The sequence below is a fragment of the Selenomonas ruminantium AC2024 genome (assembly GCF_000687995.1).
Classification (GTDB): domain Bacteria; phylum Bacillota; class Negativicutes; order Selenomonadales; family Selenomonadaceae; genus Selenomonas_A; species Selenomonas_A ruminantium_B.
Map to the genome: position 1 here is coordinate 1,153,427 of NZ_JIAC01000001.1, position 230,686 is coordinate 1,384,112.

Below are 230,686 nucleotides of genomic sequence, written 5' to 3' on the forward strand. Positions count from 1 at the left end.
AGAATGTGGCCACGGCGGATGATATCGTCAGTGATGTATTCGAGAAGATGGTGCAGCATCTGGCAGAATTTGACTGTCAGAAGGCATCTTTTGCCACCTGGCTTACCCGCATTGCTACCCGTACCCTGACGGATTACTACCGCTGGCAGAGCTACCGCCAAAACGTGGAGTGGGATGATGTGTTCTCGCCCGCCATAGATGAAAAGGAACGTCCCGAAGGTCAGCTGTTGATTAAAGAAGGCAAGCGTGAACTGCTGCTCGCACTCGGAAAGCTGGGGGAGCGGGAACAGCGCATTATCGAGCTGAAATACTGGGGCGATATGAACAATAAGGAAATCGCGGAAGTTCTGGGTATCTCTCCGGCCAATGTAGGTGTCATACTCTTCCGGGCTATGGGCAGCCTGCGTAAGCTGATGGGCAAGGAATAATTTCATATTTTTGTGCAGGATGTAATGCTAAAATCCCCTGTTCGTATGTTTAGCTGGAAAGACCCGGCAGGCTTGCAAAAATTTTTTGTAAAAAGTTTGTAATAGAATGCAAGCTCATTCGTATGTAAGAATGTAGGTCAAAAGGCAAACATGGGAAAGGGGATTTTTCTTGTGACGGAAGTGATGAAGAACATCATCGAAGCGCTGAATCAGCTGGGAACGGAAAAAATCCAGGAAGCCGGCAGCGTGGATGCTTTGACCGCAGCGATTAAGGGATACGGCGTAGAGGCCAGTCTGCAACAGGTACAGGCTGCTTTGGAAGCTGTGATGAATGCAGCTGATGGCAGACAGGAATTGGACGAGAAGGCCTTGGTAAAAGTCGCAGGCGGTATTTCACCGGCAATGGTAGTACCTAGGATTCCAGGCGTTTTGGATGGTGTGAAATGGGTAACCGACACCGTCGGCGTTTCCAAGGCAAGCTGACAGTAAAGCGATAACAACGGCACAAAGCGCAAGGGAAAAACATGAGTGACAGGAAAACGTCAGAAAAGGGGACATTCATGTTGATGCTCAGTGCCACAGATAGGCTGCTGACAGGGATTGCGCAGCCAGACCTATGAGGGTAAGGAAAGGAATCATCAGAGAGACCGATAGCAATATAAAGGGAAAAGCCTTAATACCTATGTCGAAGGCCTGCAAGTTGGGGAACTTGCAGGCCTTTCTATTTACAGCAAAGCAAGCATGGAGTTCTTGAAAGAGCAAAAAAAATTAAAAAAAGCCTTTACAAGGTAAGGCTGTTGTAGTATTATATTACTTGTTCGGGACGTAGCGCAGTTTGGTAGCGCGCTTCCTTGGGGTGGAAGAGGTCGTGGGTTCAAATCCCGTCGTTCCGACCATTTAGTAAATTCAAGAGCTGTTCTTCGGAACGGCTCTTTTTTCGTAAAAACGTAGTAAGGAGAATGTCAAAGATGAGTATTTTGAACGTTTCCCATTTATCCCACAGCTATGGCGGCCGGGAGATTTTTGAGGACGTTAGTTTCCGTCTGTTGAAGGGGGAGCATGTGGCGCTCGTCGGGGCCAATGGTGAGGGCAAGTCCACGTTCCTGTCCATCATCACCGGGCAGCTTACGCCCGATGCGGGCACAGTGGAATGGGCACGGCGCGTGAAGGTGGGCTATCTTGACCAGCATGCGGTGTTAAAGCCCGGCATGACCATCCGCGACACTTTGCGCACGGCCTTTGATGATATGGTGAAAGCGGAGCAGGAAATGCTTGCCGCCTATGACAAGATGGGCGATGCCAGCCCAGAGGAAATGGACGCGCTGATGCGGGATGTGGGCGATATTCAGGATATGCTCGAAGCGGGCAGCTACTATACCATTGATGCGCGTATTGAGGAAGTGGCTGGCGGTCTTGGCCTTAGGGATATCGGCCTTGACAAGAAGGTCGATGAACTCTCCGGCGGTCAGCGCACAAAAGTCCTGCTCACAAAACTTCTCTTGCAGAATCCGGAAATCCTTATCTTAGACGAGCCGACCAACTACCTCGATGTTGAGCATATCAACTGGCTCAAAAATTATCTGACGAACTACGAGAATGCCTTTATCCTCGTATCCCATGATGTGCCGTTCCTCAATGTCGTAACCAACGTGATTTATCATGTGGACAATCTCCACCTCGACCGCTACACGGGCAGTTATGAGAAGTTCGAGGAAATGGCGGCCTTAAAGCGCAAGCAGGAAGAAGCAGCTTACGAGCGTCAGCAGGCCGAAATCAAGAAGGAGCAGGACTTTATCCAGCGCAACAAGGCCCGTGTGGCTACCCGCGGCATGGCCAACAGCCGTCAGAAGAAGCTTGACAAGATGGAAGTCTTAACCAAGCGGCAGGAAAAGCCGAAACCGCATTTTAACTTCCAGTCTGACCGCACGCCGTCCCGCTTTGTGATTGAGGCTAAGCGTCTTGTGCTCGGCTACGATACGGCCCTTACGAGCCCCGTGGATATTCAGGTGGAACGCGGCAAGAAAATTGCCATCCGCGGTACGAATGGTCTGGGTAAATCTACGCTCTTAAAGACTTTGCTGGGAATGATTAAGCCCATCAGCGGCAATATCGAGCATGGCGAGTTTGTCAGCGTGGGCTACTTCGAGCAGGAGAGTGCCGCAGGCAATCAGAACACGGCGCTCGAAGAAGTCTGGCAGGAATATCCCGGCATGACCAATTTCGAGGTGCGGGCGGCTTTGGCTTCCTGTGGCCTCACCAATGACCACATCACCACCAAGATGCTGGCACTTTCCGGCGGCGAGGCGGCGAAGGTGCGCCTCTGCAAAATCATGCAGAAGCCGGTAAATCTTCTAGTACTCGACGAGCCGACCAACCATTTGGACGTTGAAGCGAAGAAGGAACTCAAGCGGGCCATCAAGGAATACAAGGGCACGGTGCTTTTGGTATCCCATGAGCCGGAATTCTATGAGGACTTTGTGGATTCCGTCTGGAACATCGAACGCTGGACCACAAAAATCATTTAAGAAAATCGAATTTGACCTGCTCCAGAGCAGGAAATAAACCGCTGATAGAGAATTTACACAGTAGAGATTCCTGTCAGCGGTTTTTTATGCCCAAAACAAGGATGGTGAAAAAGATGCATCAGGGGAGAAGGGAAAGTTTCACTATATTTTTCAGATTATGGCTGCTATTCTTAGTGGCTTTTTTCTTCTGCTTTGCACCGGCAGAAGCCGGTGATGATACGCTGCATCTCTATCCGCAGAGGCAGACGGTACGGGTGGGCTTCTATCAGATGTCCGGCTATCATATGATAGGCCGTGACGGGCACCGTTATGGCTATGGTTATGATTATCTGCACCTGATTTCGCGCTATACCGATTGGAATTATGACTATATAGGCTATAATATGGGCTGGATGGATATGTTCGGCATGCTGGAGCGGGGCGAAATTGACCTGATGACCGGTGTGCAGAAAACTCCGGAGCGTGAGGCCAAGTTTGTTTATACGGAAAAGCCCATGGCCTACAGTTCCATGATGCTGGCTGCGCTGAAAGAGAATGACAAATTCGAGCCCCGCAATCCTGCCACTTATAATGGTATGCGGGTTGGTCTTTTAGAAGGTAATATGCGCAGCTTGGAATTTGCGGATTTTGCGGTCAAAAATAATTTTACCTATACGCCGGTCTTTTATCGTAGCGTGGCTATGGCGGAAGATGGGCTGAAAAGTGGCGAGGTGGATGCCATTGTCACTAGCAGCAAGCGGGTCCTGAATGGCGAGAAGATTTTGGAACTGCGCAATCCCCTGCCGCTTTATGCCATCACCACACCGGATAAAAAGGACATCATCACGTCAATTAATCTTGCTCAGTACAAGCTGTCCAGTCTTGACCCGGGCTGGGAAGTGGCGCTTTCCGGCCGCTATTATGCGGAAGTAAACGGCCGCATGATGGCCCTGTCGCCGGAAAGTCAGGCTTTTTTGCAGGAACTGCGGGCTTCGGATAAAGTCTTTCGCGTGGTGATGATGCCCAATGCCAACCCCTATGCTTACTTTGACAAGGAGGGCAAGGCCCAGGGCATTCTGCCAGATATTTTTAGACTTATCGCGGCCAATGCAGGCATTCGTTATGAAATTGTACCAGTGGCCAATCAGGCTGAATACGAGCAGGTGCTGACGGATGAGAATACGGACATCGTGCTTGGCATGAGCTCCAATTTCTACGAAGCGGAAAAGGTAGGGTGTGAGCTTACGCAGGCCATTTTACGTTCCTCTATTGTACAGCTTTCCCTGAAAAATGAAAGCCCCGAAGGTGCCGTGGCCATGACTGCTAATCTGAAACGCAAGCTGGCCATGGTGGGACGTTTGCCGGATAATGTGGTGAAACAGAATTACGATACCCCGGAGGAGGCTGTGGCAGCCTTGAAGGCCGGCAAATGCTCCAGCATTTACATGCAGGGGCTTATTGGGCAGAAATACGTGGATATGGACCCCCATAATGATTTGCGCATTACCATCGTGCCCAATCAGAGTCTTGATTTGCGGCTGGGCATCCGCAGTACGCTGGACCATCGGCTCTTTGAAGTGCTGAGCGCAGCGATTATGCCGCAGACAGCACCGGAAGTACAGGAAATCATCCAGCGCCATACGCAGGTGAAGAACCGGGAAATGAGCTGGGAGGAAATGCTCTACACCTATCCTTTGCAGTTTATTTTGCTGGCGGTATTGATGATGCTGCTGGCGGGGGTAGCACTTGTTACCGTAGTCCGCAATAATGCGGCCCGTCAGGATGAAAAGCGCCGTCAGGAAGTTGACGCCGTGATGAGTTATGTCTGCCGTCTCAATGAAATCGTGGTGAAGGTGGATTTGCGCAAGCAAACTGCGACGGAATACCATATTGATGAAAACAATCATGTCTTTGTGGAAACTTTGCCGCATAGCATTGAACGCTATACAAACTATCTTCATGCGGAAGAAAAAGAAAAATTCCAGCCCGGCGGGCAGTATTGGGATGAAATGCATGAGGCGTTTGCGCAAAAGCGCAGTTATTACTGCGAAGTGCGCAAGCAGTCCGAAGGAAATACCTATCGCTTTTTCGCATGTCAGTTCCAGCCATTCTTTCAGGATGGAGAACTGGCCGGGTTCTATTTCTACCGGCAGGATATTGATGATGTGCGCCGCAAGGATATCCGTCAGAGGGAAGCCTTGACGGACGCACTGGAAACGGCGCAGCACGCCAGCAAGGCCAAGGGAAATTTCCTGTCGAGCATGAGCCATGAGATTCGCACGCCGCTCAATGCCATTATCGGCTATCTGACCATTGGTGCGCAGCCCGGCAATCAGGAAGACGATTTGCGTCAGGCCATTGATAAGAGCCAGATTGCGGCACATCATCTGTTGGGGCTCATTAACAACATTTTGGATTTGTCCTCGATTGAACAGGGCAAATTGCAGTTGGCGTTGGAAGATTTTTCCTTGAACGACCTGATAGCGGAGATTCAGACCATCTTCAACGGCCAGATTCAGCAGAAAAATATTGACCTGCGAATCGACATGGATGGGGTACAGCATACTGCCCTGAAGGGAGATGCCATGCGCATCAAGCAGGTGCTCATGAACATCTTCTCCAATGCGGTGAAATTCACGCCGGAAAAGGGAAAAATTTCTGTAGTGGTCCGGCAGGTCGCCCATCCCAACAATATTTACATCACCACCTTTGAGATTACCGATTCCGGCATCGGCATGGGCAAGGAGTATCTGGAAAAAATCTTCAAGCCCTTTGAACAGGAAAGTGCGCAGGTGGCACAGAAATATGGCGGCAGCGGGCTGGGCATGGCCATCAGTCAAAATCTCGTGCATATGATGCAGGGTTCAATTGAAGTGCGCAGCAGCTTAGGGCAAGGTACCAGCTTTTATGTTTCCCTTCCGTTGCAGGGGGCCGATAATGTTGGCGGGGAAGCGGATGAGTCTAAAGAAACAGCGGAGATTTCCTTTGCTGGTATACGGCTCTTGCTGGTGGAAGACAATGAAATGAACCGCGAGATTGCCGAGACGCTTTTGGAACAACAGGGGTTCGTTATCGATACTGCCGTAGATGGACAGGAGGCTGTCGATATATTCACTGCGTCGGAACCTGGCACCTACAAGGCCATTCTCATGGATGTGCAAATGCCAAGATTGGATGGTTATGGTGCAACGCAAGCCATTCGCCGCAGCAGCCACCCCGAGGCAGCCACCATTCCCATCATCGCCGCTACGGCGGATGTGTTCACGGATGATGTGGCACGCGCCATGGCCTGTGGGATGAATGATTACATGAGCAAGCCCATTGACTTTGAAAAGCTCATGGAAAAGCTGCGGAAATATGTGGGAAAGAGATAAATAAAAAAGTTGACCGGTCAATTTTGACCGGTCAACTTATAAAGTCATTTGTTTATTTGTTGCTTATTTGCCGAAATATCTGTCCAAGAGACCCTTGAAGCCGCGGCCGTGGCGGGCTTCATCCTTGCACATTTCGTGTACGGTATCATGAACGGCATCCAGATTGAGCTGTTTAGCCAGGGTTGCCAGTTCTTTCTTGCCAGCGCAGGCGCCATGTTCAGCATCTACACGCATGGTCAGGTTCTTCTTGGTGTCGTTCGTGAGGACTTCGCCCAAGAGTTCTGCGAACTTAGCAGCATGTTCTGCTTCTTCCCAAGCGTAACGCTTGAAGGCTTCGGCAATTTCCGGATAACCTTCACGGTCTGCCTGACGGCTCATGGCCAGGTACATGCCGACTTCGGAGCATTCGCCCGTGAAGTTCTGGCGCAGACCTTCGATAATGCGGGGGTCAACATCCTTGGCCGTACCCACATGATGTTCATCGGCGTAATTCATCTCGCCGCTCTGCTCAACGAATTTGGAGGCCGGTGCCTTACAGATGGGGCATACGTCCGGAGCTGCTTCGCCTTCATGTACATAACCGCAAACCGTGCAAACAAATTTCTTCATAATCTTACTACCTCCTAAAATATATTACACATTCATAAAATTCAACGTTATGGTGTGCTCATCACCATGGCTTAATTATAAGGGGCACAGAATAAAAGATAAATAGCTAAAAATAACGATTATAGGAAAATAAATTACAAATACGTCCGTTTTCTCTACGAAACTCAAAATATCATAATTTATCAATATAATTATTAATGGATAATAATTATTATTTAGTGTGGGCAAAATAAGGTGGCAAAATGGAATCAATGGTGTTACAATAAAAAAGATAATGTTTAATTGTTTATAGGAGAAAGGAAAATATGTTTACCTGTATGACAAGTTCTCCCGAGGAAACTGGTCACCTAGCCGAGCTGGTGGGGCAAAAGATTCGGGAAGGAACCGTGCTTTGCCTGGAGGGCGACCTGGGGGCTGGCAAGACTTTGTTCGTGCAAAGTCTTGCGCATACGCTGGGCGTCGAGGGAGATGTGACCAGTCCGACATTCAATCTGATGAATGTTTATGAAGGGATTTGCCGCATTTACCATTTTGACCTCTACCGGCTGGAAACAGAAGAAGAACTGGAAGATATCGGCTTTTATGAGTACACGGAGGAGCCGGAGGGAATCGTGGTCATTGAGTGGCCCAACAAGTTCCCGGAGTCACTGCCTGAGGATTATATTGAAGTGCGTATTCGCAAATTGGGCGAGAACAGCAATGAACGGCAGATTGATTTTTCCAGTATAGGTGCCAAGAATCAGGAGTTTATAAAGGAGTTGGAGGAATTTGTCAATACTGGCCATTGATACGGCAACCCAGGTTTCCAGCGTGGCGGTGTTAAAGGAAGGCCGGCTTTTGGCCGAGCTCACCATGCAGGGAAAGCTGACTCATTCGGAAACCCTGCTGCCGCATATTGAGCAGGTGTTGAAGATGGCGGCTGTGGCGAAGGAGGAACTGACGGGCATTGCCGTCAGCAACGGCCCAGGTTCCTTTACGGGATTGCGTATTGGACTGGCGGCAGCCAAGGCCATGAGTTATGTGCTGGGGATTCCCCTGGTGGGTGTTTCCACTTTGCAGGCGCTGGCTTATCAGCTGCCGGCACCGGGCGTGCGCGTAATGTGCCTGCTCGATGCGCAAAAAGGCAATGCCTATGTGGAAAGTTACCGCTGGGAAAATAATTCCCTGCAGATAGTGGATTCCGTGCAGGTGGCAAAGATTACGGATATTGTGGCAGCCTGTGCCAATATGAGCGAGCAGGTTATCCTGCTGGGCGATGCGGTGCAGAAGAAAGTGGCAGGCAAGCTCGAACTGCCCGCTAATGTCAGCGTTGCGCCGCCGCATATCGTTATGCCGCGGGCGGCCTGTGTAGCCATGCTAGGTCAGGAGAAACTGATGGCTGGCGAGACGGATAACGTGATGGATTTGGAACCGGTGTACATTCGCCGCAGTGAAGCGGAAGTGCTCTGGGAGAAACGTCATCCCGAAGAAGCCAAAGCCACGAAGCCGACTGAGGAAATGTAATTGCAAGAAAGAGGAGATGTAATGGACGCTGTTCCTTTAGATAGTATAGATGTAAACAATCTGGAATTTCGGGAGATGGCTCCCGAGGATGCGGACGCGGTAGAAATCGTGGAAAAGGCCTGCTTTGCCATTCCTTGGTCGCGGGAGTCCTTCTGGAAGGAAGCGCAGAACGAAAACACCTTGTATCTGCTGGCTCTCGATGGCGAGCGCGTGATTGGTTATGTGGGCTGCTGGATTTCCTATGAGGAAGCGCAGATTACCAATGTGGCTATTTTGCCTGAGTATCGGGGCAAACGCATTGGCACGCGGATGTTTGGCGAGATTATCGACCGGGTGAAGGAAAAGGGCGTAACGGCCATGACCCTGGAGGTACGGCCCACCAATGTTCCGGCGCTGGCGCTTTACAAGGGCTATGGCTTCAAGGAAGCCGGCCGCCGTCCGAAATACTATCAGGATAACGGTGAAGATGCCATTATCATGTGGAATACGAAACTCTGATTGTATAGATAAGGTGACGGAAGTTTTTATGGAAAAGAAAAAGGAAGAACTGCTGACGCTGGCAATAGAGTCCAGTTGTGATGAGACTTCGGCGGCAGTTTTGCGGGGCGGACGGGAGATTCTTGCCAATATCATCTCCACACAGATTCCCATTCATCAGAAATTTGGCGGGGTGGTGCCGGAAATCGCCTCCCGCAAACATATCGTAAATATCATGCCAGTAATTGATGAGTGCCTGCGCACGGCTGGCGTGGAACTTAAAGATATCGACCAGGTGGCGGTAACGTATGGCCCGGGGCTCGTGGGTGCGCTTTTGGTCGGTGTGTCGGCGGCAAAGTCTTTGGCGTTTTCACTGGGCAAGCCATTAATCGGCGTCAATCATCTGGAAGGACATATCTTTGCCAATTTCCTGGCGGCACCGGATTTGGAACCGCCGTTTATGGCGCTCGTGGTGTCTGGCGGTCATACGGCGCTTGTCGATGTGCAGGGCTATAACCGCTTCCGTATGATGGGGCAGACCCGTGATGATGCGGCTGGCGAAGCCTTTGACAAGATTGCCCGCGTGATGGGCCTGCCTTATCCCGGCGGCCCGCGCATTGATGCACTGGCCAAAGAGGGCGACCCCATGGCCATTGATTTTCCGCAGGCGCTTACGGAAAAGGGCAATTACGAGTTCAGTTTCAGCGGCTTGAAGTCGGCGGTGCTCAACTACATCAACAGTGAGAAGATGAAGGGGCACGAGCTCAATAAGGCCGATATTGCAGCGTCCTTCCAGCGTTCGGTTATCGAGGTGTTGGTGGGTAAGGCGTTCCAGGCAGTCAAAGAAGCCGGGCGCGATACCTTGGTGCTGGCTGGCGGTGTAGCAGCCAACAGCGGTTTGGAAGCCCGCCTGCGCGAAGAAGCGGAGAAGCGGGGCGTAAGGTTCCTTTATCCGAGCAAGATTTTGTGTACCGATAATGCGGCTATGATTGGGTGCCGTGGGTACTATCAGGCGCTTGAGGGCGGGTATAGTGATTTGTACCTGAATGCGGTGCCGGGGCTTAGTCTCACAGATAAATAAGTTTATAAGATACGTTCCAATGGCGGAACAGATATGGTTTTCACGCTGCGCTATGCCGCAGGGCTAAAACTATTTTTTGCCTTTTAATTAAGTATCGCGAAGCGTCAAAACTCGCTTCGCTCAGACAGTAGACGCTTCACGATAAAACAGCGGTAGGCAAAAAATAGTTTCTTAACGCCCTGCGCCAAACGCTTCGCTTAGAGAACCATATCTGTTCCGCCAAGTTACGTTTTTAGGCTATTTTTACAGGGAGGATGGCATGAAAAGCCTTCCCCTCTGGGGAAGGTGCCCCCGCAGGGGGCGGATGAGGTGGAAAATGCGCAATACCAATAATAATTTAACAACCAAACAATTAAATATCTTGGACCGCCTAAAGCAAATTCTCCCTTTCGTGGCTGACCTCGCTCATGGCCATGCCGCTATCTACATTCAGGCGGAAACAGCGGGGAAGTTGCGCATAACGGCCACCGCCATGCCGCATACGGTCTATATGCAGGACGCTGCGGAAGCAGCGGCAGGCTTGGTGGATACGTTATCGGAACCGCTGGTTACGGAAGTTTTCCAATCCGCCCAGTTCGTGCATGGCAAGCGGGAGCAGGATTATGGGCATTTTGTGGATATGTATGTGTTCCCTGTTGTTGATGGAACAAATGTGATTGCGGTTATCAGCATTGAGGTGGATAAGGAGCATTTAAATATTGATGATTTCTCCTATCTTATCAAGACCACGCAGGATGTGTTGAATTTTGCGGCCCGCGATGTGGATTTGGCGCCGTTTACGCCACTTTCGGCCAGTGACGGGCTGTTGATTACCGACCAGTTCAGCCGGATTGTGTTTGCCAATGCGGCGGCACAGCGGATTTATCGGGTTTTGGGCGTCGGGAGTCTCAAGGGCTGTCATTTGTTTGACCGGCAGTTGACGCGTCATGTCACGCGGGAATCTTTTGAGCGGGAGCGGCCCTGGCAGAAGGAGCTTTCGGCGGGCGGTTTGCAGCTTATCCGCCGGCAGATTGATTTGCAGGCGGGGGGCACGCTCCTGCGGCGGCTTGTCGTGCTCTCGGATGTGACGGAAATCCGGGCCAAGGAGCAGGAAATCCGCATTAAGTCGGCGGTGATTCAGGAGATTCACCACCGGGTCAAGAATAATCTGCAGACGGTGGCAAGTCTCCTGCGGCTGCAGGCGCGGCGCAGTGGTTCGGATGAGGTCAAGTCGGCGCTTTCCGAAAGCGTCAACCGCGTGCTGTCCATTGCGGCGGTGCACGATTTTCTTTCGCGGCAGGGGCGGGAGAGCATGGAACTGGGGCAGATTATGGCGGAGATTTTTGCCCAGGTCAAGGCAAGTATGGTCGCGGCGGATTTTGATTTGCGGCAGGAGTATATGGGCGAGACGGTAAGTTTGCCGCCGAAATACGCCAGCTCGTTGGCACTGGTGCTCAATGAGCTGATAATAAACGCCGTAGAACACGCCTTTACCGGACGGCAGGCGGGGCTTGTGGGCTTAACGGTGGAACTCGATGAAGAATTGCGGCTGGATTTCTATGATGATGGCTGCGGACTGCCCGCAGATTTTCAGCCGAACAAATCCCGGTCGCTGGGATTATCCATAATCCGCACCTTGATTGAGGGCGATTTGGAGGGCAGTTTCCGGCTGGAAAATGACAGCAGCGGTCGGGGAACACATGCGTATATTGTCCTGCCCAAGCCGCAGGCGCAGGGACAGGTTGTGGCAAGTTTGGAGGAATGAATATGCAGGAAAACAGGAAATCACTACGGATTGTCATTGCCGATAACGAATCCCTTATCCGTCTGGATATTCGGGAAATGCTCGAAGATGCGGGCCACGAAGTCGTGGGCGAAGCGGTAAATGGCCGACGGGCGGTGGAACTTACCCGCCAGCATCGCCCGGATTTGGTGCTGATGGATATTAAGATGCCGGAAATGGATGGCATTACCGCGGCAGGAAAAATCTATGCGGATAAAATTGCGCCGGTTATTCTGCTGACGGCTTTCAGCCAGCCTGATATTGTGGATAAGGCCAAGGACTCCGGCGTGCTGGGGTATCTCGTAAAGCCGGTACAGGAAAGCCAGCTTTTTCCTGCGATTGAAATCGCGCTCTCCCGCTGGCAGGAAATGCAGGGGCTGGAGGATGAACTAGAAAAGCTCAAAGACTCTTTGGAAACGCGCAAAATGGTCGATAGGGCCAAGGGTATTATCATGGCGGCGCATAAACTGGGGGAACAGGAAGCGTATCGCCGGATGCAGCAGTATGCCATGCAGAAGCGGGTGCCGCTGAAGGATGTGGCACAGAGCATTATCCGTGCGGCAGGCGGCAAGGCTTAAACATCATAACAATAAGACGCCCGAGGGGGCTGGCAGTATTTTTCCTCTGCTGAGACAGGATTGTCAAGCGCTACGGAAAAACACCGCCAGCCTCCTCGGGCTTATTGCGTAATTTTGTAAATTGCAGTTTGCCGGGGAGTTCGGTTCGTGATAAAAATATCATGTTCATACGTAGTCAGGGGCAAACGGGGAGTGCTTTTTCTGTCTCCCGCTAAACGACCCCCTCGGAAAATTGAGCTGTCCAGGTACCCGCGCCGGGCAGGCCAACGGCGCTGTTTTCAGCGTATTTGCTTAGCGGCTTCCTATAGGGGCCGGCCTTCACTGCGTTCAGGCAGTCGCTCCTAACAGAAAAAGCACTCCCCGTCCGCCCCAAGCTTCGCCCTGTACAATTGCTACGAACTCGTCTCTCCCGTAACAAGAACATCGATGTACTTGTTGCTTGTCACTACGAAAATGTCGTCTTATACGGACATCGCTTAGGGCGGAGGTGGTGATGCTTTTCGCCGTGGAACGACTGTCCGAACGCAGTGAGGACTGGCCCACAAACGGCACAGACTAAATACTGGGCTGAATATACGCGCCGACGGTCTTGCCCGGCGCAGGTACCTAAAAAGCCCATAAATTTCCTTGTGGGTCATTCAGTGCAACGGCAAAAAGTATTACCACCTCCGCCCCCATTGAGTTGTAACAATAATATTTCAGTACGCACTAACAAACTGCAATTTATACGTGTGGGGAAATCTTTTTAGGTCTGAATGATTCTTTATTTTTGTCCTGCTCGTTATTGGACAAGATTGAATGTCTTTAACTTGTATAAAATCGGAATAACCCGTATAATAAAACCATCGAAACACGAATTACTTAAATCGGTTTTGATACGCTTCTGAGTGATCATAGGAGGCAAAGTGAAAATGAATCTGCGTGAGCGAACCACAGCAATCTTAAAAATTTTGACGGAAGGGGAAAATCCTTTCCAGAGTGCAGGCGAGCTGGCCGAAAGGCTGGGTGTCAGCACGAAAACCGTATCAAGAGAACTGCCAGCCGTGGCAGAGGCGCTAAAGCCTTATGGACTTGACCTTTCCCGCAAAAAAGGGGCGGGCTTTTCCATAGACGGCGGTGCCGAAGCGATGGCTTCGCTCAAGGAATTTCTGGGGCAGGTGAATGATAAGACTTTTACTCCGGAGGAGCGGCGGTCGATTATCGTCAGCCAGCTGCTTCCCAATCAAGAGCCGGTAAAACTCTTTACTCTTGCATCGCTCTTAGGCGTAACCGATGGCACCATCAGCAAGGATTTGGACAGGCTGGAAAGCTGGTTTAAGGGACATGGGCTGAAACTTGTCCGAAAACCCGGTCTGGGTGTCTATATCGAAGGTAAGGAAGCAAGTATCCGGCAGGCAATCGTAGCGTATATTTATGAAAATGTAGGTGAGCAGGAGCTGTTGTCGCTTGTGCAGGCCAATCTGGCCGAGGATGGACAGGCAGTGAGCATGGCTTCCTCCCACCTGCTGGATTTAGTCGATAAAGAAATCATTCAGCGTTTGGAACGCTTAATCCGGCAAACGGAAAAATCGTTGGATGGGCGGCTGTCCGACCAGGCCTTTGTGGGGCTGCTGGTGCATTTGGCATTGGCAGTACAGAGGATTCGGCGCCATGAACCCATCAAACTGGCACCTGAGGTGCTGGCGGATTTACAGTCGAAACCTGAGTTTAAGCTGGCGGCAGATTTGGGCGCAAAAATCGCTAACGAATTTGCCATCACGATAAACGAGGCGGAGACAGGCTATATCGCCATGCATATCTTAGGCGCCCGCAGCCGCTACCAGCCACAGGGTATGCCGGCGTCACTGGATAACTTTCATCTGGTGCGCATGGCTAAAGCCGTGATGGGGGCGGCGGAAAAAATCAGTGGTCAGAAATTATATCGCAATTCGGCACTGCTGACGGGGCTGGTCAATCATTTGGGGCCGTCCATCAGCAGGTTAAAAATGGGGATGCCGATACGCAATCCGCTGCTCGGGGAGATGAACAGCAATTATCCGGAGCTTATGCAGCTGGCGGCAGCCAGTGTCAAGGATATCGAAGGGGAACTGGAAATCGTTTTTCCCGAGGAGGAAATCGCCTATATTGCCATGCATCTGGGCGCGGCGCTCAACGACAATCAGACGCTCAAGAAATTGCAGCGCCGTGTGATTGTGGCGTGTCCCACGGGGATGGGCACGAGCCGTCTTTTGGCAAGCCGCCTGCGCCAGCAGTATGACAATATTATCGTTCACGATATGGTTTCCACTATGCAGCTTACCCCCGCTTACTTTCGTGAGCACGAGGCTGATTTTATCATCGCGACGGTGCCGATACCGCATGTACCGCTGCCGGTGGTGGTCGTAAGTGCCCTGCTCACACCTGCCGACCAGGAAAAAATTGACGGCCTGCTCGACAAGCAGCTGCCCGCCGAACGGGCAGAGGTTCCAGCAGCCGCCGCCAAGCCGGATTTTGTAAGCGCCCTTAAAATCATGGGCGCTTACGAACAGGCAATCCTGACACTTATCGAGGGCTTTTTCTTCGCGGAGGATGCAAAGTCCATGACGGTGCAGGAAATTTCCCAGCTGGCTGGCAGGCTCATAAGCGCGGATAAGCAGGTAGCGGAGAACGTGGCCAAGGAACTTTTAGCCAGGGAAGACAAGGGCAGCACAGCAGTCAGCGGCAATCATATGATTCTGCTGCACTGCCGCAGCAGCTATGTACAGGAAATTCATTTTGGCATTGTCCATGTCGGTGACTTTTTCTTCTATCCCGCTGAACCTACAGAGAAAATCCGTACGGCGGCGGTGATGGTGGCACCGAAGGAATGCAGTCAGTATGAACTGGAAACAATAGGTTATATATCCGCCATTCTACTCGAACGGTGGGGCTTTATCGAAGTGTTGCATGAAGGGGATAAGCGGCTTATCCATGATGAGTTAATCCGCATTTTCCGCCAGTTTCATGCCAAGAAATACAAGGAATTGATGGAGGGATAATCCATGAGTACAGCGACGAGTTCTGCACAGAGCTTGGGTTTTCAGGAAGCAATGCAGAAATTTGGCCGGTTTTTGTCCGGTATGGTTTTGCCGAACATTGGGGCATTTATCGCCTGGGGCTTTTTGACGGCGCTCTTTATTCCCACGGGCTGGCTGCCCAATGAATACTTAGCGCAGGTGGGCGGCCCCATGAGCAAATGGCTCATTCCCCTGCTCTTAGGTTATAGCGGCGGTGCGGCTGTTTACAAACATCGCGGCGGCGTGGTCGGTACCATTGCTACGGCGGGTGTTATCGCCGGTGCCGATATTCCCATGTTCCTGGGCGCCATGATTATGGGCCCGCTGGCTGGCTACCTGATGAAGAAATTCGATGCCGCCATCGAGGACAAGATTCCCACGGGCTTTGAAATGCTCGTCAATAACTTCTCGGCAGGTATCTTAGGCGGTGTTTTGGCCGTGCTCGCTTTTGTCGGCGTTGGCCCCGTGGTGCTGGCTGCTAATGGCGTGCTGCGCTCTGGCGTGGAAGGCATTGTGGCAGCAGGTCTTTTACCGCTGGCATCTGTTATCATCGAACCAGCGAAGATACTCTTCCTCAACAACGCCATCAACCATGGCGTGCTCTCGCCGCTGGGCATTCAGCAGGCCGAAGAATTTGGTAAGTCCATGTTCTTCCTGCTCGAAGCAAACCCCGGCCCCGGCCTTGGCGTACTGCTGGCTTACTGGTTCTTTGGCAAAGGCATGGCTAAAGATTCCACTCCCGGTGCGATGATTATTCACCTCTTGGGTGGTATCCATGAAATTTACTTCCCCTATGTCCTCATGAAGCCGGTACTCCTGATTGCCGTTATCGCTGGTGGTATGGCTGGTGTAGCAACGCTGCAGCTCTTAGGCGGCGGCCTTATCGCTCCGTCCTCTCCGGGTTCCATTATCGCGGTGCTCGCCATGACCCCGAAAGGCGCTTTCATCGCCAACATGGCAGACTTCCTCGTAGCCACGGTGGTTTCCTGTGCCGTAGCATCGGTATTCATTAAAGTTTCCGCTAGCGAGGAAAGCGGCGAATCCCTCGAAGAAGCAAAAGCAGCTATGCAGGAACGCAAACAGCGCGGTCAGGTCACTGTAAGTGCTGTACGCATCAGCGGCAGCGAACTGGAACGCATCGTTTATGCTTGTGATGCCGGCATGGGCTCCAGCGCCCTCGGTGCTGCCAGCCTGCGCAAGAAACTGCGCAATGCAGGTTACACGCATATCTCTGTAACCAACGCCGCCATTGGCAATATCCCCAAGGATGCGCAGATTGTTGTCACCCATGAAAAACTGGCACAGCGTGCTATGGAAGATTCCCCGCAGGCTGAACATATCCTCGTGCGCAATTTCACGCAGAATGATGTGTTTGAGCAGATTATCGCCCGCCTTTCCGAAAACAAGATGGATGGCGTAATGGCTGCCGGTCAGTCCGGTTCCCGCGAAAAACACGTTTTGGACCTCACGAATATCCAGCTCGGCCTTAAAAGTGTGAGCAAGGAAGAAGCCATCACCGCCGCCGGTAAAGCTCTGGTTAAAGCAGGTTTTGTGGATGAAGGTTACATCGAAGGCATGCTCAAACGCGAAGCCGATATCAGCACCTATGTGGGCAAAGGCATTGCCATTCCCCATGGCGAAGCCGCTGTCAAAGATACCATCCGTCAGTCTGGCATCGTGGTGCTCCAGTACCCCGAAGGCATCAAGTTCGGCAACGACACCGCCCATATCCTCGTGGGCATTGCCGGCAAAGACAACGACCATCTCTCCATCCTCGCCAACATCGCCGCAACGATGGATGAATGCAGTGACGAGGAATTGGAAAAACTCTACAACACCAAAGACGCCAACGTGCTCTATGAACGTTTCGCATTGGCAAACTAATCAAATCTGAATAGTACATGTCCCTTTTCCGCGCAGGCGTATACCCTGCGGAAAAGGGACTATTTTATTGATAAATTTTGGAGGTAATGAAAATGAAAAAGGCAATCCATTTCGGTGCAGGCAATATCGGCAGAGGCTTTATCGGAGAACTCCTGGTGCGCTCCGGCTACGAAGTGACGTTCGTGGACGTCAATGCAGAACTTGTCGATTTAATCAATGAGCGCCGCGCTTACGATATTAAAATCGTCGGGGATAAGCCCGAAATCATTCATGTGGAACATGTGCGCGCCATCAACAGCGCCGCCCATCCCGAAGAACTCATCAGGGCCATTTGCGAAGCCGATATCATCACGACGGCTATCGGCCCGAATATCCTGAAATTCATTGCGCCAAATCTGGCGGCAGGCCTTGCAGAACGCGTGAAGGTGAATCAGCAGCCCTTGAACGTCATCGCCTGTGAAAACATGGTGGGCGGCTCCACGGTGCTCAAAGGTTTTGTCGAAGAAAACCTGCCGGAAGAAGCCAAAGAAGACGTGGCTAAATATATCGGCTTCCCCGATGCCGCTGTGGACAGAATAGTACCCCTGCAGAAAAATGACGACCCCCTGCTCGTGCAGGTTGAACCCTATGCCGAATGGGATGCCAATGTGACGCAGGCCAAAGGCGAACCGCCGCAGATTGAGGGCCTGACCTGGGTGGAAAACCTCGAAGCCTATATCGAGCGCAAACTCTTTACCGTAAACACCGGTCATGCCTCCATTGCGTACCTTGCTTATCGCAAAGGCATCAAGGATATTTACAGCGCCATGCAGGATAAAAACATCGTGGATATGGCGCGCAAGGTTTGGCAGGAAACCGGTGACTTGCTCGTGCGTAAGTTTGGCTTTGACCCCAAAAAGCACGAAGAATACGTTAAGACCACCGAAAACCGATTCCGCAACCCGCATCTTAGCGATGAAGTGACAAGAGTAGCCCGCGGCCCCAAACGCAAACTTGGCGCAAAGGATAGACTGGTAAGCCCCGCCACCCAGCTTTTGGCACAGGGCCAGAAACCCTCGGCGCTGGCCACCGTAATCGGAGCTGCCTTCCACTTCGACTATGACGGCGATAAAGAAGCGCAGGAAGTGCAGGGCGCTATTCAGGAAAAAGGCCTGCATAAGGCAATCCTGAACTATACCCAAATCCCCGAAGAATCCGAACTCTTCCGCATGGTGGAGAATAAGACGGCGGGATTCTGATAATTTCAGACCCAAATAATCGGCTTGACATGTCAATTTTGACAAGTCAAAAGAAAGCGTGTATCTGACAAGTCAATTTGACAGTCAGATACACGCTTTCTTTGTGATATTTAGAGCTTCAAATATTCGGCCTCAATCTGTACTTCCTCGGGCAGTTCCTTTGTCTGGGTCAAAATCCTGCGGGAGAATAGTTCAAGGGTGCGGGCCCGGTCATCCCTGCCGACAAGCCAGCGTTCAATGAGTGGTTTGTACTGGGGATTAATCAGCAGTTTGTCCCGGTATGCTTGCGAGAAGGTGCAGTATTTGAACAGGATTTCCCGGGAAACTTTGTTGAGGCGGGGCAGGCCTTCGGATTCCGCCTTGAGGAACATTTCGTATTCGGAGGCAAAGACATTGCTGTAGCTGTTGCTGTTGCGCTTGAGGGCGGTTTTGACTTTTTCCTTCATATCGGCGGATAGGCTGGAATTTTTCTTGTAAAACTGCAGGTAGTTGCAGTATTCGGAGGTCAGGGACGGCTCGGAGATATCGCTGTAGTGTACGCCCTGAATGCGCTTGCACATTTCCCAACGGAATTGGGCACACATTTTGATAAAGGTGTCAAAGAGGTCTTCGGAATGAAGGATGGACACCACCATGTGGGCAGGCGTGGTGCGTTTGCGCCCTTCGATTTCCTGCCACATGACGCCGCGGCTGCCGTAGTTGGGCATCAGGACGATGTAGGGCAGAATTTCCTGATTGTAGTCGAAGCGATTGATTTTGAGCTGCGGATAGGTGGCGTAAGCCGGACGGTAGAAGCAGCCAAAGTCAATGCTGCGTACATGGTTGAGTTCATCGGTGGCCCGCTGGGCGGTTACGAGACAGTTTTCGAGCGGACGGCTGACCGACTGGGCGTAGAAGGCCGGGATAAAGGAGAAGATACTGCCGTAGGTCATCTTGTTGGCGCCGGTGACCATATTGTGCAGTTCAAAGGAAGCCATGGCTTTGGTATCGTCCAGCATGGCATCGGCCTGGGCCTGTGTCAGGTTGCCTTGACGTACTTCTTCCTTGAGATGGTCGGGCCAGTCATTGTCAAATTCATCTTTGGAGGGAGGTACTTCACCGTGATAGATTTTTTTGAGCCATTTATAAGCAGGCAGGACGCGTTTGTTGGGGTCATCTTCCCAAAGTACCGCATACTTATAGAGTTCGGCGGTGTTTTCTTCTCCGGCCAGTTCTTCATCGACGAAGCCGAAGAGCAGGAACATCTTGACCTCGGCGGGAATGTCGTCGGTGGTCAGGCTCTTGAAGAACGCCGCTTCATATATGGTATAGAAGTTCGTGGTGATGTCACCGCGCAGACGGCGCATTTCGGCCGATTTTTCTGCTTTGTCCGGGGCCTTCATAAAGGCGCGGATATCCCGGCCAAAGGCATCCCCAATATCCCGGTTGGTTTCGGCAAAGGCCAGAATGGTGGTCAGGGCGTTCTTGATTTGGGGCAGACTGCCGCTGCCGGACTCCAATGCTTCCTGACGCGCGGCATCATCGAATTTGGATTTTTGCGAGTGGTATTCCCGCATGAACTCGTCGGTATCGTTCTTTATCTGTTGAATAAACGTCTGGGATTTATCAATTTCCTGCTGTATAATCCGCGCCATCTGGGCAGAGAGCATAATGACACCTACACAGAAATGGATGTCGGCAGGGTAGCATTCCTTGCGCAGCAGGTCATTTTTATCCAAGGCAGCACGGCAGAGCGACATTTGCCAGCTATCGAGAATATCCGGTTTTTCAGGCGGCACAAGCACGTTGATGCCCTCGAACATTTGGGGAGGGACCATCAGCCGGGCACAGATATTCTTGTAATCGCTGTAGTTGGCTTTGGCGTCCTTACATAGCTTGCAGCCTGCTTCGTAGAGTTCGGAGAGGGTATCGGCCAGCTGATTGAGGAAATTTACACTAGCGGATACCATCACAGGAGCAATCGTAGGCGTAGCGGTGATGGCGGCTGCTAAATCGTCCTCATCCGTGTAATCGTAGACAAAGAGGGTGCTGTCCTCGGCGGCCTGGAAGTTGTAGCGATACGTTCCACCGGCGGGATGGAAGGCGCCTAAAATCGTGCCGTTGCCAACCGGCAGGTTGATATCTGCGCCGTCACTGATGGTAAAACTGCCTTTGAGGATGATGGCTATATCATTTACGGTATCATCTTTGCGGTGGAGAAACTGACCTTTGGCAATATCGAGTTTTCCCATGATGCTTCATGCCTCCTTGAAAATTCGGAAAATAATCTTGCTACCCTATAATTCGCTTTTGGTGAGTTTTTTCCTTCAAGGAAGTGCTGAGGATTGACAGCTTTTCCCAAGTTTGCTAAAATTGACCTCAGCGATGAAAAAGAGGAGTAGCGCGCACTTAGCGAGGCCGGGACGGTGCAAGCCGGTCAGAGCGTGAAGGGCACTTTGGAGCAAAAGACAAGAGAAAACTTTGAGGTGGGCTTCTATTATATAGTAGAAACCAATCAGGGTGGAACCGCGGGAATATAGAAATATAGTCTCGTCCCTGTAACGAGTGCGTTACGGGGGCGGGACTTTTTAGTATATGAACTGTCAGCCGTAACAGGAGAAAAAGGAGTTGTACCTATGAAATTTCAGGAAATCATCCTGGCTCTGCAGAAATTCTGGTCAGAGCAGGGCTGTATCTTAGCACAGCCTTATGATGTCGAAAAAGGTGCGGGCACGATGAACCCCTCGACCTTTTTGCGTGTACTTGGCCCGGAGCCGTGGAATGTGGCTTATGTAGAGCCGTCCCGTCGTCCTGCCGATGGCCGCTATGGCGATAACCCGAACCGTCTGTATCAGCATCATCAGTTCCAGGTTATCATGAAGCCGTCCCCGGACAACATTCAGGAACTTTACCTCGAAAGCTTGGAACGCCTCGGCATTGACCCGAAACAGCACGATATCCGCTTCGTAGAGGATAACTGGGAATCTCCGACGCTCGGCGCTTGGGGCCTGGGCTGGGAAGTATGGCTCGACGGCATGGAAATCACCCAGTTCACCTACTTCCAGCAGGTGGGCAGCCAGGACGTTAAGCCTGTCGCTTCGGAAATCACCTACGGTCTGGAACGCCTTGCCATGTACATTCAGGGTGTCGAAAATGTTTACGACATTCAGTGGACGGATGACTACACCTACGGTGATGTATTCCATCAGAACGAGTACGAGCAGTCCGCTTATGCCTTCGACCTCTCCGACGAAAAACTGCTGTTCGAGATGTTTGACAAGTACGAAGCCGAAGCAGTGCGCGTAATCGCTGAAGGTTATGTACATCCGGCTTATGACTATGTGCTCAAGTGCTCCCATACCTTCAACCTGCTGGATGCGCGCGGTGCTATCTCCGTGTCCCAGCGTACGGCGTTTATCGGCCGCGTGCGTAAATTGGCACGTCTCTGCGCTGAATGTTATCTGAAACAGCGTGAGGAATTAGGATACCCAATGCTGCATAGAGGGGAGAAGAAATAATGAGCAAGGATTTACTGTTAGAAATCGGCACGGAAGAAGTACCGGCACATGTCATGCCGGGCATCCTTGCCCAGTTAAAGGAAAATGCCGCTAAGGCTTTTGCTGACAGCCGCATTGCCTGCGGGGAAATCCGCACCATCGGTACGCCGCGCCGCACGGCTCTCTTGGTCAAAGACCTCGCGGAAAAGCAGGAAGATGTGGAAAGCGAAAACCGTGGCCCGTCCGCAGCTATCGCTTTTGATGCTGACGGCAACCCGACCAAGGCTGCTCAGGGCTTTGCCCGTGGTCAGGGCATTGACCCGAAAGACCTTGTGGAAAAAGACGGCTATGTTTATGCCATGGTACATGAAAAGGGCAAGGAAACGGCGGAGCTTCTGCAGACCATTCTGCCGGAACTCATCTGCGGCCTGAACTTCCCGAACAACATGCGCTGGCGCGACCTGGACTTCAAGTTCATTCGTCCGTTGCGCTGGATTGTTGCCCTCTATGATGCAGAAGTTGTGCCCTTCGAAGTGGCCGAGGTTAAATCCGGCAAGGTTTCCCGTGGCCACCGTTTCCTGTCCCAGGGCGATTTCACCATCAACAGTGCTGCTGAATACGAAAAGGCTTGCGAAGAAAACTTTGTCATCGTTGACCAGGAAAAGCGCAAGGCCATGATTCGTGAGCAGATTGCCGAAGTTGCCGAAAAGAACGGCGGCAAGGCTGAAATCACCGAAGACCTGCTCGAAGAAGTGCTCTACCTCGTCGAATATCCGACGGCACTGTGCGGCAAGTTCGAAGAAAAATATCTGGAACTGCCGCCGGAAACGGTTATCACGCCGATGCGCGACCATCAGCGTTACTTCCCGGTTAAGACTGCAGACGGCAAGCTCCTGCCGCTCTTTATCACGGTGCGCAATGGTGGCAGTGAACACCTCGAAACGGTACAGCACGGCAACGAGCGCGTACTGCGTGCCCGCCTGGCTGATGCGCAGTTCTTCTTTGACGAAGACCGCAAGAAGAGTCTCGAAGAACACCGTGAAAAACTCAAGACCGTTGTCTTCCAGCAGGGCCTTGGCACGATGTACGAAAAATCCGAGCGCCTCGTGGAACTGGCCGGCTTTATCGCCGACGAAATCGGTGCAGACGAAAAGGCACATAAGCATGCCAAGCGTGCAGCCCTTCTGTCCAAGGCTGACCTCGTAACCGGCATGGTAACGGAATTCACGGAACTGCAGGGCATTATGGGCCGTGAATATGCTAAACTTGATGGCGAGTGCGAAAACGTGGCCATTGCCATTGACGAGCACTATATGCCGCGCTTTGCCGGCGACAACCAGCCGCAGACGGATGCTGGCCGCATCGTGAGCATGGCCGATAAGATTGATACCATCGTAGGTACCTTCTCCCGCGGCAAGATTCCGACGGGCTCTCAGGACCCGTTTGCTCTGCGCCGTCAGGCTCTCGGCCTTGTGAATATGCTGATTGAAGCCAAATGGAACGTAAGCCTGTCCAAGGTTGTAGCAAAATCCATGGACCTCTACGGTTTGACGGATGAGGCTGTTCGCACGAAGATGCAGTCGGATGTAGCTGACTTCATGCGCCTGCGCCTCAAGAACGTGCTCGAAGCTGTCCGCTATGATGTGGTGGATGCGGTGCTTGAAAACGTAGACGATATCTACGCTGTCAGCCTGCGCGCTGCTGCTGTGGCTAAGTTTGTGGAAACGGCAGATGCCGCCGCCAACATTCAGGCCTTTGTCCGTGCTTCCAATCTGGCGAAAAAAGCCGAAGCAACGGAAATCAAGGAAAACGTCTTTGTGGCTGATGAAGAAAAAGCCCTCTATGATGTTTACAAATCCACCAACAGTGCTGTTGCCAGCCTCGTAGATGGTGAGGATTATGTCGGTGCCATTGACGCATTGAAGGAACTGGCTAAGCCCATCGATGCCTTCTTCGATGCGGTTATGGTTATGGACAAGGATGAAGCGGTTAAGAATAATCGTCTGGCCCTGCTCCATGCCATCGATGCTCTGGTTAACAAAGTGGCTGATTTTAGCAAAATCGTGCTGTAATTCCATAATATGTCTTCTCACCGCATACACATTAAAGAAATGTGTACGCGGTGATTTTTTATTATCGGTAATCGTTCACTGAGAAAAAACATTTTTACATTTTACCCTTGCAAAAGTGTAAAGTATAGTATATACTAACAGATGTATCATAAGGGTGAACGCACTTATCGTAATACAAGATTTTTAATGAAGGAGGATGATTAGCATGTTTAGGAAAGTCGGCAAAAAGTATATGGAAACTGCCCTCATCAAGCTAATCGCAGTCGGTTTAGTAGTTGGTATTATCATCGCTTTGACGGCGCCGGGGATGGTGCCCCTGGTGTCCATCTTTGGTGATTTGTTTGTCCGGGCCTTGAAAGGTGTGGCACCGGTGCTGGTGTTCGTGCTTGTTATGAATGCCATGGCACAGAAAAATGCGGATGCCAGCGCATCTATGCGGCCCATTGTACGGCTTTATATCTTTGCCACCTTCTTTGCTTCGTTGGTGGCGGTGGCTTATTCCTTTGCTTTCCCCACGACGCTGCACTTGCAGCTGGCGGATGCAAAGCTCACGCCGCCCAGCGGTATTCTGGAAGTTCTGCACAATCTTGTGCTCAATGTGGTGGATAACCCCATTCATGCCATTGCTAGTGCCAATTACATCGGCATCCTGGCTTGGGGTGTGCTGACAGGTGTGGCTCTGCATAGTGCTTCTGACAGCACGAAGCAGACGCTGAACGATTTTGCCAAGGCTGTGACGAAGCTCGTGCAGTGGGTTATCCGTCTGGCTCCTTTCGGTATCATGGGGCTGGTAGCGGATGCTATCGGCACGAATGGCGCAGAGGCCATTATGGGTTACTTCCATCTGCTGGCCGTTCTGCTGGGCGCGTTCTTCTCCGTAGCGCTCATCATGAACCCGCTGATTGTGTATATGCATATTCATCGCAATCCCTATCCGCTGGTACTTACGACTTTGCGGGAAAGCGGCATTTATGCTTTCTTTACGAGAAGCTCGGCAGCCAACATTCCGGTAAATATGGATTTGTGCGAGCGCCTGGGTCTCAATAAGGATACCTATTCGATTTCCATTCCTCTGGGTGCTACTATCAACATGAGCGGTGCGGCTATCACCATTGCGGTGCTGTCCTTGGCTTGTGCTCATACGCTGGGCATTGATGTGGACCTGCCCACGGCCCTGCTGCTCTGCATTATCGCCACCGTTGGTGCCTGCGGTGCTTCCGGCGTGGCGGGCGGTTCTCTGCTGCTTATCCCGGTGGCCTGCTCCTCGTTCGGTATCAGCAATGATATTGCTATGCAGGTCGTTGGTGTTGGCTTTATCATCGGCGTACTGCAGGATTCCTGCGAAACAGCTCTGAACAGCTCCAGTGATGTGCTCTTTACGGCTACGGCGGAATTGACGCAGAAGGCCAAAGAAGGGACGCTGACGGAAGCGGATTTGGTCGCTAAGAACTAAATTCGGTTTTGTTTACATCGATATGCTAAGACGCCCGGCGGCTGATAATACTTTCCCTCTGCTTATGCAGGCTTGCCTAACGCGACGGGAAAGCATTATCAGCCGCCGGGCTTAGTGCGTACATTACATCTGCTTATTAAGGCGCCGTGGGAACAGATAATATTTTTCCTCCGACCTTGTGCCACGAACAGGGCTCAAATCTGAATTAAAAGCTGGCAAAAACTTCCTGCAGGATGTATAATAAAATAAAACTTCCACGATGTATGGACAGAGAAGGCGAAAGTATGGAGCTTGAGCGAAAAATGAAGCGTAAGCTGCTTGCTGGAGTGGGGATTTTTATTTTATTGGCGTTAGCAGGGACTTGGTATGCCGATGAGGCAGAGAAGCCTCCTCTTGTGTTGCAGGCAAAGCAGGAATCTGCGGAGAAACAGGCAGGGATGACAGAGGTTATCGGTCTGCAGCAGGCGATAGCCGGCAACGAATTGCGCAATCCTTTTTCATTTGTCCATGAGCGGGAAGGGGAGCCAGTTCAGGGGATGCTACCGGCCTCTAAAAATGAATTGCCATCTGCCACCCCGCCTGCTGCAGTGGCAGCGGAAAAGCAGAGCAATGTTCCCGCGGCTCCGGCGATTTCCCTTTGCGGCATCGTGGAAGGCAATGGCCAGCGGCTGGCGCTGCTGCGTGTGGGCAGCAATACGGTGACAGCAGCTGTTGGGGAATGGGCAGATGGCTGGCAGGTGACGGGCATAGGCACGGCTACGGTTACGGTGGAGCGTTCCGGGCAAGTGCTTAGCCTGAATATGTCAGAGACGGGGGCGAAGTGATATGGGGGGAAAGAAGTTTTGCCTGTTTGGTTTGCTTTTGTTGTTGTGGCTGAATCCGATAAAGGTGCTGGCTTCTCCAGTGCATTTACAGGTGCAGAATGCGCCCACAGGGACGGTGCTCATGTCTGTGGCCCGGCTGGGTGGCTTCAATATTTTGCTGGCGGATAACATCGGAGGAACGGTGACCGTCAATGTGGAAGAAGAGCCGGCAAATATTTTGGAACTCATAGCGGCTTCCCAGGGACTGCTATTGGAAAAATATGGCAACATCTATGTACTGACCTCGCCGGACAAGAGCAATGCTCTGCGGCGGGTACACAGTTATCAGGCGAAGTATGCCCGGCCTGCTGATTTGGCGAAAGTTGCAAAATTATCTTTGGGAGAAGCAGGAAAAAAGTCCCAAATGACGAAAGATAATAACATAGCGGGTAACTCTGCAAAAGGGCAGTCTTCTGAAAAGGCAAGTGTGGCGGAAAATTCTTCTCGTGTGCTCGTGGATGAATCTGCCGGGAAGGTCGTTTTTTATGGCACCGACGCTGAAGCCCAGCGGTTGCAGGAGGCTCTGCAGCAGGTGGATATTCCCGCTAAACAGGTGAGCATTGAAGCCAAGGTAGTGGCCCTGTCTAAGAATGCGGCGAAGAATTTAGGTGTGGAATGGGAATGGTCAAAATTACCCAAATATCCTGAAGCCCGCAAGACTTACCGCCATGAAGGCCGGGAAAATGAACGGGTGGAGTACGAAATGCGCCGTTATTACAATGGCAAAAACGAGGACATTCCGGGAATCATCCAGTTCGGTCATGGCCCCGAGGGGCAGCCCTTTGAGTTTTATTTCAGTGCCAAGTTGAATGCCATGGTGACAGACGGCAAGGCCAAGATTCTGGCACGGCCTAATATCACCACCATTCAGGGGCATGAAGCGGTCATCAATATCGGTGGGGATGTGCCGGTGCCCACGCAGACGGTGACGGAAACATCCACAACCAATACGGTGACCTATCGGCAGGCTGGCATCATCCTGCGTTGTATTCCGCGGGTCAATGCCGAAGGGCAGATTACAGCGGAAGTGCATACGGAGGTCAGTACGCCGGAATTTGTGACGGATTTGAAGGCGTACCGTTTCCAGCGGCGCAGTGCCGATACCATGGTGCGGCTGCAGGATGGGGAAACTATGGTGATTGGCGGGCTGATTGGCAGTGAGGAATCCCATAGTTTAAGCAAGGTGCCATTTTTAGGCGATTTGCCCATCTTAGGGGCATTTTTCAAAAGTGTACGGCATAGCCATACGGAGTCGGAAGTCATGATTTTCCTGAAAGCGCATGTGCTATGAGGTTATAGATTAGATAAAGGAGAAACGAGTATGGCGATTAAAATTTTGATAGCAGACGACCATGCGCTTCTACGACAGGGAATAAAGCGAGTACTTAATTTTGAGGATGGCTTTGAGGTTATCGGTGAGGCTGAGGACGGGCAGGAAGCTGTGGCGCGGACACTCATGCTGCAGCCGGATGTACTGCTTTTGGATATCAATATGCCCGGGCTTAGCGGCTTGGAGGTAGTAAAACAGCTCAAGCAGGCAGATTGTGAAACGCGGGTTATTGCGCTGACGATTCACGATAGTGACAACTACGTTTTGGAAATGCTCAAAAACGGGGCATTGGGTTATCTCTTAAAAGATGTGGAACCGGCGGTACTCATCAAGGCGATTCATGTGGTCAACGGTGGTGATGCCTTTGTTTATCCGGAACTAGCGGAGCGGCTGTTTGGCAGTGCTACGGTGACGGATGATGTGGAGAGCAGGGCGAAGGAAATGCTCGATGAAAGCCGCGGCGAGCGCCTGACTTCGCGGGAGATGGACGTGCTTGAATGCGTAGCCAAGGGATTTTCCAATCAGGATATCGCCAAGGCGCTGGGGCTTAGCGAAAAGACCGTCAAGAACCATATGACCCGCGTCCTGCGTAAGCTGAAAGTGGAGGACAGGACGCAGGCCTTGGTCTATGTGCTCAAGAATAAAATCATATCTTTGGAATAAGTTCTTTTCTTGTAAAAAACTCCAAAAGCAGAAGTCTAAAATTTATGGATTTCTGCTTTTTTTTCATGTATGGATAAGGTATAATAGATTATAGTAGAAAGATGAATCCGATTCGTAATTGAGAGGTATTCACAAAAAACAAGTGGAAGGTGATTCGGTGCTTTATCCGCTGAATTTGGAACTGGCGGGCAAAAGCTGTGTGGTCGTGGGCGGCGGGCAGGTCGCCTATCGGAAAGTCCGGGGACTTTTAGCCGCGGAAGCGCAGGTGACTGTGATTGCGCCAATGGTGACGGATGATTTGCGGAAGTTGGCAGAGTCGGGACGTCTCGACTGGTTGGAACAGGCGTTTAAGGCCGGGCTGCTGAAAGAGCTGCGCCCGTTGTTGGTGTTTGTCACAGCGGATAATCCGGCGGCTAATGCAGCGGCTATTGCTGAGGCTAAAGAGATTGGCGCCTTGGTTAATGCGGCAACCGACCCGGAGCAGACGGATTTTTCCGTGCCTTCTAAGGTGCAGCGGGGCGATTTTTTGCTGACGGTTTCCACTGGCGGAGGCAGTCCTGCCTTTTCCCGGCTCTTGCGTGAGCGGCTGGAGCATGAATACCCGGATAGTTTCGGGCAGTTTTTGGAACGGCTAATGGTATTACGGGATGAAATCAAGGCCATGCCGGGCGGCAGCCGGGAACATGAACGGCTGTGGCGGCAGAGTCTTAACCAGGGGATTATTGATTTAGTGAGAGTGGGTCATTTAGACCAGGCGGAGGAAGAAGTAAGAAATGGAATTACTAATGCTGGGATTAAATCACAAGACAGCACCTGTTGATGTGCGGGAAAGGTTTTCCATCCCCAAGGCGGCGGTGAAAAACGGTCTTGCAAATCTGGGAACCTATGAGGGCATTTTGGAGGCGGTTGTCCTCTCCACCTGCAACCGCAGTGAAATGTATGCGGTGGTGGATGATGCAGAGCGGGATTTAGCCACCTTGAAACAGTTCCTCTTTGATTTGACGGGGAATGAGGAGGATATTGACGAATACCTTTATCACTACGCGGATGAAGCATGTATTGACCATCTATTCCGCGTGGCATCGAGCCTTGACTCGCTGGTACTTGGCGAAGGACAGATTCTTTCGCAGGTCAAGGAAGCCTATGCTATGGGACGGGAAGCCGGCACTACGAGCACGGTATTAAATACCCTTTTCCATCGGGCGATTGCCACGGGCAAGCGGGTGCGTACGGAAACCCGCATTCAGTTTAATTCCGTGTCGGTAAGTTATGCCGCTGTGGAATTGGCGCGTGAAGCACTGGGCGAACTGCATGAAGCCAGCGCCCTGATTTTCGGTGCCGGAAAGATGGCAGAACTTACGGCACAGCATTTAATCTCCCGCGGCGTAAAGAAAATCTATGTGGCCAACCGCCATATTGAGCGGGCACAGCTTTTGGCCGAGCAGTTTAATGGCGAAGCGGTTCCATTTAAGGAGGCCATGAAGCGGGCAGTGGATGTGGATGTAATCGTGACCTCCACGGGCGCGCCGCATTATGTGATTAAGCCTTGGGAAACCCGCCAGCTTATGAGCAAGCGAAAAGGCAGACCGTTATTCCTGATTGATATTGCCGTTCCGCGCGATGTTGACCCCGAAGTGGGCGATATCAAGGGCGTAACGCTCTACAATATCGACGCATTGGAAGAAGTGGTCGATGAACATATCGAGGAACGCCGTCAGGAAGCCAAACAGGCGGAAAAAATCGTGGCCGAAGAAGTGGCCTCCATTGAAGAAAAGTTCCAGTACCTCTCTTTCCGTCCGTTGATGGCGCTGCTTTCTGACCGCTGTGAGCGCATCCGCCAGCGGGAGGTAAAACGGGCCAGTTCCAAACTGCCGGAGCTTACGGAAGAGGAATGGCGGCAGGTGGAACATATGAGCCGCATGATTGTGCGCAAGATTCTGCGCATGCCCATGATGAAGCTCAATTCTGCCGCCGGCACGAAAAACGAGCAGTTCTATATCGACGCCATGCGGGCGCTATTCAAACTTGATACGATAGGAGAGACAGCAACCAGTGAAGAAAGACACAATCGTTATCGGTACGCGCAGCAGTAAGCTTGCTCTCTGGCAGGCAGAATACGTAAAAGGCCGTCTGGAAGAAGAATATCCCGGCCTTAAAGTCGAACTCAAATTAATGACCACCAAGGGGGATAAGATTCTCGATGCTCCCTTGGCCAAAATCGGTGGCAAGGGCCTTTTTACCAAAGAACTCGAAATGGATATGCTCTCGGGCGGCATTGACCTTGCGGTGCACAGCCTCAAGGATATGCCGACAGAGCTGCCCGAAGGTCTTACACTTGCCGCGATTACCAAACGCTTTGACCCCGGTGATGCCGTGGTCAGCCCCAAATTTAAGACATTTGCAGCGTTGCCTTGTGGCGCAAAAGTAGGTACATCGAGCCTGCGCCGCAAGGCACAGCTTTTGCATGCCCGCCCGGACCTCAACATCTGCGACCTGCGGGGCAATGTGAATACGCGGTTGGCCAAACTCGAAAGCGAGAACTTCGATGCCATCATTCTCGCCGTGGCCGGACTCAAACGCCTGGGCTTTGGCGAGCGTATCACAGAAGTTCTGCCCCGCGATATGGTACTGCCTGCTGTAGGGCAGGGGGCACTGGCCATTGAAACCCGTGAGGACGATGCGGAGATGCGCGAAATGCTCGCATTCCTCAATGACGAAGCCACGGTGCATTGTGCCAAGGCAGAACGTGCATTCTTAGGCAGGGTCGAGGGCGGCTGTCAGGTGCCGGTTGGTGTTTATGCCGTGCCTGCTGACAACGACGAAATACAGGTAGAAGCCGTAATCGCCTCTTTGGACGGCCAGCGCCTCTACCGCGATAAACTCAGCGGCAAGGCTAGTGAGGCGGAAAAACTGGGCGTAACGCTGGCCGAAAAACTCCTCGCCGCTGGCGGGCAGGAAATCCTGCAGGAACTCGGTTTGTTGCAGAATAAATAAGATAGAAAAGGGATGACATATATGGCAGGAATGGTTTATTTAGTAGGTGCAGGCCCCGGAGATTACCGGCTTATCAGCATGAAGGCAGTGGATTGCCTCAAAATGGCCGATGTTGTCGTCTATGACCGTCTGGCCGATGACCGCATCTTGCGCTGGGCGCCGGAAGATGCCGAATACATTTATGTGGGCAAGGCATCGAGCAACCATACCATGAAACAGGAAGACATCAACCAACTGTTGGTGGACAAGGCCAAAGAGGGCAAATGCGTCGTGCGTCTCAAAGGCGGCGACCCCTTTGTATTCGGTCGGGGCGGCGAAGAAGGGCTGCTCCTGCGCGAAAACAACCTGCCCTTTGAAATCGTGCCGGGCATCACTTCGGCGATTTCCGTGCCGGCCTATGCGGGCATTCCCGTAACCCATCGCGCGGTGGCAACTTCCTTTGCTGTGGTGACGGGCCATGAAGACCCGACTAAGGGCAAGAGCAATATGCGCTGGGAGCACCTTGCTACAGGCGTGGATACGCTTGTGTTCTTGATGGGCGTAGCCAATCTGCCGCATATCACGAGCAAATTAATCGAAAACGGCCGTAGTGCCGACACCCCGGCTGCTGTTATCCGCTGGGGCACCAAGCCGGAACAGCGCACGCTGATTACCACCGTGGGCAAGGCGGCAGAAGATGTGGCGAAAAACGGCATCAAGCCGCCCGCTATCTTTATCGTGGGCGAAGTCGTGAAACTGCGGGACAGCCTGCAGTGGTTCGATAACCTTTCCCAGCGTCCGTTGTTTGGCAAGCGGATTCTCGTAACACGGGCACGCAACCAGGCATCCAAGCTGACGGCAAAATTGGAAAACCTCGGCGCGGAAGTTCTCGAAGCTCCGGCAATTTCCATGGTCGACCCCGCCGATAATTATGCGGCTCTCGATAAGGCCATTGACCATGTGGCGGATTATCACTGGTTGATTTTCACGAGCGCTAATGGTGTAGGCCGTTTCTTTGCCCGCCTGTTCAAAGCAGGCAAGGATGCGCGCGCTTTAGGCTATGCCAAGATTGCCGCCATCGGTTCGGCAACGGCAGAGAAACTCAAACAGTACGGCCTTGTGGCCGACGTTATCCCGCAGGAATACCGCGCCGAAGGCGTGGTAGAAGCGCTGAAGGGTAAACTGCCACCGCATGCCAAAATCCTAATTCCGCGTGCCGAAGAAGCGCGGGAAGTCCTGCCGGATACCTTGCGTGAGATGGGCGCAGAAGTCGAAGTCGCTCCTGCTTATCGTACGGTCTGCGGTCAGGTGGACGGCGAGGCTTTGGCCGCAGACATCAAAGCTGGCCGCATTGACCTGGTGACCTTCACCAGTTCGTCCACAGTTAAAAATCTCGTCAACATTATCGGCTCGGCAGAGGTGCTGAAGGGCGTAAAGACCGCCTGCATCGGCCCCGTTACGGCGGACACCGCCAAATCCTTAGGCATTGAGCCGGATATTATTGCCAAAGAGTATACCATTGATGGTCTGGTAGAGGCCATCTGCAAATAACTAGGAGATGTTGTATTATGTATGAACAGAAACTCCGTCCGCGCCGTATGCGCATCAGCCCCGCTATGCGGGCAATGGTTCGTGAAACCAGCCTGTCGGTGAAGGACTTTGTCTATCCGCTGTTTGTCGTGCCGGGCGAAAACGTCCGCGAGGAAATTCCCTCCATGCCGGGCTGCTATCATCTGTCCGTGGATGAAGCGGTCAAGACGGCGAAAAAATGCTGGGAACTGGGCATTCCTTCCGTGGAAGTATTCGGCATTCCCGAATACAAGGATGCTGACGGCTCCAGTGCCTGGGATATGACGAGTCCTGTACAGCGCGCCATCAAGGCGATTAAGGCAGAAGTGCCCGAACTTATGATTGTCGGCGACGTCTGCATGTGCGAGTATACCGACCACGGTCACTGCGGCCATCTCGAAGGCCATTATGTGGACAACGACAAAACCTTGAAGCTCCTGCAGAAAGTTGCTGTTTCACAGGCACAGTGCGGTGTGGACATCATCGCACCGTCCGATATGATGGACGGTCGTGTGGCGGCTATCCGCGAAGCTTTGGACGAAAACGGCTTCCAGAATGTCTCGATTATGAGCTATGCGGTTAAATACGCTTCGGGTTACTATGGCCCCTTCCGTGACGCTGCCGACAGCGCGCCGGCTTTCGGTGACCGCCGTCAGTATCAGATGGACCCGGCCAATGCCCATGAAGCCATCAAGGAAGTTGACCTCGATATTGCCGAAGGCGCTGACATCATCATGGTAAAACCGGCGCTGGCTTATCTCGATATCGTGCGTCAGGTGCGTGACCATATCCATCATCCGGTGGCTGTTTATAACGTCAGCGGCGAATATGCCATGGTCAAGGCTGCCGCCAAGAACGGTTGGATTGATGAAAAGCGCATCGTTATGGAAACCCTGCTTTCCATGAAACGCGCCGGTGCTGATATCATCATCACCTATCATGCTATGGATGTGGCTCGCTGGCTGAAGGAGGATGCAAATGCTTAATCTGGAAAAATCCGCTGCTGCTTTTGCTGAAGCAAAAGAACTCATGCCCGGCGGCGTCAACAGCCCCGTGCGTTCCTATAAGAGCGTGGACTGCAACCCGCCGTTTATCGACCATGCTTTAGGCGATAAGATTTACGATATCGACGGCAATGAATACATCGACTATGTTGGCTCCTGGGGGCCGATGGTCGTGGGCCATGCCCATCCAAAAGTCGTCAAAGCCTTGCAGGAAGCCGCCACCCGCGGCACGAGCTATGGCGCGCCAACCTGCATTGAGTCGGAACTTGCAAAGCTCGTAATGGAAGTTTATCCGTCCATCGAAACCATTCGCATGGTCAACTCCGGCACCGAAGCAACCATGAGCGCTCTGCGTCTGGCACGCGGCTATACGGGCAGGGAAAAGATTGTCAAATTTATCGGCTGCTATCACGGTCATAGCGACAGCCTGCTCGTCAATGCCGGTTCCGGCATGGCGACCTTCGGCGTGCCGAGTTCGCCGGGCGTGACGAAAGGCACGGCACAGGATACGATTTCCGTACCCTACAATGATGAAGAAGCCATTACGAAAGTGATGGAAGAAGTCGGTGACGAAGTGGCCGCCGTTATCGTGGAGCCGGTAGCCGGCAATATGGGCCTTGTTTTGCCGAAACAGGGCTACCTTAAAAAACTCCGTGACATTACGGAAAAACACGGCGCCCTGCTGATTTTTGACGAGGTTATGTGCGGTTTCCGTGCCTCCTTGGGCGGCGCACAGGCAGCTTACGGCATCACGCCGGATTTGACCTGCCTGGGCAAAATCATCGGCGGTGGCCTGCCCGTAGCAGCCTACGGCGGCCGCAAGGACATCATGGCAAAGGTTTCGCCGTCCGGCCCAGTCTATCAGGCCGGTACGCTCTCCGGCAATCCGTTGGCCATGACCGCAGGTCTTGCCACGCTGCAGATTATCACCGCTGAACCGGAATACGGCAAAGCCGATTACAGCCGTGAACTGACCTTAAAGACGAAGAAACTGCTCCTCGGCTGGCAGGAAAAAGCCAAAGCCGCAGGTGTTGCCATTCAGGCCCATCAGGCAGGCTCCATGTTCGGCATCTTCTTCAGCGAAAAGGATGTGCTGAACTACGAAGATTCCTGCAACGCCGACCAGGAAAAATTCAAGGTCTGGTTCAAGACCATGCTCGAACAGGGCATCTACCTTGCTCCGTCCCAGTTTGAAACTCTCTTTATGAGCGGCGCGCATACGGACGAGGATATTGATAGAACCATTGCGGCGGCAGAAAAAGCATTTGCAGCTGTGGCGGCTATGGGAAAATAAAATAACGATAATTATAGGGCGCTGTGATGAAATGCGAAAGCATTTTATCCACAGCGCCTTTTTATTGCGTGATTTTATATCTTATACCATTGTACTCTAAAAAAGGGCGCAATGCCCCTTTCCCCATAGAGCAGCTTATTATCTGTTTATGCGGCTAATTTTACTCGATTGATTTTATTATGGTACTTATAAAGATTATGCCCTATAGAAACCAGAAAAATCTCTAGTCTTACTAGTTCCATTTCTCCATGCCTTTTTGCTCACAGTAAATGTAGTTGTTGTATGAACCATAGCCTGCATTGGCAACGGGGTATTTCGGATAGAATCCATAAATCTTATGAAACTGCTCGATTAAAGGAACGAAACAGTTCATGTCGGAACGGTAGTGATTAACATCTGCCACCGCAATGTATTCGTCTGCCACGCCAAACTGAACATTGTAGGCAGGGAGCAGCTGGTCGTTGCGCATATAATCTTTTTTCATCCGCATAAAGGTGGCGGATGTGTCCGTTTTGGAATAGCTGTTTCTGCCATCCTCGCAGGTGTCCAGTTTCTCAACATATTCGCTCAGCTTGTTTTTATATTCCTGAAGGCGCTCAAAATGACGTTGCTGAGGCGTCTTATGATGGCCTCGCCCGTGAACAAAGTTGTTTTGGAAACGCAAATTTAAAAGAGACTGGAAAGTTCCAGTCTCTTCTTTTTTTACAAATAAATTTAACTCATAAAATGATAGAATTACTTAATTCTGTTCGCCACTGCCATACTGCATACTTCTTTTATAATATTACCCTCTGTATTATTCGGTAATTCTTCCCAGTATTGAGTTGGCAATAACGCTCCACCATTACTCAAATAACCTTCAACATCCAATACTCTTACCCATCTTCCATTCATTGTATTTGCGAATCCATATCCTTGAATTCTTATAAATTTATTGTATCCATTATCATATAAGTGTCCATCTTTTATGTAATATAAAATCAATGGTGTAATTATGATTCTTGTTGATGATGAATTTTGTAACATGTCTGAAAGCGATATTTTGACTATAGCCATATTGTTTTCAAAGTCCATCTTATCTTTTATGTTGTCATCAACTCTTGGCACATACCAAATATACTTATTTTTATTACATACGAATCCATCAAACATTTTTGAAATTGTTATTCTCCCATTAGTCACTTCCTCAATTCTTTTTAGAAAGTCATAGTAGGCATTAATGTGAACCGGGGTAACGGTCACTTTCTGTCCGCCAATTTCAAAAAATCTGTTTACTTCATTCTTCTTTACGATGGATATAATTTTACTACCTTCTATTTCTCCATTTGGTGACACATCATAACACAGCATTGCAAGTTCCGTTTGAAAATTTGAATTCTCTTTAACAACGATGGACGATAAATCTATTATATTATATCGTCCGCTCGAACCGCTAGAGAGTGGCTTTAATATAAAGTTCTTATTCCCATGCCAATAACTACTTCCATCAATATCCACTAAACCTCTTTCTGCAGATACTGATGATATATTTATTAAGAAGCATAATATGAACATCATTACCTTTAGCATAATACCACCTCACTTTTAAGCAGTTACGCATTTTAATTGTCATATCTTGCTACTGTAAATTTAATTTTTCCAGTTCCTGCTATATCTACATTATAATGTGCCAAACACTGAAACTTACATTTTGCAACCTCATCAACTAACATAACTTCACCCACACCATATGTTTTATTTATATTATCCATTCCTAGTTGATTTATCAGACTATTTATTGTTTTAGATGCTTGCAACATATCTGAGCAGCCCACCCCCATTAAAATAAATACAGGTACTTCTACACAATCATAAATGTTGGAACCACTGAATGTTATACTCGCTTTGCTAAACCACTTATCAAATATAATATTATTAACTTTATTCCCAATAAATAAGCAATAATTTAATTCCCCATATTCATCTTTTATTGCGTATAATTGATTTGACACTATCTTCTTACTACTATGCAGTTTATTTGCAGCTTGATTATAATTATTCACAAAACTATCTACATCAATTTTTGCTTCCACGTTACATATTGGAACAAAAAAAAGCAATAACATGACAATTATTGTCATGTTGACTTTTATCATCTTCATCTTTCTTCCTCCTCGTAAACAAATTTGAAGTTACTGTGTCACCATATCGATTGTTACTTGTAATTCGACATATAAAAGAAAAAACCTCTAAGGGTTACACAACAATATCCCATTTTTACAACAATTTTTTCCTATAGCCCCAAACATCCCGTTAAGCACGATTATCCTCATTTCTCTCCTTTTTATGCTCTACGGTAGCCTGGGAACTGAAGCATCTCAGCAACCGCCTTATTAATTTCATCGATAGAGTCCATGGCATCTTGCATATCTCTCTGAATGCCATCCATCTTTTTCTCCTGCTCGGAACGTACCCTGCGCATTTCACGGATATGTTTTTCTCTTTCCAGTTTGCTCTCTATGGAAGATACTGCATCAATAGGATTGAGCCTGAAATACTCTAAGAAAAGCGACACTGCCTCTTATTCGCTGGCAGTCTTTGGAGTCTCCAGTTCTTTAGGTGTGGGCTCCTCCTGCTTCATAACGACAGGCTGCGCTCCTTCTGGTTCGCCCCAACGACTATTCTGACTTCTCTCTATTAGCCCTTCAGTCAGATACTTATTGACCCTGGCGTTTTCTTCTTCGTCAAGCACAAACACCCTGGGACGCTTCTCCGTAGTCCTGCACATCTTTATAATCCTGGCGGCGATCTGTATCTCTTTCTAGTCCTTATCTGTGGCTCTGATGCTATGTGTTTTTTGTAAATCTCTTGCTTTCTTTTTGGGCCGGCCAGCACCTGCTCGTCTGCCTCCGCGCCGCTGTGTGTCAAGGCTCATAGTGTCATACCCCCTTTTTTATTTATGCACTTACAAGCTGTGCATCCACGATGATACCCTTGCTGCTGCGGATGAACTCATAAGTCAATCCCTGCGTAATCTTGATGCCCTTCTTGTCCTTGAACTCATAGACACTCTTGGCAACACCCGTGAGCACCTTGGGCAGCGACGTAAACGAGAAGGACAGCACAGAAATCTCGCCGGCAATGGCATCGTATTTCTTTGCCGCAGATTCCTTGAAATCCACATCAGATAACTTTGCCCTCCATTGGTCAAGCATCCGTTTTGCCTTGTTGCGCCCCTTGTCATCCGTGGACATATCATACACTGCCCTTGGTAATATTCGATACGTTCCTCGCAATGAGCCTTGCGTACCAGAATTTCCTTGGTGGATTGCAGATTGGCAAGCATCCAGCCCCGGTCTTTCCCCAGATAATCCAATGCACCGGCCTTAATAAGCGATTCCGTGATGTCTTTGTTATTGGGGATGTGTTATTTCACAGTCCCTTTTTATGAATGGAAAAATATAAAATTGACAAATATAAATATAAAATGTAAAATGTGAAATATAAAGAGAAAGTGTAAATAATAAGCTAAAATATAAAGAGAAACATAAAGAGTAAAGATGAAATATAAAGAGGAAATGTAAAATGACAAGAGAAGAACTGCAAGAAATGGTGAAGTCTGTTCAAAAATTGCGTTATGAATCGCAATCTTTGGAACTGAAAGCTGCCCATATGGGGTGTCCCAAGCGGTTATATGATACATTGTCGAGTTTTTCCAATCAGGATGGAGGAGGCACCATTCTTTTTGGCATAGATGAAAGCAAGGGATATGAACCGGTAGGTGTATATGATGCGCAGGATATACAAAAGCAAATCAATGCGCAATGTTTGCAGATGGAACCGGTGGTTCGTCCGGTGCTGACCGTAGCGGAGCTGGATGGTAAATCTTTTGTGGCGGCGGAGATACCGGCTTTGGATATTGCGGAGCGTCCCTGCTATTATCGTGGTATGGGGCGGATAAAGGGTTCCTATGTGCGGGTAGGGGATAGTGATGAACCTATGACGGAGTATGAAATATACAGTTATGAAGCCTTCCGCCGGAAGTATCAGGATGAGGTGCGAGCAGCTAATCGTATGTCGTTAAACTCACTGGACAAGAATAAGCTGGCTGATTATATTCATCGTCTGCGTTTGGGCAAGCCGAATCTCTCACAATTAACGGACGAACAAATTCAGGATTTAATGAGCATTACTTTGGGGGATAAGATTACCTTATGTGCGGCCCTGCTGTTTGGCCTTTACCCACAGGCTTATTATCCGCAGCTTTGCGTAATCGCGACTGTGGTTCCCGGTTTGCGTATCAGCGACCTGGGAGCGGAAGGTGAACGCTTTTTGGATAATGAGCGTATTGAGGGAGATATTCCGCAGATTTTGGAACGCTCTTTGCAATTTGTGCGCCGTAATATCAAAAGCAAGACGATTATCAATGAGGAAACTGGTAAGCGCGAGGATAAAACAGAATATCCCATGACGGCAGTTCGCGAAGCTATCCTCAATGCCTTGGTTCATCGGGATTACAGTATTCACACAGAAGGTATGCCAATCCAAATTCAGCTCTTTGCCGACCGGATGGAGATAAGAAGTCCCGGCGGTATATACGGCCGTATAACCGTTGACCAGTTGGGCAAGGTACAGCCGGATACCCGTAATCCGGTGCTGGCTTCGGCGTTGGAAACCTTGCAGATAACAGAAAACCGCTATTCGGGAATTCCTATTATGGAGAAAGAACTGTCAAGATTTGGTTTGCCGCCAGCAAGGCTGGAAGATAAACGCGGTACTTTTGTGGTGACTTTCTATAGGAAAGCACGTGATGAAGTACAAGAGAAAAACGTAGAGGATATGCGCCAGCTGGAATTATTGAACTTCTGCAGCGAACCACGCAGCCGGGCAGAAATTGCAAAATTCTTAGGCGTAAAGACTGTAGGTTACGTTATGCAGCACTATGTAAAGCCGATGCTGGAGGCGGGACTGCTATCCATGACCATACCGGAACAGCCGCAAAGCCATAAGCAAAAATATCAGCGGAATATCTGAAAATAAAAAGTTGAAGGGAAAATAAGATAATCTGGCATAAAACAAGCCCATCGGCAATAAATACTGATGGGCTTGATTTATGAATGTAGGTAAAAGAATATAAACAAAATAGTTTGAATCTTAATAATAGTGTTATATAATATAAAGTGGTTAGGATGTGAGGTTGAGAGGAAAGTCTGAACAGCATAACTAATGAGCGGCATAAAGAAGAAAAAGGAGGGCAGAAACATGAGGTCGTATGTATCAAAGTTATTTGCGTGTTTAGTGTTTACCTTGCTTTGCACGGCAATTTTGCCGTCGGCAGTGCAGGCGAGGCCGGTCATCAAGTTTCAGATTGAGCATGTCTATCTGCATCATGCGGGTGAAGTAGAAGTTGTCGGTTACTTTGAAAACACCGGCGACCGTGGGGCTTATGTTAAGTGGACGGACATTGACCTTACGTTGATTGCGGACAACGGTCAGAGGATGTGGTCAGATAAAGGCATTCGTCATTACGTGAACGATGTCTATGTGCCAGCCAATCAGTATGTGGCTTATACCTGTTACATCCAGAATCCGGATATTCCCGAATATCATGGCAAATATCGTCACCGCTGGCATTCAAATACGCATTGGGAAAAGGCTGCAGGTTGAAGTGACGCAGGAGGGGATTGCAAATGGATATGCAGGAAACTTTGCACAGGATATTGCGCCACATGCTGTTAATCGGGGCAATGACTTGTTTTATCGCCAGTATTGCTGGTGGAGAGTCTGCTATGGCGGCAGCAAATGTAGCAGGCATAGCAGCACAGAAAGCAGCGGCGGTTATTGACAGCATTCAGCCCATAGTGGGAACTTGGCGTGAAACAGGTGCAACTGATGCGCGAAGTCTGGTCATCTACGCAGATGGCAAGTATGAAATGACCTACAAAGACGGCAAGTCCTTTGGCATGGTTAAGGTAACGACAGAAGAACATCCGGATGGTTCAAAATCATATTGGTATTCGTTTTTGGAAGGCGGCGGCGTAGTTCTTGAGGATAAGAACACAGTCTCGCCTTGGTATTCGGCGTACACAAGTGCTAACAAATTATGGGCTGCTTTTGCCAAGGACGAAAAGAAAGCAACGCAGAAAGACCTTTATTCAGGACAGGATGGAGCCATGCATTTTGTGCGCTATGCCGAAAATGGCTACGAAAAAAAACGTGCGGGCATTAAGGCCGAAGATTATCTGGGTGTCTGGGGAAGTGGTCGCTGTTCTGCCGTAGTCAGCCGGGAGGGTAATGGTTTTCTGATAGAAATTCAATGGGCAAGCAATGCCGCTGAAGGCAGCCGCTGGGTCTATCATTGCAGCTATGACAATTTTGCGGCTATCCTTTTCAGCAATGGTGATGGAACGCGTATCGACTATGTTTATTCGGAAGATGGCACAGGCAAAAACAAGATGGTCTATAATGATGGTCATGCGCTCTTTGTCCTGTGTGATGGCATAATGCGTTGGCAGGACAAAAAGGAAAATACGGGTAATGGTGTAGAGTTCACCAAATTTCCCTGATAAGCCATACAATCTGTTGGACGATTACGTTGCTGTATTTGCAAAAAGTACATCGGATGGTGACGGCACTTTACCCCATTAAGGGATAGCAAAAATTCCATATCGGTGTTAAAATGTAATCATCTTTGTTTTTAGGCAGGCAGTAGAAAGGTGATTACATGCACAAGATGTTTTTATCCTGTCTCCTGACAGCTGTCCTTACGGCGGCGGCTGTGGCTGCGGCCTTTGTCGTGGGGACAGGATATTTTGTTGGCAATTATGCGGTACACTTCGGGCTCGAACGGGGCACCGTGGAAAATCCCCAGGAACCGCCCCGCGCTTTTGCTCTTTTGATGCCGCCGGAAGCACGGCATTATGATAAACCGGATTTTACAAATGAAGAGTGGACGCTGACTTCCCGCGATAAGCTGATATTAAAGGCTACGCATTTTTATCCGGATGAGGATAGTGGGGCCGATAAATGGGTTATCGTGGTTCATGGTTATGGTGGTACGCAGGAAAATTCCTATTATATTGCCACGCATTATCTGAAGATGGGTTATCATGTGCTGACGCCGGATTTGCGGGCGGCAGGCAAGAGTGAGGGCCGCTATCTGACCATGGGCTATCGCGAGAGTGTGGATATTGTGGACTGGGCCAGACGGATTGCCCTTTACTATCCGCAGGCCAAGATTATTCTGCATGGCGTGTCCATGGGGGCGGCCACGGTGATGATGGCCTGTGATGAGGAAGATTTGCCGAAGAATGTAGCAGCTTGCGTGGAAGAAAGCGGCTACACCAGCGCTTTTGATTTGCTCGTGCATCAGATACACGAGTCTTTGGGGCTGCCGGCATTCCCGGCCATGAATCTTTTGGACTGGCGGTGTCAGCAGGTGGCAGGGTTCAGCCTCAATCAGGCGGTGCCGGAAGTTGCGGTTATGCACTCGAAAGTGCCTATCCTGTTTATTCATGGCACGAAGGATGCCTTGGTGCCGCCCGCTATGGCCGAGCAGCTTTACCGGGATGCAAAAGCCCCGGACAAGAGTCTGCTCTTAATCCATGATGCGGTTCATGGGGTAGCCTGTCAGAAGGACGAAAAATTGTATTTTAAGACGGTGCAGGAGTTTGCGGCGCCGTATATGCAGTAAGAGGAGTGAAATTGTGCGGGCAGTGGTAACGCGGGTAAAATCCGCCAGTGTAGAAATAGAAGGAAAAGTAAACGGCGCGATTGAGCAGGGATTTTTGGTGCTCTTGGGCGTAGGGCCGGAGGATAATGCCGAATCAGCACAGAAACTGGCCGAGAAGATTTATAATGTCCGGGTGTTCTCCGATGATGCCGGCAAGATGAACTTAAATCTCGAACAGGTGGGCGGCTCCATGCTGGTGATTTCCCAGTTCACGCTCTATGCGGACTTGAAGAAACGCCGTCCCGGTTTCAGCCATGCGGCACCGCCGGCCATGGCCAATGAACTCTATGAAGTCTTTATGCAGGATTTGCGGGATTTAGGCGTGACGGTGGAGCATGGTGAATTCGGTGCAGATATGCAGGTGGAATCGGTGAACGATGGCCCTGTGACCTTATGTTTCGATACGGAGGCTTTGTGATGCAGGCAGAACTGTTGCAAAAATATGCAGAATTAGTGGTAAATGTCGGGGTAAATATTCAGAAGGACCAGATTCTGGTCATCAATTCCCCGATTGAATGTGCGGACTTTGCCCGCAAGATTTCCGAGGCGGCCTTCAAGGCCGGTGCCCATGATGTGGTGATGAGCTGGGGGGATGAACTCTCGGCTCATATCCGCTATGAACATGGCAAGAAGGGACTCTTTACCGAGTTCCCCGAATGGCGGGTGAAATTCTATCAGGGTTATGCCGAGCAGGGCGCGGCGTTTGTGTCCATAGCCGCCCGTGATCCGCAGATTTTCAGCGATATTGAGCCGGAGAAGCTTAAACTGGCCAATCAGGCAGCTGGTGCGGCGCTCTTAGAATACCGTGAACGACTGATGAGTAACAAGAATACCTGGTGCGTGGTGTCCGTGCCGACCAAGGGCTGGGCCACGAAGGTATTCCCGGAAGATACAGCCGAAAAAGCTGTGGAAAAACTTTGGCAGGCCATCTTTAAGACGGTGCGCATCGGTGAAGGTATCGACACGGTGGCCGAATGGCGCAAGCATATCGACTTCCTACAACAGGCGGCCAAGTTCCTCAATGAGCAGAAGTTTGTCAAGCTTCATTATAAGAATGCCAGCGGCACCGATTTGGAAATCGAACTGCCGGAAGGCCATATCTGGGCTGGTGGTGCGGAAAAGTCGGAGCTGGGCATAGAGTTTGCCGCCAATATGCCGACGGAGGAAGTTTATAGCATGCCCAAGCGTGATGGCGTAAACGGCACGGTTGTGGCTTCAAAGCCGCTAAATTACAATGGTAATCTGATTGAAAACTTCAAGCTGATTTTTAAGGACGGCAAAGTGGTTGATTATACGGCAGAAAAAGGTGCGGAAATCCTCAAAGGTCTGTTGGAAACCGATGAAGGAGCAAGTTACTTGGGTGAAGTGGCCCTCGTACCCTTTGATTCGCCGATTTCGCAGAGCGGCATTTTGTTCTACAACACCCTGTTTGATGAAAATGCCTCCTGCCATCTGGCACTGGGCAAGGCCTATCCGACCTGTATGGAAGGCGGCGAGAAGATGGACAGCGTGACCCTTCTGCAGCATGGTGTCAACGATTCGCTGGTGCATGAGGACTTCATGATTGGCACCCGGGATTTGGAAATCATCGGCACAACTGCTGATGGCCGGGAGATTAAGATTTTTGAACAGGGCAATTTCGGGAGGAACTTATGGTAAAGAATATGCGCCGCGTGTTTTCTTTTAGCCTGCTGCTGCTTTGCTTGTGGAGCACAGTCTGCCTGGCGGCGGGGAAAGTCGTGGACGAGGATTTTTCCTGCAAGGGCGTAATGCTCGGTGACAGCGAAAGTGTTCTGCAGGCGAAGTGGGGCGAAGCGCTCTATGATAAAACCGTTATCAAGCAGGGCGTGAAGGTTAAGACTTATGTTTATAAAGACCGCAGCGAGGCCAGCGTTGCGGTGCGCACGGGGAAAGTCGTGGACTTTACCGTGGATATGGAAACTTATGTTGCCCGCCGCAATGTACGGCAGGGCGCCACGAAGTTCTGGCTGGAAAAAATCTATGGCAAGACCCCGCGGAAGTTCGTGGATGGGGATTATTATTTGATTTATAGCCGGGAAAAACATCCCCATCAGCATCTGCTGTTAAAGGTGGATTCTGAGGACGGCCATCTGCTGGATTTGCACATCACCAATCTGCCGTTGGATGAGGCCGAGCAGACGGCTATGGCCGAAGAAGGGGACCCAATGATGATGCCAGGGGATATTGATGATGACAATGTCCATATGGAAATTGACCTTTCCAACTTGCCGCAGGATAAAGAAGTGCGTGTGGGAGGCTTAGGCAGATGATTCAGCTCAGGCTGTTGGAGCATCGTTTATTGCGTTATGTGGGCATTACGGTGGGCTGTCTGATTGCCAGCTGCTCCATCAATCTCTTTCTGGTGCCTTCCCACCTGCTGACGGGCGGTGCTACGGGCATTGCCATGATTGTCTATTACCTCACGCATCTGCCCATTGGTGTGCAGACTTTTGCTTATAATATTCCGCTATTGATGGCGGCCTGGCGGCTGCTCGGCAAGGGCTATACCTGTGATGTGGTCATCGGTACGGCGATTTTTTCCTTCTGTCTGGACTTTACCAAGCCATTAAACGCCTATGCGCCGGTCAGCGATTATATGCTGGCGGCGATTTTTGGCGGTGTGTTCAATGGGATTGGCTATGGTATTGTGTTCCGCATGAACGGCAGTACCGGCGGCTTTGATATCGTGGGCGCCATTGCCAAGAAGTTTTATTCCTTTAATATGGGCGGCGTGATTTTTGGCTTTAACTGTCTGGTGATGCTGGCGGCGGCGTTTATGTTTGGCGTGGCGCCGGCGATGTTCACGCTTATCTGCATGTTCATGAATGCCATGGTGACGGATAAGGTGATTGCGGGCTTTAACAGCCGCAAGGCGCTTTTAATCGTGTCCAATCAGGCAGAATCTATTGCTGAGGGCATTATGGAAGTGGGCCGCGGCGTAACCTTCCTGCATGGGCAGGGCGCGTTTACCCGCCGGGAGCGCAATGTCGTGTTCGTGGTCGTGACGTTAACGCAGGTGGCCAAGATGAAGATGATTATAAACGCCATCGACCCGGACGCCTTTGTGATTATCATGTCGGCAAGCGAAGTCATGGGGCATGGCTTTAGTTCGCCGGGCGTCAAGACTGGTGCAGTGATTCACCGTTATAGCAATAACGGACGGTAATTTATAGTTGCATTAGAGAGGGGAATTTTGTACAATGAAAAAGATATTGATTATGATGCTGGTATTGATGACGGCTCTTTCTGCGGGCTGCATCGCTGGCGGTAAAGATAATGGAGGCAAAAAAGTGGCTAATCGCATTGCAGTTTTTGAAACCAACAAAGGTACCTTTGAAATTGAACTCTTCGAGGATAAGACCCCGATTACGACGAAGAACTTTATCGACCTGACGGAAAAAGGCTTCTACAATGGCGTGATTTTCCATCGCGTGATTGACGGCTTTATGATTCAGGGCGGCGACCCGCAGGGCACGGGCATGGGCGGCCCAGGCTACACCATCGAGGATGAATTCCTGGATGACCTGCGCTTTGATTGTGAAGGTATTCTTGCTATGGCCAACACGGGTATGCCCCACACGGGCGGCAGCCAGTTCTTCATCACGCTCGACAAGACTCCCTGGCTCAACGGCAAGCACACCATCTTCGGCAAAGTGGTAAAGGGCATGGATGTTGTTCGCACCATCGGCCACAGCGAAACGGATTTTGCTGACCGTCCGCTGGAAAAAGTCGTGATGGAAAAAGTTACCATTAAAGATGCCAAATAAGGACGAGAACTACACCTATATTTTAGAGTGCAGTGACGGCAGTTTTTATACAGGCTGGACAAATGACCTCGAAAAGCGGGTCAGGACGCACAATGCCGGCCGGGGCGGGAAATACACCCGCGCCCGCCTGCCTGTGCGTCTTGTCTATTTTGAAGCCTTTGCCGATAAGCGGGAGGCCCAGAGCCGTGAGTGGCATATCAAACAGCTGACTCATGAGCAGAAGCGGAAGTTAGTAGAGAGTAGCGAGAGGAAGTAATACGGTGGATTTAAGCATAGTGGAACTGCTGAAAGTAGTAGTTCTCGGTATTGTAGAAGGTCTGACGGAATGGCTGCCGGTGTCGAGTACCGGTCATATGATTCTGGTGGACGAATTTATCAAGCTGGATGTCAGCAAGGACTTTATGGATATGTTCCTGGTGGTAATTCAGCTCGGCGCCATTCTGGCCGTTGTGGCATTGAATTTTGAAAAGCTCAATCCCTGGTCGGATTGGAAGACGAAGAAGGAAAAGCGGGATACGGTGAGCCTGTGGATGAAGGTTATCGTGGCCTGCATTCCCGCAGCCGTGATTGGCCTAATGTTCAACAAGTATATGGAAGAGCATTTCATGACGGCGCCGGTGGTGGCTACGACGCTTATCTTCTACGGCCTGCTCTTTATCTGGATTGAGAATTACAACAAGCACCGCCGTCCGCGGATTAACGACTTGGCAAACTTGGATTACCGTACGGCGTTCATTATCGGCCTGTTCCAGGTGCTTTCTTTGGTGCCGGGTACCAGCCGTTCCGGTGCGACCATTATCGGCGGTATCCTCTTTGGTGCCAGCCGTATCGTCGCTGCGGAATTTACGTTCTTCCTGGCTATTCCGGTCATGTTCGGCGCGAGCCTCCTCAAGATGGTCAAGTTCGGCCTGCATTACACGGGCGCGGAAATCGTCATCATGGTGGTGGGCATGGTTACGGCCTTTATCGTTTCCATCCTGTCCATCAAGTTCCTCTTGAGCTATATCAAGACCAATGACTTCAAGGCCTTTGGCTGGTATCGTATCGTACTGGGCATTATCGTAATCGCCTATCTGTTCTTAGTAGGCGACCCGACAGCGGATAAATAAGTAGACAGAAGTTTAGCAAGGGCCTTCCCCTAGAGGGGAAGGGGGACCGCAAAGCGGTGGATGAGGTGTTTGGTGATAATAAACAGCTTTTACACCTCATCCGTCAGCCTTACGGCTGCCACCTTCCCCTCTAGGGGAAGGCTATTTTTTTAGGAGGAAGTTATGAAAATAATAGCAGGCCTGGGCAATCCCGGCAGTGAATATGCTGCGACCAAGCATAATGTCGGTTTTATGCTAGTGGATGCGCTGGCAGATAAATTGGGCATTGACAATTGGCAGGATAAATTCGATGCCAAAGTCGCGCAGGGCTTTTTGGGCACGGAAAAAATTCTGCTCGTAAAGCCTCTGACCTATATGAACGAAAGCGGGCGGGCAATCGGGCCGCTGATGAATTTTTACAAGCTGGAGACGGAGGATTTAATCGTTGTCCATGACGATATGGATATTCCGGCGGGCACGGTGCGCATCCGCAAAAAGGGCAGTGCGGGCGGCCATAACGGCATTAAATCCGTACTGGCGCATTTGGGGGATGAACACTTTGCCCGCGTGCGGATTGGCATTGGTCGTCCCCTGCCGGGCTGGACGGTGGTCAATCATGTGCTGGCACCGTTTACGGACGAGGACAAGCCGAAAATCAGGGAAGCCATTGACTACCTGTTGCCGGCTGTCGAGTGCATTGTAAAAGAAGATGTGGATATGGCGATGAATAAGTATAATCCCAAGAAGCAGAAGAAAAAGAAGGCTGTTGAAGCAGCAGAAACGCAGGAAGGAGGCACAGAAAATGCCGCAGAATGAGTTGATTACGGCTGTCTATGCCGATGAGGATGGCAATATCTTAGATGCTCCGGGTATGCAGGGCATGGGCCGTACAGGCAGGGATAATATCCTGCTCAAACCGGAGGATTTGATTCCCCTGCCGGAAAGCGCGGATTTAATGCTCCTGCCCGACCATCTGGCGGTGGGCATGGCCAGTGATGGCGAGGTTATGCCCATCAGTGGGCTGGCTGTGGCCGCGATTCTGCCGGCCGGTTATACGCGCCTCTATATGCCCGCCTATGAGCGCGCCGAAGAAGCAGAGCGCCTGCCGTTATACGGCTATACGGCAGTGGTGGTCTACAAGGACGAGCTTTATTGCGCCGCTGTTTATACGGATGAAAACGAGAAATGGGACCCCGTGCATTACAATACGAAGGACCTCAAAAATCTCGTCAAGCGTACGAAGAAGGATTTGCCGGGCAACCGCATTGTGGAACAGGTCGCAGGCTGCTCACTAAAATGGCACTGCTGCACGGCGCAGAACCTTTTCTACCGCCGCTGGGAATGCGGCATTCCAACTTCGCCGGTCTGCAATGCCAACTGCTTTGGCTGTATCTCCCTGCAGCCCGCAGAGTGCTGTCCGTCACCGCAACAGCGCATTAACTTCCGTCCGACACCGGAGGAAATTGCCGAAGTCGGCGTGTACCATCTGCAGGTGGCTCCCGATGGCATTATCAGTTTCGGTCAGGGCTGTGAAGGCGAGCCGAGTTTGGCGGCGGATAATATCGCCGCGGGCATTAAGCTGATTCGCCAGCAGACCGATAAGGGCCAGATTAACATGAATTCCAACGTGGGCTGGACGGAAGGCGTCAAGAAGATTGTGGACGCAGGCCTCGATTCCCTGCGGGTGTCTATTATTTCTGCAAGGGATGAAGGCTATGATGCCTATTACCGTGCCAGTTACCATCTGGAAAATGTCAAGGAGTCCATCCGCTATGCGTTGGACAAGGGCGTCTATGTGTCCCTGAATCTGCTGTACTTCCCCGGCTTCAATGACCGGGAGGAAGAGCTGGCGGCCTGGCAGGAATTCTTCCGGGAGCTGCCGGTGCAGATGATTCAGGTGCGCAATCTCAATATCGACCCCGACGCATTCCTCGACATCATGCCGGAACCGCAGGGCAAGGCTGTGGGCACGCGGAAGTTTATCGAAACACTCCATGCGGAATTCCCACAGCTCGTTATCGGCAGTTTCAGCCATTATGTAGAAGACTAAACAACTGGAGAAAAGAGGCGCAGTTTCGTGTTAGCAATTCAGAACGGCAAGTTTATTGTTCCCAATGAAGCAGGCGATTTCGTCGCCCGTCAAGAGGGCGTCCTGCTCTGCGAGGGGGAGAAAATCAAAGGCTTTGTGGCAGACGGGGAAATTCCCAAGAACGCAGAGGTGATTGACGCCCAAGGAAATTATGTGGCGCCGGGTTTCCTCAATGTCCATATTCATGGCTGTGCCGGAGCGGACACCATGGATGGTACGGAAGAGGCTTTGGCTCGCATGGCCAGACTGCAGGCGCAGACCGGCGTAACAGGCTTTTTGCCCACGACCATGACCTGCAGATGGCATGAGGTCGAGGATGCTCTGGCTACCGTCATGGAGGCCATGGAAAGCCAGCCCATGGGCGCGCGGGTACTTGGTGCTCATATGGAAGGCCCATTTATCAGCCCGGCAAAGAAGGGCGCACAGGCGGAAGAAAATATCCGTCAGGCAGATTATAAGCTGGTGAAGCCTTGGGAAAAGGTGGTAAAAATCATTACGCTGGCTCCCGAAGAACTGCCGGATTACGATTTCGTAGATAAATGCCATGCTGCCGGCATCACTGTGTCCATCGGGCATACGGCGGCAGATTACGATACGGCAGTCAGCGCAGTTAAGGAACATGGTATTCATCACTTCACCCATGTCTATAATGCGATGACGGGCTTTAGCCACCGCAGTCCTGGTGTGGTAGGCGCGGCTTTTGATACCGAAGCCAACTGTGAAATCATTGCCGATAATGTGCATAGTCATCCTGCGGCGCAGCGGCTCTTATATCATGCCAAGGGCGGGAAGAACATCGTGCTGATTACCGACAGCCTGCGTGCCTGCGGCTTGGGCGATGGCCCCTCGGAATTGGGCGGGCAGGAAGTCTTTGTCAAGGGGGAACTCGCCACGCTAAAAGACGGCACCATTGCCGGCAGTGTGGCAACGATGAACCGCTGTGTTAAGATTTTCTGGGAGAATACGGGAGCGGAGCTGCCGCAGATTATCGAGATGGTGACGAAGACACCGGCGCAGGAGTTGGCGCTGTATGAGAAAATCGGCTCGCTGGAAAGTGGGAAGCGGGCGGATATTGTTATCTTTGATGAAGAGGTGCAGATTCACAAGACCGTTATCGGCGGCAAGGTTTATTACCACGATTGAGTTTGTGGCAAAAGGCGCGGCAGGCGAGGACTAGCTGTCATCCGCTGCGGCGCGGAACTAAAAATATTTTTTATCTTTAATTTAAGGGCTGGAAAAGTCAAAACTCGCTGTGCTCAGACAGTTGACTTTTCCAGCCCTTTTTGTCGTATGATAAAAAATATTTTCTTTACGTTCCGCGCCTAACGCTGCTGTCAGCCAGTCTCCGCCTGCCGCTTATTGCTAGGTTCGTAGTTAAAAAACTTAGCTGAAATCTTTTACGAAGTGCTTGCAGTAAGCTGTGTACTTATCCTGCGCAGAGAGGCAGGTGTCAGTCAGATACCCCGGCTCACGGTAGAATTCCCGCAAGCCGCGGTAGTAAAATTGTTTGTGGTCATTGTCGATGATGAAGGGGATGATACCGAAGGCCAGGCAGTCTTTGAAGAGCAACAGGCGTCCTACTCGTCCATTTCCATCTTGGAAGGGATGAATGGCTTCAAAGTCTACATGAAATTTGAGCAGGTCATGGAAATCATGGCTGCTTATGTTTTGATAATGCGTCAGCAGTTTCTGGATTTCTCCTGCTACATTATCGGGAGCGCAGGTTTCTTTATCGCCAATGGTATTGGGCAAACCTTTGTATTCGCCCACATTGAACCAGTCAAGGTCAACATCGGTCGTATTGGCTTTGAGAATTTGGTGCAGTTGCTTGATAAAATTTTCATCTGTGGGCTGGTCATAGTTTTTCAATATATAGTCAAAGGCTCGGAAGTGGTTCATGGTTTCGATGATGTCATTGCTGTCGATGACTTCGTCGCCGTTGCTGAGAATCGTATGGGTGTTGAACAGGTTTATGGTATGCTCATGGCTGAGCTTGCTGCCTTCGATACGGTTGCTGTTGTAGGCAAGGCTGGTCTGCGTATAATGATAAATGCCATTTTTATATTTGGCTGCTTGTTCTGTTTTTAGCTGGTGAATTAAGAGTTGGACATTTTCTTGTGGACTCATTGCAGGCTCCTTTCAAAAAAATTATCTCTTTTATTATATCACAGTATGGGGCGGGGGATGGGAGATTATCCGGATAGTTTTGTAACGATTGAAACAGAAAGTATTGCGCTGGGCATTTATAATGGAGACAATGGATCATACGGTTTAGTTTGACATAAGGAGAAAGTTTGATGAAGACGATAGATTTTAGCTTGATGGTGGCGGAGCTGGTGAAAGCGGAACCGCAGGTGGCGGAGATTTTGAGCGGGTTGGGGCTGGGGAATTTGGTCAGCCTGGAGGCGCTGCAGGTCATGGGCAATATTATGACGATTCCGCGGGCGGCGGCGATGAAGGGAGTGGCTTTAACGCAGGTAGTGGCAGCTTTTGAAGCGCAGGGCTTTCAGGTGCTAAATGGGGCGCCGATGCCGCAGGAGAATTTGACATGTCAAATGACCGGTCATTTTGACATGTCAATGGAACTGCCCGCAGGGCATCCGATAAGCCTGCTGCGGTTGGAAAATGCCGGTTTGGAGAAGGTATTGGATAATCTGCAGGGCGAGTGTGGCGCAGATAAGGAAGTGGATGCGCCGCGGGTCATTAAGGCTATGCAGGAGGTCAATGCGCTGCGCTCGCATTATGCCAAGAAGGAAGAACTTTTGATGGCGCAGCTTTATAAATACGGCGTAACGGGGCCATCGCAGGTCATGTGGAATGAGGATGATGAAATCAAGAAGGAATTGGGCGTCCTCACCCGCGCGGTCATGGAAGACGCCGATAATGTTATGCTTTACAGAGGGCGCATTGCCGCAGTGGCCAGCCGGGCACGGGGGATGATTGCCAAGGAGGAAAAGATTCTCTTTCCGCTGTGCCTGCGCTTTTATACGGCGGAGGAATGGCTGCTGATTTACCGGGATTTTGGCGAAATGGGCATGGCCTTTGTGGAAAATCCTCCGAAGTGGCAGGAAGGGGAAGACTGGGCGGCAAAAGAGCTGACCAAGGTAAGAGAGCAGGACATTCTGGCGGGCAGGATTCAGCTGCCTACGGGGGAATTAACCGTCAAGCAGCTCAGCGCCATCTTTTCGCTGCTGCCCCTGGACCTCACCTTTATCGATGCAGAGGAAAAGCTGCGCTTCTTCATCAATGAAGGCCGTGTGTTCCCGCGGCCTTTGGCGGCACTGGGGCGGGATGTGGCCGAGTGCCACCCGCCGCATATTGTGCCCGTGGTCAGAAATCTTGTGGCAGATTTCAAGGCGAAAAAGCGCACATCCTTGGAGGTGGCCCGCTATATCATGGGTAAGCCGATTCTCGTAAAGTATATGGCTGTGTATGATGAGGCCGGTGAGTATATGGGAACTTTGGAGGCGGTGCAGGACTGCAGCCATATTCTGGAAAAATTTGCCCAGCGGTAAGTGACGAATTTGGGACGCTGCTCTGGGCGTCTTTTTCCTGCTTGCAATTTTCAGAATATTATAGTACAATATGACATATCGAAGCAAGGAATTATCGTTCATAATCAATAGGAGGGGTATCTATGTTTAGAGCAGTGCCATTTCATCTGAAAGAAAATGCTGAGCGCGGTTATGATGTTTTGGAAAAGGTTTTAAGCTACGCAGCGGAGCAGTCCCTGAATCCTCTGGGCAAAGTCAGCGGTGCCCTGTCCTCCTTCAAGGTGGATGTGGTCGAGACAGAGGCCGCCTATGAACTCTTTGCAGAGCTGCCGGGCTTCTATAAAGAGCAGATTACCGTGTCTTATGATGATGACAATTATCTGCGCATCAAGGCTCAGCGGGCGGAAGCGGCAGATGCCAGCATCAAGTATCTGTGCCGGGAGCGCAAGAGCGGTGACTTCGAGCGCACTTTTTACATTGATTCTATTGACAAAAAGGCGGTAAACGTGGCCTTTGAGAACGGCATCCTGCATATCGTTCTGCCCAAGCAGAAGGAAGAGGATGGCCGTACGGTGTTTGATATCGAGTGATGATTTAGAGGGAGAGTCTGCCAGTGCCAGAAAAAGGGTGCCAGCAGGCTCTCTTTATGGTAGAATAAAAAGGAAATGTGAAAATATTTTTACTGTCTGCGGGAACAGGCAGGATTTTTTTAGATGGAAAGGGAATAGTACATAGAGTAAGTAGAAAAGGAATCGTCTGCGAGCAGACCAGAGGAGAGTTGGGAGGGACTAAAGATGATGGATGAAAAGGATTGGGCGGAGTTTAAGAGAAAACTGAAATCCAAGACCGAAATCGATCTGGACTTATACAAAGAACCCCAGATGAAACGGCGTATTGGCAATCTGGTTACCAGAGCCAGTATGAACTCCTATGTGGAGTATTTTGATAATGCGGCCAAGAACAAAGATGATTTTGCGGCCTTCATAGAGTATCTGACCATTAACGTGTCTGAGTTCTTCCGTACTCCGGAGAAATTTGGCAAGCTGGAGACGGATGTTATTCCCGACCTCCTGAAGCGTTCGTCGAAACTCAATATCTGGAGTGCAGGCTGCTCCATCGGGGCTGAGCCGTACTCGCTGGCCATCATCATGAAGGAAATGACCCCAAATGTGAAGCATCGCATCTTAGCTTCGGATTTGGATATTGAAATCCTGGCCAAGGCCAAACGCGGGGTCTATACCAAAGATGAAATCAAGGCCATGAAGCCGGAACGACTCAATAAGTATTTCAAGCCCGTCGAAGGTGAGAAGTACGCAGTAAACCAGGAGATTAAGAACTGCATTGAATTCAAGCGCCACAATCTTCTCAAAGACCCCTTCGAAAACGGCTTTGATTTGATTCTGTGCCGCAATGTGGTTATCTATTTCACCGAAGAAGCCAAAGACCAGCTTTACGCTAACTTCTTCAAGGCGCTCAAGCCCGGCGGCATCCTCTTTGTAGGAGCAACAGAGGCTATCTTAAACTTCCGCAAATTAGGTTATACCAGTTTCCAGCCATTCTTCTATCAGAAACCATTGACTTAATGTCAACAATACCAATAAAGGATCGGAGCTAAATCATGTACGCGAATCAACAGATAGAACAATTGGATAGGGAAGGCATGCAGGCCTTGCAGCTGGAGCGCTTGCAAAAGCAGCTCAAATGGGCAGAGGAGAAGAGTTTCTTCTACCAACAGAAATTTTCCAAGGCCGGCGTGACTGCAAAGGATATTCAAAGCCTTGAGGATGTCAAGAGGCTTCCTTTCCTGACCTCTAATGAGCTTTATCAGATTGATTCGTTGGATATTCTCACCATGCCTTTGTCCGGCATCCTGCGCTTCAGCGTGGTGCAGCAGGAAAATGGTGAGGTGACGAAACTCTACACTAACGGTGATATAGCCCATAATGTGGAGATGATGACCCGCAGTCTGGTGGCGGCGGGAATTAATCAGACTTCCGTGGTGGCCCTGCAGGGCGATATGTCCGACAGCCGTAGCATGGATATCCAGTATGCGCTGGAAATGCTCGGAGCTACCGTGGTGGCCATGGGCACGGACTACCGGCAGTGGCTCCGCTTTATGGAACTGGTGAGCATGGACACCATCATCAGTACGCCCCAGCTCATCATGCAGCTGATTATCCAGCTGCAGGCTACGGGCAAAAATATAGCGGACTACCCCATTACCCGGGTTATCTGCCGCAATCAGCAGGGCCTGCAGAATGCTATGCAGAGACATATTGCGGACAGAACCCATGCCACCGTGTACAATTTCTATGAACCGGCGGAACTCGGAACGGCCAGCATGTTGTTCCAATGTGAAGCCCATAAGGGCTATCATATTCAGGAAGATTATTTCTATCCGGAAATTGTGGCCTTCCATAGTGACCAGGTGGTGACGGAGCCTCATCAGATGGGCGAGCTCGTGGTGACGACCTTAATGGCGGAGGCCATGCCGCTCATTCGTTACCGGACAGGACAGGCCGTAATGATGGAAACGGATACATGCGACTGCGGGCGCACGCTGCATCGGGTGACCACACCATTTACCTTTATGTGAGACCTTGGAGCCTTCCCCAGCGGGGAAGGCTTTTTTATTTTGTGAGGAATGACAATGACTGCAACTTTAGATTTTATTATCGGCCGGGCGGGCACGGGCAAGACGCATGCCTGCCTGACGGCCATGCAGCAGGAAATGACGGAGCGGCCTTTAGGCCCCGCGCTTATTCTGCTGTTGCCGGAACATATGACCTATAAGGCAGAGCGGGAACTTGCCACCATGATGAAGGAACATGGGCAGGGCTTTTTCCGTGCCTATGTTTTTGGCTTCCGCCGCTTTGCCCGGCAGATTCTTTTGGAAACGGGCGGCGACCTGCCCCGTATCAGTGATGTGGGCCGGCGCCTGCTGCTGCAAAAACTGCTGCTGCAGCATCAGAAGGACAAGGATTTGACGGTCTTTGCCCGGGCGGCACGGCAGCGGGGCTTTACAGAAACCCTGTCTGATGCCATCAAGGAGATAAAAAGCTACCGGTTGACTACGGATAAGCTGCGGCAGGCGGCAGAATTGGTCGGCAAAGGACAGGAACGCCTTTCCGGCAAGGTGCGGGAACTCAGCACGCTTGCGGATGAATTTGCCGCCGCCATGGACGGGCGCAAAAGTGATGCGGAAGATTTGATGAACATTCTGGCGGATAAGATTCCGGAAGCGGAGCTCATGCAGGGCGCGGAAGTCTGGATGGACGGCTTTGTGTTCTTCAACCCGCAGGAGATGAATGTGCTTGCAGCGATTCTCGCCAGTGCCGCCAAGGTGCATATTACACTGCCAATGATGGGGGAACAACTGCCTGCTGGGCAGGTGAATTTCCAGCTTACGGAAAACACCAGTGAAACGGGACTATTTAACCGTCCCTATCGCACGATGGAAAATATCTGCCGGTTAATGCAGGAATTGGAACCGCAAAAAGCAGGCTTTTGGCAGCCCGTCACCCTGCTTACGCATAATTACCGTGCGCAAAATCCTGCGCTTAGCTGGCTCGAGGAAAAATTATTTGGTCAGGTGGAAGCCGCAAAAGACGAGCCGGAAAATCTGCGGCTGGTGGAAGCGGCCAACCGCCGTATTGAGCTGGAGACGGCGGCTGCCGATATTTTGCGGCTGGTGCGGGAGGAAGGTTATCGCTATCGGGAAATCGGTGTTCTTATCCGCAATGCCGAAGATTATGATGGAATCCTGCCCTTGGTCTTTCAGGATTATGGCATTCCCTTTTTTGCGGACGGCAAGCGGCAGAGCATTCATCATCCGTTGGCGGAACTTCTGCGCTCGGGGCTGGAAGTCGTGCAGAAGGGCTGGAATTATGAAAATATCTTCCGCTGTCTGCGCACGGGCTTTTTCCCCTTGGTGCGGGATGATGTGGACAAGCTCGAAAACTACGTGCTGGAATTTGGCCTGCGGGGCCGCAAGCGCTGGCTGCAGGAGACGGATTGGAACTGGCATCGGCGGTACTCGTTGGATGGGGAAGAGGAAGATACCGACGAGGAAACCAAGGCACATTTAGCGCAGATTGACGGCTTGCGGCGGCAGGCTGTGGAGGCCTTGGCCGGGTTTGACCAGTCAATCCGGCAGGCCGAAGATGTGACCGGTCAGGTTACGGCACTCTATGACTTTTTGCGTGCTCTGGAGGTGCCGGCCCATCTGGCGAAGTGGCAGGAAGTGGCCGAAGCCGAAGGCCGTTTGGCCGATGCCGCTGAGCACAAGCAGATTTGGGCAGACATCATGGAATTTTTCGACCAGCTTGTGGAAATCAGCGGCGGGGAAAAGATGAGCCTGAGCGATTTTGCCGCAGTGCTCGGAGACGGTCTTGATGCCGTGAGCCTGTCTTTGATTCCGCCTGGCCTTGATTATGTGACGGTGGCTTCCTTTGACCAGAACAGTTTGGCAGGAACAAGGGCCATCTATATTCTTGGAGCCAACGCCGGCACCATGCCCCGGCGCATTGGCGAGACGGGGATGTTTACGGATGCGGACAGGCTCCATCTGGCAGAAGCACTGGAAGAAATGAAGGCAGAGGGCGGTGAAGCCCTGAGCATTTCCCGTGGCGGCCAGGAGCGCAGCTTCGGCGAGCGCTTCCTGCTCTATCGCGGCTTTAATGAATCGCGTGAGTACCTTTGGGTATCCTATGCGTTGGCAGATGCGGAAGGAAGCGGCCTGCAGCCTGCTCCGCTGGTGGGAAAATTAAAGCAGTGTTTTCCGAAGCTAAAATTGCTCTCCATTCCCTTGGAGACTTTGGGCCGCCATGATATGCTGCAGCTTTCGGCCGCAGGGCCTGCTGTGTCGGGGCTTAGCAATGCCCTGCGGGGACAGCGGGACGAGGGGAAGATGGATGTTTTTTGGCAGGATGTCTACAATTGGGCGCTAAAAGAGCCGGAATTGCAGAGGCCGATGAAATTGGCCCTGGCCGGGTTGTCACCCAAAGCTCCCGTAGGGGAGATTCCGGCAGAACTTGCGCAGGCAATCTTCCTGCGGGGCAAATTTCTGCGGGGCAGTGTCACCCAGTTCGAGCAGTTCCGCCGCTGTCCCTTTGCCCATTTTGCGAGCTACGGCCTGAAGCTGCAGGAGCGCCATACCTATGAATTCCGGCAGATGGATTTGGGCCAGCTCCTGCATGAGGTCATTCGTGAGTATGGTGAAATGGTGGCTAAGGATTATAACCGCCGCTGGCAGGATGTGCCTGAGGAAGCGCGGGGGCAGATTTGCCATGATTTGGTGGAGGAGGTTGCGCCCCGTCTGCAAAGTGAAATTTTGCTGAGCCGTCCCGATTACCGCCATTACAAGCGGCGCATGGAGGCTACGGCCCTGCAGGCGGTGAATCATCTTTCTGCCTGGGCGGCAATGTCCGAGTTCCAGCCTGCCTACTTTGAGGAAGGTTTTGGCCATGCCTTTGACCGGGTACAGTTGACACCGCTGCCCTTGGGCAATGGTTTTTCCCTGTCCCTGAAGGGGCAGATTGACCGTCTGGACGTACATCAGGAAAATCCCTACTTCCTGATTCTCGACTATAAGACGGGGCAGGCGGCCATCAATCTCTTTGAGGTCTACTATGGACTCAAACTGCAGCTGCTGGTCTATGTGCTGGTGGGGCAGGAGCTTCTGAAACAGCAGGACAAGGAAAGGCTGCCCGCCGGGATTCTCTACGCCCTGCTCCATAATCCCACCATTGCCACGGATAAGCGGATGAGCACCGAGGAAATGCAGGCGGCGATTAAGAAGAAGCTCACCATGCCGGGCTGGGTACTGGCGGATATGGATGTACTGCGCAGCATTGACGCGCAGCTGGAACACATCAAGCCGCAGACGAAAAAGGATGGGGAACTCGATGCCAAGACCATCAGCGGCCATTACGTCCGCACCCAGCAGGAATTTGAACTGCTGTTAGGTTATGTGGATTACATCCTGAAGGATACGGGCCGCGAGATTTTGTCCGGCAATATCCGCATCAGTCCCTACCGTTACGACAAAAAGGCGGAACGGACGGCCTGCACCTATTGCAACTATCGAATGCTCTGCGGCTTCGATACGGATATCGAGGGCTTTGCCTACAATGAGGTGGGCAATTTTGACGAGGAAGAAATGGAACGCCGGATGGCGGAAAAGATTGGAAGAGAGGATTTAGCCCATGCCATATACCAAGGACCAACAGAAAGCCATTGATACCCGGGATAAAAATATCCTGGTAGCCGCTGCCGCCGGCTCCGGCAAGACGCGGGTGCTGGTAGAGCGCATTATCCGTCAGCTTATTAATGGGGAGCTGGATGTGGATGAACTGCTGGTGGTGACCTTTACCAATGCGGCGGCGGCAGAAATGCGCGAGCGTATCGAGGCCGCGTTGGAAAAGGAACGGACAAAGGTTACCGACAAGCAGATGGCTGCCCGCCTTGAACGGCAGATGGTGCTTCTGACCGGGGCGGATATCTGCACCTTCCATTCCTTCTGTCAGCGGCTTATCCGTCAGCATATCGAAGCGATTGATGTAGACCCCAAGTTCCGTCTGGCCAGCGAGCAGGAACTAGTGCTGCTCAAAAACGACACGTTGGAAGCCATGCTGGAAGAAAAATACGAGCGCCCTGTGGAAGCGGATAAAATGCCGCAATGGGAGGATTTCATTTCCTTTATGGACGATTACGGCGACGAAAAAGGCGATGAAGAAGTCAAAGAAGCCGTGCTGAAGCTGCATAATTTTGCCCAGAGCCAGCCCTTCCCCGAAAAATGGCTGACCAGCCAGCAGAAAAACAAGGGAACTGACCTTTCCCATTCACACTGGCTTACGACGGCTGTGCCGGAAATGCGGGCGGGCCTGATGGCGGTTATCAGCCAATACGAAGAGGCGGCCGCCTTGGGAAAAACTGCTGATGACCCTGCGCTGACTGCCGCCTGGCTGCCTTATGGCGAATTGATGCAGCAGGATTTGGCAGGCCTTGACGCCATCCGTGAGGCCTTTAACGTGCTCGAAGCAAATCCTGACGGGCAAAAGTGGGATGAACTGGCCCGGCAGGTCAGCAAGTTTTCCTGGATTGCCATGCGGGGGAAAGTCTATAACGACCTCAAGACGCTCTATCCCGATATCCGCGAGCAGTTTAACAGCCGGCGGGATGCGGTGAAAAAGGCGTTGAAGAAATTTGCCGACAATTATCTGAGCCAGGAGGCGGCGCAGATTGAGGAAGACATTGCGGCCAATCAGCGGACGGCTGCGATTTATGCTCAGCTGGCCATAGATTTTGGACGGGCACTGCAGGCTGCCAAGAAGGAGCGCAACATTCTGGACTTCAACGATTTGGAGCATTTTGCGCTGGAAATTCTCTGCGTTGATGATGAGGATGGAGAGGTGGCGGCAAGTCCGGTGGCCCTTTCCCTGCAGGAGAAGTACAAATCCATCATGGTGGACGAGTATCAGGACACCAACGGTGTGCAGGAAGCCATCCTGAATTTGATTGCCCGGGAGGACAACCGCTTTACCGTTGGGGATGTGAAGCAGAGCATCTACCGCTTCCGGCTGGCCGACCCCTATCTCTTTCAGGCCAAATACGACAGCTTTCCCGAAGAACCCGCGGCAGGTGATAAGAATCAGCTCATCAACATGAAGCAGAACTTCCGCAGCCGCAGCGAGGTGCTGGCGCCCATAAACTTTATCTTTGACCAGATTATGACCAGAGGCGCGGCGGATATTGAATACGATGCGAACAGCAAGCTCTACCCCGGCAAGGATTATCCTGCCCATGAGCACAGCTTTGCCGGTGCAAGCGGGGCGATGGAATTGGATTTGGTCCTGCGTGCTGGCAAGGAGGAAAAGGCCGCGCCTGCGGGAAGTGACAGCGAAGATGAGGCTGAGGATTTATCCGGCTTCAATCTGGAAGCGGCCTATATTGCCAAGCGCATCGGTCAGCTGATGGAACAGGGCTATATGGTGCTCGACAAAGACAGCGACAGCTACCGTCCGTTGGAGTTCCGTGATATTGCGGTGTTGATGCGCGCGGTGAGCGGCAAGGCCAACATCTTGTTGGAAGCCATGCAGAAAAGGAGCGTGCCTGCCTATGCCGATGTGGACGGCGGGTACTTTGAGGCGGCAGAAGTGCGGCTGGTACTGGCCCTGCTCACGGTTATCGACAATGTGCGGCAGGATATTCCACTAGCGGCGGTGCTGGCTTCGCCGATTGGCGGCTTTTCCATGGAAGAACTGGCCAAAATCCGTCTGGCTTCGGCGACGGGCGATTTATATGACGGCCTGCTGGCCAGCTTTTCTCTGGACAGCAAATTGCCGCAGGAACTTGCGGCCCGCACGGCAAAGTTTCAGGAAGAATTGGCTAAATGGCGCAGTTATGCTGTGAGCCACAGTGTGCCGGAACTTATCTGGCTGCTCTATCGGGAGACCGGCTACTACGATTATGTCGGCGGCCTCAAAGGCGGCCTCCTGCGTCAGGCCAACCTGCGCATGCTGGCAGACCGCGCGGCAGAATACGAGCGCAGCAATTACCGTGGGCTCTTCCGTTTCCTGCGCTTTATCGAAAATCTCAAAAAGCGGGATACGGATTTATCCGTGGCCCGAACTTTAGGGGCCAGCGAAAATGTCGTGCGCATTATGAGTATTCACCGCAGCAAGGGGCTGGAATTTCCCGTGGTCATCGTGGCGGATATGGCTAAGCAGTTCAATCTGCGCGATGCCATGGGGACCTTCCTGTTGCACAAGGACCTGGGCATTGGCGTGCGCATTGCAGCGCGCTCCAAGGTCGGACGGCAAATCTATAAATCCCTGCCCTGGCAGGCAGTAGCGGCCAAAATCCGCGCCGAGTCAAAAGCAGAGGAAATGCGCATCCTCTATGTGGCCATGACCCGCGCACGGGAAAAACTCATTCTGACGGGCGTAATCGCTGAGGACAGCGCCGAGAAAAAAGCCCAGGGTTACTGCCGTTACGTGGACAGCGAGGTGCCTCAGCTGCCGGACTTTGCCATCAGCGGCGGCACAAGTTATTTGGATTGGGTGGCAGCCGCTCTTTGCCGTCATAGCGGGGCAGCTCCTCTGCGGAAGCTGGCCGGAGTAACGGCAGACGGCGGATTGGAACAGCAGTTAGAACCAGATGCGCAGGTGAAGATAAATATTTATTCGGAAGCAGAGGTGGCCGAAACTACTGCTTCCGAAGAAGGCTCGGATGAACTTTTGCAGGCGGCCATGAACCTTTCACCGATGCCTGCGTCTGCGGACAAGGAAAAGGTCGAGGCCATGCTGGATTGGCAGTATCCGGACTGGGGACTCGAACGTGTTCCGGCCAAACTTACGGTAACGGAGATAAAGCGGCGCTTTGCCGCAAGCAGCGAATGGGAAGAAGAACTGCCTGCCGCCCGCCAGCTGATTGTGCTGAATGAAGCCGCAGAACTGGAAGCGGCAGAGCCTGACCTGTCAGAAGTTGACAAGTCAGAAATTGACCAATCAAAAAATGACAGGTCAAATATTGACTTGTCAAAAGTGGAGGAAGCCGATTGGCCCCGTCCCCGCTTTATGCAGGAACAGGAGAAAAAACTTTCGCCCATGGAACGGGGCACCATCATGCACACGGTGATGCAGCGGCTGGATTTCCATGGAGATATAAGCTATCAGGGCATCAAAAAGCAGGTGGCGGCCATGGAAGCCAAGGGCATTTTGCCGGAGGGCGCCGGAAAAATCGTCTACATCAAGGGAATACAGAGCTTTTTCACCTCCGAAATCGGCCAGCTCGTGCAAAATGCCCAGGCGCTTTACCGGGAACTGCCCTTCAGCCGTATGCTGAAAGCCAGGGATTTTTACCCGGAAGTCAAAGAGGAGGATGAGCGGGTCTTTACGCAGGGCGTCATTGACCTGCTGCTCGAAACGGCGGCAGGGGAGTTAATCCTCATCGACTACAAGACCGACAGGTTGACTGATGCAGCCCGCATTCGGCGGCGCTATCAGATTCAGTTGGATTTGTACCGTCAGGCCGTCGAGGCCATCTTAGGCCGCAAAGTGGACAAAACCTATCTCTACCTGTTGCAAAATGGCAGTTTCGTGCCCATGGATGCAGAACAGGCAGGATAAAGGAGGGCTTATATGTTATCAATGGAAGTGGCACAGGGGCTGTTGATTCCCTTTTTGGGAACTACTTTGGGCGCGGCCTGTGTCTATATCCTCAAAAAAGAATTAAAGACCGGTGTGCAAAAAGGCCTGACCGGTTTTGCCGCCGGGGTCATGGTGGCAGCTTCCGTCTGGAGCTTGCTGATTCCTGCCATGGATGCCAGCGCCGATATGGGCAAGCTGGCCTTTCTGCCTGCGGTTGTTGGTTTTTGGGCAGGGACGCTTTTCCTGCTGCTCCTTGACCATATCATTCCGCATCTGCACATGGACGCGCAGGAGGCAGAGGGCATAAAATGCAAACTGCCCAAAAACATTATGCTGTTGCTGGCCGTAACACTGCATAATATTCCGGAAGGAATGGCAGTCGGTGTCGTCTTTGCCGGCTGGCTGGCGGGCAATGCCGACATCACCTTGAGCGGGGCCTTGGCGCTGTCCATCGGTATCGCCATCCAGAACTTTCCCGAAGGTGCGATTATCTCCCTGCCCCTGCGGGCGGAAGGCATGAGCAGGCACAGAGCCTTTATCAGCGGCGCCCTCTCCGGCATTGTAGAACCCGTTGGCGCCCTGCTCACTATTGTAGCCGCTAGCTTCGTCCTGCCGGTTCTGCCTTACCTTTTGGCCTTCGCCGCCGGCGCCATGATTTACGTGGTGGTGGAAGAACTCATCCCCGAAATGTCCGCAGGCGAACACAGCAATATCGGTGTTATTGCGTTTGCTGTAGGGTTCACTTTGATGATGACATTGGATGTGGCGTTGGGGTAAAGATATGTCAACTTGTTCCAAAATGGAACAAGTTGTACTCTATAAGCAAATTACATATTTGAGACGAACAACGAACAGGCTGTGAAGCTGCGGATTGAATATCCGTAACTTCATAGCCTGTTTTGTAGAGGAAAGGCAGGAAAAAAGAGGATGATAGAGAATTATGCGTTTAATAAGATTATTGGAAGAGGAAAGGATATAATTATGGAGAATGAAGAAAACAGATTTTGGGGAATACATACTTTGAATGATAATCTGTTTCTAAAAGATAATATCATTGCAATAGGCTGGCCGAAGATGGGGGACCTTGCCTTAGTGGAAGCGAACAGAGAGGCATTTAAAGAAAAATATGTGCAGGTTTATCCTGAAGCTAAGAAGGGGAATATCGCGACTAGTGCGGGGATGCTTTATCGATTTTGCCATGAAGTGCAGATAGGGGATTATGTTGTATTTCCATCCAAGATTAATCGCGAGGTAAATATTGGTGTGATAGAAGGTGAGTATAGTTATGATTCCACACAGGAAGAATATGTACAGACTAGAAAAGTTAAGTGGCTGAAACATATGCCGCGTATGGCATTTTCGCAAGGAGCACTTTATGAAATTGGTTCGGCTATGACGTTTTTTAGTGTGAAAAACTATGCAGAAGAGTTTTTGGGGGCACTCAATAACGAATTCAAGAAGTCTTTATCTTCAGATGCCGAAGATGAGAGTGTCGGGGCAACCGCTGATGATATAATTGAAAATACGAAAGACTTCATACTTAAAGAGCTTAGTCGTCAATTAAAAGGATATGATTTGGAGGAGTTTGTGGCTGACCTCTTAGGTGCGATGGGATATCGAACGATAGTTTCTCCACATGGAGGAGATAGCGGTATAGATATTACTGCATATAAGGATGAATTGCCACCACGAATTTTGGTGCAGGTTAAGAGTCAGGATAGCGATATTAAGGAAGCAACGATTCAGTCCCTAAAAGGTGCTATGCGTGAGGGGGATTATGGGTTGTTTGTTACGCTGTCTAATTATACGAAAAATGCTCAGAAGTATCTTGAAACCACGCCGATAATTAGGGGGATAAATGGTACAGAGCTTGTCGAGTTGATATTGAAATACTATGATAATTTGAGTGTCAAATATAAAAAGATGATTCCGTTGAAGATGGTTTATATTCCGATATCGAAGTCGGAGTAAAATGCTAATAGTAAACAAAGGAAGCGAGTATGTGTGTTTATAGGCACATGCTCGCTTCCTCATTGAAGTTAGCAAACAGGTTTGTAGTGGGAAAATTTCCCTTTCCCTTCCAAAACAAGCAAGCCATTTTCCTTCAATCGATTTAACAGGCGATATGCCTGTGCTGGGGAAACGTGTAAAAGGGTGGTGACATCTGCTCGGGTCACGTTTCCTTTTTTATTGGCTAGTTTCATAATTTGCTGGTTGTAATCGGCGTAGTCCGTGATGGGTTCTTTGACTAAGTGGTTTTCGCAGGTGGGCACTTTATAGGATTGACCGCTGAAGGTATAATAGATAACTTTCCTCTGTTTGCTGGTTTTTATCATTTTTTCTGCAGTCAGGGTTTCCAAAGTGCTTTCCAATTTGTAAGTGGGGATGCCTGTGTGGGCAGAGATTTCCTGACATGTCAGAAGTTGATTTCCTTTTAGCTGGCTGAGCACCATCAATTCATAAATGGTGAAGTCACGGTGGAGTTGTTCCTGCTTCTTGGTCAGCAAGCGGATAAAATTCTTATCCGGGCGGCTGGCCGGAATGTAGAGGCGTACGTTATCCGTATTGGAATTGCTGTAATCCGGAAGCATTTTTCCGTAGCGCAGGCTGCCGGCATAGATGCGGTCAATGCCGCGGCCAGAGCGCTCGGCAAGGCCTATGCGTTTCAGACAGTCAGCCAGCACAGGATTACGCCCGTGCGGTTCGGCGTCAAGGAGTTTGTCATAAGTGACACCCTGAATGAAACCGCCTGGGTTGCTGATGGTGATGCCCTCACGTTCAATGAGCACACGAACCCGGCCCAGCAAGGAATAATCCCGGTGACTGTAGGCGTTAATCAATGCTTCGCGAAAAGCTTGGGGAGCATAATGGGGAATGGGCACGCGGAACATGCCTACATCCATTTCATCTTCCTGATTGATGGTGGTGAAGTAATTGTTGATTTTTTCAATGCTGGCGAGCAAGGGCAGTGTGTAGGTTTCGTTGATGCGTAGCTGGCCGTTATCCATAATTTGCAGGGAGGATTCAGCGGTGGGGATAAGTTCCTGCAAGCGTTCCTGACGGCCGATAAGGAGCATACCGGTGACGGTGGGCACGTAATCTGCGCCGACTTTGGCGACAAGCCGCAGGGCTTTGTCCAGTTCCAAATCATCCAGTTCCAGTAGTGTCGGCTCGCCATGATAGGTGCGGATGATATTGCGCAGGCGCTCACGTTCTGTAGCATCAAGGTCATGGCGTGTAGTGTCAGGCAAAGGTTGGGCAGAGAAATCCAGAAGGGAAAGGCTGGACAAACGGTGGGGGATTTCATAAGGATAGAGAGGCACATTTTCTGGTGTGTGGTCAGCCTTCAGCCTGCGGCGCTGAATTTTTCCTGTAGAACTGGCAACGATGGATGTATATTTCGGTACGCTGATTTTCAGCACTTGCAGGTTCTTGTCAGTGAGAATGGTTGCCCGCGTGCTGACCGGGGGGACGGTTTTGTTAGCAATAAAAGCGGTCAGCCGTGTGATATCCTGATGGCTGGGATGCAGACCGGTTACGGTGCCGTCATCTTCTATGCCCAAGTATAAATCGCCGCCTTCGGTGTTGGCGAAAGCGACCACTGCATCAATAATGTCATTGTCCGGCAGGGGCTTTTTATCGCTCTTAAATTCAATGGTCAAAGTTTCTGTATGGGGGAAAGTACACATGCCTATCGCCTCCTTTACGCATATTTTAACACACGCGTGTGTTAAAATCAATTTAATAAACGCACGCGTGCGTTGAGCGTGTAAAAAAACAGGGATATGACCATGAGCGTTCATCGTCATATCCCCGTTTTTTTTAGCGAGCCTGCGGCGGCAGCTGTTTTTTATCCTGCTGCGGTTTTACCGGCTTTTCGTTAGCCGTTTTCTTATCATGTTTTTTGACGTCTTTTTTCTGGGGTTCAGCTTTGTGGGGCTTCACATCTTTTTTGCTATGCTGCTGTTCTGCGGCGATGGGAGCCTTGGGAGCCGGTGTCTGGCTGGCACTGGCAACATTGCCTGCGAGGCCGGCAGAGAAAGTCGTTACGGCTAAAGCGGCGGCTAACATAAATTTCTTATTCATAGAGGGAATCTCCTTTCAAGATAGATGCGGTCATCCATGTCTTTCTGTTCCATGGTTACTATCTTACAGGCGGATTCTTGGAATTGCGTAAGATTTTGATTATATTTTGGTTAAAAATGCAAATCAAAAAGGCGCTGACTTGTCAATTTGACATGTCAGCGCCTGTATCTCCATCTTGGTGGAGGTGAGGAGAATCGAACTCCTGTCCGAAATACATCCACATCACAAGGCATTATCGCAATAGCTGGAGGATGCCAGCATCATAGGCGCGTTACTCTGGGAATCAGAGTTCTCCACCACCGTGTTTTGCGAAAACACGGAAAACTGCTGCGCTTATTTGAAACCCTCAGCCCTGCCCGCAGCTAGTGATACCGAGGGGGCTGCTAAGCACAAGGCTTAGGCAGCGTATGCGTAATCGAATTCGTCAATTACATTTAGCGGTTAAGAGTTAGGCTTCATAACCATTGGCCTGCGAACCTCGTGGCTTCAATACCCCGTCGAGACCATTACACCCCCGAATGAGGTTTCATATTTTATAAGTATATCATTTTTAATGTAAGAAAACAAGAAAAATATATTTTTGACACGATAAAATTTAGCAGGAGATTTTTGGTCGTGTGTAGAAATAATTGACTCAAATGGTTATTCTATCAGGGCAGATGTGCGGAAATTTTTAAGGGAGTGAAAACATGGGAATTAAGCAGAAGTTCATTATGCTGGCAGGTATTGTAGGCGTAATCCTGATTGTGGTTTCGGCTACGGGGTACTTTACCGCTTATGACAACCTGTCGGATGCGGTGAACGGAGAGATTATGGCCAACGTCAGCACCGAGCGGGAAACCGTGGACGGCTGGCTAAAAGACAAAGCCAGGTCTGTTACCGCGCAGGCGGATTTGATGACAGATGTGGAAAAGAGCGGTTTGGAATTTGACAATGAGGACTTGCGTTATTTCCTGAGTGTGGCTTCTTCTGATAAGGATATGCAGGAAATGACCCGCGGTGACGAAAATGGGATGTTCCTGCCGTATTACAGCCCGGATGAAACGGGAAAGACCGACCCGCGCAAGCGCCCTTGGTATTCGCAGGCCCGGGATGCTGGCAAAACCGTCTACACGGAGGTTTATACCAGTAAGAGTACCGGTGACCTGGTGGTATCGGCAGTAGCACCTTTCTATGGCGAGAACAAGCAGTTCCGTGGTGCTATCTGCGGCGATATTACGCTGACGGTGCTTAAAGACCAGGTGCAGCGCATTAAATACCGTGACCAGGGTATCGGTTATATCATTGAAAAGACCGGCAAACTCCTGGCCACCTCCGGTAAGGAGCAGCCGATGTCCGAAGCCAAGGACATCAAGGGCGTAGGCGAGAAGCTCGATTCCATGTTTCAGAGCGGCAGCGGATATTTCACCTATGATGATGCCGATGGCGTAAATCAGCTTTGTGCTTATACCACGGTGCCCACCACGGGCTGGCTCGTGGCTATGGCTGTACCGACGGATTTCGTATTTGCGCCGATTCATCGTATGCGGATGATTTACGGTGTGCTGATTGTGATTGGTTTCTTGCTCGTAGCAGGCATCTGCCTCACCTTTGCTGCCCGTATCACCAAACCCATCGTGGCTTTGGAAGGTCAGGCTGCGCAGCTCGCAGAGGGCAATCTGCGGGTGGATAAACTGCCGATTACCACGAGTGATGAAATTGGCTCGATGACCAATGCCTTCAATAAAATGCAGCAAAATCTCCATGACCTTATCGGGAAAATGGCGGCGACCTCTGAACAGGTGGCAGCCGCTTCCGAAGAACTTACCGCCAATGCCCAGCAGTCGGCAGATGCCGCCGTGCATGTGGCATCAACCATTGGCGAAGTGTCAGCAGGCATGGATAAGCAGTTGGTGGATATTGACGGCGCCAAGAAAAATGTGGACCTCGTCTTCAACGACATCACGGCGATGACGGAAAAGACCAAGAAGGTTTCGGAGGCTTCGATTAATACTTCTGATGCGGCCAAGCAGGGCGAACTCCTCATGAAGGATGCGACCACGAAGATGGCCCATATCGAAACCAGCGTGATGAATTCTGCAGACGTGGTGCGTACGCTGGGTGAAAGCTCCCAGCAAATTGGCCAAATTGTCGAGGCTATTTCATCCATTGCCGACCAGACCAACCTGCTGGCCCTCAATGCGGCTATCGAAGCTGCCCGGGCCGGTGAACATGGCCGTGGCTTTGCCGTAGTAGCGGACGAAGTGCGTAAACTTGCCGCTGAATCGCAGGAATCGGCCGAACAGATTAAGGCACGTATTCAGACCATCCAGCAGGATACGGCCCATGCCGTAGCGGCCATGGAAGAGGGCAAGACGGAAGTGCAGCTCGGGGCCAAGGCCATCAAAGATGTGGGCGAGCAGTTCCAGGATATTATGGGACAGGTCAACGGCATCAAGACGCAGATTGATGAAATCACCTCTTCGGTTAACTCGGTATCTTCCGGTGCCGGCAATATCGTAGAAGCGGTGGATTCCATTGACAGTGTCAGCCGCAAGACTGCTGACCACACTTCCTCCATTTCGGCGGCCACGGAAGAACAGTCGGCTTCCAACGAGGAAATCGCGGCAGCTTCCCAGTCCCTGGCTCATCTTGCTTCGGATATGCAGGCAGCCATTAATAAGTTCAAATTATAATGCTGACAGCAGATTTGACAGGTCAACTTTGACCTGTCAAATTTTTGTGGCAAAAATTGACAAATAGATGTATAATCAAACGTGGTAAATTTTTCGACAGAAAGGCTGGTGAGGATAATGGACGATCACCCTGATACGGCAAACCCAAAACGATGCACTTTTACAAAAGGGAGAGCGCGTGCCATTATCCTTACGGCTTAAGATAAGCGGCATGGTGCTCTCCATATAGAGAGGAGATATCCATGTTAAAGATTTACAAATCCATGGAGAGCGGTCCACTGCAGGAGCTGACCTTAAAGACGCTGGAAAAGGGAGCCTGGATTAACATTGTTGACCCTACACCTTATGAGCTGAAAGTGGTCAGTAACCTTACAGAGGTTGACCCGGACTTTTTGCGCTCCGCACTGGATGATGAGGAACGCTCCCATACGGATATCGAAGACGATTCCGTCATGGTCCTGACCAATGTGGCGGTGTACCGGGGCGGGGACAGTTATGATGCTTTGCCTTTGGCTATTATTGTCAGCGAGGATTACATCATCACCGTTTGCTTGGAAGAAACGCCGGTGATGTCGGAGTTCAACGAACGCACGGCCAAACTCTTCCGTACCTACAAGAAGACCCGCTTTTTGTTCCAGATTCTCTACAAATCCGCTACGTTCTATCTGCGCTATCTGCGCCAGATAAGCAAGCTCTCGGACGACATCGAGAATCAGCTGCGCCATGATATGAAGAATAGCGAAATCATGCGTCTGTTGGAATTGCAGAAGGGTCTGACCTATTTCAATGCTGCCATCCGTTCCAATGGTGCGGTGCTCGACAAACTTCTGCGTATGCGAAAAAGTCCTGCCTTGACGCCTATCCTCAAGGCCTATGAGGAAGATGAGGATTTGCTGGAAGACGTCATCATCGAAAACAAGCAGGCCAAAGAAATGGTGGATATGTACAGCAAGATTTTGGCCCGCATGGCAGATACCTTTGCTTCGGTTATCGCCAACAACCAGAACCGCGTGATGAAATTCCTGGCGGCAGTGACCATTATCTTGGCTATTCCGACTATGGTCTCAGGGTTCTTTGGCATGAACGTGCCGGTTCCCTTTGAGGACAAGGCGGAAGGCTTCCTGTATGCGTCCTTGATTGCCTTGAGCATCAGTACCGCAGGAGCGATTGCGCTATGGAAAAAAGATATGTTTTGAAAAAAGACCAGTTGTCCTGAGGTTCAGGATAACTGGTCTTTTTGACGCGACAATTTTCGGTGATGAGAGAGAATCAGCCGTACGATGGCGGGATAGCAGAGCATGATGAAGAGGAGGCGGGTGAGCTGATAGGCGGTCATGGTGGAACTGTCGGCACCGACCACCAGAGCGGTAATGCCCATTTCGGCAAGTCCGCCGGGAGCAGTGGAGAGGAAGGTGGTGGCAATATCCGACGGAGTGAGCACGGAGAGCAGCAGCCCCATGCTCATAGATACGGCCAGCACCAGCATTACGCTTCCAATTAGCACCGGCCCCATGCCGTGGTATTCCTTGATTTTTCGCAGGTCAATGCTGCTGCCGATATAACTGCCCACGCAAATCTGCGCCACGTTGAGATAATGCAGGGGAATAACCGGTGCTGTGTCACCGGATGCTACAATAAAAATCGCCGTGAAAAGCAGAGGCCCTAAAAGCGTGGCCGTTGGCAGTTTGATGCGTTTGCCAATCACAGCACCGGCGATAGCCACCAGCGCAAAGGCCGGTATACTTCCCGTCGGTTCCATCGTAACAGCATGGGCAGTGGAATTTGCCGCAGGTAGCACATGGATGGCTAGAAAGGGAATCACGAACACCACGGACAACATCCGCATGGTCTGCATGATGGTGACGGCGGTGAGGTCTGCCTCCTTCATTTCCGCCGCCAGGATAACCATCTGGGATAACCCGCCGGGAACGCAGCCCAAAAGACAGCTGGTAAAATTGATTTTCGTATGGCGGAACATGAGCCAGGCCGAAAAAATTCCCGCGCTGATGGTGACGCAGGTGGCCAGCAGCATAAAGGGCAGCTGGCTTAAGATGGCCTGCCCTGTTTCTACGGTGAAGGGTCTTCCCATGGAGTAGCCCAGAGGTATTAGCGCGATATTGCGGATGAGAAGCGGCCAGCCAAGGCGGCGCTTCAGGATTAGTGAGGTGAGGGAGACTGCCAGAATAGGCCCCAAAGTCCAGGGCAGGGGCGCATTTACCAGGGACAGCACAAAGCCGCCGCAGGCAGCAACCAAAAGGGTAAAGAGGAAATCTTTCAAACTATGCACGTTCTTTCTATAAATATGTACTGTTATCCTAGCATCTTTTATTCGCGCTGTAAATGGTACAAATTTTTATTGCTTATTGCTTCCTTCTAATGTTATAATAGCGCAAGATACGAGAAAGGAGATTGTAATGGAACAGTTTTCAACGATTTTTCTGGAGTTCATCGCTTCTTGGGGATATGTGGCGGTGGCTATTCTTATGGCAGCCGAAAATGCCTGCATTCCCATTCCGAGTGAACTCATTTTGGGCTTTGCCGGATATTTGATTTTTGCCGACCAGATGACCTTCACCGGGGCACTGATTGCTGGCATGGTGGGCGGTATGGCCGGTTCCATCTTTGCTTATGCTGTGGGGCACTACGGCGGCCGTACCTTCGTGGACAAGTACGGTCATTATTTCTTTGTCAAAAAATCCCATGTGGATATTGCGCAGAACTGGTTTGATAAATACGGCCTCAAGGCGGTATTCTTCAGCCGTATGCTGCCGGTAGTCAGAACCTTTATCTCCCTGCCCGCGGGTTTTGCCCATGTGGATATGAAAAAGTTCCTGACACTGACTTTCCTAGGCTCGCTCCCGTGGACGGCACTGATTCTCTTTGCTGGCATGATGCTCGGTAAGAGCTGGGAGATTATGCTCAAGGTCGGCCATCAGGCTAGCCTGATTTTCGTCGGCGTCTGCGCCGTGATTATCGCTGTGATGTACTTGCGTTACCGCAAACGCAAGAAGCAAAAACAGGCTTTTGAATAAAGGACTATAGCGAAAAAATAATAAGCCATCTTCAAGGCGCCTTGAAGATGGCTTATTATTTTTCGCTTATAGTTATTTCTTATTTTGACAGAGCTGTTCGACTTCATCCCGGGTTAAATCAACCAATTCCAGAATTTCATCAATAGATTTGTTCTTTGCCAGCATACGCATAGCTGTGCGGCGGTCAGCAGTCTTTTCACCTTCCGCTTTGCCTTCTTCAATCCAGGCATCTTTATCGGATTCATAGTCCATGATGGCCATTTCGCGATTCAGGTAGTCGAGGCGTTCCTGCCGGTTCTGCATAAATATAGCGGCTGCGTCCAGCGCAGTCTGAATAGCAGCTTCATTCATAGCCAGTTCCTCCATTTCTTTGGCATCCAGTTTGTTGGAGAAGTAAGCCAGCCAGCGCTCCACACTGGTCATTTCGCTGACGGGCTTTTTCTGGAACTTGGGGACTTCGAGGAAATGCAGTTCCATGTCTTCGTTCAAGCGGCGGCCGGTTTCCTGGTTGTAAATGCTATACATGGAGTGTGCCGGTTCACCAGGGAAAATCGTGTAGCGCAGGATGTTGATGGTGATGGACGGTTTCAGATTCTGATACTTTCCGCCCTTGGCCAGGTTCATCAGGTACATCTGCGACCAATAGTAAAGGGTGCGGCGTTCCATATTTTTCTTGTCCACAATCTGGACTTCCACATCAATCTGCGTGCCGTTCTCGGTGACGCAGAAAATGTCCAAACGAGTGAGTTTGTCGTCATCATAGAGCGGGACAATTTCGCTGTTTTGGAATTGAATGTCCTTTATGGCCTTGGCCTCGTGACGGTCAAGGACAGCGTTGAGAAAGTCGATGGTAACCTGCTTGCGCTCATCCTTGCCAAAGATGAACTTGAACAGGACATCGTTCATGGGATTGTATTTCTTGTTGGCAATATCGTTCTCGATAGCCTGCTTGATAAGGTCTCTAGGATATGTCATGGCAAAAGCACTTCCTTTGGTTTTCTAATTGGATTATATCATGAAACAGGAGAATTTTCAGCAACAAATCAAAGGCCGTTGATAACATGGAGAGAAGTTTGTCATATAAGTTTGCGGGTGATAGCAGGAAAAAATATATGGGAGTCGAAGTAGTGAGCAAGAGAAGCTGACCAATCTAAAAACAAGGGAGTGTTTATTTTGGAAAATAAATGTCAGAATTGCGGAAAAAAGATTTCGGATACAGAATCTAAGTTCTGTCCTTATTGCGGCAGTAAAATTGAACCTGCTGGCTGGCAATGTACCAATTGTCTGACCATGAATGATGGCGAAGCAAGATTTTGCAAAAAATGTGGTAAGCCAAGGGCGGAACACATAACAATAATGCAGGCAAGAGTGATTCCCTGCCGTTTACCAAGTATAAGTATTTTAAGCATATTGTGGTTGCCGTTGTCCTGTTAATCATTACAGCTTGTGGGTCGTACTATTATTTTAACAACATGAATGAGGGGCGCTATCTGAAACTTTATGCAGAAGCTTACCATACACTTAACGAAGCTAATAGTGTCCTTGTCTCTAATACGCGTCAAGGGGCGCTTACATCAGATTCTGCCAGCGAGTTGAAAACACGGTTGCAAAAAGAGAAAGACGAAATAGATAGTGAAGCCAAAGAATTTACTTCTAGAAAGCCCTTCAAGGGATATACTGCTCAGCATGAAGCCGTTATAGATTTGTTACAAAAGGAGAGTAATGTTTTAGGATTAGCCATTCAGGTACTTAACAATCCGTTGGATAATGGCTTGGATGCACAGGTGGAAGATGCAAAGGAAACGGTACAGCAGATAAAAGAATTGTCTGGTCAAATCAGTGTTCCTAGTACGGTTATGACGATGGATGATGATATAACCGTATTGCCAGCGCAGCTAAAGGCCTACGTGGTAGAAGAACGTAAGAAGGATGAGGAGCGTAAACGAATTGAAGCTGAACGGCAGGCGAAATTAAAAGAGTTAAAAGATTTCTTTAGCGAGATGGATACAGCAATCGACCAATACAATAATGCGAAAACAAATCTAGGAGGTATGATGGAGTCCTCCCGCAATGGTGGTATGATTTGGGCAGACTATTTCCGCATCTTGAATCAGGCTAAGAGTGATAGAGAATCGGTACGGTATAAAGTTCGCAATATCAAAGCACCGCAGGGAACGGAAGAATTGAAACGGGATTTCCTGGAAGTGCTTGACGATTCGATTCGGTATTGTGATGTGATGAAAATCGGAGCCAACTTAGAGTTTAATCATTATTACGCTAGTGCTAGGCAGAAACTGGGAGAAGCTAATGATATAGATAAAAGAGTACAAAGTGGATATTCTGCTTTTATAGAAAAGTATAATGAGAAGAAAGGTAATTTACTAAATAAATAAGATGCTAAATAAGGTTTTCAGTAAGGAGGGAAAATGAAAATGTCAAATTTTTTAAAGATAATGCTTTTGATGTGTATGCTTCTGCTAAATGTTGATTTTGGATATTGTCAGCCGATTTCTAACTTAGGAGCCTATAATATATACAATAGCGTTGTTAAAATGGCTACTAATATGGTGGTAACAAAAATGACAAATGCAAATAGCATCTATTCATTCAATATGTCTCAAGGTCCATATAGTTATAACATATCTTTGTTTTCAAATGAAGAAGGATATGTTTCAAAAGTATCAATATCTACTTATTTGCCAATGTTAGCAGTTAATGAATTATTGCGAGATGATAAGTCATCAGGAAGATATTATGATGAGACTTATGATTATTTACGTAAGAATGGTATAGAGGGTTCTTATGCTGAAGTAGAAGCACATAAACGAGCAGAGGTTTATGCTAGAGAAAGATTAAACAAATTAGAAACGATGTTCAATATCTATGGATTGACAGGCGATAATGTCATTAATTCAACAGGAGTTATGTTGTTAGGAAAAATAAGAGAAGAAGATATTGAAAAAAGCGATTATTATACGCGCTTTTATTATTCGCCTAGAGATGTATATCAAAAAGGAATTGACTATTTCTATGTTAATCCTCGCTTAATGGGAATTATCAATTCTGGCTTGATTTATTTATATGCTGCATTGGGATTAAGCAATACAGAAATAACAACTCTAAATAATTCGTTTAATGCTAATAGTGCAAGCGTGTATTGTCATAAAACAAACCGTACAGTAAATTTGAGAGCAGGAACAACTATAGAGGGGAAATATGTAATGGTTGATTTGTCAGCACAATGATTTTTATAGTTGGTATATTAATGCGAAAAGCCGCCCATTGGTCATGGACGGCTTTTCTTCCTCGTGATTTGGTCTTATCCGAGGTACAGCTAGTTGCTACGCATCAAAGGGACACTAGCCAATGAGAAATGAGATTTGCGACAACACTTGCCAAAACAGCTAAAGCGAAGTCACGAAGTATCTTCAGCAACATGCAACACCTCCCCTCCGCTACAGAGGCGCGTAGCAAAAATAGTATAGCATTTTATTTCAGAATGTGCTATACTTGCAGTAGGAAATGAGGTCGAGTATATTCGGCATTTGCAACAGCGTTGTGGGTTTGGTCGCCTGCAACGCACGCGTCCGCATTTTAGGACAAAGAAAACCACCCTTTTGGTCGAGGGTGGTTTTTTCTTTTATATCAATGTCCGTTTGTTGGGATTATATGGGCTACTTTCTGCAAATTATAGAGGATGACGGCGGAAATCAGGGCGCCGGCGGCGGTGGAGATGAAGAATGGCATGATGTAGACGTAGAAAGCTGCATTGCCTGCGCTTTGCCCTAAGAACAGAATGGCTAGCGGGTACGCGCTAAGGCCGCCCAAGATGGCGGTGCCGAAGACCTCGCCGAGCAGGGCGGCGGTGATTTTATGGGTGTGGCGATAAGCCAGTCCGCAGAGCAGGGCGCCGAACATGCTGCCGGGGAAGGCAAGTACACTGCCGAGGCCTAACAGGTTTCGCAGCAGCGAGGCGGTGAAGGCCGCACCCACAGCGTACCAGGGGCCCAGCAGAACGCCGCAGAGGATATTGACCATGTGCTGGATGGGGGCGCATTTACTGCCCAGCACTGGAATGGAAAACAGGCTGCCCGCCACGGCAACGCCTGCCAATACACCGGCCATTACAATTTTTTGTGTCTTGCTGTTCATCATTTTTGACTCCACCTTTCCAGATAAGACAAAAGCAGGAGACGCCGCCGGGCATCTCCTGCAATGAATCTCTCAGTATGACTTCCTACGGCGGCATTACCCGCATCAGGTAAAGGGTCGAAGTTGGATTACTTCCTCTCAGCCTGCTGACACAAGCTCCCCCGTTTGTAAAAAAAGAGCCGCACTTGCGACTCTTGATTGTTTAATTGGCAGGGGTAGCTGGACTCGAACCAACGCATGCGGGATTCAGAGACCCGTGCCTTACCAACTTGGCGATACCCCTGTGTGACGTCTGTCAACAGAAATAAATTATACGGATGTTTTACCAACTTGTCAACACTTTTTTGAAAAAATTATTTTAGGTTGGCAGTTTGGGGAATGTGGCGGTATTTGCTGCGCTGTATGCGGCGCTCCTGATAGCGTTCCAAAAAAATCTGCCGCTGCTCGTAGAGCAGGAAGAAAGAAAGCAGGACAGCGGCTAGGTCTGCTGCGGGAACGGCCAGCCATACGCCGTTAAAACCGATAAGGTTTGGCAAGAGCAGCAGGAAAATGACAATTCCTGCCAGATTCCGGGCAAAGGAGGCAATCGCCGAAGTTTTGCCGTCGGATATTGCGGTGAAGAATCCGGAGGTAAAGAGGTTAAAGCCCGAGAGCAGGAAGCTGAAGCCAAAGAGCAGGAACCCGTTCACCGTAATGTTGTAGGCAGAACCGCCGTCCGGCAGGAACAGGTGAATAAGCGGCTCGGCAAGCACGCGGGAACCGATGAACGCCGTAAGGGAGAACAGTGCAATTCCCAGAAGCGCCAACTTCATCAGTCGCAGCAGTTCGCGGTAATTTTTGGCCCCGAACTGATAGGAGAAGATAGGCGCAATGCCGTTGCTGAATCCCACGAGCACGGAGGTTAAAAGCATTTCGGCATAGAGAATCACAGAAATAGCGGCTACGCCGTCTTCGCCTGCCCAGGCAAAGGTAATCACGTTAAAGAGGAACGTGGTCACGCCGATGGAAAGTTCCGTGACGAGTTCCGAGGAGCCATTGTACATGGCCTGTCCTAAGGCCCGCCATTCCATAACGGGAGCCATGAAGTGAATGAGGCGGCTGCGGCAGGCAAAATAATGCAGACCGATAAGAGCGGCAGCGGTTTCGCCAAGGCCGGTGCCTAACGCTGCACCGGCAATGCCCAGTCCCATTTTCGCCATAAAGAGGTAGTCGAGGACAGCGTTTAAGATTCCCGATACCAGCGAAACCAGAAAGCCCTGAATGGGACGGCCGTCCGCGATAAAGAAGGCGTTAAAAATCAGCATCAAGGCTGCTGCCGGGAAAAAGGGCAGCAGGGTGACGATGTAGTTTACGCATTCATCATAGAGAGCAGGGCTGGCACCTAAGAAGGCAAGCAGCGGCTCCATAAAGAGCCAGAGCATAAAGGCTAGAAAGGCGCTCAGCAACACGCCGCTGATGGTAATCAAGGTGAACCGTCTATTGGCAAGCTCGCGATTGTCCTCGCCCAAGGTTTTGGCAACCAGTGCCGAACCGCCGGAGGCGAGCATAATGGCCAGCCCCAATACGAGATTGAACGCCGGATAGACGATGTTGGATGCGGCCAGTGCGTCACTGCCGACGTAGCGCCCGATAAAGATGCCATCGGTTACGGTGTAGAGTGAAATCACAATCATCATTCCGATGGACGGGGTCGCAAACATCAGCAGTGACCACATACTGTGATGATAGGATAGGGGATTATGTGTGTTCTTAATCATAAATAAAATCCTTTCTTTTCAACATAATTTCTTGAAGACTTGATTTTTATACTGTATATTAAGCATAAAGGATACAGTAACTGTAATGTCAAGGGGGATTTTTTATGGCACGTCACATGACCTTCCACGTGGGAGAGTTCGCCCAGATGACCGGCGTGAACAAGCGCACCCTTCATTATTATGACAGTGAGGGCATTTTCAGTCCGGACAGTGTGGAGCCCAATGGCTATCGGGCGTATTCTTCCCGTCAGTTCTATCCCTTCTATATGATTCGGATGTTTCGGGATATGGGCCTTGACCTTTCGGAAATCAAGGAGTATATGCAGGGGCGCACCCCGGAAAAGTTCGCGCAGCTTCTATCCGAGCAGGAGGCGTGGCTCAATCAGGAAATGGCCAAGCTCAGGCGCATGAAACAGATTGTGGCCAATCAGCGGCAGATTTTGGCCAAGGCGCGGGAAGTGAAAATGGATGAAGTCGAGGAGCAGGAATTTGCTGACAGCAGGCTCGTGGTTTCGGAGAATTTGCGTCAGCTTTGCCTGCGGGAAGATTGGGAAGCTGTGGAGCGTCAGTTCGCCACGCACTTGCGGGATGTGATGGAAGGAGAAGTATTGACCGGCTATACCTTCGGTGCGATGGTGTCACCGGAAGATTTTATGCGGCCAGGTCATGAGCAGATGGTCAGTTACTATTATGTGCTGACGGATAAACCATGGCGTCAGCTGTCGAAAGATTACCGCCGCCTGCGCAAGGGCGGAACTTATCTGGTGACTTACTTTGCCGGGGATTATATGAATACGGCAGCTTCCTATGAGAGGCTTAGAAATTATATGAAGAAGCACGATTGGGAGCCTGCGGGCTTTGCCTACGAGGAGAGTCTGATTGAAGATATGAGCACGGCAAATGCGCAGGAATTCATCACGCGCATTGCGGTGCCGGTTATTGAGCGAGGACGGTAATTTTCATTTATTTTTGTCGGGGAAAATGATATAATGGTAGCAAGTATTGACATTTTAGCGGGAATTTTTCAGCAAACTCTAAGAATAGGATGCTAATATGGGTCCAAGGGAGGAATCAGCAATGGGAGAATTTACGTTTACCGTTGAGAAGAAGTGCCCGGTTTGTGGCGAATCTACCCGGGTAGTGAAAACAAAGGCCAAAATTACTGTGGAACGCACAGATGAGGACTTTTGTGTTCATTACAAAGATTTCAACCCGTATCTGTATAAAATATGGTTCTGTGAAAAATGCGGCTATGCAGCGGACGAAAAGACTTTTCTGGCTCCCATGCCTGCGGTTCACAAGAAAAAAATCAAGGAATTCCTCGATAACCGCAAGCTGGGGATGCAGTTCGTTGAAGAACGCGGTGTTCCTGATGCAGTAGCAGCTTACAAGTTGGCTATTTTCTATGCGGAAATGACGGACCAGCCACTAGCAAAGCGTGCCGGTATGTACCTGGGGCTGGGCTGGATTTTCCGTTACTCCGGCGAACAGGACAAGGAATTTGAAATGATGCAGAAGGCTGCAGACCTCTATGACCAGTCCATTATGAAGGAGCGTTATCCTCAGAACGGAATGAGCGATGACACGGCAGTTTATTTGGTGGGGGCTATTTATTACCGCATGCATGAGCTTGAGAAAGCCACCCAGTATCTGTCCCGCCTGATTGGTGACCAGAGTCTGCGTGACCGCGATATTCAGCTCTATAAGAGAGCCCGCGATTTGTGGCAGAGCGTTCGCGAGGAGCAGGGCGAAACTAAGGAGGAAAACAAGTGATTGATTTGCCAGCAAATTGGCAGGAGCAGTTACAGAACATCGACTGGGGCAAAGTGCAGGAGAAAGTTGCTGACTATGGCCCGGCGTTGAAGGTCATTAAAGATACATGGGATAGAGAAACCCTGGCCGAAATCAGCCAGGGTAATCTCTTTGTGTCGGACAAAATGCTCAATGAAGTTATTGCCAAGAATATTAAAGAAGATAGTCCCGCCAAATCCGTAGTGCTTGAATCCAAGGCAAACGGACGGCTGAATGTTACCGTGGATACGGCTAAGATTGGCAAGGTGGAACTATCTGGTGAAGTGAAGGAATTTGTCCATGATGGGGACAAATCCTATATGGTCTATCGGGTGCGGGAACGCAATATTCCCAATCATGGATTGATGTCCTGGGTGTTTTCCCGGATATCGCTGGCCATGGCGCAGCGTATGGTAGGCAAATTGGAGATTTCCGAGGATTTGCCGGTAGAGATTAAGAGTAATTCCGTGCGGATTGATTACAGCAAGGTACTGGCAGAGTCGGACTTTGGCAAGACCATGTTCCATGGTCACCGCCTGCTCGACATGATTGAGATAGAGAAGGCCACCCCGAAAGAGGGCGGCATCATGTTCCAGACCAAACTCCATGTACCCGATGATGTGAAAGATGATTTGAAGGCACTTTTGCCGCAGAAGAATAAATGACGGCAGTTGAACCTGCTGTGAAGGGAGCGATTTTTTGTCCAGTTGGTATAAGCGGGGTACTGCCTTTTTAGCCCTGCTACTGGCTATGGTGATGTTTATGCCTGCCGGTTTTGCCCGGCATAAGGAAGTAAAGCCAGATAAGATTCTGTTTATCCCCCATGACAATCGGCCCATTTCGGACAAACAGACCGCGGAGGTCGTGCAAAAACTGGGGTATGAGGTGGTCGTACCGCCGGATAATCTGCTGGGAAACCGGGAGAATTTGGGCAATCCGGATGCTCTTTGGACATGGATACATGCCAATGCCAAGGATGCCAAGGCAGCGGTGATTTCTTCGGACTCGCTGGTATATGGCAGTCTGGTGGGGTCCCGCAAGCACAATTACAACAAGGGGGAAGTGCTCGAACGAGCTTCCCGCTTCCGTCAGTTCCGCAAGGAAAATCCCAAACTGCCGCTCTATGTCTTTGGTTCCATCATGCGCACGCCCCGCAGTGGTGAGGCTTCGGGCCATGAGGAACCCAAGTACTACCGCAGCTATGGCGGTGATATCTTCCGTTATACGGTGCTCAGCGACAAAGAAGAAGTGGAGGGCCTGAGCCGCCGCGAGACGAAGGAAAAGGCCTTTTTGCAGGAACTTATCCCCAAAAAGGATTTGGCAGACTGGCTGGGACGAAGAGGCAAGAATTATGCGGTCAATGAGGAACTCATCAAGCTCACCCGTGGCAATGTCTTTGACTATCTGGTGCTGGGCCGGGATGATAATGCGCCTTATTGCCAGACCCATATGGAGAGCCGTCATCTGTCGGAATCCGGCAAGGATTTGGGCAAGGCACGCTTCCAGACCATGGCAGGCATTGACGAAATGGCCATGCTGCTGATGGCCAGAGCTGTAAACAACCTGCGCCGGGACGTGCCCTTTGTCTATACCCGCTACAACTGGGGACGCGGGCCGAATACCGTGCCTGCCTATTCCGATGAAAAAATCAACATTTCCATTCAGGATGCCATTATCGCGGCTGGCGGCATGCCGGTTACCAGCCCTGCGCGGGCGGATTTGGTGCTGATGGTCAATACCAATCCCAATGGCAAGACTTATGAAGCCAATGCGCGCAGCAATGATGGCTCGGAGCGGGAAGGCACCAAGTACTTTGCGGATTTGGTCAGCGATTACGTGGGCAAAGGCTATCCCGTAGGCATTGCGGATATTGCCTTTGCCAATGGCGCCGACAACGCTTTGATGGAACAGCTGAAAAAACGCAAGCTGCTCTTTAAGATTCGTGCGTATTCCGGCTGGAATACGCCCACCAACAGCTCCGGCTTTGTCATTGGTGAGGGCATGCTGGTGCGCAACATGAAGAAGGATGATGTGGATGCCCTGCTGTTGACCCGCTATCTGGATGACTGGGGGTATCAGGCTAATGTGCGCAATACCATTGCCCGACAGCTCACCTGGCTGCGGGGCGAAGGTGTGTACGGCAGTCTGGATGCCAAACGCGAGGCTGTGTCCCTGCGCACGCAGACCATGATGAAACGCTTCGCGACGGAAAATCTGCCGCCGTTCCCCAGTCTGGAAGAAATCTATGTTTACTTCCCTTGGAACCGCTTGTTTGAATCCGATGTTCAGCATCAGGTTTACAAGGAAATTCACTTCTTCAAAAAATAAATCGTTACCCGTTGGAGGCCATTGCACAAATGTGACGGCCTCCATTTTTACGCCTAAAAAAGGGGAAGTCGGAGAGAATAATGGCGTATTTCCTGTCGCTAAGAATAGACAATAATAAATTGACTGAAAAATGTAAATTTCCTCTTGCAATTATCGCTGAACGTGTTATTATGTTATCCATGAGAGAAAAGTGCTTTTTTTCACAAGTTAAAGTTAAATTTTTCACGAATTATAATGAGCAGTGACTGGGAGGGCTTTTAATGGCAGATAAGAAACCGCGTATCGTTATAGTAGGCGCAGGCTTTGGCGGCGTCAAACTGGCAAAACTGTTTGCGAAAGATGATGTGGAGATCACTTTGGTAGACCGTCATAATTACCACCTGTTTCAGCCGCTGCTGTATCAGGTATCCACGGCTGTGCTGTCTACAGACGAAATCGCTTATCCTATCCGCACTTTCTTCCGGAAGAACCCCAACGTGGAATTCTTCATGGCGAAAGCCCAGGGCGTTGACCAGTCCCGCAATGTACTCCTGACCAACCACGGGGAAATCGAGTATGATTATCTGGTGCTGGCTGCTGGGGCGACTACGAACTTCTTCGGCATGAAGGAAGTGGAGGAACACTCCTTCGGCATGAAGTCCCTGCAGGAAGCGCTGCATATCCGCAACCATGTGCTCCATATGTTCGAGCGCGCCAACAAGAGCAAGGACCCGGAAGAGCGCAAAAAGATGCTGAGCTTCGTCATCGTCGGCGGCGGCCCCACGGGTATCGAAGAAGCCGGCGCTATTTCGGAGCTGGTGGGCATTCAGAAAAAGGAATTCCACAATCTCGACTTCAGCGAAGTTTCCATTAAACTCATTGAAGCAACGCCGAATGTTCTGCCCATGATGCCGCAGAATCTTCGTGACCATACGGTGGAAGTTCTGCGTGGCAAAGGCGTGGAAGTCCTGCTCGATACGCAGGTGGTAGGTTATGATGGGCATACCATCAAGCTCAAGAACGGTGAGGAAATTCCCACGAGCACGCTGATTTGGGCGGCTGGGGTTAAGGCTGTTCCCTTTATCGCAGATTGCGGCGGTGAAGTGGATAGAGCAGGCCGCGTAATCGTGGATGAAAAACTGCGCGTCAACGGCAGCAAGAATGTTTTCGCCATTGGCGACTGCGCCAACTTCTGCCACGGCACGGAGCGTCCGTTGCCGACAGTGGCGCCGGTGGCCACGCAGGAAGCCAAGGTTGCACATGAAAACATCCTGCGTCTGATTCGCGGCGAGGAAAATCTGCAGACCTTCGTCTACAAGGACTTGGGGGCTATGGCAACGATTGGCCGTGGTCAGGCTGTCGTGGCCAAGACCAGCATGAATCCGGAAATGACTGGCTTTATCGCCTGGTGTGCCTGGATGTTTGTGCATCTCATTCGTCTGGCAGGGACGCATACCAACATCACCGTGGCTATCAAATGGACGTGGAATTTGTTGTCCGGAACAAGATTGGGACGCATTATTACCAATATCAAAATCTGATTGTAAACTTGTAACAACATATAGATTGCGGTAAAATGGATACGGTACGTTTGTGCCGTATCCATTTTTTTAGGGAGGAATCATCATGCAAGTTATTCATACCGACAAGGCTCCGGCGGCTGTAGGCCCCTATAGCCAGGCCATCAAGGCAGGCAATACGCTCTATCTGTCTGGGCAGATTGCCATCAACCCTGCTGAAGGCAAGATTGTGGCCACGACCATTGAAGAACAGGCAGAACAGTGCTGCCGCAATATCGAAGCGGTGCTCAAAGAAGCTGGCACAGATATGAGCAAAGTGGTAAAGACCACCTGCTTTTTGGCAGAGATTGCAGACTTCAAGGCTTTTAATGAAGTTTATGCCAAGCATTTCATCAGCAAGCCGGCCCGCAGCTGTGTGGCAGTGAAGGACTTGCCGGCTGGGGCACTTTGCGAAATCGAAGCGATTGTAGTAATGGAATAATAGATTGTCATGACGGTAGGAAGCGGCTGGTGTAAGTTCTGGCAGCGATTCCTGCCGTCAGCTGTTATGACAGATTTTCGCTCACAAGGGAGTGAGGATATTGATGATAAAAGATGAGGAAGAAGATTTCCTGCATAAGGTCACAAATGTAAAAGCCCAGCAGAAATTCCGCTTAAAGCCGACCCAGACCATTTTGCTGAGTTTCGTGCTGATGATCAGTTTAGGGACGATGCTGCTTATGCTGCCGATCAGCACCACGAGCGACAAGGGCCTGCCGTTCATGGATGCGCTTTTCGTATCCACATCGGCTTCCTGCGTTACCGGGCTTACGGTAGTGGACGTGAAGAACGATTTGAGCTTCTTTGGCAAATGCGTTATGCTCATGCTGATTCAGGTGGGCGGCCTTGGGATTATGACCTTGGCTACCATGGCGGCGCATGCCATGGGCTATCGCTTCCGCTTGAAGCAGAGCCTTGTCCTGCAGGAATCCTTAAATCAAAGCGGGCGCGCAGGACTCTTTGGCCTGATTCGACGCATGATTATCTATACGCTGGTGGTGGAGGGATTTTTTGCGTTGCTGCTTACCTGGCATCTTTACCCTGAACTTGGCTTTGATGCGGTGGGCTATGGAATTTTCCACGCGGTGTCGGCTTTTTGCAATGCAGGGTTTGACCTGTTTGGCAATTATGACAGTCTTTGTAAACGGCCGGATGATTTATTCCTCATGGCAGGGATTGGCCTGCCCATTATTTTGGGCGGGATAGGTTTTACCGTGATGTATGATGTGCTGCACGCAGGTGGCTGGCGGAAGTATTCCCTGCATACGAAGATTGTTCTGGTCAGTACATTGATTTTGATTATAGGTGGTACGCTCCTGATTTGGGGCATTGAAACGGGGAATAGTCATACCATCGGGGAAATGCCACTCGGGCAGCAAATAGCGCACGCCGCGTTTATGTCGGTTTCCTGCCGGACGGCGGGCTTTAACTCCTTTGATTTGGCGCAATGCACACAGATTACCAAGTTGGTGATGATTATTCTGATGTTTATCGGTGCATCGCCGCTATCCACTGGCGGCGGCATCAAGGGAACGACTTTTTTCGTCATCATGCGGTCGGTGTGGGCGGTTTTTCGCGGGGAGAGTGAACTTACCGTCTTTGGCCGGGCCATCAGCAAGGAGTTGCGGGATCAGGCTTTTGCCATCTTTACCATTGGTACGCTTTGGGTGGTGTCCATGGGGATATTGCTTTCCATCATCGATGGTGAGGTACATGACCTCGAAGATGTGGTTTTTGAAACGGTGTCGGCTTTTGGCACGGTCGGCATGGGCATTGGCATAACTCTTAGCTGGAATGACTGGGGCAAGGGGCTGCTGTCTTTGACGATGCTGTTGGGCAGGGTGGGGATTATGACCTTCCTGCTGTCCTTTATCCGGCAGAAGCAATCCACCATCAAGCATCCGGAAGAAGATATTATGATTGGATAAGGAAGGGATTATTATGGCAAGCAAACGGCAATTTGCGGTTTTGGGACTCGGGCGCTTTGGCATCAGCGCAGCCCAGACGCTGGAAGAAATGGGATATGAAGTACTGGGCGTGGATATGGATGAAAATCTGGTATCCTCGCTGGCAGAATCCTTGTCGCAGGTGGTGAGCTTTGATATGCGCGATGCGCGGGCGATGGACCAGGTGGGCATCGACCATTTCGACACGGTGATTATCGCCTCGAAGAATCTCGAAGCCAGCCTGATGGCGACCATGCTCTGCAAGGAGCGCAATGTGCCGGAAATTCTGGTCAAAGCCATCGATGACCGTCATGCGGACATGGCCCGCAGGCTCGGCGCGACGAAGGTAGTCTTTTCCGAACGGGATATGGCCCGCCGCACAGTGATGCATCTGGTGTCAGACAATGCGGTGGATTATATTGATTTGGCTGGCAGTCTCAAGATTATCAATGTGAAAACGCCCAAGGGCCTTTTGGGCAAGACATTACTGGAGGCCGATTTGCGGGGACGCTATAATGTCAACGTGGTGGCCATTCGTCATGGCCATGAAACCATGGTTACGCCACCGCCGACTTACCGCTTTGCGGAGGGGGATAACATCTTCATTATCGGCAAGGAATCGTCCCTGGCAGAATTGGAAAAGGACTTTTGATTTTTTGACTTTTTATCACTTGACTTTTTGTTTTATTCGCGGTATCATTCTTATAGACTTAAATTTAGCACTCATCATTTCAGAGTGCTAACAGAAGTCAGAAGGAGGGAGCACATGGCCGGTAAGCTGTATGAGCTGGATGAGCGCAAGCAGCGGGTGTTAAAGGCCGTTATTGATGATTACATCGAATCGGCAGAGCCGGTAGGCTCCCGTGCACTGGCCCGCAAACATGATTTGGGGGTGAGTCCGGCCACCATCCGCAACGAGATGGCGGATTTGGAAATGCTGGGGTATCTTCAGCATCTGCACACCTCATCGGGGCGGGTGCCATCCTCCAAGGGCTATCGCTTTTATGTGGACGGTCTGATTCCGCCCAAGCCTGTAAGCGATGAAGAAAAAGCACTGATTGACCGCTGGTATAAGACCAGGGTGCAGCGAATTGACCAGGTCTTTGAGGAAACGGCCAAGCTGATATCGGCGGTGACCAAGAATGTTTCGTTGGTACTGGCGCCGCAGATGACACAGGCCCAGTTCCGCTGCCTGCAGTTCCTGCCGCTGGACAGTCGCAGGGTTATCACGGTGCTGATGACGGATGCAGGCTTTATCGAAAACAAGATTATGGAGATGCCGGAAGGAGCAGAGTTCGAGGACTTCCAGCGCATGGCGGCGGTTATCAACAAGAATCTGGCTGGCCATACACTGCAGACAATCGAGCATCACTCGCTGGCAGAAATCCGGGATGAAATCCGTGACGAAGGCCTTTATGAATCGGCCTTGTCCATCATCCAACGGGCACTTGACACCGGCAAACAGGAACGCCTCTACTTAGGCGGTACGACTAAGATGCTGGAACAGCCCGAATACCATGATGTGGAAAAGGTCAAGCATATGCTCATGACCCTTGAAGAAGAAGAACTCATGAAGGATATCCTCAGAGCCCATATCGGTGATGGCTTGGAAGTCACCATCGGTCAGGAGAACGAGGACAGCCACTTCAAGGACAGCAGCATCATCACAGCAACCTATCATTTGGATGGCGAGCTGTTAGGCACCATTGCAGTGCTGGGGCCGACCCGCATGGAGTACGCCAAGGCCATGAGCCTCTTGGAGTATATGAACAGTAATCTGACACAGGTTATTAAACGCTTTCACTGGTAGCTGCCAGTATTGGAGCGAAATATAAATACCTTGGAAAGAGGTGAAGGAATTGCCATCATTCATGAAAGATGAATTAAAGAAGAAGGATGAGCAAAAGCTGGAGGAAATGCAGCAGGAAATCAATGCTGTCGATGCTGATGAGGCCGATGAGGCAGAAGAAGCAGCCAGCGAAAGCGCAGAAAGTGAAAATGAAGAAACTCAGGAACCTCAGGACGAAGCTGCTGCCCAGATTGAAAAATTGACGGCAGAGCTCAAGGAGAAGGAAGACCGTGTCCTGCGCCTGCAGGCGGATTTTGAAAATTTCCGCCGCCGCACGAGCAAGGAAAAGGAAGAACTCTCCGCTGTGGTTACCCAGGGAATGCTCAAAGATATGCTGCCGCTTTTGGACAACTTCGAGCGCGCTATGGCCGCTGAAGCCAAAGACGGTGAGGCTTTCCAGAAGGGCGTGGAAATGATTTTCACGCAGTTCACGGAAATCCTCAAGAAGAACGGCCTCGAACATATCGAAGTGGAAGGTCAGAAATTTGACCCGAACTTCCATCAGGCCGTTATGCGCGTGCAGAATGCAGATATGGAAGATGATGACATCGCCCAGGAACTGCAGAAGGGCTACATGGTCAAAGGCCGTGTAATCCGTCCGAGCATGGTGCAGGTAGTTGCTAATTAATTCGTTAATGAAGTTTTTTAGGAGGATATATCATGTCAAAAGTTATTGGTATTGACTTAGGTACGACGAACTCCGTTGTATCCGTTATGGAAGGCGGCGAACCGACCGTTATCACGAACCCGGAAGGCAGCCGTATCACCCCGTCTGTTGTTGGTTTCACGAAGGACGGCCAGCGTCTCGTTGGCCAGCTTGCTAAGCGTCAGGCTGTGTCCAACCCGGACCGCACGATTGCTTCCATCAAACGCCACATGGGCGAAAATGACTACAAGGTCAGCATTGATGGCAAGGATTACACCCCGCAGGAAATCTCCGCTATGGTTCTGCAGAAGCTCAAAGCTGACGCGGAAGCATACCTCGGTGAAACGGTCAGCCAGGCTGTAATCACGGTTCCGGCTTACTTCAACGACAGCCAGCGTCAGGCTACCAAAGATGCTGGTAAGATTGCCGGCCTCGAAGTTCTGCGTATCATCAACGAACCGACGGCTGCTGCTCTGGCTTACGGCCTTGACAAGGACGAAGACGAAACGGTTCTCGTATTCGACCTCGGCGGTGGTACGTTCGATGTATCCATCCTCGAACTCTCCAGCGGTACGTTTGAAGTTCTCGCTACGAACGGCGATACGTTCCTCGGCGGTGATGACTTCGACCAGAAGGTTATGGACTGGATGGTTGAAGAGTTCAAGAAGGAAAACAACATCGACCTGTCTCAGGACAAGATGGCTGCTCAGCGCCTCAAGGAAGCTGCCGAAAAAGCTAAGATTGAGCTGTCCAGCATGACCCAGACGAACATCAACCTGCCGTTCATCACGGCTGATGCTACGGGCCCGAAACATCTCGACCTCACGCTGTCCCGTGCGAAGTTCGATGAACTGACCCGTGACCTCGTAGAACGCACGATGGAACCGACCCGCAAGGCTATGGCTGACGCTGACCTCTCCGGCAGCGACATCAGCAAGGTTATCCTCGTTGGTGGTTCTTCCCGTATCCCGGCTGTTCAGGAAGCTATTCGTCAGTTCCTGGCCAAAGAACCCTCCAAGGGCGTTAACCCGGATGAATGCGTATCCGTTGGTGCTGCTATTCAGGGCGGTGTACTGGTCGGCGAAGTTAAGGACGTTCTGCTCCTCGACGTTACGCCGCTGTCCCTGGGTATCGAAACCCTCGGCGGTGTTTGCACGAAGATTATCGAGCGCAACACGACGATTCCGACGCACAAGAGCCAGGTATTCTCCACGGCTGCTGATAACCAGCCGTCCGTTGATATCCATGTTCTGCAGGGCGAACGCGAAATGGCTGCCGGCAACAAGACGCTCGGCCGTTTCGAACTCTCCGATATTCCTCCTGCACCGCGTGGTGTTCCTAAGATTGAAGTTTCCTTCGATATCGATGCCAACGGTATTGTGCATGTATCCGCAAAAGACCTCGGCACGGGCAAGGAACAGAAGATTACGATTCAGTCCGATGGCGGCATGACGAAGGAAGACATTGACCGTATGGTTAAGGAAGCCGAAGCTCATGCAGCTGAAGATAAGAAGCAGAAAGAAGCCGTTGAGGTTAAGAACCAGGGCGAAAGCCTTGCATATCAGGCCGAAAAGACTCTGAAAGACCTCGGCGACAAGGCAGATAAAACGCAGGCTGCAAGTGTTCAGGCTGGCATTGATAAGCTCAAAGAAGCCCTCAAGGGTGGCGACACGGATGCCATCAAGAAGGCTACGGAAGAACTGCAGAAGCCGCTCTATGAAATGAGCGCCGCAGCATACCAGCAGGCTCAGGCCGCTGGCGCACAGGGTGCACCGGGCGCAGATACAGGTGCTAATGCTGGTGCTCAGCAGCAGGCTAAGGCTGATGATGATGTAGTTGATGCCGAATATACGGAAGTCAAAGACGATAAGAAATAATCATTTGCTTTGATGGATTGTTGGGAGCCGTATGGCTCCCAATCGTTTTTAAGGATGGTGCAACGTGAGCGAAAAACGCGATTATTATGAGGTGCTGGGCGTTAGTAAAGGTGCCTCGGAAGCCGAAATCAAAAAGGCTTATAAGAAAATGGCCCGCAAATATCATCCCGACCTGAACCGTGACGACCCGAAAACTGCTGAAGAAAAGTTCAAAGAGGTCAACGAGGCCTATGATGTCTTAAAGGACCCGCAGAAGAAAGCAGCTTATGACCAGTTCGGCCATGATGCCTTCGCAAATGGCATGGGCGGCGGTGGAGCCGGTGGTTTTGGCGGTTTCGGTGGCGGCGGCTTTGGTGGCTTTGGCGGCGGCGAAGGCTTCGGGGATATCTTCGATATGTTCTTCGGTGGCGGCGGCCGCCGTTCCAGCGGCCGTCCTGGCCCGGAACGCGGCAGCGACCTGCGCTACGATTTGGAGATTTCCTTTGAAGAAGCAGCCTTTGGCAAGGAAGCGGAACTTTCTGTTCCGCGCACGGAACAGTGCGACCACTGCCATGGTACGGGCGCAGCTCCGGGGACCAGCCCGGAAACCTGCCCGGATTGTAATGGTACGGGTACTCGCCAGACTGTGGCCAATACGCCCTTTGGCCGCATGGTCAATCAAACGACCTGCGGACGCTGCCATGGTACAGGCAAGATTGTCAAGAATCCCTGCTCGAACTGTAACGGCACGGGCCGCAAGAAGGTTACGCGGAAAATCAAGGTCAACATCCCGAAAGGCGTGGACAATGGTTCCCGCGTGCGCGTGAGCGGCGGCGGTGAAGCTGGCGTTCGTGGCGGCGGCAATGGTGACCTTTACGTTTACATCTTTATCCGTCCGCATAAGATTTTCCAGCGTGAGGGCTATGATGTAATCGTGGAAGTGCCCATTTCCTTTGTACAGGCTGCACTCGGCGACAAGGTTCAGGTGCCGACCATTGATGGTACGGTGGAAGTCAAGGTACCTGCCGGCACGCAGTCCGGCAAAATCCTGCGCTTGCGTGAGCGCGGTATTCCGCACTTGCGCGGCAATGGACGCGGTGACGAGCATGTGGTTATCAAGGTGCTCACGCCGCAGAACCTCAACCAGCGCCAGAAGGAACTTCTTAAAGAGTTCGGCGAAATCAGCGGGGATAAGGTGAATCCGGAGCAGAAGAGCTTCCTGGATAACATCAAAAATCTCTTCAAAAAGTAAGACAAGATAGGTCGATGCGTGGCGGCAGGGCAGGTGACTGCCTGCGCTCCGCTATGGTCTAAGAAAAAGAGGTTTGCTAACTTATGTCGGCAAACCTCTTTGTTTTTTATGATATTTTTCACAGGCCACGATCTGCTATGCTGTTGTTTTGATGTGATATCGACGATGCTGGTTTGCTGCTATCATCTTTGTCATCTCCGCCATAATTTGTTTTATCATAAACTTTCGCGAATTCTTTTGTGTCTAGCCCAAGTATATTTTTCGATACCTCGTCGACCACATCTTCAACGAAATTTGTGATATCTTTAATAATATTACCGCCGGAAGCTTTTTCCAGTTCCATTTCGTTTAATTCGACCTTCTTTGACATGCTCATACCCCCCTTATCTCATGTGCTTAGTTATTTTTGACCTTATCACCTTTGTCTATATATACGTTTATTACACCATCATATTACAATTTCAAGGGTCAAAATTCTTTGTATATGCGCATCCATCATGTACCAGATAGAGAATGACCTGAATTGTGTTATAAACATTTAAGTTGTACGCGCATTTGTACGATAAATACTATATGATAAGAAATTATGATAAGAAATTTGCGAGGGGGGCTGAAGATGGTAAAGGAAATGTCTAAGCATGTTGTTCAATCTTGGCGGTGGTTGCTTGTTCTGTGTTTGCTCATGGCTTATCCGCTGGCGGCCAGTGCAGAGAAGATTAACTGGGTGGATGAACACTATGATTTTACGCGGGTGAAGAAGGCCATTGTTTATGACGTGGTCGTAGTTGACAAGTCAGAAATCGACAACGATTTGATTGAGGCGGTCATGCTGGAGGAATACCTTAAAACAGCAGCCCGCCCGCCGTATAAGATGATTAGAGCTGACAAGACTGTTGCAATTTCGCCCGGCAGTCCGCTGGAGGGCGCGGATATCTATGTTATGGCGGAGATGCTGAAATGGCATAATGATTCCTATGTTATTGATGCCTATACTTCTTGGGAAACGCGTACTTCCACCCGTAAAGTAAAATGGTCGGATGGAACCTGGCATGAGGAAAGATATGATTACACGGTGCCAGTCTATCATCCAGCTCGCACCGTACCGACATCCACGGTTCGCGTTCGTTTTGATGTGTATGATGCCAAGACGGGCAAGAAGGTTATGAGCCGGGACGAACTGCGTAAGCGTGACAGTTCAGACCATGGCCAGCAGGGAATCTTTGGCCGCATCAGCAAAAAGTTCTTTGATGATTTAGGCGATAAAATTAAAAATGAATAATTTCTGTAGGAATGTGACAGATTTTCATCCGTTGCTGATTAAAGGAGTAGATTATGGAGAATATGAATTGGGATGTCAGAGAGGAAGGCAGTTGGGTCATCTTATCTATCAGCGGGCGTTTGGATAGAATGAACGCCGATGAAACAGGCAGGCAAGGGGAAAAGCTGCTGGCAGAGAATAGTAAACTGGCGCTTGACCTTACAGGGCTGGAATACATTTCAAGTGCTGGCTTGCGTGCAATGTTCCGATTGATTAAACAAGCAAAAGCGGTCAAGAAATCCTTTGCGCTGTGTGGTGTGAGGGGATTTGTACAGGATATGCTGAAAGATTCTAATATGGATATATTAGTTGACATTTATGCTACAACTGAGCAGTTGCCATAAAACAAGTAAAGATTAATACAGTAGCAGGCACTGTGAAATGTGTGATTAATTTATAGTCCACATTTTCACAGTGCCTTTTGCTATCTTGGTCAGACGAGATACTTCACGACAATCGGATGTATACACTGACAGGAAAAAGTCAATTAAAGGATTTGTCAGCCATAGTGGAGAATTATCCCTAAATAAGGAAAGCGTGCTGAGCAATTGTTTTAGCTAAAAGAGGAGTTATCATGAAGATACAAATTCGTATATTACTCCTGATGTTATTGGGGATAGGTCTAAGTTTCCTTATATATACGGGGATAACACTGCTTACGCATGATGCCATTCAGGAGTCTACGGCGCAGCTGGTCAATGATTTTTCCAAAACAACAGCAACTGAACTATGGCAGAGTTCGGAAAGTCAGGGAAAAGATACTTTGCTGCGATTGGCTGCGTCACAGGCTCATCAGGCTGATGACCTGATTATTGATGTCGTCAATGATGTTAAGGTTTTATCCAAAAGCATGACGAGGATTTCTAAGCATCCGGAGTATTACAACGAGAGAACTATCGCTGACCCGCTGAAAGATAAAATTTTGAGCGGCCAGGCTTATATCCTTTATAGCAACGAAGAAATTGCCCAGGACAAGGCCTTGCGGCATGAAATAGGGATTGCTTCGACGATACAGGATGAAATGGTGAACATTGCGTTAACCTACAAACCGCACCGGGTGTCGGTCTATGCGGCTTCGGAGCATGGCTATTTTCTCACGGTCGATATCATGCCTGATGACGGCCCGAGTGATGAGATGGATGGAACTCATATCTTTGAAGCACGGGAGCGTACATGGTATCTGGCGGCCAAGAAGGCAGATAAGTTAGTGTTCAGCGATGTGTATACGGACTATGTGACAGGAAAGCCCTGTATTACCTGTGGTGCGCCTTACTATGATGACAATGGCTTTGCCGGAGTTTTGGGATTTGGCATGTATTTGGATGTCTGGCATGATGTGCTGATGAATCCAGCCGTCAATCCCTATCCCTGTTTTGTATTGACCGACAAGGGTGAGGTGGTTGTTTCCTCACATGAAAATGGTGACCTCACTGTATCCACTGGCAATGATATTCGCAAAGCCCTGTCCGGCACTATGGCCAAAGCTGCCACTGAGATGGTCGATAAAAAAAGTGGCGTACGTTATGTCGAAGTAAATGGGATTCCCTATTACCTCGCGTTTGCTCCCATGAAAACCATTGGCTGGAGCTTAGGCATACTTACACCGATTGATGTGGTGCATAATCAGGCTGATGGTATACGAGAAATGTTCCTGAATATGCTGAAGGATTTTCAAACCAACGTGGATGCGTCCTATCATCACTTCAATCTGATACTGGCAGCTGCTTTGCTGGTGGTATTGGTGCTCTTGCTAATCCTTAGCCATGTACTAGCAAAGAAGTTTGTACGGCCCATTCATAAACTGACAACTGGTGTACAGGAAATAGCAAAGGGTAATTTGGAAAAGAAGATTGATGTTCATACTGGCGATGAAATTGAGCTGTTGGCGAACTCCTTTAATACCATGACGCATGAACTGCAGGAGTATATTGCCAATCTTACCAAAATCACAGCTGATAAGGAGCGTATTGCTACGGAGCTGAATGTAGCATCGCAAATCCAGTTCAGCATGCTGCCCAACGATTTCACTTTGGGCGGTGGTCGCTTCGATATGTTCGCATCCATGGTGCCAGCCAAAACCGTGGGTGGGGATTTTTATGATTTTTATATGCTGGATGAAAATCATTTGGCTTTTGTAATTGCTGATGTGTCCGGCAAGGGCATTCCAGCGGCACTATTTATGGCTGCAGCGAAGAACTGCCTGAAACTTTGTTTGTTATCCATGGAAAATCCTGATGAACTCGAAAAAGCCGTGATAAAGGCCAATGAACGCCTGTGCGAAAATAACGACCAAACATTTTTTGTCACGGTATTCCTCGGTGTCCTTGACTTAAGTTCTGGCCTGTTACGTTTCGTGAATGCTGGCCATAATCCGCCGTTGTTACGCCAGCAGCAGGATGGCAATGTTTTCAAGCCATTGCGCATGAAACGGAATTTTGCTTTTGCTGTGATGGAAGATTGGCAATATGCTAGTGATGAAGTGCAACTTACCAAAGGGGATGTCATTTTCCTTTATACGGATGGCGTAACCGAGGCGGAAAATAAAGAACGCAGGATGTATTCGATGGATAAGCTGGCGGACTTCCTAAATAGTGAAGCAGCAGGTAAGGCTCGTTCTATGCAGGAGCTTTTGGGCTGTGTCTGGGCGGATTTGGGGAAATTTGTTGGAGATGCGGAACAGTCCGATGATATCACCATGTTGGCAATCACTTATGGAGATGCCAAAAAAAATTAAATTTTTTCCATGACTCACCACACAATTTTTGAGTTCATGGATATAAAGAATAGAAAGAAGAAAAACCTGCACGGATGGCAGGGAAACGGTTAAAAAAGAAGGGAGTAATCACAAATGACAACGTTAGCAGAATTGAAGAAAATGAGCAAGATGGACGACGCACAGCTTGATAATGTGGCAGGCGGTTCATTCCAAGAGGCTCTGGAAGATGGATTCGAGCTTATGAAACGTGGTCTTATCAAGGAAGGGCAAGAGGTTGAAGCGGTAATGAAATCTCTGGGGTACACCGGATACAAAGCCAATGCTATCAGCGGTTATGACCCACAGGGCAATCCCATTCCAGATTTAGACACCCCGACTATTTACGTCAACAAGCAGGGTCAGAAAATCAGCCGTGAAGAATTCTGGAAGAACTTCGACAAAGAAAATAATCTTAAGTAAAAGATAATAGGTAAAAAAGCCCAGGTGCACGCTTCGTCCGCCTGGGCTAAAAATGTTGCGGAGAAATATGCTATAATATAGCGTATCTTTATCTGTGTATATAAGAGGAGTGTTGGTTTGCTTTCAACAACAATATATCCTGATTTTTATGAGGCTTTCTGCTGCAAGGCCGATAAATGTCAGCATACCTGCTGTGCTGGCTGGGAAATTGATATTGATGCGGCAACGGCGGCAAAATATCAGCAGCTTGAGGGCGCGCTTGGCGAGAAAATCCGGCAAAATATCGTTGAGAATGATGGCGTCTGGCAGTTTCGTCTGGGGACGGAGGAGCGCTGTCCGTTCCTGTGCAAGGATGGACTCTGTGAACTTATCCGCAGGGCTGATGAGTCCATCCTTTGTGATATTTGCACGAATCATCCGCGATTCTTTGTGACGGTGGGCGATTATGAGCTGGCTGGTGTGGGACTTAGCTGTGAAAAAAGCTGTGAATTATTATTGGCAGATACTGCGCCACTGAGTTTTCGGACAGAAAACGGCGAGAAACTGTCGCTGCATGAATTATTGCAATGCCTGGCACTGCCGGCAAGTGATGAGGATTTATGTTATCAGGCAGGTATGACGGCCGAGGATGCAGATTTTGTGCTGGCCTGCATGCAAAAGACCGAGCCGATTGATGCGGCATGGACGGCACAGATGGAGCAGTTGCGCGCTGCACCGTTTGTGGCTGGTGGTGAAGTTCCGCAGGTTTTTGACCGTATCTATCAATATATTCTGTATCGTGCGCTGGAGCATGTACCGCAGTACGGCTGGGGGACGGTGCTTTCCTATGCACAGATGAACGCCGATTTTATCTATTTGACATGTCAATTGACCGGTCAACTTGACGAGTCAATACGCCGTTGGTCTGAGCAGATTGAGTATAGCACGGAAAATGTCAAAATCCTTTTGGAGTCGCTGGCTTGATGCCTATAGAGTTTGCCCAAATGATTGACGGCGGTGGAGTAAGCTTATATAATTAGATAATTGCTGAAAATATAAAGGAGCGATGTACATGCAGTGGGCGGAAGTCAGTATTCAGACTACCCATGAGGCCACGGATGTGGTGGCAGAAATTTATCATGACCTGGGCGCATCCGGTGTGGTTATTGAAGACCCGGAGCTTTTGAACGATTATATCGATGCGGGCCAGTGGGATTTTTCCGGCATTGAGCGGGCGGAAGACACCAGTATCGTGACGGTAAAGGCTTATCTGCCTGTGGACGAGGATTTGGATGACAAGCTGCGCACCTTTGAACTGCGGATTAAGGACTTCAAATCCATGACGGATGATGATATGGAAAAGGGCCCCTGCACGATTTCCTGGAATACCGTCCGTGATGAGGATTGGGCGGATAATTGGAAGGCTTATTTCCATCCGGAAAAGGTGGGCGGTATGCTGGTCATTAAGCCGACCTGGGAAGATTACGAAGCCAGCCCTGACGATATCGTGATTGAGCTTGACCCCGGTTCGGCTTTTGGTACCGGCACTCATCCGACTACGGCAATGTGCCTGCGGGAATTGGAAACGCTTGTCAAGGGCGGCATGCGGATTTTTGATGTGGGTACGGGTTCCGGCGTGCTCTCGATTGCCGCCGCTAAACTTGGCGCCACGGATGTTACCGCGATGGACTACGACAAGGTAGCCGTGGATGTAGCGGCGGAAAATATCCGTCAGAACGGCGTGGAAGATGTGGTCAAGACTGGCGTCAGCGATATCTTGAAATCCTTTGACGGCAAGGCGGACTTAATCGTGGCCAACATTATCGCCGATATCATCATCATGCTCTTTGATGAACTCGATGAACATTTGGCCGAAGGCGGCCGCCTGCTGGCATCGGGCATTATCTCCGAGCGTCTGGCCGATGTGACGGAAGCCTGCCTGGCCCATGGCTTTGTCGTGGATAAGGTGACGGAAGAAAAAGGCTGGGTGGCCATGACCATCAGCCGGGGAGAAAATAAATGAGACGGCTGTTTTACAAAGGGCTGCTTGCCGACACCATCGAGATAACTGGCAGTGATGCCCATCACCTCATGCATGTGATGCGGGCTAAGGCCGGGCAGGAAGTCACGGTGGTAGATGATGAAGGCAGTGTAGCACGCATGGAAATGACCGCCTTTCGGGAAGATGCGGTGACGCTGGTCTTGAAAGAACGCCTCGCGGCCAATACCGAATCTCCTTTGGAACTGGTGCTTGCACAGTGCCTCTTAAAGGCTGACAAGATGGACTATGTGGTGCAGAAGGCGGTAGAGCTTGGCGTAACGGAAATCGTCCCCGTCAAAAGCCATAACTGCGTGGTGCGCTATGATGCGAAAAAAGCGGCGGCTCGTCAGCAGCGCTGGCAGAAGATTGCCGAAGAAGCAGCTAAGCAGTGTGGCCGCACGGCTTTGACCGAGGTTTCTGCCATTGTTGACATGTCAACTTTGCTCCAGAATTTTAGCGGCGAAGATACGGAAATTGTCTTTTGTTACGAAAATGAAGAGGATTATACGGTAAAATCATGCTTGCAGGGAGCCAAAGGCAAGCGGCTGGTATTGCTTATCGGCCCTGAAGGCGGTTTTACGCTCGATGAGGCGCAAGCGGTGCAGGAAGCAGGCGGTAAGGCGGTGACTTTAGGCCCCAGAATCCTGCGGGCGGAAACCGCAGCTATTGCCGCAGTAACAATAGCGCAGTATGAAAATGGAGACTTGGGTGGTCGCTGAACCTCATCCGCCTCACTGCGTTCGGCACCTTCCCCATAGGGGAAGGCTTATTAAAGAAAGGAAGAAGTATATTGCCAAAGGTGGCACTTACGACCTTGGGCTGCAAGGTCAATCAGTTTGAAACGGAAACCATGGAAGGTCTGTTCAAGAAAAGCGGCTACGATATCGTACCCTTCGAGGAAAAGGCAGACTTTTATGTGATAAATACCTGCTCGGTGACGAGTCTGGGTGATAGAAAGTCCCGGCAGATTATCCGCCGTGCACAGCGTACCAATGATAAGGCAATCATCGCCGTATGCGGCTGCTATTCGCAGGTTCACCCCGAAGAAATCAAGGCCATTGAAGGCGTGCGCGTGGTCCTGGGCACGAAGGAACGCAGTAAGATTGTGGAATACGTGGAACAGGCGGCGCGTGAAGACGGTATATTGGACGAAGTGGGCAATATCATGGAGGCGCATGAGTTCGAGGATATTCCCATCTACGATATGCCTCAGCGCACCCGTGCATTCCTCAAGATTGAGGACGGCTGTCAGAATTTCTGCTCCTACTGCATCATTCCCTATGCCCGCGGCCCCGTGAAGTCGCGGCATTTGGATAAGATTCACAGCGAAGCCAAGAAACTCGTGGATGCCGGCTTTAAGGAAATCGTGCTGACGGGCATTCATTTGGGCGCTTATGGCAAGGATTTGGGCGGCGAGATTACGCTGGCTGATGCCTGCCGGGAAGTGCTCAAGGTGGAGGGCTTAAAGCGCCTGCGTCTGGGTTCTTTGGAGTCTATTGAACTGTCACCGGATTTATTTGCCCTTATTCGCGAGGATGAGCGTTTCTGTGCGCATCTGCATCTGCCCTTGCAGGCAGGTTCCGATGAAGTGCTCAAGGATATGAACCGCCATTACGACACGGCAGAGTTTGGCCGCCTGATTGAGCAAGTGGAGCGGGAAGTGCCGGGCGTGGCCGTGTCCACAGATATTATCGTGGGCTTTCCGGGGGAAACGGAAGAACAGTTTGCCCGGGGACTGGAATTTGTGGAGAAGATGAACTTCTCCCGCATGCATGTGTTCCCGTATTCTAAGCGCAGCGGCACGCCGGCGGCAGAGCGCAAGGACCAGATTCAGGAAACGGTGAAAAAGGAACGTGCGCACCGCATGCAGGAACTGGCGGCCCGCAAGACCGAGGAGTTCCATAAGAGCTTTTTGGGCAAGACCATGCGGGTACTCTTTGAAACCAACACCGAGGGCATAACCGATGGACTGACGGATAACTATATCCGCGTTTATACGGATGATGAAGTGACTTGCGGGGAAATTTATACCGTTGAGCTGCAGAAGTTGTATAAAGATGGTGTTTGGGGGACGTTGACATCGCATTAACCAAGACGCCCGGTGGCTGATAATACCTTGCATCTTTTGAAAAAATAGGATATATTATACCTAACAGAAACTTTAGAAGGGAGCGAATGACGATGATGGTTAATACTGCAAACATGGTCTCGATGACCGAAGCTAACCAGAATTTTTCCAAGATTGCCCACATGGTAGATGCCAGTGGCTCTGTCGTGATCATGAAAAACAACGCCCCTAAGTATGTCCTGATTGAATATAAGCAGGTGGAAGAAGAAGCTGTCGCCTCTGATGAAGAGGTCATGGCTGTAACGGAGCGCCTGATGCATAAGAACATGGAAGCACTGAAGGTGCTTGCTAAATGAAAATATTAACCAAAGAACAAATTCTGGCTATCCATCAGCGTTGCATCGAAGAAACAGGCGGTTCCTTTGGCTTTAGGGATGAAGGAATGTTTGATTCAGCCTTGGCTCAACCTTATCAAAGTTTCAGCGGTTCAGAACTCTATCCAACTGTTGAGCAGAAAGCGGCAAGGCTTTGCTATGGTTTGGTGATGAACCATGCTTTCATAGACGGCAACAAGCGCATAGGAACGATGACGATGCTAGTTTTTCTGGCAATCAACGATATTGAGCTGGAATACACGCAAAAGGAGCTGTCTGACGAGATTCTTGCGCTTGCTTCTGGAGATATAGGATACGAGGAACTGTTGGATTGGGTAAAGGCACACAGCAATCTTACTGATGTACAGCAGGATTAGCAGGCGTTCGGCTGTTGTGTTTTAGAAGTTATATAGTCAAGGAGCAGAGAACACATAAATCTCTGCTCTTTTTTGCGTCGTGGAGTTGCTCCATCTTTTTATCCGTAAAGCGGTAAAATTTGCAGGAGTTTGCCCGTTTGTGTAGAATTATGACTAACATTGAGAAAATTATTATTTGATATAAATGGAGAGGATGTTCTTAATGAAGGTTTTGGTCACAGGGGTGACTGGTCAGTTAGGGCATGATTGTGTCAATGAGTTCAAGTGCCGTGGCGTTGAGGTGCAGGGGGTGTCGAGCAAGGATTTTTCTCTGACCGATGGTGCGGCTGTGGAAAAATATATCAAGGAATATGCGCCGGATGTGGTGCTGCATGGTGCGGCTTATACGGCGGTGGATAAGGCGGAAGATGAACAGGAAAAGTGTATGGCGGTCAATGCCGAAGGCACGCGGCATATTGCGAAGGCTTGTGCTGAAATCGGTGCCAAGATGATTTATATCAGCACGGATTATGTCTTTCCCGGGGATGGGGAAGAACCTTATGAACCTGCTGACAGCAAGGGGCCGCAGAATGTTTACGGCAAGTCGAAGTTGCTCGGCGAACAGGCTGTGCAGGAACTCTTGCAGAAATATTTTATCGTCCGCATTTCTTGGGTGTTCGGTATTAACGGCAAGAATTTTATCCGCACGATGCTGAACCTTGCTAAGACCCACAAGGAACTCACCGTGGTCGGCGACCAGATTGGTTCGCCCACATACACGCGGGATTTGGCGGTGCTGCTGGCTGATATGGCAGCTACGGAAAAATACGGTGTCTATCATGCGACCAATGAAGGTTTTTGCTCCTGGGCTGAGTTTGCCGCAGAAGTTTTCCGTCAGGCGGGCAGGGACGTTACAGTTACGCCGGTGGATTCTTCGGCTTATCCGACCAAGGCCGTGCGGCCGAAAAATTCCCGCATGAGCAAGGCGGCGCTGGTCGAAGCTGGCTTTAAGCCATTGCCGCGCTGGCAGGATGCCGTGGGCAGATACCTTATCGAATTGCAGAGTGAAGCTGCCAATTTGGCATAATTTGCAAATTGCCGTTGTATTTGTGTGGAATTTATGATAAACTATGACCTGTTAATGTGTAAATGCGTTGATGAAGACAGTAACCTCTGAAAGAAATCTTTAGCGAGCCGGGGCAGGTGCAAGCCGGTAGAGAGTATTAGGGGGCGAAAATCACTTCGGAGCAGCGGGCTGAAATTCCTTTTGGGAGGCAGTAAGCTTCGCCGGTATTCCCCGTTACGGAATAGCGTATGATGGTACGTGAAAAATAGGTGGTTTATAAGTGTAGGTATACCTGCATCCTGTTTTTGGGATGCAGGTTTTTTGTATTTTGGAGGAGGAGTTCGTTTGTACAGCAAGGTTGACACCAATTTGAACTTCGTGGACAGAGAAAAGGAAGTTCTGGATTTCTGGAAGAAAAATAACATCGCGCAGAAGGCGATTGACCAGCGTGAAGGCTGCGATACCTTTACGTTCTATGATGGCCCGCCGACGGCTAACGGCAAGCCGCATATCGGTCATGTGCTGACGCGCGTTATCAAGGATATGCTGCCGCGCTACCAGTCCATGAAGGGCAAGAAGGTTCTTAGAAAGGCTGGCTGGGATACGCACGGTCTGCCGGTAGAGCTCGAAGTCGAAAAGCTCGTGGGCATCAACGGCAAGGAACAGATTGAAGAATACGGCATCGAGCCATTCATCAAGAAGTGCCGTGAATCCGTTTGGAAGTACAAGGGCATGTGGGAAGAATTCTCCGATGTCGTTGGCTTCTGGGCTGATATGGAACATCCCTACATCACCTACGAAAATGACTTCATTGAATCCGAATGGTGGGCACTTAAGGAAATCTGGAAGAAGGGCCTGCTCTACAAGGGCCATAAGGTCGTTCCTTACTGCCCGCGCTGCGGCACCCCGCTGTCTTCCCACGAAGTAGCTCAGGGCTATAAGGACGTCAAAGAGCGTTCTGCCATGGTTAAGTTCAAGGTAAAAGACGAAGATGCTTACTTCCTCGCCTGGACGACGACTCCCTGGACGCTGCCTTCCAACCTCGGCCTCTGCGTGAACCCGGAAGTGGATTACGTGAAAATCAAGGTTGACGGCACGGTTTACTACATGGCCGAAGCCCTCGTGGATACGGTCTTTGAAGGTGTCGAAGGCGAACGCGAAGTCCTCGAAAAGTACAAGGGCAAGGACCTCGAATACCGCGAATATGAACCCCTCTATGACTATGCTGTCGGCAAGCTCAAGAAAAAGGCCTTCTTCGTGGTCTGCGATGACTATGTTACGACTTCCGATGGTACGGGTATCGTTCATATCGCCCCGGCATTTGGTGAGGACGATAACCGCGTCTGCCGCAAGTACGATATGCCGTTCGTCCAGTTCGTCAACAACAAGGGCGAAATGACGGAAGAAACCGACTGGGCTGGCGTATTCGTCAAGGATGCTGACCCATTGATTATCGACGACCTCAAAAAGAGCGGCAAGCTCTTCAAGGCACCGAAGTTCGAGCACAGCTATCCGCACTGCTGGCGCTGCGACACGCCGCTGATCTACTATGCGCGTGAAACCTGGTTCATCAAGATGACGGATGTCAAAGACAAGCTGATTGCCAACAACAACAAGGTCAACTGGATTCCGAAATCCATCGGCGAAGGCCGTTTCGGTGACTGGCTCGAACATGTGCAGGATTGGGGCCTGTCCCGTAACCGTTACTGGGGCACGCCGCTGCCGGTTTGGGAATGCGAATGCGGCCATCAGCACACAATTGGCTCCATTGCCGAACTCAAGGAAATGAGCGACAACTGCCCGGACGATATCGAACTGCACCGTCCGTACATCGATGCCGTGACCATCAAATGCCCGGAATGCGGTAAGGAAATGCATCGTGTACCGGAAGTTATCGACTGCTGGTTCGACTCCGGTTCCATGCCGTTTGCCCAGTGGCATTATCCGTTTGAGAACAAGGACATCTTCGAGAAGCGCTTCCCGGCAGACTTCATCTCCGAAGCCGTTGACCAGACCCGTGGCTGGTTCTACTCGCTGATTGCCATCTCCACGCTGCTCTTTGATGAAGCACCGTACAAGAACGTCATCGTGCTCGGTCATGTACAGGATAAGGACGGCCGCAAGATGAGTAAGTCCAAGGGCAACGCTGTTGACCCCATGCAGGCACTCGGTCAGCATGGCGCAGACGCTATCCGCTGGTACTTCTACGAAAACAGCGCTCCGTGGCTGCCGAACCGCTTCCATGATGATGCAGTGCAGGAAGGTCAGCGCAAGTTCATGGGCACGCTCTGGAATACCTATGCGTTCTTCGTGCTCTACGCCAACATCGACAACTTCGATGCCACGAAGTACACGCTCGATTACGATAAGCTGCCGGTCATGGATAAGTGGGTGCTGAGCCGCCTCAATACCATGGTCAAGGAAGTGGACAGTGACCTTGCAAATTACAAGGTTACGGAAGCAGCCAAGGCACTGCAGGCCTTCACGGACGAACTGTCCAACTGGTATGTGCGCCGCAGCCGTGCCCGTTTCTGGGCCAAGGGCATGGAGCAGGATAAGATCAATGCTTACATGACCCTTTGGACGGCACTCGTTACCACGGCCAAAGCTGCCGCTCCGCTGGTTCCGTTCATCACCGAATCCATCTACCGCAACCTCGTTTGCAGCATTGATAAAAATGCGCCGGAATCTGTTCATCTGGCTGATTATCCGGTGGTCAACGAGGCCTGGATTGATGAAGAGCTCGAAAAGAACATGGAACTCGTGCTCGAAATCGTTGTTCTGGGCCGTGCATCCCGCAACGAAACCAACATCAAGAACCGCCAGCCGGTTGCCCATATGTATGTGAATGCAGAACGCGAACTCTCCGACTTCTTCAAGGAAATTGTCGAAGACGAACTCAACGTCAAGGAAGTTGTGTTCAAGGACGATATGGAAGAATATCTGACCTACAGCTTCAAGCCAAACTTCCGTGTGCTTGGCCCGAAGGTCGGCAAGCAGATTGGTGCCGTCAAGGCCGCTCTGGAAAAACTCAACGGGCATAAGGCCAAGGCTGAACTCGATGCCACGGGCAAACTCGTCGTGGCTCTGCCGGATGGCGAAGTGACGCTCACGACCGAAGATGTGGAAGTTTCCATGGCGCAGACCGAAGGCTTTAACTGCCAGCGTTACAACGGCGTGACCATTGCGCTCGACACCACGCTGACGGAAGAACTCTTAGAAGAAGGTTTCGTTCGCGAAATCATCAGCAAGGTACAGACCATGCGTAAGGAAAATGGCTTTGAGGTCACCGACCATATCAAAGTCAGCCTGTCCGGCAATGAAAAACTGCAGGCCATTGTGGCGAAGAATGAGGACTATCTCAAAGAAATTACTCTCGCTGACGAAGTAAATTATGGAAAACTTTCCGGCACCGAGAAGGAATGGAACATCAACGGCGAGAATATTATAATTGCGGTAGAATAATGTTATGGAACATAGCAAACAGGAACACCACGAACATGAACATACCCATGTGCTGGCAGACGGCACAGTCGTAACACATTCCCACGGACATGGCCACGGTCACACCCACAGCCATGCCCATACCAAAGCGGTGTTGAACCGCATGTCCCGGCTTATTGGCCACCTGGAGTCCATCAAGACCATGGTGGAGGACGGCCGTGACTGCAGCGAGGTACTGATTCAGCTGTCGGCGGTCAAAAGCGCCATTAACGGAGTCAGCAAGATTATCCTCAAGGACCATATGGAACACTGCATTGTGGATGCCGTGCGGGATAATGATCAGGAGGCTCTCGAACAGCTGAATAAGGCGATTGATCAGTTTATCAAATAATTAAAGCCATAGGTGTTGTAGAAGGGAAGCGAGCTGTATGGAGCAGTTGGACATCAAACAGGTCTTCAGTGATGCAGGTGTTGATTACAATAAAGGATTGGAACGCTTTATGGGAAACGTGGCCTTGTACCACAAATTTTTGCTGAAATTCTTAGGGGATGGATCCTTTGCCCACTTCAAGGAAAGTTTTGCCGCAGGCAATCTGGAAACAGCGGGCAAGCATGTCCATACCTTAAAAGGGACGGCAGGAAATCTCAGCCTCATGCGGCTTTTTGCTGCGGCTGATGAAATGGTGCAGGCTGTTCGGGCTGGTAAGAACTGTGATGAACTAGAGCCTTTGGCCGTGCAGGTGGAAAAAGTTTATGAGGAAACCTGCAATGCCATTCGCTCAGCTTTGAGCGAATGAGCAAAATGGTTTACAAAGTTACACAAAAACCTTGCCAAATTAGACTCTTTGTGTTATCGTAGTATACGACACAAGGAAACGCGTAAATATTGTAAGCCGTTAAAGTAAATCCCTTCGTCTCCTTGTTTAAGGAGATGAAGGGATTTTTTTGATATGGAGGGGAAAGCCGATGAAGAATTATCAGAAATACAGCAAAGGATATTTCATGCCGCCGGAGATTGATCTGGAATGGGCAAAGAAGGATGCTCCTGACAAGGCGCCGGTATGGTGCAGTGTGGATATGCGGGATGGCAATCAGGCCCTGATTATCCCCATGAACCTGGATGAAAAGCTGGAGTTCTACAAGATGCTGCTGAAAGTCGGCTTTAAGGAAATCGAGGTGGGCTTCCCGGCTGCTTCGGAAACGGAGTATGAATTCCTGCGCCGTCTGGTGGAAGATGACCTTATCCCGGATGATGTGACCATTCAGGTATTGACCCAGGCCCGCGAGCATATCATTCGCAAGACCTTCGAGGCGTTGAAAGGGGTCAAGAACGCCATCGTTCATGTCTATAATTCCACTTCGGTGGCGCAGCGTGAGCAGGTGTTCCGTAAGTCCAAGGAAGAAATCAAGCAGATTGCGGTGGAAGGAGCAAAGCTCCTCAAAGAGCTCACGGAAGAAGCCGGAGAAAACTATCGCTTTGAGTATTCGCCCGAATCCTTCACGGGCACGGAACCGGAATACGCTTTGGAAGTCTGCAATGCAGTGCTGGATGTATGGCAGCCTACGGCAGACCGCAAGGCCATCATCAATCTGCCCGTAACGGTGGAAATGTCCATGCCCCATGTCTATGCCATGCAGATTGCCTATATGAATAAGCATTTGAAATACCGCGACAATGTGGTGCTGTCCCTCCATCCCCACAATGACCGCGGCTGCGGCGTAGCCGATACGGAAATGGGGCTTTTGGCCGGCGCTGACCGAGTGGAAGGAACCCTGTTCGGCAACGGTGAGCGCACGGGCAATGTGGATATCGTCACCGTGGGCATGAATATGTTTGCCTTGGGCGTAGACCCAGGACTGGACTTTTCCAACATGTCCGACCTTGTCGATACTTACGAACGCCTGACCCGCATGCAGGTCAGCTACCGTCAGCCCTATGCTGGCAAGTTGGTCTTTGCTGCCTTCTCCGGCTCTCATCAGGATGCCATTGCCAAGGGGATGAAGTGGAAGGACGAGAAGAATCCCGACAAGTGGACGCTTCCCTATCTTTATATTGACCCGCAGGATGTGGGCCGCGAATACGATGGCGACGTCATCCGCATCAACAGCCAGTCCGGCAAGGGGGGCGTGGGCTTTATCATGGAGCAGAAGTACGGCATCGATATGCCCAAGAAGATGCGGGAGGATTTCGGTTACTGCGTAAAATCCGTTTCCGACCACAAGCACAAAGAACTTATGCCGGATGAAATCTATCAGATTTTCCAGCATGAATACGTCAATGTAGCGGACCCCTATGAATTGGTTGATTTCTTATTAAAGAAGGAACCGGACGGTACCCGTTCCGGCACCGTGGACATCAAGATAAACGGCCAGCCGGAAACCTTTGTCGCTAAGGGCAACGGCCGTTTGGATGCCGTGTCCAATGCCCTGCAGAAGAATCTGGGCATAACGTATAAAGACCTTACCTATAGTGAGCACGCTCTCGAAATCGGCCAGCATTCCCGGGCCATTGCCTATATTGGCATTAAGGATGAAGCAGGCACCATCCATTGGGGGGCCGGCATGGATACGGATATTATCACCGCTTCCATACAGGCACTCTTCAGTGCCATTAACCGTATGCAGGCGAGGAAGTAACTACGTTGTAATAGTATAAGGTGAGGTTTACATCTAGCTGCTAAGACGCCCGGTGACTGATAATACTTTCCCTCTGCTTATGCAGGCTTGCCTAACGCGACGGGAAGGCATTATCAGTCACCGGGCTTTGTGCGTAATTATAAAGATAAATATTTTTTGCGGGGTATTGCGCCCCGCTTCTTCTTATGATATAATTTTTCGCGGTGTAAGAAAAAAGCATGGGTTACCGATATCTGCCCTGTGCCTCTTGGTATGGAGGTGGTGCAGAGGATGAGGAGCCCAGAAGAAAAAAACAGGAGGTGCACCAACATGGCAGTTATTTCCATGAAACAGTTACTTGAAGCAGGTGTTCATTTCGGACACCAGACCCGCCGTTGGAACCCGAAGATGGCTAAATACATCTTTACGGAGCGTAACGGTATCTACATCATCGACCTGCAGAAGACCGTTAAGAAGGTTGATGAAGCATACGCATTCCTGCGTGACGTTGCCGCTGAAGGCAAGAGCATCCTCTTCGTTGGTACGAAGAAGCAGGCTCAGGAAGCTATCAAAGAAGAAGCTCTCCGTGCTAACATGTTCTACGTTAACGAACGTTGGCTCGGCGGCATGATGACCAACTTCCAGACTATCCAGAAGCGCGTTAACCGCCTGAAGGAACTCGAAGCTATGGAAGCTGATGGCACTTTCGAAGTTCTGACGAAGAAAGAAGTTCAGGGCCTCCGTCATGAAATGGAAAAGCTCGAAAAGTATCTCGGCGGTATCAAAGAAATGAACAAGCTCCCCGGTGCTCTGTTCGTAGTAGACCCGCGCAAAGAGCGCATCGCTGTTGCTGAAGCTCGTAAGCTCAACATTCCTATCGTTGCTATCGTTGACACGAACTGCGATCCGGATGAAGTTGACTACGTAATCCCGGGTAACGATGACGCTATCCGCGCTGTGAAACTGCTGACTGGCCGTATGGCTGATGCCATCATGGAAGGCCGTCAGGGTGAAGGCGGCGACGCTGAAGAAGCTGCCGCTGAGTAATTGATTACTCGCTCAAGGTAAAACTTATGGGGTAAGGGACTATTATCCCTTACCCTTTTATATTATTTGCGAATTTAGGGAGGAAATAATAAATGGCAATTACGGCTGCAATGGTTAAAGAACTGCGCGAAAAGACGGGCGCAGGCATGATGGACTGCAAGAAGGCTCTGACGGCTACCGATGGTGACGCTGCCAAGGCTGTTGACTGGCTCCGTGAAAAGGGCATTGCCAAAGCTGAGAAGAAGGCTGGCCGCGTAGCTGCTGAAGGTGCTGTAGGTGCTTTCGTTGCTGCTGATGGCAAGACGGGCTGCGTTGTTGAAATCAACTGCGAAACCGACTTTGCTGCTGGCAACGACCAGTTCAAAGAACTCCTGGCTAAGGTTGCTGAGCACATCGTTGCTACGAAGCCGGCTGACATGGACGCTCTGAACGACAGCGAAATCGAAGGCAAGAAGGTTTCCACGCTGATTACCGAAGCTACGGCTACCATCGGCGAAAAGATTTCCCTGCGTCGTTTCGCTTGCTACGAAACCGAAGGCCGTCTCGCCAGCTACATCCACATGGGCGGTAAAATCGGCGTTCTCGTTAACATGACGGGCGGCGACGAACAGCTCGGCAAGGACATCGCTATGCAGATCGCTGCAGCTGCTCCGATGGCTGTTGACCGTGATGGCGTTGATGCTTCCGCTCTCGAACATGAGAAGGAAGTTCTCCGCAAGCAGGCTGAAGAAGAAGGCAAACCGGCTAACATCATCGAACGCATGGTTGAAGGCCGTATCAACAAGTTCTACAAGGAAGTTTGCCTCAACGAACAGATCTTCGTTAAGGATTCCGAAAAGACCATCAAAGACGTTCTGGGCGACGTTAAGGTTACCGAATTCACCCGCTTCCAGCTGGGCGAAGGTATCGAAAAGAAGCAGGATGACTTCGCTGCTGAAGTTGCTGCTCAGCTCAAATAATTAATTTAAGCAATACAACAGGCACTACCGTGAGCTTCTCCGGCGATGCCTGTTTTGAGTTTATTATCAAGATATAGCAATAAAAAAGAACGGTACAGCGTTTTCCGTAACGTTTGAAGCGAAGCTTCTAAGTGAAGGAAATGCTGTACCGTTCTTTGGCTTTTATCAAGAATTATGCGAAGTACATACTTTCGCTGATGGTGTTGGCGAGTTCTTCCTCGTTCATATCCTTGGTATCTTTCGGGGCAGCTTCATAGGCATCCATGCGTTTCTTGATGAACTGGGTGTCAATGTTGCCCGTGCGGAAGTAGGTATCCTTGAGGATTTTCTTGTGCAGGGAAACGGTAGTCTTGACGCCGTCAATGCGGAATTCCTTGAGGGCACGTTCCATGATTTTGATGGCGTCACCACGGGTGCGGCCATGAACGATAATCTTGGCAATCATGGAATCGTAGTAAGGCTCAATGGAAAGACCTGCCGTTACACCGGAGTCGAAACGGACACGCGGGCCGCTGGGTTCATGCAGGAACGTAATCTGTCCCGGGCAGGGCATGAAGTTGTTTTCCGGGTCTTCGGCGTTGATGCGGCATTCGATAGCGTGGCCAGTGAAATTCACATCTTCCTGGGTGATTTCCAGTGCTTCACCAGCGGCAATGCGAATCTGCGTGCGCACGAGGTCGATACCCGTGACGGCTTCGGTGATGCCATGCTCAACCTGAATGCGCGGGTTGATTTCCATGAAGTAGAATTCGTTGTTGGACAGGTCAAGCAGGAACTCAACCGTACCGATATTGGAGTAGTGAACGCTCTTAGCAGCCTTTACCGCCAGTCTGCCTACGCGGTTGCGCATATCCTGCGTGAGCGCGATGGACGGCGATTCTTCCAGGAGTTTCTGATTACGGCGCTGCAGGGAGCATTCACGTTCGCCCAGATGGAGAACTTCACCGTAGTTATCGGCCACAATCTGCACTTCGATATGGCGGGAGCGCTCGATATAATGCTCGAAGTAATATTTGGTCTTGGTAATGTCCACCAAGAGGTTCAGGATGTTCTTGAGGTCATTTTCGTCATGTGCTACGCACATGCCCTTGCCGCCGCCACCGGATACCGGCTTCAGGATAACGGGATAGCCGACTTCAGTGGCAACCTTGATGGCTTCCTCGTTGCTCGTCAGCGGGTCGCTGCCCTTGGCCATCGGAATGCCGGAAGGAGCGATAGAAGCGCGGGCAATGTCCTTGTCACCGACAAGGCGGATGGTTTCCGGCATGGGGCCAATCCAAGTGATGCCGGCTTCCGTTACCTGTTCGGCAAAGTCTGCATCTTCGGAGAGGAAACCATAACCGGGATGAATGGCATCGGCATGGGTTTCACGGGCAGCTTTGAGGATGGCCGGTTTATTGAGATAGCTTTCCAGAGCGTCTTCCGGGCCGACATTGACAGCCATATCGGCAAGTCTCACATGCAGGGCATTGGCATCGGCGTCAGAATAAACAGCCACGGTTTCAATGTCCAGCTCCTGGCAGGCACGGATAATGCGCACGGCGATTTCGCCACGGTTAGCAATTAAAATGCGTTTGAACATAGGATTACCTCCTAAAACTTTACAACTAGATTGGTATTATTGATGATTGTTGTATCATATTGTACAGCAACAGGTATTAAGACCTATTGCTAAACAACTATGGATTGAATTGTAGCACAATTTTTTTGAGGGGTCAATAATAAAGTGAAGGTATCGAATCATTCCTGAAAAGAATAAAGAATCATGTATACAAGAAATTTTCATATTTTTGGTGTATAGTGTGATATTATAGAAAATAAGGATGGGGAGGAAGTGAGATTATGACGGAGATCGTTGAGGAAAAGTTAAAATTACTGCCGGATAAGCCCGGCGTATATATAATGAAGAATGCCGAGGGGCGTATTATATATGTTGGCAAGGCCATTGTGCTGAAGAACCGGGTGCGGCAGTATTTTCAGTCCGGCAAGAATCACACGCCCAAAGTGCGGGCCATGGTTTCCCATATTGCGGATTTTGAAATCATCATGACCGCCTCGGAAGTGGAGGCCCTTATCTTAGAGTGCAATCTGATTAAGAAGCATCGGCCCCGTTATAATATCAGCCTCAAGGACGATAAAAGTTATCCCTATGTGAAGGTGACCCTGCAGGAGGATTTCCCGCGCGTGTTTATCACTCGCAGGATTCTGAAGGATGGAGCAAGGTACTTTGGCCCCTATACGAATGCCACGGCGGTACATGAGAGCCTGAAACTTTTGCGGCGGCTTTTTCCTTTGCGCACCTGCAAGCATTTGCAGGAACGGCCCTGTTTGGAGTATCATATTAAGCGGTGTCTGGCACCCTGCGCAGGCAAAGTAGAAAAAGGCGATTACGATGCCATGATTCGGGCGGTGCTGCTCTTTTTGGAGGGGCGCACCGAGGATGTGGAGCGTGAATTGCAGCTGCGCATGGAGCAGGCGGCCGAGAATTTTCACTTTGAAATTGCGGCACGCCTGCGCGACCAGCTGCTCGCCGTGCGCAAGGTGGCCGAAAAGCAGAATATCGTCACGGGGGCCGGTGACCAGGATGCTATAGGGCTGGCCCGTTCCGAAATCGGTGTTGTCGTGCAGGTCTTTATGATTCGCGGAGGCAAGATGATTGGCCGGGAGCATTTCCTTTTGCAGGGCAGTGAGGATGAAAGCGACGGGCAGGTACTAGCGGCCTTCTTGCAGCAGTATTATCATCGAGCCACGTTTATCCCGCGGGAAATTCTTTTGCCGCTTGAAATTCCGCAGACGGAACAGGAGCTATTGGAAAAATGGCTGTCGGCGAAGAAACAGAAGGCCAAAGTCCAGCTTATCCTGCCGCAGCGTGGTACGAAAAAAGATATTGTGGATATGGCGGCTTCCAACGCGGAGAAATACCTCCATGATGAAGCGGCCCGTATCAAGCAGGCCAATGACCAGACTTTGGGCGCGGTGGAGGAGCTGGGCCGTTATCTGGGCCTGCCCAAACCGCCCGACCGCATGGAATGTTTCGATATCTCCCATAATCAGGGCAGTGAAACGGTGGCGTCCATGGTGGTCTTTGAAGGCGGTTTGCCCAAGAAAAGCGATTATCGGCGGTTTAAGATTCAGAGCACCGAGGGCAAGCCGGACGATTTTCTCTCCATGCGGGAGGTAACGACCCGCCGTTATGTGGATTTGCCGGAGGAAGAACTGCCGGATTTAATTATCATCGATGGCGGCAAGGGACAGCTTTCCTCGGCGTTGGAAATCATCCGCAATGTGGCGGGGCATATGCACGTACCAGTGGTTGGTCTGGCCAAGCAGTTTGAACTTGTGTTCACCGAAGGAAATCCTGAGCCGGTGGTCTTGCCGCGCCATAGTCAGGCGCTCTATCTGATTCAGCGGATTCGTGATGAGGCGCACCGCTTTGCCATCACTTATCATCGCAAACTGCGAGGCAAGCGCAATCTGGTGTCGGTGCTCGACCATATTGTCGGCATTGGGCCGAAACGGCGGCAGGCTCTTTGGAGTCACTTTGGCAGTATCAATAAGATTAAGGCGGCCACTGTGGAGGAGCTGGCTATGGCTCCTGGTATGAATAAGCCTGCGGCGGAAGCCGTGTATAATTTCTTCGCGGCTCAGGCAGAGTTAAGAGGTAAGTAAATTTTTATAGATGTGGATAGTGAGGATATAATGAAGAAAATTGATTTGCACGTACATTCTCTGGTGTCGGATGGCAGCTTTACGCCGGGAGAATTGGCGGTTCATGCCAAGGAGCAGGGACTGGCAGCCTTTGCGCTGACGGACCATGATGTGATTGCAGGCTCGGATGAGGCGGCAGCTGCCGCCGAAAAGGCTGGCGTGGAATTCATCAATGGCATGGAACTGACGGCAGATTTTCAGGGGCTCAAGATTCATGTGGTATGCCTAGGATTTGATGCGCAGAATCCTGCCTTTCAGGCCATGTATAAGAAAATCCGTGCTATTAAGGAAGGGCGCATTGAGGATATCATCGAGTTTGTGCGCCGCAAGGGCTTGGACATCAGTCTGGAAAAGGTACAGGAATTCACCTATAAAGGACTATTGGACCGTTATGCGGTAATGCGTTATCTGGTGTCCCTGCATCTCTACGATAGAGCCCAGCCCCTTTGGGATAATTACCTTGACCCGGCAGTGGTGGAGATGGGGCTGAATTTCAATATTACGGCGGAAGAGGCTCTGCCCATTATTCACGAAGCGGGCGGCATAACGTCTTTGGCACATTTCCATAAAAATATCGGGTTGGGAAGTTTGGACAACCGCCAGCAGCAGGAACAGGCCATTGTGGAATTGCATCGTTTGGGGCTTGATGGCATGGAACGGTTCTACCCTAATTACTCTGCCGAAGATGAGGAGTTTGCGGCGCAGATGATTCAGAAATATGATTTGCTGCCTACGGGCGGGACGGATTTCCATGGGACGAACCGGCCCGGGATAGAGATGGGGACGGGAATGAATGGTAATATTGCCGTGCCCTATGATTTTTTTCGAGGCGTTAAGGAACGGCTTGGGAAATAATTTTCTTGCTTGGCAGGATTTAGCTTGAATTGGATAGAAGTTCCTAACTAGTAACAGAGTGGTTGTGTGTACTTTTCTTTGATGCAAAGAAAAGTACCAAAAGAAACCTCAGCCTGAAATCCCATCACGGGATTTACGGCTGACGGCGCTCGTCCTTGAGCGCCGGGCGACGATATACCTTTATGGGTTCGTGGTGTTAGGTGTTAGGAGGGCTTGTGATGAAGACTTGGGTTTGTACGGTTTGTGGCTGGATTTATGATGAGGCGCAGGGCGACAGTGAGTATGATTTGGCTCCGGGTGTGGCTTTTGCGGATTTGCCGGAGGATTTTGTCTGCCCTCTGTGCGGTGTCGGCAAGGATATGTTTGAAGAACAATAGGATAGCTTTTTAGGGGAAATGACCGGTCAGTTTTGACTGGTCATTTTTCTTGTTAGCAGGTCATAAGACTATTAAACAAATTTATGATAAGATAAAAAATAATAAAAATATTTGCCGCTTTTTGTTGATTTTTTCGTCCTACTTTGTTATAATTATCACGTAATGAATCATAAGTGTGATTCATAATTCATGGCATTCCGAAAGCGGTTTCTATTATAGTTATTTAGTTGGTTTCGGGAGTCGCTTTCTAATTCTAAGGAGGCATTTGATTATGAAGGTAACAGTTGTTGGTGCAGGTAACGTAGGCGCTACCGTAGCAAATGTGCTGGCAGTAAAGAATTTCTGCAGCGAAGTTATGCTGGTGGACATTAAGAAAGGTTTTGCTGAAGGCAAGGCTATGGACATCATGCAGACGGCACATCTTCTGAACTTTGACACCACGGTAACGGGCGTTACGGCTGAAATCGGTGACGAAAACGGCTATGCACCGACGGAAGGTTCCGATGTTGTCGTTGTTACTTCCGGTATGCCGCGTAAACCGGGCATGACTCGTGAAGAACTCATCGGCGTAAATGCAAAAATCGTCAAAGGTGTTGTTGACCAGGCGCTGAAGTATTCTCCGAACGCTATCTTCATCATCATCTCCAACCCGATGGACGCTATGACGTTCCTGACGCTGAAAGATTCCAAGCTGCCGCGCAACCGCGTTCTCGGTCAGGGCGGTATGCTCGACAGCAGCCGTTTCCGTTATTTCCTGTCCAAGGCTCTGCAGGAAGCTGGCTATCCGGCAACTCCGACCGACATCGATGGCACGGTTATCGGCGGCCACAGCGACAAGACCATGGTTCCTCTGACGAGCCTGGCTACTTATCGTGGCATTCCTGTTACCCAGCTCCTTACGAAAGAACAGCTGGATGACGCTGTTGCTCAGACCAAGGTTGGCGGCGCTACGCTGACTGGCCTCCTCGGCACCTCCGCTTGGTATGCTCCGGGCGCTGCTGCTGCTGCAATGGTTGAAGCAATCGCTCTCGATGCCAAGAAACTCATGCCCTGCTGCGTATACCTCGATGGCGAATACGGCGAAAAAGATCTCTGCATCGGCGTACCCGTTATCCTCGGCAAGAACGGCATGGAAAAAATCGTTGAGTACAAGCTGGAAGGCGACGAAAAAGCTAAGTTTGATGAAAGCGTAGCTGCAGCCCGCAACACCAACTCCAAACTCGGCGATGCGCTGAAATAAGAAATTCAAGGCTGCCCCTTCGGGGGCAGTTTTTATTTTGCCAAACTATTAAGTTTCAGCTGTAGAAAGACGATATATACTGTGTAAGGCAGTTTGCGGAAAAGGAGGTGCTGCCATATGTTAGACCGGATTGAGCGCGTGGCCCGGGTAAAGGGCGTGGAATCGGCTATTGACCGTTCATTTGAACGGAAGGAAGGCTATAATGAGTCCAAGAAAAACAAACAATCCTTTGAAAAAGCTCTGACAAAAGAAATGGACAAAGAAGTTCGTCCCGCTAATGAGGCAGGCCTCGGAGTTCCCAATGCCTACCGGCTGGAGCTCTCCGCGCGTCCTACCCAGTCCCTGTTTTATCGCGAGATGGTGGATATCAGCGATATTGAAGGGAAAATTAATACAACGGTATAACCATAGTCAAATAAATCTCCCTGTGCTAGAATAAGTACAGGGAGATTCTTTATGCAGGAGGAAAGATTCATTCATGCAAGATGATGTTTATTATATGCGGGAGGCGCTCAAAGAAGCACAGATTGCCTACGATTTGGAGGAAGTTCCCATCGGTGCCGTGCTGGTGGATAATGAGACGGGAGAAATCGTAACGCGGGGCCACAATATGCGCGAAATCTGGCATGATGCCACGGCGCATGCCGAACTGATTGCCATACAGAATGCCTGCAGGGATTTGGGTCGCTGGCGCTTGTCCGGGCTGACCCTTTATGTCACCATTGAGCCCTGCCCGATGTGTGCCGGTGCCATCGTCATGAGCCGCGTAGACCGGGTAGTTTACGGCAGTACCGACAGCCGGGCGGGAGCCTGCGAGTCCGTGTTTAATATTCCCGGCAATGAGCAACTGAACCATCGTCCTGAGATTACAGCAGGCGTCCTGCAGGAGGAATGTGCGGGTATCATGAAGCGTTTCTTCAAGGAACGGCGGGATAAGAAGAAAAAAGAAAAGGCCATGCTAAGCAATGTTGACAAGTCAAATTGACTTGTCAATTTTTGTTTATATGAAAATAATTTGCGTATTTTGCATCGAAATGGTATTATGTAATTAAAATATGAAATAAATTTTCGCGTAATGAGGTGTGACATGAAAATATTGCCACAGATGGACAGGCCCGCATTCCGGCCTTCCAAGCTGGATCAAAAATTGCTGGCGTATCTGCGGGAGAATGCCGGAAAGGTTCCTCATATGACGATTTCTCAGCTGGCGGAGGCTTGTGGCACAGGCGAAGCAACGGTGACCCGCTTCGTCAAGAAAATGGGGTATGGCAGTCTGCAGCAGTTTAAGGTGGCACTGGCGGCCGAACTTACGGAAAACAGTCGGAATTTTATCATCAACCGTGACATTGACGCGCATGAATCGGCATTGGTGACAGGCCGCAAGCTGCTCGAAGCGAATGTCAGCACGCTGGAGAGGACTTTGGCGGCTCTGCCGGAGGGCTTGATTGAAAATTGTGCCCAGAAGCTGCTGGAGGCTAGAAGGATTCGCTTTATCGGCTTGGGTAATTCCGGTTTTACGGCGCGGGATTCGGCTTATAAGTTCTACCGGATTGGCCTCGAAAGTGCGGGTCTCGACAACAGTCACGATATGTTTATGATGGCGGCTTTGGCGGGCAAAGGGGATGTGATTGTGGCCGTGTCACAGTCCGGGCAGTCACCGGAACTTTTGCAGACATTACAGCTGGCACATAAGCAGGGAGCATATTGCATGCTGGTTACGGCTGATGGAGCAGCGGGGCATCAGGAATTTATTGACGCCTGCATCATTTATGAAGCCAAGGAATCCCTGCTCGAAACCGGCTCTATCAAGGCGAAACTCGCGCAGTTTTTCGTGATGGATTTGCTCTATACCCAGGTGGTTAAGAAGATGCCGGAGCAGGCTTTGGAAAATAAACGGCGTACAGCAGAGGCCGTGCGCATGTTAAATGGGGAGGAATAGTTATGCGTTTAATCGTTACCGATTCCTACGAAAAGATGGGGATGGAGGCTGCCAATATTGTGGCGGGGCAGGTATACCTGAAGCCCAACAGTGTTTTGGGGCTGGCCACGGGCAGTACGCCTGTTTCCATGTATCAGCGGTTGGTGGCAGTTCACCAAAGTGTGGGGCTGGATTTTTCCGAGGTGACAACTTTTAACCTCGATGAATACATCGGCATGAGCCCGGACAATCCCCAGAGCTACCACTACTTCATGCAGGAAAATTTTTTCCGGCATATCAATATCCGTCCGGAAAATGTCTTTTTGCCCAACGGCATGGCAGAGGATATGGTGGCAGAAGGGGAGCGCTACGAGCAGTTGATTGAGTCCAGAGGGGGCATTGACCTGCAGGTGCTGGGCATTGGTCAGAATGCGCATATTGGCTTTAATGAGCCGGATTTGAAGTTTGCGGCTACCACGCATAAGGTCGAACTGGACGAGGAAACCATTCAGGCCAATTCCCGCTTTTTTAAGAGTGCGGCGGAGGTGCCAAGGTATGCCATCAGCATGGGCATCAAGACGATTATGATGGCCGAACATGTCATACTGCTGGCCAATGGGCGCAACAAGGCCGAAGCGGTGCGCAAGGCCGTCTGCGGGGATGTGACGCCGGAGGCTCCGGCTTCCATCCTGCAGCTGCACCGGGATGTGGTGGTTATCGTGGACAGGGAGGCGGCTGCTTTGCTGCCACCCATTATCCGCGGTGTCAATATAACCTATAAAGAATGAAGGGAGCGATTGGATGAGTTTTTTGGCAGATGTGCAGGGAAAGCTCATTGTATCCTGTCAGGCTTTGCCCGATGAACCGCTGCACAGTTCGTTTATCATGGGACGCATGGCGCTGGCAGCTAAGGAAGGAGGGGCAGTGGCTATCCGGGCCCAGAGCAGTGATGATATCCGGGAAATCCAAAAGGTGACCGGCCTGCCGGTTATCGGTCTGGTCAAGCGGAATTATGAGGATTCCCCCATATACATCACGCCTACCATGGCCGAGGTGGAGGATTTGCTCACGACAGACTGTGAGATGATTGCGCTGGATATGACGGACAGACCACGGCCGCAGGGGGAAAAGCTGCCGGATTTGCTGGCTAGAATTCATGAAGGCGGCAGGCTGGTACTGGCGGATATTTCCACCTACGAGGAAGGCATGGCTGCGGCAAAATTGGGGGCAGATGCCATTTCGACTACCTTGTCTGGCTATACGCCGTATTCGCCACAGCTTTCCGGTCCGGATGTCGAGCTTGTGACGGCGTTGAGCCGGGATTTGGACATTCCGGTATTTGCCGAAGGCCGCATCAATGTGCCGGCGGATATTCAGCGGGTCATGGCGGCAGGTGCCTATGCACCGATTGTGGGGTCAGCCATTACGCGACCGCAGCTGATTACGGCAAGATTCGCGCAGGCTTTGTCTGTGTGAAGCATATAATTTTATAAGGGGGATTATTCATGGATTTGTTTGCACAGAATCAGGGGAGCAACAGTTCCTTGTTTGCTAAAGCACAGCGCTTTGGCAAGTCTTTTATGCTGCCGATTGCGGTATTGCCGGCAGCTGGTATCTTGCTGGGGATTGGTGGGGCTTTGTCCAATCCTAATTCGGTGAAGGCGTATCCGTTCCTGGATATTGGCTGGCTGCAGAATGTGTTCACCATTATGGCGGCAGCAGGCAATGTGGTCTTTGCCAATCTGGCGATTCTGTTTGCCATCGGCATTGCGGTAGGTCTGGCCCGCTCCGATAAGGGGACGGCAGGACTGTCGGCAGCACTGGCACTGTTGGTTATGAATTCCACCATCAATGCTATGCTGAAGATTACGGGAACGCTGGCTAAGGATAATTTAGCCGGGGTCGGTCAGGGGATGGCCCTGGGCATCCAAACTTTGGAAACGGGTGTATTTGGCGGTGTAGCCGTAGGTATCATGACGTATTTATTGCATGCCCGTTTCAACAAGATTGAACTGCCGCAGTTCTTAGGCTTCTTCGGTGGTTCGCGGTTCGTGCCCATCGTGACCTCCTTTTCCGCCATCTTTTTGGGTGTGGCCATGTTTGTGATTTGGCCGCATTTTCAGCAGCTGATTTTTGGCATGGGCGGTCTGGTGGAATCCACGGGTTATATCGGCACTTTGATTTATGGTTTTGTGCTGCGTATGCTTGGCCCGTTCGGTCTGCATCATATCTTCTATCTTCCCTTCTGGACCACGGCTCTGGGCGGCGCGGAAGTTATTCAGGGCCAGCTGGTGGAAGGTACGCAGCGGATTTTCTTTGCCCAGCTTGGTGATCCGAATACGACGCAGTATTACATCGGCATTTCCCGGTTCATGTCCGGCCGCTTCATCACCATGATGTTTGGACTTTTGGGTGCCTGCCTGGCCATGTATCATACGGCAAAACCGGAGAAGAAAAAACTGGTGGGCGGCCTCCTGCTGTCGGCTGGCCTGACTTCCTTCCTGACGGGCATCACGGAACCCATCGAGTTCTCTTTCCTGTTTGTGGCACCGATGCTCTATGTGCTCCATGCCTTCTTTGATGGCTGTGCCTTCATGCTCGCCCATATCCTGCAGATTACCGTCGGCCAGACGTTCTCCGGCGGCTGCATCGATTTGATTCTGTTTGGTATTCTGCAGGGGGCAGACAAGACCAACTGGATTTACATTCCCATGGTGGGCATTCCCTGGTTCTTCCTCTATTACTTCTCCTTCAAGTACCTGATTCTGAAGTTTGACTTCAAGACGCTGGGCCGCGAAGATGAGGATGAAGTGGTGGAAGCCGCCGACATTCAGAAGGTGGCCGGTCATAAGGATGCAGAGCGCACGGAATTAATCATCAATGGTTTAGGCGGCCGTGCCAACATTGTGGAATTGGATTGCTGTGCAACCCGTCTGCGCGTCACCGTTAAGGATGGCAGCAAGGTCAGTGAACGCATGCTCAAGGAAAGCGGCTGCCGCGGCGTCCTGCAGAGCGGCACTGGAGTTCAGGTCATCTACGGCCCGCAGGTAACGGTGATTAAAAATGAACTGGAAGAAGTATTGAGTTTCTGACCGGTCAATGAATAGACGTGGAAAAGACTGCGAAAATGACTGTTAATAAAGCAATATCATAACAAAAAAGCCCGGTATAACTGTTTCTGGAGCGTTTGAAGCGCAGCTTCTCAGCGGAAGAAACAGTTATACCGGGCTTTTATTATGGAATGGACAATATTATCGAATCAATGGTGGTATTTTATATATCCCAATGCAGCATATCCGGATTCGGCGTTGCTTTATCCACTTCGGTCAGAATCCACGCCGCATTATCATGGGTAGCGGCAAAGGCCTTTTCGAGTCCTGCCTGATATTTTTCGGGAATCTCCATGGCGTGAATGGCCATGTGCATATAATCCTTAGCCACAAGCGTTACACCGCGGGTAGCGGCCAGCTGAGCCTTGAAACGGTAGCCGTAGTAGAGGTAGCTGTTGTGCTCGATGGGGATGTCCTTGTAGGCTTCGATGCGTTCATCCACTTCCTTTTCGGCATCGGCGGTGAGGTTCATCTTGTGCATGAGGTTCCAGCGGTCAGCCCAAAGCTCGCCGCGCAGGATGTACTTGTAGAGAAAATCAGTGCCCTCGGCAGCTTCAATCGCTTGATTGATATGGGAGAGGGCTTCGTCAAACTTCCCCTGTTCCTTTTCCAAGGCGCTTAACTTCTGCAGGGCAAAGGCGTATTCTTCGACTTCTTCGCTGTTTTCTTCATTATAATCTGCTTCGACTACGCTGTGGAAAAGTTCGCTGGCCTCGTCCTTTTTATCGATTTCGTCCATGGCGAGGAAGTGGGCAAGTCTCGCCCGTGCCCGCCAGCTGTCCATGCCACCGGCAAAGAGATTTTCGGGCGGATGGGCCTTGGAGTCCATTACGAGATGTACCAATTTATGAAATTCATTCTGTGTCATATTGCAATCCTCCTGCATTTATCATGTTTCCTATTATACATGAAATCGGAGAAGAAAACTAGAATTAAAGTCAAAAAGTCAGAAATAGTATTTGACTTTTTGACTTTATCCTGTATAATAAGGGTAAAGATGATGTTGGTAATAACCGCGAAATTACGGAGGAAATATTATGGGACAGGAAAAATACACCGCAAAAACCATGGCGGCTTTGCAGGCTGCCCAGCAGATGGCGGCGATGCGCTACCATCAGGAAATCACATCCCTGCATGTGCTGTTGGCACTAGCCAAGGAGCCGGAAGGACTCTTGACGGATATCTTTAACGAATGCAAGACGGACTTGCCGATGCTCAAAGCCCGTTTGGAACAGGAACTGGGCAAGATTCCGAGCGTCCGGGGCACAGACCGCCTTTCCATGGGCATGGATATGGTGCGCGTACTGGCGCGGGCCGAGGAGTTTGCCAAGTCCATGAAGGACGATTACCTTTCCACGGAACATCTGCTCTTAGGTCTGGCCGAAGATGGCAGCAGTGATGTGCAGTCCATCTGTAAGGAGTTCAAGCTGACCAAGAGCAATATTCAGGGCGCCATCAAAAAGTACCGCAAGCAGAATGTCACGAGCGAAAATCCCGAAGAAGGCTATAAGTCGCTGGAAAAATTCGGACGCGATTTGACGGCAGCTGCGCGGCAGGGCAAGCTTGACCCGGTGATTGGCCGTGACGAGGAAATCCGCCGCACGATTGAAATTCTCTCCCGCCGCACGAAGAATAACCCTGTGTTGATTGGTGAACCGGGTGTAGGCAAGACGGCGATTGTGGAAGGTCTTGCCCGCCGTATTGTGGCCGGGGATGTACCGGAATCGCTCAAAAACAAGACGCTCTATTCGCTCGATATGGGCTCTTTGATTGCCGGCGCAAAATTCCGCGGCGAATTCGAGGAACGCTTGAAGGCGGTACTCAATGAAATCGTCAAATCCGATGGGCAGATTCTGCTTTTTATCGACGAAGTGCACACGGTTGTCGGTGCCGGTGCCGCCGAAGGCGCTATGGACGCGGGCAACCTCTTAAAGCCTATGATGGCCCGTGGGGAACTGCGCTGCATTGGTGCGACAACCCTCAATGAATATCGCAAGTATATCGAAAAGGATACGGCTTTGGAGCGCCGCTTCCAGCCGGTCATGGTCGGCCAGCCAAGTGTGGAAGATACGATTTCCATTCTGCGCGGCCTTAAAGAACGCTATGAAGTACATCATGGCGTGCGCATTCGCGATGCGGCTCTGGTATCGGCAGCGGTCCTCTCTGACCGCTATATCTCCGACCGCTTCCTGCCGGATAAGGCCATTGACCTTGTGGATGAAGCAGCCGCCAAGCTGCGTACGGAAATCGAATCCATGCCGGCACCGATTGATGAAATCCGCCGCAAAATCATGCAGCTCGAAATCGAAGAACAGGCCTTGAAGAAGGAAACAGACGCGGCATCACAGGAAAAACTCGCCGAAATCACGGAGGAAAAAGCCGATTTGCAGGCGCAGGAAAACACGCTCAAGGCAAAATGGGACAGTGAAAAGCAGGCCATTTTGCGCGTGCGGGCCATCAAGAAGGAAATCGACGAGGTCAACAGTCAGATGGAAAGTGCTGAACGCGCCTATGACCTCAACCGCCTGTCGGAACTCAAATACGGCAAGCTTCCGCAGCTGCAGCAGCAGTTAAAGGAAGAAGAAGAAAAGATTGCCGCCCGCGCCCAGGGCGAAACCCTGCTCAAAGAAGAAGTGGGCGAAGAAGATATCGCCAAGGTCATCAGCCGCTGGACGGGGATTCCCGTCAGCAAGATGCTCACGGGCGAACGGGAAAAACTCATTCATCTCGAAGATGTGCTCCATGAGCGCGTAGTTGGGCAGGATGAAGCGGTCAAGGCCGTCAGCGAAGCCATTCTGCGTGCCCGCGCCGGCATCAAAGACCCCAACCGCCCGATTGGTTCCTTTATCTTCCTTGGCCCGACGGGCGTAGGCAAGACGGAGCTGGCCAAGACACTGGCCGAAGCGCTCTTTGATGATGAGCGCAGCATGATTCGCATTGATATGAGTGAATACATGGAAAAACACAGCGTGGCCCGTCTTATCGGTGCGCCTCCGGGATATGTGGGTTATGATGAAGGCGGCCAGCTCACCGAAGCAGTGCGCCGCCGTCCCTACAGTGTTATCCTGCTCGATGAAATCGAAAAGGCACATCGTGACGTGTTCAATGTCCTGCTGCAGATTCTCGATGATGGCCGCCTGACCGATGGCAAGGGCCGTGTGGTGAACTTCAAGAATACGGTCATCATTATGACCAGTAACTTGGGTTCCCACGAAATCCTCAACAAGGATTATGAAGAAGCCCAGACGGCGGTCAAGGATATTCTCAAGGATTATTTCCGTCCGGAATTCTTGAACCGTGTGGATGATATCATCGTGTTCAAGGCACTGGCCAAGGAACAGGTGAAGAATATCGCCGGTATTCTGCTGAAAGCTCTGGGTGAACGGCTGGAACGCCAGGTCAAAATCACCCTGGGCTGGAATGAAGATGCGCTTACAGCGCTGGCTGACCAGGGCTTTGACCCCAACTTTGGTGCCCGCCCCTTGCGCCGACTTCTGGTGCATACCGTCGAAACGGCTCTTTCCAAGGCCATTATCCGCGGGGATGTGCAGGAAGGCGATACGGTGAATATCGGCTTTGCAAATGGTGAGTTTACCTTTACAACGGCATAAGAAAATTTTGTTGAGGCTGTCCATAAAAATGGGCGGCCTCATTTACATCTCAGCAAAATGATGATACTATAAGAAATAGTTTTGAAAATGGAGGAGTGGGAGTGAAATTGACCTGGCTGCATAATATGGCAAGTGAATTTTTCACCGTTGCTTTTTTTAAGTTCCTCGTAGTGGGGGTCATTAACACCTTTGACTGTTCGCTGTTTGCCATGCTGTTGATGATGCTCAGCATAGATGGCAATCTGGCTTTTAACCTTGGGTATCTTCTGAGTAATATGCTGGCTTATGCCTTGAACAGCTGGTGGATTTTCCCAGAACCACTGTCCTGGCGGAGGTATGTGAAATTTATGATTTCGTATATACCAAATGCTGTTATCGAGAACGTAATTGTGGTCGTGTTCTATAACTGGCTGGGTGCGCCGCCTTTGGTGAGCTTCCTGCTGGCGGCAGTTTTGGGGATGCCGGTGACTTATATTTTGGTGAAATGGTTTGCCTTTGATCGGCGCTTTAGAGATTGAATAATATACGGAGAATTTAGAAAATTGGAGGACGTTGTATGAAGCAGGAGCATAAGGTAATAGTGGGGCTGACTTTAGCCTGGTTATTACTATATGTATTGGGGAATAATTTTTTGGTCATCACTGACCCGGTGGAAGGTAATTACGCAGAAACGGCCAGAGAAATGCTGGCTGCAGGCGATTATTTTTCACCGCAGATTTATGGCAATTATTGGTACGACAAGCCCATCATGTTCTATCTGGAATTGATTGCGGCGTTTAAGCTGTTTGGCTTATCGGACTTTTCGGCGCGTTTTTTCCCAGCCATCATGTCCTGGTGCGGCATTATGCTGACCTATTGGACAGGTAAGCGTTTCTATAATCAGCGGACGGGTCTGTACGCTGCTGTGCTGATGATGCTCTCCTTGGAATATTGGTATCTGGGGCATGCTGTCATCACGGATATGACGCTCTTTATCGCCGAGTCGGTATCGCTGATTGGCTTTTACATTGCCTATACAGAAAAGAATATAAAGTGGTATTATGCGGCTTTTGCCGCCTCTGGCATTGCGGTATTGACCAAGGGGCCTATCGGCCTGTGTCTGCCGGGGCTTATCATTATGCTGTTCCTGCTCTGGCAGCGGGATTTCAAATTCCTGTTTAATCGTCACACGCTGGGCGGCTTTGTGCTGTTCTTTGCCGTTGTCAGTCTTTGGTATGTACCCATGTATCTGCAGCATGGCAGCGATTTTATCCTGACCTTCCTGGGCGTTCACAATGTGCTTCGGGCAACTGTTTCGGAACATCCGCGGGATGATGTTTGGTATTATTATACGTTGATTTTTATGGCAGGCTTTTTCCCGTGGTCCTTTGTCTTTGTACCGGCAAAAATCAGGCAGTGGTTTAAGGAACGCCCCTGCCTGCCGCAGATGCCCAGAGAGCGTTTCCTTTTGCTCTGGGCCGTGACGGTATTTGTGGTTTTCCAGAGCTTTGCAACTAAGTATGTCAGCTATACCTTCCCATATATGATACCGGTCGCCCTGTTGATGGTGTCCTGGTTCCAGCAGCATGTCAAACTCTTTACCCGTATGGCCGGTGCAATGGCCGTAACCTATGTGGCCTTGTTGTTCCTTGTGGCTGCGCCCATCATGCATGAGCGTTCTGCCCATGATATAGCTGTGATGGTGAAACCGCATCTGACTGCTGATACGCAGGTGTACTGTTTCAATTGCGGTGAGCCCGCTTCCTTTGCGTTCTATACGGAGACGATACCCCGCCGTCTGGAAAGCAGGGAGCGCATCGATGCTAAGAAAAATAAAGAGATATCCTGGGATGCCAAGAATGTCATGTCCTTAACGGCTTATGACGAGGTTTCGGACGATAGACCGGTTATGGTGATTACTAGCGTGAATAATTATGAAGCGTTGAATAAAGCCGTTCCGGGACAGTGGCAATCGTTGGGGGCAGCTGGTGAATATCAGGTTTATTACCGGCCCGCAGCAAAGTGAAAGAAGATGTTAAGTAGCAATGAAAAAAGTATCGATTGTTGTACCAGTTTTTAACGAAGAAAAAAATCTGGTTCATTTTACGCAGGCTGTACATGAGGTAATGACGAAAACCAGCTACGCGTTTGAACTGATTTTTGTAGATGATGGTTCCAGTGATGACAGCAGCAAAATTCTGGATGAGTTGTCCGTGCAGTACGAACAGGTCAAACCGATTTTCCTGTCGCACAACTACGGCCATCAGATTGCCCTGACCTGCGGCCTGGATCATGCCAAAGGGGATGCGGTGATTACCATGGACGGGGACATGCAGCATCCGCCTGCACTTTTGCCGGTATTGCTGGGCAAGTGGGAGGAAGGCTATGAGGTCGTGCAGACCATTCGTGAAGCTACGGAAGGTGTCTCGTTCTTCAAGAAACTGACGTCCAAGTATTATTACCGCTTCCTGAATATGATGTCGGAAACGAAGGTTTATCCCGGCGGTTCGGATTTTCGCCTGCTGGACAGAAAGGCTTGTGATGCGCTCTGCCGCTACCGTGAACATGACCGTTTTATTCGCGGCATGGTGGGCACGCTGGGCTTTAAGCAGACCATTTTGCCCTTTACGGCGCCGGAACGCTTCGCCGGGGAATCCAAGTTCTCCGTGAAGAAGATGAGTAAGCTGGCCATGGATGGCATTTTGGGGTACTCCGTTGTTCCCCTGCGCCTTTCCTTCTATCTGGGCAGTGTGTTTGCCTTGTTCAGCATTTTGCTGCTGGGGCATGTGATTTGGGAATTTTTGCATGGCAACGTGGTTACCGGCTGGACTACCATCATGGTTTGTGTGGTTTTGTTCAGCGGTGTGCAGTTGATGATTCTCGGCATCATGGGCGAATATATCGGCCGTATCTTCAAAGAAGTGAAGAATCGTCCTTTATACTTAACGCGTGAAGAACGGGAGAAAACTGCCGGACAGGGAGAGTGAAGTGTAATGCAGCGTGGATTATTGCTGAATGCCGATGACTTTGGCAGACATTCGCTGATAAATGGCGCGGTGGAAAAAGGTGTTGCGGAAGGCTGCCTGCGTTCTGCCAGCTTGATGCCCGGGGAGCCATGCTTTTCTGAGGCAGTGGCGCTGGCCAAGAAATATCCCCAGTTGGGAGTGGGGATTCATTTTACGCTGGTGGATGGCAATCCCGTTTCGCCGGCAGGAGAAATTCCCACACTCGTTACGCCGGAGGGCAAATTTCTGCCGAATCACACGGCTTTTGTCAAAAAATATCTGCAGGGCGGGATTTCGCTGGCCGAGGTTCGCACAGAACTTACGGCACAGCTCGATAAGGTTTTAGCGGCAGGTATTACGCCCACCCATGCTGACAGTCATCAGCACATCCATATCCTGCCGGGAATTTTCCCTATCGTGTTGGATATACTGGAAGCACATGGCATCAAGCGGGTGCGCACGCCTAAGGTCAGCGGACGGCCGATGGATTTCTTCATAGGCGGTTTGGGTCAGATTATTGGCCGCTGGGGACTTTGGACGATTTCCGCTTTTGGCAAATGGCAGGCCGAGGGGCGTGGTTTTGCGACTCCGGATTATTTTTCCGGCAAGGTGGCCGGGGATGCCGTGGATGAAGCTACGGTTTTATCTATTGTTGAGGAAATGCCGGCCGGCGTGACAGAGGTCATGCTGCATCCGGGATTGTCCAATACCGAACTGGTCAAATACAGTGGCTGGGAACATGATTACGAAGCTGAATATGCGGCCAGCTGCTCGCCTAAACTCAAGGCACTGCTGGACGAAAAAGGCATTGTCCCTGTAAACTATGCGGATATGGAGCGATAAAATTCCTTTCCTTATGTAATAGTAGTTCACTATTTATAAAAAATATGTTAAAATAATAGTGTTTCTGTGTTTAGGGAGTGAAAAGGATGCGCATAATTACCGGTTCGGCCCGTGGCTGCCGCTTGAAAACGCCCAAGGGGGCAGAGGTGACACGGCCTACGGCGGACAGGGTGAAGGAGTCGCTGTTTAATATCCTGGGTTCCATGGTAACGGGACGGAAGGTACTGGATATCTTCGCTGGGACCGGGAATCTGGGCATTGAAGCCCTTTCGCGAGGCGCGCAGTCGGCGGTTTTTGTGGATAAAGCCACGGCGAAACTCATCGGTGAAAATCTGCAGCTGACCCGTCTGGTGGAAAAAGCGGTGGTGCGTAGCAGTGATGTGTTCGCAGAACTATCCCGTCAGGGGGCAGGCAAGGCGGAGTTTTCGCTGATTTTCTGTGACCCTCCCTATCATAAGGGGCTCTGGCAGCAAGCGCTTGTGCAGATTGACAAGTCAGACGGCCTTATGGCAGAGAATGGAATTTTGGTGGTGGAGCACGGCGCCGATGAAAACGATGTGCCGCAACTTGACCAGTTGAAATTGGTACATAACCGCCGCTATGGTCATACCACCCAACTAAGTTTCTTTCAATGGCGTTCTTATGTGGAAGCCGAGGAGGAAGAGGAATGAGAAGGGCGGTATGTTCGGGCAGTTTTGACCCGGTTACATTAGGACATGTGGATGTATTTGAGCGGGCCAGCCGCATGTTTGATGAATTGATCATCTGCGTGTTCCGCAATATCGATAAAAAAGGTTTTTTCTCAGTGGAAGAACGGGTGCGGCTTATCGAAGAAGCAACCGCTCATCTGAACAATGTAAGGGTGACTTCCTTTTCCAGTCTGATTACGGACTTTATGGTTCAGCAGGATGCCCACATTATTGTGCGGGGCGTGCGCTCAGTAAAGGATTTGGAATACGAGGAAAATGAGGCTTATATGATTAAGCATCTGAACCCGGAAATCGATACCGTCTTTCTGCTGACCCGGCCTGACCTTTCCTATGTGAGTTCGTCAGGGGTCCGGGAAGTGTTCCGCTTTGGCGGCAGTGTACATGGTTTGGTCCCGGCCTGTGTTGAGCAGGCGATGCAAGATAAAAAAGAGAAATGAGTATGGGGAAAGGAAGTAGCAGCTATGTCAGTACGCGAGACCTTGGACAAGATTGAGAATATGGTGGTGGGAGCTTCCCGCCTGCCCTTTACGGAGAAAACTCTTATTAACGATAACGAACTGGTGCATTATGTGGAGGAACTGCGCAACGATTTGCCCAAGGAACTCAACCGGGCTGATGAAATCATGCGCAACCATGACCAGATTATCCGCGAGGCGGAAGAAGAAGCCGAGGAAATCAAGCGCAAGGCGCGGGAATATGCAGAGAGCATCACTGAGGAAAGTGAGATTGTCAAGCAGTCCCGCGAAAAAGCACGGGCTATTGTCCAGCAGGCTCAGGATCAGGAAAAGGAAATCATGGAGCGCACGCAGGCGAATGCAACGCAGCTCCAGAGCAATGCGGATGCCTATGCTAATCAGGTATTTGATCAGCTGATTGGTCATGTAAATGGCACCTTCCAGGGGGTTCGTCAGGCAGAAGCAGGTCTGCAGCAGGCTTTGAACGTTCTGCAGCAGGCCAAGAATCAGATGAATCAGCAGGCTGCTCATCAGCAGGAACAGCATTTTATAGCTGAAGCAGAGTGAGTAATTATTTAGAATATAAGTATTATCCAGCTGCCGTGGCCGAATTATCGGTTGGGGCAGCTTTTTGTTTTATCTTGCAGGAATAATGGGGGAGAAGGCGAATAACCTCAAATAGAAGAACTGTTTGATATGAAGTGTATTGAGTAAAGGAGGTTTGTAACGTGGACAAAAGAGAATCTGAAGCGGCGGCGGTGAAAGCGGCGGAAGAAGCCTTTGACCGCAGGCGGCGAACCATTGGTTTGTTCGGCGCCCCCATACTGGCATTGCTGGTGTTTATGACACCCATTGACGGTTTGACTCTGGCCGCTCACAAATTGCTGGCCATCATGGTATTGGTTGCTCTTTGGTGGATCACGGAGCCGGTGCCGATTCCTGTTACTTCCCTTATCGGGCCGACGCTGGCGGTTATTACCGGCGTGGTGCCGGTGGGCACAGCCTTTGCAGCCTTTGCCAATTCCATGATTTTCCTGTTCATGGGCGGCTTTATTCTGGCCAAGGCCATGATGACCCATGGACTGGACAAGCGCTTTGCGTATTGGCTGCTATCCCGTGAATGGGTGGGCTCGAATCCCAAGCGGATTTTCCTCGCGGTAGGTTTGGCAGCGGCCCTTTGCTCCGGCTGGGTCAGCAACACGGCTACTGCGGCTATGATGTTCCCCATCTGTCTGGGGCTCTTAACTTCCATCAAGGAAATGTTCGCCGCCAATGGGCGGGAAATTCATCTCCATGAATACAAATACGCGACCGGACTTATGCTGATGACGGCTTACTCCTGCTCCATCGGCGGTGTTTTGACGCCCATTGGCACGCCGCCTAACCTCATCATGCTGGGCTTTTTGGATACCATGTGTGATATTCATGTTTCCTTCTTCCAGTGGATGACCTGGGGCCTTATTGCAATGGTTGTTTATTTTGTGATTGCCTATGTGGTGCTTTCTCATATGTTCCCCGCTGATGTGGATCGGATTGAAGGCGCGGATGTGTTTATCAGAACCAAGCGGGAGGAACTGGGGAACTGGACCCGCGCGCAGAAAAATACACTGCTGGCTTTTGTCGTAGCTGTAACTCTCTGGATACTGCCGGGCTTTTTATCCATTGCCTTCGGCAGCACCGACCCCATGCTCAAAATGTATAACCGCTTGTTCCCGGAAGCCATTGCGGCCATGGCAGGCGCGTTATTGCTGTTCCTGCTGCCGGTGAATTTCAAGGAACGTCAGTTCACTTTGAAATGGTCGGAAGCCATGCAGGGGATTGAATGGGGGACACTCATTCTCTTCGGCGGCGGTTTGGCCATGGGGGGTATGATGTACAAGACGGGCCTTTCCCAGTGGGTGGGCGACCTCATTGTCAGCTCCATGGGCGGCGCCCCCTCGGAAGTGGCCATGGTGGCGATCTTCTCGGTGATGGCGCTGCTGCTTTCGGAACTCACGAGCCATACGGCAGCTACCAATATGATTGGCCCGCTGGCGATTACGGCAGCCCTTTCGGCTGGTATCAGCCCCGTGCCGGTGTCCGTAGGTATTGCGCTGTCGGCATCTTTGGGCTTTATGCTGCCGGTATCAACACCGCCTAACGCCATTGTTTACGCATCCGGTTACATTCCCATCACCAAGATGATCAAGACCGGTGTCTACATTGACTTTATCGGGATTGCCTGCGTGACGATTCCGCTGGCCATTTACTTTGTCAACTGGATTACGGGAATGTGAGGAGGAATAAAGCTATGCAAAATCAAACCCTTACAGAGAGCCTCGCGGCTTTCGACCCGGAAATATATGGGCTGTTGCAGGAGGAAATTCAAAAGCAGCGCTTTACGCTGTCGCTTCTGCCTACATCCAATGCGGTTTCTCCCTTTAGCGCATATTTGAAGGGCAGTATCTTCGGCAATGGCCAGCTGGATTATCATGCGGTGCAGAGCCATATGAAGTTGGAGGAGATTGCCGAGAAGCGGGCGGCAAAACTTTTTGGCGCCGACCATGCCATCGTGCGCATTTCTGACATCGCCGCGGCTTCCCGTGTGGTATTTCAGGCCTTGGCTACGACCGGGGATACAATCCTCTCTTTCAACCGGCGCAAACTTGAACACTGCATTGGTGAGCATCTGCAGTATGATTTTATCTCGTTTAGCATAGAGCCGGAAACGGAGCAGATAGATTTGGCCCGGGTGGAACAGCTGTCAAAAGCTCGCAAGCCCCGGCTGATTATCTATTCGCCTGTAAATTATCCCTTGCATCTGGATTATGCAAGACTTAAGGAAATTGCCAAGGCAGCAGGGGCGTATCTCTGGGTGGATATCGGCCAGAATGCCGGAGCTGTGGCCGCAGGCTGTGCGCCGTCACCTGTACCCTATGCAGATGTGGTGACCCTGCCCACGGGCGATTCCCTGCAGGGGCCGCATAATGCGGTTATCCTCACCAGCAAGGAATTGGCGGACAATATGGATAAGGCCGTACTTGATACCGGTCATTCCATGGTGAAGAAAAATGTGCTGGCGGCTTTGGCTACTACATTCCTCGAAGCGGGCAGTGAAGCGTTCAAGGCCTACTGCGAGCAGGTGCTCAAAAATGCCAAGGCGTTGGAAAAAGGCCTTCACGACGCAGGCGTCCGCACGCTTTGCGGAAATACGGAAAACCATCTGGTTCTGCCCTGCCTGCCGGAGGGAACGGCACCGGATGATATGGTGGGAAAATTGCGGGAGGCAAGTTTCTTGGTGAAGGGGGATACTATGCTGACCTCGGATGATGGGGTGACTTTCCCCATCCTGCGTCTCTCATCCCTTGACCCCACGACCCGGGCCTTAAAGGAAACCTCCATGCAGGCCATCGGGAGAACCTTAGGCGAATTTATCCAGTCCAGTGGTGATGAAGCGGCGCAGAAGAAAGCTGCCACGCAGATTCGCGCGATACTGATGAATAAGCCGCTGTTCTCGGATGAATGGCTGCCGCAGAATATCAACCTCACGCCGGGCTATGGTCAGAAAGACCTCAATATCGCCCAGGAAGTGGAAGCTGAGAAAAAAGAAGCGCAGGCAGAACGCATGTGGAGTTTTTGGGACAATTAAGGATATTACAAGAGATGAAGAAAAAAGACATCGTAAAACTGTTGCAGGATTATAAGCAAGGAACATTGAGTGAAGAGGAAGCGGCGGCGAAGATTGCCGAAGTTCCCTTTGAGGAAATGCAGTTTGCGGAAATCGACCATCACCGGGAACTGCGGCAGGGGATGCCCGAGGTGATTTATGCCGCTGGTAAGACCCCGGAGCAGGTACGGGATATCTTTTCCTCGCTTTACAGCCACAGCGACGGAAATCTACTGGCTACACGGGCCAGCAGAGAGCATTATGACAAGGTGCTGGAAAAAGTTCCTGAGGCTGAGTATGACGAAACAGCGCGGCTTATCTATCTTGACCGGGACAGAAGTTTGCAGCGGGATGAGAACCATCAGATTTTGATTCTGACTGCCGGTACCAGTGATGTACCGGTGGCTGAGGAAGCGCGGCTTACGGCGTATCTTTTTGGCAATGATGTTAAGACCTGCTATGACTGCGGAGTGGCGGGCATTCACCGCCTCTTTGCCCATCTGCCGGAGATTAAGGCGGCAAACGTCATTATCGTCATTGCCGGCATGGAAGGTGCTTTGGCCAGTGTGGTGGGCGGTCTTACGGATAAACCCGTCATTGCGGTGCCCACCAGTGTGGGCTATGGTGCTTCCTTCAAAGGAGTCGCGGCGTTGCTTTCCATGCTGAACAGCTGTGCCATGGGCGTCTCTGTGGTAAATATTGACAACGGCTTTGGTGCAGGTGCCTTGGCCAGCAAGATAAACAAGTTGAGGTGACTGTACTTAAATGAAAGCGTTGTATTTTGATTGCTTTGCCGGTATCAGCGGCAATATGTTTTTGGGAGCTTTGCTGCAGGCAGGAGTGCCCATAGCTTATCTGGAAAAGGAACTGGGCAAACTGCCTATGTCTGACGAGTTTAAGCTGGAAGTAAATGAAACCTCCCGTAACGGCATTCATGCCCTGTATGTCGATGTCATTCTGCTGAATGTCAAGGAACACCATCATGGTCATCGCAGGATGGCGGATATTCGCGAACTGCTGGAAAAATCCGCGCTGTCCATGGCGGTAAAACAGCAGGCTTTGTCCATCTTTGAGGTCATCGCTGCGGCGGAAGGAAAGGTGCACGGCAAGCCGGCAGAGGAAGTGGCCTTCCATGAAGTGGGGGCTGTGGATTCCATTGTCGATATTGTCGGGGCGGCTATCTGTCTGGATTATTTGGAAGTGGAGCGCATCTTTGTATCCCGCCTGACTGTGGGCGGCGGCTTTGTCAAGTGTGCTCATGGCCTGTTGCCTGTACCTGCTCCAGCTGTAGCTGAGCTCTTAATGGGCTGGCAGACCATCAAAGGCTCGGAGGAAAAGGAACTGGTAACACCTACGGGGGCCGGTATCGTTCGGGCACTGGGGCTGTACAGTGAAAGCCTGCCACAAGGTTTTGTGACGGAATGTATTGGCTATGGGGCAGGCAGTCATGAGCTAGCTATTCCCAACGTACTGCGGGTGTATCGTGGGGAGTACAACGGTGCCGTTGACAGTAAACTCGCAGTCATTGAAGTCAATATTGACGATATGAATCCCCAGATTTATGGCTATCTCTACGAAAAACTGCTGGCGGCAGGGGCACTCGATGTCTGGACAACGCCAATCTTCATGAAGAAGAATCGTCCGGCACAGATGCTTTCGGTATTGGTGGATGAAGAAAAGCAGAATGCCTGCGTGGCCATTATCTTTGCGGAAACCACAAGCATTGGCCTGCGGATTATGCCTGTGGCCCAGCGGCTGGAGGCTTCGCGTCATATTGCCAAGGTGGAGACAAAATACGGCGTGGTGAATTGCAAGGTCAGTGCCTGGGAAGGAAAGATTTGCAGTGTATCGCCGGAGTATGAGGATTGCAAGGCGCTGGCAGTCGAGAAGCAGGTGCCGCTGAAACTTATCCAGCAAGAAGCGATGAGGGTTATTGATGAGCGGTTAGGTTAGCTTGTTTTGAATTTTCCCCGTAAAAAACGGCTTTTCGTATTTGGAAAAATGACATAAGGTAGGCGGTTGACATGTCAAAATTGACTTGTCAATCGCTCCTTTTTTTCTCCTACACACTTTTGGCTTTCGGGGATATAAAGAACAGAAAGCAAGATAACAACACGCTAAGATGTGAGGAGGGATATAAAATGGATAAGAAGCTTATGAACAAGATGGATGTTATGGAACTGGACATGGCAGCTGGCGGAATCATGAGTGTCAATCGTGATAAGCCCAATGCCCTTGAAATAGTTGGTGGCAAACTGGTAAAAGGAGTCAAAAAGGTCTTTACGGAAATAAAAAATACAGAGAGACCGGTATATCGGCGTCCTGGTATCTTGCCAAATACGCCAGGGGCAAATAATAAGACAGATGAAATACCTTCTGGGTTTGGGAATTTTCCATGCGGCCGGTAGAGATTACTGTCCCGGTAAATCATCTGGCAGACAGCAGTAAGCCTGATGCTGGCATCAAGATGAATATGGAAAGTGGCGAAGCCCAGCTTCAAAAAGGAGCCCATGACAAGGATATTTCCGCATCTGTCCAATTCAAGCGGGTGTGGTGATGGCGTGCCTCGAACCAATTTACTGCGCTACGATATAAGGCATAGTTTCCAGATAAATCTCGAACGTGCGGGGCCAGGGGAAACTAAGTTCAACGGTCAAATCTTTGACGGTCAGGGTGAAATCTCCCTGTGGCGTATGAAAAATATTAGGCGCTAAGAATGATTTGCTGTGCTTATAGGCAGCCAGATGTTTTTGCATACTCTGCTGCAGCATATTATTGGCCCAGCGCCAGTTATGCTCCAAATCCAAATCGGCGGTGTTTTGATAACTGGCCTTTTTCAGCGTATGGTTGATGGTATCGATATCCTCTTTGAGGTAGAAGTAATCTTCTAAGATACGGTTGTGCAGGAATTTCAGATTGCTGGCGGCAATGCCCAGAGCTTCTTTACGGCTTGGGGCATTTTTTTGTGCGTTGGTGTAGAGACTGGCGGTGGCTGCGGCCGTGCCGATGGCGTTGCTGGCGGTGTTCCAGCCGGCGTAGGCGGTGAGGCTGTTTACGGGAAAATACTTATCCAAGAGCAAAGGCAGCAGCGTTTCCTGAGCCGTGAAATGTTTGGAGAGGTCAACGAGAGCGACAGGCCTGCCCTGTGCGGTCAATTTTTGGAGCTCCTGCACATTGATACTGCGTTTGCTCACTGTGTCTTTTTCGTAATCGTTAGCAGACAGGTAGAGGATGTAGTCCGCCGCAGCCGCATCACTGGTTTCCTGCCCGCCAATCAAGGCGATTTTTTCACGGGCAGTTTCCTGCATATCAATGGCCATATAGGGCATGATGGTATCAGGCGTGTCGGGGTGGTTATAGGTGACATAGACATTAGGGGCGAAATGATTTTGTTCATTGTGGAAGGCGGCCAGCATGGTCAGGGCGATTTCGTCGGCGCCATGGGTCAGGATTACTTTATGGGAAGGCAGATTTTCGGCTTGCATAAATTCCCGCAGATGGGCCTTTTCGATATTGGGGATGCTGTATTCCTCGCCATCATCCTGTCCTAAGACGAGTTTTGTCAGTACGCCCTCTTTGACGAGCGCGATGAGCTTCTTGTTGAGTTCCTCGTTCTCAGCGAAGTGGGCCAGATATTTTTCCTTGCTGGCGGGGGGGATAGCAGCTTCGAGCCGGGCAAGTTCAGTTTCATCGATGGCAAGGCCTGCGGCCTGACGTCCCTTCAAGCGGGAATAGGCCAGCAAATCCTTGCGCTCCTGATAACCGTCAATGGTATCCTGTGGTGTCTGACGGGGCAGAATACTGAAGGCCAGCAGGGGAATGTTGGGGTTATCGGCGTGCAGCTGGCGCAGATACTTAATGAGTGCTTCCTGCTGGGCTGGTGGCGCTTCCTTTTCGCGGGCGGCGAGCAGGCCGCCGTAGAGAAGCTGGTCTATGGAGATAAGGGCGGCCTGCTGGCCTTTGATATTTTCTGCGAGCCATTGGCGCATGCCTGCGGTATCACCGGGGGCCGAGTAGTAGTCCTGCAGTTCCGTGGGCGGCGTGAGGACATGGAAGCCGGCAATGGCGCCGCCATCCACGACGAACTGTTTGCAGGGCGGGCGGCCATCCAGCGGCACGAGGATGATGTTTTTGTCAGGCACGTTGGCGCTCACCGTTTCTGCTGCAGAGGGAGCAGCGAAAGGATGGCTCAGATGCCATAGCCCCATGAAGAACAAAAGTATCAGCAGGGGGCGGATAAGGGATTTATAGTTCACGAATTTCTCCTTAATATAAAAAAACGATATGCTCTAAGTATAACATAAAGCATATCGTTTGAAATTACGGTGTCGGTATAAACCTGGCGATAAATGTATGGCCGGATTCGTACATGTCTTTGTGGAGTCTGGCCAGTGGTGCGAAGATGGGCGCATAGTTAAGGCGCATCTTGAAACGCATCAGGGTATGATTGGTGCAGCCAAAGATGGGAACACGGTCAAGGATGTAATGATTTTCCCATTTGTCAGCCAGGCCAAAGTTTACGGTGAAGGCACCCTTATAGCCGGCCTTTTTCACCATCTGCTGCAGTTCCTCATCATAGGAGCCGCAGGGATAAGCCAGGAAGTTTACTTCTTTGTGCAAATGCCATTCTAACGCCTTTTTGGAGCCGTCCAGCTGGTTCCATGTTTCTTCCGGGCTGGTGCTGTCCAGCTGTTCATGGGAAAGGGTGTGGCTTTCAAAGTCGATAAGGCCGCTTTCCTGCATTTCGTCCACCTGCGCCCAGGTAAGATAGTTGGGATAGGTGCCGATGAAATCGGAAATCAGGAAGATGGTTCCCCGCAGGTTGTATTTCTGCAGAATGGGGAAAGCACAGCGGTAATTGTCCGCATAACCATCGTCAAAGGTAATGATAACAGGCTTGTCGGGAAGGGCAGTACCGTTATCCCAGGCTGCAATCATTTCTTCCGGGGTAATGGTATGATAGCCATTGTCCGCTAGATACTTCATCTGGGCCTCGAATTGGTCCGTGTGAACTGTCAGGGCGTTTTCATCCCGGTCGTTTATCTGGTGATAGTTAAGAACCGGTACAGAATCCTTGGCGCTGTGCATGATATAAGCGCAGACGGCCAGTCCTGCCAGTATGAGAGCCAGCACCAACAGCGCCAGTCTCTTTATCCATATTTTCATTTTGGACGACACATCCTTTGTTTCTTATTGCATACCGACTACTATATAACAATGAAGGGCCCTTGTCAATATAAAAGCCTTCCTCAAGAGGAAGGCTGCAGCTTTAATTGAGTACCCGGCAGGCTCCGGCGTAGTGAGTTACGCGGTAGTCACGGGAGAGGGAATCGTAGGCAATGCCGTAGGTGCTGGAAGCATGAATCATCTGTCCGTTGCCCACATAGATGCCGACATGGGAGATGTTCACGTAGTCACCGGCGAAGAAAACCAAATCCCCGGGCATGAGCTCGGCTTTGGAAATCGGCCGGCCGGCCGTGGCCTGAATGTCAGCGGTGCGGGGCAGGTGAATGCCCTTCTGGGCGTAAACGTACTGGACAAAGCCCGAGCAGTCAAAGCCGTTGGGAGAAGAACCGCCCCAGACGTAAGGCACTCCAAGATATTGACGGGCCAGGTTGATGATGCCGTTAGCCCCGGCAAAGTAGGATTTATGGGTGGTCGTTGGCAATGCGCGGTGGAGCAGTGCCTGATAGGAACTGCTGCCCAGCTCACCGTCAACGGCCAGATGGTTGTCGCGCTGGAATTCGGCGACAGCGGCTTTGGTGGCAGGACCGTAATCACCATCCACGGGTACATCATAGCCCTGACTGGCTAAAGCCTGTTGGATTTCAATAACTTCATTACCTGTGTCGCCGAGCTGGAAGCTAGCGGCTTCGGAAAGGGAACTAGAGCCAAAGAAGATTGCTGCTGCAGCGAGCAGACAGCACGGTTTTGTAAATCGCAAGTAAAAAACCTCCTTAACTTGTGAACACAAAGCTTAGCTGGAGGTAGTATACCATATTAGTAGTTGACAGGTCAAATAGGTCATAAAAAATTAAAATTACTATGGCAAAATCTGAACAATGGCGTTATAATAGGTTATTGTGTATTATTAGGACGACAGTATGGGCAATATATTAGGAAAAAGCTTAAAGGAGATTGTGCATTTTATGCAGAGAAATGAACTTTGCTGGTGTGGCAGCGGCAAGAAATATAAAAAATGCCACGCAGATTTTGATGAACGGATTAGCGAGATTAAGTATAACGCCTTCAAGGGACAGGTCAGACCGCCCAAGAAAATCATCAATAACAAGCATGATATTGAAATGATAAAAGCTGCTGGCGTGGTCAATGACGGCGCGCTGGATTTGGCGGCTTCCTTGATTAAGCCGGGCGTGGATACGGCCACGATTGATGATGCGGTGCGTGAATTCATCGAATCCAAGGGGGGCTATCCTTCCTGCCTGAATTACGAAGGCTTCCCCAAGAGCTGCTGCATTTCCATTAATGAAGTGGTGTGCCATGGCATTCCTTCGAAAAAGACCATCCTCAAGGAAGGGGATATTGTCAATGTGGATATCACCACCACGCTGAATGGTTATTATGCAGATGCTTCCCGTATGTTTATGGTAGGGGAAGTATCGGAAGAAGCGGAACGTCTGGTGCGGGTCACCAAAGAGTGCATGGAACGAGGCATTGCTGCCGCTAAGCCCTGGCACTTCTTGGGGGACATCAGCGCTGCCTGCGGTGACTACGCGCATGCCAACGGCTATTCGGTCGTGACGGATTTGGGTGGCCACGGCGTGGGCAAGGACTTCCATCTGGAACCTTTTGTGGCCCATGAAGGCGAAGCTGGCACAGGCATGCTGCTGGTGCCGGGCATGGTCTTGACGGTAGAACCCATGATTAATCAGGGCAAGAAGACCGTGGTTGTTGACAGCAAGGACAACTGGACAGTGCGCACCAAGGATAACAAGCTCTCCGCTCAGTGGGAAAAGACGATTTTGATTACGGAAACAGGCACGGAGGTACTTTCGTCGTAATGACTATGTTCAAAGAACTGGGCATCTCCCAGGAAATATGCGAAACCTTGGCGAAAAAAGGAATTCGCGAGGCAACGCCGGTACAGGAAAAGGCCATTCCGCTGGCCAGAGCCGGTAAGGATGTTATCGTGCAGGCTCAGACCGGCACAGGCAAGACATTGGCTTTCCTGCTGCCCATTCTGGAAAAAATCAAGCCCCAGGCAGATGTGGCGCAGGCTTTGATTGTGGCTCCGACGCGGGAACTGGCCATTCAGGTGGCTAAGGTAGCGTCTATTGTCGGCGAAGCTGCAGGCATATCCTCGCTGGTTATTTACGGCGGGCAGGATATTGAACGTCAGAAGCAGAAACTGCGCCGCCATCCTCAGCTCATCATCGGCACGCCAGGACGTCTGCTGGACCATCTGCGTCGTCAGACTATCAACTTGAGCCATGTGAACAAGGTGGTTCTGGATGAAGCTGACGAAATGATGAAGCTGGGCTTTATCGAAGACGTAGAAGTATTATTGAAAGCTTCTGCTGCTGACCGTCAGTTTATGCTGTTCTCCGCCACTATGCCGCCGCGGGTTAAAGCCCTGGCTGCACAGTATATGAAAGCACCGGAAAATATCCAAATCCAGAGCGAGCACATCACTTTGGATGCCATCGAGCAGGTTATTCTGGATACTACGGAAGAAAATAAGATTGACCGCCTCTGTGAGTGCATCAACAGCGATAATCCGTATCTGGCCATGGTATTCTGTCATACGAAACAGCGGGCACATATGGTGACGATGGCGCTGGCAGCCCGTGGGTATCTGGTGGACGAGCTTCATGGTGACTTGTCCCAGGTACAGCGTGCACTGGTACTCAAGCGCTTCCGCAAGGCGGAACTGCAGATTCTCTGCGCTACGGATATTGCAGCCCGTGGCCTCGATATCGAAGGCGTGACCCATGTATTCAACTACGATATTCCCCATGATACGGAAAGCTATATCCACCGCATTGGCCGTACAGGGCGGGCGGGGCAGGATGGCAAGGCCGTGACTTTCGTCAACGCCCGCCAGTATGATTTGCTGCGCCGCATTGAGTCCGGTATCAAGAGCCGTATCCGCAAGGAACATTCCGAGCGCCATCATAAACGTTTGGAAAACCAGGCCAAAATTATGGACGAAATCAAAAAGGAACGGCAGGAGAAAAAGGCCAAGGCCAAACCTTTATCCAAATACGCCAACCGCAAAGGTGCAGCTCATAAGGGCAGAAATGACCGCAGCCGCCGGGCAAAAGTCAGAAATAAATCCAACGCCACCAAGCGTTCCCATATGGGCAAGCATTAACAGGCTGAAAATTTCATAATAAAGCAGGAAATCCCCCTTTTTAGTCGAATTTTTACCATTGTAGACTAAATAAAGGGGGATTTGTCATGATTGGTATCAAAAATGTGATTGCCGTGGTTTGCGGAGGGGGACCTGCTCCCGGCATTAACAGCGTTATCTCTGGTGTGGTTAATGAAGCCACCCGTCAGGGATGGGATGTTCTGGGCATGTATGACGGCTTTTCCCGTCTGGCTCGCGGTGAGAAGAATTACGTTCGTCTGGAACCGAAGAACATCAGCCGCATTCACCTGACCGGCGGCTGCATTCTCAAGATGTCCCGCTTCAATCCCACGAAGAAGGAATCGGATTTGCGCACGGTGGTGGAAACGCTGACGGAACTCGGTGTTACGCATCTCGTGACCATCGGCGGTGATGATACGGCTTATAGCTCTGCTGCTGTTTCTGATTATGCCCGCAAGATGGGCCGCACCATCAATGTAGTGCATGTGCCGAAGACCATTGATAATGACCTGCCGCTGCCGGAGGGGATTCCGACATTCGGCTTTGAAACCGCCAGAGCATTCGGTACGCAGGAAGTAGAAAACCTGATGGAAGATGCCCGCACCACCAACAACCGCTGGTACTTCACCATCGCCATGGGCCGTACCGCAGGTCACTTGGCACTGGGCATGGGCCGCAGCGCCGGCGCAGCACTGACCATCATTCCGGAAGAATTCCCGGAAGACAAGATTCCCCTGCAGCAGGTGGTGGACATCATCACGGGTGCTATCGTGAAGCGTTACCTGACCGGCAAGAATTACGGCGTGGCTGTAATCGCGGAAGGCGTTATCGAAAAGATTGCACCGGAAGATTTCAAGAAGCTGGGCACGGTGGTCACTGACGAACATGGCCACATCCGCTACAGCGAACTCGACTTCGGTGAAATCCTCAAGCAGGCTGTACTGGCAGAAGTCAAGAAGTTGGGCATCAAGGTCAGCATCATCGATAAGGAAATCGGCTATGAGCTGCGCTGCACGGCACCGATTGCTTACGATATCGACTATGCCCGTCAGCTTGGTTACTCTGCTGTACAGTTCCTGATGTCCGGCGACAGCGGCGCCCTGATTTCCATTCAGGATAACAAAGCCGTTCCCATGCGTTTCGAAGACATCAAGGACCCGGCTACTGGCAAGACCATGGTGCGCAAGGTCAATATCAACTCTGTTCATTATCAGATTGCCCGCGGTCTGATGATGCGCCTCGAAAAAGGCGATTTGGATGACCCGGGCCTGGCCAATGCCTACCGTATGGAACCGGCAGAGTTCAAGGAAAGATACAGCTATCTGTTCCCGGAAGAACAGGAAGTAACGGCTGAAGCATAAAAAAATCAAAAAAACTTAAAAAAGGGGGTTGACACCCTCTTTTTTTTGCTCTATAATCTTTTATTGTCAGCCGCCGATACGGCACAGCGATGAAGCGCGACAGCGCAACAGAGCGAAGGTTATCGCGGGGTGGAGCAGTCGGTAGCTCGTCGGGCTCATAACCCGAAGGTCACAGGTTCAAGTCCTGTCCCCGCAACCAATTTTATGTTTGACAAGGCTGACAGGTTATGATAAAGTAATCGCGGGATGGAGCAGTCGGTAGCTCGTCGGGCTCATAACCCGAAGGTCATAGGTTCAAGTCCTATTCCCGCAACCAAATGTTAATGTTGCTGATATAGCTCAGTCGGTAGAGCGTATCCTTGGTAAGGATAAGGTCACCAGTTCAATCCTGGTTATCAGCTCCATATATGGCGGCATAGCTCAGTTGGCTAGAGCATGCGGTTCATACCCGCAGTGTCAGGAGTTCAAATCTCTTTGCCGCCACCAAATTTACTAATGAACCCCTGTATCAGGGGTTTTATTTTATGTTTTATGTCGGTAAGAAAATTTTTGACTTGTCAAGGGTTTCTTGTTGACAGGCTTTTCTAAGTGTGCTAAATTGTATTAGTGACATTGTGAAAGAGTCATAGTTTCTGAGCGTAAGGGGTGTAAATAAGAGATGCGCAACAATATCACGTTGGAGTGCACGGAGTGCCATAGCCGTAACTACCGTACCAACAAGAACAAGAAGAACAACCCGGATCGTCTGGAGTTCAATAAGTACTGCAAGTTCTGCAAGAAACATACGACGCACAAAGAGACGAAATAATCGCTTCTAGCGGATTGAACGGAGATGTGAAGTAACTGTGAAGAAATTCATAGACGAAGTAATCGCCGAAATGAAAAAAGTATCATGGGCGACCAAAAAAGAACTGGTCAACTACACAATCGTGGTTGGCATCGCCGTAGCAATTGTCTGCGCGCTGATTTGGTTCTGTGATACCATCTTTGCAAGATTGTTCCACATCATTTTACGGTAAGCTAAGTGAGGGCAGCATGGCAAACGAAGAGATGAATCTGCGGCAGGACAATCCTGGCAGAGCATGGTATGTAGTGCATACCTATTCGGGCTATGAGAACAAGGTTAAGGCCAATCTCGAACGCCTGATTCATACGGCCAACATGAGCAACATGATTTTCAATGTTGTGGTTCCCGTTGAGGATGAGGTCGAAATCAAGGACGGCAAGAAAAAAGTTGTTCCGCGAAAAGTCTTCCCAGGTTACGTGCTGGTTGACATGATTGTCGATGAGCATTCCTGGTACGTTGTGCGCAACACTACCGGTGTTACCGGTTTCGTTGGTTCTGAAAAACACCCGATTCCGCTTACCGATGCTGAAGCGAAACGTATCTTGAAATCCATGGGCGAGGAAGAGCTCAAACCTGAACTCGATGTCGAGGTCGGGGATGTGGTTCGTATCAACTCGGGCGTTTTCGAGAACTACACGGGCACCATTACAGCTATCGATGCTGAAAAGGGCCGTCTCAAGGTTCTCGTCGAGGAAACCCCGATTGACCTTGGTTTCGATCAGGTAGAAGCTATCTGATTGAAACCGCGTAAATCCTTTTTGGGAGGTGAATATAAATGGCAAAGAAAGTTTCTAAGGTTGTAAAACTTCAGGTTGTTGCAGGTAAGGCTAATCCGGCTCCTCCGGTAGGTCCGGCACTTGGTCAGGCTGGTGTCAACATCATGGGGTTCTGTAAGGAATTCAACGAAAGAACCAAAGATAAGGCTGGTCTCATCATTCCGGTTGAAATCACGGTTTTCGAAGATAGATCCTTCACGTTCATCACGAAGACTCCGCCGGCTGCTGTACTTCTGAAGAAGGCTGCTAAGATCGACAAGGCTTCTGGCGAACCCAACAAGAACAAGGTAGCTAAGCTGCCGCGCGCTGAAGCAATGAAGATTGCAGAAAGCAAGATGGAAGACCTCAACGCTGCTGACATCGAGGCTGCTACTCGCATGATCGAGGGCACGGCTCGCAGCATGGGTATCGAAATCGTTGACTAATAAGTTCACGTTTCATCCCTGTGGGAGGCAATAACCGTTATTACCACGAGAGGAGAAAACTTACAATGGCTAAAGCTGGTAAGAAATATCAGGACGCTTGCAAGCTCGTTGAAGCTGGCAAGTTCTACACGGCTGCTGAAGCTATGGAACTCGTTAAGAAGACGGCTACGAAGAAGTTTGATGAAACCATCGAACTGCACGTACGTCTCGGCGTAGATCCGAAATATGCTGATCAGCAGGTACGTGGCGCTATGGTACTGCCGCACGGCACTGGTAAATCCAAGCGCGTACTCGTTTTCGCTAAGGGCGAAAAGGTTAAGGAAGCAGAAGCTGCAGGTGCAGACTTCGTTGGTTCCGATGAAATCGTCCAGAAGATCCAGGGCGGCTGGCTCGACTTCGATGTCGCAGTAGCTACTCCGGACATGATGGGCACTGTCGGTCGTCTTGGTAAGGTTCTCGGCCCCCGCGGCCTCATGCCGAACCCGAAACTGGGTACGGTTACCATGGACCTCACGAAGGCAGTATCCGAGATTAAAGCAGGTAAAGTCGAATACCGTACCGATAAGGCCGGTAACGTGCATTGCCCGATCGGCAAGGCATCCTTCGACGCTGAGAAGCTCCAGCAGAACTTCCAGGCCCTGATTGATACACTGAACCGCGTAAAACCGGCGGCTGCTAAAGGCCAGTACATGCGCTCCATCACGGTTAGCGCAACGATGGGCCCTGGCATCCCGGTGCAGCTCTAATCTTTTAGAGAAGGTTCAGAAACGAGGCTCCGGTCTCAGGAACGTAATGTTCCGACAACTGTATAACGATGGCTGTAGACAGCAGGTTTGATAATTTATCATCTAACGACAATTTGTCGCCTGCCGAGGCCGGAGCAGATGAACTTTGAAAATTCTACCTCCGGCGGACGCAGCCGGAGGTTTTTTTACAGGCTTTAATAAATCTCAAACAGGCAGGAGGTGTAATTAGAAAATGGCAAATCTGACGAAGAAACAGGCTATCGTTGCTGAACTTAAGGATCAGCTGACGAATGCTAAAGGTGTTGTGCTGACCAGCTACCGTGGTCTTACGGTTGCTCAGGATACGCAGCTCCGTCGTGAACTTCGCGCCGCTGGTGTAACGTACCATGTTGTTAAAAACACGATGCTCCGCCTGGCAGCGAAAGAAGCAGGTATCGAAGGCTTCGATGCTCATCTTGAGGGCACCACGGCTTTCGCATTCTCCACGGAGGATGCTATTGCTCCGGCAAAGGTTATCTGCGGCTTCATCAAGAAGAACAAGCTTGATGAAAACGAAGTGCTGACTGTTAAAGTTGGTACCGTTGAAGGTAAGGTTATTGATGCTAACGAAGTTAAGGCTTTGGCATCCCTGCCGTCTCGCGAAGAACTCATCGCCAAGATGCTGGGCAGCATGAATGCTCCTATCAGCAATACGGTCAACGTACTGCAGGGTGTTATTCGCAACGCTGTTTATGTGCTTGACGCTGTTCGCGCTCAGAAAGAATCCGCATAATTTGCGAGTTCTTCCTATATAATTAATTAAGAATTAACAAGAAAGATTTTTGGAGGTATATTCAAATGACTAAAGAAGAAATCATGGAAGCCATTGAAAACATGACTGTCCTCGAGCTGTCTGAGCTCGTAAAAGCTATGGAAGAAAAGTTCGGCGTTAGCGCTGCTGCTCCGGTTGCAGTTGCTGCTGTTGGTGGCGCTGCTGCAGGTGCTGCTGAAGAAAAGAGCGAGTTCACGGTTATGCTCGCTTCCGCTGGCGACAAGAAGATCAACGTTATCAAGGCTGTTCGTGAAGCTACGGGTCTCGGCCTGAAGGAAGCTAAGGAACTCGTTGATGGCGCTCCGGCTGCTGTTAAGGAAAACGTTGCTAAGGCTGAAGCTGAAGAACTCAAGAAGAAGCTCGAAGAAGCTGGCGCTACGGTTGAACTGAAGTAATTTCAGTTTGCTGACAATTAGCAATAACAAAGAGGACGTTCCTGCGGGAGCGTCCCTTTTTTTATCAATTGTTATTTTTTCAAATTTGCCAAGGACAGGCCCTTGACAGATTTGAAGAAAGATGCTAATATTGTAAACTACAGGAAATTGAATAGGGATTAGTGTGCGCAAGCGGAAAGGAACTGGAAGCAAGGTGTAAAGTTAGGTTAGACCTTGTTTTTTTTCTTGTTCATCCATTCCGTTTCTTTAAGCGCGCTATAATGCCCTTCATTTCAAGAAATAATATTCTAGTAAAATCAGGCTAAGGGGTGAAGGATTTGTTATTTAATCCTGTGCCGGTAGGCAAAAGAACCAGGTATAGCTATGCTAAAATCAAGGAAGTCATGGAAATGCCGCATCTGCTGGATATCCAGCGGAACAGCTACCAGTGGTTCCTTGATGAAGGTTTGCAGGACATCTTTAATGACATTTCGCCGATTCAGGACTTCTCGGGCAATCTCGTGCTGTCCTTTGAGAGCTTCTCGCTGGGTGAGCCCAAGTATGAGCTCGATGAGTGCAAAGAGCGTGACGTAACGCTGGCTGCACCTATCCGCGTAAATGTCCGTCTTATCAACCGTGAGACAGGCGAAATTAAAGAACAGGAAGTATTCATGGGCGATTTCCCGCTCATGACCGATACCGGTACGTTTATCATCAATGGTGCAGAGCGTGTTATCGTCAGCCAGTTGGTTCGTTCTCCAGGTGCATATTATGGAGAGGAAATTGACCCGACGGGTAAGCATCTTTATAATGCAACGGTTATTCCGAACCGTGGTGCGTGGATTGAACTCGAAACGGATACCAATGATGTGGTTTCCGTTCGTATCGACCGTACCCGTAAGATGCCGGTGACCTACTTCATTCGCGCCCTTGGCTTTGCTACTGATGAAGAAATCATTGACCTCTTTGGCGAAGATCCCCGCATCATGAACACGTTGGAACGTGATGGCGAGGATGTAAAATCCCAAGGCAAGGCTGTAATCGAAATTTACCGCCGTCTGCGTCCGGGTGAACCCGCCAATGAAGACAATGCTCAGCAGCTGCTGGATTCGCTGTTCTTTGACCCGAAGCGCTATGACCTCGCTACGGTTGGCCGCTACAAGCTGACCAAGAAGCTGGGCTGGAAGCGCCGTATTCTGGGCAAAGTGCTGGCAGAACCCATTGTGGATAAGGAAACGGGCGAAATCGTCATTCCGCAGGGCGAAGTGGTTACGGAAGACATGCTGGATGCCGTTGACATCGAGCGTGAACGTCAGATTTTCGGCGAAGGTGAAATCGTACAGCTCTATCTGCTGAAGAAAGACGGCAGCCGTATGAAGCTGCTGTGCTCGCCGACGCTCGATATCCATGACCGTACCATCACGAAGAACGATATCATTGCGTCCATTAACTACCTGCTGAACCTCATGGATGGTGTAGGCAATACGGATGATATCGACCATCTGGGTAACCGCCGCGTGCGTGCTGTAGGTGAACTCCTGCAGAATCAGTTCCGCATCGGTCTGTCTCGTATGGAACGTGTCGTTCGTGAACGCATGACCATTCAGGATGTGGATGTTATCACGCCGCAGGCACTCATCAACATCCGTCCGGTTGTGGCAGCCATCAAGGAATTCTTTGGTTCCTCCCAGCTGTCCCAGTTCATGGACCAGCACAACCCGCTGTCCGAACTTACGCATAAGCGCCGTCTGTCGGCCCTCGGCCCGGGCGGTCTGTCCCGTGAGCGTGCAGGCTTCGAAGTCCGCGACGTACACAACTCTCACTACGGCCGTATGTGCCCGGTAGAGTCTCCTGAAGGTCCGAACATCGGTCTTATCGGTTCTCTGGCTACTTATGCCCGCGTGAACCAGTTCGGCTTTATGGAAACGCCGTACCGCCGTGTGGACAAGGAAACCCACCGTGTAACGGATGAAGTGCGTTACCTCACCGCTGATGAAGAGGATGAGCTCGTAATCGCACAGGCCAACGAACCGCTCGACGAAAACGAATGGTTCGTTAACCCGCGTGTAACGGCCCGTTTCAACGAGGAAACCGGTCTGCATACCCGCGAATCCGTTGACTACATGGACGTTAGCCCGCGTCAGGTGTTCTCCATTGCAACGGCTATGATTCCGTTCCTGGAAAACGACGATGCGAACCGTGCCCTCATGGGTGCGAACATGCAGCGTCAGGCTGTACCTCTGCTCCGTACGCAGGCACCGCTCGTTGGTACCGGTATGGAATACAAAGCAGCCTGCGACTCCGGCGTTATGATTCTGGCTAAGCGCGCCGGTGTGGTTGAAAATGTAACGGCTGATTACATTGAAGTTCGCACGAAGAATGGTGAACTTGACCATTACAAACTCCAGAAATTTATCCGTTCCAACCAGGGAACTTGCATAAATCAGATTCCTATCGTCTACAAAGGCGATGAAGTCGTGGAAAAACAGCCCATCGCTGACGGCCCGGCTACGGACCACGGCGAACTGGCACTGGGTTACAACATTGTTGTTGCCTACATGCCTTGGGAAGGTTACAACTACGAGGACGCCGTACTTCTGTCCGAAAACCTCGTAAAACGCGACCTCTATACGTCCATTCATATTGAAGAATACGAATGCGATGCCCGCGATACGAAACTCGGCCCTGAAGAAATCACTCGTGATATTCCGAATGTGGCGGAAGAAGCACTCAAAGACCTCGACGAAGAAGGTATCATCCGCATTGGTGCCGATGTACGTCCTGGCGATATTCTCGTCGGTAAGGTTACGCCGAAAGGCGAAACGGAACTCACCGCTGAAGAACGCTTGCTGCGCGCCATCTTCGGTGAAAAGGCCCGTGAAGTTCGCGACACTTCCCTGCGTGTACCGCATGGTGAACAGGGTAAGATTGTCGATGTTAAGATTTTCACCCGTGAAAACAACGATGAACTGCCGCCTGGCGTAAACCGTCTGGTACGCGTTTACATCGCACAGAAACGTAAGATTTCTGTCGGCGATAAGATGGCAGGTCGTCATGGTAACAAGGGTGTCGTTTCCCGCATTATGCGCCAGGAAGATATGCCGTTCCTGCCGGATGGTACTCCTGTCGATATCGTGCTGAATCCGTTGGGCGTGCCGTCTCGAATGAACATCGGTCAGATCCTCGAAGCTCATTTGGGTATGGCTGTTAAGGTCCTCGGTCAGCAGATTAAGGATGGCGATCCGACGGTTGAAGCACGCCTGCGTGAAGCTGGTTATGACTTCGACAAGAATGGTATGCCGATTCCGGATGTTGCAGGCCTTCATATCGCTACGCCGGTATTCGACGGTGCAAGCGATGAAGCTGTATTTGGTACGATTCGTGCGGCAGGTCTTGCTGACGATGCCAAGACGGTCCTCTATGATGGCCGTACTGGTGAACCGTTCGAAAACCGCGTAACCGTTGGCTGCACGTACTTCCTTAAACTGCATCATCTGGTTGCCGATAAGATTCATGCCCGTTCTACCGGCCCGTACTCCCTCGTTACGCAGCAGCCGCTGGGTGGTAAAGCTCAGTTCGGTGGTCAGCGTTTCGGTGAAATGGAAGTTTGGGCGCTGGAAGCATACGGCGCCGCTTACACGCTGCAGGAAATTCTGACGGTTAAGTCCGATGACGTGGTAGGCCGTGTTAAGGCTTACGAAGCAATCGTCAAGGGCGAAAACATCCCGGAACCGGGTGTACCGGAGTCCTTCAAGGTACTCATTAAGGAACTGCAGTCCATTGGCCTCGATATCAAGGTTCTCAACGAAGATGCCAAGGAAATTTCCTTGCAGGATGAGGACGACGAAGATATCAACGAAACGGCTAAGAAACTTGATTTTGACGTGGCTGGCGTTGACCCCACGCAGGAAGGTGCTGCTGCACCGAAAACGGAAGACTCCTATGATGAGGGAGCACCTTCGGATGATGAGAAGCCGGACGACATCATTGCCGATATCGGCAGCCTCGGTTCCATTGTAGAACCTGGCGCAGAAGATACGGATAATGGTGAGGAATAAGAAGGGAGTGTCATCTCTTTGCTGGATGTAAATAATTTTGATTCGATGCGCATCGGTCTGGCCTCTCCGGACAAAATCCGCGAGTGGTCCTACGGTGAGGTCAAGAAGCCGGAGACCATCAACTATCGTACGCTCAAACCTGAGCGCGATGGTCTGTTCTGCGAGCGTATCTTTGGCCCGACCCGTGACTGGGAATGCCATTGCGGTAAGTACAAGCGTATCCGCTATAAGGGCATTGTCTGCGACCGCTGCGGCGTTGAAGTCACTCGCGCGAAAGTCCGCCGCGAGCGCATGGGACATATTGAACTGGCTGCGCCGGTTTCACATATTTGGTATTTCAAGGGCATTCCGAGCCGCATGGGCCTGATCCTCGACATCAGCCCGCGTGCGCTGGAAAAAGTTCTGTACTTCGCGTACTACATCGTGCTGGATTCCGGTGAAAACACCGACCTCACGAAGAAGAGCCTGCTGTCCGAAAAAGAATACCATGATGCTTTGGAAAAATATGGCAACACCTTCCGCGTTGGCATGGGTGCCGAAGCAATCAAAGAACTCCTCGATGAGCTTGACTTGGAACGCATGAGCGAAGTTCTGCGCAAGGAAGTCCGCACGGCTTCCGGCCAGAAGAAGATTCGTGCCATTCGCCGTCTGGAAGTTGTGGAAGCATTCCGCAAGTCCGGCAACAAGCCGTCCTGGATGATTATGGATGTTGTGCCGGTTATTCCGCCGGAACTGCGCCCGATGGTACAGCTCGATGGCGGCCGTTTTGCAACGTCCGACCTCAACGACCTCTATCGTCGTGTAATCAACCGTAACAACCGTCTGAAGCGCCTGCTCGATCTCGGTGCACCGGACATCATTGTCCGCAACGAGAAACGCATGCTGCAGGAAGCTGTTGACGCCCTGATCGATAACGGCCGCCGTGGCCGCCCTGTAACGGGCCCGGGCAACCGTCCGCTGAAATCCCTTTCCGACATGCTGAAAGGTAAGCAGGGCCGCTTCCGTCAGAACCTTCTCGGTAAGCGCGTTGACTACTCCGGCCGTTCCGTTATCGTCGTAGGCCCGGAACTGAAACTCCATCAGTGCGGCCTGCCGAAGGAAATGGCATTGGAACTCTTTAAGCCCTTTGTTATGAAAAAGCTGGTTTCCTCGGGAGCCGCTCACAATATCAAATCGGCTAAGCGCATGGTAGAACGTGCTAAACCTGAGGTTTGGGATGTTCTCGAAGGCGTAATCAAAGAGCATCCGGTTCTCTTGAACCGTGCCCCGACGCTGCATCGTCTGGGTATCCAGGCTTTCGAGCCGGTACTCACCGAAGGCCGCGCTTTGAAGCTGCATCCGCTGGCTTGTACGGCATACAACGCCGACTTCGATGGTGACCAGATGGCTATCCATCTGCCGCTGTCCTCCGAAGCACAGACGGAAGCCCGCATCCTGATGCTGGCTGCTAACCACATCCTGGCACCGAAAGATGGTAAGCCAATCATCGTTCCTTCGCAGGACATGGTTCTGGGTTCCTACTATCTGACCAACATCCGTCCGGGTGCCAAGGGCGAAGGCAAGGTCCTTACGGGCATTGCCGAAGCACTGCTGGCTTATCAGCAGCATGACCTCGACCTGCAGGCTGCTATTCAGTGCCGCATCGATGGTTATGGCCTTGTCAAGACTTCTTTGGGCCGCATGATTTTCAACGAAATCCTGCCCAAGGAAATCCGTTACTTCTACAAGGATAAAGAATCCGACCAGTGGTGCCTGGGCGTTCTGATGAACAAAAAGGAACTGGGCAAGCTCGTTGCCAAGTGCTACAACGCTTTCGGTGCTACGGAAACGGCTCACGTTATCGATGATGTTAAGAACCTCGGCTATCACTACGCCTGTGTAGCTGGTATGACCGTTGCTATCTCTGACGTTATCGTGCCGCCGAAGAAGAAGACCATCATCAATGACACGCAGCAGATTGTCAACAAGGTTGAACGCCGCTATGACCGCGGTCTCATCACCGAAGAAGAACGTTACCACAAGGTTGTTGACCTCTGGTCCAAGGCTACGGATGACGTGGCTGACGCCATGATGGACAACATGGACGCCTTCAACCCGATCTTCATGATGGCTGACTCCGGTGCCCGTGGTAACAAACAGCAGATGCGTCAGCTGGCCGGTATGCGCGGTTTGATGGCTGACCCGTCTGGTAAAATCATCGACTTGCCAATCACGGCAAACTTCCGTGAAGGCCTGTCCGTATCCGATTACTTTATTTCTTCCCATGGTGCCCGTAAGGGTCTGGCCGATACCGCACTGCGTACGGCTGACTCCGGTTACCTGACCCGCCGTCTCGTAGACGTGGCACAGGATGTAATCGTCCGTGAGGAAGACTGCGATATCTCCACGCTGAACCTGGTTCAGGCTCGTGCACGTCTTGCCGAGTCCACCTTCGATGCGCTGGAAATCCTCAACGACAGCCTGATGGGCCGTCTGTTGGGTGCCGATGTCTTCGACCCGGAAACCAAGGAAGTGCTCTTTGCGCGCGACACCATTCTGGACGAGGAAAAACTGGCCGTTATCGGCGAGAAGGAAGTTCGCGAAATCATGGTTCGCGGTTCTTCTCTGGCCTCCGAAGCTGCTATCAGCAACGCCATGATTACCGAAGCCATCACTTTGGGCGAGCCGGATGAGGCTGCCCGTGCCAAGGCTAAGGATTCCATGATTCACGAAATGAGCGGCAAGGATGTTACCCGTGATGTGGTTGACTCCGCAAATGCTGTAGTAGTAGCTGCTGGCACTAAGTTGACGGCTGAACTCATCGACACGATTCTGGCTTCCGACGCTAAGGAAATCCGCGTGCGCAACAACAACGTTCGCGGTATCGAAGTGGAGGCTATCAAGGAAGGCGATGGTATCATCGAATCCTTGGCAGAACGTATCGTTGGCCGTGTTCTGGCTGAAAACATCGATGACCCGGCTACGGGTGAACGCATTGCTTCCATCAACGACACCGTTGATGAAGATATGGCAAAACGCATTGAAAAAGTGCGTGACCACGTTTCCATCCGCAGCGTGCTCACCTGTAAGTCTCAGTTCGGCGTCTGCATCAAGTGCTATGGCCGCGATCTGGCTAATCAGGCTGAGGTTGAAATCGGTGAAGCAGTTGGTATCATCGCTGCTCAGTCCATCGGTGAACCGGGTACACAGCTCACCATGCGTACGTTCCACTCCGGCGGTGTTGCCGGTGACGATATCACCCAGGGTCTTCCGCGTGTCGAAGAATTGTTCGAAGCACGTAAGCCGAAGCACCATGCTATCATCGCTGAGATTGAAGGCCGTGCCGAAGTTGAAGACTCCGGTAAGGGTATGCGCAAGGTTACGATTGTACCGGACGAAGGCGAAGCCCGCGAATATGCAATCCCGTATGGCGCCCGTATGGCAGCCAAGCAGGGCATGCATTTGAAACCGGGTGACAAACTCACCGAAGGTTCCATCAACCCGCACGATATCCTGCGTGTCTGCGGTCTGCAGGCAACCCAGCGTTACCTGGTATACGAAGTACAGAAAGTGTATAAGTCCCAGGGCGTTGAGATTAACGATAAGCATATCGAAGTTATGGTTCGTCAGATGCTCCACAAGGTTAAGATTGAGGAATCCGGCAGCACGGATTTCCTGCCTGGCGAGTACATCGACATCAACCAGTTCGAGGCTGCCAATACCAAGGCAATCGAGGAAGACGGCGAACCCGCTGTGGCAAAACCGATTCTCCTCGGTATCACCAAGGCATCTCTGGCTACCGATTCCTTCATGTCGGCTGCTTCCTTCCAGGAAACCACCCGTGTACTCACGGATGCCGCCATCAAGGGCAAGGTTGACCCGCTTATCGGCCTCAAGGAAAATGTTATCATCGGTAAGCTGATTCCGGCTGGTACGGGTATGAGCCGTTACCGCAACCTTAAGATTGTGGATAAAGACCCGAAACCGGTAGAAGAAGTTGCTGAAGAAACTGTGGAAACCGATACGGTAGAAGCATAATAGAACATAAAAGACTACTTGGGAAGCCTTTCCTTTTGGGGAAGGGGGACCGCGTAGCGGTGGATGAGGTTCAAAGGTAGTCAATACCTTTGAACCTCATTTTATATTTTAGGAGGTATGTTCAATGGCTGAAGAATGTAATCATGATTGTAGTTCCTGCGGTACCACCTGTGGAGCCGATACCCGTCCGAAGGATTTGCATGAAGCACCCCATGAGCTCAGTGATATCCGTCATGTCATTGCGGTAGTCAGTGGCAAGGGCGGTGTTGGTAAATCCTTGGTGACTGGGCTGTTGTCTGTGGCGATGTCCCGCAAAGGCAAGCATGTGGGCATTATGGATGCAGATATTACCGGCCCATCCATCCCAAAGATGTTTGGTGTCAGTGGTGAAGTGTGTGGCAGTGAAAAGGGAGCATACCCTGTGACCACTGCCGGAGGTATCGACATCGTCAGCATGAACCTCCTGCTCGATGATGACACAGATCCAGTCGTATGGCGCGGCCCCATCATCAGCGGTGTGGTCAAGCAGTTCTGGCATGATTTCATCTGGGAAGATGTGGACTATATGTTCGTGGATATGCCTCCCGGAACTGGTGATGTGCCGCTGACGGTTATGCAGTCCATCAAACTGGACGGCATCATCATCGTTACGAGCCCGCAGGAACTTGTGTCCATGATTGTGGAAAAGGCCGTGAAGATGGCCGAAGCCATGAAGGTGCCTATCCTGGGCCTCGTGGAAAATATGAGCTACTTTGAGTGCCCTGACTGCGGTAAACGCCATGCAATCTATGGTCAGAGTCATATTGAGGAAATTGCCAAAGAATACAACCTCGATGTGCTGGGGCGCATCCCCATCCAGCCTGCACTGGCAGCAGAATGTGATGCTGGGCAGATTGAGACGACCGAGGCCGATTACCTCGACGAAGCAACGGCGAAACTTCTTGCTTTAGATGAATAAGTAAATATCCCAACGCGACAGTGCGTTACCACAAAAGGTTCTGCGATATTTCTTGCAGAGCCTTTTTGCTGACCATGTGGGGGCCTTAAATAAATGCATATGAAAATTTTACTATTGTTTCGTGGGTAAATTCTTAAGCAAAATGAAAAAGGACCTGTTTATCCGTCCATACACGCAAGCTGACCAATTCGTAGTCCTTTGGACTTGACTCGGTCAGATTTCATAGTAGAATATAATTAAGCAACACAGGAGGAATAATCATGGTAGCATTTCGGATTAATCGGACAAATGACGCGGTATTTAAGGCCGTTTTTGCCAAGCACCCGCAAATAACCATATCCTTGATTAATGCTTTTTTCGAGTTTCAGGGGACGGAGCTTATTGAAGATATTGAGTTTATCGACCGCGAAATGGACGCAGACGAGTATGAGGGCAAAGAGTCACGGCTGGACATTTTAGGCCGCACGGCTTCAGGCACCAAGGTCAATATTGAAATGCAGGTCAATGCCCTTGCCGCTATGGGCGAGCGTTCTGTTTATTATTGGGCGCGGAACTATGCTGATTTGAAGCGGGGCGAGGAATATGACCAGTTAAATCGCACCGTGGCCATCAATATTTTGGGGTTCAGTCTGTTTGATGCGAATAAATATCCGGATATGCACAGCTGCTTTGGCATTTATGATGTTCAAACCAGCTGCCAGTTGACGGACAAGTTGGAGATACATTTCCTAGAATTGCCGAAATTCAAGGGCAGAAGCGTAAGAGAAATGAACCGCATGGAGAAATGGGCGGCTTATTTCTCCCCCAGTACGCCGGACGAAGAACTGGCAGAAATCGCGGCTTCAGAAGAAGCTATCAAAGAAGCGATGGAGGTGGAAGATGTGTTTACTAAGGACGAAGTGGCCAAACGCTCGTATGAAAAAGCAGAAAAATTCCGCCGTGACCAGGCGGCGCAGTTAACTTTTGCTCGACGTGAAGAAAGAGTGAAGGCTGTTACCATGCTTAAAAAGTTAAAAATAAGTAAAGATTTGGCTATCACACAGATTATCGAAAACTACGCGCTCTCCAACGAGGAAGCAACGGCTTTAGTTAATAGTTGTTGGTAAACTTCCTAGATATAGAGATATTTCCTGAAAATCGTCAATCGAATATTGTTTTTTCTCTGATGATAATTTCGATAAGCAAAAGCTGGAGCTTGACATGTCAAATTGACAAGTCAAGTTCCAGCTTTTTCGTGCCTATAGTTATGGAAGTTATGGATGAGTAAGCCGGAACACCAGCAGTTTTTCCCGTGGGTCGCTGTATTTTTCTCCGGGGCGGCAGTCGATGGTGTCAATGAGTGTCAGATGGGAGAGCTCCGCGAGGTATTCGGTGTAGGCGGGGGATGGGTAGTAGAAAATCAGGAGTATATCTCTGGGCGCGTTTTTGCAGGAGTCTTGCAGATTGTCCAGCACAGTGCGGAGGATTTCCACGGCGAAGGGATTGAAGAAGAAGCAGCGGTCCACTTGCTCGGGAACGGTGAAGTTGACTGCATCCTGTTGGAGCAGGGTAACCCGATTGCCCCGCGGGGCGGTTTGCTGATTGGTGCAGGCTCTTTCGTAGAGGCGGGGATTATACTCAATGCCGATGGCGTGGCATTTTGTCTGGCTCGTGAGGAAAAAGCTGACCCGGCCTTTGCCACAGCCGTAGTCCACCACGGTATTGTGCTTGTCAATATAGCCGCTGCGGGCGAGCTGTTCGAGCACAGTGTAATCGGTCGGTTCATAGGGATAACGCACCAAATCGGAAATGGTGTCATCCCGTCCCGTGGTCTTGATATGCAGCAGTTTGTCCCAGTCGTTTTCCAGGTCGGTCATAAGGTTTAGAGGCTCCTTTGCGATAATGATTGTTCTATTTTATCGTATCAATGAAAGGTTTTCAATGGGGGAGGAAAAGGATATTTTCCTGCAGCCACGAATTATTTTCTGTGGAGGATGAGGCTTATGACGAAAAAAATATTTTTGGAAGATGTGCTGCAGCGCAGTTCTGAGGCTGTGGTTACGGATTGTGTGGAATTAAAGACGGGCTTTGGCATTGTGCTTGACCTGACGGTGTTTTATCCCGAAGGGGGCGGGCAGCTTAGCGATACAGGAAAACTAATTTGTGGTGACCGGGAAGTTGTGGTCACGCATGTCCGGGAGACAGAGGGACGCATCCTTCATGAGACGGCGGAGCCTTTGCCGGTTGGTACGCAGGTACTGGCAGAAATTGACTGGCAAACGCGCTTTGACCATATGCAGCAGCATTGTGGGGAGCATCTGCTGTCCTATGGTTTCTGGAAAATTTGCGGGGCCGACAATGTGGGCTTTCATATGTCGCCGGAGATGGTGACGATTGATTTGAGCCGTGAGGTGACAAGTGCGGAAATTGCACAGGTGGAGGCGCTGGCCAATCTGCATATTCAGGAGAACCGCTCCATTAAGGCAGAGTGGATGGCGGTCGAGAAAGCTGCTAAATGCGCCACCCGCAAGTTTAATGACAAACTTATCGGGCCTGTGCGGGTCGTGCAGATTGAAGGCAGTGATGCCTGTACCTGCTGTGGCACGCATCCGCCCATGACAGGTATGGTGGGGCTGGTAAAAATTTTCAAGGCGGAAAAGCATAAGCAGGGCACGCGGATTTATTTTCTCTGCGGGCGGCTGGCCATGGAAAAAATCAGCCGCTGCTGGCAGGAATTAAATGGTGCGGTGCAGCTATTGTCTCTTAAAGATGAGGAAATCCGTCTGGGCGTGGAGCGGCTACAAGATGAAATTAAGGAGCTCAAGGAAAAGCTGTCTGGGGCCGAACTTCGCTGGGGGCAGGAAAAGGCCCGTCAGCTGTTACAGGATACGCCGCTTACGGATGGTGTGAAGTCCATTACCCTGCAGGAAGAAGATATTTCGGCGGACGCGGCCAGAAAGCTGGCGCAGGTTTTGAGCGAAGACCCGCAGGCAGAGGTTACGATTTATTATTCAAGTGACGGCCGGATGAATTATGTGCTGGCCTGCGGCAGTGAAGTGAAGGTTAGCTGCCGGGAACGGATTAAGGCGATTAACGAACGGCTCGGAGGCCGGGGCGGGGGCAAGGATAATTTTGCCCAAGGCAGTGCAGAGGTGAGATAGCGTGTTGACATGTCAACTTTGTCCCCATCATTGCAAACTGGCGGAAGGGCAGGTAGGATATTGCCGGACCCGCCGCAATGATGGGAGCGTGGTGCGGAGTTTGAGTTATGGACAGGTGACTTCGCTGGCACTGGACCCTATAGAGAAGAAGCCCCTTTATCATTTTTATCCTGGCACGGTGATTTTGTCCGTGGGGAGTTTTGGCTGCAATATGCGCTGTCCCTTTTGTCAGAATTACAGCATATCGCAGGATGACGGGGGCGAGGTGCAGGGCTATCTGGCACCGGAAAAATTGGCGGAACTGGCGGTGGAAACGCAAAGGAAGCATGGCAGTATCGGCGTGGCTTTTACCTATAATGAACCGTTGCTGAGCTTCGAGTATTTACTGGATGTGGCGCCGCTTTTGCGGACGGCGGGGGAGAAGGTGGTATTGGTCAGCAATGGGCAGATTGAGGCGGAACCTCTACGCAAGTTATTGCCGCTGCTTGATGCCGCCAATATTGATTTGAAAGCCTTTAATGCGGCAACCTACCAATGGATGGGTGGCTCCTTGGAGGCGGCGCAGAGAACCATCCAGATGATGGTGGAGGCTGGTGTTCATGTGGAGGTTACCACGTTAGTCATTCCCGGCAAAAATGACGGCATGGAGGAATTCCGGGCAGAAACAGAGTGGTTGGCAGGGATAAGTCCTGCGATACCGCTGCATCTGTCCCGCTATTTCCCCCGCTATCAGTGTGCAATCGAAATGACGCCCCTGGCCACTTTGCAGCAGTTGCAAAAAGTGGCGCTGGAGCGTCTGCAGTATGTGTATTTGGGCAATGTCCGTTAGGCTTACTGCTTCCGATAATCCCGCGGGGCGCATTTGAACATTTCCTTGAAGGCCCGGGAGAAGGTGGAGTAGTCGGCAAAGCCCACTTCCTCGCAGATGTTGGTGATGGACATATCGGTCTTGAGCAAATCACGGGCCAAAAGCAGCCGTTTGCTGCGGATGTACTGGTGGATGCCGTAACCGGTATCGGCCTTGAACTTGCGCATGAGGTAGAACTTGCTGATATAGGCCCTGGCCGCCAAATCGTCAATGGAAAGTTCCTCGGCCAGATGGGCATTGATATAGGAAAGAATTTCCTGAATCTTGGGGTCGTAGCTGGCACTGGTGAGACCCGAGAGTTCATGCTCATGCAGGGAACGGTTCAGCAGAATCATAAACTCAATAAACATGATTTCCGTAAACAGTCCGTTGGCAAAGCCCTGCCCGCGGGCTGTTTTTTCGAGCTTGTCCATATGAAAGAGCAGGTCATGGCTCGTGCCGGGGGGCTGCTGCATGACGCTGCTGTTTTCGCGGGCATAGGCAAAGCATTGGGCAAGGTCGGTATGCTCGGCATCCTGCTCCTGCCAGCGGCGCAGGAAATCCGGTGCCACGTAGATGACAATGCGCTCGTAATCTTTCGCTTCGTCGGTAAAGACAGGACGGTGGATTTCTCCGGCGGTGACAAAGACGATGTCCCGTGGGGCCAGATGGTAGGTCTTGCCTTCGATGACATAATCCACAGCACCGTCGAGGAACATAATGATTTTATGGAAATCGTGATAATGGAAGGGAATGGGCTTTAAGGCAGCATCTTTCAGGCGGAATACCCGAAAGTCGCTGACCAGATAGCCCTTCTTCTCGTAATCGCTCATGGTTTCACTCCTCATGCTGGACTTGCCTCTAGTATAGTACATTATTTGCAATATTGAAAGCATAAATTCAACTTTTATTGCAAATATGCACTTGCTATAATATAGACAGTGAATAAATCAGAGACGCGAAGTCAGAAAGGCCGGTGAGCAGGATGTTGTTAGTTCGTTTGTATCATGTGGAGGATAAGGAAGTCATGGTTATGGATGGCACAAATGGTTATATGCCGGAAACGGGCGCTATCCGCCTGCTGGCCAGCCGCGAGTCCGGCGTGGGCGCTGACCGGGTGATTGTCTACTGTGGCAAGCAGAACCGCGAAGGCTTCCGTGCCTTTGCTGCTGATGGCAGCGAAATGGAACTGACGGCAGAGGATTGCCTGCTGCTCTCGCGCCAACAGGCAGACATTGAAGTGCGTCTGACGGATTACTTCGTGGGTCGCATGCGTCAGGCTGATGAGGAGAAACTGGCAGCAGCCTGCTGATAAATAAAATTTTCTGCAATTATTAGAAGGAAAACTGAATCGTATCGAGAAATAAGCCTATGGAATATCTAGTAAAAGCCTATATTACGATAAAAATAGTTTATATAGGTTTTTATCGGATTTTGTCGTATTCCCTAGAAGGGGGAGTACAATCCGTCCATAGGTTTTTTTGTTGCAGTTCAGGGGAAGATTGCAACTGGAAAAGGAGGAATTTTTGTGAAGGTAAGAGTAACCGCGATTCTTATGACCTTGGCAATGCTGCTGGTTGGGGTACAGTGTGCCTTTGCTGCGCAGGCAAAGCCGAACATCAAGATTCTGGCAACCGGTGGAACGATTGCCGGCAGTGCGGCATCTGACACGGCAACCACCGGCTATAAGGCTGGTGCTTTGGGCATTGATGTGCTGATTAATGCCGTTCCCGAAGTCAAGAAATATGCCAATGTATCCGGTGAACAGATTTGCAGCATCGACAGCAAGGACATGACTAATGATGTCTGGCTCAAACTGGCCAAACGCTGCAACGAATTGCTGGCCCGCAGTGATGTAGACGGTATCGTCATCACCCATGGTACGGATACGCTGGAAGAAACGGCTTATTTCCTGAACCTCACGGTTAAGAGCAATAAGCCTGTGGTCATCACCGGTGCTATGCGTCCGGCTACGGCTATCAGTGCTGATGGCCCGATGAATCTTCTGAATGCTGTCCGCGTGGCTTCTGATAAGAAGTCTGCAGGCCGTGGCGTACTGGTTGTACTCAACGACACCATCAATGGTGCCCGTGATGTGACTAAGACCCACACCACTTCCGTGGATACCTTTAAGGCTCCGGAACTCGGTGCTTTCGGTTATGTGAATGATGGCGTTCCAGAATTTTATCGTGCAACCACTCGTCTGCACACCACCAAGAGCGAATTTGCTGTTGGCAACCTCACGAAACTTCCCTATGTAAAGGTTATTTATGGCACGGCTAATGACGATGCTCTGTTCGTAGATGCAGCCATCAAAGGCGGCGTTAAGGGCATCATCTATGCCGGTACGGGCAATGGTTCCGTACACAAAGATGCAGAAGCAGCCTTGGCAAAAGCTACGGCTGCAGGTATTGTTGTAGTTCGCAGTGCCCGCGTAGGCAACGGCTCCGTCATTCCGGCTGAGCAGAGCTACATCAACTATCACTTCCTGGATGGTGATTCCCTGAATCCGCAGAAGGCTCGTATTCTTCTGCAGCTGGCCCTGACTAAAACGAAGGACCTCAAGGCTATTCAGGAGATGTTCCACAAGTACTAAAAAATTTGCTTCCCCAATAAAGCAGGGGCGCGTAGTTACTTTTAGCAGCTACGCGCCCCTGTTGCTTTATATCAGTGCAGGCTAAATCCTTCAGCTGCAACGCCGTTGATGAACATGATGTTGATGCCGTCTACTTCAATATCGTAGACCATTTCATTTTTACCCGTCATGGTGGCTTTTTCGACTGTCGCGGTGCCATCCAGAGTGATGGCAGGATTTCCCTGCGTGTTCATGGCGATGTTGTATTGGCCATTGCCGCAGTAGTACCACTGCGTTGCCGTGGTCTGCCATACTTTCCCATCGGTAAAGCGTACGGTTACGATTTCCTGCAGGGCAGGTGTGTGAACCTTGGTGACCTTGCCGCTGATTTTTTCGCCGTCAGAATTGAGCGTCAGCACTTCATCGCCCTCGTGGATGTTTTCAATGGGAATGCTGCCGTCTGGGGTGGCAACCAGGGAACCGGCAGCGAAGTAGCGTCCACCGCCAAACAATTTTGTCAGGATATGGGCAATGCCGCCGCCAGCTTTTTTGACGGTTTTGGCAACTTTTTTTACTTCCTTGGGATGCTGCGTGACTTCGTGGATGGTCTCGACCGTGGTCGTTACCGGATCGCCCTCGTCATTTTGAGGCGATTCCTGCGTACCTGCTCCGCCGACCACGCAAGCCAAATCATCAAAGGAAAGTTCGGTACAGGAAAGTTTTTTCATTTCCTGCATGAACTCTTCGACGGTAAAAGGAATGCCTTTTTCTTCAGCAAGTGCAAGAATAGCAGCGACATCCTCATCGGTGCCATTCTTTTCCAGAATCTGTCCGAGCTTTGCCTGAACTTCTTCATTTTCCTGCATCATTTCTATGAATTTCATTACATTTTGCTGTGCCATGATTATTTCCTCCTCTGTAGTTGGATTGTGTTTTGCTTTACATTGGTATATACGATAGGGGAGACGATTCATTACAAAAATTTTATTTTGTAAGAGAAGTTGAAAACGGCTTAGACTTGACAAATTCGTGGATAACTACTATAATAAGTGCCGTTATCTACGATTGTAGAGTACTGCGGATGTGGCGGAACTGGCAGACGCGCTGGATTTAGGATCCAGTGCCGCAAGGCGTATGGGTTCGACCCCCTTCATCCGCACCAAAGGAATATCAGGCGGTAGCTTTCGGGCTATCGCTTTTTTGTTACAATTATTTCGCGTATTGACTTATTGTCTGCTATCGGTTACAATAAGCAAGTGCTTTGTTAAGAAAAGCACAAAGTAAGAAGAAATCCAGAGTGAATAATCCTGTTGTTCTGGTGTATTAAAAGGACGTAAGTTCTAGCGCAAGTTCTGAAAGCGGTGCGTGCTTTCAGAAGACGAGGAGAAGGTTGTCGAGGAGGAGTCAGAAGATAATCGGTTGGACATAATGCGTAGTATAAATTTGCATAGACAAGGCAGAGGAAGGAGGCATAGCTGCGCTATGTCGACTGACGATAACGCAGTATATGCGAATTTAGACAAGCAGGATGTTCAACAGATTATCGGATGACTCCGTGGTCAGCGGATGCCTTCCGGCTTGCTCGGCCGATAAATGCAAACGAAAGTCCTGCCGTGAGGCGGGAAACAAGGATGCAGGGAGCGCAGCAGGATAGTACAATTTCATAGGAGGTACTATTATGTGTGGTATCGTAGGTTATGTCGGTGACAAAGAGGCAGCTAGCTTCCTGCTTGAAGGTCTGGCTAAGCTGGAGTATCGTGGTTATGACTCCGCTGGTATTGCTGTCTTTGACGGAGCGAAAATCGGCGTGGAAAAGAGTGTTGGCAGACTTGCCGCACTCCGTGACAAGCTGAAAGGTCATGAGCTCAAGGGCACGATGGGTATCGGTCATACCCGTTGGGCAACGCATGGCCGTCCGTCCGATGTGAACTCCCATCCCCATACGGATTGCTCCGGGGATTTCGTGGTGGTACACAACGGCATCATCGAAAACTACCTGACGCTGAAGGAAGAACTCATCGAAAATGGTCATTCCTTCAAGTCCGAAACGGATACGGAAGTAGTAGCCCACTTAATCGAAGAAGTCTACAATGGTGACTTTGTAGCTTCTGTTCGTGAAGTTCTGCGCCGCGTGGAAGGTTCTTACTCGCTCGTATTTATGAGCAGCAAGCACCCCGGTACGCTGATTGCGACCAAGCAGGATAACCCGCTGGTTATCGGCGTTGGCGAAGGCGAAAACTTCATCGCTTCCGATATTCCCGCTATCATTCAGCGCACCCGCCGCACTTACATCCTGAACGATGGTGAACTGGCTGTTATCACGAAGGACAGCATCAAGATTTCCAACCGTCAGGGTGAACCTGTGACCAAGAAGATTTTCGAGGTCAACTGGAATGCTGAAGCTGCGGAAAAGGGCGGCTATGAGCACTTCATGCTCAAGGAAATCCATGAACAGCCGAAGGCTGTCCGTGACACCATGAGCCAGCGTATCGCCAAAGACGGCAAGACCATTGTGATGGATGAGCTGAAATGGGACGCTGACTATCTCAATTCCTTTAACAAGATTTATATCGTGGCCTGCGGCACGGCTTATCATGCCGGCATGGTGGGCAAATACTATATCGAAAAACTGGCGCGTACGGTTGTAGAAGTAGATGTTGCTTCTGAATTCCGTTATCGTGAACCGATTGTGGATGAAAACACGCTGTTCATCGCTGTTTCTCAGTCTGGTGAAACCAGTGATACGCTGGCCGCTATGAAAGAATCCAAGCGCCTCGGCGCTAAGACGCTGGCCATCACCAACGTGGTTGGTTCGTCCATCGCCCGTGAAGCTGACCAGGTGCTCTACACTTGGGCTGGTCCGGAAATCGCCGTAGCTTCCACGAAGGCTTACACGACGCAGATTGTGCTGTTCTTCATGTTGGCTCTCTACATGGCCGAAATCAAGAAGACGGTTGCTCCGGAACGTGTAGCTGAACTCATTGCTCAGCTGCAGAAAATTCCTGCACAGATTAGCGAAACGCTGTCCGATGTGGAACCGCTGAAGACCTTTGCAAAGCGCTATGGATTCAATGATGATGTGTTCTACATTGGCCGCGGTCTGGACTACCATGTAGCTCTGGAAGGTTCCCTGAAACTCAAGGAAATCTCCTATATTCATGCCGAAGCTTATGCAGCTGGCGAACTCAAGCACGGCACGCTGGCTCTGATTGTGGAAGGCGTTCCCGTTATCGCTCTGGCTACGCAGAAGAGCGTTTACGAAAAGACCCTGTCCAATATCAAGGAAGTCAAGGCGCGTGATGCAGTCGTTATCGGTATCGCTACCGAAGGCGACGAGGAACTGGAAAAATATGTTGACCATGTGATGAAGGTTCCTGAAACGGATGAACTCGTTATTCCGATTCTGACCGTTGTTCCCTTGCAGCTCTTGGCATATTATGCAGCTATCACTCGTGGCTGCGATGTGGATAAACCGCGTAACTTGGCTAAGTCCGTAACAGTTGAATAATTTTCAGCCCAATTAAGGGACTGTGCTAATTTGCTAAAGAAATCCGTTGACGCAAATGTCAACGGATTTTTTGTAGTTTATGGTTTATATTGAAGTTGCATTGAAGTTGAAAAAGAAGTTATATTGAAGTATAATTGAAGTAGTTCAATTAGCGAGGTGATACAGGTATGTTTATAGAAGAGCTGACGGGTAGCGTAAAGCTGGAGGATAGCCAGACAGAATATAAAGGGAAATTAAACCGGGATGATGTTGTGGGCTGGTTAAAGTCCATAGCTGGTTTTGCCAATGCTGCTGGCGGCGATATGTATTTAGGGGTTGAAGACAAGACACATAAGCTTATAGGCTATGAACGGATGGCGGCTGACAAGGAGAGAAACTACTTTAATAATCAGGTTAATGAGCATTTGGTTCCCCGTCCGCCTATGAAAATTGAGTTTCTGCGTTATGAAGTAAAGGACAAGGAACGTTTTGTGGTTCATATAAGGGTAGAAACATCCCCTACACGGCCTGTTATCCTTAAATATCAAAATATTCCTGCCATATATATGAGGCGTGATGGCTTTACGAATGGTGCTACTTATGAAGAAATTATAGAAATGAGCATAGCCAGTCAAAATGCCCAGTTTGATAGTTTACTATCAGACGTTCAGTATAAGCGAGAGGATTTTGGGACGCTGTTGGACTTTTATGCGCAGCATAATGGCGGTAAGACATATACGGATAAAGCGTTACGCTCGTTGGGCTTCTTTGATGAAAATGGTATGCTGACCAATGGTGCCACGTTATTTGCCGATGGCTATGATGGGGCTAAGACAGCAGTAACTTGTTCTGTGTTTTCTGGCTTCAATAAGGGGAGTCAGCGCATTGTGACGGTGAACCGTTTTCAAGGCAACATCATCCAGACCATCCAAAATATCTGTGATTTTGTTTATCAACGCATGAATCATTCGCTGTTAAAGACCAATACTGGGCGTATCAATATAGATGCCTACCCCCAGCGTGCTGTGTTTGAAGGTGTGATAAACGCCGTAGCACATAGAGATTATTTCCTTGATGGTACACAGATACAAGTTGATATGTTCCGTGACAGGCTGGAAATATCATCGCCGGGAAGTTTCTACCGTGGGGCTGAAATTGGTGTAACTTATGATTTATCAAACATTATCTCTAAGCGCAGAAATGAAATTATTTGTGCCATATTAGTGGCCTGTAATGTCATGGAGGCAGCAGGGACGGGGTTTGATAAGATTGTAGAGGAATATGCAACAGCAGATGAACGGCACAAACCTTACATCTCTTCTACGTCAGATCACTTCACATTGGTTCTGCCTGACTTGACCTATAATGAGGGACTGGAACGTGGCAGTGCTATGAGTCTGTCATATCCCCCAGTGTCGCAAGGAACTGAGCATGATGATAAGGTGTTGAGTTACTGTTACAATCAAGCTCGTAATGCTGCCAATATTGCTGCTCATTTGGGAATTAGCAATTCCAGCTACTTGCGCAGCAAGGTACTAAATAACTTAACAGAACAGGGCTATTTGCTGGTAAGCCGTCAATCGAGGACGAAGTTCTATAAAACGAATAGTGATATGGTTGCGCTAGGGTGACGGACATAAGAATAGGTTAGCGCCAAAGGCATGCTGGACATTGTGCAGAAGCGAAAGGATAAGGGACGACAATAAGCCAGCAAACTGATCGGAGCTAGTGCGAAAGTTCCAATGCAGGAAAATAGCTTCCGTCAGCGAATCAATTAGAATGTGCGGATATTCTCGGCTAACGATGTACAAAAGGCTAAAAAGCTCAGATGTTAAGGCTGGAGCTATAGTGAATTTATGGGGTGAGAAAATGAGCGTTGATAATGACCTGAAATTTTTTACAAATGAGCCGGAGCGTGACTTGTATAGCCGGTTTTGCAATATTCTGAAGGGACATACCCAGTTTTTTGATATATTGGTGGGCTACTTCCGTACCAGCGGTTTCTTCAAGTTGTATCCGGCTATGCAGGACTTGGAGAAGATTCGTATATTGGTAGGGCTGAACGTAGATGCCAGGACTGTCCAAATCATCGAGCAATCGAAACAGGGCAATTTATTTGGAGGCGTGACCATCAAGGAGGCAACGGAGAAGTTTTCAGAGGCCGTAGTTGATGAGTTTGCGGATGCAGAACCTTCCATGCCTGTGGAGCAGGGTGTGCGTACCTTTATAGAATGGCTGAAATCCGGCAAAATAGAGATGCGAATGTACCCTGACGAGCCTATTCATGCCAAGGTCTATATACTTCGTAAAGACCCCGAACACGTGCCAGACCAGTTCGGCAGCGTCATTACAGGCTCCAGCAACTTCTCTATGGCAGGTTTGCAGAACAACCTTGAATTCAATGTAGAGCTTAAAGATAGCCATGATGTGAAATTTGCCTTGGATAAGTTTGAAGAACTGTGGAAGCAGGGAGTTGATATTACAGAGGCTTATATATCAACCGTAGATGACAAGACGTGGATGCGTGGGGATATTACGCCTTATGAGATTTATCTCAAGACCATCTATGAATACTTCAAAGAGGAAATCAATACTGACAAAGAAGAGCTGGCAGAGAATATTCTGCCGGATGGCTTTATGCGACTGCAATATCAGTTGGATGCTGTTATACAGGCAAAGCGTATATTGGAAGCCCATGACGGTGTATTCATATCAGACGTAGTAGGTCTGGGCAAAACATATATCTGTTCAATGTTGGCCAAAATCCTAAAAAAGGGGCGGAAACTGGTAATTTGCCCGCCTGTACTGGTTGATTACTGGAAAGATGTGCTTTTAGAGTTCGATGTGGCCGCTGATGTTGTGTCGTTGGGGAAATTGGAGTCTGTTTTAGACCGAGCCGATAAGTATAAATACGTATTTGTGGATGAAGCCCACAGATTCCGCAACGCAGGTACGGATGCTTTTGGCAGACTTCATGCTATCTGCTACGGCAAGAGGGTAGTGCTAATTTCTGCTACGCCAATCAATAACTACACTAGCGACATAGAAAACCAGATATATCTTTTCCAACCTAAGCATAATTCCAATATTGTTGGTGTTAAGAATTTAGAAGAATTCTTCTTGCAACTTCGTAAAAGCCAAAACGAAGCGAAAAAGCAGGGAGGAGCTGCTTACCTTGCTCAGATAAGTGCTAATTCAGAAATTATCCGTGATAAGCTGCTCCGTCACATCATGATTCGCAGGACGCGCAGCGAAGTAGCTAAGTATTATGCCAAGGACATGGAAAGGCAGGGCTTAAAATTCCCACGTCTGGATGCACCTGAAAAAATTATTTATGAATTTGATGAACTGACAGATAGTGTATTTACAGAAACTATCAATGCCATCAAGGATTTCAATTACGCACGTTATAGGCCTCTCACCTATCTAAAGACAGAAGCAGCGGAACCGTATACTCAAATGATGGTAGCCCAGCAAAACATGGGCGGTTTCATGAAAGGGATATTGGTAAAACGCTTAGAGAGCAGTTTCTATGCCTTTAAACTAACATTAGGCAGGTTCGTAACATCTTACGAAAAATTTATTGATATGTTTGATAAAGGCGAGGTTTATATCAGCAAAAAGGTTGATGTCTATGATCTCATGGATAATGGTGATGATGAACTTCTTCTTAGTTACATTGAGACTGAAGACGTAATGCACTTCAAGGCCAGTGATTTCCGCTCCAATTTCATTATAGATTTGAAGCGTGACTTGCAGAAACTCTGCTATTTGCAAGACCTGTGGAAGTCTGTCAAGACAGACCCCAAGCTCATCGAGTTTGAAAATGACTTGAAAAACGTGCCTGTTCTGGCTAGAGCTAAAAAAATTGTCTTCACGGAATCCAAAGAAACCGCACAGTACCTCACGGAAAATCTGGAAAAAATATATGGTGAGCGCATCATTTCTTATTCAGGTGATAGCAGTGCTGCTTTGAAGAAGGAGATAGAGTACAGCTTTAACCCGAAGTACATGGATAAAAATCGGGATAAGTACGATATTCTTATTACCACTGATGTGCTTGCTGAAGGTATCAACCTGCACAGGTCTAATGTCATTATCAACTATGACCTGCCGTGGAACCCTACACGCATCATGCAGCGTGTAGGACGTATCAACCGTGTCGGTACAGCTTTTGACAAAATATATGTTTTCAATTTCTTCCCCACATCCCAAGCCAGTAAACAGCTTCCGCTGACAGACCGTATATTGGAGAAGCTGCAAGCCTTCCATGATACATTGGGTGAAGACTACAAGTTTTTGTCCGAAGAGGAAAATCCCAGCCCACAAAAGCTGTTTAAGGATTTGTCTCAGACATTGGAGGAGGAAGAAGGAGCCAGCCCGGAGCTGGAGTATCTGGCTAAAATTCGTGATGTCCGTGACAATGACCTTACACTGTTCAATAAAATAAAAAGCCTGCCAAAGAAATCTAAGACGGGCAGGTTGAGCGACAAGGTTCAGAAAGAGGCAACACTTACCTTTATCCGCAAGGGAGCATTAAAGAGCTTCTTCTTGTCAAATGACCATGAGACTCATGAAATAGGTTTTATGGATGCTATGGGGTATCTGGAGTGTGAGCCGGCTGAGAAAAAAATTCCCGTGGGTAGTATCTACTACGACCAATATCAAGCTAATAGCAAGTTTTTTGATGAATCACTCACGGCAGAAGATGTTATTACTACGAAAAGAGCAGCCATAAGAGGAAACGATGCCACTATTGTCAAGACACTAAAAGGAGCATTGGCTTCGGGAGAGCTTACTGATGACCAAGAAGCGGTAGCAGGGCGTATTATGCAAGCTATTGAAAATGGTGATATTCCCAAGAACACTACTAAGGAAATAGTCAAGCAATTGAAAGCAGCCAGCAATATAGTAGCAGCCTTCGCTACCATAAGGGATAATATTGACGATACCTATCTGTATGAGCGTAAGAACGTTGTGCTCCCCGAAGGGGAAAAAGAGGTTATTCTCTCATGCTACATGAAGGAACAGGAGTAAACAATGACAGATAACAGCAAGAAAAAAGAGTTATTTTTACAAACGCTTACAAAAGCCTATAATCATCAGGAATATGTGCGTTTTCTGCAAGAATTGTTAAACGATGTGCAAATGGTGGCTCCAACACGATTCAACAAGGAGTTTAGCAGTTTGTCTGGAATAATTGCCGGACATTACCATATCGGCAATTACAAAGGTTCCGATGGAAAGAAAATGGCTCTCTTTGCCGTACAGCTGCAAAACAAGGGAAATGTAGAGAATGCTCGCAGTTCCCAGAGAGCATTCATCAAGACACTGCTGGATAACTCCGGGTGTGATGGTGCTTTGGCAGCCTTTTTTACCATGGAAAAAGATGCAAATGGACAGGAACGACCAAGTGATAAGTGGAGGTTATCCCTCATCCGCATGGAATATGGCTTTGCCGATGGTAAACTGAGCACAAAACTTACTCCTGCCAAGCGTTATTCTTACCTTGTAGGCAAAGGAGAGCCTTGCCATACGGCGCAGGAAAGGCTTTACGGTATTTTTGTGCAGGATAATGTTAATCCCAGCCTCGCCGAACTGGAAGAAGCTTTCAGCGTTGAGACTGTTACCAAACAGTTCTTCAACGACTACAAGGAAAAGTATCTGGCCGTCAAGGAGTATTTGGAAAATACCCCTGACTTTATGGTAGAGGCTGAACGTTGCGGTTTCACCAGTGAGCAGTTTACCAAAAAACTCATGGGGCAGATTGTTTTCCTCTACTTCATACAGAAAAAGGGGTGGCTGGGCGTATCGGCATTCCCGACACGACTGACGGAAAAAGCGTATAAGAGTGCTCTATTTCGCAATGCCAAGGCTCATAACATAGTTGAAAGTGTATATTCTCAGCCTAATGCGGATGGTATTTCCTTTATCAATCGTGAGGCTTTATTTGCCCTGTCCGATGAGGATGCAAAATTCCTGTCAACATTGGTTAAAGGCAAGTCATGGGGCGAGGGGCCGAAGGATTTTATGCGTGCCCTGTATAAATCCTGTGTAAAGCAAGGTCGAAACTACTTTGATGATTACTTGGAGCCGCTGTTTTATGAGGCATTGAATGTTGACCGTGGAGAAAGTGGCTTCTATGCACGCTTCCATTGCCGTGTCCCCTTCCTGAATGGTGGCCTGTTTGAGCAGTTGGATAATTATGACTGGGTAAACTCTGACTTCCATATTCCAAATTCTATGTTCTCTAATGCGGATGAGAATGACAAGGATGAGGCAGACGGCATTCTGGATATTTTTGACCGCTACAACTTCACCATGGCAGAAGACGAACCTATGGAACGTGAAGTAGCCATCGACCCAGAAATGCTGGGGAAGGTCTTTGAAAATCTGCTGGATGTGAAGGACAGAAAATCCAAGGGGGCATTCTATACGCCACGTGAGATAGTACACTATATGTGTCAGGAAAGCCTGATAAACTATCTGACCACCAATACCGGCATCGAAGAAGCAGATATCAGGAAATTTATCCTGTATGGCGAATACTTCCGTGATAACGATTGTCTAAAAACAAAAGAAGTTATAAAGAACGGCAAAAAAAGCCATACGTTGGACAAGACTCGTGACTTGGAAATGCCGGAAAGCATCTTTAGTTTCAAACAAGAGGTAAACCGTCTAAAAGAACTGGATGAACTGCTGTCAAATGTCAAGATAGCTGACCCGGCGGTAGGCTCCGGGGCATTCCTGTTGGGGCTTCTGAATGAGATTGTCAGGGCACGGCAGACTCTCACCGCCTACATGACTATAGAAATGAACAACTTCGAGCGATTTAACTTCTACGCCTATGGACGTAAAGCCTATGACCTCAAGGTGAATACTATCAAAAATTGCCTCTTTGCTTGTGATTTGGAGCCGAGTGCCACGGATATCACTAAACTGCGGTTGTGGCTGTCCATCGTTATTGATGATGAACTGGTAAAGCAGGATAACTCTGAAGGTATGTATGATGTCCACACAGAGCCGAGACCTCTGCCTAATCTGGACTGCAATATTATTTGCGGCAATAGCTTGATGGATGAGTTTGAAGGAATAAAGCTTATTACTGAAAGCAGTATTTTAAACAATCAAGCAAAAACAGGCATGGATAGCTTCTATCAGGCTGGTTTTGACAATATGTTGCAAGAGCTTATCAAGCTACAGGATGAGCTATATTTCACCAAGCAACACGAAACTAAACAGGAGATAAAAAAGAAAATACACGCTATCTATGATAGAATTATTCTGCATCAGTTGGAAAGTAACCTGTCAGCAGTAGAAAAATATAAGAAAGTTAAGGATGCCGCACAGCAGCCATTTATTTTGTGGCAGTTATATTTCCCTAAGGTCTTTAAGGAAAAACAAGGTTTTGATATTGTAATCGGTAATCCACCGTATGGAGCAAAGTTTTCACGGAAAGAAAAAAATATACTAGATAAGATTTTTAATGATTGCAATGTTCCAGATTATGAATCGGCAGATTTTTTTATAGAACTAGGAAATAGAATTGTACGCAAAAAAGGATTATTATCTTTTATCGTCCCTAATATGTTTATGGCTAATGTATTTGCTGAAAAATATCGCCATCATTTAATTGCCACATGGAACTTGAGTGAGATTGACAATCTATCAGATATTGATGTTTTTGATAGTGCAAAAGTTAGAAATTGTATTATATTCTTTGAGAAAATAAGTTATGAAAAATCAACCATTTTAAGAAAGTTAACCATACTAAATCATCAGCCAAAAGTGGAGAAAGAAAAGTATATAAACAAAAATATACTAAAAGAAAATGTAGATAACTGGCTTAATCTTATTGAAAAAGATGAAACAGCTCTATCGATTGTAAAGAAAATACAATCTAATTCAGTTCCTTTAGGTGAAATATCCGAAATATCTCAAGGGCTTATTCCATATGATAAATATCGTGGCCACTCAGAAGAAACTATAAAGAACAAAATATGGAATGCAGATTATAAAAAAGATGAAACATATAAAAAGGAACTTAGAGGTAAAGATGTAAGTAGATATTCAATTAAGTGGAATGGGAAAGACTGGATAAGCTACGGCGATTGGTTAGCTGCACCGAGAAAACCTGCTTTTTTCAAGGAAAAAAGAATATTGATTAGAGAAATAACAAATCCACGTATATTCGCAACATATACAGATGAAGAATTCTATAATACACCTTCAATAATAAACTGTATTCATTTCAAAAAAGATATTTTTTTCATATTAGGAATTCTTAATTCTAAGATGATGTCCTTTTATCATTGTGCTAATTCACCCAAAGCTGGAAAAGGGTTATTTCCTAAAATCCTTGTGAATGATGTTAGAAAAATTCCTATATGTAAGTGTGATGACTTCATGATAGCCAAGATTTCAACTTTGGTTAAGAGCATTATAAATGATGGAGAGATATCAAGTGACATTGATAAAAAAATAGATGATATTGTTTACGAGATGTATAACATTACTGATGAAGAACAGATATATATAGATAATTGGTTTTCTTAAATAATTAGGAGTAGCTATGGAAAATGTCAAATTTGAAATAAAACACCATATAGGTATTCTCTCAGAAAGTGATAAAGGCTGGCGTAAGGAACTAAATCTTATTTCATGGAACGGACGTGACCCCAAATACGACATCCGAGACTGGGCACCAGAACATGAAAAGATGGGCAAGGGAACTACTCTGTCCAACGAAGAAGTTGAAAGTCTTTATGCCTTGCTAAAAAACATAATGGAGACGCATGATTGATATGTTAATGAATCAGACAGACTATCTGTCTACGATACAGGAAATCAAGGCTGAAATCCAAAAGGCGCAGTATCAGGCAACAGTAAAGGTCAACCATGAATTGCTGTTGCTGTACTACCACATCGGACAGGCCATCAATCGGCATAAGGTCTGGGGGAACAAGTTCATCGAGAACCTGTCCCGTGACCTTCGGCTGGAATACCCTGATGCCAAGGGATATTCAGTGCGTAACCTCAAATATATGGCCATATTCGCCGCTCTTTTTCCAGAAAAAGAAATTGTGCAAGAGGTGCTTGAACAATTATCATGGTACCATGTTGTTACCCTTATGGATAAGGTAAAGGAACGGCCTGTTCTGCTCTGGTATGCAAAGCAGAATATTGAAAATGGCTGGTCGCCTACTTGGATTTGCTCTTCTACAACCTGAAACTGCGCTGCTATGTGGTTATCGAGTTGAAGACGGGCGACTTCAAGCCGGAATATGCTGGCAAGCTGAACTTCTACCTGACGGCAGTGGATAATATTCTGAAGACAGAGCAGGATGCGCCCACTATCGGCTTGCTCCTATGCAAGAGTAAGGACGACTTGATTGCCGAATATGCCTTACAGGACATCAATAAGCCCATTGGCGTTAGTGAGTATAGGATAACGGACGATATCCTGGAGAAATTCCGCCAGCAGTTGCCATCCATCGAGGATATAAAAAATCGAATGGGGAATACCTATTGACACATACGCGGCGTATTTTTGATAGATACGCCGCATATTTTTTCCTTAGTATTTTTGCAGGATTCGTGATAAAATATACTTCGGCGCCTTTTTGGGCGGTAGCCCTCTGGGGCAAATATCTATAGAAGAAAGTGAAAGGGACGATAAATGGAAAAAGAACTTTTGCGTCTTGAACGCGTCAACAAAAGCTATGATGGTCGGCAGATTCTTGAAGACCTGGATTTAACCATTCACGAGAATGAATTTGTGACCCTTTTGGGCCCCTCAGGCTGTGGCAAGACCACAATCCTGCGGCTGATTGGCGGGTTTGAAACCCCGGACAGCGGCAAAATCTGGTTTGATGGGCAGGATATTACCCATTTGCAGCCAGAGAAGCGGCAGGTCAATACGGTGTTTCAGAAGTATTCCCTGTTCTCCCATATGGACGTGGCGGAGAATATCGCCTTTGGCCTGAAACTCAAGGGGAAAAGCGCAAGTTACATTCGCGATAAGATAAAATATGCCTTGAAGCTCGTGAACCTCGATGGCTATGAACATGCCCGGGTTACGCAGATGTCCGGCGGCCAGCAGCAGCGCATTGCCATTGCCCGCGCTATTGTAAACGAGCCGAAGGTATTGCTGCTCGATGAACCGTTATCAGCACTGGACCTCAAACTGCGGCAGAATATGCAGCGGGAACTCGTGAAAATCAAGCGGGAACTGGGGATTACCTTTGTGTTCGTCACCCACGACCAGGAAGAAGCGCTGTCCATGTCGGATACCGTAGTGGTCATGAATCAGGGCTGGATTCAGCAGATTGGTACGCCGGAGAACGTGTACAATGAGCCGGAAAATGCCTTCGTGGCCGACTTTATCGGCGACAGCAACATCATTGACGGCATTATGGTGCGGGATAAGCTCGTACACCTTTTGGGCAAGGATATTCCCTGCATCAACACGGGCTTTGGCGAAAATGTTCCCGTAGATGTGCAGATTCGCCCGGAGGATATTCAGATTTGTGCGCCCGCGGATGGACAGTTCACCGGCAGAATCAAGCAGGTTGTCTTCAAGGGGACGGTATACGATATCACCATTGAAGCCGGCGGCTTTGAATGGCTCGTGCAGACCATTACCGGTCACGAGCAGGGCAAAGAGGTGGGCATTAAATTGGCCGCTTCCAATATTCAGATTATGGCGAAGCCTGAGTCCGAAGACGAGGAGGCGGTGAGCGATGAATGAACGCCTTTCCAGCCAGCGCTTCTTAGCCCTGCCCTTCGGGATTTGGGCAACGCTCTTTATCGTGCTGCCCTTGTTCTTTGTTCTTTGGAATGGCTTGAAGGATGTAGAGACTGGGGGCTTTACTCTGGTGCATCTGCAGACGGTGCTCCAGTGGGAATATCTGAAGGCTCTGGGGCTGTCTGTGGAGCTTGCCTTAATCAGCACCTTTATCTGTCTCGTACTGGCCTATCCGCTGTGTTTGATTTTAAGAGAGCGCAAGGAAAGCCGGGGGCTGCTGGTATTTGTGCTGTTCCTGCTGCCGCTCTGGATGAACTCGCTGCTTACAACCATGGCCTGGCAGACCATCTTGGAAAAGCATGGTCTTATCAATATGTTCCTGCAGTCCGTGGGCTTGCCGGAAGTGCATATCATCAATACGCCGCTGGCCATCATTATCGGCATGGTCTATAATTTCCTGCCCTATATGGTGCTGCCTCTCTATGTGGCGATTAACCGCATTGACAGCAGTATTATCGAAGCGGCCAGAGATTTGGGCGCCAATCCCTATCAGACTTTCCGGCGCGTGCTGTTGCCGCTGTCCATGCCCGGTATTGTCAGCGGTTCCACCATGGTCTTTATCCCTGCGCTGACCACCTTCGTTATCAGTGCCCTCTTAGGCGGTAACAAGGTGCTGCTCGTGGGTAACATCATTGAACAGGAATTCACGGCGGCCTATGACTGGCAACTCGGCAGTGCCCTGTCCATGGTGCTCATGGTCTTTATCATTCTGAACATCCTGCTGGAAGCCTTTACGGATAATGGCGAGCAGGCGAAGAAAGGAGTAAGGCCATAATGCAGAAAATCAAGACTACCTATCTGGCCGCCATTGTGGCTTTCCTCTATGCGCCCATCGTGGTGCTCATTGCCCAGTCCTTCAATGCCAGCCGTTATCGCGGCCAGTGGACGGGCTTTACCTGGGAATGGTATGAGAAACTTATCGAAAGCGAAGATATCATCAACGCTTTTTCCAATACGTTGACCATCGGCGTGACCTCGGCAATTTTGGCCACTTTGCTGGCTTTGGTAACGGCTTTGGGCATGCGGCAGATGGGACGGCAGAGCCGGATGCTCCTGCGGGGGCTGGCCAATGTGCCCCTGCTCAATGCCGATATCGTGACGGGAATTTCGCTGATGCTGCTCTTTTTGGGGCTGGGGCTGAAGCTGGGCTATGACACGATTTTGCTGGCCCATATCGTCATCAGCCTGCCCTATGCCATGCTCTGCATCCTGCCGCAGGTACTGACCATGGACAATGTCTGGTACGAGGCGGCCCGGGATTTGGGCGCTACGCCCTTTCAGGCTTTCCGCAAAGTCATTTTGCCAGAACTGATGCCGGGCATCGTGGCGGCGTTCCTGCTGTCCTTTGCCATGAGTGCGGATGACTTTATCGTGACGTACTTCACCAAGGGTGCGGGTATTGAAACCCTGACCACGGAAATTTATTCGGAGCTCAAATTGGGCGTCCATCCCGAGATGTATGCGCTGTCTACGCTGTTCTTCTGCGGCGTGCTGGTCTTTGCGGCTCTCCTGATGCTCAATTATAAGGTGATTCGCCGTTACCGGGCAGCAGAAAGAAGGGGGCAGGAAGCATGAAGAAATGGAAAACGTATGGCCGCTCCCTGTTGCTGACTTTGCTCGTACTATGTACCTTCCTGCTGTCCGGCTGCGATATGTTTGCCGAGGAGGAAGAAGAGGGGGCGGACGTGCTCTACGTCTACAGCTGGGGCGATTATCTCAGCGAGGACGTCATCAAACAGTTTGAGGAAGAAACCGGCATCAAGGTGGTGCTCGATGAATACGACACCAACGAGAGCATGTATCCCCGCATTGCCGAAGGCGCAGAGGCTTATGATGTGCTCTGTCCTTCCGACTACATGATTAACAAGCTGATTCATAATGATTTGCTGCAGCCGCTGGACTTTGCACAGCTGCCCAATGCGCGGAAAAATATCGGACAGGACTTCTTTGACCAGTCCAGGGCTTTTGACAAGGAAGGGAAATACTCCGTTCCTTATTGCTGGGGCACCGTGGGCATTATGTACAACATTGAGAAGGTCAAAGAACCTGTGGACAGCTGGAAAATCCTCTGGGATGAAAAGTATAAGGACAACATCCTCATGCAGGATTCTGCCCGGGATGCCATTATGATTCCCTTGAAGATTCTGGGTTACTCCATGAATACCGTAAATGAGACGGAACTCAAAGCCGCCCGCGATATGCTGATTCAGCAGAAACCGTTGGTGCAGGCTTATGGCGTGGATGATATCCGCGATAAGCTGAGCTCCGGCGAAGCGGCGCTGGGCGTAATCTTTTCCGGCGAAGCCATTAAGCTCATGAAGTCCAATCCCAATCTGCGGTTCCAGCCGGCGCCGAAGGAAGGCACCAATGTCTGGATTGATTGCTGGGTGATTCCCAAGAACGCCCGCCATGTGGAAAATGCGCACAAGTTCATTGATTTCCTCTGCCGTCCTGACATTGCGGCGGCCAACTTCGAGGAGCTTGGCTATTCCACGCCGAACACGGCGGTGCGGGAACTGGTGGAAGAAGATTTAGGCGAATATGTGGACACGGCCTTCCCGCCAGAAAATGTCTACAAAGGCCAGGAATCCTACAGTTATCTGGGAGAAGCCCTCGATAAACTCTATACCAAACTTTGGCTGCAGGTAAAAGTTGAATAATTAACAGGAAAAAACAGCTCCTTTGTGGAATAGTATGTAAGATGACATACTGACAAAGGAGCTGTTTTTCTATGAATATCAAAGCAGAAGTTTTTAACAAGTATTTGAAAGAAAAAAAGATTGATGCCTTTCAGGTGGAAGAGGTAGCGGATGATGCCCAGCATACGGTGGTCTATCGTTCCCATATCGTAATCGAAGGCCAGCAACTGCCCACGCTGGTGCTGCTCGATGACAGTGTCTTTTCCATGATTCGCGTTCAGATTTCTCCGAAAGCCCGCACGGAGGAAAATGAACTGGCTGTGCTGCGCATGGTCAGCGAGCAGAACATGAAGTACAAACCCTTCAAGCTCTATTTCGACCAGACCGGTTCTTTGATTCTCGATGTTTGCCTGCTGACTCCCGGCAAGGAAGAAAGCGACTTCCCAGAATTGGGTGAGGAAGTCTACGGCATGTTTGACGTGCTGATTAAATTCCTCGAAGAAAACTACCGCAGCTGGATGAAGGAAATCTGGTAAGGAGGCTGTAAAATGAGTGTTGAATTTACCGGCAAACAGGCCTGCATTGCCCCGGAGGGTGTTTTTATCATTGGCACTTATGATGAGAATGGTGTTCCCAATGCCATGAATGCTGCCTGGGGTGCCCAGTCTGACTTTGATGAAATCACGCTGTTCCTGGCCAAGCATAAGACCACGGAAAACATCAAGCACAGCAAGGCTTTTACCGTAGCTTTTGCCACGAAGGATACCGTGGAAATTGCAGATTATTTCGGCGTGGAGACGGGCAATAAGGTCAATAAGATTGAAAAGGCCGGCTGCCACGTGCATAAGAGCAGTCATGTCAATGCGCCGATTATCGAGGAATTCCCGGTGACTTTGGAATGTGAATGCGTGAGCTACAGTGATGAAACGGGGATTTTGGTGGGAAAAATCGTTGCCCAGCAGGCAGATGAGGCGGTGCTGACGGATGGCGTTGTGGACTACGATAAACTTCAGCCCATCATCTTCGATATCGCCACGAAAACCTATCGGCTGGTCGGCCCTGTAGTCGGGAAAGCTTTCCATGATGGTTTGAAATTGAAATAAAGTAAATTTTATTTAGCCTATTGACATGATAGGCGTAATAGTGTAACATAAGGTCAACGTCAAAAAGACGAATGAACTGACTGGATGACCAGAGGTTCTGCGCAAGGGAGATTCCCTGCACAGAACCTCTTTTTTATTTTTGGAAAGGGTGTAGCGATTATGAAGTGTATCTGTTGCAATATTGGTAAGATTCTGTTTAGATACGAACGAATGTGGATTTAACGGGAGGGATTTTCATGATTGCCGCGCAGGAAAGTATGACCGCCAAGCTTTGCTCCTTTGCCAGGGCTTATCATTCGATGCTCGGAAAGAACAAGATTTTTGATGATTATCTGGCCTATGACATTATCGGCAAAGATGTGTATGACGAGATTGGCAGCCTGCTCAAAGGGCAGGTGGAGGCGGCAGGCCAGCTGCCCCGCTACGGTTTTGAGAGCTTGCTCGTGTTCGAGGAGATGGACCATTATTTCTCGCCCATTGCCTTGTCACGGATTGCCTTTGCCGAGCGGGCTTTGGACCGGTTCGCACGCAATCGCGCCAGCTGTCAGTATGTGATTTGCGGGGCGGGGATGGATACCTTTGCTTTTCGCAACACGGATGAAGCGGTGCAGGTTTTTGAGCTGGACCACCCGGATACGCAGGCGTACAAACTGCGGCGGATTCATGAACTGCGTTGGGAAGTTCCGCCCAATGCGCATTATGCGGCTATCGACTTTGAGCAGGATGACTTGGGACGGACGCTTTTGCATAGCGGCTTTCATACGTCGGAACCGTCGTTTTTCTCCCTGCTCGGAGTTTCCTACTATCTGACCGCGGAAGCCTTCCGCGAGTTCGTGCGCAGCGTCAGCATTCTGGCCTCGCCGGGCAGCCAGTTTGTTTTGGATTTCCCCGATGAATCGACCTTTGAGCCGGATTCGACCTCAAGGGTACGGCGGTTGGCGCAGATTACCGAACAGCTCGGTGAGCCTATGCGGCATGGTTTCTCGCTTGCGGAAATGCGGGAGATTCTGGCCAGTGAAGGTTTTGTTATCCGCAATCACGAATCACCGGCGGATATTCAGCGGCATTTCTTCGCTGACCGTACCGACCATCAGCAGGCGATGGAGAATGTACACTTTATCCTGGCGGAAAAAAGACGACAATAACTTGATAAAGGATGATCAATATGTGTAAGCAGAAATTTAACACCGCCCTGATTCACGGCGGGATTGATGGGGACAGCCGGACAGGCGCGGTCAATGTGCCCATTTATCAGACTTCGACATTTAAGCAGGACGGTTTGGGGGAACTGCGGGAGGGGATTTGGGAGTATTCCCGTACAGGCAATCCGACAAGGGCGGCACTGGAAGCCCTGATTGCCCAGCTGGAAGGCGGCGAAGCCGGCTTTGCCTTTGCATCGGGGATGGCGGCGATTACGGCGGTGTTGAGCCTGTTCCAAAGCAATGTAAAAATTCTCCTGTCGAGCAATGTGTATGGCGGTACCTTCCGCGTGCTGGACAAGGTGTTTAGCCGGTTCAATTTGACGTATTCGTTGGAAGATACGACGGATTTGGCGGCGCTCGAAAGGGAGTTTACGCCGAATGTCAAGGCCATCATCATTGAAAGTCCGGCTAATCCCTTGCTGACCATCACCGATATCCGGGCGGTGGCGGAAATCGCTCACCGTCATGGGGCGCTTGTGATTGTGGACAACACGTTTATGACGCCTTATCTGCAGCAGCCGTTGGCTTTGGGCGCAGATGTTGTCGTCCATAGCGCCACGAAATATCTGGGCGGGCACAGCGATTTGGTCGCAGGGCTGGCGGTGGTCAAGACACGGGAGCTGGCCGACAAGCTCGCCTTTGTACAGAATTCCACGGGCGCGGTCTTAGGGCCGCAGGATGCATTCCTGCTGATTCGGGGCATCAAGACGTTGGCGGTACGCCTTGACCGTCATGTGGAAAATGCCGCCTATCTGGCCGATTGGCTGGCGGGCAATCTGGAGGTGAAGAAGATTTACTATCCGGGGCTGACCAGCCATATCGGTTATGAAATCAATCAGCAGCAGGCGAAAAACGGCGGCGCGATGATTTCCTTTGAACTGGCAGAAGGTCATGATATCCGCAAATTCTTCAAGTCGCTGCAGCTTATTGCACTAGCCGAGAGCCTGGGCGGTGTGGAAAGTCTCGTCTGCCATCCGGCAACCATGACGCATGCCGCCATTCCGCGGGAAACGCGGGAGAAAATCGGCATTACGGATAACCTTATCCGCCTGTCGGTTGGCATTGAGGATAAGGCCGATTTGCTGGCGGATTTGAAACAGGCCATTGAGGAAAGCCGTATTTAACAGGGGGAGCGCAAGCATGCACTATTATAAGTCTATGCAGGAGCTCATCGGGCATACGCCGCTCGTTGAGCTGACACATTTTGAGTTGCCGGAGGGCGTCCGGCTGTTTGCCAAATTAGAATTATGGAATCCCGGCGGCAGTGCCAAAGACCGTGTAGGCAGGGCGATGATTGCCGATGCTGAGGCCCAGGGGCTGTTAATGCCCGGCGGAACCATTATCGAGGCTACGGCAGGCAACACAGGCCTGGGCATTGCCTATGCCGCGCTGAATCGTGGCTATCGCGTAATCTTCGTGGTGCCGGAGAAGTTTTCCGTGGAAAAACAGACCTTGATGAAGGCTTTGGGGGCAGAACTGGTGCATACGCCAAGAGCGGGCGGCATGCTTGGGGCGGCGGAAAAGGCGGAGGAACTGCGTCAGCAGATTCCCGGAGCGATTACGCTGAAGCAGTTTGAAAATCCCGCCAATCCCCGTGCCCATTACGAAACGACCGGGCCGGAAATCTATGCCGATTTGGACGGGCAGGTGGATTACTTCGTTTCCGGGGCGGGCAGCGGCGGCACGTTTTCGGGCGTTATGCGCTACTTGAAAGAACAGAATCCGGCGATTAAAGGGGTACTTGCGGACCCCTATGGTTCCATTATCGGCGGCGGGGAGCATGGTGATTATGAAATTGAGGGGATTGGCAATGATTTTATTGCGGCAACGATGGACACATCGTTTATCGATAAGGTCTATAAGATTAAAGATGAAGAGGCTTTGGCTGGCGTAAGGCAGCTCGCGGGCCGGGAGGGAATCTTCGCGGGCAGCTCGAGCGGGGCAGCCTTGGCGGCGGCGTTGAAGCTCGCGCATTCCGGCATTCAGGGCAATATCGTCCTGCCGGTTATCGACCGTGCGGAGCGTTACTTCAGCAAACACATTTTGGAAAAGCCTTCCCCTTGAGGGGAAGGTGGCAGCCGAAGGCTGACGAATGAGGTGGAAAGGGGTGATTAAATGCCTTATCGCATAGCCTTGGCGTCCAGTGACGGCCTGCATATTGACCGTCATTTTGGCGCCAGCGATGGCTTTTTGATTGTGGAGGTGACCCAAGATGGCACCTTTTTGGAGGTCGAACGGCGGCAGGTAAAAGCGCCCTGTCAGCATGGCTATCACGATGATGGGGCAATGCTGGAAGCCGTGCAGGCATTAAGCGACTGCCGCTATGTGGTGGCGGAGGCCATTGGCCCCGGTGCACAGAAGGCACTCGAACGGCAGGACATCCTGCCACTCGAGATTGACGGGCAGACGGTGGATACGGCTGTGCCGAAAATCCATGATTATGAAGTAAAGAAACAACAGGCAAGTGTAGCGTATTGAGGAGTTAAACGAAAGGGGCTGTCGCTATGGATGAAAAGCGGGTCAGGGAGCTGCACCCATGCTTTGGAGCAAAGCAGCACAGGGGGCGTATCCATTTGCCGGTATGCCCCGGATGTAATTTGGAATGCCGTTTTTGCGACCGCAAGATTAACGATGTGGAAAACCGACCGGGGGTGACTGCGGCGGTTATTCAACCGGATGAAGCGGTCATGTATATAGAGCGGGCGTTGCAGTTCTGCCCGGAACTCAGCGTGGTGGGCATTGCGGGGCCGGGGGATACCCTGGCATCCGACAGGGCTATAGAGACGTTTCGCCTGATTGGTGATAAGTTTCCGCAGCTTCTCAAGTGCATGAGCACCAATGGCCTGCTTTTAAGCGAGCGGGCGCATGACGTAATTGATGTGGGTATCGATACGCTGACGGTCACGGTCAATGCCGTAGACCCGGCGATTGAAGCCCAGATGATTAATGGGCTGGTCTATCATGGTAAGCGTTATACCGGTGAGGAAGCCGGAGCGCTCATCATTCAGAATCAGCTTGCAGGTATCCGCAAGGTGGCCGCCGCCGGTGTGGTGGTCAAGGTCAATACGGTGCTCGTCAATGAAATCAACCGTTTCCATATCGGCGCGATTGCCAAGGCGGTCAAGGAAGCAGGGGCAACGATTTATAACATCATTCCGCTGATTCCGCAGCATGATTTGAAAAATTGCGAGGCACCGAGCTGTGTGGATTTGGCGGTGGCGAGAAAAGAAGCAGGGAAACACATTGATGTATTCCGCCACTGTCAGCACTGCCGCGCAGATGCCGTGGGGGTACCGGGGAAAAACAACTTTAGCCAGGAAGTGTATAAGGGGCTCTTGCAGGCGAAAGAAACCTTTTCCCACGGTTGAATTAGACGTCAGAAAACAGTTGTTTATGTAGAAGGGGAGTTTTGAATTATGGCAAAAGAAGGCTTACGTCAGATTGCAATTTACGGTAAAGGCGGTATCGGTAAATCCACGACCACGCAGAATCTTACCGCCGGCCTTACGGAACTGGGGAAAAATGTCATGGTGGTCGGCTGTGACCCCAAGGCGGATTCCACCCGCCTGCTTTTGGGCGGCCTTGCCCAAAAGACGGTACTCGATACGCTCCGCGATGAAGGGGAAGAAGTGGAGCTGGACAGCATCTTGAAAACCGGCTTTGGCGGCACTCGCTGTGTGGAATCCGGCGGGCCCGAACCGGGAGTCGGCTGTGCCGGACGCGGCATCATCACCTCGATTGGGCTGTTGGAGCGTTTGGGCGCTTATACGGATGATTTGGACTATGTGTTCTATGACGTTTTGGGTGACGTGGTCTGCGGCGGCTTTGCCATGCCCATCCGTGAGGGCAAGGCCAAGGAAATCTACATTGTGGCGAGCGGTGAAATGATGTCCCTCTATGCGGCGAACAATATCTCCAAGGGCATTGCCCGCTATGCGGCGAAAGGCGGCGTGCGCCTGGGCGGCATCATCTGCAACAGCCGCAATGTTGACCGTGAACTGGAACTGCTGCGCGCCTTTGCCGAGGAACTGGGGACCCAGCTTATCCATTTTGTGCCGCGTGACAATGTGGTACAGCATGCAGAAATCCACAAGGAAACGGTTATCCAGTACAAGCCGAAAGCCCATCAGGCAGACGAATACCGTGAGCTGGCGCGCAAAATTGAAGAAAATGAACTGTTCGTCATTCCAAAACCCATGACGCAGGACCGCCTGGAGGAAATCCTGCTCGAATACGGCTTGATGGACAACGTGGAAGACGATTATCGCATCTGATGGGAGGGAGAGCTTATGCCAAAGAAAATCAATCTGGATATTGCCTCCGTCGAGCAGCGGGAACAGCGCTTGGGGACCATTATCGCCTGGGATGGTACTACCGAAGAACTGCACAAGCAGTCCAGCTATGAACTGCGTGGACAACGGGAGCGGGGCGCAGGCTGTGGCGGCAACTGCCGCCTGTGCGAACTGTCGGGGCCGTTTACGCAGGGCTCGGTCTGCAGTGAGCAGATGGTGGAATGCCAGGCAGGCAATGTCCGCGATGCGGTGCTGATTCAGCACGCCCCCATTGGCTGCGGCGGCGGGCAGACCGTCTACAACAACATTTACCGCAATGGTCTGGTTATGCGCGGCTATAAGGCCGAAAATTTGCGCATCATCAACACCAATCTGATTGAGAGCGACATGGTGTTTGGTGCGGCGGATAAACTGCGTCAGTCCATTGACGATGCCTTTGAGCGCTATCAGCCACAGGCAATCTTTGTTGCCTCCTCCTGCGCCACGGGCATTATCGGTGAGGATATCGAAAGCATTACGGACGAGAAGGAGGCAGAACTGGGGATACCCGTGGTGCCGCTTGCCTGCGAAGGTTTCCGGTCCAAGCATTGGAGTACCGGTTTTGATGCCACGCAGCACGGCATTTTGCGGCAGATTGTGCGCAGGAACCCCACGAAAAAACAGGAGGATTTGGTCAATGTCATCAATCTTTGGGGTTCGGATGTCTTTTCGCCCATGCTGGCGCACTTGAATTTGCGGGTAAATTATGTCGTGGATTTGGCTTCGGTGGAAGAATTGGCACAGATGTCCGAAGCGGCGGCTACGGTGGGCTTCTGCTACACCTTGTCCTCCTATATGGCGGCAGCCTTGGAACAGCATTTCGGCGTGCCGGAGGTCAAGGCGCCCATGCCATACGGTTTTGCGGGGGCAGACGCGTGGCTACGGGAACTGGCGAAAGTCACCCATCGGGAACATCTGGTGGAAAAATTCATTGCCGAAGAACACGCCCGCGTCAAGCCGAAGATTGAGGAACTCAAGAAAAAACTCAAAGGCGTCAAGGGCTTTGTCGCTACGGGTTCTGCCTATGCGCATGGGCTTATACAGGTCTTGCGGGAGTTGGATGTGGAAGTGGACGGCTCGCTGACCTTCCATCATGACCCGGTTTACGACAGCGGCGACCAAAGAGAGGATTCGCTGGGCCATCTGAATGAGCATTATGGTCAGGTTAAAAACTTCCATGTGTCTAACCGCCAGCAGTATCAGCTCTACGCTTTCCTGCAGGAAAACAAGCCGGACTTTTTGTTGATTCGCCACAATGGACTCGCGCCTCTTGCCTCACGTTTAGGGATTCCTGCCGCTCCCTTGGGCGATGAACATATTGCCGTGGGCTATGACGGAATTGTGAATCTGGGCGAAACCATTTTGGAAATTTTGGCGCACAAGAAATTCCATGACGATATCAAAAAACACGTCAAACTGCCGTATAAGAAGTGGTGGCTGGAACAGAAAGATGCCTATATTCTCGCCAAGCACCCCGAACTGGTGAAATTTGACGAGGATGAATATCGCGCCGAGCAGGAAAGAAAGGAGGCAGCCCATGCCTAAGATAAAAAAGGACAAGAACGGTCAGACCAATTCCATCAATCAGGTGCGCTACGGCTGTGCCCTGGGCGCGATGCATTCGGTCAGCGCAATTCCGGGAGCCATTCCCATCACCCATTGCGGCCCGGGCTGCGTGGACAAGCAGTACATGAGCCTGTCGTTTTACAACGGCTATCAGGGCGGCGGCTATTCCGGCGGTGCGGTACCGCCCAGCTCCAATCTGCAGGAAAAGGACGTCGTCTTTGGCGGCGCCAAACATCTTGATCAGCTGATTGAGGCATCGCTCAAAATCATGGAAGGGGATTTGTTCGTCGTGCTCAACGGCTGTATCCCTGAAATCGTCGGCGATGACATCGGAGCCGTAGTGGCGCGTTATCAGGAAAAGGGCGTGCCCATCGTGTCTGCCGAAACCGGCGGCTTTAAGGGCAACAACTTCACGGGCCACGAAATCGTCACCGAGGCAATTATCGAGCAGTATGTGGATAAATATGCTCAGGACAAAGAGACGAAAAAGAAGGGCTTAATCAATGTCTGGTCGGAACTGCCGTTTCAGAATACCTTTTGGCGCGGCGATTTGACGGAACTCAAGCGCATTCTGGAAGGGGCGGGCTGGGAGGTTAACATCCTCTTTGGCTATGGTTCTAAGGGCGTGAAGGAATGGCTGACCATACCCAATGCCGAGTTCAATCTGGTGGTCGGCCCCTGGCTTGGCTTAAAGACGGCCAAACTGTTGGAGAGCAAATACGGCCAGCCCTATCTGCATTTGCCGGTACTGCCCATCGGCGCCAAGCAGGTGGCTGAATTTTTGCGGGCGATTGCTGAATTTGCACAGGAAAATGAAGTGCAGACCGAGCGCTTTATCAAGCAGGAGGAAAAGGAATACTACTATTATCTGGAATACTTCACGGACTTTTACGCTGAATACTGGTGGGGCCTGCCCGCTGTTTACTCCGTGGTCAGCGATGCCGCCTATAATCTAGCCATCAATAAATTTGTGGTGAATCAGCTGGGGCTTATCCCCGCCAAGCAGATTATCACCGACCATACGCCGGAAAAATATCATGAGGCCATTCGGGCAGAATACCAGAAACTCGCCGAAGACGTGGGGGCTGAGGTGGAATTTGTGGAAGATGGCTATATCGTCAATCAGCTGCTAAAACAGGAAGATTACGGGCATAAACCGCCGGTCATCTTTGGCACCAGCTGGGAACGTGATACTGTCAAGGAATTGAACGGGCATATCGTGGAAGTCAGCTATCCTGTATCCTATGATGTGGTGCTGAATAAAACGTATATTGGCTACCGGGGCGCGTTGACGCTTTTGGAAACCATATTTACTACGGCGATTAGTAAATCGGCATAGAGTAGTCAAACTCCGTTGAGGCTTTGAGGCTTCAACGGAGTTTGTTTGTGCGTGCTTATATTGATTTGTTATATCTTAGTCAGGTGACAGTGAAAAAGGTTAAGAGAAATAGTATTTGACAAAATAAAGTTTTGGGGCTAAAATAACTTTGGCAGGAAATAAGAAAACGGATTTTGAAAGGGGATTTATAGAGATGGACGCAATTTTTACCCGCACCAGTGTGCGCAGCTATGAGGAACGGCCGGTGGAGGCAGAGAAAATCGAAAAGATTCTGCGCGCGGCAATGGCGGCTCCTTCGGCGGTCAATCAGCAGCCGTGGGAGTTCTATGTGGTCACGAATAAAGCGGTATTGCAGGAACTTTCCGAAACTAGTCCGTATACCGCTATGACGGCGAAGGCCCCGGCGGCTCTGGTGCTTTGCTCCCGCAAGGAAAACATCATCGTGCCGGAACTGATTGAAGTAGATATGGCCTTGGCAACGGAAAATGCTTTGCTGGAGATTGAGGCGCAGGGCTTGGGCGGCGTTATGCTGGGCGTGGCACCCTTTGCTGACCGCATGGAAAAGGTCGCTAAGGCAATTAACCTGCCGGAACATCTGGTACCCTTTACCGTGGTACCCTTCGGCTATCCGGCCAAGAAGAATCCGCAGCAGGATCGCTATGATGAAGAGCGGGTGCATTATGTGCGGTAAATTGAACTTACAGCACATCCATCATGTGGCCATTATCGGCAGCAATTATGAGCGGAGCAGGCATTTTTATGTGGACATTCTGGGCTTTGCGGTGATTCGGGAAAATTACCGCGAGGAGCAGCAGGATTGGAAAATTGACCTGCGGCTGGCGGATGCGGAGCTAGAACTCTTTATCAAAGAGGGTTGCCCGCCAAGAGCAGGCTGGCCGGGCAAGGAGGCTTATGGCCTTAGGCATTTGGCTTTCCGTGTGGATTCCGTGGACGATACGGTTCGCAAATTAAATGCCTTGGGCGTTGAGACAGAACCGGTACGCTGTGATACCTTTACCGGGGAAAAGATGACGTTCTTCCATGACCCGGATGGATTGCCGATAGAAATTCATGAATAAAGACAAGAGCGGACGGCTTGACTGGTCAATTTGATTTGACCGGTCAGCCGCCCGCTTTATTATGCGGTTTAGAAATTATGGGTTACTTTGCCCGTATCAATAAGGTTGTGATTTTTGACATAGTCCAGCCAGCCTGCCTGCAAGGTGGCAAGTTCGTTGGTGTCATCTTCCGACAGCGCATCAACAGGCTTTTTGTGATTGAAAATGCCATGAGAGGTATCGGTGATGATGGGATTGCGGTCGTCTACATGGGCAAGCTGCTGATGGAAGTCCATATCGAAACTGTCTTCCGGCGGGCGGCTGTCCAGTACATCACGGGCTGTTTTGGTCTGGTGTTTTTTTTCGTCTTCGGGGTCAGCGGTCATTTTATCCAGAATTTGCGAAGTCTGCTCCAACTGCTGGCGCAGGTTGTCGAGGTAGGAGGTATCGGTCTTGAAGGCTGCTTCGGGCGTTTTCTGTTTATCCGGTTCTACATTTTTGGCCTTGTTTTTCTTCTTATAAGCCTTGGCGATAGCTGCTTCGACATCTTCCTCGTATTTTTTGTCTTTGATATCGAGTTCGCCGCCGCCCTGTACATAGCGTACCATTTTTTCGACCTGCTTCAGCAGGGGATTTTTGTCCGGGCTGTCGCCGGTGATTACGTCAAAGGCGGTCTTGATGTCTTCTAAGAATTGGTCATCCTTGCCAAAGTTTTTGACATAATCGTTGAGCTGGCTGGCAAGCTTGCCGAAAAGACCGCCGGAGATTTCCTGGGTGGAACGCAGCACAGCATCTCCTGCGTGTTCATAGGTATCGACAAAGATATTTTTGTCTTTTAACTGGTCATAGGCTTCAGAGTAGCTGGCATAAGGCTTCAAAATATCGCGGATGGTGTCGTGAATATCCTGCTTTAGCGTATTTTTCAGTTTAGCTTCGCTTTCTTCTACCTTGTTTTTCCCGTCAATAGTGGCGGTATTTTCGACAAGACCATCTTTGGCTGTCCAAGTGTAGTGCTGGCTTTTTATGGTGTCAATCGAATTCGGGTAACGATAGGCTAATTCCGGTGGTACATAGACGTTTAAGATGGGGAGGGGCTTAGAGGCTTCTTTTACTTTTTCGATTATAGCCAGTGTTTCCGGGGAAGCAGGCTTGGCGATGTCCATCAGGTTAACCTGTTCAATGCCGGAGTCAATGCGTGATAAATCTGTATTGGGGGTCCAGCTGAAGGGTTTTTTGTTTTGTTCCCGCTGTTCCATGACATCGGCTATGGCAGCCTGCATTTCGGCTAACTCATCAGTCTGGCTTTGCCCATCACGATAGGTGAGATAGGCGGTGCGGTTTAACTCGACCCAGTGACTCTTATAGCTTTCCTTTGCCCCGCTCAGTTCCACCTGATAGGCAGGGGCTTCTGCTGTTAATTTTTCGTTTTCTTTTGCCTGCTGTACTGCCTTGCTCGTGTCGACGGCAACACTAACATTAAGGTTGCTGCCATCCGCAGCTCGTCCGATAAGCATGGTTTTCCCTCCTTGTAAGCATCATGCGGATTTTTCCGCTGCTGCGTTCGTTTCCGTATATTCGGCTTGGAGCTTGTCCAGTCCGGACATGATGGCATCGTAGGTGTCCAGGCAGATTTGCGGCAAGTCCTTTTCCTTGGTGGTGGCTTGATAATCGCGGCGGAATATCGCTACGGCTTTTTCAATTTCCTGCCGGATTTCGGCAATTTTATCGGAATTGCCTTGAGCGACCTGTGCGGCCATGCTCAGAATGCAGTTGCTTACCGCCTCGACGGAGTAGGGGCCGCCCGGCCCGATTGCCCGCGCGGCTTCGGCATAGCTGGGCAGTACCGCAGGCATGGTGAATTTTTCGCCCGGCTTAAAGTGTCCGCCGGAATGATAATACGCCTGCCAACTTAAATTGTCCTGTGCATGGTTTTGGATACTCTCCACAGAATCTTTACTTGCCACAGGCTGTAAGGGCAGCTGGTCGCTTTTTTCTGTCACAGGCACCACAGGTTCATTTTCTGGTGGCGAAAATTCGCTCATAAGCGCTTTGAATGCACCGTTTGCTTGTGGCTGTGATTGCGTATTGACCGCAGCAGAAGGAGAGTCGGTCAATTTGCTGATGTAAATACCCATTTGTACACCTCCAAAACAAAAAATACAATAATATATCCTTATGCAATCATATATCATCCCTTCTGTATATCGAATATTTGCGCAATTTTATAAGGGGGCAAGCCAAAAAAGCGGCTGACCAATTTAGGACAGTCGCTCACTTTCGCGGTATTGGTTTGTGGGTGATGATTTCGGCTAGTCGGGCTAACGGAAACTATATGCGGCGTATGCTGCCAACAGGACGATTCCGATGGAGAGAATTACTCCTGTCAGGAGTACACCCGCATATACAAGCATTTTACGGTTTGATTTCACGAATATAACTCTCCTGCATACATCTGGATATCGGCATTGGGTATATATTTTATGAATATTCGTTGCGCATTTATGCGTCCAAAGGCTGTTTTAGTCATCGGTGAGTTTTATTTTACGATACATGGCGTAATACAGCCGTTCTTTTTCGACGCATTGTTCAAGTCTTTGCAGTAGTGTCTTGACTTCTTCCTGCATTTCATCGTCCCAATGTTGTACTTTATCGTATTCGCGAAGTGCAGCTAATGATTGAAGGATAGTTGAATGAAGCTGCTGATTATCGTTGACGTTCATGTTACCACCCCTTGAACTGGTCTAATAAAGGAATACATGATATCTGTTTCTTTATTACGTATATTATTCCTCCCCCATGGACTTTTCCTGCCGGAGGGGAAAAGTTTTTTGGATTTTGCTCTTTTAGGCAAAAAAAGAACAGCTGACCAAGGCTGGTCAGCCGTTCTTGCTCGAGCTGGTTCTTATTTTTCGTGATTGAATGCAGGTTCGGCGATAAGTTCTGTGTCTGTGCCTGCTGTATCGTCTTCATACATATTTTCCATACGCGCAACAGCCAGCGTACTGACCACATCGCCGGTCACGTTGAGGGCGGTGTGAATCATGTCGATGGGGCGGAAGATGCCCACAATCATGCCCATGATGGCGGTGGGCAGGCCCATGGTGTTCAGCAGCATGATGGCGAGCACGATGCCGCTGGCGGGAATGCCCGGTGTACCAATGGAAATCAATGTGGTCAGGAAGATAAACATGGCCTGCTGTCCGAGCGTGAGGTCAACGCCGTAAATCTGGGAAACAAAGATGATGGTGACGGCGTAGTAAACCGCAATACCGTTCATATTGATGGTGGCACCCAGCGGCAGGGAGAAGGAGGCCAGTTCGCTCTTGACGCGGAAATCCTCTTCCGTGACTTTGAGGCTGACCGGCAGGGTTCCGGAACTGCTCGTAGTGCTGAATGCTACGAGCCATACGCTGATAATCTTGCGGAAAAATTCCGTAAGCGGAATTTTGGCAATGACTTTGATGATGAATAAGTAAAGCAGTACAATGACGGCAAAGGCGCCGACATAATGGGTCAGAATGAACATGCCCAAAGCGCTGAACATCGCAGTTCCGTATTCACCGACACTGCACGCCGCCAGAGCAAGCACGCCCAATGGTGTAGTCAGCATGACGATATCGGTGAGCTTGAACATGATGAGCGTGCTTTCTTCGACAAATTTTTTGACCGTGCTGACCTTGCTGCCCAGCATGGTCATGACAATGCCGAGAAAGGCGGCAAAGACAATCACCTGCATGATATTGCCTTCACTGAGGGCGTGCAGGGGATTTGCCGGAATCATGCCTAGTATCGTGCTGCCCACGGTCATGGGCGCGGCCTCCTTGATGGGCTCGCCTGTCGCGATAATCTGGTCGGCGCTGAAGCCCTTGCCCGGCTGCATGAAGTTGGCAACCGCCAGACCGATGATGGTGGAGAGAATCGTGGTGATGACGTAAAAGCCCAAAACCTTGGAACCGATGCGCCGTAGCTTGCCAATGTCCCCGATATTGGCAATACCGCCAATGATGGAGCAGAAAATCAGGGGCACGACAATCATCTGAATCAGCCGCAGGAAGATATCGCCCACAGGCTGCAGGAACAAGATGTCTTTCTGAAAGATGATGCCGAGCACTGTGCCGATGACAAAAGCAATCAGCACCTGTGTCGCTAGATTAAGTTTTCGCATAATGCCTCCTTGATAAAAATGATTCCTTGAAAAAGATATGACTGTACAAAAAATGATGAAACACTATCTTTTTAATAGTAAAAGTATATACCTTTGACATTTGACATGTCAACTTGTAAACCTGTGAATTTGAATACCTATTGACATGGTAGGCTAAAGAGTATAACATTAGGTCATCATGGACAGTGAACGATAGAGAGGAAGAATTTTTGGCTATGAGCAGAGGTAAGGTAATCGTGGGCATGTCCGGCGGGGTGGATAGTGCGGTGACGGCGTATTTGCTGAAGGCGGCAGGTTTCGAGGTCATCGGCATTACGTTAAAATCGTGGGAGAGTGGCAGCAGTAAGTGTTGTGAGATAGATGAGGCTGCCCGGACGGCGGATATTTTGGGCATTGCCTATTATCCCTGGAATACGGTGGCATGTTTCCATGATTATGTGACGAAGCCCTTTGTGGCGGATTATGAAGCGGGGCGCACGCCCAACCCCTGCGTGGAGTGCAACCGCTATGTGAAGTGGGAGCAGCTGTTAAGCGTCGCGGCGCATATGCGGGCAGATTATGTGGCGACCGGCCACTATGCCATCATCGAGCGGCTGGAAAATGGCCGCTATACGCTGCGGGCAAGCGCAGATAAGCAGAAAGACCAGTCCTACATGCTCTACAAACTCACGCAGGCACAGCTCGCGCGTACCATTCTGCCCTTGGGGAGGCTGACCAAAGCCGAGGTGCGGGATATTGCCCGCAAGGCAGGGCTCAATGTAGCGGATAAGGAAGATTCGCAGGAAATCTGCTTTGTGACAGAGGGCAGTTACACCGATTATATTGAAGAATATAGTGACAAAGATTTAACAATGACAGGAAATTTTGTCGATGAAATGGGCAAGGTTTTGGGTCAGCATAAAGGAATCATTCATTACACAGTCGGTCAGCGAAAAGGCTTGGGGCTGGCGTTAGGTTATCCTGCCTATGTTAAGGAGATACGCGCCGCAGCCAATGAAGTGGTCATAAGCGGTGAGGAAGGGCTATACACGCAGGAAGTTTTCTGTAAAGACCTGTGCTTTATGTCACGTGAGGTTGTAGAAGGCGAAGATGTTTCAGCGCAGGTAAAGATACGCTACCACCATGCAGGTGCAACCGCCAGCCTGCAGCGCATCGCTGACGACCAGATAAAGATAAACTTTGCCGAGCCTGTCCGCGCTCCGGCACCAGGTCAGTCGGCAGTTTTTTACGATGAGCAGGGCAATATTATTGGCGGTGGGAAAATTTTTTTGGCAAAATAAATTAAAGCCTATTGACATAATAGGTGTAATATTGTAACATAAGGTCATCGTCAGGTGGACGAAAGAACTGACTGGATAACCGGAGGTTTTGCAAGAACGTGAATTCTGTGCAAAACCTCTTTTTTAGTAGGTATGTAGGAGAGGTGACCTGTTTATGAAAAATCCCTTGCGTTATCAGGTATCGGAGTATGATTGCGGGCCGACCTCCATGCTCAATGCGATTTCCTATCTGTTTGAGCGCGAAGAAATCCAGCCGGAAATTCTGCGCAACATCATGATTTATTCGCTGGATTGCTATGGCAAAGGCGGCGTGCCCGGCAAAAACGGCACTTCCCGCATGGCAATGATGTTTTTATCCCGCTGGCTGTCCGGTGTGGGAGAGGCAGGGATATTGCCTATCGAAAGCCAATATCTTTCCGGCAAGGCGGTGTATTTAGGCGAGAACAGTCTGGTGGTGGATGCCTTGAACCGTGGCGGCGTGGTGGTCGTGCGCCTGCATATGGACGGGGAACATTATGTATTGCTGACTAAGCGGGATGGGGAAAAGATTTATCTTTTTGACCCGTATTATATGACGGAAAATCCGTTCGGTGAGGAGATTGTATGCACCTTGTCGCAGCCACTGTCCTATAACCGCGTTGTGCCTTTTTCCTGCTTTAACCGGGAGGATGTTGCGCCGTATGCTTTGGGGCGTGTGGAGGAGCGGGAGGCGGTACTCTTGTTTGACACCCGCAATAAACTTACGGCAGAACGGACGATTGAATATTTTATTTGAGAACGGGGGGAGCGATATGTTTCATTGTGACAGCGGATTTGCCCGGGAATGCCGCAGATGGCTGCATCAGCATCCGGAACTGAGCAATCAGGAATACAATACGGCGAAATTCATTCGGGAAAAATTGAACGAGTTTGGCATAGAATATCAGGAAGTGGAGAAAACCGGAACCTTTGCGCGGATAAAGGGGCACCGTGACAATGGCAGAACGATTCTCCTGCGGGCGGATATTGATGCTTTGCCCATTGAGGAACAGACGGATTTACCTTATAAATCGGTAAATCCAGGTGTCATGCATGCCTGCGGCCATGATGTGCATACGGCGGCGCTGTTGGCGGCGGCGAAGAAACTTGCCGAGCTGAAAGGCAGCTTTGCCGGTACGGTACTGCTGGTCTTTCAGCAGGCAGAGGAGATGGGGCATGGTTCGCAGTATTTCCGGGAGCAGGGACTCTTAAACAATTACGATAGGGCTTTTGGCGTTCATATTGCCCCCGATGTGCCAGTCGGGACGGTGGTGTTTTCGCGCAAGGAAGATGCGGCTTCCTGCGATTTTTTCCGCATAAATCTGACGGGCAGGAAAGCGCATACCTCCAAGCCGCATCTGGGCAGGGATGCCCTGCAGGCAGGCGCGGTATTGGTGGGCGAAATCAGCAAGCTTTCGGGCAGGCTTTTGCCGTCGGATGAACCGGTCAATGTAGGCATTGGTGTCTTTAAGGCAGGCACTTCCTATAATATTGTAGCCGATAGTGCCCTTATCGAAGGCAGTTTTCGGGTCTTCTCAGAGGAAAACCGTGAAAAGCTCAAGGCGAAAATCCACGAGCTGGCGGAAAATATAGCGGCAGTGTACGGTGTGCAGGCGGCAGTGACCTACGATTGCAATGCCAGCCCATTGATTAACGATGAACAGGCGCGGGAAGAAGCAGCGCAGATTGCCCGGAAACTTTTGGGCGAGGATAAGGTGACGATTTCTGAAGCACCGGTCTTTGGCTTTGCCGCCGATGATTTTGCCGAGTACATCAAGGACGTTCCCGGCGTATATGCACATGTAGGAACCGCCAGGGAGGGTTCGGATTCAGCCAGAGTGCTCCATAGCGAAAAACTGGCACCGGCAGAAGAAGCGGTGGAGGTTGCCGCCGATTTGCACATTAACTACGCCTTGAACTTTTTGGGACAGGATAAAGAATATCTTTCTGAACTGGATGACACTTTAGTAAAAATTTAACATTTTTTATTACACCCATTGACATGATAGGTGTAATAGTGTAACATAATGCTATCGTCATTTAGGAGAGATGTATATGAAGGATGTACCTGTTGATGTATTGAATTACATTATGTCGGTTTTACGGGGCCTGTACTTCGGGGAAGTGGTACTGATTGCCCAGAATGGTGTTCTGATTCAGGTGGAGCGTACCGAAAAGATGCGTGTGCATCCCTGGCAGGGCATTCCAAAACCTGCGGAATGGTCGGAGGATACCGAGCGGAATTTGCGCCGCACCATTGAGCGAGAGCTTGCCAGCCTTTATTATGGCCGCTTGAGCATCATCGTAAAACAGGGTACAGTTACCCATTTTGACCGTTTGGAAAAACAGCGGTTTATGGATGGCGATGGTATTTGACAAGTCAAAGATAAATAGCGGGGAAACTCCAGACGGGAAATGTCTGGAGTTTTTCTTAAGAGGGGATAAGATAAGGGGATGATGAAATGGTAAAAGAACATATCAGTTGGTACAGTGAGCGCTTGCAGCGGGATATGAGCATCCGCATCTATGGGGACAAGGGGACGCCTGTTTTGGTGTTTCCCACGCAGGATGCCATGAGCGATAATTTCGAGAACTTCGGCATGATTGATACGCTGTCTGGGTATCTAAATGAAGGAAGGATTCAGCTCTTTTGCGTAGATACGGTGGATACGGAAACCTGGTCAAATGTCTGGGGCGATAAGGGCTGGCGTGCCAACCGTCAGGAAGCGTACTATAACTATATCGTGGCGGAGGTCTTGCCCTTTATCGCGGACAGGAATGGCACGGGCAAATTGCCGATTGTGACCGGCTGCAGTCTGGGCGGTCTGCATGCGGCAATATTATTCCTGCGCCGTCCGGAACTTTTTGCGGGAATATTGTCCCTGTCGGGCGTTTACGATGCCAAGTTCTTCTTTGATGGCTGGCTGAATGAAACGCTTTATGAAAACTCGCCGATGGATTTTTTGGCGCAGATGCCGCCTGACCATCCGTATATCCGGCAGTACAACGAAAAGCCCATCATTCTCTGTGTCGGTCAGGGTGCCTGGGAAGATGAGGGCCGACGTACGACCGCCATTATGGGCGATATTTTCCACGCGAAGGGGATTCACGGCTGGACGGATTTTTGGGGTTATGATGTGAACCACGACTGGTGTTGGTGGCAGAAGCAGATTTTGTACTTCCTGCCCTATATGCTGGGTGAAACAAGAATTGGAGGCTAATGGCAAATGAATTTTGTATTTATTTCCCCGCATTTTCCCAAGCATTATTGGAATTTCTGTGACCGCCTGCATAAAAATGGCGTGAATGTGCTGGGGATTGGTGACTGTCCTTATGATGCGTTGGACAAGCGGCTGAAGGATTCCCTGACGGAATACTATTTCGTGCCGGACTTGTCGGACTATGACCAGATGTACCGCGCGGTGGCGTATTTTGCCTTTAAACATGGGAAGATTGACTGGATTGAGTCCAATAACGAGTTTTGGCTGGAACAGGATGCCCGCCTGCGCACAGATTTTCATGTGACCACGGGTTATCAATATGAAAATATTGCCAGCATCAAGAACAAGTCCGCCATGAAGGAGTTTTATGCCAAGGCGGGCGTGCCGACGGCGCGTCTGCATAAAATCACGGACATTGAAGCGGCGCGGAAGTTTATCGCGGTAGTGGATTACCCGGTAATCGTCAAGCCGGATGTGGGCGTTGGTGCCTGCGATACCTTTAAGCTCGAAAATGATGCGGATTTGCAGGAATTCTTTGCCAAAAATCTGCCTGTGCCCTATGTGATGGAGGAGTTTGTCACGGGGGATATCTGCTCCTATGATGCCATTATCGATTCGGATTCCAAGCCGCTGTTGGAGTCCATGACGGTATGGCCGCCTTCGGTTATGGATATCGTGCTCAAGCAGCTGGACTTGTCCTATTATACGGCTGCCCATGCTCCGGCGGAGTTAAAGGGCGTAGGCCGGGCTACGGTCAAGGCGTTTGGCGTCAAGAGCCGCTTTGTCCATCTGGAATTTTTCCGTCTGACCAAGGCAAAGGCGGGCTTGGGCGATGTTGGGGATTTTGTAGGGCTCGAAGTCAATATGCGACCTGCGGGCGGCTATACGCCGGATATGATTGACTTTGCCCATTCCACCGATGTGTATCAGGTTTGGGCGGACATGGTGACGGACAACTATCGGAAACTGCCGGACAGCGGTGAGCATTGTTACTGTGTCTATGCCAGCCGCCGTGACTGCCATCAGTATGTGCATACCCATGGCGAAATCATGGAGCGCTATGGCGCGCAGCTTGTCATGTGTGAACGCATGCCGGAAATGATGGTACCGCAGATGGGCAATCAGATGTACACCGCCAAGGTGCCGAGTCAGGACGCCGTAGATGAATTCATCCATTTTGTGCTCGACCAGGCGGTGGCAGAGGATACGGCTGCTGAGGAGGCGGATGTAAAATTTTGCCTTGCCTATTGACATGATAGGTGTAATAGTGTAACATAAGGTCATCGCAAATGAACACAAGTGCTAAATGCTTGTGCGAAGTAAATATGGTTCAGCGAACTGACCAAAAAAATTGGAGGTTCCACAAATTCCTTGCGGGGAATTTTGTGGAGCCTCTTATTTTATATAGGAAATTATTTATATTTATGTTGGGGAGGTAATTATATGAAGTGGTGGAAAACGGCAAGTGTGGCATTAGGAATACTAACGGCAATCGGTTTTGCTGGCTGCGGCAGTGAACAGGCAGCAAGTAATGCGGACAGCAAGGGGGCAGGGGAATTTTTGAATGTGTCCTATGACCCGACGCGCGAATTCTATGCCGAATTTAATCAGGTGTTTACGGGGGAATGGAAGAAGGAAAGCGGTCAGGATGTGGAGTTCCGCCAGTCCAACGGCGGTTCCGGCAAGCAGGCCCGCTCGGTTATCGAAGGTTTAGAGGCAGATGTGGTGACGCTCGCTCTGGCGTATGACGTGGACGAAATCGCGCAGGCAGGGCTTATCGACAAGGATTGGCTGAAGAAGTTTCCCGATAACTCCGCACCCTATACTTCGACCATTGTCTTCCTTGTGCGCAAGGGCAATCCCAAGAACATTCACGACTGGGATGATTTGGTACGGGATGATGTGAAAATCGTCACGCCGAATCCAAAGACTTCCGGCGGTGCCCGCTGGAATTACTTAGCGGCTTGGGAATATGCCCGCCAGAAATTCAACGGTGACGAAACGCAGGTCAAGGGCTTTATCAAAAAGTTGTTCCAGAATGTGGTGGCGCTTGACTCCGGTGCCCGTGGCGCAACGACCAGCTTTGTACAGCGCGGTCAGGGTGATGTGCTGATTGCCTGGGAAAATGAAGCGCTGATTACGCTTAAAGATTCGCCGGATTATGAAATCGTAGCGCCGTCCCTGTCCATTCTGGCCGAACCGTCTGTTGCAGTGGTGGATAAGGTCGTGGACAAGAAGGGAACGCGCAAGGTGGCTGAAGCCTACATTAACTATCTCTATTCCGAAAACGGGCAGGAAATTGCCGCCAAGAATTTCTATCGTCCGCGCAACAAGGCCGTCTTTGAAAAGTACAAGGGCCAGTTCCCGGAACTTAAGCTCTTTACCATTGATGATGCCTTTGGTGGCTGGACGAAAGCGCAGAAGGAACATTTTGCCGATGGCGGCACCTTTGACCAGATTTATCAGAAGTAAGCGTAAGGGGGAAGTGTTATGCTGAGACTGGGGCAGGTTATTCCGGGCGGCGGGTTCGCCTTGGGGATTGTGTTTTTCTATCTGTCGTTGTTGATTTTTTTGCCGCTGGGCGCGTTCGTACTTTATGCCAGTGGCATGAGCGGGGAAAGCTTTATCCGGCAGGTGACGGATTACCGCATGGTGCATGGCTATATGCTGAGCTTTGGCTGTGCATTGGCGGCGGCTGTGATTAATGCCGTGTTCGGGCTGCTGCTGGCCTGGGTGCTGGTGCGCTATAATTTCCCCGGCAAACGGTTGATGGATGGGCTTATCGACCTGCCCTTTGCCCTGCCGACGGCAGTAGCAGGTATCGCACTGACTACGCTCTATGTGGAAAATGGCTGGCTCGGCCAGTTCTTCTATGCCGCAGGCATTCCGTCGGCGTTCTCGGCGGTGGGCATAACCATTGCGCTTATCTTTGTGGGGATACCCTTTGTCGTGCGCAGTGTCCAGCCGGTGCTCAGGGATTTGGACGGCTCGTTGGAGGAAGCGGCAGCCATTATGGGGGCGGGAAAATTCCTGACCTTTCGCAAGGTGATTTTCCCGGAACTTGTGACACCGCTAATCAGCGGTTTTGCTTTGGCCTTTGCCCGGGGGATTGGCGAGTATGGCAGCGTGGTTTTTATTGCGGGGAATATGCCCTATGAAACGGAGATTGCGCCGCTGCTCATTATGACGAAACTGGAGCAGTTTGATTATCAGGCGGCTGCGGCGGTGGCGATTGTGATGTTGGGGATGTCATTATTGGTGCTGCTTATCTTGAATGGGTATCAGCATTATCGGCTGCAGAGATTAGGAGCATAATGAACGATACGTTAAGGGACAGTAGTGGCTCGGCGCAGGTGCTTACTTTTTGACCTGCGCGCAAATGGCTCCCTCGCTAATACCGTTAACTTAGCTAGATGCTCCGGTTACCACGTCGCGGCTTTCAGCCGTTTACTTAGATTTTTTCTTAGTGGAGCCAGCCTTCGACGGTGCGCTCCGGTCAAAAAGCAAGCACCTGCGCCAAGTTACGTTTCGTAAAGACGTTTCTTGGTGCTGGTGCTTTTTTGTGCTTAAATGGTTGGTGGCAGGATTTGGTTTTGGTGGGGGCGAATCTTGTGATATAAGAAAAGTGATGAAGTATGCGTGACTTTTGGTGAGGAGGATTGGCGATGAACAGGCGGGAGTTTTTGTGTTTGGGGGCGGCCTGTTTGCTGGGTATGGTAGATGGGCAGAAAATCGTGGAGGCTTCTTATTATGAGCCGATGATTTATAAGCGTTTTTTTCAGTTTACGGAATACGAGGAGCGGCCGGTCACAGATGCTTTGGTCATTCACCATACGGGCTTTCCGGATGTGGATAAGGATTCAACGGCGGCTGCTATTCATAAATTCCATCAGGAGGAACGGAAATGGGCGGGGATTGGCTATCATTACCTGATACGCAAGGATGGCATGATTGAGCAGGGGCGGCGTCCTAGGGCGATAGGTGCGCATGCGCTGGGGCATAATAAGCATTCCTTGGGGATTTGTCTGGCGGGGAATTTTGAAATCGGCAAGCCGACGGAAGCGCAGATGGATTCGGTTAAGGAACTTTGTCGCTGGCTCTGTAAGAAATATGGGCTTGACCCAATGGAAAAGGGCGTGATTGTGGGGCATCGGGATTTGAATGATACGTTGTGTCCGGGGAAGAATCTTTATAGGCGACTGGAGGAGATTCGGAGATTTTGCGTATAAACTGATAAGCTACTAAGTGGGATGGCGCAGGTGCTTACTTTTTGACCTGCGCGCAAATGGCTCCCTCGGTTGTGCCGTTAACTTAGGGGGATGCTCCGGTTACCACGTCGCGGCTTTCAGCCGTTGACTTAGATTTTTTCTTTTTGGAGCCAGCCTTCGGCGGTGCGCTCCGGTCAAAAAGCAAGCACCTGCGCCAAGATAAGTTTGTAGTCCTTCCCTATAGTTAGAGGTTAACGGTAGCAGTAAGTTTTCCTGTCGTTTTTCTGACGGACTGGTGGCAGGATTTATTTGTTTGGGTGGCGAATTTTTAGGGCAAATCGATTTGGGAAAATATGATTAATGAGGAGGCGTATGTGATGAAAAAAATGTTTACCTTGCTGATGGCAGCGTTGTTGGTCTGCCTGATGACGGCTACTTCGTTTGCGGCGACCAGTCAGGAGAAAATCGACAAGGAGCGGGCGGAAATTGATAATCTGTCGGTAAAGGCGCTGCATAATCTTTATGAAAAAGTTCCTTCTGCCGAAAATGTCATCAATAATTGCTACGCTTATGCGACTTTGAGCAATACGGGCATGAAGCTTGGTTTGTTCGGCGATGCACATGGCAGAGGCCTGGCGGCTAACAATACCACAGGCGAAAAAGTCTACATGCGGATGAAGGAATTGGGACTGGGGATTGGTCTCGGAATAAAAGAGTATGATTTGATTTTTGTCATCGGCACGGAACAGGCCTGGAAAGCATTTATCTCCGGGGATATCAAATTTGCCAGCTCGGCAGATGCTTCAGCCAGTGACGGACAGGCAGGTGGTGCGGTAGAAGGGGCCTCGATTGCTGCCAATGGCATCTGGGTGTACCAGATGACGAAAAAGGGCCTGTCTCTAGATGCTTCCATCAAGGGAACAAAGATTTATGCCGATAAGAAATTGAATAAGCGGTGAGCGGAAAATTTATTTGGCAAATTCTCCTTACACCTATTGACATAATAGGTGTAATAATGTAACATAAAGTCATCGCCAAAGAGCGGCGACGATAAAAAGTGTAAATCGGGTTGAACTGACCAAAAAAATTGGAGGTTCTGCAGATTGCCTGTACGGGTGATTTGCGGAGCCTCTTTTTGTTATGCTGACTGGGGGGAGCGCTATGAGCATGTGGAATAAATGGGAGTTGTTGGCAGAGTCAGGAGGTGTGGCTGATGGAGTTGGTCAGCAAATTAGCAAGTGTTAAAGCAAAAGAAAAACTTGCAAAGGGAGCCTGGCAGGAAACGTTAATCAAGTGGTCGTTGATTTTGTTGGGGGCGGCGTTCTTGGTCGTGATGATGGTTCTGCCTTTGGTACTGATTGGTGTGGAGGCTTTGGCCAAAGGCTGGGCAGCTTATATGCGGGCTATCAGCGAACCCTTTGCCCAGAAGGCTTTATGGCTGACGGCGGAAGCCACAATTCTTGCGGTATTGTCCAATACCGTGTTTGGGCTGGCGGCGGCGTGGCTGCTCACGAAGTTTGATTTCAAAGGCAAGAGTTTATTAGGCGCCATTATTGATTTGCCCTTTGCGGTATCGCCGGTGGTGGCGGGCTTGTTCTTTATCATGTTGTTTGGCAGGTTAAGTCCGTTTTATGATACCTTGCAGGCCTATCAGGTGGCGGTGGTGTTTGCGGTGCCGGGGATTGTGCTAGCGACTATCTTTGTGACTTTGCCGTTTATCGCCCGCAGCATTGTGCCGGTGATGGAGGCGCAGGGGCGGCAGGAGGAAGAAGCGGCGGCGCTTATGGGGGCCAGCGGCTGGCGGATTTTTTGGCAGATTACCCTGCCCAATATCAAATGGGGCCTGCTTTACGGCATTATCCTTTGCAGCGCCCGCGCGATGGGCGAGTTTGGGGCCGTTTCGGTGGTGTCTGGTCATATCCGGGGCAAGACCAATACCCTGCCGCTGCATATTGAGATTCTCTACAATGAATATAATTTTACGGCGGCGTTTGCTGTGGCCTCGATTCTAGTGATTCTGGCCGTGGTGGTGCTTATCTTACGCAATTTGGTGGAATGGCGGCTGACGAGAGCGGAAAGGACTGGTGAACATGAGTTATGAAGTAGAACTGAAACATATCGAAAAATATTTTGGCAGTTTCAAAGCGGCAGATGATGCAAGCTTTGGTGTGGAAAAAGGACAGCTGGCCGGGCTCCTGGGGCCTTCCGGCAGTGGCAAGACCACGCTCCTGCGGATGCTGGCGGGGTTAGAACAGCCGGATAAGGGCGATATTTGGATTGCCGGGCGGCGGGTCAATAAGATTCCGGCGCGGGAGCGGGGCATTGGCTTTGTGTTTCAGAATTATGCGCTGTTCCGCCATATGACGGTGCGGGATAATCTCGCCTTTGGCCTGCGAGTGCAGAAGGTGGATGGTCACACCATCAAGGTGCGAACGGATGAACTCTTGGAGCTTACGGGGCTTACAGCAGTCGCCAAGCGTTATCCGCAGCAGCTTTCCGGCGGTCAGCGGCAACGGGTGGCCTTTGCTCGGGCGCTGGCACCCAATCCCAAGGTCTTGCTGCTCGATGAGCCCTTTGCGGCCATTGATGCCAAGGTGCGCAAGGAACTCAGAAGCTGGCTGCGGGAGGCGATTCATAGCCTGGGCATTACGAGTTTGTTTGTGACCCATGACCAGGACGAGGCTGTGGAGGTGGCGGATAAAATCATCATCGTCAACAAGGGACGCATTGAGCAGGCGGGCAGTCCTGTGGAAATCTATCAGTCACCGCAATCGCCGTTTGTGGCGGATTTTATCGGCGAATCCGTGAAGGTGGAGGACTATACGCGCTTTAAGGGCTTTGGGGGCGAGCAGAGTCAGGCTGGAAATCATCAGGGTATTATTCGTCCGGAGTTTATCGAACTGGCCAAGGATGAGCGGGAGATTTCCCTGCCGCTAGGCGCCGAGCAGGGGGTGGTGAAGGCCACCTACTTCCGAGGCAGCAATATGGCGGTGGACATTGAGGTTCGCGGACAGATTTTGCGGGCGGCGCGTAGTCTCGAAAAGGAACCCTTGCAGGTTGGGGATAAGGCGCTGGCCTTTATTCATCGGATTTACAGTTTGGAGGCTGGGCAGACGCGGATTATCGAAAACCGCGCCAAGCGGCAGGAGTCCGTAGTGATTTGATAAGGCAGATGAGGATATGAATGTACGAGAAGAACAGGCGGATATTTTGCTTATCGGCGGCGGGGCGGCGGGCTGCTATGCGGCGCTTACGCTGGGCGAAAAACACCCGGAATTAAATGTCCTGCTGGTGGATAAGGCAAATATCAAGCGCAGTGGGTGCCTTGCGGCAGGAGTCAATGCACTGAACGCCTATATCACGCCGGGGCATACGCCGCAGGATTATGTGGATTATGCCAAGGAAGATGCGGCAGGCATTGTGCGGGAGGACTTGCTCCTGACCATGAGTGAAGGGCTCAATGAAGTAACCGAGAAACTCGAAAAACTGGGGCTGGTGCTCCAGAAAAATCCCGATGGCTCTTATGCCGCGCGGGGCTGGCGCAATATCAAGATAAATGGGGAAAATATCAAGCCGCTGCTTGCCAAGGCCGTACTTGACTTGTCAAATGTCAAAGTCAGAAATCATGTCAATATCGTGGATTATCTTGTAATTGGTGGTCAGGTGTGCGGGGCCTGGGGGATTGACTTAAAGCAGGAAGAAATCGTACTCTTTACCGCCAAGGCGGTAATCTGTGCTACGGGCGGGGCGGCAGGGCTTTACCAGCCCAATCATCCCGGAACTTCCCGCCATAAGATGTGGTACAGTCCCTTTAACACCGGCGCAGGCTATGCCATGGGCCTGCGGGCAGGGGCGGAAATGACCACGTTCGAGATGCGTTTTATCGCCCTCCGGTGCAAGGGGACAATCGCGCCAACCGGTACGATTGCGCAGGGCGTGGGCGCGCCGCAGATCAACTCCCGTGGGGAAAAGTATCAGGGAAAATATGGCAATACCACGGCCCAGCGCCTTTGGGCGGTGGTCAAGGAAAATCTGTCCGGCAATGGCCCTTGCTATCTGGCTACGCATGGTATCAGCGCGGAGCAGGCGGCGGCTTTGGAGCGTGCCTATCTCAATATGGCGCCCGCGCAAACGCTCTTTTGGCGGGAAAGCGGCCTAAGCCCGCAGGAGTTCGATGTGGAAATCGAAGGTTCCGAGCCTTATGTGGTCGGTGGTCATACCGCCAGCGGCTATTGGATTGGCGCTGACCGGTCAACGACCCTGCCGGGGCTCTTTGCGGCGGGGGATGTGGCAGGCGGCTGTCCGCAAAAGTATGTGACGGGGGCTTTTGTCGAAGGGGAGATAGCCGCCGAATCTGCGGCAAAATACGCGGTCAAGGCTGCAACAAAAATGGATTTGACTGGCATAAAAGATACGATTATCAGGCAGGTACAGCATTTTAGCGGCACAACTGCAGACAGTCCCTATACGACCGAAAGTCTCGAAGAAGCCATGCAGCAGGCTATGGATGAATATGCCGGCGGCATTAAGACGCATTATGGTTATAGCGAAAGTTCCTTAAAGATTGCCGCCAAGCATATCGAGCGGCTGCAAAGTCTTAGCGACAGCCTGCGGGCGTCAGATGCCTATGGGCTATTAAAAATTTTTGAACTGCGGGAACGGCTGCTCGTCTGTCAGGCTCTTTTGGCGCATCTAGCGGCACGCAAGGAAACCCGTTGGCCGGGCTTTGCCGAGCATTTGGATTATCCGGAGACGCGCGACGAGTTCAAGGTATTTATCAATTCGCGATTAGAAGATGGGCAGATTCAGATTATCCGCCGTCCGTTAGCAGTGAATGCAGAGGAGGCGGCCGGATGAGTATTGCCATTGAAAAAGACAAATGCGTAGGCTGTGGCCAGTGCACCGAGGTATGTCCGGGAAATCTTCTGTAGCTGCGTGAGGGAAAAGCCGCTATCCGTGAGGTGCGGGACTGCTGGGGCTGCACCGCCTGCGTCAAGGAATGTCCGCGCAAGGCCATTTACTATTATCTGGCGGCAGATTTGGGCGGCCACGGCGGGCGGCTCTATGCAGAGAACAATGAACAAGAAATCAAATGGCAGATGCAGTGGCCGGACGGCAGCCAGGAGGAAATCGTCACGGCGAAGCAGGAAGCCAATCAATATTAAATAAACGGGGGAGCGTTATGTCACAAGCAATCGAAACAGCAGATAAATTAGACAAGCTGGAAGCAGAAAGCATTTATATTTTACGGGAAGCCTACAAGAAATTGGGCAAGCTGGGGATGTTATGGTCCATCGGCAAGGATTCGACGGTCCTTCTCTGGCTGGCGAAAAAGGCCTTTTATGGTCATTGCCCCTTTCCGTTTATCCATGTCGATACCAAGCATAAGATTCCGGAAATGATTGCCTATCGTGACCGGGTGGCCAAGGAACTGAACTTGGATTTGATTGTCCATACCAATCAGGCGGCTATCGATGCCGGTATGGGACCGGACAAAGGGCGGCTGGCCTGCTGTCAGGCACTAAAGACCGAGGGGCTCAAGCAGGTGGTCAAGGAATACGGCTTTGATGGGCTGATTGTGGGCGTGCGCCGCGATGAGGAAGGTTCCCGCTCCAAGGAACGCGTGTTCAGTGAGCGCAAGGAGGACGATGCCTGGGACTATGCCAACCAGCTGCCGGAGCTTTGGGACCAGTTCAAGACGGATTTTCCGAAAGGCCATCATATCCGCGTCCATCCATTGCTGGCCTGGAATGAATTGGATATTTGGGAGTACATCCGCCGGGAAAATATTCCCATCATTGATTTGTATTTTGCCAAGAACGGCAAGCGCTACCGCTCGTTAGGCTGCGCCTGCTGCACGGGGCAGATTGAGTCGGAGGCGGACACGCTGGATAAAATCATCGAGGAATTAAAACATACGACCACCAGCGAGCGGGCCGGGCGCAAGCAGGACCAGGAGGATTCCTATGCGATGCAGAAACTGCGGAAAGAGGGGTATATGTAATGGGGAAAGCATTAGAACAAAAAGAAGCAGGGCTGAATATCGTCGTGGTGGGTCATGTGGACCACGGTAAATCCACAGTCATTGGCCGCCTGCTCTACGATACAGGTTCTCTGCCGCAGGGAGCCATTGACAAGGTCGAAAAAATCGCACACGATACGGGCAAGCCCTTTGAATACGCCTATCTGTTGGATGCCTTTGAGGAAGAACAGCAGCAGGGCATTACGATTGACACCACGCGCATTCAGTTCTCTACCGCTAAGCGTGACTATGTGATTATTGATGCACCGGGCCATAAGGAATTTTTGAAGAACATGATTTCCGGCGCGGCAGGTGCCGAAGCGGCGCTCCTGATTGTCGATGGTAAACAGGGCGTGCAGGAACAGAGCCGCCGCCATGCCTATATGCTGAGTCTGTTGGGCATCAAAAAGGTTTATGTGCTGGTCAATAAGATGGATTTGGCAGGCTATGCGGAAATCGCTTTCGTTAAAATCAAACATGATATGGGGGCGTTCCTGGCGGAACTAGGGATTTATCCGCTCAAGTATATTCCCGTATCCGGCCTGCAAGGAGATAATATCGCCAGCAAGTCGGTGCATATGCCGTGGTATCAGGGCGAGCCATTGTTGGAGGCTTTAGATTTGTTGGAAGGTGAACAGGCGGCGGTTGACCGCGCTCTGCGCCTGCCGATTCAGGATGTGTATAAATTCGATTCCCGCCGCATAATCGCCGGACGGATTGAAGCAGGGCAGTTGGCTGTGGGCGATGAAATCGCCATCTATCCCGGCGGCCGCAAGACCAAGGTAGTGGCCTTTCCCTATTGGCAGGCAAAAGACCAGCGCACACAGGCTTTTGCCGGTGCGTCCACAGGCATACAGGTGGCCGATGAATTCTTCAATCAGCGGGGCGAAATCATCACGCGGGCGGGCGATACGCCGCCGCTTACGGGCAAACGCCTGCGTGTGTCCCTGTTTTGGCTCGGCAAAAAGCCTTTGCAGCTCAATCGTCGTTATAAGCTAAAACTCGGCACGCAGGAAGTGGAAGCGCAGGTGGAAAGCATTGAAAAACTTATTGACGCGTCAAGCCTTGACCAGCGCGCGGCGGATACCGTCAAGGAAATCCGCCTCAATGATGTGGCAGAGGTGATTTTGAAACTCAAAGAAGAAATCGCTTTTGACCGCTTTCAGGACTATCAGGCAACAGGCCGCTTTGTGCTGGTGGATGGCTATGATGTAGCAGGCGGCGGCATTGTGCTGGCGGCGGAAAAAGAAGCGCCTGGCGAATTCTCCCAGAAGGCAATGCGCTATATCATGAACCATTTGCCGCAGAATGGCGAACTTATCGTCGTGGTCAAAGATGGCGAAATCGTGCGCCTTGAACGCACTGAACGGGAAGTTTTCAGCGGCATAGACGGCGAAGGGATTTAAGGGTATACTTAAAGAAAAAAATAGGAGAGCTGATACTATGGCATACGATTACAAGGAGCTCAAATCCCATGGCTTTATGCAGCAGAAACAGCCCGGCTGTTTTTCTATGCGCCTGAAAAGCGTGGGCGGCAAGTTCACTGCTGCCCAGCTGCAGACCGTGCAGGAAGTAGCGGAAAAATTTGGCGAAGGCTATGTGCATCTGACTTCCCGTCAGGGCATTGAGATTCCCTTTATCAAGGAGCAGGATATCGATGAAGTTAAAAAAGCCTTGGCAGCGGGCGGCCTTGCCACAGGTTTTTGCGGCGCACAGGTGCGTACGATTACGGCCTGTCAGGGCAATGCCGTCTGCCGTTCGGGCCTTATCGATACCGCAAGGCTAGCAGAGGAATTTGCGGAGCGCTATGCAGGCAAAATGCTGCCGCATAAATTCAAGGTGGGCTTTACGGGCTGCCATAACAACTGCCTGAAGACCGAGGAAAACGATATCGGCATCAAAGGCGGCGTAAAGCCCGTGTGGCAGAAGGATAAGTGCAAGCTCTGCGGTGCCTGCGTTAAAATCTGCCCGCGGGGCGCGCTGACTTTAGACAGGGAAAAGGGCAAAATCCTTTGGGACAGAAAGAAATGCTATTTCTGTGGCAAATGCACCAAGGGCTGCAAATTCGAGGCATTTGAGAAAAAGTCCGGCTTTGTCGTGTCCTTTGGCGGGCTCTACGGCAACCGCATTGCCATCGGCAAGAAGATTGTGCCGCTGATTTACGGTGAGGATAAACTGCGCAAGGCCCTCGATGCCGCGCTGGATTACTTTGAACAGCACGCCAACAAAGGTGAACGCTTCCGCAATATGCTCGACCGGATTGGCTGGGAGGAGTTTACGCAGATAATCCGCGAGAGCCAAAAATAATTTTTTGAAAAACTATTGACATAATAGGTGTAACACTGTAATATATAGACATGCCAAAAACATTTGGCATACAACCTAAAAAGAGAAAAGAACTGACCAAAAAAATTGGAGGTTCCAGAAGCAAGACCCTTGGCATGAAGGGAGCTTTTGGAACCTCTTTTTGATGATGAAAGGGGATTTTATTTATGAGCCAGTACAAATTTGAAACCTTGCAGTTACATGTTGGACAGGAACAGCCGGACCCAGCATCGGATGCGCGTGCAGTACCCATTTATCAGACTACTTCCTATGTATTCCGCAACAGCCAGCATGCTGCTGACCGTTTTGGCCTGGCTGATGCCGGCAACATCTATGGCCGTCTGACCAACTCCACGCAGGATGTGTTTGAAAAACGCATCGCTGCTTTGGAAGGCGGCACGGCAGCTCTGGCCGTTGCTTCTGGTGCTGCAGCCATCACTTACACGATTCAGGCTTTGGCAGCAAATGGCGGTCATATCGTTGCGCAGAAGACGATTTACGGCGGCACGTACAATCTGCTGGCGCATACGTTAACGGAGTTTGGTGTGGAAGCTACCTTCGTCGATGCTCATGACCTTGCCGAAGTGGAAGGCGCCATCAAGGAAAATACGAGAGCCATCTATCTCGAAACGCTCGGCAATCCGAACAGCGACATTCCCGATATTGACGCCATTGCGGAAATTGCCCATAAGCATGGTCTGCCGCTCGTCATCGACAACACCTTTGGTACGCCGTATCTGATTCGTCCACTGGAACATGGTGCGGATATCGTGGTTCACTCGGCGACGAAATTCATCGGCGGTCATGGCACGACATTGGGGGGCGTGATTGTCGATGGCGGCAGCTTTGACTGGAAGGCCAGTGGCAAGTATCCGGGCATTGCTGACCCGAACCCCAGCTATCATGGCGTATCCTTTGCCGATGTGGCTGGCCCGGCTGCCTTTGTAACCTACGTAAGAGCCATCCTACTGCGCGACTTGGGCGGTGCGATTTCTCCGTTCAATGCCTTCCTGCTCTTGCAGGGCGTGGAAACCCTTTCCCTGCGTCTGGAACGCCATGCCGAGAACACGAAGAAAGTGGTGGAATTTCTGAGCAAGCATCCGCAGGTGGCTAAGGTTAACCATCCGTCCCTGCCGGATCATCCGGACCATGCACTCTACGAAAAGTATTTCCCGAACGGTGGTGCATCCATCTTTACGTTCGAAATCAAGGGTGGCAAAGAAGCGGCTTGGAAGTTTATCGACAATCTGGAAATCTTCTCCCTGCTTGCCAACGTGGCTGATGTCAAGAGCCTTGTCATTCATCCGGCATCCACGACGCATTCCCAGCTGACGGACGAGGAACTGGCTGACCAGGGCATTTCCCAGAGCACCATCCGTCTGTCCATCGGTACGGAACATATTGATGATATTATTGCAGACCTCGAAAAAGGTTTTGCAGCTGCCAAATAACGACAAGGAGGTATTTTGTCATGGCAAAGATTTACAACAGTGTAACTGAGCTTATCGGCAATACGCCGCTCTTAAAAGCAAATAATTTCATTGAAGCAAATGACCTGCAGGCCAATATTCTGGTCAAGCTGGAATATCTGAATCCTGCCGGCAGTGTCAAAGACCGCATTGCCAAAGCCATGATTGAGCAGGCGGAAAAAGAAGGCAAAATCACCAAAGACACGGTGATTATCGAGCCGACCAGCGGCAATACGGGCATTGGGCTGGCCAGCTTTGCCGCAGCCCGTGGCTACAAGGCTGTTTTGACCATGCCGGAAACCATGAGCGTGGAGCGCCGCAATCTCTTGAAGGCCTATGGTGCACAGATTGTGCTGACCGATGGTGCCAAGGGCATGAAGGGCGCCATTGCCAAGGCCGAAGAACTGGCAAAAGAGACGCCGAATGCGTTCATTCCCTCTCAGTTTACGAATCAGGCAAATCCGGCTATTCACGAAGCAACGACCGGACCGGAAATCTGGCAGGATGCGGATGGCAAAGTCGATGCCTTTATCGCTGGTGTAGGCACGGGCGGCACGCTTACGGGCGTAGGTCGTTATCTCAAAAAGCAGAATGCAGCTGTGCATGTCGTGGCCGTCGAGCCGGAAAGTTCGCCGGTACTCAGTCAAGGCACAGCTGGCCCGCACAAGATTCAGGGCATTGGTGCAGGTTTTGTGCCGGAAACACTCGATACCAAGGTCTACGATGAAGTCCTGCCCATCAGCAACGAAGATGCCTTCAAATATGGCCGTCAGTTTGCCCATAGCGAAGGCGTGCTGGTCGGTATCTCCGCCGGTGCAGCACTAGCGGCAGCCGTTCAGCTGGCCAAGCGTCCGGAATTTGCGGGTAAGAACATCGTGGCTTTGCTGCCCGATACGGGGGACCGCTATCTTTCCACAGAACTCTTTAATGACTAAAGCAAAGATATTGAAAATCGCTGGCTCGTTCCAGCGATTTTTAATTTATAACAAGAAATTTATTTTTTTAAGAAAAAGTGTTGACAGACAGGACTGACTCGTGTAATATAATACAAGTCGCCAGGAGCGAGAGCAAGAAACACAGTTCAGCAAGCCTTGACTGGCAAGGGATTGTAAGTGATTGCTTTCGAGTTTTGACAAAAAAGAAAATTTCAAAAAAGTTCTTGACAAGTCAAATCCGATGCGATAAGATAAATGAGTCGCTTGAAGCGACAGGCACTTCGAAAGAAGCGCTAAACAAGATTGTTCTTTGAAAACTAAACAATGCAAATAATCATGCAACATGATTAAAGCCAGATGTTTGAGAAGTGAAAACTTCTTATTAAAACATCGATTGGTATGAACAACATAGCAATCGGCAATTTCTTTAATAGATAATTGAGAGCTTGATTAAGTTCTTCATAAATTTTATGGAGAGTTTGATCCTGGCTCAGGACGAACGCTGGCGGCGTGCTTAACACATGCAAGTCGAACGAGACGATTTTAAGCTTGCTTAGATGAGTCGAGTGGCAAACGGGTGAGTAACGCGTAGACAACCTGCCGCAAAGATGGGGACAACAGTCCGAAAGGACTGCTAATACCGAATGTTGTCAGTTTCTCACATGAGAGACTGATTAAAGATGGCCTCTACTTGTAAGCTATCGCTTTGCGATGGGTCTGCGTCTGATTAGCTAGTTGGTGGGGTAACGGCCTACCAAGGCGACGATCAGTAGCCGGTCTGAGAGGATGAACGGCCACATTGGAACTGAGACACGGTCCAGACTCCTACGGGAGGCAGCAGTGGGGAATCTTCCGCAATGGGCGAAAGCCTGACGGAGCAACGCCGCGTGAGTGAAGAAGGGTTTCGGCTCGTAAAGCTCTGTTGACGGGGACGAACGTGCGAGATGCGAATAGTTTCTTGCAATGACGGTACCCGTCGAGGAAGCCACGGCTAACTACGTGCCAGCAGCCGCGGTAATACGTAGGTGGCGAGCGTTGTCCGGAATTATTGGGCGTAAAGGGAGCGCAGGCGGGAAGGCAAGTCAGTCTTAAAAGTGCGGGGCTCAACCCCGTGATGGGATTGAAACTGTCTTTCTTGAGTGCAGGAGAGGAAAGCGGAATTCCTAGTGTAGCGGTGAAATGCGTAGATATTAGGAGGAACACCAGTGGCGAAGGCGGCTTTCTGGACTGTAACTGACGCTGAGGCTCGAAAGCGTGGGGAGCGAACAGGATTAGATACCCTGGTAGTCCACGCCGTAAACGATGAATGCTAGGTGTAGGAGGTATCGACCCCTTCTGTGCCGGAGTTAACGCAATAAGCATTCCGCCTGGGGAGTACGGTCGCAAGACTGAAACTCAAAGGAATTGACGGGGGCCCGCACAAGCGGTGGAGTATGTGGTTTAATTCGACGCAACGCGAAGAACCTTACCAGGGCTTGACATTGATGGAAAGCACTAGAGATAGTGCCCTCTCTTCGGAGACCAGAAAACAGGTGGTGCATGGCTGTCGTCAGCTCGTGTCGTGAGATGTTGGGTTAAGTCCCGCAACGAGCGCAACCCCTATCATTTGTTGCCAGCACGTAAAGGTGGGAACTCAAATGAGACTGCCGCGGACAACGCGGAGGAAGGCGGGGATGACGTCAAGTCATCATGCCCCTTATGTCCTGGGCTACACACGTACTACAATGGGATGGACAGAGAGCAGCGACCCCGCGAGGGCAAGCGAACCCCATAAACCATCTCCCAGTTCGGATTGCAGGCTGCAACCCGCCTGCATGAAGTCGGAATCGCTAGTAATCGCTGGTCAGCATACAGCGGTGAATACGTTCCCGGGCCTTGTACACACCGCCCGTCACACCACGGAAGTCATTCACACCCGAAGCCGGTGGGTAAACCGCAAGGATATAGCCGTCTAAGGTGGGGGCGATGACTGGGGTGAAGTCGTAACAAGGTAGCCGTATCGGAAGGTGCGGCTGGATCACCTCCTTTCTAAGGATTTAATATCTTAGGTCGGAGCATCTGCTTTGCTAGAGATAGCGTTTGCATTGTCTAGTTTTGAGAGAATAATCTCTCAATATGTACACTGAAAACTACACAGAAGAAATTAAAATGTATCAATTTTAACCAACGGTCTACACGACAGTGTAAACAGAGGTTGAACGAACATTTTAGGATTCAAAAAGCATAGACATCACAAACATGTGATACCTTATAGCGAAAGTGCCCCTAGTGGGTACAAACGAAAGTTAAGCTACCAAGGGCATATGGTGGATGCCTAGGCGTTTCGAGCCGATGAAGGACGCGATAAGCTGCGAAAAGTCATGGGGAGCCGCAAGTAGGCTGTGAGCCATGAATATCCGAATGGGGCAACCCGGTACGAGTTATGTCGTATCACCTAGTTTCTAGGAGGCACACCCGGTGAACTGAAACATCTAAGTAACCGGAGGAAAAGTAATCAAAAGAGATTCCCTCAGTAGCGGCGAGCGAACAGGGAAGAGCCCAAACCGGACGTCTTCGGACGACCGGGGTTGAGGACCGGCATCAAGCGGAAAGTTCCTAGCTGAAGCTTCTGGGAAGGAGCGGCACAGAAGGTGAAACCCCCGTAAGCGAAAGGAAAACAAGCGGGCCGGTATCCAGAGTACCACGAGACACGTGAAACCTTGTGGGAAGCAGGGTGGACCACCATCCAAGGCAAAATACTACGAAACGACCGATAGCGCATAGTACCGTGAGGGAAAGGTGAAAAGAACCCCGGGAGGGGAGTGAAATAGAACCTGAAACCGTATGTCTACAAGCAGTCGAAGCACTTTATATGTGCGACGGCGTGCCTATTGAAGAATGAACCGGCGAGTTAATTTATGTAGCGAGGTTAAGTGGAAGACACGGAGCCGAAGCGAAAGCGAGTCTTAATAGGGCGAAAGTTACATGGATTAGACCCGAAACCACAGTGATCTATGCATGGCCAGGTTGAAGCTCAGGTAAAAATGAGTGGAGGACCGAACCCGTGAGTGTTGAAAAACTTTGGGATGAGCTGTGCATAGGGGTGAAATGCCAATCGAACGTGGAGATAGCTGGTTCTCCCCGAAATAGCTTTAGGGCTAGCCTCAGGCGACACATAAAGACGGTAGAGCACTGATCGGACGCGGGTCTGTAATGGATACCAACTCCAGTCAAACTGCGAATGGCTTTATGAGAAGAACCTGGGAGTCAGAATGCGAGTGATAAGACCCGTATTCAAGAGGGAAACAGCCCAGACCGCCGACTAAGGTCCCCAATGCTGTACTAAGTGGAAAAGGATGTAGGACTTCCTAAACAACCAGGATGTTGGCTCAGAAGCAGCCACCATTTAAAGAGTGCGTAATAGCTCACTGGTCGAGAGGCCCTGCGCCGAAAATATCCGGGGCTCAAGTACAGAACCGAAGTCGCGGCATGCGCAAGCATGGGTAGGGGAGCGTTCCATAGGCGTTGAAGGTTGACCGGAAGGACAGCTGGAGCGTATGGAAGTGAGAATGCCGGTATGAGTAGCGAAACGGCCAGTGAGAATCTGGCCCACCGAAAGCCTAAGGGATCCTGGGCAACGCTCGTCGTCCCAGGGTAAGTCGGGACCTAAGCCGAGGCAGCAAGCGTAGGCGATGGACAACAGGCGAAAATTCCTGTACTGCATGAAGTTGTTTGAGGATGGAGTGACGCAGCAAGGAGTCTGAGCTGGCGATTGGAAATGCCAGTCGAAGGCGGTAGGCTGGTGAGGAGGCAAATCCCCTCACTGTAAGGCTGAGAACCGATAGATAGATAAATCCTTCGGGATGCATCAAATTCAGACGTACTACACTGCCAAGAAAAGCTTCTAACGAGACGACATGTACCCGTACCAAAACCGACACAGGTAGGCGGGGAGAGAATCCTAAGGTGCGCGGGAAAACCCTCGTTAAGGAACTCGGCAAAATGCATCCGTAACTTCGGGAGAAGGATGGCCGGAGCTGGTGAACTCTGTACAGAGGAAGCTGGAGCCGGCGACAGAAGAGAAGCCCAAGCGACTGTTTACCACAAACACAGGTGCCTGCTAAAGAGAAATCTGACGTATAGGTGCTGACACCTGCCCGGTGCTGGAAGGTTAAGAGGACGGGTTAGCCGCAAGGTGAAGCTCGGAATTGAAGCCCCAGTAAACGGCGGCCGTAACTATAACGGTCCTAAGGTAGCGAAATTCCTTGTCGGGTAAGTTCCGACCCGCACGAAAGGTGTAACGACTTGGGCACTGTCTCAACGAGGGACCCGGTGAAATTGAAATACCTGTGAAGATGCAGGTTACCCGCGACTGGACAGAAAGACCCCATGGAGCTTTACTGCAGCCTGTCATTGATTTTTGGCATGTAACGTACAGGATAGCTGGGAGACGGAGAGTATAGGCCGCCAGGTCTATAGGAGTCAATGTTGGGATACCAGCCTTTGCGTGTTAGGAATCTAACCCTGAGAGTAACGAACTCGGGGACAGTGGCAGGCGGACAGTTTGACTGGGGCGGTCGCCTCCGAAAGAGTAACGGAGGCGTCCAAAGGTTCCCTCAGCGCGGACAGAAATCGCGCGAAGAGTATAAAGGCAGAAGGGAGCTTGACTGCGAGACAGACACGTCGAGCAGGTACGAAAGTAGGGCTTAGTGATCCGGTGGAATGAGAGTGGAATTGCCATCGCTCAACGGATAAAAGCTACCCTGGGGATAACAGGCTAATCTCTCCCAAGAGTCCATATCGACGGGGAGGTTTGGCACCTCGATGTCGGCTCATCACATCCTGGGGCTGAAGCAGGTCCCAAGGGTTGGGCTGTTCGCCCATTAAAGTGGTACGTGAGCTGGGTTCAGAACGTCGTGAGACAGTTCGGTCCATATCCATCGCGGGCGTAAGATACATGAGGGAAGCTGCTCCTAGTACGAGAGGACCGGAGTGGACGGACCGCCGGTGTACCAGTTGTTTCGCCAGAAGCATAGCTGGGTAGCTGCGTCCGGAAGGGATAAACGCTGAAAGCATCTAAGCGTGAAGCCTGTCCCGAGATGAAGTATCTCATGGAGTAATCCAGTAAGATTCCTTGAAGAAGACAAGGTAGATAGGTTGGGAGTGGAAGTGCCGTAAGGCATGTAGCGGACCAATACTAATAAATCGAGGGCTTAACTTTTGCTGACCTGTCCAAGAATTCGAGCGAAAGCGAGAAATGATTGGGAAACAGGTCGCATGCGAAAACGTCCCAAGAATCAAGCCTGAAAGGCGCAGATGATTGGATGACGTTGACCGCCAAGAGCTAAAATGTTCGACATGAAAATTTCTTCTGTATAGTTTTGAGTGTATAATATGTAAACTCCCCTAAGTCAGTTCTATGACGAAGGGGAGTTTTGTTGTATAATAAGCTTTGTGTTGTGATTCTAGTGAAAGAGGAAGTCTAATGGCATTTATAGAGGTAAACAATCTGACACATATATACAGTCAGGGCACAGAGCAGGAATTTTGCGCTTTGCGGGATGTGAGTTTTAAGATCGAGCAGGGAGAGTTTGTGGCGATTTTGGGAGCCAATGGTTCCGGTAAGTCCACCCTTGCCCGACATTTGAATGGACTTTTGCTGCCGACGGAGGGCAGATGCCAGATTCAAAATTTGGACACGCGCAATCCGCAGGATGTTTGGCAGATTCGCCGTCAGGTCGGCATGGTGTTTCAGAATCCGGACAATCAGCTGATTGCCGGCGTGGTGGAAGATGATGTGGCCTTCGGCCCGGAGAATCTGGGCATGGAACCGGCCAAAATCCGCCAGCAGGTAACGGATTCGTTAAAAGCTGTAGGCATGGAGAATTTTCGAAAGTTTGCGCCGCATTTACTGTCTGGCGGTCAAAAGCAGCGGGTAGCTATCGCCGGGGCGTTAGCTATGAATACCAACTGCCTGATACTTGACGAAGCTACAGCGATGCTCGACCCGCAGGGGCGCAAGGAAGTGATGGCCACAGTGGAACGATTGCACCAAGAGCGCGAGCTGACCCTTATCGTTATCACGCATTTTATGGATGAGGCGGCCAAGGCTGACCGGGTACTGGTCATGGAGAAAGGTCAGCTGGTGCAAAGCGGCAAACCGCAGGAGATTTTTGCCGATGCACCCCGCATGCATAAACTGGGACTGGCGGTGCCTTTGGCTGTGGAACTGGCCTGGCAGCTGCGTCAGGGCGGGTTGCAACTTCCTCATGATATTTTAAGTGCTGATGATTTGATTGCTGCGCTGGAGGCCCGTTATGTCCATTGAGTTAAAAAATGTTACCTATATCTATATGCCCAAAACTCCTTATGAACGCATTGCTTTAGATGCTGTTTCTCTGGTTATTGAGCAGGGAAGTTTTACGGCCATTGCCGGGCACACAGGCTCGGGAAAGTCCACTTTGGTACAACACTTAAATGGACTGCTCAGGCCTGCTGATGGTGAAGTGCTGGTGGATGGCGTAAAACTGCATGGGAAGAACAAGGAAGACAAGGTCAAAGCATGGCATGCCCGTCAGCAGGTGGGCATGGTGTTTCAGTATGCGGAGACGCAGCTCTTTGAGGAAACCATCGAAAAAGATATTGCCTTTGGTCCGCAGAATCAGGGCCTTAGTGAAGAAGAAACAAAAGAGCGTGTTAAGGAAGCCATGGAACTGGTGGGCTTATCCTACGAGAAGTGTAAAGATGTGTCTCCGTTTGCGTTAAGCGGCGGGCAGATGCGCCGGGTAGCTATCGCCGGTGTCCTGGCCATGCATCCCAAGTATCTTGTGCTGGATGAACCGGCAGCGGGACTTGACCCGCGGGGGCGGGAAGAACTGATGGCTACCATTCAGAAACTGCACCACAAATGGAAGCTGACCATCGTCTTTGTGTCCCATAGCATGGAAGACATTGCGCGGCTGGCTGATAGAATGGTGGTTATGCAGGCCGGGCATCTGCGTGCTGTTGGAACGCCGGCAGAAATTTTTGCCGATGCCCAGCTTTTGCAGGAGACTGGTTTGGAACCGCCGCAGATGATGCAGATTATGCAAAAGCTCCAAGCTGCCGGTCTGCCTGTGAACGAACATGCGTTGACGCCGGAGGCAGGCCTGCAATCGCTTAGGGAGGTATTCCATGTTAAATAATATTATGATTGGTCAGTATTTTCCTGGCGATTCTTTTTTGCATAGAATGGATGCCCGCGTGAAGATATGTCTGCTGCTGGTTCTGCTCATTGAAGTCTTTGTCTTTACCAGCGCACCTGTTTATATTGGCATGAGTGTTGTAACTCTTTTGCTGATTATGATTTCCCATGTCCCTGTGCGCATGGTACTGCGTTCGCTAAAGCCCTTGTGGTGGATTATTCTCTTTACCTTTGTGCTGCATCTGTTCAGCCATCCGGGGCGGGAAATTTACCGCATTTGGCAGTTTGTTATCACGCAGGAAGGTGTGGAGCAGGGCGCGTTAATTAGTGTGCGGTTAATGCTCTTAATCATACTTAGCACGTTGCTGACCTTTACGACCAGTCCGCTCAAATTGACGGATGCGCTGGAGAGCCTATTGTCACCGTTCAAGCGTCTGGGGCTACCGGCGCATGAGCTCGCGATGATGATGACCATTGCTCTGCGGTTTATTCCGACGCTTATCAGTGAGACAGATAAAATCATGAAGGCGCAGCAGTCGCGTGGTGCCGATTTTGTTACGGGCAGTATCTTGTCGCGGCTAAAAAATATGGTGCCGATTTTGGTGCCGCTCTTTTTGTCGGCGTTTCGCCGGGCAGATGATTTGGCGCTGGCCATGGAAGCGCGTTGTTACCGCGGGGGCGAAGGCCGTACCCGCATGAAGGAAATGAAGCTGGCAAGGCTGGATTATGTGGCGATTGCCATTTTTTCTCTGGTCAGCGTGGGATTAGGAGTTAGCTACACCTTATGAAGAGTGAACACAAAGAAGAAATGAAGGCCCGAAAACGGAATATTGCGCTGAAGGTGGCTTATGATGGCACGGCGTATCATGGTTTCCAACGGCAGAGTCCGCCAGTGGTCGCGGTGCAGAATGTGCTGGAAAAGAAGCTGGCCATTATCTTTGGTGATACCATTGAACTGGCAGCTTCGGGGCGCACCGATGCAGGGGTTCATGCCTATGGGCAGGTGGTCAATTTCTTTACCAATGGCAGTATTCCCATCGACAGAGTGCCTATGGCGGTCAACAGTTTGCTGCCGGATGATATTGTGGTCAAGGAGGCCTGGGAGGCTGACGAGGACTTCAGTGCCCGTCATAGTGCCAAGGCCAAGACCTATATCTATCGGATACAGCAGGGCACAACGCCCAACCCGTTGACGGCCCGCTATGCTTGGTATGAACGGCGCAAACTTGACATGTCAAAAATGCAGGCGGCGCTCGATTTAATCAAGGGTACGCATGATTTCAGCGCCTTTCGGGCTGCAGGGGGCGCGCCCATGAGTCCGGTGCGCACCATCTATGAGGCCAAGGTCGAGGAAAGGCCGGGCGATATGCTCGAATTTACCATTTATGGCAATGGCTTTCTCTATCATATGGTACGCAATATCATTGGCACGGTGGCAAACGTAGGCTTAGGGCGCATCAGTGTGGAGCGATTTGCGGAGATTATGGCAAGCCTTGACCGTCATCAGGCCAGTGCGACTGCCCCTGCCTGCGGGCTATATTTGTACAGTGTTGAGTATTGATTAAGTGCATTTCGTAACAAATTAGCTTGCACCAAATGGTTGAATTTTATATAATATGAAAGGAACCTGAAAAAGAGGTTTAATGGAATCAACTCAGGTGGTGAAACTATGAAGTCCCTTTTGAATGTGGGTATAGATGTGGGCTCCACGACCATTAAATTGGTGGTGCTTGATCATGAGAAGAACATTCTCTACAAGAACTATGCCCGGCATTTTTCAGAAATTGGCAATGCCTTGCAGGAGAATCTGACGCAGCTGAAATCTCTGGTGGGAGAGAAGAAGTTTACCTTCGCGCTTACTGGGTCAGCAGGTATGGGCATTGCTCAGCGTATAGGCCTGCCCTTCGTGCAGGAGGTTATTGCCTGCGCAGCAGCCGTAAAAAATCTCATACCGCAGACGGATACCGTGGTGGAACTCGGCGGCGAGGATGCCAAGATAACCTACTTCGGTGAAGCACCGGAACAGCGCATGAACGGCGTTTGTGCCGGCGGCACCGGTTCCTTTATCGACCATATGGCTTCTTTGCTTTCTACGGATGCCTCCGGCCTTAATGAACTGGCGGAGAAAGGCAAGCAGATTTACACCATTGCGTCTCGCTGCGGCGTGTTTGCCAAGACGGATATTCAGGCGCTTATGAACGATGGCGCAGAAAAAGCCGATATCGCCCTGTCCATCTTTCAGGCGGTAGTCAATCAGACGATTGGCAATCTGGCACAGGGGCGTCCCATTGACGGCCATGTGGCCTTTTTGGGCGGCCCGTTGCATTTCCTGCCGGAGCTGCGCAAGCGGTTTATTGAAACATTGAAGCTCGATGATGACCATGTGGTTGACGTGGATTACGGCAACTACTTTGTGGCCATGGGGGCTGCTCTGTCCGATGAAGCGCAGGAGATGGATGTGGCTCGTCTGGAAAAGGGCATTGCTGAGGCGAAAACAGCTGCCGCCAGCGAAACCCGCCAGGCGGATTTTACGTTGTTTGAAAGTGATGCGGAGTATGAAGCATTCAAGGCCCGTCACGATAAAGACAAGGTAAAGCGCGGGGATATAGCAGGCTATCAAGGCCCGGTTTACGTGGGCATTGATGCTGGTTCCACCACTACGAAAATAACGGCGATTGGCCGGGATAAGGAAATTCTTTATACGTCTTACGGCAGCAATCAGGGTTCCCCGCTTTCTACGGTTGTGCGGGAAATGCAGGAACTCTATAAGGCTATGCCGGAAGGTGCTTATATTGCCAGCACCATGACCACGGGCTATGGTGAAGCCATCGTTAAGGCGGCTTTGCACGCTGATGGTGGCGAGGTTGAAACCTTTGCCCATCTGCGGGCCGCGCAGGAGTTCTGTCCCGAAGTTACCTTTGTGCTCGATATTGGCGGTCAGGATATGAAGTGCTTCTTCGTCAAGGACGGCAATATCGGCAATATCACGCTGAATGAGGCGTGCTCGGCAGGCTGTGGCTCCTTTATCCAGAACTTTGCCGAAGGCCTGTCCATGACGCCTGCGCAGTTTGCACAGAAGGCCTTGAAATCTAAGGCGCCTGTGGATTTGGGCACGCGCTGTACGGTATTCATGAATTCCAAGGTCAAGCAGGCCCAGAAGGAAGGGGCAGAAGTCGCCGATATTTCTGCGGGCATCGCTTTTTCCGTCATCAAGAATGCCTTGTTCAAGGTCATGCAGCTCAAAGATGTGCGGGAACTTGGCGACCATATTGTCGTGCAGGGCGGTACCTTCTATAACGACGCGGTACTGCGCTGTATGGAAAAACTGCTGGACAGAGAAGTTATCCGTCCCGATATCGCCGGCCTCATGGGCGCTTATGGCGCTGCGATTCTGGCGCAGGAAAGCGGGCAGGAGCATTCGTCAATCCTGCCGCTTGCTAAACTGCAGAATTTCCATGTGGAAACCAGCTCTTACCGCTGCAAAGGCTGCGGCAACAGCTGTCTGATTACTATGCAGAAATTCCCGGATGGCGGCAAGTATTTCACGGGCAACCGCTGTGAACGCGGCGTTGGCGGCCAGAAGCAGACCGAAGAAGAAACGCCGAACATCTACACCTATAAATACAACCGTGTATTCAAATACTATCGTCCTTTGGAACATCCGAGCCGTGGTACGATTGGTATTCCGCGCGTGCTTAATATGTACGAGGATTATCCCTTCTGGTTCACCTTCCTGACCTTCCTGGGTTATCGGGTGGAACTGTCGGGCAAGTCCAGTGCGAAGATGTACTACAAGGGCATGGCTACGGTGCCCTCTGATTCCCTGTGCTATCCGGCCAAGATTACGCATGGCCATATCATGGACTTGGTGGAAAAGGGCATCAAGAAGATTTTCTATCCCTGCGCGCCCTATAACATGGAGGACGAGGTGCATGCTTCGGACAATCATTTCAACTGTCCGATTGTGGCGTCCTATGCGGAAAATATCCGCGGGAATATGGATGTTCTGCGCCAGCAGGAAGTGGAATTCATCCAGCCCTTTGTGCCGATAAACGATAAAAAACGGCTGACGGCCCGCCTGTTCGAGGAGCTCGGCAAGCGGGAAAACATCAGCAAACAGGAAATTGCCAGCGCGGTGGAGGCAGCCTATGTGGAAATTGCCCGTTACCGTGAAGATGTGCGCGATTATGGCAGAAAAATTCTGGAACATATTGAGCGTACCGGACAGCAGGCGATTATGCTGGTGGGGCGCCCTTATCATGTGGACCCGGAAATTAACCACGGCATTCCCGAGATGATTCAGTCCTATAAACTGCCGGTGCTCTCTGAGGATGCCGTCTATCATCTGCCGGTCAAGGCACAGCGTCTGCAGGTAGTCAACCAGTGGAGCTATCATGCCCGTCTGTACCATGCGGCGCAGTTCGTGGCTGAACATCCGAATCTGACACTGATTCAGTTCAGCTCCTTCGGCTGTGGCCTCGACGCTTTGACCACGGAGCAGGTCAAGGATATTCTGGAAAAACATCAGCGCATCTACACGATGATTAAACTCGATGAGGTATCCAACCTTGGTGCGGCGCGGATTCGCCTGCGCTCCCTGATGGCGGCGCTGGCCCGCAAAAAGCCGATTGCTTATCAGGCGGTGCCGGATATCGAGCGACCGCACTTTACGGAGGACTGCAAAAAGACCCATACCGTGCTGGCCCCGCAGATGGCACCGATTCACTTTGAACTCTTCAAGACCGTGCTCAACAAGCATGGCTTAAAGGCTGTGATTCCGCCGATGCCGGACAAGCATGCCATTGATACAGGCCTGCGCTATGTGCATAACGATATGTGCTATCCGGCCATTGTGGTTATCGGCCAGCTGATTTCCGCCTTGAAGGACGGACTCTGCGACCCTGACCATACGAGTATCATGCTGTTCCAGACCTGTGGTGCCTGCCGGGCCACCAACTATCTGAGCGTTTTGCGGCAGGCATTGAAGCATGCCGGCTTCCCGCAGGTGCCGGTGTTTGCTGTTCATGGCCTTAAGGAGGAAACAGATTCCTTCCATATGGGACGCGGCATGCTCGTAGACGCCATCAAGGCGGCCGTCTACGGTGATACTCTCATGAACGTGCGCAACCGTATGATGCCTTATGAAATCACCAAGGGTTCTACGAAGGTTCTGTTTGATAAGTGGATGGAACGAGCCAAGGAAGAAATCGTTCGCGGCAATTACTTCCGTTTCCGGAAAAATATCAAGGCTATGGTCAAAGAATTTGACCACCTGCCCATTGATGAACAACTCTGGAAACCGAAGGTGGGCATCGTGGGCGAAATCCTCGTGAAGTATCACCCGGTGGCCAACAACCATATCGAAAAAGTTCTGATGGACGAAGGTGCCGAAGTGGTCATGCCAGATTTTGTGGATTTCTTCCTCTATTCGGCTTATGATGCCATTGCCAAGCGGAATCTCTTGGCAGGCTCTTACAAGGAAGAAGTCTTCGGCAAGATGTTTATCAATATCTTGGAATTCTTCCGCCGTCCCATGAAGAAGGCCCTGCAGGAAAGCAGACACTTCCAGCCGCCTCATTCCATTTACGAAACGGCGGCCATGGCTTCCCGCCATGTAAGCCTGGGCAATATGGCCGGTGAAGGCTGGTTCCTGACCGGCGAAATGGTCAAGCTCATCGACTCCGGTGTGCCCAATGTGGTCTGCCTGCAGCCCTTCGGCTGCCTGCCCAACCATATTACGGGCAAGGGCGTTATGCATGAACTGCGCAATGCCTACAAGGGCGCCAATATCACAGCCATCGACTGCGATGCCGGTTCCAGTGAAGTCAACCAGCTCAACCGTCTCAAACTCATGCTCGCCGTAGCCAAAGAGCGCGGCCCGCAGCAGGAAAAACAGGAATCTGACAATATGGCGATAAACCGTTGATTAAGAATCTGTGGCTTGACATGTCAATTTTTGACATGTCAAGCTATTTTTTATACGAAATAAAAATCAAGGACATGTGTCCTAAAAGTCATTGACATGTCAAAAAAATCTCGTTATTATGGAATAGTCGGAAGGGAACTTGTCAAAGTTCCGCAACAACTTTATATTTTTATGGGAGACGATATAACTCATGAAAACCTACAAACCTTTCAAATCTGGTAAAGTCCGTGAAGTTTATGAAGCTGATGGCAGCATCATCATGGTGGCAACAGACCGTATTTCGGCTTTTGACCACATTCTGAAGAACAAGATTACGGACAAGGGCGCAGTCCTGACCCAGATGTCTAAGTTCTGGTTTGATTTCACGAAGGACATCATTCCTAACCACATGCTGTCTGTAGACAATGCGGATATGCCGGAATTTTTCCAGCAGGAGGAGTTCAAAGGCAATAGCATGAAGTGCAAGAAGCTGCACATGATTCCCATGGAATGCATTGTACGCGGCTACATCACGGGCAGCGGCTGGGAAAGCTACAAGGAAAACGGCACCATCTGCGGCATCAAACTGCCGGAAGGCCTGCAGGAATCGGAAAAACTTCCTGAGCCGATTTTCACGCCGAGTACCAAGGCTGAACTTGGCGACCACGATGAGAACGTCTCCCTGGAACAGGGCGCCAAGGTTTTGGAAAAAGAATTCCCCGGCCATGGCATGGAATATGCGGAAAAGATTCGCGACTACACCATTGCCATCTATAAGAAGTGCGCAGAGTATGCACTGACGAAGGGCATTATCATCGCAGATACGAAGTTTGAATTCGGTGTGGATGAAGAAGGCAATATCGTTTTGGGTGATGAAGTGCTGACGCCGGACAGCTCCCGCTTCTGGCCGCTGGAAGGCTACGAAGCAGGCAAGAGCCAGCCGTCCTATGACAAGCAGTTTGTGCGTGATTGGCTCAAGGCAAATCCGGACAGCGATTACAAACTGCCGCAGGATATTATCGATAAGACAATCGCTAAGTACAAAGAGGCTTACGAAGTGTTGACGGGTAAGAAGTTCTAAGAGAGGAGAAGCATCTTTAATGAAAGCAGCAATCATTATGGGCAGTGATTCGGACTGGCCGATTCTGAAGCCGGCGGCAGATATTCTGAAGCAGTTTGGCATCGAGTCCGAAGTTGTGGTAGCTTCTGCCCATCGCACGCCGGGCAAGGTGCGTGATTTTGTGCTCGCAGCACCGGAGAATGGGATCTCTGTGTTCATTGTGGCGGCTGGCGCAGCGGCGCATTTGGCAGGCGTAGTAGCAAGCTATACGACGCTGCCGGTTATTGGTGTGCCCATCAATGCGACGGCGCTCAATGGTATGGATGCGCTCCTGAGCACGGTGCAGATGCCTTCCGGTGTGCCGGTGGCAACGATGGCAATCAATGGTGCCAAGAATGCAGCGATTTTTGCGGTGCAGATTTTTGCGGTGGGCAATGCTGAACTTGCAGCAAAGCTTGCGGCATATCGTGAAAAAATGGTTGAAGAAGTGGAAAAGAAAGCAGCCCGTGTAGCTGCGCAGCTTTAAGTTGCGCGGCACCGGACTGTTTTTTAGTAGAAAAAAGTGAGAGATTGATATAACCATGTATGAAAATGGCTATAATGTAGAACCGAAGTGGAAAGAGGAGTGCGGTGTTTACGGCGTGTTTTCCCGCACGGAAGATGTGTCGGGGCTGACCTATTTAGGGCTTTATGCCTTGCAGCACCGCGGTCAGGAAAGTGCAGGTATTGCCATTACCGATGGCGCCTGGATGGATGTTACCCGTGGCATGGGCCTCGTCAATGAGGTGTTCCGCCATCAGGTGCCGCATATGGAAAATCAGTGCATTGCCATCGGCCATGTACGTTATTCCACCACAGGCTCAAGTCTTTTGTGCAACACCCAGCCTTTGATGGTGAATTATTCGGGCGGCAAGATTGCGCTGGCGCATAACGGCAATCTGACCAACGCGGCAGAAATCCGCCATGAATTGGAAGAACAGGGCACGATTTTCCAGACGTCCATTGATTCGGAAGTCTTTGTGAACCTCATTGCCCGCAGCCGGGCAGAAACCGTGGAAGAAAAGATTATCGAGAGCCTGAAGAAGATTCGCGGTGCCTATTGTCTGGCGATTATGACGGAGGATAAGCTGATTGGTGCCCGTGACCCGCAGGGGTTCCGTCCGCTTTGCCTGGGCAAGACGGAGGAAGGCAGCTATATCCTGTCGTCGGAAAGCTGCGGTCTCGATGTGGCTGGTGCCGAGTTCGTCCGTGATATTGCGCCGGGTGAAATGGTGGTCATTGACGACAGCGGCGTGAAGTCCTATCCGTTCGCCATGCATGAGAAGAAGGCTTCCTGTATTTTTGAATACATTTACTTTGCACGTCCGGATTCGGTCATTGATGGTCAGAGCGTCCATGATGCCCGCTTTATGATGGGCCGGGTACTCGCGCGCGAGGCAAAGTTCAAGGGCGATATCGTCATTTCGGTGCCGGACTCCGGTACCACAGCAGCTACGGGCTATGCCTATGAGTCGGGGATTCCCTTTGTGGAAGGGTTGATTAAGAACCGCTATATTGGCCGTACCTTTATCCAGCCGACACAGAAGAAGCGCGATACCAGCGTGAAGCTCAAGCTCAATGCCATCCGTTCCGTGGTGGCGGGGAAATCCGTTATCATGGTCGATGACAGTATCGTTCGCGGCACGACCAGTGGCAAGATTGTCAATATGCTCAAGCAGGCCGGGGCCAAAGAGGTGCATATGTGCATCAGCAGCCCGCCGATTGGCTATCCCTGCTATTATGGGATTGATACTTCGGTGCGCAAGGAACTGATTG

The 230,686-nt window shown here is 50.4% G+C and carries 203 protein-coding genes, 7 tRNA genes, 2 rRNA genes, 1 other RNA gene, 1 riboswitch and 1 other annotated feature (2 of these 215 cut by a window edge); of the genes, 183 read left to right on the forward strand and 30 right to left on the reverse strand.

The window, feature by feature from the left end; translation table 11 throughout:
• The 5 genes from P157_RS0105360 to P157_RS14855 all read left to right on the forward strand — a co-directional run.
• Window positions 1-428 carry the 3' portion of an RNA polymerase sigma factor gene (locus P157_RS0105360; protein WP_026760092.1) on the forward strand. The gene continues 118 nt to the left of window position 1, outside the view, so the window shows 428 of its 546 coding nt (coding positions 119-546); its start codon lies beyond the left edge, outside the window; its stop codon occupies window positions 426-428.
• Between the two features lie 171 nt (window positions 429-599).
• Window positions 600-911: a hypothetical protein gene (locus P157_RS0105365; RefSeq protein WP_155266703.1), complete on the forward strand. Its 312-nt coding sequence runs from the start codon at window positions 600-602 to the stop codon at window positions 909-911.
• A 336-nt stretch (window positions 912-1,247) separates the two neighbouring features.
• Window positions 1,248-1,324: transfer RNA gene (locus P157_RS0105370), tRNA-Pro, on the forward strand.
• A 72-nt stretch (window positions 1,325-1,396) separates the two neighbouring features.
• A complete protein-coding gene (locus P157_RS0105375; RefSeq protein WP_026760094.1) occupies window positions 1,397-2,953 on the forward strand; it encodes an ABC-F family ATP-binding cassette domain-containing protein in 1,557 nt (518 codons plus the stop codon).
• 173 nt (window positions 2,954-3,126) lie between these two features.
• Entirely contained in the window at window positions 3,127-6,306 is a 3,180-nt protein-coding gene (locus P157_RS14855) for an ATP-binding protein (RefSeq protein ID WP_196243102.1), read from the forward strand.
• 63 nt (window positions 6,307-6,369) lie between these two features.
• Here the strand turns inward: P157_RS14855 and P157_RS0105385 are convergent, their stop codons facing one another.
• On the reverse strand, window positions 6,370-6,915 hold the full coding sequence (locus P157_RS0105385; protein ID WP_026760095.1) for an NADH peroxidase: 546 nt from the start codon (window positions 6,913-6,915) through the stop codon (window positions 6,370-6,372).
• 305 nt (window positions 6,916-7,220) lie between these two features.
• On the opposite strand from P157_RS0105385, the gene tsaE reads away from it, so the two are divergent.
• The 9 genes from tsaE to P157_RS0105430 all read left to right on the forward strand — a co-directional run bounded on the left by tsaE (window position 7,221) and on the right by P157_RS0105430 (window position 18,473).
• Window positions 7,221-7,703, forward strand: coding sequence for a tRNA (adenosine(37)-N6)-threonylcarbamoyltransferase complex ATPase subunit type 1 TsaE (gene tsaE, locus P157_RS0105390; RefSeq protein WP_026760096.1), 483 nt, complete (start codon window positions 7,221-7,223; stop codon window positions 7,701-7,703).
• Window positions 7,684-8,418 carry a tRNA (adenosine(37)-N6)-threonylcarbamoyltransferase complex dimerization subunit type 1 TsaB gene (gene tsaB / locus P157_RS0105395; protein ID WP_026760097.1) on the forward strand — a complete coding sequence of 245 codons (735 nt, stop codon included), beginning with the start codon at window positions 7,684-7,686 and terminating at the stop codon, window positions 8,416-8,418. The genes tsaE and tsaB overlap by 20 nt, the downstream gene beginning before the upstream one ends.
• A gap of 21 nt (window positions 8,419-8,439) precedes the next feature.
• Complete coding sequence (gene rimI / locus P157_RS0105400) at window positions 8,440-8,916, forward strand: ribosomal protein S18-alanine N-acetyltransferase (RefSeq protein WP_051598510.1); 477 nt, start codon at window positions 8,440-8,442, stop codon at window positions 8,914-8,916.
• 28 nt (window positions 8,917-8,944) lie between these two features.
• On the forward strand, window positions 8,945-9,976 hold the full coding sequence (gene tsaD, locus P157_RS0105405; RefSeq protein WP_026760099.1) for a tRNA (adenosine(37)-N6)-threonylcarbamoyltransferase complex transferase subunit TsaD: 1,032 nt from the start codon (window positions 8,945-8,947) through the stop codon (window positions 9,974-9,976).
• Between the two features lie 304 nt (window positions 9,977-10,280).
• A complete protein-coding gene (locus P157_RS0105410) occupies window positions 10,281-11,720 on the forward strand; it encodes a sensor histidine kinase (protein WP_051598511.1) in 1,440 nt (479 codons plus the stop codon).
• 2 nt (window positions 11,721-11,722) lie between these two features.
• Window positions 11,723-12,316, forward strand: a complete 594-nt coding sequence (locus P157_RS0105415) for an ANTAR domain-containing response regulator (protein ID WP_026760101.1) — start codon at window positions 11,723-11,725, stop codon at window positions 12,314-12,316.
• A 911-nt stretch (window positions 12,317-13,227) separates the two neighbouring features.
• Window positions 13,228-15,333: a BglG family transcription antiterminator gene (locus P157_RS13940; RefSeq protein ID WP_051598512.1), complete on the forward strand. Its 2,106-nt coding sequence runs from the start codon at window positions 13,228-13,230 to the stop codon at window positions 15,331-15,333.
• A gap of 3 nt (window positions 15,334-15,336) precedes the next feature.
• Complete coding sequence (locus P157_RS0105425) at window positions 15,337-17,235, forward strand: PTS mannitol transporter subunit IICBA (protein ID WP_026760102.1); 1,899 nt, start codon at window positions 15,337-15,339, stop codon at window positions 17,233-17,235.
• A 92-nt stretch (window positions 17,236-17,327) separates the two neighbouring features.
• Window positions 17,328-18,473 carry a mannitol-1-phosphate 5-dehydrogenase gene (locus P157_RS0105430; RefSeq protein WP_026760103.1) on the forward strand — a complete coding sequence of 382 codons (1,146 nt, stop codon included), beginning with the start codon at window positions 17,328-17,330 and terminating at the stop codon, window positions 18,471-18,473.
• Between the two features lie 110 nt (window positions 18,474-18,583).
• Here the strand turns inward: P157_RS0105430 and P157_RS14860 are convergent, their stop codons facing one another.
• The gene (locus tag P157_RS14860) at window positions 18,584-20,704 is read right to left on the reverse strand and encodes a cyclic nucleotide-binding domain-containing protein (protein WP_026760104.1); all 2,121 of its coding nucleotides are present in this window, start codon (window positions 20,702-20,704) and stop codon (window positions 18,584-18,586) included.
• Between the two features lie 384 nt (window positions 20,705-21,088).
• Here P157_RS14860 and glyQ point away from each other — a divergent pair, with 384 nt between their 5' ends.
• The 12 genes from glyQ to hemL all read left to right on the forward strand — a co-directional run bounded on the left by glyQ (window position 21,089) and on the right by hemL (window position 35,170).
• A complete protein-coding gene (gene glyQ / locus P157_RS0105440) occupies window positions 21,089-21,970 on the forward strand; it encodes a glycine--tRNA ligase subunit alpha (protein WP_026760105.1) in 882 nt (293 codons plus the stop codon).
• Window positions 21,970-24,021, forward strand: a complete 2,052-nt coding sequence (glyS, locus tag P157_RS0105445; RefSeq protein ID WP_026760106.1) for a glycine--tRNA ligase subunit beta — start codon at window positions 21,970-21,972, stop codon at window positions 24,019-24,021. Before glyQ ends, glyS begins: the two co-directional genes overlap by 1 nt.
• A gap of 205 nt (window positions 24,022-24,226) precedes the next feature.
• Entirely contained in the window at window positions 24,227-25,474 is a 1,248-nt protein-coding gene (sstT, locus tag P157_RS0105450; protein ID WP_026760107.1) for a serine/threonine transporter SstT, read from the forward strand.
• A gap of 284 nt (window positions 25,475-25,758) precedes the next feature.
• The gene (locus P157_RS0105455) at window positions 25,759-26,298 is read left to right on the forward strand and encodes a hypothetical protein (protein WP_026760108.1); all 540 of its coding nucleotides are present in this window, start codon (window positions 25,759-25,761) and stop codon (window positions 26,296-26,298) included.
• A 1-nt stretch (window position 26,299) separates the two neighbouring features.
• Window positions 26,300-27,628, forward strand: coding sequence for a secretin N-terminal domain-containing protein (locus P157_RS0105460; protein WP_037368146.1), 1,329 nt, complete (start codon window positions 26,300-26,302; stop codon window positions 27,626-27,628).
• Window positions 27,629-27,658: 30 nt separating this feature from the next.
• The gene (locus P157_RS0105465) at window positions 27,659-28,330 is read left to right on the forward strand and encodes a response regulator (protein ID WP_026760110.1); all 672 of its coding nucleotides are present in this window, start codon (window positions 27,659-27,661) and stop codon (window positions 28,328-28,330) included.
• Between the two features lie 142 nt (window positions 28,331-28,472).
• Complete coding sequence (locus P157_RS0105470; RefSeq protein WP_230578444.1) at window positions 28,473-29,150, forward strand: precorrin-2 dehydrogenase/sirohydrochlorin ferrochelatase family protein; 678 nt, start codon at window positions 28,473-28,475, stop codon at window positions 29,148-29,150.
• On the forward strand, window positions 29,104-30,423 hold the full coding sequence (gene hemA / locus P157_RS0105475) for a glutamyl-tRNA reductase (RefSeq protein ID WP_026760112.1): 1,320 nt from the start codon (window positions 29,104-29,106) through the stop codon (window positions 30,421-30,423). The genes P157_RS0105470 and hemA overlap by 47 nt, the downstream gene beginning before the upstream one ends.
• Window positions 30,383-31,324 carry a hydroxymethylbilane synthase gene (gene hemC, locus P157_RS0105480; RefSeq protein WP_026760113.1) on the forward strand — a complete coding sequence of 314 codons (942 nt, stop codon included), beginning with the start codon at window positions 30,383-30,385 and terminating at the stop codon, window positions 31,322-31,324. The genes hemA and hemC overlap by 41 nt, the downstream gene beginning before the upstream one ends.
• Window positions 31,325-31,345: 21 nt before the next feature.
• Window positions 31,346-32,854 (forward strand): uroporphyrinogen-III C-methyltransferase, encoded by a 1,509-nt coding sequence (cobA, locus tag P157_RS0105485; protein WP_026760114.1) that lies wholly within the window; start codon window positions 31,346-31,348, stop codon window positions 32,852-32,854.
• A 17-nt stretch (window positions 32,855-32,871) separates the two neighbouring features.
• Window positions 32,872-33,858, forward strand: coding sequence for a porphobilinogen synthase (gene hemB, locus P157_RS0105490; protein ID WP_026760115.1), 987 nt, complete (start codon window positions 32,872-32,874; stop codon window positions 33,856-33,858).
• Window positions 33,851-35,170, forward strand: coding sequence for a glutamate-1-semialdehyde 2,1-aminomutase (gene hemL, locus P157_RS0105495; RefSeq protein ID WP_026760116.1), 1,320 nt, complete (start codon window positions 33,851-33,853; stop codon window positions 35,168-35,170). Before hemB ends, hemL begins: the two co-directional genes overlap by 8 nt.
• Before the next feature lie 232 nt (window positions 35,171-35,402).
• Here the strand turns inward: hemL and P157_RS15465 are convergent, their stop codons facing one another.
• The 6 genes from P157_RS15465 to P157_RS0105525 form a co-directional block, all read right to left on the reverse strand.
• Window positions 35,403-35,654, reverse strand: a complete 252-nt coding sequence (locus P157_RS15465) for a hypothetical protein (protein ID WP_155266706.1) — start codon at window positions 35,652-35,654, stop codon at window positions 35,403-35,405.
• A gap of 251 nt (window positions 35,655-35,905) precedes the next feature.
• A complete protein-coding gene (locus P157_RS0105505; protein ID WP_026760118.1) occupies window positions 35,906-36,739 on the reverse strand; it encodes a hypothetical protein in 834 nt (277 codons plus the stop codon).
• A 32-nt stretch (window positions 36,740-36,771) separates the two neighbouring features.
• Window positions 36,772-37,311: a hypothetical protein gene (locus P157_RS0105510; RefSeq protein ID WP_026760119.1), complete on the reverse strand. Its 540-nt coding sequence runs from the start codon at window positions 37,309-37,311 to the stop codon at window positions 36,772-36,774.
• A 182-nt stretch (window positions 37,312-37,493) separates the two neighbouring features.
• On the reverse strand, window positions 37,494-37,724 hold the full coding sequence (locus P157_RS0105515) for a hypothetical protein (protein WP_026760120.1): 231 nt from the start codon (window positions 37,722-37,724) through the stop codon (window positions 37,494-37,496).
• 6 nt (window positions 37,725-37,730) lie between these two features.
• Entirely contained in the window at window positions 37,731-37,937 is a 207-nt protein-coding gene (locus tag P157_RS0105520) for a hypothetical protein (RefSeq protein ID WP_026760121.1), read from the reverse strand.
• A gap of 169 nt (window positions 37,938-38,106) precedes the next feature.
• Window positions 38,107-38,403, reverse strand: a complete 297-nt coding sequence (locus P157_RS0105525) for a hypothetical protein (RefSeq protein WP_026760122.1) — start codon at window positions 38,401-38,403, stop codon at window positions 38,107-38,109.
• 331 nt (window positions 38,404-38,734) lie between these two features.
• On the opposite strand from P157_RS0105525, the gene P157_RS0105530 reads away from it, so the two are divergent.
• The 14 genes from P157_RS0105530 (at window position 38,735) to nagA (ending at window position 50,989) form a co-directional block, all read left to right on the forward strand.
• On the forward strand, window positions 38,735-40,183 hold the full coding sequence (locus P157_RS0105530) for an ATP-binding protein (protein ID WP_026760123.1): 1,449 nt from the start codon (window positions 38,735-38,737) through the stop codon (window positions 40,181-40,183).
• A 228-nt stretch (window positions 40,184-40,411) separates the two neighbouring features.
• Window positions 40,412-40,816, forward strand: coding sequence for a hypothetical protein (locus P157_RS0105535; RefSeq protein WP_026760124.1), 405 nt, complete (start codon window positions 40,412-40,414; stop codon window positions 40,814-40,816).
• Window positions 40,817-40,839: 23 nt separating this feature from the next.
• Entirely contained in the window at window positions 40,840-41,715 is an 876-nt protein-coding gene (locus P157_RS0105540) for a hypothetical protein (protein ID WP_026760125.1), read from the forward strand.
• A 158-nt stretch (window positions 41,716-41,873) separates the two neighbouring features.
• Entirely contained in the window at window positions 41,874-42,842 is a 969-nt protein-coding gene (locus P157_RS0105545; RefSeq protein WP_026760126.1) for an alpha/beta hydrolase, read from the forward strand.
• A 13-nt stretch (window positions 42,843-42,855) separates the two neighbouring features.
• On the forward strand, window positions 42,856-43,299 hold the full coding sequence (gene dtd / locus P157_RS0105550; protein WP_026760127.1) for a D-aminoacyl-tRNA deacylase: 444 nt from the start codon (window positions 42,856-42,858) through the stop codon (window positions 43,297-43,299).
• Window positions 43,299-44,540 (forward strand): aminopeptidase, encoded by a 1,242-nt coding sequence (locus P157_RS0105555; RefSeq protein ID WP_026760128.1) that lies wholly within the window; start codon window positions 43,299-43,301, stop codon window positions 44,538-44,540. Before dtd ends, P157_RS0105555 begins: the two co-directional genes overlap by 1 nt.
• Entirely contained in the window at window positions 44,534-45,172 is a 639-nt protein-coding gene (locus P157_RS0105560) for a hypothetical protein (protein ID WP_026760129.1), read from the forward strand. Before P157_RS0105555 ends, P157_RS0105560 begins: the two co-directional genes overlap by 7 nt.
• Window positions 45,169-46,068 (forward strand): YitT family protein, encoded by a 900-nt coding sequence (locus P157_RS0105565; protein WP_026760130.1) that lies wholly within the window; start codon window positions 45,169-45,171, stop codon window positions 46,066-46,068. Before P157_RS0105560 ends, P157_RS0105565 begins: the two co-directional genes overlap by 4 nt.
• 34 nt (window positions 46,069-46,102) lie before the next feature.
• On the forward strand, window positions 46,103-46,669 hold the full coding sequence (locus P157_RS0105570) for a peptidylprolyl isomerase (RefSeq protein ID WP_026760131.1): 567 nt from the start codon (window positions 46,103-46,105) through the stop codon (window positions 46,667-46,669).
• Window positions 46,659-46,925, forward strand: coding sequence for a GIY-YIG nuclease family protein (locus P157_RS0105575; RefSeq protein ID WP_026760132.1), 267 nt, complete (start codon window positions 46,659-46,661; stop codon window positions 46,923-46,925). Before P157_RS0105570 ends, P157_RS0105575 begins: the two co-directional genes overlap by 11 nt.
• A 4-nt stretch (window positions 46,926-46,929) precedes the next feature.
• Entirely contained in the window at window positions 46,930-47,778 is an 849-nt protein-coding gene (locus P157_RS0105580) for an undecaprenyl-diphosphate phosphatase (protein ID WP_026760133.1), read from the forward strand.
• A gap of 162 nt (window positions 47,779-47,940) precedes the next feature.
• Entirely contained in the window at window positions 47,941-48,573 is a 633-nt protein-coding gene (pth, locus tag P157_RS0105585; RefSeq protein WP_026760134.1) for an aminoacyl-tRNA hydrolase, read from the forward strand.
• Window positions 48,560-49,807 carry a radical SAM protein gene (locus tag P157_RS0105590; protein WP_026760135.1) on the forward strand — a complete coding sequence of 416 codons (1,248 nt, stop codon included), beginning with the start codon at window positions 48,560-48,562 and terminating at the stop codon, window positions 49,805-49,807. The genes pth and P157_RS0105590 overlap by 14 nt, the downstream gene beginning before the upstream one ends.
• 27 nt (window positions 49,808-49,834) lie before the next feature.
• Window positions 49,835-50,989 (forward strand): N-acetylglucosamine-6-phosphate deacetylase, encoded by a 1,155-nt coding sequence (gene nagA / locus P157_RS0105595; protein ID WP_026760136.1) that lies wholly within the window; start codon window positions 49,835-49,837, stop codon window positions 50,987-50,989.
• 240 nt (window positions 50,990-51,229) lie between these two features.
• On the opposite strand, the gene P157_RS0105600 is transcribed toward nagA, so the two are convergent.
• Entirely contained in the window at window positions 51,230-51,973 is a 744-nt protein-coding gene (locus P157_RS0105600; protein WP_026760137.1) for a Fic family protein, read from the reverse strand.
• A 170-nt stretch (window positions 51,974-52,143) separates the two neighbouring features.
• On the opposite strand from P157_RS0105600, the gene P157_RS0105605 reads away from it, so the two are divergent.
• From P157_RS0105605 to P157_RS0105640, 8 genes are all read left to right on the forward strand, one after another.
• Entirely contained in the window at window positions 52,144-53,361 is a 1,218-nt protein-coding gene (locus P157_RS0105605; protein WP_155266709.1) for a PAS domain-containing protein, read from the forward strand.
• 122 nt (window positions 53,362-53,483) lie between these two features.
• Window positions 53,484-53,930, forward strand: coding sequence for an Hsp20 family protein (locus tag P157_RS0105610; protein ID WP_026760139.1), 447 nt, complete (start codon window positions 53,484-53,486; stop codon window positions 53,928-53,930).
• 204 nt (window positions 53,931-54,134) lie between these two features.
• A complete protein-coding gene (locus P157_RS0105615; protein ID WP_026760140.1) occupies window positions 54,135-54,923 on the forward strand; it encodes a CheR family methyltransferase in 789 nt (262 codons plus the stop codon).
• Between the two features lie 35 nt (window positions 54,924-54,958).
• On the forward strand, window positions 54,959-55,936 hold the full coding sequence (locus P157_RS0105620; RefSeq protein ID WP_026760141.1) for a phenylacetate--CoA ligase family protein: 978 nt from the start codon (window positions 54,959-54,961) through the stop codon (window positions 55,934-55,936).
• Window positions 55,937-55,990: 54 nt separating this feature from the next.
• Window positions 55,991-59,581: a helicase-exonuclease AddAB subunit AddB gene (gene addB / locus P157_RS0105625; protein WP_026760142.1), complete on the forward strand. Its 3,591-nt coding sequence runs from the start codon at window positions 55,991-55,993 to the stop codon at window positions 59,579-59,581.
• Window positions 59,547-63,470 carry a helicase-exonuclease AddAB subunit AddA gene (gene addA / locus P157_RS0105630; RefSeq protein ID WP_026760143.1) on the forward strand — a complete coding sequence of 1,308 codons (3,924 nt, stop codon included), beginning with the start codon at window positions 59,547-59,549 and terminating at the stop codon, window positions 63,468-63,470. Before addB ends, addA begins: the two co-directional genes overlap by 35 nt.
• 12 nt (window positions 63,471-63,482) lie before the next feature.
• Window positions 63,483-64,268, forward strand: a complete 786-nt coding sequence (locus tag P157_RS0105635) for a ZIP family metal transporter (protein WP_026760144.1) — start codon at window positions 63,483-63,485, stop codon at window positions 64,266-64,268.
• A 150-nt stretch (window positions 64,269-64,418) separates the two neighbouring features.
• Complete coding sequence (locus P157_RS0105640) at window positions 64,419-65,462, forward strand: restriction endonuclease (protein WP_230578445.1); 1,044 nt, start codon at window positions 64,419-64,421, stop codon at window positions 65,460-65,462.
• A 68-nt stretch (window positions 65,463-65,530) separates the two neighbouring features.
• Here the strand turns inward: P157_RS0105640 and P157_RS0105645 are convergent, their stop codons facing one another.
• From P157_RS0105645 to ssrA, 3 genes are all read right to left on the reverse strand, one after another.
• Window positions 65,531-67,180: an RNA-binding domain-containing protein gene (locus P157_RS0105645; protein WP_026760146.1), complete on the reverse strand. Its 1,650-nt coding sequence runs from the start codon at window positions 67,178-67,180 to the stop codon at window positions 65,531-65,533.
• Between the two features lie 133 nt (window positions 67,181-67,313).
• Window positions 67,314-67,577 carry a hypothetical protein gene (locus tag P157_RS0105650; protein ID WP_026760147.1) on the reverse strand — a complete coding sequence of 88 codons (264 nt, stop codon included), beginning with the start codon at window positions 67,575-67,577 and terminating at the stop codon, window positions 67,314-67,316.
• A 176-nt stretch (window positions 67,578-67,753) separates the two neighbouring features.
• Window positions 67,754-68,093: a transfer-messenger RNA gene (ssrA, locus tag P157_RS15085) on the reverse strand.
• Between the two features lie 173 nt (window positions 68,094-68,266).
• Between ssrA and P157_RS0105655 the strand changes: the two genes are divergently transcribed.
• Both P157_RS0105655 and P157_RS0105660 read left to right on the forward strand, forming a co-directional pair.
• A complete protein-coding gene (locus P157_RS0105655) occupies window positions 68,267-70,252 on the forward strand; it encodes a methyl-accepting chemotaxis protein (RefSeq protein ID WP_026760148.1) in 1,986 nt (661 codons plus the stop codon).
• Window positions 70,253-70,494: 242 nt separating this feature from the next.
• Window positions 70,495-71,448: a magnesium transporter CorA family protein gene (locus tag P157_RS0105660; protein ID WP_026760149.1), complete on the forward strand. Its 954-nt coding sequence runs from the start codon at window positions 70,495-70,497 to the stop codon at window positions 71,446-71,448.
• 23 nt (window positions 71,449-71,471) lie between these two features.
• Here the strand turns inward: P157_RS0105660 and P157_RS0105665 are convergent, their stop codons facing one another.
• Window positions 71,472-72,539: an AbrB family transcriptional regulator gene (locus P157_RS0105665; RefSeq protein WP_230578446.1), complete on the reverse strand. Its 1,068-nt coding sequence runs from the start codon at window positions 72,537-72,539 to the stop codon at window positions 71,472-71,474.
• A 127-nt stretch (window positions 72,540-72,666) separates the two neighbouring features.
• Here P157_RS0105665 and P157_RS0105670 point away from each other — a divergent pair, with 127 nt between their 5' ends.
• On the forward strand, window positions 72,667-73,284 hold the full coding sequence (locus tag P157_RS0105670) for a DedA family protein (RefSeq protein WP_026760151.1): 618 nt from the start codon (window positions 72,667-72,669) through the stop codon (window positions 73,282-73,284).
• A gap of 72 nt (window positions 73,285-73,356) precedes the next feature.
• Here the strand turns inward: P157_RS0105670 and P157_RS0105675 are convergent, their stop codons facing one another.
• On the reverse strand, window positions 73,357-74,259 hold the full coding sequence (locus tag P157_RS0105675) for an Rpn family recombination-promoting nuclease/putative transposase (RefSeq protein WP_051598514.1): 903 nt from the start codon (window positions 74,257-74,259) through the stop codon (window positions 73,357-73,359).
• A 189-nt stretch (window positions 74,260-74,448) separates the two neighbouring features.
• On the opposite strand from P157_RS0105675, the gene P157_RS15850 reads away from it, so the two are divergent.
• The 3 genes from P157_RS15850 to P157_RS0105690 are packed head-to-tail and all read left to right on the forward strand — an operon-like array spanning window position 74,449 to window position 76,529.
• Entirely contained in the window at window positions 74,449-74,718 is a 270-nt protein-coding gene (locus P157_RS15850) for a zinc ribbon domain-containing protein (RefSeq protein WP_037368154.1), read from the forward strand.
• A 38-nt stretch (window positions 74,719-74,756) separates the two neighbouring features.
• Window positions 74,757-75,677 carry a hypothetical protein gene (locus P157_RS0105685; RefSeq protein WP_026760153.1) on the forward strand — a complete coding sequence of 307 codons (921 nt, stop codon included), beginning with the start codon at window positions 74,757-74,759 and terminating at the stop codon, window positions 75,675-75,677.
• A gap of 39 nt (window positions 75,678-75,716) precedes the next feature.
• The gene (locus P157_RS0105690; protein ID WP_026760154.1) at window positions 75,717-76,529 is read left to right on the forward strand and encodes a hypothetical protein; all 813 of its coding nucleotides are present in this window, start codon (window positions 75,717-75,719) and stop codon (window positions 76,527-76,529) included.
• A gap of 400 nt (window positions 76,530-76,929) precedes the next feature.
• On the opposite strand, the gene thiW is transcribed toward P157_RS0105690, so the two are convergent.
• The 3 genes from thiW to P157_RS13955 form a co-directional block, all read right to left on the reverse strand.
• Window positions 76,930-77,436, reverse strand: a complete 507-nt coding sequence (gene thiW / locus P157_RS0105695; RefSeq protein WP_329811662.1) for an energy coupling factor transporter S component ThiW — start codon at window positions 77,434-77,436, stop codon at window positions 76,930-76,932.
• A gap of 65 nt (window positions 77,437-77,501) precedes the next feature.
• Window positions 77,502-77,609: riboswitch (TPP riboswitch) on the reverse strand.
• A gap of 34 nt (window positions 77,610-77,643) precedes the next feature.
• Window positions 77,644-77,719: transfer RNA gene (locus P157_RS0105700), tRNA-Gln, on the reverse strand.
• A 70-nt stretch (window positions 77,720-77,789) separates the two neighbouring features.
• Complete coding sequence (locus P157_RS13955; protein ID WP_051598515.1) at window positions 77,790-79,193, reverse strand: MATE family efflux transporter; 1,404 nt, start codon at window positions 79,191-79,193, stop codon at window positions 77,790-77,792.
• 104 nt (window positions 79,194-79,297) lie between these two features.
• Here P157_RS13955 and P157_RS0105710 point away from each other — a divergent pair, with 104 nt between their 5' ends.
• The 12 genes from P157_RS0105710 to dnaJ all read left to right on the forward strand — a co-directional run bounded on the left by P157_RS0105710 (window position 79,298) and on the right by dnaJ (window position 92,399).
• Window positions 79,298-80,149, forward strand: a complete 852-nt coding sequence (locus P157_RS0105710) for a MerR family transcriptional regulator (RefSeq protein WP_026760156.1) — start codon at window positions 79,298-79,300, stop codon at window positions 80,147-80,149.
• 121 nt (window positions 80,150-80,270) lie between these two features.
• Window positions 80,271-80,966 (forward strand): DUF2225 domain-containing protein, encoded by a 696-nt coding sequence (locus tag P157_RS0105715; RefSeq protein ID WP_026760157.1) that lies wholly within the window; start codon window positions 80,271-80,273, stop codon window positions 80,964-80,966.
• On the forward strand, window positions 80,963-81,649 hold the full coding sequence (locus P157_RS0105720; protein WP_026760158.1) for a hypothetical protein: 687 nt from the start codon (window positions 80,963-80,965) through the stop codon (window positions 81,647-81,649). Before P157_RS0105715 ends, P157_RS0105720 begins: the two co-directional genes overlap by 4 nt.
• Window positions 81,650-81,734: 85 nt before the next feature.
• The gene (locus P157_RS0105725) at window positions 81,735-83,312 is read left to right on the forward strand and encodes a DUF4127 family protein (protein ID WP_051598660.1); all 1,578 of its coding nucleotides are present in this window, start codon (window positions 81,735-81,737) and stop codon (window positions 83,310-83,312) included.
• A 260-nt stretch (window positions 83,313-83,572) separates the two neighbouring features.
• A complete protein-coding gene (locus P157_RS0105735) occupies window positions 83,573-84,832 on the forward strand; it encodes an NAD(P)/FAD-dependent oxidoreductase (RefSeq protein WP_026760160.1) in 1,260 nt (419 codons plus the stop codon).
• A gap of 85 nt (window positions 84,833-84,917) precedes the next feature.
• Entirely contained in the window at window positions 84,918-85,292 is a 375-nt protein-coding gene (locus P157_RS0105740; RefSeq protein WP_026760161.1) for a RidA family protein, read from the forward strand.
• A gap of 103 nt (window positions 85,293-85,395) precedes the next feature.
• Window positions 85,396-86,778: a TrkH family potassium uptake protein gene (locus tag P157_RS0105745; protein ID WP_037368159.1), complete on the forward strand. Its 1,383-nt coding sequence runs from the start codon at window positions 85,396-85,398 to the stop codon at window positions 86,776-86,778.
• Window positions 86,779-86,791: 13 nt separating this feature from the next.
• The gene (locus P157_RS0105750; protein ID WP_026760163.1) at window positions 86,792-87,448 is read left to right on the forward strand and encodes a potassium channel family protein; all 657 of its coding nucleotides are present in this window, start codon (window positions 86,792-86,794) and stop codon (window positions 87,446-87,448) included.
• Window positions 87,449-87,562: 114 nt separating this feature from the next.
• The gene (gene hrcA, locus P157_RS0105755; protein ID WP_026760164.1) at window positions 87,563-88,606 is read left to right on the forward strand and encodes a heat-inducible transcriptional repressor HrcA; all 1,044 of its coding nucleotides are present in this window, start codon (window positions 87,563-87,565) and stop codon (window positions 88,604-88,606) included.
• 61 nt (window positions 88,607-88,667) lie between these two features.
• Window positions 88,668-89,273: a nucleotide exchange factor GrpE gene (gene grpE / locus P157_RS0105760; protein WP_177166173.1), complete on the forward strand. Its 606-nt coding sequence runs from the start codon at window positions 88,668-88,670 to the stop codon at window positions 89,271-89,273.
• 32 nt (window positions 89,274-89,305) lie between these two features.
• Window positions 89,306-91,168, forward strand: coding sequence for a molecular chaperone DnaK (dnaK, locus tag P157_RS0105765; RefSeq protein WP_026760166.1), 1,863 nt, complete (start codon window positions 89,306-89,308; stop codon window positions 91,166-91,168).
• Window positions 91,169-91,232: 64 nt separating this feature from the next.
• The gene (gene dnaJ / locus P157_RS0105770) at window positions 91,233-92,399 is read left to right on the forward strand and encodes a molecular chaperone DnaJ (RefSeq protein ID WP_026760167.1); all 1,167 of its coding nucleotides are present in this window, start codon (window positions 91,233-91,235) and stop codon (window positions 92,397-92,399) included.
• 118 nt (window positions 92,400-92,517) lie between these two features.
• On the opposite strand, the gene P157_RS0105775 is transcribed toward dnaJ, so the two are convergent.
• The gene (locus tag P157_RS0105775; RefSeq protein WP_026760168.1) at window positions 92,518-92,769 is read right to left on the reverse strand and encodes a hypothetical protein; all 252 of its coding nucleotides are present in this window, start codon (window positions 92,767-92,769) and stop codon (window positions 92,518-92,520) included.
• Window positions 92,770-93,015: 246 nt separating this feature from the next.
• Between P157_RS0105775 and P157_RS0105780 the strand changes: the two genes are divergently transcribed.
• From P157_RS0105780 to tsf, 17 genes are all read left to right on the forward strand, one after another.
• Entirely contained in the window at window positions 93,016-93,678 is a 663-nt protein-coding gene (locus P157_RS0105780) for a hypothetical protein (RefSeq protein ID WP_026760169.1), read from the forward strand.
• A gap of 53 nt (window positions 93,679-93,731) precedes the next feature.
• Window positions 93,732-94,061, forward strand: a complete 330-nt coding sequence (locus P157_RS13960; protein ID WP_051598517.1) for an STAS domain-containing protein — start codon at window positions 93,732-93,734, stop codon at window positions 94,059-94,061.
• A 230-nt stretch (window positions 94,062-94,291) separates the two neighbouring features.
• Entirely contained in the window at window positions 94,292-96,451 is a 2,160-nt protein-coding gene (locus P157_RS14865) for a SpoIIE family protein phosphatase (RefSeq protein ID WP_080695388.1), read from the forward strand.
• Between the two features lie 114 nt (window positions 96,452-96,565).
• Entirely contained in the window at window positions 96,566-96,892 is a 327-nt protein-coding gene (locus P157_RS0105795; protein WP_026760170.1) for a hypothetical protein, read from the forward strand.
• Window positions 96,893-97,009: 117 nt separating this feature from the next.
• On the forward strand, window positions 97,010-97,855 hold the full coding sequence (gene fliB, locus P157_RS0105800) for a flagellin lysine-N-methylase (RefSeq protein ID WP_026760171.1): 846 nt from the start codon (window positions 97,010-97,012) through the stop codon (window positions 97,853-97,855).
• 88 nt (window positions 97,856-97,943) lie between these two features.
• Window positions 97,944-98,894, forward strand: a complete 951-nt coding sequence (gene prmA / locus P157_RS0105805; protein ID WP_026760172.1) for a 50S ribosomal protein L11 methyltransferase — start codon at window positions 97,944-97,946, stop codon at window positions 98,892-98,894.
• Window positions 98,891-99,631, forward strand: a complete 741-nt coding sequence (locus tag P157_RS0105810) for a 16S rRNA (uracil(1498)-N(3))-methyltransferase (protein WP_026760173.1) — start codon at window positions 98,891-98,893, stop codon at window positions 99,629-99,631. Before prmA ends, P157_RS0105810 begins: the two co-directional genes overlap by 4 nt.
• A 71-nt stretch (window positions 99,632-99,702) precedes the next feature.
• Window positions 99,703-101,001 carry a tRNA (N(6)-L-threonylcarbamoyladenosine(37)-C(2))-methylthiotransferase MtaB gene (gene mtaB, locus P157_RS0105815; protein ID WP_026760174.1) on the forward strand — a complete coding sequence of 433 codons (1,299 nt, stop codon included), beginning with the start codon at window positions 99,703-99,705 and terminating at the stop codon, window positions 100,999-101,001.
• 86 nt (window positions 101,002-101,087) lie between these two features.
• Complete coding sequence (locus P157_RS0105820; RefSeq protein ID WP_230578447.1) at window positions 101,088-101,336, forward strand: type II toxin-antitoxin system Phd/YefM family antitoxin; 249 nt, start codon at window positions 101,088-101,090, stop codon at window positions 101,334-101,336.
• Complete coding sequence (locus tag P157_RS0105825; RefSeq protein WP_026760176.1) at window positions 101,333-101,731, forward strand: type II toxin-antitoxin system death-on-curing family toxin; 399 nt, start codon at window positions 101,333-101,335, stop codon at window positions 101,729-101,731. The genes P157_RS0105820 and P157_RS0105825 overlap by 4 nt, the downstream gene beginning before the upstream one ends.
• A 202-nt stretch (window positions 101,732-101,933) precedes the next feature.
• Window positions 101,934-102,797: a dTDP-4-dehydrorhamnose reductase gene (gene rfbD / locus P157_RS0105830; protein WP_026760177.1), complete on the forward strand. Its 864-nt coding sequence runs from the start codon at window positions 101,934-101,936 to the stop codon at window positions 102,795-102,797.
• Between the two features lie 324 nt (window positions 102,798-103,121).
• Window positions 103,122-106,241, forward strand: a complete 3,120-nt coding sequence (ileS, locus tag P157_RS0105835; protein WP_026760178.1) for an isoleucine--tRNA ligase — start codon at window positions 103,122-103,124, stop codon at window positions 106,239-106,241.
• 4 nt (window positions 106,242-106,245) lie between these two features.
• Complete coding sequence (locus tag P157_RS0105840; RefSeq protein ID WP_037368162.1) at window positions 106,246-106,611, forward strand: metal-sensing transcriptional repressor; 366 nt, start codon at window positions 106,246-106,248, stop codon at window positions 106,609-106,611.
• A 37-nt stretch (window positions 106,612-106,648) separates the two neighbouring features.
• Window positions 106,649-107,017, forward strand: a complete 369-nt coding sequence (locus P157_RS0105845; protein ID WP_051598519.1) for an Hpt domain-containing protein — start codon at window positions 106,649-106,651, stop codon at window positions 107,015-107,017.
• 169 nt (window positions 107,018-107,186) lie between these two features.
• Complete coding sequence (locus P157_RS0105850) at window positions 107,187-108,857, forward strand: 2-isopropylmalate synthase (RefSeq protein ID WP_026760181.1); 1,671 nt, start codon at window positions 107,187-107,189, stop codon at window positions 108,855-108,857.
• A 309-nt stretch (window positions 108,858-109,166) separates the two neighbouring features.
• Entirely contained in the window at window positions 109,167-109,883 is a 717-nt protein-coding gene (gene rpsB, locus P157_RS0105855) for a 30S ribosomal protein S2 (protein ID WP_026760182.1), read from the forward strand.
• A gap of 92 nt (window positions 109,884-109,975) precedes the next feature.
• Complete coding sequence (tsf, locus tag P157_RS0105860; protein ID WP_026760183.1) at window positions 109,976-110,842, forward strand: translation elongation factor Ts; 867 nt, start codon at window positions 109,976-109,978, stop codon at window positions 110,840-110,842.
• A gap of 172 nt (window positions 110,843-111,014) precedes the next feature.
• Here the strand turns inward: tsf and P157_RS0105865 are convergent, their stop codons facing one another.
• The gene (locus tag P157_RS0105865) at window positions 111,015-112,424 is read right to left on the reverse strand and encodes an acetyl-CoA carboxylase biotin carboxylase subunit (RefSeq protein ID WP_026760184.1); all 1,410 of its coding nucleotides are present in this window, start codon (window positions 112,422-112,424) and stop codon (window positions 111,015-111,017) included.
• 260 nt (window positions 112,425-112,684) lie between these two features.
• On the opposite strand from P157_RS0105865, the gene uvrC reads away from it, so the two are divergent.
• From uvrC to P157_RS0105915, 10 genes are all read left to right on the forward strand, one after another.
• Window positions 112,685-114,511, forward strand: coding sequence for an excinuclease ABC subunit UvrC (uvrC, locus tag P157_RS0105870; protein WP_026760185.1), 1,827 nt, complete (start codon window positions 112,685-112,687; stop codon window positions 114,509-114,511).
• Window positions 114,512-114,541: 30 nt separating this feature from the next.
• Window positions 114,542-115,405: a PHP domain-containing protein gene (locus P157_RS0105875; protein WP_026760186.1), complete on the forward strand. Its 864-nt coding sequence runs from the start codon at window positions 114,542-114,544 to the stop codon at window positions 115,403-115,405.
• A 218-nt stretch (window positions 115,406-115,623) separates the two neighbouring features.
• Window positions 115,624-115,782 (forward strand): rubredoxin, encoded by a 159-nt coding sequence (locus P157_RS0105880; RefSeq protein WP_026760187.1) that lies wholly within the window; start codon window positions 115,624-115,626, stop codon window positions 115,780-115,782.
• A gap of 271 nt (window positions 115,783-116,053) precedes the next feature.
• Window positions 116,054-117,022 carry a malate dehydrogenase gene (locus P157_RS0105885; RefSeq protein ID WP_026760188.1) on the forward strand — a complete coding sequence of 323 codons (969 nt, stop codon included), beginning with the start codon at window positions 116,054-116,056 and terminating at the stop codon, window positions 117,020-117,022.
• Between the two features lie 117 nt (window positions 117,023-117,139).
• Complete coding sequence (locus P157_RS0105890; protein WP_026760189.1) at window positions 117,140-117,427, forward strand: FhaA domain-containing protein; 288 nt, start codon at window positions 117,140-117,142, stop codon at window positions 117,425-117,427.
• A 73-nt stretch (window positions 117,428-117,500) separates the two neighbouring features.
• A complete protein-coding gene (gene tadA / locus P157_RS0105895; RefSeq protein ID WP_026760190.1) occupies window positions 117,501-118,007 on the forward strand; it encodes a tRNA adenosine(34) deaminase TadA in 507 nt (168 codons plus the stop codon).
• A gap of 102 nt (window positions 118,008-118,109) precedes the next feature.
• Window positions 118,110-118,961, forward strand: a complete 852-nt coding sequence (locus tag P157_RS0105900) for a MurR/RpiR family transcriptional regulator (RefSeq protein WP_026760191.1) — start codon at window positions 118,110-118,112, stop codon at window positions 118,959-118,961.
• A 2-nt stretch (window positions 118,962-118,963) separates the two neighbouring features.
• Window positions 118,964-119,728, forward strand: a complete 765-nt coding sequence (gene nagB / locus P157_RS0105905; RefSeq protein WP_026760192.1) for a glucosamine-6-phosphate deaminase — start codon at window positions 118,964-118,966, stop codon at window positions 119,726-119,728.
• Between the two features lie 13 nt (window positions 119,729-119,741).
• The gene (locus P157_RS0105910; protein ID WP_026760193.1) at window positions 119,742-120,416 is read left to right on the forward strand and encodes an N-acetylmannosamine-6-phosphate 2-epimerase; all 675 of its coding nucleotides are present in this window, start codon (window positions 119,742-119,744) and stop codon (window positions 120,414-120,416) included.
• A gap of 29 nt (window positions 120,417-120,445) precedes the next feature.
• Entirely contained in the window at window positions 120,446-122,032 is a 1,587-nt protein-coding gene (locus tag P157_RS0105915; RefSeq protein ID WP_026760194.1) for a PTS transporter subunit EIIC, read from the forward strand.
• A gap of 181 nt (window positions 122,033-122,213) precedes the next feature.
• Here P157_RS0105915 and P157_RS0105920 read toward each other — a convergent pair whose 3' ends face one another.
• Window positions 122,214-122,918, reverse strand: a complete 705-nt coding sequence (locus P157_RS0105920; RefSeq protein WP_026760195.1) for a hypothetical protein — start codon at window positions 122,916-122,918, stop codon at window positions 122,214-122,216.
• A 169-nt stretch (window positions 122,919-123,087) separates the two neighbouring features.
• Between P157_RS0105920 and clpB the strand changes: the two genes are divergently transcribed.
• The 14 genes from clpB (at window position 123,088) to P157_RS15470 (ending at window position 136,856) form a co-directional block, all read left to right on the forward strand.
• On the forward strand, window positions 123,088-125,661 hold the full coding sequence (clpB, locus tag P157_RS0105925; RefSeq protein WP_026760196.1) for an ATP-dependent chaperone ClpB: 2,574 nt from the start codon (window positions 123,088-123,090) through the stop codon (window positions 125,659-125,661).
• Between the two features lie 101 nt (window positions 125,662-125,762).
• Window positions 125,763-126,179 carry a GtrA family protein gene (locus P157_RS0105930; protein WP_230578448.1) on the forward strand — a complete coding sequence of 139 codons (417 nt, stop codon included), beginning with the start codon at window positions 125,763-125,765 and terminating at the stop codon, window positions 126,177-126,179.
• Window positions 126,180-126,217: 38 nt separating this feature from the next.
• Window positions 126,218-127,666, forward strand: coding sequence for an ArnT family glycosyltransferase (locus tag P157_RS13970; protein WP_037368165.1), 1,449 nt, complete (start codon window positions 126,218-126,220; stop codon window positions 127,664-127,666).
• A 19-nt stretch (window positions 127,667-127,685) separates the two neighbouring features.
• Window positions 127,686-128,627 carry a glycosyltransferase family 2 protein gene (locus tag P157_RS0105940; protein ID WP_026760198.1) on the forward strand — a complete coding sequence of 314 codons (942 nt, stop codon included), beginning with the start codon at window positions 127,686-127,688 and terminating at the stop codon, window positions 128,625-128,627.
• A 6-nt stretch (window positions 128,628-128,633) separates the two neighbouring features.
• On the forward strand, window positions 128,634-129,488 hold the full coding sequence (locus tag P157_RS13975) for a ChbG/HpnK family deacetylase (RefSeq protein ID WP_037368170.1): 855 nt from the start codon (window positions 128,634-128,636) through the stop codon (window positions 129,486-129,488).
• An 86-nt stretch (window positions 129,489-129,574) separates the two neighbouring features.
• Window positions 129,575-130,159, forward strand: a complete 585-nt coding sequence (gene rsmD / locus P157_RS0105950) for a 16S rRNA (guanine(966)-N(2))-methyltransferase RsmD (protein WP_026760199.1) — start codon at window positions 129,575-129,577, stop codon at window positions 130,157-130,159.
• Window positions 130,156-130,635, forward strand: a complete 480-nt coding sequence (gene coaD, locus P157_RS0105955; protein WP_026760200.1) for a pantetheine-phosphate adenylyltransferase — start codon at window positions 130,156-130,158, stop codon at window positions 130,633-130,635. The genes rsmD and coaD overlap by 4 nt, the downstream gene beginning before the upstream one ends.
• A 24-nt stretch (window positions 130,636-130,659) precedes the next feature.
• Window positions 130,660-131,220 carry a hypothetical protein gene (locus P157_RS0105960; protein WP_026760201.1) on the forward strand — a complete coding sequence of 187 codons (561 nt, stop codon included), beginning with the start codon at window positions 130,660-130,662 and terminating at the stop codon, window positions 131,218-131,220.
• A 161-nt stretch (window positions 131,221-131,381) separates the two neighbouring features.
• Window positions 131,382-132,929: an SLC13 family permease gene (locus P157_RS0105965; RefSeq protein WP_026760202.1), complete on the forward strand. Its 1,548-nt coding sequence runs from the start codon at window positions 131,382-131,384 to the stop codon at window positions 132,927-132,929.
• A 14-nt stretch (window positions 132,930-132,943) separates the two neighbouring features.
• Complete coding sequence (locus P157_RS0105970; RefSeq protein ID WP_026760203.1) at window positions 132,944-134,281, forward strand: hypothetical protein; 1,338 nt, start codon at window positions 132,944-132,946, stop codon at window positions 134,279-134,281.
• Between the two features lie 14 nt (window positions 134,282-134,295).
• Window positions 134,296-135,054 (forward strand): nickel pincer cofactor biosynthesis protein LarB, encoded by a 759-nt coding sequence (gene larB, locus P157_RS0105975; RefSeq protein WP_026760204.1) that lies wholly within the window; start codon window positions 134,296-134,298, stop codon window positions 135,052-135,054.
• A gap of 10 nt (window positions 135,055-135,064) precedes the next feature.
• Window positions 135,065-136,252: a nickel pincer cofactor biosynthesis protein LarC gene (larC, locus tag P157_RS0105980; protein ID WP_026760205.1), complete on the forward strand. Its 1,188-nt coding sequence runs from the start codon at window positions 135,065-135,067 to the stop codon at window positions 136,250-136,252.
• Window positions 136,253-136,440: 188 nt separating this feature from the next.
• A complete protein-coding gene (locus P157_RS0105985) occupies window positions 136,441-136,707 on the forward strand; it encodes a hypothetical protein (RefSeq protein WP_026760206.1) in 267 nt (88 codons plus the stop codon).
• Entirely contained in the window at window positions 136,695-136,856 is a 162-nt protein-coding gene (locus P157_RS15470) for a hypothetical protein (RefSeq protein WP_155266711.1), read from the forward strand. Before P157_RS0105985 ends, P157_RS15470 begins: the two co-directional genes overlap by 13 nt.
• 19 nt (window positions 136,857-136,875) lie before the next feature.
• On the opposite strand, the gene P157_RS0105995 is transcribed toward P157_RS15470, so the two are convergent.
• The 3 genes from P157_RS0105995 to P157_RS0106005 form a co-directional block, all read right to left on the reverse strand.
• Window positions 136,876-138,555, reverse strand: a complete 1,680-nt coding sequence (locus tag P157_RS0105995; RefSeq protein ID WP_230578449.1) for a DUF4127 family protein — start codon at window positions 138,553-138,555, stop codon at window positions 136,876-136,878.
• 64 nt (window positions 138,556-138,619) lie between these two features.
• A complete protein-coding gene (locus tag P157_RS0106000; protein ID WP_026760208.1) occupies window positions 138,620-139,465 on the reverse strand; it encodes a polysaccharide deacetylase family protein in 846 nt (281 codons plus the stop codon).
• Window positions 139,466-139,568: 103 nt separating this feature from the next.
• On the reverse strand, window positions 139,569-140,243 hold the full coding sequence (locus tag P157_RS0106005; protein ID WP_080695390.1) for a C40 family peptidase: 675 nt from the start codon (window positions 140,241-140,243) through the stop codon (window positions 139,569-139,571).
• Between the two features lie 205 nt (window positions 140,244-140,448).
• Here P157_RS0106005 and map point away from each other — a divergent pair, with 205 nt between their 5' ends.
• The 18 genes from map (at window position 140,449) to P157_RS13980 (ending at window position 158,113) form a co-directional block, all read left to right on the forward strand.
• Window positions 140,449-141,321 (forward strand): type I methionyl aminopeptidase, encoded by an 873-nt coding sequence (gene map, locus P157_RS0106010; RefSeq protein WP_026760210.1) that lies wholly within the window; start codon window positions 140,449-140,451, stop codon window positions 141,319-141,321.
• A complete protein-coding gene (locus tag P157_RS0106015) occupies window positions 141,321-142,634 on the forward strand; it encodes a DEAD/DEAH box helicase (RefSeq protein ID WP_026760211.1) in 1,314 nt (437 codons plus the stop codon). Before map ends, P157_RS0106015 begins: the two co-directional genes overlap by 1 nt.
• An 86-nt stretch (window positions 142,635-142,720) precedes the next feature.
• The gene (gene pfp, locus P157_RS0106020; protein ID WP_026760212.1) at window positions 142,721-143,995 is read left to right on the forward strand and encodes a diphosphate--fructose-6-phosphate 1-phosphotransferase; all 1,275 of its coding nucleotides are present in this window, start codon (window positions 142,721-142,723) and stop codon (window positions 143,993-143,995) included.
• Window positions 143,996-144,118: 123 nt separating this feature from the next.
• Window positions 144,119-144,194 (forward strand) — tRNA-Met (locus tag P157_RS0106025).
• Window positions 144,195-144,235: 41 nt separating this feature from the next.
• A tRNA-Met gene (locus P157_RS0106030) sits at window positions 144,236-144,311 on the forward strand.
• Window positions 144,312-144,323: 12 nt separating this feature from the next.
• Window positions 144,324-144,399, forward strand: a tRNA-Thr gene (locus tag P157_RS0106035).
• Between the two features lie 5 nt (window positions 144,400-144,404).
• Window positions 144,405-144,481: transfer RNA gene (locus tag P157_RS0106040), tRNA-Met, on the forward strand.
• Window positions 144,482-144,653: 172 nt separating this feature from the next.
• Window positions 144,654-144,803, forward strand: a complete 150-nt coding sequence (rpmG, locus tag P157_RS0106045) for a 50S ribosomal protein L33 (RefSeq protein WP_014423817.1) — start codon at window positions 144,654-144,656, stop codon at window positions 144,801-144,803.
• A gap of 37 nt (window positions 144,804-144,840) precedes the next feature.
• Window positions 144,841-145,014 carry a preprotein translocase subunit SecE gene (gene secE, locus P157_RS0106050; protein ID WP_080695392.1) on the forward strand — a complete coding sequence of 58 codons (174 nt, stop codon included), beginning with the start codon at window positions 144,841-144,843 and terminating at the stop codon, window positions 145,012-145,014.
• 16 nt (window positions 145,015-145,030) lie between these two features.
• Complete coding sequence (gene nusG / locus P157_RS0106055; protein WP_026760214.1) at window positions 145,031-145,579, forward strand: transcription termination/antitermination protein NusG; 549 nt, start codon at window positions 145,031-145,033, stop codon at window positions 145,577-145,579.
• 38 nt (window positions 145,580-145,617) lie between these two features.
• Window positions 145,618-146,043, forward strand: coding sequence for a 50S ribosomal protein L11 (rplK, locus tag P157_RS0106060; protein ID WP_026760215.1), 426 nt, complete (start codon window positions 145,618-145,620; stop codon window positions 146,041-146,043).
• A gap of 65 nt (window positions 146,044-146,108) precedes the next feature.
• Window positions 146,109-146,789, forward strand: coding sequence for a 50S ribosomal protein L1 (gene rplA, locus P157_RS0106065; protein ID WP_014423821.1), 681 nt, complete (start codon window positions 146,109-146,111; stop codon window positions 146,787-146,789).
• A gap of 54 nt (window positions 146,790-146,843) precedes the next feature.
• Window positions 146,844-146,984: a sequence feature (ribosomal protein L10 leader region), on the forward strand.
• A gap of 37 nt (window positions 146,985-147,021) precedes the next feature.
• Window positions 147,022-147,561: a 50S ribosomal protein L10 gene (rplJ, locus tag P157_RS0106070; protein WP_026760216.1), complete on the forward strand. Its 540-nt coding sequence runs from the start codon at window positions 147,022-147,024 to the stop codon at window positions 147,559-147,561.
• Between the two features lie 65 nt (window positions 147,562-147,626).
• The gene (rplL, locus tag P157_RS0106075) at window positions 147,627-147,995 is read left to right on the forward strand and encodes a 50S ribosomal protein L7/L12 (RefSeq protein ID WP_026760217.1); all 369 of its coding nucleotides are present in this window, start codon (window positions 147,627-147,629) and stop codon (window positions 147,993-147,995) included.
• A gap of 317 nt (window positions 147,996-148,312) precedes the next feature.
• On the forward strand, window positions 148,313-152,032 hold the full coding sequence (gene rpoB, locus P157_RS0106080; protein WP_026760218.1) for a DNA-directed RNA polymerase subunit beta: 3,720 nt from the start codon (window positions 148,313-148,315) through the stop codon (window positions 152,030-152,032).
• Window positions 152,033-152,050: 18 nt separating this feature from the next.
• The gene (gene rpoC, locus P157_RS0106085) at window positions 152,051-156,049 is read left to right on the forward strand and encodes a DNA-directed RNA polymerase subunit beta' (RefSeq protein ID WP_026760219.1); all 3,999 of its coding nucleotides are present in this window, start codon (window positions 152,051-152,053) and stop codon (window positions 156,047-156,049) included.
• Window positions 156,050-156,173: 124 nt separating this feature from the next.
• Window positions 156,174-157,007: an Mrp/NBP35 family ATP-binding protein gene (locus P157_RS0106090; protein ID WP_026760220.1), complete on the forward strand. Its 834-nt coding sequence runs from the start codon at window positions 156,174-156,176 to the stop codon at window positions 157,005-157,007.
• A gap of 260 nt (window positions 157,008-157,267) precedes the next feature.
• Entirely contained in the window at window positions 157,268-158,113 is an 846-nt protein-coding gene (locus tag P157_RS13980) for an Rpn family recombination-promoting nuclease/putative transposase (RefSeq protein ID WP_051598520.1), read from the forward strand.
• Between the two features lie 147 nt (window positions 158,114-158,260).
• Here P157_RS13980 and P157_RS0106100 read toward each other — a convergent pair whose 3' ends face one another.
• Entirely contained in the window at window positions 158,261-158,863 is a 603-nt protein-coding gene (locus tag P157_RS0106100; RefSeq protein ID WP_026760221.1) for a class I SAM-dependent methyltransferase, read from the reverse strand.
• A 126-nt stretch (window positions 158,864-158,989) separates the two neighbouring features.
• On the opposite strand from P157_RS0106100, the gene P157_RS13985 reads away from it, so the two are divergent.
• Both P157_RS13985 and amrS read left to right on the forward strand, forming a co-directional pair.
• Entirely contained in the window at window positions 158,990-160,147 is a 1,158-nt protein-coding gene (locus P157_RS13985; RefSeq protein ID WP_051598521.1) for an alanyl-tRNA editing protein, read from the forward strand.
• A gap of 1 nt (window position 160,148) precedes the next feature.
• The gene (gene amrS / locus P157_RS0106110; RefSeq protein WP_026760222.1) at window positions 160,149-160,976 is read left to right on the forward strand and encodes an AmmeMemoRadiSam system radical SAM enzyme; all 828 of its coding nucleotides are present in this window, start codon (window positions 160,149-160,151) and stop codon (window positions 160,974-160,976) included.
• Between the two features lie 2 nt (window positions 160,977-160,978).
• Here amrS and P157_RS0106115 read toward each other — a convergent pair whose 3' ends face one another.
• Window positions 160,979-161,827 (reverse strand): AraC family transcriptional regulator, encoded by an 849-nt coding sequence (locus tag P157_RS0106115; protein WP_026760223.1) that lies wholly within the window; start codon window positions 161,825-161,827, stop codon window positions 160,979-160,981.
• A 152-nt stretch (window positions 161,828-161,979) separates the two neighbouring features.
• On the opposite strand from P157_RS0106115, the gene P157_RS0106120 reads away from it, so the two are divergent.
• Window positions 161,980-162,306, forward strand: coding sequence for a hypothetical protein (locus tag P157_RS0106120; protein ID WP_026760224.1), 327 nt, complete (start codon window positions 161,980-161,982; stop codon window positions 162,304-162,306).
• Between the two features lie 216 nt (window positions 162,307-162,522).
• Entirely contained in the window at window positions 162,523-163,590 is a 1,068-nt protein-coding gene (locus tag P157_RS0106125; protein WP_304412715.1) for a type II asparaginase, read from the forward strand.
• Between the two features lie 71 nt (window positions 163,591-163,661).
• On the opposite strand, the gene P157_RS0106130 is transcribed toward P157_RS0106125, so the two are convergent.
• Window positions 163,662-164,471, reverse strand: coding sequence for a Nif11 family protein (locus P157_RS0106130; protein ID WP_026760226.1), 810 nt, complete (start codon window positions 164,469-164,471; stop codon window positions 163,662-163,664).
• A gap of 175 nt (window positions 164,472-164,646) precedes the next feature.
• On the opposite strand from P157_RS0106130, the gene P157_RS0106135 reads away from it, so the two are divergent.
• The 24 genes from P157_RS0106135 (at window position 164,647) to P157_RS0106250 (ending at window position 191,122) form a co-directional block, all read left to right on the forward strand.
• A tRNA-Leu gene (locus P157_RS0106135) sits at window positions 164,647-164,731 on the forward strand.
• A gap of 516 nt (window positions 164,732-165,247) precedes the next feature.
• Window positions 165,248-167,077 carry a glutamine--fructose-6-phosphate transaminase (isomerizing) gene (gene glmS, locus P157_RS0106145; protein ID WP_026760228.1) on the forward strand — a complete coding sequence of 610 codons (1,830 nt, stop codon included), beginning with the start codon at window positions 165,248-165,250 and terminating at the stop codon, window positions 167,075-167,077.
• Between the two features lie 167 nt (window positions 167,078-167,244).
• Window positions 167,245-168,687, forward strand: coding sequence for an ATP-binding protein (locus P157_RS15095; RefSeq protein WP_026760229.1), 1,443 nt, complete (start codon window positions 167,245-167,247; stop codon window positions 168,685-168,687).
• Window positions 168,688-168,925: 238 nt separating this feature from the next.
• The gene (locus tag P157_RS0106155) at window positions 168,926-172,093 is read left to right on the forward strand and encodes a helicase-related protein (RefSeq protein WP_026760230.1); all 3,168 of its coding nucleotides are present in this window, start codon (window positions 168,926-168,928) and stop codon (window positions 172,091-172,093) included.
• Window positions 172,094-172,096: 3 nt separating this feature from the next.
• On the forward strand, window positions 172,097-175,612 hold the full coding sequence (locus tag P157_RS0106160) for an Eco57I restriction-modification methylase domain-containing protein (protein ID WP_026760231.1): 3,516 nt from the start codon (window positions 172,097-172,099) through the stop codon (window positions 175,610-175,612).
• Between the two features lie 16 nt (window positions 175,613-175,628).
• On the forward strand, window positions 175,629-175,859 hold the full coding sequence (locus tag P157_RS0106165) for a YdbC family protein (protein ID WP_026760232.1): 231 nt from the start codon (window positions 175,629-175,631) through the stop codon (window positions 175,857-175,859).
• Entirely contained in the window at window positions 175,852-176,286 is a 435-nt protein-coding gene (locus tag P157_RS15725) for a DUF1016 N-terminal domain-containing protein (RefSeq protein WP_230578450.1), read from the forward strand. The genes P157_RS0106165 and P157_RS15725 overlap by 8 nt, the downstream gene beginning before the upstream one ends.
• The gene (locus P157_RS15730) at window positions 176,262-176,588 is read left to right on the forward strand and encodes a PDDEXK nuclease domain-containing protein (RefSeq protein ID WP_051598523.1); all 327 of its coding nucleotides are present in this window, start codon (window positions 176,262-176,264) and stop codon (window positions 176,586-176,588) included. Before P157_RS15725 ends, P157_RS15730 begins: the two co-directional genes overlap by 25 nt.
• A gap of 147 nt (window positions 176,589-176,735) precedes the next feature.
• A complete protein-coding gene (locus P157_RS0106175) occupies window positions 176,736-177,806 on the forward strand; it encodes an ABC transporter ATP-binding protein (protein WP_026760233.1) in 1,071 nt (356 codons plus the stop codon).
• Entirely contained in the window at window positions 177,799-178,638 is an 840-nt protein-coding gene (locus tag P157_RS0106180) for an ABC transporter permease (RefSeq protein ID WP_026760234.1), read from the forward strand. The genes P157_RS0106175 and P157_RS0106180 overlap by 8 nt, the downstream gene beginning before the upstream one ends.
• A complete protein-coding gene (locus P157_RS14000; protein ID WP_037368172.1) occupies window positions 178,638-179,438 on the forward strand; it encodes an ABC transporter permease in 801 nt (266 codons plus the stop codon). Before P157_RS0106180 ends, P157_RS14000 begins: the two co-directional genes overlap by 1 nt.
• Window positions 179,435-180,523: an ABC transporter substrate-binding protein gene (locus P157_RS0106190; RefSeq protein WP_026760235.1), complete on the forward strand. Its 1,089-nt coding sequence runs from the start codon at window positions 179,435-179,437 to the stop codon at window positions 180,521-180,523. The genes P157_RS14000 and P157_RS0106190 overlap by 4 nt, the downstream gene beginning before the upstream one ends.
• 71 nt (window positions 180,524-180,594) lie before the next feature.
• Window positions 180,595-181,038, forward strand: coding sequence for a hypothetical protein (locus tag P157_RS0106195; protein WP_026760236.1), 444 nt, complete (start codon window positions 180,595-180,597; stop codon window positions 181,036-181,038).
• Between the two features lie 12 nt (window positions 181,039-181,050).
• On the forward strand, window positions 181,051-181,605 hold the full coding sequence (locus P157_RS0106200; RefSeq protein ID WP_026760237.1) for a flavin reductase family protein: 555 nt from the start codon (window positions 181,051-181,053) through the stop codon (window positions 181,603-181,605).
• A gap of 236 nt (window positions 181,606-181,841) precedes the next feature.
• The gene (locus P157_RS0106205) at window positions 181,842-182,750 is read left to right on the forward strand and encodes a class I SAM-dependent methyltransferase (RefSeq protein WP_026760238.1); all 909 of its coding nucleotides are present in this window, start codon (window positions 181,842-181,844) and stop codon (window positions 182,748-182,750) included.
• A gap of 20 nt (window positions 182,751-182,770) precedes the next feature.
• Window positions 182,771-183,931, forward strand: coding sequence for a trans-sulfuration enzyme family protein (locus P157_RS0106210; protein ID WP_026760239.1), 1,161 nt, complete (start codon window positions 182,771-182,773; stop codon window positions 183,929-183,931).
• A 16-nt stretch (window positions 183,932-183,947) separates the two neighbouring features.
• Window positions 183,948-184,871 (forward strand): PLP-dependent cysteine synthase family protein, encoded by a 924-nt coding sequence (locus tag P157_RS0106215; protein ID WP_026760240.1) that lies wholly within the window; start codon window positions 183,948-183,950, stop codon window positions 184,869-184,871.
• 51 nt (window positions 184,872-184,922) lie between these two features.
• Window positions 184,923-185,285, forward strand: a complete 363-nt coding sequence (locus tag P157_RS14005) for a NifB/NifX family molybdenum-iron cluster-binding protein (RefSeq protein WP_051598524.1) — start codon at window positions 184,923-184,925, stop codon at window positions 185,283-185,285.
• A 26-nt stretch (window positions 185,286-185,311) separates the two neighbouring features.
• A complete protein-coding gene (locus tag P157_RS0106225) occupies window positions 185,312-186,175 on the forward strand; it encodes a radical SAM protein (protein WP_026760241.1) in 864 nt (287 codons plus the stop codon).
• A gap of 48 nt (window positions 186,176-186,223) precedes the next feature.
• Entirely contained in the window at window positions 186,224-187,081 is an 858-nt protein-coding gene (nifH, locus tag P157_RS0106230) for a nitrogenase iron protein (protein WP_026760242.1), read from the forward strand.
• Window positions 187,082-187,096: 15 nt separating this feature from the next.
• Window positions 187,097-188,683, forward strand: coding sequence for a nitrogenase component 1 (locus P157_RS14010; protein ID WP_051598525.1), 1,587 nt, complete (start codon window positions 187,097-187,099; stop codon window positions 188,681-188,683).
• Window positions 188,676-190,043, forward strand: coding sequence for a nitrogenase component 1 (locus P157_RS0106240; protein WP_026760243.1), 1,368 nt, complete (start codon window positions 188,676-188,678; stop codon window positions 190,041-190,043). Before P157_RS14010 ends, P157_RS0106240 begins: the two co-directional genes overlap by 8 nt.
• A 193-nt stretch (window positions 190,044-190,236) precedes the next feature.
• Window positions 190,237-190,734, forward strand: coding sequence for a nitroreductase family protein (locus P157_RS0106245; RefSeq protein ID WP_026760244.1), 498 nt, complete (start codon window positions 190,237-190,239; stop codon window positions 190,732-190,734).
• On the forward strand, window positions 190,703-191,122 hold the full coding sequence (locus P157_RS0106250) for a VOC family protein (protein ID WP_230578451.1): 420 nt from the start codon (window positions 190,703-190,705) through the stop codon (window positions 191,120-191,122). Before P157_RS0106245 ends, P157_RS0106250 begins: the two co-directional genes overlap by 32 nt.
• Window positions 191,123-191,190: 68 nt before the next feature.
• Here the strand turns inward: P157_RS0106250 and P157_RS0106255 are convergent, their stop codons facing one another.
• The 4 genes from P157_RS0106255 to P157_RS0106270 form a co-directional block, all read right to left on the reverse strand.
• The gene (locus P157_RS0106255) at window positions 191,191-192,615 is read right to left on the reverse strand and encodes a hypothetical protein (protein ID WP_026760246.1); all 1,425 of its coding nucleotides are present in this window, start codon (window positions 192,613-192,615) and stop codon (window positions 191,191-191,193) included.
• Between the two features lie 21 nt (window positions 192,616-192,636).
• Window positions 192,637-193,236, reverse strand: a complete 600-nt coding sequence (locus tag P157_RS0106260) for a hypothetical protein (RefSeq protein WP_026760247.1) — start codon at window positions 193,234-193,236, stop codon at window positions 192,637-192,639.
• A gap of 384 nt (window positions 193,237-193,620) precedes the next feature.
• The gene (locus P157_RS0106265; RefSeq protein ID WP_026760248.1) at window positions 193,621-193,821 is read right to left on the reverse strand and encodes a hypothetical protein; all 201 of its coding nucleotides are present in this window, start codon (window positions 193,819-193,821) and stop codon (window positions 193,621-193,623) included.
• A gap of 182 nt (window positions 193,822-194,003) precedes the next feature.
• A complete protein-coding gene (locus P157_RS0106270) occupies window positions 194,004-195,266 on the reverse strand; it encodes a dicarboxylate/amino acid:cation symporter (protein WP_026760249.1) in 1,263 nt (420 codons plus the stop codon).
• Window positions 195,267-195,481: 215 nt separating this feature from the next.
• Between P157_RS0106270 and mnmA the strand changes: the two genes are divergently transcribed.
• From mnmA to purF, 30 genes are all read left to right on the forward strand, one after another.
• Complete coding sequence (gene mnmA / locus P157_RS0106275; RefSeq protein ID WP_026760250.1) at window positions 195,482-196,546, forward strand: tRNA 2-thiouridine(34) synthase MnmA; 1,065 nt, start codon at window positions 195,482-195,484, stop codon at window positions 196,544-196,546.
• A gap of 154 nt (window positions 196,547-196,700) precedes the next feature.
• Entirely contained in the window at window positions 196,701-197,321 is a 621-nt protein-coding gene (locus P157_RS0106280) for a peptidase C39 (RefSeq protein ID WP_026760251.1), read from the forward strand.
• Window positions 197,322-197,337: 16 nt separating this feature from the next.
• Window positions 197,338-198,543 (forward strand): M20 metallopeptidase family protein, encoded by a 1,206-nt coding sequence (locus P157_RS14015; protein ID WP_051598526.1) that lies wholly within the window; start codon window positions 197,338-197,340, stop codon window positions 198,541-198,543.
• 76 nt (window positions 198,544-198,619) lie between these two features.
• On the forward strand, window positions 198,620-198,940 hold the full coding sequence (locus P157_RS0106290) for a YezD family protein (protein ID WP_026760252.1): 321 nt from the start codon (window positions 198,620-198,622) through the stop codon (window positions 198,938-198,940).
• 86 nt (window positions 198,941-199,026) lie between these two features.
• Complete coding sequence (locus tag P157_RS0106295; RefSeq protein ID WP_026760253.1) at window positions 199,027-199,785, forward strand: esterase family protein; 759 nt, start codon at window positions 199,027-199,029, stop codon at window positions 199,783-199,785.
• A 6-nt stretch (window positions 199,786-199,791) separates the two neighbouring features.
• Window positions 199,792-201,036, forward strand: a complete 1,245-nt coding sequence (locus tag P157_RS14020) for an ATP-grasp domain-containing protein (RefSeq protein ID WP_051598527.1) — start codon at window positions 199,792-199,794, stop codon at window positions 201,034-201,036.
• A 192-nt stretch (window positions 201,037-201,228) separates the two neighbouring features.
• Complete coding sequence (locus tag P157_RS0106305) at window positions 201,229-202,257, forward strand: sulfate ABC transporter substrate-binding protein (protein ID WP_026760254.1); 1,029 nt, start codon at window positions 201,229-201,231, stop codon at window positions 202,255-202,257.
• An 18-nt stretch (window positions 202,258-202,275) separates the two neighbouring features.
• Entirely contained in the window at window positions 202,276-203,100 is an 825-nt protein-coding gene (gene cysT, locus P157_RS0106310; protein WP_026760255.1) for a sulfate ABC transporter permease subunit CysT, read from the forward strand.
• Window positions 203,101-203,450: 350 nt separating this feature from the next.
• Window positions 203,451-204,014: a peptidoglycan recognition family protein gene (locus P157_RS14025; RefSeq protein WP_230578452.1), complete on the forward strand. Its 564-nt coding sequence runs from the start codon at window positions 203,451-203,453 to the stop codon at window positions 204,012-204,014.
• A gap of 356 nt (window positions 204,015-204,370) precedes the next feature.
• Window positions 204,371-204,952, forward strand: a complete 582-nt coding sequence (locus P157_RS0106320) for a YSC84-related protein (protein ID WP_026760256.1) — start codon at window positions 204,371-204,373, stop codon at window positions 204,950-204,952.
• Window positions 204,953-205,206: 254 nt separating this feature from the next.
• Window positions 205,207-206,094, forward strand: coding sequence for a sulfate ABC transporter permease subunit CysW (gene cysW, locus P157_RS0106325; protein ID WP_037368177.1), 888 nt, complete (start codon window positions 205,207-205,209; stop codon window positions 206,092-206,094).
• Window positions 206,084-207,157, forward strand: a complete 1,074-nt coding sequence (locus P157_RS0106330) for an ABC transporter ATP-binding protein (RefSeq protein ID WP_026760258.1) — start codon at window positions 206,084-206,086, stop codon at window positions 207,155-207,157. The genes cysW and P157_RS0106330 overlap by 11 nt, the downstream gene beginning before the upstream one ends.
• 16 nt (window positions 207,158-207,173) lie before the next feature.
• Window positions 207,174-208,850 carry an adenylyl-sulfate reductase subunit alpha gene (locus tag P157_RS0106335; RefSeq protein WP_026760259.1) on the forward strand — a complete coding sequence of 559 codons (1,677 nt, stop codon included), beginning with the start codon at window positions 207,174-207,176 and terminating at the stop codon, window positions 208,848-208,850.
• On the forward strand, window positions 208,847-208,924 hold the full coding sequence (locus P157_RS15735; RefSeq protein WP_230578498.1) for a 4Fe-4S binding protein: 78 nt from the start codon (window positions 208,847-208,849) through the stop codon (window positions 208,922-208,924). Before P157_RS0106335 ends, P157_RS15735 begins: the two co-directional genes overlap by 4 nt.
• 30 nt (window positions 208,925-208,954) lie before the next feature.
• Complete coding sequence (locus tag P157_RS14030) at window positions 208,955-209,158, forward strand: 4Fe-4S dicluster domain-containing protein (protein WP_230578453.1); 204 nt, start codon at window positions 208,955-208,957, stop codon at window positions 209,156-209,158.
• Window positions 209,159-209,175: 17 nt separating this feature from the next.
• Window positions 209,176-209,997 (forward strand): sulfate adenylyltransferase subunit CysD, encoded by an 822-nt coding sequence (gene cysD / locus P157_RS0106345; RefSeq protein ID WP_026760260.1) that lies wholly within the window; start codon window positions 209,176-209,178, stop codon window positions 209,995-209,997.
• Window positions 209,997-211,421 (forward strand): sulfate adenylyltransferase subunit 1, encoded by a 1,425-nt coding sequence (locus P157_RS0106350; RefSeq protein WP_026760261.1) that lies wholly within the window; start codon window positions 209,997-209,999, stop codon window positions 211,419-211,421. The genes cysD and P157_RS0106350 overlap by 1 nt, the downstream gene beginning before the upstream one ends.
• 37 nt (window positions 211,422-211,458) lie before the next feature.
• Complete coding sequence (locus P157_RS0106355) at window positions 211,459-212,322, forward strand: 4Fe-4S binding protein (RefSeq protein WP_026760262.1); 864 nt, start codon at window positions 211,459-211,461, stop codon at window positions 212,320-212,322.
• Between the two features lie 185 nt (window positions 212,323-212,507).
• Window positions 212,508-213,791 carry an O-acetylhomoserine aminocarboxypropyltransferase/cysteine synthase family protein gene (locus P157_RS0106360; protein WP_026760263.1) on the forward strand — a complete coding sequence of 428 codons (1,284 nt, stop codon included), beginning with the start codon at window positions 212,508-212,510 and terminating at the stop codon, window positions 213,789-213,791.
• Between the two features lie 20 nt (window positions 213,792-213,811).
• Entirely contained in the window at window positions 213,812-214,744 is a 933-nt protein-coding gene (cysK, locus tag P157_RS0106365; RefSeq protein ID WP_026760264.1) for a cysteine synthase A, read from the forward strand.
• 467 nt (window positions 214,745-215,211) lie between these two features.
• A 16S ribosomal RNA gene (locus tag P157_RS14035) occupies window positions 215,212-216,772 on the forward strand.
• Between the two features lie 255 nt (window positions 216,773-217,027).
• A 23S ribosomal RNA gene (locus tag P157_RS0106375) occupies window positions 217,028-219,944 on the forward strand.
• Together the 16S and 23S rRNA genes form the textbook arrangement of a ribosomal RNA operon.
• A 264-nt stretch (window positions 219,945-220,208) precedes the next feature.
• Window positions 220,209-221,051 carry an energy-coupling factor transporter ATPase gene (locus P157_RS0106380; protein ID WP_026760265.1) on the forward strand — a complete coding sequence of 281 codons (843 nt, stop codon included), beginning with the start codon at window positions 220,209-220,211 and terminating at the stop codon, window positions 221,049-221,051.
• Window positions 221,041-221,907 (forward strand): energy-coupling factor transporter ATPase, encoded by an 867-nt coding sequence (locus P157_RS0106385; RefSeq protein ID WP_026760266.1) that lies wholly within the window; start codon window positions 221,041-221,043, stop codon window positions 221,905-221,907. Before P157_RS0106380 ends, P157_RS0106385 begins: the two co-directional genes overlap by 11 nt.
• Complete coding sequence (locus tag P157_RS0106390) at window positions 221,897-222,694, forward strand: energy-coupling factor transporter transmembrane component T family protein (RefSeq protein WP_026760267.1); 798 nt, start codon at window positions 221,897-221,899, stop codon at window positions 222,692-222,694. Before P157_RS0106385 ends, P157_RS0106390 begins: the two co-directional genes overlap by 11 nt.
• Window positions 222,691-223,467, forward strand: a complete 777-nt coding sequence (truA, locus tag P157_RS0106395; RefSeq protein WP_026760268.1) for a tRNA pseudouridine(38-40) synthase TruA — start codon at window positions 222,691-222,693, stop codon at window positions 223,465-223,467. The genes P157_RS0106390 and truA overlap by 4 nt, the downstream gene beginning before the upstream one ends.
• 108 nt (window positions 223,468-223,575) lie before the next feature.
• On the forward strand, window positions 223,576-227,832 hold the full coding sequence (locus P157_RS14040; RefSeq protein WP_037368180.1) for a 2-hydroxyacyl-CoA dehydratase: 4,257 nt from the start codon (window positions 223,576-223,578) through the stop codon (window positions 227,830-227,832).
• A 190-nt stretch (window positions 227,833-228,022) separates the two neighbouring features.
• Window positions 228,023-228,892 (forward strand): phosphoribosylaminoimidazolesuccinocarboxamide synthase, encoded by an 870-nt coding sequence (locus P157_RS0106405; protein ID WP_026760269.1) that lies wholly within the window; start codon window positions 228,023-228,025, stop codon window positions 228,890-228,892.
• Window positions 228,893-228,911: 19 nt separating this feature from the next.
• Window positions 228,912-229,397 (forward strand): 5-(carboxyamino)imidazole ribonucleotide mutase, encoded by a 486-nt coding sequence (gene purE / locus P157_RS0106410; protein WP_026760270.1) that lies wholly within the window; start codon window positions 228,912-228,914, stop codon window positions 229,395-229,397.
• A 55-nt stretch (window positions 229,398-229,452) separates the two neighbouring features.
• On the forward strand, window positions 229,453-230,686 hold the 5' portion of the coding sequence (purF, locus tag P157_RS0106415; RefSeq protein ID WP_026760271.1) for an amidophosphoribosyltransferase. 206 nt of this gene lie beyond the right edge of the window; only the first 1,234 of its 1,440 coding nucleotides appear in the window; the start codon lies at window positions 229,453-229,455; the stop codon falls past the right edge of the window.

Bases quoted from the DNA above. Each gene is read 5' to 3' on its own strand.
- P157_RS0105375 (WP_026760094.1), top strand. From the start codon at position 1,397: ATGAGTATTTTGAACGTTTCCCATTTATCCCACAGCTATGGCGGCCGG.
- P157_RS0105385 (WP_026760095.1), bottom strand. From the start codon at position 6,915: ATGAAGAAATTTGTTTGCACGGTTTGCGGTTATGTACATGAAGGCGAA.
- tsaE (WP_026760096.1), top strand. From the start codon at position 7,221: ATGTTTACCTGTATGACAAGTTCTCCCGAGGAAACTGGTCACCTAGCC.
- rimI (WP_051598510.1), top strand. From the start codon at position 8,440: ATGGACGCTGTTCCTTTAGATAGTATAGATGTAAACAATCTGGAATTT.
- tsaD (WP_026760099.1), top strand. From the start codon at position 8,945: ATGGAAAAGAAAAAGGAAGAACTGCTGACGCTGGCAATAGAGTCCAGT.
- P157_RS0105410 (WP_051598511.1), top strand. From the start codon at position 10,281: ATGAGGTGGAAAATGCGCAATACCAATAATAATTTAACAACCAAACAA.
- P157_RS0105415 (WP_026760101.1), top strand. From the start codon at position 11,723: ATGCAGGAAAACAGGAAATCACTACGGATTGTCATTGCCGATAACGAA.
- P157_RS13940 (WP_051598512.1), top strand. From the start codon at position 13,228: ATGAATCTGCGTGAGCGAACCACAGCAATCTTAAAAATTTTGACGGAA.
- P157_RS0105425 (WP_026760102.1), top strand. From the start codon at position 15,337: ATGAGTACAGCGACGAGTTCTGCACAGAGCTTGGGTTTTCAGGAAGCA.
- P157_RS0105430 (WP_026760103.1), top strand. From the start codon at position 17,328: ATGAAAAAGGCAATCCATTTCGGTGCAGGCAATATCGGCAGAGGCTTT.
- P157_RS14860 (WP_026760104.1), bottom strand. From the start codon at position 20,704: ATGGGAAAACTCGATATTGCCAAAGGTCAGTTTCTCCACCGCAAAGAT.
- glyQ (WP_026760105.1), top strand. From the start codon at position 21,089: ATGAAATTTCAGGAAATCATCCTGGCTCTGCAGAAATTCTGGTCAGAG.
- glyS (WP_026760106.1), top strand. From the start codon at position 21,970: ATGAGCAAGGATTTACTGTTAGAAATCGGCACGGAAGAAGTACCGGCA.
- sstT (WP_026760107.1), top strand. From the start codon at position 24,227: ATGTTTAGGAAAGTCGGCAAAAAGTATATGGAAACTGCCCTCATCAAG.
- P157_RS0105455 (WP_026760108.1), top strand. From the start codon at position 25,759: ATGGAGCTTGAGCGAAAAATGAAGCGTAAGCTGCTTGCTGGAGTGGGG.
- P157_RS0105460 (WP_037368146.1), top strand. From the start codon at position 26,300: ATGGGGGGAAAGAAGTTTTGCCTGTTTGGTTTGCTTTTGTTGTTGTGG.
- P157_RS0105465 (WP_026760110.1), top strand. From the start codon at position 27,659: ATGGCGATTAAAATTTTGATAGCAGACGACCATGCGCTTCTACGACAG.
- hemA (WP_026760112.1), top strand. From the start codon at position 29,104: ATGGAATTACTAATGCTGGGATTAAATCACAAGACAGCACCTGTTGAT.
- cobA (WP_026760114.1), top strand. From the start codon at position 31,346: ATGGCAGGAATGGTTTATTTAGTAGGTGCAGGCCCCGGAGATTACCGG.
- hemB (WP_026760115.1), top strand. From the start codon at position 32,872: ATGTATGAACAGAAACTCCGTCCGCGCCGTATGCGCATCAGCCCCGCT.
- hemL (WP_026760116.1), top strand. From the start codon at position 33,851: ATGCTTAATCTGGAAAAATCCGCTGCTGCTTTTGCTGAAGCAAAAGAA.
- P157_RS15465 (WP_155266706.1), bottom strand. From the start codon at position 35,654: ATGAAAAAAGATTATATGCGCAACGACCAGCTGCTCCCTGCCTACAAT.
- P157_RS0105505 (WP_026760118.1), bottom strand. From the start codon at position 36,739: ATGCTAAAGGTAATGATGTTCATATTATGCTTCTTAATAAATATATCA.
- P157_RS0105510 (WP_026760119.1), bottom strand. From the start codon at position 37,311: ATGAAGATGATAAAAGTCAACATGACAATAATTGTCATGTTATTGCTT.
- P157_RS0105520 (WP_026760121.1), bottom strand. From the start codon at position 37,937: ATGTGCAGGACTACGGAGAAGCGTCCCAGGGTGTTTGTGCTTGACGAA.
- P157_RS0105525 (WP_026760122.1), bottom strand. From the start codon at position 38,403: ATGTCCACGGATGACAAGGGGCGCAACAAGGCAAAACGGATGCTTGAC.
- P157_RS0105530 (WP_026760123.1), top strand. From the start codon at position 38,735: ATGACAAGAGAAGAACTGCAAGAAATGGTGAAGTCTGTTCAAAAATTG.
- P157_RS0105535 (WP_026760124.1), top strand. From the start codon at position 40,412: ATGAGGTCGTATGTATCAAAGTTATTTGCGTGTTTAGTGTTTACCTTG.
- P157_RS0105540 (WP_026760125.1), top strand. From the start codon at position 40,840: ATGGATATGCAGGAAACTTTGCACAGGATATTGCGCCACATGCTGTTA.
- P157_RS0105545 (WP_026760126.1), top strand. From the start codon at position 41,874: ATGCACAAGATGTTTTTATCCTGTCTCCTGACAGCTGTCCTTACGGCG.
- P157_RS0105555 (WP_026760128.1), top strand. From the start codon at position 43,299: ATGCAGGCAGAACTGTTGCAAAAATATGCAGAATTAGTGGTAAATGTC.
- P157_RS0105560 (WP_026760129.1), top strand. From the start codon at position 44,534: ATGGTAAAGAATATGCGCCGCGTGTTTTCTTTTAGCCTGCTGCTGCTT.
- P157_RS0105565 (WP_026760130.1), top strand. From the start codon at position 45,169: ATGATTCAGCTCAGGCTGTTGGAGCATCGTTTATTGCGTTATGTGGGC.
- P157_RS0105570 (WP_026760131.1), top strand. From the start codon at position 46,103: ATGAAAAAGATATTGATTATGATGCTGGTATTGATGACGGCTCTTTCT.
- P157_RS0105575 (WP_026760132.1), top strand. From the start codon at position 46,659: ATGCCAAATAAGGACGAGAACTACACCTATATTTTAGAGTGCAGTGAC.
- pth (WP_026760134.1), top strand. From the start codon at position 47,941: ATGAAAATAATAGCAGGCCTGGGCAATCCCGGCAGTGAATATGCTGCG.
- P157_RS0105590 (WP_026760135.1), top strand. From the start codon at position 48,560: ATGCCGCAGAATGAGTTGATTACGGCTGTCTATGCCGATGAGGATGGC.
- P157_RS0105600 (WP_026760137.1), bottom strand. From the start codon at position 51,973: ATGAGTCCACAAGAAAATGTCCAACTCTTAATTCACCAGCTAAAAACA.
- P157_RS0105605 (WP_155266709.1), top strand. From the start codon at position 52,144: ATGAAGACGATAGATTTTAGCTTGATGGTGGCGGAGCTGGTGAAAGCG.
- P157_RS0105610 (WP_026760139.1), top strand. From the start codon at position 53,484: ATGTTTAGAGCAGTGCCATTTCATCTGAAAGAAAATGCTGAGCGCGGT.
- P157_RS0105615 (WP_026760140.1), top strand. From the start codon at position 54,135: ATGATGGATGAAAAGGATTGGGCGGAGTTTAAGAGAAAACTGAAATCC.
- P157_RS0105620 (WP_026760141.1), top strand. From the start codon at position 54,959: ATGTACGCGAATCAACAGATAGAACAATTGGATAGGGAAGGCATGCAG.
- addB (WP_026760142.1), top strand. From the start codon at position 55,991: ATGACTGCAACTTTAGATTTTATTATCGGCCGGGCGGGCACGGGCAAG.
- addA (WP_026760143.1), top strand. From the start codon at position 59,547: ATGCCATATACCAAGGACCAACAGAAAGCCATTGATACCCGGGATAAA.
- P157_RS0105635 (WP_026760144.1), top strand. From the start codon at position 63,483: ATGTTATCAATGGAAGTGGCACAGGGGCTGTTGATTCCCTTTTTGGGA.
- P157_RS0105640 (WP_230578445.1), top strand. From the start codon at position 64,419: ATGATAGAGAATTATGCGTTTAATAAGATTATTGGAAGAGGAAAGGAT.
- P157_RS0105645 (WP_026760146.1), bottom strand. From the start codon at position 67,180: ATGTGTACTTTCCCCCATACAGAAACTTTGACCATTGAATTTAAGAGC.
- P157_RS0105650 (WP_026760147.1), bottom strand. From the start codon at position 67,577: ATGAATAAGAAATTTATGTTAGCCGCCGCTTTAGCCGTAACGACTTTC.
- P157_RS0105655 (WP_026760148.1), top strand. From the start codon at position 68,267: ATGGGAATTAAGCAGAAGTTCATTATGCTGGCAGGTATTGTAGGCGTA.
- P157_RS0105660 (WP_026760149.1), top strand. From the start codon at position 70,495: ATGTTAAAGATTTACAAATCCATGGAGAGCGGTCCACTGCAGGAGCTG.
- P157_RS0105670 (WP_026760151.1), top strand. From the start codon at position 72,667: ATGGAACAGTTTTCAACGATTTTTCTGGAGTTCATCGCTTCTTGGGGA.
- P157_RS0105675 (WP_051598514.1), bottom strand. From the start codon at position 74,259: ATGACATATCCTAGAGACCTTATCAAGCAGGCTATCGAGAACGATATT.
- P157_RS0105685 (WP_026760153.1), top strand. From the start codon at position 74,757: ATGAATGAGGGGCGCTATCTGAAACTTTATGCAGAAGCTTACCATACA.
- P157_RS0105690 (WP_026760154.1), top strand. From the start codon at position 75,717: ATGTCAAATTTTTTAAAGATAATGCTTTTGATGTGTATGCTTCTGCTA.
- thiW (WP_329811662.1), bottom strand. From the start codon at position 77,436: ATGAACAGCAAGACACAAAAAATTGTAATGGCCGGTGTATTGGCAGGC.
- P157_RS13955 (WP_051598515.1), bottom strand. From the start codon at position 79,193: ATGATTAAGAACACACATAATCCCCTATCCTATCATCACAGTATGTGG.
- P157_RS0105710 (WP_026760156.1), top strand. From the start codon at position 79,298: ATGGCACGTCACATGACCTTCCACGTGGGAGAGTTCGCCCAGATGACC.
- P157_RS0105715 (WP_026760157.1), top strand. From the start codon at position 80,271: ATGGGAGAATTTACGTTTACCGTTGAGAAGAAGTGCCCGGTTTGTGGC.
- P157_RS0105725 (WP_051598660.1), top strand. From the start codon at position 81,735: ATGGTGATGTTTATGCCTGCCGGTTTTGCCCGGCATAAGGAAGTAAAG.
- P157_RS0105735 (WP_026760160.1), top strand. From the start codon at position 83,573: ATGGCAGATAAGAAACCGCGTATCGTTATAGTAGGCGCAGGCTTTGGC.
- P157_RS0105740 (WP_026760161.1), top strand. From the start codon at position 84,918: ATGCAAGTTATTCATACCGACAAGGCTCCGGCGGCTGTAGGCCCCTAT.
- P157_RS0105745 (WP_037368159.1), top strand. From the start codon at position 85,396: ATGATAAAAGATGAGGAAGAAGATTTCCTGCATAAGGTCACAAATGTA.
- P157_RS0105750 (WP_026760163.1), top strand. From the start codon at position 86,792: ATGGCAAGCAAACGGCAATTTGCGGTTTTGGGACTCGGGCGCTTTGGC.
- hrcA (WP_026760164.1), top strand. From the start codon at position 87,563: ATGGCCGGTAAGCTGTATGAGCTGGATGAGCGCAAGCAGCGGGTGTTA.
- grpE (WP_177166173.1), top strand. From the start codon at position 88,668: ATGAAAGATGAATTAAAGAAGAAGGATGAGCAAAAGCTGGAGGAAATG.
- dnaK (WP_026760166.1), top strand. From the start codon at position 89,306: ATGTCAAAAGTTATTGGTATTGACTTAGGTACGACGAACTCCGTTGTA.
- P157_RS0105775 (WP_026760168.1), bottom strand. From the start codon at position 92,769: ATGTCAAAGAAGGTCGAATTAAACGAAATGGAACTGGAAAAAGCTTCC.
- P157_RS0105780 (WP_026760169.1), top strand. From the start codon at position 93,016: ATGGTAAAGGAAATGTCTAAGCATGTTGTTCAATCTTGGCGGTGGTTG.
- P157_RS13960 (WP_051598517.1), top strand. From the start codon at position 93,732: ATGGAGAATATGAATTGGGATGTCAGAGAGGAAGGCAGTTGGGTCATC.
- P157_RS14865 (WP_080695388.1), top strand. From the start codon at position 94,292: ATGAAGATACAAATTCGTATATTACTCCTGATGTTATTGGGGATAGGT.
- P157_RS0105795 (WP_026760170.1), top strand. From the start codon at position 96,566: ATGACAACGTTAGCAGAATTGAAGAAAATGAGCAAGATGGACGACGCA.
- prmA (WP_026760172.1), top strand. From the start codon at position 97,944: ATGCAGTGGGCGGAAGTCAGTATTCAGACTACCCATGAGGCCACGGAT.
- P157_RS0105810 (WP_026760173.1), top strand. From the start codon at position 98,891: ATGAGACGGCTGTTTTACAAAGGGCTGCTTGCCGACACCATCGAGATA.
- P157_RS0105820 (WP_230578447.1), top strand. From the start codon at position 101,088: ATGACGATGATGGTTAATACTGCAAACATGGTCTCGATGACCGAAGCT.
- P157_RS0105825 (WP_026760176.1), top strand. From the start codon at position 101,333: ATGAAAATATTAACCAAAGAACAAATTCTGGCTATCCATCAGCGTTGC.
- rfbD (WP_026760177.1), top strand. From the start codon at position 101,934: ATGAAGGTTTTGGTCACAGGGGTGACTGGTCAGTTAGGGCATGATTGT.
- P157_RS0105840 (WP_037368162.1), top strand. From the start codon at position 106,246: ATGGAACATAGCAAACAGGAACACCACGAACATGAACATACCCATGTG.
- P157_RS0105845 (WP_051598519.1), top strand. From the start codon at position 106,649: ATGGAGCAGTTGGACATCAAACAGGTCTTCAGTGATGCAGGTGTTGAT.
- P157_RS0105850 (WP_026760181.1), top strand. From the start codon at position 107,187: ATGAAGAATTATCAGAAATACAGCAAAGGATATTTCATGCCGCCGGAG.
- rpsB (WP_026760182.1), top strand. From the start codon at position 109,167: ATGGCAGTTATTTCCATGAAACAGTTACTTGAAGCAGGTGTTCATTTC.
- tsf (WP_026760183.1), top strand. From the start codon at position 109,976: ATGGCAATTACGGCTGCAATGGTTAAAGAACTGCGCGAAAAGACGGGC.
- P157_RS0105865 (WP_026760184.1), bottom strand. From the start codon at position 112,424: ATGTTCAAACGCATTTTAATTGCTAACCGTGGCGAAATCGCCGTGCGC.
- uvrC (WP_026760185.1), top strand. From the start codon at position 112,685: ATGACGGAGATCGTTGAGGAAAAGTTAAAATTACTGCCGGATAAGCCC.
- P157_RS0105875 (WP_026760186.1), top strand. From the start codon at position 114,542: ATGAAGAAAATTGATTTGCACGTACATTCTCTGGTGTCGGATGGCAGC.
- P157_RS0105880 (WP_026760187.1), top strand. From the start codon at position 115,624: ATGAAGACTTGGGTTTGTACGGTTTGTGGCTGGATTTATGATGAGGCG.
- P157_RS0105885 (WP_026760188.1), top strand. From the start codon at position 116,054: ATGAAGGTAACAGTTGTTGGTGCAGGTAACGTAGGCGCTACCGTAGCA.
- P157_RS0105890 (WP_026760189.1), top strand. From the start codon at position 117,140: ATGTTAGACCGGATTGAGCGCGTGGCCCGGGTAAAGGGCGTGGAATCG.
- tadA (WP_026760190.1), top strand. From the start codon at position 117,501: ATGCAAGATGATGTTTATTATATGCGGGAGGCGCTCAAAGAAGCACAG.
- P157_RS0105900 (WP_026760191.1), top strand. From the start codon at position 118,110: ATGAAAATATTGCCACAGATGGACAGGCCCGCATTCCGGCCTTCCAAG.
- nagB (WP_026760192.1), top strand. From the start codon at position 118,964: ATGCGTTTAATCGTTACCGATTCCTACGAAAAGATGGGGATGGAGGCT.
- P157_RS0105910 (WP_026760193.1), top strand. From the start codon at position 119,742: ATGAGTTTTTTGGCAGATGTGCAGGGAAAGCTCATTGTATCCTGTCAG.
- P157_RS0105915 (WP_026760194.1), top strand. From the start codon at position 120,446: ATGGATTTGTTTGCACAGAATCAGGGGAGCAACAGTTCCTTGTTTGCT.
- P157_RS0105920 (WP_026760195.1), bottom strand. From the start codon at position 122,918: ATGACACAGAATGAATTTCATAAATTGGTACATCTCGTAATGGACTCC.
- clpB (WP_026760196.1), top strand. From the start codon at position 123,088: ATGGGACAGGAAAAATACACCGCAAAAACCATGGCGGCTTTGCAGGCT.
- P157_RS13970 (WP_037368165.1), top strand. From the start codon at position 126,218: ATGAAGCAGGAGCATAAGGTAATAGTGGGGCTGACTTTAGCCTGGTTA.
- P157_RS0105940 (WP_026760198.1), top strand. From the start codon at position 127,686: ATGAAAAAAGTATCGATTGTTGTACCAGTTTTTAACGAAGAAAAAAAT.
- P157_RS13975 (WP_037368170.1), top strand. From the start codon at position 128,634: ATGCAGCGTGGATTATTGCTGAATGCCGATGACTTTGGCAGACATTCG.
- rsmD (WP_026760199.1), top strand. From the start codon at position 129,575: ATGCGCATAATTACCGGTTCGGCCCGTGGCTGCCGCTTGAAAACGCCC.
- coaD (WP_026760200.1), top strand. From the start codon at position 130,156: ATGAGAAGGGCGGTATGTTCGGGCAGTTTTGACCCGGTTACATTAGGA.
- P157_RS0105960 (WP_026760201.1), top strand. From the start codon at position 130,660: ATGTCAGTACGCGAGACCTTGGACAAGATTGAGAATATGGTGGTGGGA.
- P157_RS0105970 (WP_026760203.1), top strand. From the start codon at position 132,944: ATGCAAAATCAAACCCTTACAGAGAGCCTCGCGGCTTTCGACCCGGAA.
- larB (WP_026760204.1), top strand. From the start codon at position 134,296: ATGAAGAAAAAAGACATCGTAAAACTGTTGCAGGATTATAAGCAAGGA.
- larC (WP_026760205.1), top strand. From the start codon at position 135,065: ATGAAAGCGTTGTATTTTGATTGCTTTGCCGGTATCAGCGGCAATATG.
- P157_RS0105985 (WP_026760206.1), top strand. From the start codon at position 136,441: ATGGATAAGAAGCTTATGAACAAGATGGATGTTATGGAACTGGACATG.
- P157_RS15470 (WP_155266711.1), top strand. From the start codon at position 136,695: ATGCGGCCGGTAGAGATTACTGTCCCGGTAAATCATCTGGCAGACAGC.
- P157_RS0106000 (WP_026760208.1), bottom strand. From the start codon at position 139,465: ATGAAAATATGGATAAAGAGACTGGCGCTGTTGGTGCTGGCTCTCATA.
- map (WP_026760210.1), top strand. From the start codon at position 140,449: ATGCAGAGAAATGAACTTTGCTGGTGTGGCAGCGGCAAGAAATATAAA.
- P157_RS0106015 (WP_026760211.1), top strand. From the start codon at position 141,321: ATGACTATGTTCAAAGAACTGGGCATCTCCCAGGAAATATGCGAAACC.
- pfp (WP_026760212.1), top strand. From the start codon at position 142,721: ATGATTGGTATCAAAAATGTGATTGCCGTGGTTTGCGGAGGGGGACCT.
- rpmG (WP_014423817.1), top strand. From the start codon at position 144,654: ATGCGCAACAATATCACGTTGGAGTGCACGGAGTGCCATAGCCGTAAC.
- nusG (WP_026760214.1), top strand. From the start codon at position 145,031: ATGGCAAACGAAGAGATGAATCTGCGGCAGGACAATCCTGGCAGAGCA.
- rplK (WP_026760215.1), top strand. From the start codon at position 145,618: ATGGCAAAGAAAGTTTCTAAGGTTGTAAAACTTCAGGTTGTTGCAGGT.
- rplA (WP_014423821.1), top strand. From the start codon at position 146,109: ATGGCTAAAGCTGGTAAGAAATATCAGGACGCTTGCAAGCTCGTTGAA.
- rplJ (WP_026760216.1), top strand. From the start codon at position 147,022: ATGGCAAATCTGACGAAGAAACAGGCTATCGTTGCTGAACTTAAGGAT.
- rplL (WP_026760217.1), top strand. From the start codon at position 147,627: ATGACTAAAGAAGAAATCATGGAAGCCATTGAAAACATGACTGTCCTC.
- P157_RS0106090 (WP_026760220.1), top strand. From the start codon at position 156,174: ATGGCTGAAGAATGTAATCATGATTGTAGTTCCTGCGGTACCACCTGT.
- P157_RS13980 (WP_051598520.1), top strand. From the start codon at position 157,268: ATGGTAGCATTTCGGATTAATCGGACAAATGACGCGGTATTTAAGGCC.
- P157_RS0106100 (WP_026760221.1), bottom strand. From the start codon at position 158,863: ATGACCGACCTGGAAAACGACTGGGACAAACTGCTGCATATCAAGACC.
- P157_RS13985 (WP_051598521.1), top strand. From the start codon at position 158,990: ATGACGAAAAAAATATTTTTGGAAGATGTGCTGCAGCGCAGTTCTGAG.
- P157_RS0106115 (WP_026760223.1), bottom strand. From the start codon at position 161,827: ATGAGCGATTACGAGAAGAAGGGCTATCTGGTCAGCGACTTTCGGGTA.
- P157_RS0106120 (WP_026760224.1), top strand. From the start codon at position 161,980: ATGTTGTTAGTTCGTTTGTATCATGTGGAGGATAAGGAAGTCATGGTT.
- P157_RS0106130 (WP_026760226.1), bottom strand. From the start codon at position 164,471: ATGGCACAGCAAAATGTAATGAAATTCATAGAAATGATGCAGGAAAAT.
- glmS (WP_026760228.1), top strand. From the start codon at position 165,248: ATGTGTGGTATCGTAGGTTATGTCGGTGACAAAGAGGCAGCTAGCTTC.
- P157_RS15095 (WP_026760229.1), top strand. From the start codon at position 167,245: ATGTTTATAGAAGAGCTGACGGGTAGCGTAAAGCTGGAGGATAGCCAG.
- P157_RS0106155 (WP_026760230.1), top strand. From the start codon at position 168,926: ATGAGCGTTGATAATGACCTGAAATTTTTTACAAATGAGCCGGAGCGT.
- P157_RS0106160 (WP_026760231.1), top strand. From the start codon at position 172,097: ATGACAGATAACAGCAAGAAAAAAGAGTTATTTTTACAAACGCTTACA.
- P157_RS0106165 (WP_026760232.1), top strand. From the start codon at position 175,629: ATGGAAAATGTCAAATTTGAAATAAAACACCATATAGGTATTCTCTCA.
- P157_RS15725 (WP_230578450.1), top strand. From the start codon at position 175,852: ATGATTGATATGTTAATGAATCAGACAGACTATCTGTCTACGATACAG.
- P157_RS0106175 (WP_026760233.1), top strand. From the start codon at position 176,736: ATGGAAAAAGAACTTTTGCGTCTTGAACGCGTCAACAAAAGCTATGAT.
- P157_RS0106180 (WP_026760234.1), top strand. From the start codon at position 177,799: ATGAATGAACGCCTTTCCAGCCAGCGCTTCTTAGCCCTGCCCTTCGGG.
- P157_RS14000 (WP_037368172.1), top strand. From the start codon at position 178,638: ATGCAGAAAATCAAGACTACCTATCTGGCCGCCATTGTGGCTTTCCTC.
- P157_RS0106190 (WP_026760235.1), top strand. From the start codon at position 179,435: ATGAAGAAATGGAAAACGTATGGCCGCTCCCTGTTGCTGACTTTGCTC.
- P157_RS0106195 (WP_026760236.1), top strand. From the start codon at position 180,595: ATGAATATCAAAGCAGAAGTTTTTAACAAGTATTTGAAAGAAAAAAAG.
- P157_RS0106200 (WP_026760237.1), top strand. From the start codon at position 181,051: ATGAGTGTTGAATTTACCGGCAAACAGGCCTGCATTGCCCCGGAGGGT.
- P157_RS0106205 (WP_026760238.1), top strand. From the start codon at position 181,842: ATGATTGCCGCGCAGGAAAGTATGACCGCCAAGCTTTGCTCCTTTGCC.
- P157_RS0106210 (WP_026760239.1), top strand. From the start codon at position 182,771: ATGTGTAAGCAGAAATTTAACACCGCCCTGATTCACGGCGGGATTGAT.
- P157_RS0106215 (WP_026760240.1), top strand. From the start codon at position 183,948: ATGCACTATTATAAGTCTATGCAGGAGCTCATCGGGCATACGCCGCTC.
- P157_RS14005 (WP_051598524.1), top strand. From the start codon at position 184,923: ATGCCTTATCGCATAGCCTTGGCGTCCAGTGACGGCCTGCATATTGAC.
- P157_RS0106225 (WP_026760241.1), top strand. From the start codon at position 185,312: ATGGATGAAAAGCGGGTCAGGGAGCTGCACCCATGCTTTGGAGCAAAG.
- nifH (WP_026760242.1), top strand. From the start codon at position 186,224: ATGGCAAAAGAAGGCTTACGTCAGATTGCAATTTACGGTAAAGGCGGT.
- P157_RS14010 (WP_051598525.1), top strand. From the start codon at position 187,097: ATGCCAAAGAAAATCAATCTGGATATTGCCTCCGTCGAGCAGCGGGAA.
- P157_RS0106240 (WP_026760243.1), top strand. From the start codon at position 188,676: ATGCCTAAGATAAAAAAGGACAAGAACGGTCAGACCAATTCCATCAAT.
- P157_RS0106245 (WP_026760244.1), top strand. From the start codon at position 190,237: ATGGACGCAATTTTTACCCGCACCAGTGTGCGCAGCTATGAGGAACGG.
- P157_RS0106250 (WP_230578451.1), top strand. From the start codon at position 190,703: ATGATGAAGAGCGGGTGCATTATGTGCGGTAAATTGAACTTACAGCAC.
- P157_RS0106255 (WP_026760246.1), bottom strand. From the start codon at position 192,615: ATGCTTATCGGACGAGCTGCGGATGGCAGCAACCTTAATGTTAGTGTT.
- P157_RS0106260 (WP_026760247.1), bottom strand. From the start codon at position 193,236: ATGGGTATTTACATCAGCAAATTGACCGACTCTCCTTCTGCTGCGGTC.
- P157_RS0106265 (WP_026760248.1), bottom strand. From the start codon at position 193,821: ATGAACGTCAACGATAATCAGCAGCTTCATTCAACTATCCTTCAATCA.
- P157_RS0106270 (WP_026760249.1), bottom strand. From the start codon at position 195,266: ATGCGAAAACTTAATCTAGCGACACAGGTGCTGATTGCTTTTGTCATC.
- mnmA (WP_026760250.1), top strand. From the start codon at position 195,482: ATGAGCAGAGGTAAGGTAATCGTGGGCATGTCCGGCGGGGTGGATAGT.
- P157_RS0106280 (WP_026760251.1), top strand. From the start codon at position 196,701: ATGAAAAATCCCTTGCGTTATCAGGTATCGGAGTATGATTGCGGGCCG.
- P157_RS14015 (WP_051598526.1), top strand. From the start codon at position 197,338: ATGTTTCATTGTGACAGCGGATTTGCCCGGGAATGCCGCAGATGGCTG.
- P157_RS0106290 (WP_026760252.1), top strand. From the start codon at position 198,620: ATGAAGGATGTACCTGTTGATGTATTGAATTACATTATGTCGGTTTTA.
- P157_RS0106295 (WP_026760253.1), top strand. From the start codon at position 199,027: ATGGTAAAAGAACATATCAGTTGGTACAGTGAGCGCTTGCAGCGGGAT.
- P157_RS14020 (WP_051598527.1), top strand. From the start codon at position 199,792: ATGAATTTTGTATTTATTTCCCCGCATTTTCCCAAGCATTATTGGAAT.
- P157_RS0106305 (WP_026760254.1), top strand. From the start codon at position 201,229: ATGAAGTGGTGGAAAACGGCAAGTGTGGCATTAGGAATACTAACGGCA.
- cysT (WP_026760255.1), top strand. From the start codon at position 202,276: ATGCTGAGACTGGGGCAGGTTATTCCGGGCGGCGGGTTCGCCTTGGGG.
- P157_RS14025 (WP_230578452.1), top strand. From the start codon at position 203,451: ATGAACAGGCGGGAGTTTTTGTGTTTGGGGGCGGCCTGTTTGCTGGGT.
- P157_RS0106320 (WP_026760256.1), top strand. From the start codon at position 204,371: ATGAAAAAAATGTTTACCTTGCTGATGGCAGCGTTGTTGGTCTGCCTG.
- cysW (WP_037368177.1), top strand. From the start codon at position 205,207: ATGGAGTTGGTCAGCAAATTAGCAAGTGTTAAAGCAAAAGAAAAACTT.
- P157_RS0106330 (WP_026760258.1), top strand. From the start codon at position 206,084: ATGAGTTATGAAGTAGAACTGAAACATATCGAAAAATATTTTGGCAGT.
- P157_RS0106335 (WP_026760259.1), top strand. From the start codon at position 207,174: ATGAATGTACGAGAAGAACAGGCGGATATTTTGCTTATCGGCGGCGGG.
- P157_RS15735 (WP_230578498.1), top strand. From the start codon at position 208,847: ATGAGTATTGCCATTGAAAAAGACAAATGCGTAGGCTGTGGCCAGTGC.
- cysD (WP_026760260.1), top strand. From the start codon at position 209,176: ATGTCACAAGCAATCGAAACAGCAGATAAATTAGACAAGCTGGAAGCA.
- P157_RS0106350 (WP_026760261.1), top strand. From the start codon at position 209,997: ATGGGGAAAGCATTAGAACAAAAAGAAGCAGGGCTGAATATCGTCGTG.
- P157_RS0106355 (WP_026760262.1), top strand. From the start codon at position 211,459: ATGGCATACGATTACAAGGAGCTCAAATCCCATGGCTTTATGCAGCAG.
- P157_RS0106360 (WP_026760263.1), top strand. From the start codon at position 212,508: ATGAGCCAGTACAAATTTGAAACCTTGCAGTTACATGTTGGACAGGAA.
- cysK (WP_026760264.1), top strand. From the start codon at position 213,812: ATGGCAAAGATTTACAACAGTGTAACTGAGCTTATCGGCAATACGCCG.
- P157_RS0106380 (WP_026760265.1), top strand. From the start codon at position 220,209: ATGGCATTTATAGAGGTAAACAATCTGACACATATATACAGTCAGGGC.
- P157_RS0106385 (WP_026760266.1), top strand. From the start codon at position 221,041: ATGTCCATTGAGTTAAAAAATGTTACCTATATCTATATGCCCAAAACT.
- P157_RS0106390 (WP_026760267.1), top strand. From the start codon at position 221,897: ATGTTAAATAATATTATGATTGGTCAGTATTTTCCTGGCGATTCTTTT.
- truA (WP_026760268.1), top strand. From the start codon at position 222,691: ATGAAGAGTGAACACAAAGAAGAAATGAAGGCCCGAAAACGGAATATT.
- P157_RS14040 (WP_037368180.1), top strand. From the start codon at position 223,576: ATGAAGTCCCTTTTGAATGTGGGTATAGATGTGGGCTCCACGACCATT.
- P157_RS0106405 (WP_026760269.1), top strand. From the start codon at position 228,023: ATGAAAACCTACAAACCTTTCAAATCTGGTAAAGTCCGTGAAGTTTAT.
- purE (WP_026760270.1), top strand. From the start codon at position 228,912: ATGAAAGCAGCAATCATTATGGGCAGTGATTCGGACTGGCCGATTCTG.